Below are 230,686 nucleotides of genomic sequence, written 5' to 3' on the forward strand. Positions count from 1 at the left end.
TCAGGATGGTTAGCCAAGGTTGCTGCGATCCGAACCGGGTCGACGGCTTCATCTTCGTTAAAAACAACGTCGATATGTGGAATGCCGTAATATTCCGCGATTTGACTGATTCGATGTCCGTACGCGCCGTTAATGGCAATCATCAAGGTTGCATCAGTTCGCGGTACCGCGGTACCAATGGTGGCCTCGACACCGAAACTGCCGCTTCCTTGTAGTAGGACGGTCGTATAGTTTTCTGGATTGGCTTGGGCCATGGCTAAGATTTGTTGCCGAATGGTTTCGGTGACGTGCCGATAGTCACTATCCCAAGTACAATAATCAATTTGCATGGCGTCCTTGACACTGGCCGTCGTACTGAGTGGACCGGGTGTTAAGAGTAAATAAGGTTGTTTCATAAAAATCGGGCTCCTTGTCTGCTAATGATCAGTGGCAACCGGTTGATTGATTTGATCAAGCAATGCCGGTAACTCAGCCATCGATTGTAAAATATAATCGGCACCAGCGCGCTGGTAAGCGGCAGTGACGTGGGCTCGTCGTTCAGCTTGTTCGGCGGGATTAAGGGCGTTGAAGGCTAACTCCGAGAGTCCCATGATGTTGCTACCATCAATAATCCCTACAGAGACTGCGTCGGCGTTGTTACCTTCCAGGATATCGTTAACGGAATCCCCAATTTTCATAACGGTCGTGGGATCGGTGATTGTGAGCTGTTCAGCTGCTAACGCCAGCATTGCCGGTGCTGGTCGACCAATGCCCCCAGTTTGTTCTGAGGTAATGTTGACAGCGGGTCGATAGCCTTGCTTAGCTGCAATCGGTAAGACTAAGGCTAACATTTCAGCGTCATAGCCGGTGGTCGTGCCGTAGCTAATATCGTGAGCAGCCAAGTAATCGATTACGGTTGACATACCGGGCTTCAATTGCCCAAATTCAGTCAGTGAGCTGAGCAAGATAGTTTTGAAGTTGCTAAAGATTTGATTACAGTCGTCTTCAGTTGGTAGGACTTGGAAACGCGCTTGCCAGTCGTTTTGAACGGCCGGTAAATCCATGATTTTATGGATATGGGTGTACTTATCTAGTCCCATATCTTGGCGAATCTCAGCTTCAGAGATTTGAATACCAACGTTGGCAAAGGCTTTTTGGAAAGCCACGATGGGCGCCCGGCTGCCATAGTCAATGGTTGTGCCGGCCCAGTCAAAAATTACTGCTTTAATTGTCATTGATGAAAACTCCTTTGAATTTACTTAGTTGTTCTTTAAGTAGTGGCCACGTAACCGCATAGAAACCAGTTCGAGCACGATTGCGACACCCAAGAGTAGGTAGACAATCAAACCAACTTCATGGAAATCGAAGTAGAAACTGCCGGCCATGAAGAGGTAGTAACCGATATCGTCAGCACCGGCTGCCGCACCAACGGCGACCGCATTGGCAAAGTTAATTTCAAACCGGATAAACGTCCAGCTAAGAAGTGCTGGAATGATTGACGGGAGAATGGCCTGAAACACAATCGGCCAAAAACCCACGCCACTCGCCTTTAACGCTTCAATCGTATCTTGCGAGGTTTCTTCAATACTTTCAGAATAAGCCTTAACCAAGTACGCTACACTGTGGAAGGTCAAGCCGACCACGGCAGCACTAGCACCTAACCCCATGACTACGGAGTAAATTAAGACCCATAAAATCGTTGGGATGGCACGGATAAAGGCCATGACCGCTTTAATACTAGTTGCTAACCAACTGGGTGCTAAGTTGCGAGCAGCACCGACGGCAATGAAGAAGGCGATTAGCGCGCCTAACAGCGTTGTCAACATCGCAAGTGACACACTCGTTACCAGGGCTCGTAAGAGCTGTCCCCATGTGTCTTGACCAATACTAGGGTGCAAGAACATGGCGTTCAAGTTGAGTCCTAAACTATGCAGCGCGTCACTGATGTTCAGATTAGCATTGTTGAGCGTGACTAATGAATAAATACTAACAAGGGTTAGGCCAATCATAACGGCTCGCAAGATTTTACGAGGCCGAGTCACCAACGAAATCGACCGGGTTGGTGGCGCTGACGGTTGCAGTACTTGTGTTTTGGGTTGACTATTTTCAATCATGCAATTGCCCTCCGAATTCGATTAGATGTCAATTCTAAAATAATGACTAAAATCGCAATTAACAAAACAATCAGACCAGCAGCGTCATAGCGGAACGCTTTAAAATAGTAGTCGAAGAGAAAACCGACACCCGTACCCGTCAGAAGTCCGACCAAAGTTGCGTCCCGTAAGTTGTTTTCAATCATGTAGAGAATCCAACTAGTCAAGGTACTAGCGGCTTCGGGTAACACCCCACAGAAGACACATTGGAAATAGTTGGCGCCAACGGCTTGCAGTGCTTGAAGCTTTTCGGCATCTAAATCCTCAATAGTTTCAGTAAAGGCTCGTGTTAGATAGCCCAGGGTCATGAAGAACAGTGCCAAAAAGCCCGTAAAGTCACTCTGTTTAAAAGAAAATAAGAGGATCATCGCCCAAGCGACTACCGGAATATTACGTAGGAGTGAAGCACCAAAACGAATAACCCAGCGAAGAACGGGCGTTGGCGCTGTCGTTTTAGCCCCTAGAATCGCAAAGATCAGGGCGAAGAGACTAGCAACCATGGTTGAAGAAATTGCCACGAGCAAGGTCCGCCACAGCTGATAAAGTATCGGTCCCAAATAAGAAATCGAACGGCTCGTCGGAATAAAGTTGGTAAACAACCAGATCAGGCCCGCTGGAATCTTACTGATCGAGTCCCAAGCCTGAAAATTAACGAGGGCCATGGATAAGACATAGATGCCAATTAAAATGAGTAAAACAACTGATAATCGCAGCCGCCGTTGCCGAAAAAAGCGTTGCGGTGTCATTGGATTAGTTTTCATTGGCTGTCACCGCCGTTGGTTGATCAGCTTGGCGATAAATTTGCTGTAAGACCGCGTCGTCAACTTCATTAGTGGCGCCTTCGAAAACAATTGCACCACTATTAATACCGACGATATGGTCGGTGTACGCCATTGCGATATCGACCTGATGCAGATTAATGAGAATAATTAGTTGTTTTTCCTTCGCCAATCGCCGTAGAATATCCATGACAATGGTCGTCGATTTGGGATCAAGTGAAGCAATCGGTTCATCACATAAAATCATCTTAGGATGTTGCATTAATGCCCGTGCAATCCCGACCCGTTGTTGTTGACCACCACTTAATTGGTCGCAACGTTGATAGGCATATTCTTTTAACCCTACTTCGTCGAGTAGTTGTAGTGCTTCTTGTTTTTCGGCGCTACTGTAAAGGCCTAGCATGCCCGCGACCGTTGATTTAGCACCCAAGCGGCCGTGCAGGACATTTTCAAGGGCCGTTAATGGACTGATCAGATTATAGTTCTGAAAAATCATGCCGATGTGATGACGAACTTTGCGTAATTCAGCTTTGTTCGCTTGACGAATATCAGTGTCATCGAGCAAAATTTGACCACTATCATCGCGGATCAACTGATTAATACTCCGTAAAATAGTTGTTTTACCAGCACCAGAAGGACCGATGATGGCAGTGACCTCGCCCGATTTAGCCGTGAAGTTGACTGCTTTGAGCGAATGCTTATTGGAACCATATGTTTTATCTAGCTGAATAACCTTGAGCATTGGCAAATCCTTTCATTGTGAACTAATGGTACGTGGTTTAGTAACCTACTAATTTATGCGTTGGCGCGTACCACTTGTCGGTAACATTAACTAATTTGGACTTTTCTGACTTCTTAGGGAACATCATTGGCGTCTTTGCATTTGGTTCAGAGAAGATCTTTTTGTTTTGGGCAAAGGACTTCGACGTGAACTCAGTGGCGATCTTCTTTTGATCATCCTTGCTGAGGGCTTTGGTGTTGTATACCCATGGGCCTTGTTGAACAGGCATCATGGCAATGTTAACGACTGACTTACCGGCTAAGCTTGTAAATGGCGCGTCGGCGTTATCTTTAACAGTGAAAGTCGAGCCGACCTTATCCCATGAACCCTTAGTGACTTTAAGGTATGGCATTAAATCAGCATCATCAAAGGCAGCAACATCGGCATCACCCTTGATTAAGTTGACTGCGGAACCTTGATGGGAGCCACCGTAAAGTACTTTGCTAAAGAATGAGCCGCTTTGCGTTAACTTATCTTGGTCAGCAGTTTTGATGTCGAACTCACGAGAGATTTCGGCGGTTGGTACTAAAAATCCTGAAGTTGAACTGTTGGAGACATAAGACATTTTCTTGCCTTTGACGTTCTTAATACTGTACTTACCGTTTTCTTCATACTTTTTGGCATCTTTTTGTTGTACCATTAAGTAGGAGTTATAAGTCGCATCCTTTAACGTTCCCTTAGCATCGGATTGTGCGGCAAAAGGTACAACATCGTTGCTCTTGTGATGTGCTTGGATATAACCGTTGGCACCCATGTAGGCGACTTGAGCTTTGCCGGATGCAATTGCTTGGATCGCAACGTTATAGTCGGTAGTGGTTTGTAATTTGACCGTCTTACCCGTTGCTTTTTCAACCGCTTGTTTAATGGCTGTACGTGAACCAGCAAAACTCTTGGCTGATTCATTAGGGTAAAAGACGACCGTAATGGTTTTACTCTTATCCGTACTGTCGCTACCTGTTTTGGCACTGGTACCACTGGCACAACCAGCGAGTCCCAAACCTAAAACTGGAATGAATGAAAGACCTAATAATGACTTACTAACTTTTGACATAGTTTCCAATTACCTCCAAGTAATTTTAGTTACTTGTGTAGCATAACAAGGTATTGTAAATGTGTGGACAAGGATTAGTGAAGTATATGTATAAGTTATGTAAATGATATTTACATTTTGCTTACAATTTAATGATTGGTAAGGTTGTAGAGTGACTAGCTGGATTAGTCACCAGTTGTTTCCAAGTTGAATTGGTCGGTTGTTACCGGAAAGCTTTCAAAGTAAGTAAATTATGATAAGATATGTGAAGTAATTCAAAATGAGGAGTTTTTTAAAATTATGAAGTTGTTGGCGATTGATACTTCGAATCGGCCATTGAGTGTCGCGGTATTAGAAGATACCCGAATCTTGGCCACCACGACCACGAATGTTGGTCGTAATCATAGTAGTACATTATTACCGATTATTGAACAGGCCATGGCACAAGCACAAGTTGTGCCGAATGATTTAGATCGTATCGTTGTGGCGGCGGGACCCGGATCTTATACGGGCTTACGAATTGGTGTTACGACTGCTAAGACGTTGGCGTTTACATTGAATAAAGCGTTGGTTGGGGTTTCCAGCTTGGCTGTATTGGCAGGTAATATTGTGACGGAAGGACAGCTGGTTGCACCACTATTTGATGCTCGGCGTGATAATATTTTTACTGGCTTATATCGGATTGAACATCATCAACCGGTGACGGTTATTGCTGATCAACATATCAGTGTTGCTGAGTGGGGCCAACAATTAGTCAGTTATAATGAACCGATTACCTTTATTGGCAGTGATGTTGATCAGTACACATCGATATTGCAAACGGCCTTGCCGAATCAGTTTGTTCGTGCTGCTCCGCAACTTGATTTACCGCAAGCAGCAGTGTTAGGGCTACTTGGGCAAACGATGACGCCGGTTGCTGAGATTCATAACTTTGTCCCGAACTATTTACGCCTGACCCAAGCTGAACGCGAGTGGCAGGCCAAGCACCCAGAAAAGGAACATGCGCCCTATGTTGAGAAAATTTAAGGAGTACTTTCAGAAAGTTACCGGTGGTGGTAATCAGCATCGCCAACGTGTGTTAGCAATTCAGAATCACATTGTTACGGTCGGCGAAACCAACTATTACGTTTCGCGGGCCCTGATTACCGATGTTCCCGAAATGTTGGCCATCGAACGGGCAGTATATGCTGGTCAAACCCCATGGGATGAGAACGCCTTTAAGACGGAACTGCGACGGCAGAGTGGTCGCTTCTATATCGTGATGCGTCACGAAGACCGGCTAGTTGCTTTTTGTGGTTGTGTCTTTGATGATCGGCGCCAGGATGCCCATATCACTAATATTGCCGTACATCCTGATGTTCAAGGCCGCGGTCTTGGTCATTTCATGATGCAAGTCATGATTAAACGGGCGCGTAAGTTGGCTTACCAAACGGTGACCCTTGAAGTTCGTTATAGTAATACGACGGCGCAACAATTATATCAGGACCTGGGTTTTGAAAAAACGGGTATCAAAAAACGCTACTATTTTGGCGATCACGAAGATGCCATTGATATGACTTACCGCATTCCAGCGACTACCAATGACTGAACGCCAACTAGTCTCTGCTGAACAGTTAACAGTCCAAGAAATGGCTCAAATTTGTTACCAGTTAGCCACACGTGCGTATCCCAATGGATCACCGTGGCGCCAAGCCACATTTATGGCGGACCTAGCACTGACAACGACTCATTATGAGTTATTATGGTGGCAGCATGACCCAATTGGCTTTATCAGTCGCTCAACGGTTTTAGATGAGACCGAGATTACTAACATTGCCATTGTGCCTACGTATCAGCATCAGGGGCATGCTTATTGGTTATTAACAGCGTGTCTTGCGCAACTTACAGCCGGAACGGTCTTTCTAGAAGTTCGTGCTAGTAATTTAGCGGCTCAGCGGTTGTATCGGCGGTGTGGTTTTAAACGAATTGCGATACGGCATGCTTATTATCATGATCCCGAGGAAGATGCGTGGATTATGCGAAAAATTATTAATTAAAAGGATGGGAACTGTGGAAAAACAAAACTTGATTTTAGCGTTTGAATCTAGTTGTGATGAGACGAGTGTGGCTGTGATTAAAAATGGTCACGAGATTTTATCAAACGTGATTGCAACTCAAATTAATAGTCACAAACGGTTTGGCGGTGTTGTTCCAGAAGTTGCCAGTCGTCATCATATCGAACAGATTACGATTTGTATTGAAGCTGCTTTACAAGAAGCCCAAGTCACGTATGAAGACCTTGATGCTGTTGCGGTTACGTATGGTCCAGGGTTAGTGGGAGCGTTATTAGTTGGTGTTAACGCGGCTAAAGTCGTGGCCTATGCGCACCAACTGCCGTTGATTCCGGTTAACCATATGGCGGGACATATTTATGCTGCCCGGTTTGTTAAACCGTTTGAATTTCCGCTAATGGCATTATTAGTTTCTGGCGGTCATACTGAGCTAGTTTATATGCAAGCGGACGGGCAATTTGAAATTATTGGCGAGACGCGCGACGATGCGGCTGGTGAAGCTTATGACAAAATCGGTCGGGTCTTGGGTGTGCCCTATCCAGCCGGTAAGGTCATTGATGAAATGGCGCACCAAGGACATGATACGTTTAACTTTCCACGAGCCATGATCGATGAAGATAATTATGACTTTAGTTTTAGTGGTCTGAAGAGTGCTTTTATCAATACGGTCCACCATGCAGATCAAATCGGTGAAACGCTTGATAAGAATGATTTGGCAGCAAGTTTTCAAGCTAGCGTGGTCGACGTGCTGATGAGCAAGACATTACGCGTTTTAAAGCAGTATCCGGTCAAACAACTCGTTTTAGCTGGTGGGGTCGCCGCTAATCATGGATTACGTGAACGATTACAGCAAGATTTGCCGACTGCTTTTCCCGACACCGAGTTATTACTTGCACCTTTGAAGTTATGTGGTGATAACGGTGCGATGATCGGTGCTGCCGGTTACGTCCAATATCAACACCACCAATTTGGGGATGCAACACTTAATGCTGATCCGGGATTGGCGTTTGATTGGATGCCCGGGATGTTAAAATAATGATCAAAAAAATGGCCGCACGATAACCTATAAGGTTAAAGTGCGACCATTTTTTTGATTTGTTCGTCAATATATATTAATTGAGTTCCTCGAGGGCCTCAGCTTGTTCAGTCCATTCGGTTTCAACTTGTTCCTGCTGGATCGTGATTGCGTCAAGCTCTTTCTGTAGATCTTGCAACTGACCAACATCAGCTGAAACTTCTGGTTGGGCCATTTTCGTCTGAATCTGAGTCGCTTGTGCATCAAGCGTTGTCATCTGTTCTTCTAAAGCAGCGACAGTGCGTTCAAGTTTACGTTTTTCTCGTTGCTGCTGCTTGCTAGCCTGATAATTTTGTTGGCCCGTCGAACGGGGAGTGGCAGTGGCTGCGCTAGTTGGGTCAGTGGCCCCAGCGCTGGCAGTTTCTTCAGCGGCCTGACTAGCAGCGGCTGCTGCGATTTCAGCCTGCTCCTGCTTTTTATCAATATAATAATCGTAGTCGCCCAAGAAGAGTTCAGTTCCTTCTGGTGAGACTTCTACGACACTGGTAGCAACTTGATTAATAAAATAACGGTCATGTGAAACAAAGAGTAGGGTGCCATCGAAATCGTTGAGGGCCACTTCTAACACTTCACGACTGTCAATATCTAAATGGTTCGTCGGTTCATCAAGAATTAAGAAGTTGTCGTTTTGCATGGCGAGTTTAGTCAATAGTAACCGGGCCCGTTCGCCACCAGATAGTGCGTGAACGGGTTTATCAACGTCTTCTCCAGTAAAGAGAAAGCTTCCTAGGATAGTCCGGATATCTTTTTCGGGCGTGGTTGGATGTTCATCCCATAGCTCACCCAATACCGTTTTCTTATCATTAAGGTTGCGTTGCTCTTGGTCATAATAACCAGTGACGACGCCAGTGCCAAACACGGCCTGACCTTTAATGAATGGAATTTGGCCCAAAATACTCTTGAGGAAGGTTGATTTGCCAATCCCGTTCGGACCGACGATGGCAATCGCTTCATGTTTTTTGACGCTGAGATTATCTGGTTCTGACAGGATCCGACCATCATAACCCACGGCAGCGTCTTTGACGGTCAAAACGATGTTGCCACTTTGTTTGGCGGCGTGAAAGCCAAAGTGGGCCGTTTTCTCATCATTGTCAGGGCGATCAAGTCGGTCCATCTTAGCGAGTTGTTTGCGTCGGGCCTGGGCGCGTTTTGTCGTGGAAGCCCGCACAATATTACGGTTAACGAAGTCTTCAAGCTTACTAATCTCGGCTTGTTGTTTTTCGTAGTGTTTCCACTGAGCTTGAATACGTGCCGCTTTTTCTTGAACAAACTGATCGTAGTTGCCGGTATAATGGACCATTTCATGGTGCGACAGGTCATAAACTTCATTAACGACTCGGTCTAGGAAGTAACGGTCATGGCTGACAATAAGCAATGCGCCTGTATACGACTGTAAATAACTTTCTAGCCAAGTTAAAGTCTCAACATCCAAGTGGTTAGTTGGTTCGTCAAGAATAAGTAAATCGCGTTTTTCAAGTAATAATTTGGCGAGTGCTAGCTGCGTCTTTTGCCCACCTGATAGTTCAGTGACTGATTTATCATAGACATCGGCGTCGAATTGAAATCCGTGTAAAACACCCCGGATTTCAGCTTGGTACCCGTAACCGTTTTTCTGCTGAAATTCTGTTTGAATTTGGTCATAAGTTTTTAAAGTTTGTTGGTAGGCCTGTTCATCGTTCATGATAGCCGGATCACTGAGTTGATTTTCGAGTTGATGCATTCGGGTTTCAATTGCATGCAACTCGGCGAAGACGCTACTCATCTCTTCCCAGATTGTATTATGACTGTCTAGGCCTTGGTCCTGGGCCAAGTAACCAATTGTCAGTCCCTTGCGCATCGAAATCTGGCCTTCGTCAGGCACAGTCTCACCAGCAATCATTTTAAGTAAGGTTGATTTGCCGGCGCCATTGCGACCAACGAGGGCCACACGGGCGTGCTCTTGAATGTCCATTTGTACGTTATCGAACAAGACATCGGCACCAAAACGCCGCATAACCTGCTGTACTTGTAGTAAAATCACGCTTTATTAAGCTCCTTTCACATTTGATTCGTGACATAATTGTAGCATATTGCAACGGTTTGCCCAATTATTTGGAATAATAAGTAATTATTATTTCACAAAGTCGTAGGTTATGCTAGAATAGTGTCAGCAAATTCACAAACTTTTATATAGGAGGACGCGTCCGAATGGCAGAAACAAAAATTCCACGGGCAACGGCAAAACGGTTACCGATTTATTACCGCTACTTGAATATTTTACTAGATGCAGATAAGAAGCGGGTATCATCAACCGAGTTGTCCGAGGCGGTTAAAGTAGATTCAGCAACGATTCGGCGAGACTTTTCGTATTTTGGGGCGCTCGGTAAACGAGGGTATGGATACGATGTTGAAACGTTGCTTGCATTTTTTAAAAAGATTTTGAACCAAGACACCTTAACGAACGTTGCCTTGATTGGGGTCGGAAATTTAGGTCACGCCTTATTAAACTTCAATTTTCACAAAAATAGTAATGTCCGAATTTCAGCAGCCTTTGATGTTAACGAGGCGATTGCCAATACGGTTCAAAGCGGGGTGCCAGTGTACCCAATGACTGAGTTGAAGAAGCAATTGATCGAACAACAGATTGAAATTGCAATTTTGACAGTCCCAACGACGGTCGTTCAGGAAATTACGGATGATTTGGTTGATGCTAACGTGAAGGGAATCATGAACTTCACGCCGTTACGAATTTCGGTTCCAGAAACAGTCCGGGTTCAAAACGTTGACTTGACCAATGAATTGCAAACATTGATCTACTTTATTGAGCATTATGGGCAGCAATTGGGCGAAACCGGTCATGACGATCAGAATGAGACGCAAGACTAAGTCACTGTCTTAGTTTAGATATTATATAGTAAAAGAAGGTGCCCCGGGACTGGTTCCCAGAGCACCTTTTTGTGTCAGCTTTTTACTTAAAAACAAGGGTTTAATGACGGCTTCAGCTATTGAGAGCTGCTAGTTTGGATTAATGCAGTAATCCAAACAGTGTTGGTAATACGACCGATGCATTCATTAAGATGTGGGCGGTCATAGAAGTTTGAATACGACCAGTATGTTGGTATAGCCAACAGAATAAGAGGCCGATAAATGCGTATAGAATAAAGTGACCATCCGCGTGTGCGAAGCTAAATAGGACGCTCGCAATTAAGGCTGCTCCAATCTTACCAGTGACTGCGCTAAGATTACCGAAGATAACTTTGCGAAAGACGATTTCTTCCATGATTGGGGCCCCGATAATGATTGCTAGGAAAAAGGCCGGGTATTGCTGGCCAACTGTCAAGAGCGTAGTGGTGTTAGTTGAGGCGGTTGACTGGCCTAATAATGCAGTGATTTTTAGAATAATTAATTGGCCGACGATGACGAGCACGAGTCCGATCAATCCCCAAAGAATGGTTTTGCTCCAATTGCTGGGATGCTTTTCAATCACATTTTTAGCCTTCATTCGGCTAGCTAACCAAATGAGCAGGACAGCACCGACCAAGTAATCAACTGTTTGAATGACGAATACTTGAGAACCAAGTTGATGAAAAGCGGTAACTAAAACGCTTGGTAGTGCGTAAATAATAAAGTAAATAATGAGAATAAAGATTGATTGGCGGCGATTGACCATCAACTCACGTCCTTTTAAAAGTTAAATTTAAGTTGCGTAGCGGTAACTGTAATTTTCATTATAGTCGATTTGACATTCTTTGACTAATAATTGACAAATTACTTGCAATCTTGAATTAAAATGATATAGTTGACAATGTAATTAGCACTTGGAACTACGGAGTGCTAAAAAAGAATAAATGGAGGGATTCACGTGTTAAAACCATTAGGAGATCGCGTTATCTTGCAACAACAAGAAGAAGAAGAACAAACAATTGGTGGGATTGTCATTGCCAATAACGCCAAGGAAAAGCCCCAAAGCGGGAAGGTTGTTGCCGTCAATGACGGTCGTGTTTTAGATAACGGGACAAAAGTTGACCCCAGCGTGAAGGTCGGCGATCAAGTATTATTCGATAAGTATGCCGGTACCGAAGTCAAGTATCAAGGTGCTAAGTACTTGGTATTGCACGAAAAAGATATCGTTGCAATCGAAGACTAATCCATTTAAATTGCGCAACTTAAAATAAATTAAATTCATGAGGTGAATAGAGATAATGGCTAAAGAATTAAAGTTCTCTGAAGATGCACGCTCAGCGATGCTAAAAGGTGTCGATCAATTAGCTGACACAGTTAAGTCAACGTTAGGGCCTAAGGGTCGCAACGTCGTTTTGGAACAATCATATGGTTCACCAACAATTACTAATGATGGTGTAACGATTGCTAAAGCAATTGAATTGGACGATCATTTCGAAAACATGGGTGCCAAGTTAGTTTCTGAAGTTGCTTCAAAGACTAATGACATTGCTGGTGATGGGACGACGACTGCAACGGTCTTAACGCAATCAATCGTTAATGAAGGTATGAAGAACGTTACCGCCGGTGCTAACCCTGTTGGCATTCGTCGTGGGATTGAAGAAGCCACTAAGACGGCGGTTGACTCATTACATGCCATGGCACACGAAGTTAAGACGCAAGAAGATATTGCGCAAATCGCTTCTGTATCTTCAGCAAGTGAAGAAACTGGTAAGCTAATTGCTGAAGCCATGGAAAAAGTTGGCCATGACGGTGTGATCACGATTGAAGAATCACGTGGTGTTGATACGAGTTTAGACGTTGTTGAAGGAATGCAATTCGACCGCGGCTACTTATCACAATACATGGTTACTGATAACGATAAGATGGAAGCTGATCTCGATAATCCTTATATCTTAATCACTGATAAGAAGATTTCGAACATTCAAGATATCTTGCCACTATTACAATCCATCGTTGAACAAGGCAAGCCATTGTTGATCATTGCTGATGATATTTCTGGTGAAGCTTTACCAACCTTAGTCTTGAACAAGATGCGTGGGACGTTTAACGTTGTCGCCGTTAAGGCACCCGGTTTTGGTGATCGGCGTAAGGAACAATTACAAGATATCGCAATTTTAACTGGTGGGACGGTTATCACTGACGATCTTGGCCTTGAATTGAAAGACACAACGATCGATCAATTAGGTCAAGCCAATAAAGTAACGGTTACTAAGGATAACACCACCATTGTTGAAGGTGCTGGCGCCAAGGATGCTATCTCAGAACGAGTTGAATTCATCCGTAACCAAATTAGTGAAACGACTTCTGACTTTGACAAGGAAAAGTTACAAGAACGTTTGGCTAAGTTAGCTGGTGGGGTTGCCGTTGTTCGTGTCGGTGCTGCTACTGAAACGGAATTAAAAGAACGCAAATACCGGATTGAAGATGCCTTGAACGCAACGCGGGCTGCCGTTGAAGAAGGCTTTGTTGCCGGTGGTGGTACTGCTTTGATTAATGTTATCAAAGATGTTGCTGCGTTGAAGGAAACCGGTGACGTTCAAACTGGGATCAACATTGTTAAACGTGCTTTGGAAGAACCAGTTCGCCAAATCGCTGAAAATGCTGGTTTGGAAGGCTCAGTAATCGTTGAAAAGATGAAGGAACAAAAGCCAGGTGTTGGGTTCAACGCCGCTACTGATGAATGGGTTGACATGATCGAAGCTGGTATCGTGGATCCTACTAAGGTAACGCGTTCTGCTTTACAAAACGCTGCTTCTGTTTCAGCCTTACTCTTAACGACTGAAGCCGTTGTTGCTGAAAAGCCAGATGAAAATGCGCCAGCTGCCCCAGCCGCACCAAACCCAGGTATGGGCGGTATGATGTAAACAAATCGTAACATTAAGCACTTACTCGGCTGAGTAAGTGCTTTTTTAGTGCTGTTAGGGTGTGAATCGACTAGAATAAAGGTATTGATTTATCCATATCAGAGCGGTAGGATTAGTCGTTAACGCAAAATGCGGGTGCAGCGAAGTACCCGGTAGTTCAACTGGTAGTATTTATTAAGTCAAAGTAGTAGAATCTACTTTGATTCAGCTTACTTGGGATAATTATTTTGGAAATAAAGGAGTTATTATCATGTGGCGTTATTTAAAACGGTTAGTTATTGGGAAACCGTTAAAAACCATGGACGAGGGTGGGCAGGCGCTCACTAAGTTCAAGGCACTGGCGCTGCTGTCGTCAGATGCGCTATCATCGGTGGCTTATGGTACTGAACAGATTACGACTGTCTTGATTACCCTTTCAGCGGCCGCGCTGATGTATCAATTGTACGTGGCGGCGCTTGTGTTAGTGCTGTTGTTTGCTATTACGATGTCGTACCGACAAATTATTCGGGCTTATCCATCTGGCGGTGGCGCCTACGTGGTTGCAAGTACGAACTGGGGACGGCCAGCCGGATTAGTTGCCGGGGGATCACTGCTGGTTGATTATATGTTGACTGTCGCGGTTTCTGTGACTTCTGGTACTGAGGCGATTACGTCGGCAATTCCGGCGTTAGCCAATTACCAAGTGCTAATTGCGGTACTGATTGTGATTGCCATTATGGCATTGAACTTACGTGGAATGCGTGAGTCCGCATCGTTCTTAACATTTCCCGTTTACTTTTTCATTATTATGATTATCGGTATGATTCTCTGGGGCGTTATGAATATTGCGAGTGGTAACTTAACTTACCATGCATCGGCAGCCGTTGGAGCACCCGTCCAGGGTATGACGTTAGTGCTGTTTTTACGGGCCTTCTCGTCTGGGTCGTCATCACTGACTGGGGTGGAAGCCATCAGTAACGCGGTGCCGAATTTCAAACGGCCTAAACGTAAAAATGCAGCCAATACGTTAGCCATCATGTCATTAGTCTTGGCGGTCTTCTTTGGTGGTATTACCTATTTAAGTTATTACTTAGGTGTTAAACCGCAAGCGGATAATACTGTCTTGTCACAAATTGCAACGGCAGTCTTTGGTCATGGCTTGTTCTACTACTTGTTACAATTAGCGACAGCGCTAATCTTAGCAGTCGCGGCCAACACTGGTTTCTCGGCTTTCCCAATCTTGGCATATAACTTAGCTAAGGATAAATTTTTGCCACATGCATACATGGATCGTGGGGATCGCTTAGGTTACTCTAATGGGATTATCTCGTTGGCTGTTGGGGCAATTGCCTTGATTTTCATTTTCCATGGTAAGACGACGCTATTGATCCCACTATATGCGGTCGGGGTGTTTGTGCCATTTACATTATCTCAATCTGGGATGATTATTCATTGGCTACGTGAACGTGGTCAATGGTGGTGGATGAAGGCGGCGGTGAACTTACTTGGGGCGCTGATTTCGTTGCTCTTGGTGGTTTTCCTATTCTTGCTACATTTCGGCAATGTCTGGCCATACTTGATCGTGATGCCACTCTTGCTCTACATGTTCTACCGGATTCACGTGCATTACAACCGAGTGGCTGCCCAATTGCGAGTGGTTGCGAAGGAAAAAGCGGCGATTCATGATTATGATGGTGCAACGGTAATCGTTCTTGTCTCCAATGTGACGCGGGTAACGGCCCAAGCGGTTAACTACGCGCGGTCGATTGGGGATTATGTGATTGCCATGCACGTTTCTTTTGATGAAAACCCGGAAAAGGAACATAAGACGGCAGCGGAATTTAAAGAAACCTTCCCGGACGTACGGTTTGTGGATATTCATTCTTCATACCGCTCAATTGCAACGCCGACACTGCGCTTCTGCGATGTGATTGCAAAACGCGCGGCGGAGCGGAATTTCTCGACGACGGTGCTCGTACCACAATTTGTACCGAAGAAACCTTGGCAAAATATTTTGCATAACCAAACTAGTTTGCGGTTGCGGGCGGTATTAAATTCGCGGGAAAATATTATTGTTTCAACTTATAACTATCATTTAAAAGAATAGTAACTTGATATTGAAACTCGGCATAGCTGCCGAGTTTTTATTTTTATGTCATAATATGAGTGACTGAGGTTATAATTTAGATGCTGAACTAGCTAGATAGCAGTAAATATGAATGAATTGTGTTGCCTTTACTAAGTTTTAGTGAAGCAAGTTGTCAAGTGTCATTGGGATTTGTATAATTATCATAATAGAGTGAGAAGGGAGTTACGCACAAATGATCAGATTTGAAATCCTAGTAAGCCTAGTGGCGACCATGATACTTTCTGCGATCTTGACGCCGTTTGTGCGGAAACTTGCATTTAAAATTGGGGCCGTGGACAAACCAAATGTTCGCCGAGTTAATAAGATTCCGATGCCGACAATGGGTGGTTTAGCAATTTTTATTTCCTATACCATTGGTACGACTGTGCTGTATCTCATGCACCAGTTTCCCAGTCGCATTTTTTTCGCACTGCTCGGTGGGGAACTGATTATCATTGCCACTGGTATTATCGATGATATTTATGAATTAAAGCCACGTCAGAAAATGTTAGGAATTACGTTAGCCGCCTTAGAGGTTTACTTTATTGGTGGCGTGCGGATGACAACTTTTACTTTCCCACTGTTGGGACTGATTCACTTTCAGTGGTTGAGTCTACCAGTAACCTTGCTGTGGATCTTAGCAATCACGAACGCGGTGAATTTAATCGATGGGCTAGATGGATTAGCCACTGGCGTTTCGATAATTTCACTAAGTACGATGGGGATTATTGGTTTGTTTTTCCTAAATGCCAATATGTTTGTTTCCTTATTAATCTTTACGTTAGTTGCCGCGATGATCGGTTTTCTACCCTATAATTTTTTCCCAGCCAGGATTTATCTGGGAGACACTGGTTCACTGTTTATTGGGTTCATGACCGCAGTATTCTCATTGTTTGGTTTAAAGAATGTGACCTTGATTTCAGTTGGTATTCCAGTCATGATCTTGGGAGTTCCGATTACGGATACGGTTTACGCAATGATTCGGCGCATCTTGAATAAGAAGCCAATCTCACAGGCGGACAAGCACCATTTACACCACCGCTTGATGCAATTAGGACTGACCCATCGTCAGACCGTGATGGTGATTTACGGTATTGCGCTCATCTTTTCGTTTATTTCATTGTTGTATCCGATCTCGTCAATCTGGGGTTCCGTTTTGCTAACAATCGGATTATTATTTGGTTTAGAACTATTCGTGGAGGCCATCGGATTAGCTGGCGATAATCGCCAACCGTTATTAGATTGGATCAAACGGACCGTAGCGCGGTTAACGTCCAAGAGTAATCACTAGCAATTAAAAATTATTGAAATGTTACAGGCATCCACCGGTTGGTTAGCGGGGATGCCTGTTTTTAGTTAATTATCGTTAAGTTCGCTTAGCTAGACTTTACCAAAACTATACAAGAAATTTACACAATCGTCATTCACAATTTACAAACGATTAGTAAGATTAAGCATGTTCCGAAGCAATCAACAATGTGTACCCATCGGACGGTGATGTTGCTCCATCACTTGTCGTAGCACTCCTACCCAGTTTTGCTATGATGGTTTGCCATGTTGGTTGCTTAATTTTGATAGTCAATTGAAGAAGGGGAGTTTCAATTATGAAAAAAGCACTGACACTCGGCGCATTAGCAGTAACGATGACCGTTTTACTAGCTGGTTGCGGCAGTAGCTCAGCCACGAGCACGAAGAATACTAGTAGCAGTGGTAGCGGTAGTTCTAAGACCACTAAGATTGTGGCAACTGGTTCAACAGCGCTACAACCACTGGTGGAACAGGCTGGCCAGGCGTACCAGAATGAACATACCAATGTCACCATTAACGTTCAGGGTGGTGGTTCTGGTGCTGGCTTGAGTCAAGTCGCTAAGGGTTCAGTCAATATTGGGAACTCTGACTTATTTGCGCAAGATCAAAAAGGATTAGATGCCAAAGGGTTAGTTGATCATAAAGTGGCCGTTGTGGGGATGGCCCCGGTTATTAATAAGGATGCCAATGTCACCAATGTTTCTAAAGAACAACTAGTCAAGATTTTCCAAGGTAAGATCACTAACTGGAAAGAAGTTGGTGGTAAGGATGAAAAAATTACCGTGGTTAACCGGGCACAAGGTAGTGGGACCCGTGCAACGTTTGAAAAATGGGGTTTAGACAATGCTAAGGTGGCCACTAGTCAAGAACAAGATTCTAATGGAACTGTTCAAAAAATTGTTAGCACCACACCAGGTGCCATCAGTTACTTGGCCTTTTCATACGTCAAGAGTGATGTTCAGGCGCTTTCAATCGATAATGTCAAACCAACGGAAGCTAACGTTGCCACGAACAAGTGGAAGATTTGGGCATACGAACACATGTATACTAAGGGCCAACCAACTGGGGAGTTGAAGAACTTCTTAACATACATGACGTCGAAAGCTGTTCAAGGGAGCCTAGTTAAGAAATTAGGGTACATTCCGCTGACTTCGATGAAGGTTGATCGCGGGCAATCAGGTGCGATTACTGATCTAAAATAAATAATGATAGCTAAAAAGTCGAGCAGATGCTCGACTTTTTTTGTGAACACGGCTAAGACAGCTGTGTGGTATTAATGGCTAGTAAGAAAACGTCTGAGTAACTAGTAAAATGGCGCTGGTGATTGGAAAAATTAGTTATTAAGTAAGCTAATCATAAACACTTGGACTTGAAACAACTAATTTAGCGTTACTATCCAAAAGTAAGATGAATGCTCAAAGTCGCTTGTTTTAGTTGAATCTGAAAAGACCAATCTTTTTCAAAGTTAGCATGCACACTAATGTGGCTACTGCTTGTCAACAGGAGCACCCGTAAGCAGACATTTAAGTACGGGTGACTGGAATTTCTGTATATTGTTCACCTTGTTCAGCAAAGGTCACTTGACCACTCAGCAAGTTGGTGATGGCTTGCTGAACCGAAGTTACCTCAGATTGGGTCACCGCAATGAGTTGCGTGACTTGAACACCATAGTCAGTATCGAGCGTTGTTAGCTGATTTTGTTGTAAATAGTAGGCTAAGGCATCAACGTTTCGATAATCAAGGGTGATTGCGATGCGGGCTTGTAAGACGCGCTGGACCTTACCGCTAACTTCGATGGCTTCAGCCGGGGTCCCATTGTAGGCGCGAATAAGACCACCAGCGCCAAGTTTGACACCACCAAAGTAACGAGTCACGACCGCTAGCACGTCATGTAATTCATTAGTCTTTAAAACTTCTAAGATTGGTGATCCGGCGGTTCCTACTGGTTCACCATCGTCACTCATTCGTTGAATATGGTCATCATCACCAAGCATGTAAGCAAAGCAATTGTGGTTAGCTTTAGGATTAGCCGTGCGAACCGCCGCAATTTTAGTTTGAGCATCTGCTTCGTCACTAATGCGGTATAGATGAGCAATGAAACGGGATTTTTTTATAGTTTGTTCAAATACTGTGTCTTGAGTAATGGTGTAGTAAGGGTTAGTCAAATTAATCGGTTCCTTTCGTGAATAAGTCGCTAAAGTGCGTATTTGATAGCTGAGAGGGGGAAACGTTATGGAAGCACAAGCATTATATGGCCGCCAGCTAGCGTTATCCGCACATGAAGCAACCGCGGTACCTGCTGGCGTTCAGGTATTGCCGGCCATGCAAGTTGATGAGCATAACGTTATTTGTCAGCGTTGTGGCAGCTATTTAGATCGACTACGGGCCCAGTTGCCTAAGCAGCAATATTATTGCTATCAATGTTTGAATTTAGGTCGGGTGAGTACGCTTGTTAAACTCTATCATATGCCAGAACCAAATGATTTTGCAACGGTCCCGGTCTGCACATGGCATGGAACGCTGACAACTCAACAAGCAGCTTGTGCCCAATCGATTCAGGCTAATTTTATCGCCCACAAACGCCAATTATTATGGGCAGTAACGGGTGCTGGTAAGACTGAAATGTTATTTCCTGGTATTGCGTGGGCATTAGCGCATCGATGGCGTGTTGCCATTGCGTCACCACGAGTGGACGTTTGTTTAGAGTTAGCACCGCGGCTACAAGCGGCCTTTGCCGATGCTCAAATCGCTGTTCTACATGGGCATAATCCAGAACCTTATCGGTATACACAATTGACGATTTGTACGACACATCAACTGCTACGCTTTCGCCAGGCATTTGACGTCTTGATTATTGATGAAGTTGATGCGTTTCCATTTGCGGCCAACCCGCGCTTAGCTTTTGCGGTGAATCAGGCTGCTAAAGTGAACGGGGCCATTCTTTATTTAACTGCGACGCCGAGTCGGGCGTTATTAAAGCAAGTCCGACGGGGAGAGTTAGCCATTAGTTATTTGCCATTGCGGTTTCACCAACACTTGTTACCACCAATTAAGGTCCGTTTGCAACCTAACTGGCACCAACTGTTACTTCAGGGAAAATTACCACGTTGTCTCGTGCAACAATTACAAAAATATCAGCACAATCATCGGCGTTTCTTGCTCTTTGTTCCCCGGATTCAACAGTTAGCATCGGTATATGCAGCACTACGCCATTATTGTCCACAAATGATGGGGCAGACAGTTTATTCGGCTGATCCAGAACGGTTGACTAAGGTCCAACAAATGCGGTCCAAACAGCTGCAGTACTTAGTTACGACAACGATTTTAGAACGCGGAGTGACCTTTCCGGGGATTGATGTGATTGTTCTTGGTGCGGATGATGCCGTGTTTTCCACGGCCGCACTTGTTCAAATTGCAGGCCGAGTGGGGCGCAGTCGTGATCGGCCAACTGGACTTGTGTGGTTTATTTGTCATAGTCACGGTCGGAATGTCAAACGCGCGCAGCGGCAGATTCAAACAATTAATCAAAAGGGGCGGCGATTACGTGCCACAATGCCTACTGTGCCATAACAATATGTCAACTAAGGTCACGTTGCCATGGATACTTAGTTGGCAGCCAGTACCGTTGCGGGTCGTCTGTTCAGTTTGCTGGCAACAATTCGTGCCTATTGACCGGCTAACGGCGTGTCCAAGTTGTGGACGTGCTCAGAAAAAATTACAGCGGTGTCTGGATTGTCAACGTTGGCTTGAATTGGCATCGTTCCATAACGAAGCACTCTTCACTTACAATGACGCGATGCATGATTATTTTCAGCGCTATAAGTTTCAAGGAGATTATCAATTGCGGCGAGTATTTGCAACGGTGATACAGCAGGCCGTGGCTGAGCGGGATGCTGATATTTGTCTAGCAATTCCTGTCACACCAACCACAATGCAAACGCGAGGATTTAATCAAGTTGCGGGCTGGTTAGCTGCTGAACCGGCTCCAGTGATAACGACACGAGCGACCGCTAAATCGGTCCCCCAGTCGAAAAAGGGCCGGCAAGCACGATTGCAGACCCCTCAGCCATTCAGCATAGTAGGGAAGACCACGTTGACTAATCAGCATATTTTATTAGTGGATGATATTTATACGACTGGTCGGACGATTCGCCACGCGGCCGCACTACTTTTGGAAAACGGTGCCAAGAGCGTGACAGGGCTAACCCTTGCCCGCTAATTTGAATGGAAAGTGGCATTTGGATTGTTTATTGTAGCGCTTTCTATTATAATAAGTTTAAGCAAAGTAATTAAAGAGTGGTCCTTTAATTACTTTGGGTACACAGCAATGTGTGTGAAGGGAGAGAAGATCTATGCTAAATTTTAATATTCGCGGTGAAAATATCGAAGTGACCCAAGCAATTCGGGACTACGTTCAAAAACGGGTGGGTAAGTTACAGAAGTACTTTGACAAACAGGTTGACGCAATTGCCCATGTCAACTTAAAAGTTCACCCAGACAAGACGGCTAAAGTCGAAGTCACTATTCCACTTCCCTATTTAGTTCTCCGGGCAGAAGAAACTTCTCCTGATATGTATGCTAGTGTTGATTTGGTGACTGACAAGTTGGAACGCCAAATCCGCAAGTATAAAACTAAGGTTAACCGCAAATCCCGTGAAAAGGGTTATAAAGCGATTGACTTTGCAGCGACTGATGAAACAGTTGCCGCTGCCGACAATGATCAGGACGATAAGTTAGACGTTGTACGCACCAAACGAGTGGCGTTAAAGCCAATGGATAATGAAGAAGCGATTCTACAAATGGATATGCTCGGCCATGACTTCTTTATCTACGAAGATGCGGAAACGGATGCCATTAACATCGTCTATCGGCGTAACGATGGTCGTTATGGTTTGATTGAAACCGACGATAATCACTAATTTTAAAAGTGCAACTTATGAGAACTGGTCAGTTGGCCAGTTCTTTATTTTTGATCAGTAAGCCCGGTTTAGCCATTATTCATGAGAGTCACTCAGCCCAACGTGGCTCGTCAGAATTAAAAAGAGGGGGTTAGTGCTTGTGACGACGTTGTTAAAGACTAATATTTAGTTAAGGATGTAAATAAAGCGTTGAACGGTATCGGTTACATAGGGGCCTGTGGTTTTCATTACTAGTAAATAATGGTAAAATGACAGATGGTATTTTATTTTGAAATGGACAATTGAAATTAAAATTAAGATTAATTATTTGGAGAGGATACGTAAATGGCCAACATTTTAAAACGCTGGGTTGAAAGCGACAAGCGGATTATTCGGCGTCTGGATAAGATTGCTAATAAAGTTGAAGCTTATGCTGACGAATACGCCAAGTTAAGTGATGCTGACTTGCAAGCGAAAACCCCAGAATTTCGTGAACGGTACAAGGAGGGCGAATCGTTAGACGATTTGTTGCCAGAAGCATTTGCAACGGCGCGTGAAGGTGCAAAACGGGTACTTGGATTATATCCATTCCACGTTCAAATTCTTGGTGGTATCGTGTTACACGAGGGTGATATCGCTGAAATGAAGACTGGTGAAGGGAAGACCTTAACGGCCACCATGCCAGTTTATTTGAATGCGATCTCTGGTAAGGGTGTCCACGTTGTAACGGTTAATGAATACTTATCAGCGCGTGACGCGACTGAGATGGGCGAACTTTACAACTGGTTAGGAATGAGTGTCGGTATTAATGGGGCTGAAAAGTCACCAGAAGAAAAGCGCGCAGCTTATAATGCCGATATTACTTACTCAACGAACGGTGAAATTGGGTTTGATTACTTACGTGATAACATGGTGGTTTATCGTGAAGATATGGTCCAACGGCCACTGAATTTCGCAATTATTGATGAAGTGGACTCCATTTTAATCGATGAGGCGCGGACACCATTAATCATTTCTGGTCAGTCGGAAGGAACGACCGGGATGTATAAGCGGGCTGATCGGTTTGCCAAGACGTTAACCAAGGATGAGGATTACAAGGTCGACTTGGAATCTAAGACTGTTGCATTATTAGACGAAGGGATTCGGAAGGCTGAAAAGTATTTTGGCTTGGAAAATCTTTATGATACTGATAATACGGCGCTGAACCATTACTTGGATGAAGCCTTACGTGCTAATTACATCATGTTGAAGGATAAAGACTACGTGATTTCCGATGGTCAAGCATTGATTGTTGATTCCTTTACGGGACGGATCATGGATGGTCGGCGTTTCTCTGATGGTTTGCATCAAGCAATCGAAGCTAAAGAACATGTTGAGATTCAAGAAGAAACCAAGACAATGGCGAATATCACGTACCAAAACTTATTCCGGATGTACAAAAAGTTATCTGGGATGACTGGGACGGCTAAGACGGAACAAGAAGAATTCCGCGAAATCTATAACATGGAAGTTATTACGATTCCAACCAACCGGCCAATGATTCGTGATGATCGTTCAGATTTGCTTTACCCAACGTTACAAAGTAAGTTTAACGCCGTGGTTAAAGAAATTAAACAACTCCACGAAAAGGGGCAACCAATGTTAATTGGGACCGTTGCCGTGGAAACATCAGAGTACTTATCGCATCGTTTGGATGAGGAAAATATTCCGCACGTGGTTCTGAACGCTAAGAACCATGCGAAGGAAGCCGATATTGTGGCGAACGCTGGTCAACGCGGTGCAGTTACAATTGCCACCAACATGGCTGGTCGTGGGACTGATATTAAATTGGGACCGGGTGTTAAAGAGGTCGGCGGGTTAGCTGTCATTGGTACGGAACGGCATGAGTCCCGACGGATCGATAACCAATTGCGGGGCCGTGCTGGTCGTCAAGGTGATCCTGGTATGTCACAATTCTACCTCTCACTTGAAGATGATTTGATGCTACGGTTCGGTTCAGAACGGATCAAGAACTTCTTACAACGGATGAACGTTGAAGATGATGATGCGGTCATTCAATCACGGATGATTACCCGCCAAGTTGAATCAGCTCAAAAACGGGTTGAAGGGAATAACTATGATTCCCGGAAGAACGTTTTACAATATGATGATGTCATGCGGGCACAACGTGAAGTGATTTACGGTGAGCGCCAACAAGTCATTATGGAAGAAAAATCCTTAAAGCCGGTCATTATGCCAATGATCAAGCGGACTGTCGAACGAACGGTTCAACTTCACATGCAGGGTGATTCCAAGGATTGGGATTTGGATGCGGTCGTTGATTTTGCCCAAGCAGCAATGGTCAAGGAAGACTCGATTAGTGTGGCTGATTTAAAGGGTAAGTCACCGGCGGAGGTTGAGGCTTACTTGATGGACCGCGTTGATAAGATTTATGCTGATAAGGCTAAACAGCTTTACGATGCTGGTCAGATGCTAGAATTTGAAAAAGTCGTGATTTTACGAGTGGTCGATTCACATTGGACTGACCATATTGATGCGATGGATCAATTACGGCAATCGATCGGCTTACGGGGCTATGGTCAGTTGAATCCATTAGTTGAATACCAACGTGATGGTTATCAGATGTTTGAAGAAATGGTTGCAGATATTGATTACGATACGACCCGTCTCTTCATGAAGTCCGAAATTCGCCAAAATATTCAACGTTAAAATTTAACGTTAGTGCTAGCGAGTCTGAGACCAAGGTCTTAGGCTCGTTTTACAATTTTAATTGATATTAAATAATTAATAAATAAGTTGAAAGAAGGGTTCTTTGTGGAATTAAGTGAATATAAACACCTGATCGAAGAAATGCAAAGTGCTGTCGACGACTTTAGGGGGTCGCTTTGACTTAGATGCTTTGAACGAAAGCATTCAAGAAAATGAAGCCCGCATGGCCGATCCCGGTTTTTGGGACGATCAAGCAGCTGCACAGAAGGTTATTGATGATAATAATGTCTTGAAAGGCAAGTATGAGACGTTTAAACAGTTAGCTGATGAAGTTGGGGATTTGGCGGTCGCGTACGAATTATTAAACGAGGAACCAGATGCTGAGATGCAGGCTGAGTTTGAAACGGATTTCCAGCACGCCGAACACGATTTACAACAGTACCGGCTCAATCTGCTTTTAGATGGGCCCTATGATCGCAACAATGCCATTTTGGAAATTCATCCAGGAGCTGGTGGGACTGAATCTCAAGACTGGGGTGCCATGTTACTACGGATGTATACTCGATGGGCGGCCAGCCATAACTTTAAGGTTGAAACGGTGGACTATCAAGCTGGTGATGAGGCTGGTATTAAGAGCGTAACCTTACTAATTAGTGGTCACAATGCGTACGGATATTTGCGCTCTGAAAAAGGTGTTCACCGGTTAGTTCGGATTTCACCATTTGATGCAGCTGGGCGGCGGCATACATCATTTGCTAGTGTTGATGTGATGCCCGAACTAGATGATACGGTTGATGTTGACATTCGGCCTGAAGATTTAAAAATTGATGTTTATCGGGCCAGTGGTGCCGGTGGTCAACATGTCAATAAAACTTCTTCAGCAGTGCGCATTACCCATGTGCCAACGGGAATTGTGGTTGCCAGTCAGGCGCAGCGGTCACAATTACAAAACCGGCAAACGGCGTTGAATATGTTACGAGCGAAGCTATACGAGCGCGAAGAAGAGAAAAAGGCCAAGGAACGGGCTGCAATTCAAGGTGAACAGATGGATATTGGCTGGGGGTCACAAATTCGATCCTACGTCTTCCATCCGTACACGATGGTTAAAGATCATCGGACTAATTATGAATCACATGATGGCCAGGCTGTGATGGACGGGGACCTTGATCCGTTTATGGATGCTTATTTACAATGGAAATTAGCCCAGCGCAATCCGCAATAGATTTGCACATATACTAAGGTGACCTATCGTTGCGTAGGTCATCTTAGTATTTTTTTAGTCACTAGTCTTATAATATAGAGATATTAACGTGGTAATAGCACGACTAACGGAATTGAAACGTCGTTGGTCTCCTTCGGCAAAAATGCTATACTAACTTCAGAGTTTAACGTTAGGGGTCACGCACATGCAGGTATTAAAGATTTTTGAATTGTTTCTTTTACAACCGTTAGTCTGGTTAGGGTTGTTACGTAGCTATTTAACCGCTAAACGACGAGTCAAGAATGAGCGTCAGTATTTTCATAGTGCCATCAACCCACAATTAGTTGAAGTCCGTCACTTTTTAATGGATGGCTGTTTGTTAGGAATTCTAATGACCGCTATTAGCTTGGCATTGGGATTAGTGGTGGCTCCCATCTGGGTCGTAATTTACGAAGCGGTGGCAGCAATCAGTTTAATTATTATTCCAGGGGCATTGGCACCAGTGACGGCGTTTGGTTTGAGTTGGTTAATTTATTGGGCCATGAGTCCGGAACTAACTACGGTTGGTGGTGTTCTACAACGACACGGTTTTGCCACAACGAGCATGAGTGGTAGCTTAGTCGTGAACGGGTTGATATTACTGGCAATCGTTTTAGCTACTACGGCGATATTGTTACGTTGGCATGATCAGGATGGTCGTTCGCCACAGTTACAACCGGATCAACGTGGTAAACGGCTTGTTCGCTATCGGTGGCAGCAATTGGTGGTTTTACCAGTTGGGGTATTGATTCCTGGCGATTGGTTGCACGCAGTATTTAGCTGGTGGCCAGTTTTTATGGTTGGTGAACGGTCCTTTAGTATTTTATTGTTACCTTTGTTAATTGGGACAAGCGTTCGAGTTTATAAACAGTTGCCACAAATTGCGTGGCGTCAATTAGCAAGTCGCTTTAGTTGGGTTGCAGTGGTTAGTGTATTGGTTGCAATTATTGCACGTTTTGCGGCACTCAGTCCGCAGTGGCTCCTGGCACTGATGGGGTTGGTTGTGGTGCTAACTTGGGGAATCTTAGCACAGCACCGGTATCATGATCGTCATCAGCAGTTTCGATACGCGGATACGGAGCAAGGGGTGCGAGTAATTGGTTTAAGACCACACACACCGGCTGATAAATTAAACCTCGATTTAGGGGATATTATCTTGGAGTGTAATCGGCAACCGGTTAATACGGAGGCCCAATTTTATGCGGCTTTACTTAAAAGTCCGACATATGTTCATTTAAAAGTGCGTAATCGGCAACAGGAATTGATTATTACCGAAACGGCGATCTATAATGGCGCCCCACACGAGTTAGGAATTGTGTTATTCACTGATCTGGAGGATTAATGACCATGGATAAGATTTTAGTGGTAGACGATGAGCCGGCTATCGTGACGTTATTATCATATAACTTGAAGCAGGCGGGGTATGAAGTTGTGACAGCGACGAATGGTGCGGACGCGTTGTCCTTAGGTTTAGCTCAATCATTTACTTGTATTTTATTAGATTTAATGTTGCCTAAGCTCGATGGGATGGAAGTCACTAAAAAGTTACGGCAAGAGAAAGTTCAGACACCGATCATTATCGTGACGGCTAAAAATGATGAATTTGATAAAGTATTCGGCCTAGAATTAGGTGCGGATGACTATATTACGAAGCCATTCTCACCACGTGAGGTGCTTGCTCGGATTAAAGCTGTTATTCGGCGAACGACGCCAGATGAACCAGTGACACCACCGGCACCAGGGATACCTGCCAATCGTTCGGTGATGCTAGTTGGGGATTTGCAAATTGATCAAAATAAGTATCGGGTTGCACGTAATGGTCACAATATTAGTTTGACGCCTAAGGAATTTGAGTTACTGGTGTACTTTGTGGAACGAGAAGGCCGAGTGCTTAGTCGTGATGCGATTTTAAACCATGTTTGGGGATATGACTATGCTAGTGAAACTCGGATTGTTGACATCCACATTTCACATTTACGTGAAAAAATTGAAGTTGATCCTAAGCAGCCGCGGTTAATTCGGACAGTACGAGGGTTTGGCTATGAATTTGTTGGTGACAACCATGCATAATCGCTGGCAACAGACAACCCGATTGTTACTCATGGAAAATGTATTGACTATCCTGATCGTGTTGGTTGTGTTACAGCATTTTTCGCCAATTAAGTGGTCTTGGCAATTAGCGAGTAGTTTAGGGTGCGCCTGGTTGGTTCTGGCAGTTATTGAAGGAATCATTGTTTGGCGGCAACAGAGTGAACGTCAAAAGACCATTGACCGCATGGAGGCCAAACTCCGCCAGATGAGTAGCCAACAGTTTCCACCACATATTTTATTACCCCAATCAGATCCGTTGTATAGTTTGGCGCAGGCTGTCAATCAGTTAGAAAGTTACCAGAAACACCAGACGCGACGTGCGGAATTGCAAGAAAAAGAATTAATGATGATTATGCGCTACTTACCCGTGGGTGTGATGGTTATTGATCATCGGCGGCAAGTTCAACTATCAAATCCGGCAATGAGTGAACTACTGCAAGTCTCTGTTAACACGGTGGCTCATATTTATACGAAAGACATTCAACTATACGCGTTGACTAAATTAATTGAGGACACGATTACTAGTGGCCATAATCAGCGGGCAACGATTACCTTGACACCGGCGCCCAATACGCAAGTGGTTGAGGCTTCGACTGTTTACATTCAAGGTAATCGGTCGCAATTTCAAATCGTCTTGATGTCGTACGATATTACTGAAGTGTACATGATTGAACAGATGCAAGATGATTTTGTCAGTAATGCGAGTCACGAGTTGAAGACGCCAATCACGGCAATTTCTGGTTTTACCGAAACCTTGCTAAGTGGGGCCAAGGATGATCCGGCAACTTTAGATCAATTTTTGCATATTATTGCTGATGAGAGTCAACGGTTAATTGATTTAATTCAAGATGTTTTATCATTATCGCGAATCCGGGCGCAGAATACGACACTGTTAACATTGGTGCCAGTAGCTGTTCGACCGTTGATTGAACAAGAACTCGTAGTGGTCCAACAGGCGATTGAACGACAACATTTAACGATCAATAATCAAGTTGACGCAGATTTAACGGTAACGAGTGATCCGCAGAAACTGAACCAGATTGTCAAAAATTTGCTAACAAATGCAATCAAGTATAACCGGCCCCGTGGGAGTGTAACGATTGCAACACTGGTCAGTCAGCAGACTTGGTCATTAATTGTTAAGGATACGGGAATCGGCATCAGTGCAGATGATCAACAGCGTATTTTTGAACGGTTTTACCGTGCAAGCCCATCGCGCTCACAGCAGCTAGTGAGTGGGACTGGGCTGGGACTGGCAATTGTTCAAGAATTGGTACACGCGATGCACGGTACGATTGAAGTTGTTAGCCAACGGGGTGTGGGGACAACGATGACGGTCACGTTACCGATATCAGCGGTTGAATAGGACCTAGTAGTGTTGGCCGAATTATTTCAGACTAATTTTAAGTGTCGCCAGTTGATGACCAGTGGGTGAAGTTTCTGGAGTGTGACAAGAAAGTATTGTGGCGACTTGTGAAGTTGGCTTGTAAATAGATGTTAGATCATACTAATTGATATAATTCGTGGATATAACGATTTTTGCGGTGCATGTCACCTGTGAAAATCGTTTTTTTGTGTGTTTTTCTAATAATCCTTTCATTATGAGGCTGCCAAGACGAAAAATAGTTAAAAATATATCGACGTTTACACAATCTTTACAAAACTCATATCAAGCATTTACACAAACTTTGTATTATTGATTATGAGCAATGGGTAGGAGGTATATTAGTTATGAAAAAAAGTCGGGTCATCCAATTAATCGTGTTGATTGTGATTATTGGACTAGTCGGGTTGGGATACACGCATCGTGACCGTACTAGCGCCAGTGAATCAATTACTGCGGTTGGATCAACGGCCTTACAACCACTAGTTGAAGCGGCCGGTGAGCAGTACAGCAGCAACCATACTGGTGTGTTCATTAATGTCCAGGGTGGTGGTTCTGGAACGGGACTTAGTCAAATCCAGGCTGGCGCCGTTGCTATCGGTAATTCTGATATTTTTGCCGAAGAGCAAAGTGGTATTACGGCTAGCAAGTTAATTGATCACCGGGTCGCCGTAGTCGGCATCGCCCCAATCGTTAACAAAAAAGCCGGCGTTACTAATTTAACGCAGCGTCAACTCATTCAAATTTTTACGGGTAAGGTGACGAACTGGCGTGAAGTCGGTGGCCGCAATTTGCCGATTACGTTAATTAATCGGGCACAAGGCTCTGGAACTCGGAAAACATTCGAGCGATATGCCTTAAAGGGAAATAAGAGTACGGATTCTCAGGAACAAGATTCGTCCGGACTAGCACGGTCAATTGTTGCTAGCACACCTGGTGCAATTAGCTACGTGGCGTTTTCTTACTTAGATCAGTCCGTACAGACCGTTAAAGTCGATGGGGTGCGACCAACAGAGCAAAATGTGCGCAACAATCGTTGGTACATCTGGTCTTATGAACATTTATATACGGGTAAACACCCCAACCAGTTAACTAAAAAATTTATTGATTATATTTTATCAACCGCTGTTCATCAAAAGTTAGTCAAGCAGTTAGGTTATATTTCGGTCCATGATATGCAAGTACAGCGGAATGCGGCCGGTAAAGTTTCTGTCGTGAAATGAGGGAGAGCGCATGGATAAAATTCGAGAAAGCTTATTAAAAAAATCAGTTGCCAGTAAAATCGAACGACGTGGTAAAGCCATCAGCCTAATCTGTTTAGCGCTGATTGTCGGGATCGTCTTTTTAATTTTCTATTTTGTTGCATCACGGGGGTTAGCGACTTTTTTTCAGAATCATATTAACTTATGGCAATTTCTAAGTGGCACCCAGTGGAATCCTGGCACAGTTGGAACGAACGGGCAACCCGCCGTTGGCGCACTGCCCATGATTGTCGGGTCATTTTTAATTACGATTCTTTCGGCCTTGATTGCAACCCCATTTGCCATTGGGACGGCCGTTTTTATGACTGAGATTTCGCCGCGCCGGGGGGCCAAAATTCTTCGGCCGGTAACGGAGTTATTAGTCGGCATTCCTTCGGTAGTATATGGTTTTATCGGGTTACAAGTGGTTGTACCATTTGTCCGGAACACATTCGGTGGTAGTGGTTACGGGATCTTATCCGGAACTTTTGTTCTGTTTGTCATGATTTTACCAACTGTGACATCAATGACCGCGGATGCACTGAACGCGGTTCCACGGTATTATCGGGAAGCCTCGTTAGCATTAGGGGCCACGCGCTGGCAAACGATTTATAAAGTGGTCTTACGGGCAGCAATTCCCGGTATGTTGACAGCGGTGGTTTTCGGCATGGCCCGCGCCTTTGGTGAAGCGCTCGCGGTACAAATGGTGATTGGGAATGCAACGTTATTACCACATAATTTAGTCTCACCAGCAGCGACTTTGACTAGTATCTTGACGATGGGAATTGGGAATACCGTCATGGGGTCATTACAAAACAATGCATTGTGGTCGCTAGCGATGATCCTGTTACTGATGTCGTTAGTCTTTAACTTAGTTATTCGCTATATTGGTCGAAAGGGGAAATTAAACAATGAACGCTAAACGCATTGATAAAATTGCGACTGGAATTTTATATGGAGTCGCGGCCTTTGTGGTCATTATTTTAATTGCCCTGTTAGGATATATTCTGATTCAAGGTGTGCCTAAGATTTCGTGGCATTTTTTAACGTCACCAGCGCTAGCCTTTGAAGCGGGTGGTGGGATTGGCATCCAATTGTTCAACTCCTTCTACTTATTATTCTTGGCACTATTGATCTCGCTACCTATTTCACTTGGTGCGGGGATTTATCTCAATGAGTATGCGCCACAAAATACATTGACTGGGCTCATTCGAACAACTATTGAAATCTTGAGTTCACTACCGTCCGTGGTCGTCGGTTTATTTGGTTACTTGTTCTTTGTTGTTCAGTTTAAACTAGGATTCTCAATTCTGTCAGGGGCGTTTGCACTCACCGTCTTTAACTTGCCAATTTTGACTCGGAGTATTGAAGAAGCCTTAGCTAATATTTCAGACAATCAGCGAGAAGCCGGTTATGCCTTGGGATTATCGCGTTGGGAGACAGTTACGAAAATTGTTGTCCCGGCCGCCTTACCAAGTATTATTACGGGGGTTGTTTTGAGTGCTGGTCGAATTTTCGGTGAAGCGGCCGCCTTAATTTATACTGCAGGTCAAAGCGCACCGGCCTTAGATTTTACTAATTGGAATCCATTTGATATTAGTAGTCCACTTAGTCCGTTACGGCCCGCTGAAACGCTAGCTGTTCATATTTGGAAAATTAATTCGGAGGGGATTATGCCGGATGCCAAGGCTGTCTCCGCAGGTGCTTCAGCCGTCTTAATTATTGCGGTACTACTCTTTAACTTCTTAGCTCGTTGGCTTGGCAAACGCTTGTACAAACATTTAACCGCTGAATAAAGGAGGCCGTTTTGATGGCAGATAATACAATGACAACGACACAACGTAACATTATGACGTTTGATCCAAAAGACCATGAAATTGCGCTTTCGACCGAGGACTTGCACGTGTTTTACGGTAATTCCGAGGCGATTTCAGAGGGGGATTTGCAGTTTGAACGGTATAAGATCAGTGCGTTGATTGGGCCCTCCGGTTCAGGTAAGTCAACTTACTTACGCTCACTAAACCGGATGAACGATCGGATTGCGACCGTTAAGGGAAAGATTATGTATCGGGATTTAGATATCAATAGTAACGATATCGATGTTTATGAAATGCGTCGCCATATTGGCATGGTTTTTCAACGACCTAATCCGTTTGCAAAGTCGATTTATGAAAATATTGCCTTCGCGCTGCGTCAACGTGGGATGAATAAAAAACAAGACTTGGATGAAATTGTTGAACGGTCTTTGCGGCAAGCCGCCATGTGGGATCAAGTTAAGGATGATTTAAACAAGAGTGCCTTAGCTTTATCCGGTGGTCAGCAACAACGACTCTGTATTGCCCGAGCGATTGCGGTTAAACCAGATATTTTGTTGCTTGACGAACCAGCTAGTGCGTTAGATCCGGTGTCTACAAGCCAAATTGAGGATACGTTATTAGAATTGAAGCAAAATTACACCATTATTATTGTGACCCATAATATGCAACAAGCATCGCGAATAAGTGATTATACAGCGTTCTTTAATCTCGGAAAAGTTTTAGAATATTCAGAGACTGGTGAGATTTTTACGAATCCCCAAGTGGATCTGACGAATGACTATATTTCCGGGAATTTTGGATAGGAGGACCGTTCATGAGTACAATTTTAACTACTGAGAATTTATCATTATTTTATGGTAAAAAAGAGGCCCTCAAAGGAATTAATATTGATTTTGATGACAAAGGCATTACGGCTTTGATTGGGCCCTCCGGCTGTGGTAAATCGACATTTTTACGTTGTTTAAATCGGATGAATGATTTGATTCCCAATGTTACGATTACCGGTGAAGTTAATTTTAATGGCCATAATATTTACGCACCAACGACGGATACCGTGCAGTTGCGTAAAGAAATCGGCATGGTGTTCCAACAGCCTAATCCGTTTCCATTTTCAATTTATGAAAATGTGGTCTATGGTCTACGCTTGGCTGGCGTTCATGATAAAGAACGGTTAGATGCGGCAGTTGAAAAAAGTCTGAAACAGGCGGCAATTTGGGATGAAGTCAAGGACCGCTTACACGCTAATGCGTTGTCGCTATCTGGGGGACAACAACAACGGGTTTGTATCGCGCGGGTACTGGCCGTGGAACCTGATATTATTCTTTTGGACGAAGCGACTAGCGCGTTAGATCCAATTTCAAGTCGAATGATTGAAGAGACCCTATTGAATTTGCGCCAAGATTACACTATCATAACTGTTACGCATAACATGCAACAGGCTTCACGAATTTCTGATCGAACGGCGTTTTTCCTGAATGGTGAACTGATTGAGGTTAACGACACGAAGCAGATTTTCATGAACCCGGTTAAACAAGAAACCAATGACTATATTTCGGGACGATTTGGTTAGGAGGAAAAAACCATGCGACGACTTTTTGATGATGAACTAAACGATATTGATGCAAACTTCACTGAAATGGGAATGATGGTCAGCGAAACGATTGAAAAGGCGGTAAAAGCATTTATTGATCATGACCGCGACTTAGCCCAAGAAATCATTGATAATGATGCTAAAATCAACCAACGTGAAGTCGAACTAGAACAAAAGTCATTTGAAATGATTGCGTTATACCAACCCGTTACTTCAGACTTACGGGAAATTGTCACCATTTTAAAGGCGGTTTCTGACTTGGAACGGATGGCGGACTACGCGCGTAACATTGCCCACGCAACGATTCGGGTCAAAGGTAATATACGTGTGCCAGAAATCGAAGCGGCTTTATCAGAAATGGGGAACCGCGTCCGTAAGATGGTCGAGGAAATGTTGGCCGCTTACGTCAAGAGTGATGATCAGGAAGCACGCCGGGTCGCTGCTAAGGATGCCAAAGTTGGCGAAATGTACGATCGAATCAATGAGAAGGGAATTTCCAAGATGGAACGTCATCCTGAGACTGTCATTGGTTCCACTGACTATCTCAATGTCGCGACTTATTTGATGCGAATCGGAGCGTTGGTGACTAATATTGGTGAATGGATCGTTTATTTGAATACCGGTGAAATCATTGAATTGAATCCGGAAAGTTCCAATTTAGTATAATAAATCATAAATAATTGCTTAAAGCCGGTCGTCTAGTTTGCAACCGGCTTTTACAATTAGTAAGATATGGTTAGACAATACTTATAAGGAGCGTCTAACTATGAAATCAAATACAAAACAAAAGTTAACCAAATCTAATAATCGAGTTTTTGCCGGCGTCCTTGGTGGCATCGCCGAATACTTAAATTGGAATGCAACGGTATTACGCGTACTTTACGTTATTCTAACCTTAATTACCCATGGCTTTGGTGTTTTGGTATACTTAGTATTAATGACAATTATCCCAAGTAAACCAGACAATACGGGCTTCTTCGAACAAATGCGGCAAAGTGCGGGTGAGCAAACTAAACCGCAAGCACATGGACGTAAAGAGATTCATAATGTTCATGAAGAGGATGATCCGCAGCACTAAGATTAATGGAGTGATTATAAAGTGGGCTTTTGGAAACGAATTTTAATTAACACGATCTTGTTTATTGCGATTGCGGGCTTTTTTCAGAGTAGCTTTCACGTTGCGAGTGTCTGGATGGCATTAATCGCCAGTTTTGTTCTTGCGATTCTTAATGCGGCCATCAAACCGTTCTTACTGTTATTGTCGTTGCCAATTACGCTACTAACATTGGGGCTATTTAGTATTGTTATTAATGGTTTTATGCTTCAAATGACGTCTTACGTTGTTGGTAAGAACAACTTCGGGTTTTCTAGTTTTGGCATGGCCATGGTCGTTTCAATATTGATGTCGCTTGCCAACGTGATTGTCTCTAACTTTTTCGCAAAAGACGGCGTTGATGGTGAATAAAGCGCTTTAAAGTGCTAAGATTAGAAGATAGAAATAATCCGTTTTCAGTCATAAAAGTGTGGCCGCTTGAAAGGGTAGCGTAATGGCGCGACTGGACAACGCGGGCCACACTTTTTTATTATTAGGAGGGATTCTTTTGGCAGAAAGTGTAACCGTTGCCGATTTGGTGAAAAATACGCGTCTGGAAGTTTATCATGGCGCTGACTTGTTAGAGAAAAAGGATATTACAACTAGCGATATTTCACGTCCGGGGCTGGCGCTGACCGGGTATTTCAACTATTATCCACGTGAACGGGTGCAATTGTTAGGAAAAACTGAAACCGCTTATTCGAAAAACATGAGTCATGACGAACGGTTGATGATTTTTCGCAAAATGTGCCAACTGACGACACCAGCGTTTGTTATCTCAACCGGGCTACCCGTTCCAAAAGAACTCGTGCAGGCTGGTGAGGAGAATGGGGTGCCGATTTTAGGCACGAAGATGACGTCATCTCGCATACTAAGTAATATGACGAATTACTTGGAAGGCAAGTTGGCTGAACGACAGTCCGTCCATGGCGTTTTAGTTGATATTTATGGCTTGGGTGTTCTAATTACCGGTGATTCTGGTGTTGGGAAGAGTGAAACGGCGTTGGAATTAGTTAAACGGGGCCACCGCCTGATTGCGGATGATCGAGTTGATGTTTATCAACAAGATGAACAAACCCTTGTCGGTGAAGCACCTGCAATTTTAAATCACCTTTTAGAGATTCGCGGCATCGGTATTATTGACGTGATGAATCTCTTCGGTGCTGGTGCGGTTCGACAGGATACTGATATTGATTTAATTGTTCACCTTGAGAATTGGACGCCTGATAAGCAATTTGATAGACTAGGAAATGGAGAACAAAATCGGAAATTCTTTGATGTTGAAGTTCCTGAAATCTCGATTCCAGTTAAAACTGGGCGTAACCTAGCTATTATTATTGAAGCAGCGGCTATGAACTTCCGTGCTGAAAGTATGGGATATGACGCGACGAAGGTCTTTGACGACAACTTGAATAAGTTGATCAAAACTAATTCCGTGCATGATTCTCACAAGTAATAAGGAGATGGCAGTAGCGTGAATACCGTTTTAGGGGCACTCAACCCAATTGCACTACGGTTAGGACCCATTCAGGTCCATTGGTACGGCGTCATTATTGCAAGTGCCGTCGTCATCGCGGTGGCCCTAGCTGTACGTGAAGGTCAGCAACGAGGGGTTCGGCCCGATGACATTTACGATATGATTTTATGGGCGCTTCCGTTTACTTTAATTGCTGCCCGTGCTTACTATGTGATTTTTCAGTGGTCGTATTATAGTCAAAATCCTGGCGAAATCATCCGGATTTGGGATGGTGGGATTGCCATCTATGGTGGGCTGATTGGTGCGGGAATTGTGGTCATCTTGTTCTGCCGATCACGATTTATTCCAACTTGGCTAATGCTCGATATTGCGGCACCAACAGTGATTATGGGCCAAGGTATTGGTCGTTGGGGAAACTTTATGAACCAGGAAGCCTTTGGACGGGTGACTAGCTTAAGTTTCTTGCAAGGGTTGCACTTGCCTGAATGGTTAATTAATCAGATGTATATTCGCGGTGCATATCGGCAACCGACATTTCTGTATGAATCGGTTTGGGATTTATTAGGCTTTGTTTTGCTGATGGTTACAAGACACCGGACACATTGGTATAAGCAAGGTGATGTCTTTTTGACCTATGTTGCTTGGTACGCCTTTGGTCGCTTCTTTACGGAGGGCATGCGCACTGATTCGCTCATGCTATTTAACGTTATTCGAGTCTCGCAAGCATTGTCCGTGGTATTGTTCTTTGGTAGCATTGGTTTAATGGTGTGGCGTCGGTATCATAATCCGGATAATCGCTGGTATTTAGCAGGTTCTGGTCAAAAAGTTGTCACCGAAAATAAGTAGATTAGAGGGTTTTTGAATGATAAAAAAAGTTGCCGTTCTAGGTGCTGGCTCATGGGGTAGTATACTGGCAAATTTGTTAGATGAAAATGGTCAGTCAGTGCGTTTATGGTCGTATTCGCCGGCCCAGGTCACGGAATTAAATGAACAACACACGAATCAGCGTTATGTTCCTGATTTTCATTATTCAGAGACATTGACGGCCTATTCTGACCTGTCGCAGGCAATTACTGGTGCGGATGTCATCTTGTTTGTCGTTCCCACTAAAGCGATTCGTGAAGTGGCTCAACAAGTGACCGCCGTGCTTGCAAAGACGCATGATCAGCCAATTATCGTACATGCCAGCAAGGGGTTAGAACAAGATACTCACAAGCGGTTGTCACAAGTTTTAGCGGAGGAAATTCCCGCTGAATTACGGCAAGCAATCGTGGTCCTATCAGGTCCTAGCCATGCTGAAGAAGTGGCTCGCCGAGATATTACGTTAATCACGGCAGCCAGTGCTGATGAAACTGCGGCTGAGTTAGTGCAGCAGCTCTTTATGAATGATTATTTCCGCATTTACACAAACACCGACGTGGTGGGCGTTGAATTAGGTGCGGCACTTAAAAATATCATTGCTTTGGGCGCTGGTGCGTTACACGGACTGGGTTACGGTGATGATGCGAAGGCCGCCTTAATGACTCGTGGTTTAGCTGAAATTAGTCGACTTGGGGTGGCGTTAGGCGCAAATCCCTTGACGTTTATTGGGCTATCCGGTGTAGGTGATTTGATTGTTACGGCCACGAGTGTCCATTCTCGTAACTGGCGAGCTGGTAATGAATTAGGTGCTGGTCAGGACCTCAAGACGGTGATTGATACCATGGGCATGGTTATTGAAGGCATTCCGTCAACTAAAGCAGCTTACGAACTCGCACAGCAACAAAATATCGAAATGCCCATCACTGAAGCGATTTATGATGTATTATATAAGAGTGCCGACATTAAGGAAGTCATTCCACAATTGATGCGGCGCGAGGGGAAACCTGAGATTCAGTAGGAATTTCCAAACTAATTTCACTATTTTTAGGAGGATTTATCACATGTCAAAAGTTAGAAAAGCCGTTATCCCAGCGGCCGGATTAGGAACACGGTTCTTGCCTGCTACTAAGGCGATGCCTAAGGAAATGCTACCAATCGTTGATAAGCCAACGATTCAATTCATTGTTGACGAAGCTCGTAAATCGGGCATCGAAGATATTGTTATCGTAACGGGTAAGAGCAAGCGTAGTATTGAAGATTACTATGATTCTAACCCAGAATTGGAAGACAACTTACGGGCTAAGCATAAGGAAGAAATGCTCAAGTTGGTTCAAGAAACTACGGACATCAACTTGTACTTTATCCGGCAATCGCATCCGCGGGGCTTAGGTGATGCTGTGTTAACGGCTAAAGCTTTCGTTGGTGACGAACCTTTTGTCGTAATGCTTGGTGATGATTTGATGGAAGACAAAGTTCCGTTAACGAAGCAATTAATGAATAGCTATGACAAGACGCATGCGTCGACGTTAGCTGTGATGAAAGTACCTCACGAGGAAGTTTCTAAGTATGGGGTCATTAATCCCGAAAGCGAAAAGGAACCGGGCTTGTATAACGTTAATAACTTCGTTGAAAAGCCATCCCCAGAAGATGCCCCTAGTGACCTCGCAATCATTGGTCGTTACTTATTAACACCAGAAATTTTTGATGTCTTGGAAAATCAAAAACCTGGTAAGGGTGATGAAATTCAATTGACGGATGCCATTGATACGTTGAACAAGACTCAACGCGTCTTTGCCCATGAATTTAAGGGGACCCGGCACGATGTTGGTTACAAGTTTGGTTATTTGAAGACAACGATCGAATATGGGTTAACTCATCCGGATGTTAAGGATGATTTACGGACCTACATTAAGGATCTGGGTGTTAAGTTGTCTAAGGAAGATAACGCAACACCTAAAGCAACCAAGAAACCAACTAAATAATAATGATTAAATAAATCAGCCGTGAAATCTGGATAGATTTCACGGCTGATTTTAATTGGATCTTAAATAATGGTTTTTCAATGACGAGTATGGCACATCATTGATGGTCGACTTTTAACTTGAATAAATGGGGTTTACCGTAATAATAGCCTTGTCGCAGCGAAATATTTAAATCATCGGCCATTTGATCTTCAGCATCGTTTTCAACACCCTCTAGAATTAAGCGAATATCATGCTGTACGGCCACGTCACGCCAAAATTTCAATTGAATGGGAATTTCATTTTCTCGATCTTCGGCGCGAAAGTTTTGCATAGCGAACTTGATTTCTTCAGCGGATTCCAGTAGGGGCTTGATGTGGTCATAAACATTAATACCCGTGCCAACATCATCGATACTGAATTGTAATCCGTTGGCCTTGTACTTATTAATTTGTTGTTGCATGGCTGCCAGCGTGAATGACTCTTCACCGGGTTCCTCAGTGACTTCAACGATAACGTGTACGGGGAATAGTTTCTTTTGGGCATCGATAACGGCAGCCGCAATATCGTCATTTAGAAATTGCTTGCGGTTGAAGTTGATTGATACCGAGCCAATTTTTAATGCTAATTCACTGGCCGTAGCCTTTAGTAAGCTGACTTGTACATCGATGGGAATATTATCAAAGCTCTCTGGTAATGTCCACCTATCCTGATCAGTCTCACGATAACGAATCAGCATTTCGTAGCCAATCAAAGAATTATTGAATTTATTTAACTGGGGCTGAATAAAGTAGCGATACATAAGCGGACTCCTTAACTTGAATTAACACGATCAAATGCTCACCAATACATACTATACCAAAAAATGGTTAAGTGAAACTGTTTGACCCCATCTTTTTTTGCGGCAAAGTTATTATTAATTAAGTTAATAATGATTGCAGTAAACTATTTAGTGTACGAGATAAATGGTTTTTTATAAGTCGCACGGTGATGATCCTTATATAAAATTACGGCTGATCGGTGGTTGCCATACTATGTAGACCAGGATTCGCCGTCAGTCTCTGATAATTATTTTATTGTGACTAGTATTTATATTGACTACAGTTATGTATATTATGACGTAAAGCGGTTATAATTAACCTATGTTTAAATAAATAAAATTATAACTAGGAGCAAAATAAAATGAAGATTGTCATTGTCGGATGTACACATGCTGGTACGGCTGCGGCCGCCCAAATTTTAAAGGATCATCCAGAAGCAACGGTCACAATTTATGAACGGGATGATAATATCTCATTCTTGTCATGTGGGATTTATCTCTACCTCGGGGGAAAAGTCAATCATTTGGAAGATATGTTCTATTCATCACCAGAAACCTTGGCGAAGTTAGGCGCAGAAGTTAAAACTAAGCATAACGTGTTAAAAATTGACGTCCAGACAAAATCTATACAAGTTGTTGACATGGCAACGGGCAAAGTGTTTGGTGACACTTATGACAAATTGATTATGACGACTGGTTCGAATGTCGCGGTCCCGCCGATTTTTGGGATCGATGAATCGAAGGTCTTGTTGTGCAAGACATACAGTCAAGCTCAAGAAATCTATAAGACAGCTAAAGATAATCAGCGAATTGCGATTATTGGTGCGGGCTATATTGGAACAGAATTATCTGAAAGTTATGCCAATACTAACCATGAGGTCACGCTTTTCCAATCACATGATCAAATCTTGAATAATTATATTAGTAAGGATATGTCAGATCGGGCAGTGAAATTACTGAAGGAGCATGGTGTTAAAGTTCTTCTAAATCATCAAGTTACCGCTTTTACGGGTAATGATGATGGGGAACTTGTAATGGAGACCAATCATGGTGATTTCACCGCTGACTTAGCGATTGTCGGAACAGGCTTTGTACCTAATACGGAATTATTGCGCGGTCAAGTTGACATGGATAAGCACGGCGCCATTATTATCAACGACTATGTTCAAACTTCTGATCCAGATATTTACGCTGCGGGTGATTCATGTGTTGTTAATTTTAATCCCACTGGGCGGTCTGCTTATACACCGCTAGCAACCAATGCAGTTCGGCAAGGTGCATTAGCCGGGGTCAATGTGTTTGGCAATCAACAACGATATATGGGGACGCAGGCAACGTCAGCGATGCAACTCTTTGACCATACGCTAGCAACGACGGGGTTGACGCTGGCCATGGCTAAACTGAGTCATATTCCAGCTGAACGGGTGACCTATGAGGGCAATTGGCGGCCTGCTTATATGCCAAGCACGGCTAAACTCACGATTGAATTAATTTATAATCCAGAAAATCGTAAAATTTTAGGTGCGCAGTTCTTAAGTGCGCATGAAGTGGCACAGTCAGCTAACGCGTTATCTATTGCGATTCAAAATGGTAATACGATTGATGACCTGGCATTTGTTGACATGTTATTCTCACCTAATTTTGATGAACCATTCAATTATTTGAATATCGTTGCGCAACAGGCGATTGAACAGGAACGCCAAGCGGGTCGTGATCAGCCAAGAATAACGGCCTATGGTGACTGGGCAAAGCAAAATGACAAGGATTTGCAGTAGGGATAAGTTAAATTTATTTTAGTTAGTGCAATTTTATTTATTTAAATCCCGCGATTTAGTCGATATAGGGCTAAAACTTATGACTAATTTCAGTTGTGTACAAACAAGATAGTCGACAAATGTAAATTTTGGGGGTATATTAAGCCACATAGTAATTTAAGTGGAAGGGGTCTTTAGAAATGGCAAAGAGTTACGACGTGATTATTATTGGTGCGGGACCTGCCGGCATGACAGCCGCCCTCTATGCTTCACGGGCCAATCTATCAGTACTACTATTGGATCGCGGAATCTATGGTGGTCAAATGAATAATACCGCCGCAATTGAAAATTATCCGGGTTTCAAGTCTGTTTTGGGACCGGACCTAGCTAAAGACATGTATGAATCAGCGACTCAGTTTGGGGCCGAATATGCTTATGGCAGTGTTGAATCGGTTGAGGATCACGGTGATGTTAAAATCGTGACGACGGATAGCGATACATTTGAAGCCAAGGCGCTCGTTATTGGAACTGGTTCTGAATATCGTAAGTTGGGTGTTCCTGGCGAAGATACGTATGGTGGCCGTGGCGTGTCATACTGTGCAGTTTGTGATGGGGCGTTCTTCCGCAACAAGCATGTGGTCGTTATTGGTGGTGGTGATTCAGCAATTGAAGAAGGGGCTTACCTGACCCAACTTGCTGATAAGGTCACGGTTATTCATCGGCGCGATCAACTTCGAGCACAACAAATCTTGCAGGATCGGGCATTTGCCAATCCTAAGATGGAATTTGTCTGGAACAGCAATGTTACGGAAATTATCGGTGACGATAAAAAAGTCACGGGTGTTAAGGTCAACAATAACCAGACGGGCGAAGATAGTGAAATTGCGGTTGACGGCGTCTTTATTTACGTCGGGATCAACCCAATCACGAAACCATTCAGTAATCTTGGCATTACTGATGAAAATGGCTGGATTGAAACCAATGACCATATGGAAACGAAGGTCCCTGGTATTTTTGCAGTTGGTGATGTTCGTAAGAAGGACTTACGCCAAGTTGCAACGGCCGTTGGTGAAGGTGGGACAGCTGGACAAGGTGTTTACACTTACATCACAGCTTTAGGTGATAAAGTTAAAAATTAAATTCAATTAAAAAATGCGTGGTTGATCCGATTGAGATCGACCACGCATTTTTCATTAAAAGCATCAAGTTAAGGGCTGTTTTACTGAACTTAGTATGTCTTATCATCAGCATAAAGCATGATTAAATTAATTAGCACAACACGTCATTTAGTAATCTCTAAACAAGCCTGTCAGCGGAAGTATCGCTTAGTGCTGGTATGGAAATAGAAGTAACTGTTTATTTGTATAAGTCGCCAAGTAAATGTCACTAACGGTGTAATGTTGGGCCTGTAATTGCGTTAGCAGCCAAGCCTCATCATGATGACTAGTTTCAAGTGCATCTAGGTTGACTTGACCATCAACAATCAGTGGATACTTGACGGCGTCGTCGCCAACTTGAGTAATCGTTAATTGCCCATTTTGTTCGAGGACCGCTCGTTTGACGTAACGAATATCCGTGATGCCCTCCGTACGCAATCTAAACATGAGATCATTAGCACTCATGCCATTTTTAAGAGCCGTACTGACTAGTAACTGGCCGTTTTTGATCAGCAGTTGGGGCTGACCGTCAATCAGTTGTTTCACGTAGCGGTTGTGATGCGTGAGAAATCGAAGGACTAGCACGAGTAATGTCCAAATCAGCAAAACTAAAATATATTGCAAGACGGTTACGCTAGTACTATAAATCATACCGCCGACGATTGCGCCAAGGACGTAGTTTTGAACTTGGTCGAGGGCACTGATTGGAGCGAGATTACTTTTACCAGATAAGTTGATTTGCAAGATGATGGTTAATAATCCAAGCGCTAGTTTGATCGTCACATCCCAGTATGAAAACATTTATTGCCCCTCCTTAACGTAATTGATCGTTGACTGAATTGGTGTTGCTTTAGTCAGCGTATAGCTATTGCCATCCGGATTGACCGTCACGTTGTAGATGTGGTCATGAACTTTAATCAGCATGCCACTGCTGACAGAACTCGTGTTGGACCACACGGCGGTTTTACTGACGTTTTGTTCCTTAGCCACGCGTTGCATAATTTGTGTGACCTGTGATTTTTGATTGAAACTGTTTTGAAGGGTCTGCCACTCATTAAATTGAATGCCAACGAGTAACAATAATAACAAAACCATGATAATGAATAAGTCACGGTATTTGAGATCCGTTTTGTGGCGATACCATAGCCAGCTGAGTACGGCAATCATCAAAATAATGATACCAATAGCGGCCAGTTGAACGAGAGCGTGATTACTATTTTGGTGAATTAAGTAGTTGTATGAATAAAAAGTCATGATGGCCTCCTTATAAGATTTATTATAGCAATTTTTAGTAGTGACTGAATTAACTGGTATTGCAAAATTAGCATATAATCGTGCTTATGCTAACGAACTAACGCTTGAAAATACACTAATTAATGGATTTTCTTAGTAAATTTTACTTTGTAAAGCGTGTCAATGTTGTATACTATTTTTGTAAGCACTAACAAATATCGGAATTGGAGATGGTTTTTGTGAGTTGGCAGGATACTTATAATACCTGGAAAAACCAAGCGACACTTGAAACAAGTTTAAAACAAGAATTAACGGGCATGGCTGGTGATGACGCTGCTTTAGAAGATGCCTTTTATGAACCAATGGAATTCGGAACGGCGGGGATGCGTGGGGTGCTTGGACCTGGCATCAATCGGATGAATATTTATACGGTTCGCCAAGCAACGGAAGGGTTAGCGCGTTTCATGGATACCTTGTCAGCTGAGGTCAAGGAACGTGGTGTAGCCATCAGCTTTGATTCCCGTCACCATTCAGAAGATTTTGCTCATGAATCTGCCCGCGTGTTAGGCCAGCATGGCATTAAATCGTACGTTTTTGAAAGTTTGCGGCCCACTCCAGAACTTTCATTTACGGTTCGGCACTTGCATACTTACGCAGGAATTATGATTACGGCGAGTCACAATCCGAAGCAATACAACGGCTACAAGATCTACGGAGAAGATGGTGGTCAAATGCCACCAAAGGAATCCGATCTCATTACGTCATACATTCGTAAGGTTGACGATGTCTTTGCGATTGCCGTCGCTGATGAACAACAATTATTAGCTGATAAGACGGAAACCATCATCGGTGATGACGTCGATCAGGACTACTTAGCCAAGGTCAAGGAAGTCACGATCAATCAAAAATTAGTGGATGAATTCGGTAAGGATATGAAGTTAGTCTTTACACCATTGCATGGAACTGGCCGGATGCTTGGTGAGAAAGCCTTGAAGAATGCTGGGTTTAAAAATTTCAGTGTCGTTAAAGAACAGGCTGTCGCCGATCCTGAATTTTCAACGGTCAAATTCCCCAACCCTGAATTTCCAGAAGCCTTTAAGATGGCCATTGATCTAGGTAAAAAGGAAGACGCAGATGTCTTGATTGCGGTTGATCCCGATGCTGACCGGTTAGGAACGGCTGTTCGTCAACCTAATGGTGAATATGTCCTGTTAACTGGTAATCAAATTGCCGCCGTCTTGTTACACTACATCTTACAGGCCAACAAGGATGCGGGAACGTTGCCAACCAACGCGGCTGCAGTTAAGTCGATCGTCTCAAGCGAATTTGCAACCAAAGTCGCTGCTTCATACGGTGTTACGATGATCAATGTCTTGACTGGTTTTAAGTATATTGCTGAACAGATCGAACACTTTGAAGCCACTGGTGAACATACTTACATGTTTGGCTTTGAAGAAAGTTATGGTTACTTGATTAAGCCATTCGTTCATGACAAGGACGCCATCCAAACGACAGTGCTCTTAGCCGAAGTTGCTGCCTACTATAAGCAACAAGGTAAGAACCTCTATGATGGGTTACAAGACTTGTTCAAGGAATATGGCTATTTCCGCGAACAAACCACGTCCGAAGAATTTGACGGGGTCGGTGGTAGCGATAAGATTGCCGCCTTAATGACTAAGTTCCGTAATGAAACGCCAACGGACTTTGCGGGCTACGATGTTACTGGGACCGAAGATTTCCAGAGTCAGACCGAAAGCTTGGCGGACGGTCACACGACACCAATTGCTTTGCCACAAGCGAACGTCTTGAAATATCATTTGACTGATGGCACTTGGATTGCCATTCGGCCGTCCGGTACAGAGCCTAAAATTAAGTTCTACATCGGGACATTAGGTGTCACCTTAGATGAAGCTAATGACAAATTAGCGAAGTTTGAAGCTGCCATTCAAGCATTTATTAAAGAATAGAACACCGACTTAATCAGATGTTGCGTACAACCTGGGACTAGTCGTTATAGAAAATAAATAGGGCCACCCGAAATCAACTTATAATTTCGAGCGGTCCTATTTATTTGTAGGTCGTGGTGGTGCTATTTGGTGGGATATTCAAAATTGACCGGGTCACCAGGTAAGCGTAATAACTGTGGTTTGCCGTAGTAGTAACCCTGCCGAAGATTAATATCAAAATGACTACTCAATTGATCATCTTCAGCATCTTCAATCCCTTCTAGAATTAAGCGAAGGCCATACTCACTACTGATAGCGCGCCAAAAATGAAGTTTTTGCTGAATCTTTGGATCTTTAATATCCCTACGAAAATTTTGGAGCGCAAATTTTAATTCGGAAGCTAGTGGTAAAATCTCTTGAATACTCTTAAAATCATTAATGCCCGTACCAACATCATCGAGTGAAATTTGCATCCCGTGTTCAATGAATCCCCGTAAGTGTGGAATCAACATCGTGTCAGAGTAGCTTTTAGGGCTACGTTCTTCAGTTAATTCGACAACTAATTTAGCAGGGTACAGTTGTACCTGACTTTGGATGATGGCTTTGGCGACCGTTGTATCCATTAGTTGTTCACGACTAATGTTGACTGCACAATAGCGAACCTTAAGCCCTAGAATTTTAGTGGTTGCAATAAGTAGGTCAGAAGTAACTTGTGAGCTGATGGCAGTAAAAGATTCGGGCAGACGCCAGCCGTCTGGTGTTAGTTGTTTGATTAATAATTCGTATCCGTAAACCGTATTGTTGAGTAAGTTAAGTTGTGGCTGTACGAAATAGCGGTAAATTGGTTGCATAAGTTCCATCGCCTTTTATAATGAGTTTTAAAGCATTGAATCGTTTTAATATTAACCGAATCGCTGTATACTCTAAGTATACGTCAACTTAAATAAATGTTTAACTGAATCTTAGTTAAATTTTAATTTTTAATGAAAGCTGTGGTCGAAAAAATGAAAGTTGCCATTATTGGCTGTACACATGCGGGGATTGCCGCCATGAAACAAATTTTGAAATACTATCCGGGGACTGAAATTACCGTCTATGAACGGCACGCGGATATTTCATACATGTCTTGTGGGACTTATTTACACTTAGGGGGTACTATTAAGGACTTGGATCAGGCGCTATATGCTAATTCGACGGAATTCAGTGAACAGGGTGTGCAGATGCGGATGCAGTATGACGTGATTAATGTTAATGCTGATAAACATACAATTTTGGCTCAAAATTTACAGACTAAGGAATTACAAACGGATCACTATGATAAATTAATTATGGCAACGGGATCGATTACTGCGATTCCGGCTATTCCCGGCGTGGAGAATCCGAAAGTCATGCTTTGCAAGACTTGTGAACAGGCCCAGCAACTGTATGAAGCGGCTCAGCATGCGCATCATATTGCCATTGTTGGTGGTGGTTATTCGGGAGTAGAACTTGCTGAGGGTTATGTGAAATCAGGTCACGCTGTAACGCTATTTCAACGCGGTTCGCATTTGATTAATGAGTATCTTGATCCGCAACTCTCCGAAAAAGTCGAGAAATTATTGACAACAAACGGTATTCAAGTTAAAACCAACGCGCAAGTGATGGCTTTCAGTGATACGGCTGATAATCGGCTACGGGTAACGACTGCTAATGGTGAAGAAACGTTTGATATGGCTGTTATTTGCCCAGGGGTGATTCCTCAATCGGAACTATTAGCGGGGCAAGTTAATCGAACTAAGCAGGGTGCGATTGTGACGGACCGTTATATGGGAACATCTAACCCAGATATTTATGCGGCTGGTGATGTGACGGAAGTGAACTTTAATCCAACCAAGGATCATGCCTACATGCCATTGGTGTCACATGCGATTCGGCAAGGTGCACTAGCCGGAATCAATATTTTTGATAAACGCTTAGGTTCGATTGGTACGCAAGCAACGACTGGAATGTTAATTTTTGACCAGACCGTAGCTTGTGCGGGAATGACCCTAACAGCAGCTAAGGCAGCTAACTTTGATGCCAAAGAAGCCTTTTATGAGGGCAACTATCGTCCAGATTTTATGCCGACCACGGAGAAGGTCATGATTACCCTTGTGTATGATCAACAGACGCGGAAAGTTCTGGGTGGTCAATTAATCAGTGCGCATGAAGTTTCCCAGTCAGCAAATACGTTGTCGGTAGTGATTCACAATGGTAATACAATTGATGAATTGGCCTTCATGGATATGTTATTCTCACCAAACTTTGATGAGCCATTCAATTATTTGAATTTAGTGGCCCAAGCTGCCGTTGACCAGGAACATGGCTATCGGCGGAATAATTAATACAGCTAATATTATTAAGTTCGGCATGAAAATTGGTGTACCAGGCCAATTTTTATATTGCTGTGTGGCAGCGACGGATGTACCAACCAAAGCGGTTGAGATTAAAGCGCATCTGCTAACGAAGGATTTAAGTTGGTTGTGGGCATGCTGTGACCATGATTGGTGACGAAATAATTAGTCTAATACGCATTGTGTTAGTTATTGTTTAGTATGAATCATGATTAAAACATGCCAGTTAGTTGGCTTGCTATTCGTCAGTATATGCGCGTCCTAGGCCGACTTCCGGGGCTGGGTGCCAATTGCTGGAACAGGGCGGACGTCGATTTGAACTCACGCAGAAGCCCGCTGCGCAATTTCAAATACGAGTCTTCTTCTAGCCCGGGGAAATCACCCGGACAAGAAGAACTTCGCCCTTGAGCATTGGCACCCAGCCCCTCCAGTCTCAGTCTGACCCGAACACGTTTCGTCAATATGGCATTAGGGCGTGGAAGACCAGTATTTGAGACGTGGACTTCGGCTCAAATCTGTGTCCACCACGTTCCAGCAATTGGCAGGAATGCCTGTAAGCCGGCGTAGAACGAGCTAATTAAAGAATTTTCCGCCAAATTGCACGCTTTTCAGCGGGACTTAGCTGGTAGCTTTTAAACTTAGAAATAGCCATTTTTAATCGTGATTCATGACAAATCAACTAGCACAATGTGCAGTCTAATATGCAATAGTAAAGGTGGCCCTAAGACAGTCAGTCAACAAGACTAACTGTCTTAGGGCCATTTTATCGTTTGAATTGAAACTTGGTGCAGTTAAGCATAATCGTTGGGATTGGCTGCTAATGGCTGATAAGCGTCCATTTCTGTATCGCGATAATCCCACCATTCGTTAACATAGCCGACAAAACCAGCTGTTGTCATCGCAGTATCTAAGAGTTGATAATTTTTTGCTTGGATTGTTGTCTTGGGGGCATCGCGGTGAGCTGCGGCCGTGAAGTCATCAAATTCAGTGGGCATCAATAATTCACTGCCATCCGGATGCGCTAAGGTCAAGTCCAAGGTGACACCCTTTTGATGACTAAAATTAGGATCAGGTTGGGCGACAAATTCGGGATCCGGATAGACTTCGAATAAGCGACGTTGGGCGCTGACTGGACGATAGGCATCCCAAACTTTGAGACGATAACCGTGTTGTTTAACAATTGCACTGGCTTGAGCAAGTTTGTTAGCCGTTCCAGTGCGGACGATGGCCGTAGTAAAATCGTAAATCACTTGGTGGGTAAAATTATTGGTGGTGGCATAGCGTAGGTCAACAATGATTTCAGGGTCTAAACGTTGTATGTTTGTAAAGCCAGTTAATGTTTGGTCCATAGTGGGTCCTCCTCAGAGTTTAGTTAGCGACGCAGTGTGTGTGTTAATTTGTGACAGCTCAACTAGCACAGTGCGTTCATACTCATTGTAGCCGATTGGCTATTATTTTACTGATCATAAGGGCTGCGGTTATCTCAAACTTTCTGCTAGCTTTCAATCCAGGTCCCTGATAAGATGGAAAGCGGTGCAATTTTAACAATTAATCGAAGAGGTGAGGTCGCATGGATCGGCAAACACGGCGTGCAATTTTAATTTTAGTTTTTAGTGAATTTTTAGTTTGTTTAGGGATCAGTTTGGTCATTCCAGTTATGCCGTTTATTAAAAATGAACTGCACTTAACCGCTACTGACATGGGAATTATGAACGCGTTATTTGCGTTGGCTCAATTTGTGGCCTCCCCGATTATTGGTCGGGTTTCAGATAAGATTGGGCGTAAGCCTGTGTTAACGGTTGGGCTAGTTTTATACATGGTTTCAGAAGTATTATTCGCACTGACTAACCAGTTATGGGTCTTCAATATTTCTCGGATTGTTGGTGGCTTATCAGCCGCGATGGTCGTACCAACGGCCATGGCATTAGCGTCTGATATTACGACGAAACGGCAACGGGCCAAAGTTATTGGTTGGCTATCAGCGGCTTTTAGTGGTGGCTTGATTCTTGGCCCTGGTATCGGCGGGGTACTGGCTGGAATTAGTTATAAAACGCCATTTTGGGTCGCTGGGGCGTTAGGGTTACTCAGCGCAATCGTGTTAGTTATTTTATTACCGGCGGATCGGCAGATTGATCCTGATCGCGAGGCAACTACTACGACAACGGGCCATCATCCGATGACCCGGGCCTTTTGGACGGTGCCCATTATTATTTTGTTTACAATGATTTTAGTTTCTTCCTTTGGCCTACAAGGGTTTGAAAGCATTTATAGTATTTACGTGAATGAAGTTTTTCATTTTAGTCTAAGTAACATTGCGTTGGTCTTAACCTTAAATGGTCTAATCTCACTCTTTTTGCAAGTTGCGTTATTTGATACATTTGTTCAACGCTGGGGTGAACGGCGGGTGATTCGCGTATGTTTTGCGGCGGCTGCGATTTGTACTATTTGGATCACACAGGCCCACTCTAAAGTGACAGTCATGATTGCGACCTTAGTTATTTTTTCAGCATTCGATCTTCTCCGGCCCGCCATCACGACCTTACTGACTAAAGCGAGCGAGGCCAATCAAGGCCTAATTAATGGTCTCAACATGTCCTTAACGAGTGTGGGGAACATTGTTGGGCCAATTATGTCGGGGATGCTACTCGATATGAATTATCATTATCCATACTTGGTGGTGGCTGGTTTCTTGATTGTTTCTTACTTAATGGCATTCATGTTGCGATTGCCGAACCAAACGCACGCGCATCAGCAAAGCTAAGACTAATTAACCGTAATACGCGTTGTGCTAGTTAATTATTCGTGAAGCATGATTTAAATGTGCCGCTTGGTTAGAGTCAAAAACAGCCAGCTCAGACCCGCTGGAAACAGTTCGAGTTCGTGTAAACCTGCTTAGTTCGCGCTTTCTACGCCGATTTCCAGACATTTCTGCCAATTTCTGGAACGCGATAGACACAGATTTAAGCCGCAAACCACGTCTTAAATACTGGTCTTCCACGGGTTATACAATATTGTCGAAACGTGTTCGGGTCAGACAGGAACTTCTGGTTAGCTAGGCTAATCCTAAGTTCCAACCCGTCTGAACCTTACACTCTCGAAGTGCTGAGCATTGTCAGAACTACCTTTCAGTTGGACAGTGTTCGAATGGCAGATATGGACGTACCTATATTTTGATGGACTGATTGTTATTTTCCTTAATGGTCATTTTGTTAGCTAACTATCAGACTGAGAATGATATTGTGGCAATTCAACTATTTTTCAATCACCGTATTAGTATTGAAATGTCCTAAAATGGTCAATGACAATTTACTGTTTAATCAAAGTCCTGGTATCAAAACATTCAGCGACTATTTGTATTAAATTGAGTGGTCGTTCATCAGCTATTCGAGCGGCACCCACCCCCGGAGGTCGGACTAGGGTGAGCATGTGTTGACGAATAGCAATCTAACCAAGCGGCCCGTTTTAATCATAAGTGAGCTTAAAAAATAGTACGTATCGTAATATAATATCGTTCAAAGCGCTCCGGTTTGCGTCTCCGGGGCGCTTTTGTTACACTTAGGCCAAATTAGATCAAGGGATGGTGGTTGCAATGGGGATGCATCAATATTTACAGAGTTTAAGTAATTTAGAAACGATTCAACGGGCACCAGGTTTCTTTAAGTATCAAAATCATTCGGTTGCGGCGCACTCATTCAAAGTTGCCGAAGTGGCCCAATTCTTAGGTGACGTTGAAGAAAACGCTGGCCAGACTGTTGATTGGCGTGCTTTGTACGAAAAGGCGTTGAACCACGACTATAATGAACGGTTTATCGGTGACATTAAGACACCGGTCAAATATGCAACCCCAACCTTACGGACGATGCTAGCGGATGTTGAGCATAAACTGTCACAAAATTTTGTGCAAAATGAGATTCCAGCCGAATTTCAGGCGGCCTATTCGCGGCGTCTCTCAGAAGGTAAAGATGAAACTTTGGAAGGCCAGATCTTGTCGGTGGCGGATAAGATCGACTTGTTGTACGAGTCATTTGGTGAAATTCAAAAAGGTAATCCTGAGCCAGTTTTTACGGACATTTATCAAGAAAGCTTAAAAACAATCGTCGCCTTTAAAAAGATGACTAGTGTTCAATATTTCCTAAAAGCAGTATTACCAGAGATGTTAGCGGAGCCATTTACACATCAAGATCAATTACAGGCCCTGACGACTCAAATTTTGACGGCTGTGCCGCAATCTGATTAATGGCGAAAGTATGTTCGATGTGCTAAAATTAAATGCGATTTGAATGTGATAGGGAAGCGCGGGCTTGCCTATTTTTTATGGTGCGACAGCAAGCTTTAGTTAGCAACAGATGATATGAACGGGTGACCGTTTCAAAGGAGGACTACGTTTGATTGATCGGGTAGATAATAATCATTTTGACTTAGTTTCGGATTACCAACCAACGGGCGATCAACCCCAAGCAATTAAGCAACTAACTGCTGGTATTGAAGCCGGCGAAAAGGAGCAGATTCTGCTAGGGGCAACTGGGACTGGGAAGACATTTACAATTTCGAATGTGATTGCACAAGTAAATAAACCGACACTGATCTTGTCGCATAACAAGACGTTAGCAGGACAATTATACGGGGAATTCAAGAAGTTTTTCCCAAACAACGCCGTTGAATATTTCGTGAGTTATTACGATTATTATCAACCTGAAGCATACGTGCCTTCGAGTGATACTTATATCGAAAAGGATTCAGCAATTAACGATGAAATTGACAAGTTACGGCATTCGGCAACTAGCTCGTTACTGGAACGTAATGATGTAATTGTCGTGGCATCGGTTTCCAGTATTTTTGGTTTAGGGGATCCTCACGAGTATCAAGATCACGTGGTATCACTGCGGGTCGGCATGGAGATTGATCGTAACGACCTATTGCGTAAATTAGTCGATATTCAGTTTGATCGCAACGACATTGACTTTCAGCGGGGGCGTTTCCGGGTTCATGGGGATGTCGTGGAAATCTTTCCAGCATCGCGTGATGACCACGCGTTGCGCGTTGAATTCTTTGGTGATGAGATCGACCGAATTCGCGAAATTGATGCTTTGACCGGCGAGATTGTTGCCGATCGCGAACACGTTGCTATCTTCCCGGCGACCCACTTTATGACGAACGATGCGATTATGGAACACGCTATTAAAGGCATTGAGGACGAACTGGATGGCCGTTTGAAGGAATTAACAGCTGATGGTAAGTTACTAGAAGCGCAGCGACTTAAGCAACGGACAACTTATGATATCGAAATGCTGAAAGAAATGGGCTACACTAGCGGTATTGAAAATTATTCGCGCTTCATGGATGGTCGTAAACCCGGTGAACCGCCGTATACATTACTGGATTTCTTCCCGAAGGACTTTTTACTAGTGGTCGATGAGTCGCACGTGACGATGCCACAGGTTCGAGGGATGTATAACGGGGACCGGGCACGTAAGCAAATGTTAGTCGATTATGGTTTCCGGTTGCCTAGTGCGCTGGATAATCGACCACTGAAGCTTGAAGAAGTGGAACAACATATTAATCAAGTTGTTTATATGTCGGCGACGCCCGGGCCTTATGAAATGGACCGTACGAAACACGTGGCCCAACAAATTATTCGACCGACTGGCCTGCTAGATCCAACGATTGAAGTCCGACCAATTATGGGCCAAATTGATGACTTAGTGGGTGAAATCAATAAGCGAATTGAAGTTAACGAACGGGTCTTTGTAACTACGTTGACCAAGAAAATGGCGGAGGATTTAACTGACTACCTCAAGGATTTAGGAATCAAGGTGCGGTACTTGCACAGTGATATTAAGACGTTGGAACGGACGCAGATCATTCGAGATTTACGATTAGGAAAGTTCGACGTATTAGTTGGAATCAACTTGTTGCGGGAAGGGATCGATGTCCCAGAAGTTTCATTAGTGGCGATACTGGATGCCGATAAGGAAGGGTTCCTCCGCAACGAACGTTCATTGATTCAAACGATCGGTCGGGCGGCTCGTAATGAACATGGTTCAGTGATTATGTATGCTGATAAAACGACTGATTCAATGCAGGCGGCGATCGATGAGACCGCGCGTCGTCGGGCCGTACAGATGAAGTATAATGAAGATCATCATATTACACCACATACTATCAAGAAAGCTATTCCAGAATTAATTGCTTCGACGAAGACCACTGAAGACACTGGTAAGAAGGACGATTTCCTAGAAACTGATTTTGATGATATGACCCATGAACAACAGTTAGATATGATTAGTAAGCTAGAAGAACAGATGAAGACCGCCGCTAAGAAGCTCGACTTTGAACAAGCTGCGACGCTACGTGATACGGTCATGGAACTAAAAGCACAGATTAGCTAGCAAGTTGCTGGCTTGAGATTGAGGAGGTCTTTTTTTGGCAAATGATAAGATTGTCATTCATGGTGCGCGAGCCCATAACTTAAAGGATATCGATGTCACCATTCCCCGTGATAAATTAGTCGTAATTACGGGGTTATCTGGCTCTGGTAAGAGCTCATTAGCGTTTGATACGTTGTACGCGGAAGGACAACGTCGGTATGTGGAAAGCCTGTCAGCGTACGCGCGTCAATTCTTAGGGCAGATGCAAAAACCAGATGTTGATTCGATTGACGGGCTTAGTCCGGCTATTTCGATTGACCAAAAAACCACGTCGAAAAATCCCCGGTCAACGGTCGGAACCGTCACCGAAATCAATGACTACTTACGGTTATTGTGGGCACGAGTCGGGGAACCAATCTGTCCAAATGATGGGACACCGATTGCAAGTCAGACCGTTGAGCAGATGGTTGACCGGATTCAAAAATTACCAGAGCGAACGAAGTTACAGATCTTATCGCCGATTGTCCGCCAGAAAAAGGGTGAGCATAAAAAGATCTTTGAAAAGATCAAACGAGAAGGTTTTGTACGTGTCCGCGTTGATGGTGAAACTCATGATATCAGTGAGACCTTTGAACTGAACAAGAATCAACAGCATACAATTGAAATTGTTATCGACCGAATTGTCGTGAAGTCTGGCGATCGTTCCCGGTTGTTTGACTCCTTTGAAGCGGCATTACGATTGAGTGGCGGCTATGCGATTGCGGATGTGATTGGCGACGAGCCCATCATGTTTTCAGAACATTATGCCTGTCCAATCTGTGGGTTTACCGTCGGCGAGCTTGAACCCCGTCTATTCTCGTTCAATGCGCCCCAGGGAGCTTGCCCAGACTGTGAAGGGCTAGGAATTAAGTTGGAGGTCGATGAGGATCTCGTGGTTCCTGACAAATCCCTGACTTTGGCCGAGGGTGCTTTAGCACCTTGGAATCCAATCAGTTCTCAGTACTATCCCGAAATGTTGAAGCAAGCCTGCGAACAGTTAGCAATTCCGATGGATGTCCCGTATGAGGATTTGTCCAAGGCTGACCAACAAACGGTTCTTTATGGTTCCAACGGCAAGACCTTCCATTTCCACTATCAAAATGACTTTGGTGGTGTGCGGGATGTTGACGCAGTCTTTGAAGGCGTCATTAATAATGTTGATCGCCGTTATCATGAAACCAATAGTGATTTTACACGCGATGTCATGCGTAAATACATGACGGAACTCACTTGTCAGACTTGTCATGGGTTCCGGTTAAATCGTAAGGCCCTATCAGTTAAAGTCGGTGGCGAACATATCGGAATGGTTTCTGACTTAGCAATCGGCAAGGAACTTGATTTCTTCAATGGGTTGAGCTTGTCAGAACAAAGCCTGGTAATTGCCAAGCCCATCTTAAAGGAAATTCGGGATCGGCTGTCTTTCTTGCAAAATGTGGGGCTAGCGTATTTGACGTTAAGCCGTTCTGCGCGAACGTTATCTGGTGGGGAAGCTCAACGGATTCGGTTGGCGACTCAGATTGGCTCTAATTTATCCGGCGTACTCTATATTTTGGACGAGCCATCGATTGGTCTTCATCAGCGCGATAATGACCGGTTGATTGGTTCCTTGAAGAAGATGCGTGATCTGGGCAATACCTTAATCGTGGTTGAACACGATGAAGATACGATGCGTGCGGCTGATTACATTGTTGATATTGGCCCCGGTGCTGGTGAAAATGGCGGTGAAGTAATGGCAGCCGGAACGCCGAAGCAGGTGGCGCGTTCACGTAAGTCATTGACTGGTCAATATTTATCTGGCAAACGGTTTATTCCATTACCTGAATCTCGGCGTCCCGGTAATGGCAAGAAGATTCGGATTACCGGCGCGGCTGAAAATAATCTCAAAAAAATCGATGTTGATTTTCCTTTGGGCGAATTTGTCGTGGTCACGGGGGTCTCTGGTTCTGGTAAGTCGACACTAGTTAATGACGTCTTAAAACGAGTCTTGGCACAAAAGTTGAATCGGAATTCGGAAAAACCTGGTAAGTACAAGAGCGTTAGTGGCATTAAAAATATTGAACGGTTAGTTAATATTGACCAAAGCCCGATTGGACGAACACCACGCAGTAACCCGGCTACCTATACTGGCGTTTTCGACAATATTCGTGACTTGTTTGCGCAAACAAATGAAGCCAAATTACGTGGGTATAAGAAGGGACGCTTTAGCTTTAATACTAAGGGTGGCCGCTGTGAAGCCTGTCATGGTGATGGTATTTTGAAGATTGAAATGAATTTCTTGCCCGATGTCTTCGTACCGTGTGAGGTTTGCCATGGTCAACAGTATAATTCAGAAACGTTAGAAGTTGAATATAAAGGGAAAAATATTGCGGATGTCTTAAAAATGACGGCTTCAGAAGCTGTTAAGTTCTTTGAACCAATTCCTAAGATTCGGCGCAAATTACAAACGCTAGTTGATGTTGGTTTAGGGTATGTTAAGTTGGGCCAACCCGCAACCACTTTATCAGGAGGGGAAGCCCAACGGATGAAGTTAGCTTCCGAATTGCATAAGCAACAAGCGGGTAAGAATTTCTATATTCTAGACGAACCAACAACTGGGCTGCATAGTGAAGATATTCGGCGGTTAATTGGGGTCTTGGATCGGTTAGTGGATGCAGGTAACACGGTGTTGATTATTGAACATAATCTGGATGTCGTGAAGTCAGCGGATTATTTGATTGATTTAGGACCAGAAGGTGGCGATGGCGGTGGGACGGTCGTGGCCACCGGTACTCCGGAACAAGTGGCTGAGGTAGCTGAAAGTTATACTGGCCAATACTTGAAACCAGTCTTGGAACGTGACCGGGCCCGTGAAGCAACTGTACCTGCTAAATAGGTGGCAATGTGCTACACTTGAGTTTGTAATGTAATTTTAATTTAGAGGAGTTGTTTGTACATGGCTAAAGTAGAAAGTTTTACATTAGATCATACCAAAGTTTTAGCACCTTATGTTCGTAAAATTACGGTGGAAAATGGTCCTAAGGGTGATGCCATCACTAATTTTGATTTGCGGTTAGTTCAACCTAATAAGACTGCGATTGATACAGCGGGCTTACACACGATTGAACACATGTTAGCTGGATTATTGCGTGATCGGATGGATGGCGTGATCGACTGCTCACCATTTGGTTGCCGGACTGGTTTTCATTTGATCACTTGGGGTGAACATGACACCGTGGAAGTTGCTAAGGCATTGAAGTCCTCATTAGAATTCATTGCTGGTCCAGCTAAGTGGGAAGATGTTCAAGGAACGACGATTGATAGTTGTGGGAATTATAAGGATCATTCGTTGTTCTCAGCTAAGGAATGGGCTAAGCTGATCTTATCACAAGGAATTTCATCGGATCCATTCGTTCGCAAAGTCGTTGAATAGTCTGAAATTTTAAAATTAAGCGTAGTTGATAGTGCTAATCAAAATGGGTCTAACTTTCGGTAACCGAAAGCTAGACCCATTTTTTGATGAACATTCAAGTAGCAGATCAAGCTGAGGTGCACGAATTTATGTGGCATGAATTCTTGTCAGAAGATGTCAATTAGTTAGAGACTTGTTCGTCAGTATGCGCGTACCTAGTTCCGATCTCCAGGGCGGGGTACCGATCGTTACAAACAACGTGCTTGTCATCGATTGGCACTCACGCAGCAAAATACCGCGTCGTCTCAAACACGGGTCTTATTCTCAGTCGGCCACTTTTGACTTTAAGGTTGAGTGGCGTCTGGTCATTATCAGTAGCAACTAATATCATTTTGAAAATTAGAAATACTGAGTAAGATAATAATAAAAAATATGCTAATTCAAGTGAATATATGCATAAATATTCTTAAATATAATGAATATTCCGTAAATAACGAATATTTCACGAAAATAGTTGCATAAAATTAAAGCCGGTGGTACGATACTGTCATTGAGAAAAGCAGTGATAAAAATTTCGGAGGTACAAATCAATGGTCAAACAAAATGATAAAATTATTCTCGCTTATTCTGGTGGTTTAGATACGTCAGTTGCTATTAGTTGGTTAAAAGATAAGGGCTACGATGTTGTGGCTTGTGGTATCGATGTTGGTGAAGGTAAGGACATGGATGCTATCAAAGAAAAGGCATTGAAATTAGGGGCAGTTTCATCATATATGATTGACGCCAAGCAAGAATTTGCTGAAGAATATGCTTTGATTGCCTTGCAAGGGCACACCTTATATGAAGGGGAATATCCGTTAGTTTCAGCACTTTCACGGCCACTGATTGCCAAGAAGTTAGTGACGTTGGCCAAGCAAGAACACGCCGTAGCCATTGCTCATGGCTGTACTGGTAAGGGGAATGACCAAGTTCGGTTTGAAGTTGCGATTCATGCGTTGGCACCCGACATTAAGATTGAAGCGCCTGTTCGTGACTGGCACTGGTCACGGGAAGAAGAAATTGATTATGCCAAAGAACATAATATTCCCGTGCCAATCAATCTTGACAGTCCTTATTCCATCGATGAAAACTTATGGGGCCGGGCTAACGAATGTGGTATTTTAGAAGACCCGTGGCAAGGAGCGCCCGCCGATGCGTTTGATCGGACGAAAGCACTAGCTGACACACCGGACACGCCAACCACCCTTGAGATTACCTTTGAAGCCGGGGTGCCAGTCGCTCTGGATGGTGAATCTTTAAATCTAGCAGATCTGATAATCAAGTTAGATAAAATCGCTGGTGAACACGGGATTGGTCGGATTGACCATATTGAAAACCGGTTAGTCGGTATCAAATCTCGTGAAGTCTACGAAGCACCAGCCGCAACAGTTTTACTCAAAGCACATAAAGACTTAGAGGATTTAACGTTTGAACGGGAATTAGCCCACTTTAAGCCAATTATTGAACAAAAATTAGCAGATACCATTTATAACGGTCTTTGGTTCTCACCGTTAATGGAAGCAATGGTTGCTTTCTTGAAGCAGACACAACAAGTGGTTAACGGTGTCGTTCGGGTACAGCTTTTCAAGGGCAATGTTATTACTGAAGGCCGGAAGTCACCTAACTCCCTTTACGATACGAACTTAGCAACATACACTTCAGCAGATTCATTTGACCAGCAGGCGGCGGTTGGTTTTATCAAATTATGGGGCTTGCCAACGCAAGTCAACGCTCAGGTTCAAGCGAAGGCTAAGGCTGAAGCCAAGACCAATAAGGCCCACGCCTAATGAGTACAAAGAAACTATGGGGTGGTCGTTTTACAGAAACGGGTGCCAAGTATGTTGATGACTTTGGGGCGTCCATTAGCTTCGACCAGCTGCTTGCCGCAGAAGATATTGCTGGTTCATTGGCACACGTTAAGATGTTGAAGAAGACGGGCATCTTACCTGCTCAAGATGTTGATCAGATTGTGGCTGGCCTAGAAACTTTGGCAGAACGCCAGAAACAGGGTAAGCTGGAATTTTCAACGGTCAACGAAGATATTCATATGAATATTGAATCATTATTAACTGAAGAAATTGGGCCGGTGGCTGGCAAATTGCACACAGCTCGTTCACGGAATGATCAAGTTGCTACGGATTTTCACTTGTATTTGAAGCATCAGCTACCGTTGATCTTAGACCGGCTACATGAGCTGGAAACGGTGTTGGTAGCTAAAGCGAGTGAAAACGTAGAGACGGTGATGCCAGGGTATACGCATTTGCAACACGCCCAACCGATTTCATATGCGCACTATTTGTTAGCTTATTATCAAATGTTCAAGCGTGACATGGACCGGTTTGAATTTAACATGCAACATACGGACATTTCGCCATTGGGTGCTGCTGCGCTAGCCGGGACGACTTTCCCAATTGATCGGGAATATAGTGCTAAATTATTAGGATTCAGTGAAGTTTATCATAATAGTTTAGATGCTGTTTCTGACCGAGACTTTGTCCTTGAATTTCTCAGCAACGCGTCAATTTTGATGATGCACCTCTCGCGGTTTTGTGAAGAAATTGTCAGTTGGAGTAGTTATGAGTTCAAGTACATTAGCTTAAGTGATCAATTTTCAACTGGCAGTTCAATTATGCCGCAAAAGAAAAATCCGGATATGGCTGAATTGATTCGGGGCAAATCCGGGCGAGTCTACGGCAACCTAATGGGGCTATTGACCGTGATGAAGGGCATTCCATTGGCCTATAACAAGGATCTCCAGGAAGATAAAGAGGGGGCGTTTGATACCGTTACGACCGTGTTGACGAGTCTTCATGTCTTTACTGGAATGATAGCAACGTTGACGGTTAATGAAGACCGAATGGCGGATGCAACAACTAATGATTTCTCAAACGCGACTGAGTTAGCAGATTATCTTGCCAATAAAGGGATTCCATTCCGCCAAGCACATGCGATTGTTGGCAAATTAGTCTTGGATGGCTTAAAAAAGAAGCGGCCATTGCAAGCAATTTCGCTCAGCGAGTATCAGGCTATCTCACCACTGATTCAAGAAGATGTTTATCATGATTTAGATGCTAAAGTTGCGGTGGAGCGGCGGCATTCACTTGGTGGTACTGGTTTTGATCAAATTAAGCAGGAATTGCAACGGGCACAAGCGCAATTGGCAGCTTACCAATCAGCAACCATCGATTAATTAATGTTTATCAATTTGACCATTGATATTATTTTCGAAGCGACCTCTAAGTGGCGGATTATCGACACTTAGCGGCCGTTTTTAGTATGAAATATAGTAATAATCGGCGTTTTAGAAAATCCTTAAGCTGCAATAAAGTCTATCAGAAAAATTGGAAACTCTTACATTAACTGGTAAGATGGAATTAATATCGGATATGGGAGATGTTGATGTATGTTTAATGATCATCGATGGGGTTTTGATTGGACCGAGTTTATGACGGGAATTATTTTCTTGATTGCCGCTTACTTTGTAATCAAGCAACCTCAGGCAGCACTGCTAAGCTTAGTCTTTTTATTTGCAATTGCCGCAATTATTAGTGGGATCACGACGATTGGTGGTTACACCAAGTTGCGTCGTGAAACTGGTCTTCGAGCGAATTTTGCCCTTGTGTTTGCGATTATTGATATTCTAGTGGGGTTACTATTTTTATTCCACGCCCCAACTGGTGTTTTAGTACTTGGTTATGTTTTTGCTTTTTGGTTCTTAATCGACTCAATTGAACGTCTGACCGTAGTTTCACATTTACGAGTCTTCGGGACGGGATATTATGTTTTATCATTGATTTTGGACATTATTAGCTTGGCATTAGGAATTTTATTAGTGATCAATCCAATGATTGCAGTGATTAGCTTTAACGTGTTAGTTAGTTTTTACTTCGCTGTCTTTGGAATCAACGCAATCTTAATCGCGTTTGCTCGACGTAATTAGTTTCATCAGTGTTTGGCGCGTTAGCGATTCATGGGTTCGGTTGTTACGAGTGTTCATTCGTAGTGCTGGCCTGGCGTTAACGGGCCATTTTTGTAGCATGATTTTAACGGATTATCCGCATCAAACGATGGGGTTAGTGATCCGTCAGTAGAAATGACACGCCCGGTGTGTTATACTACCAACAATATGGACAAGAGGGGGCAAATACAACATGGCAGAATCATTACAACTAGTAATTATTTCTGGGATGAGCGGTGCTGGTAAGACAGTTGCTGTCCAAAGCTTTGAGGACCTGGGCTATTTTTGCATTGATAATATGCCACCAGCGTTATTACCGAAGTTCTCAGAATTAGTTGAGGAGTCGGGTAAAATAAAAAAAGTAGCGCTAGTAATTGATTTACGTTCGCGGGCTTTTTATGATGAAATCATGGACATGTTGGCTAACTTAGACAACACGGACTTTGTGTCGACTCGGATTCTGTTTTTAGATGCTTCCAACGAAGAATTGGTTTCACGGTACAAAGAAACGCGTCGGTCACATCCACTGGCCATGGAGGGGCGCGTAATGGATGGCGTGCGCAAGGAACGCGAACTATTAGCACCGCTGAAAGATCGGGCTTCATACGTCATTGATACGTCGACGTTGACGCCCCGTGAACTGCGCGAATCAATTTTTGATAAATTTGAAACGGACCAGGATGAGACTTTTCATATCGAGATGTTATCCTTTGGGTTTAAATATGGCTTACCTATTGATGCGGATATCGTTATGGATGTGCGGTTCTTACCAAATCCGTACTATATTCCAGAATTGAAGAAGCAGACGGGCTTGGATAAGCCCGTGGTAGATTACGTCATGCAGCAGCCAGCGACGGAAGCCTTCTATCAACAGTTTTTAGGCATGTTGGAGAGTATTATGCCTGGCTATGAAGCTGAGGGTAAGAGTAGTCTAACGATTGCAATCGGTTGTACGGGTGGACAACACCGCTCCGTTGCTTTGACGCAACGTATCGGTGAAGCTCTGGCTAAGCACTACAAGGTGCATATTAGTCACCGTGATATTGATAAACGAAAGGAAACTGTTAATCGCTCATGAGAAAATACACATTTAAGACCCAGCGGCCTAAAATTGTGGTGATTGGCGGGGGGACCGGCTTACCGGTCGTTCTGAATGGTCTGCGTAAACAGGCTGTGGATATTACTGCAGTAGTGACGGTTGCTGATGACGGTGGTTCGTCCGGTATTATTCGCAATTACGTTAACGTGGTCCCACCTGGTGACATTCGTAACGTGATGGTGGCTTTATCGAATTGGCCCCACTTATATAAAGATATTTTTCAGTATCGTTTTCAGGGTGATGATCAGTTCTTTGCTGGTCACGCGATCGGTAATTTGGTGATTGCAGCGCTGACGGAAATGAAGTCAGGGGTTTTTGACGCGGTCCAAGAACTATCTAACATGATGCAAGTAGATGGTCATGTCTTTCCAGCTGCAAACGAAGCACTAACGTTACATGGTAAGTTTAGTGACGGTACGGAGTTAGTGGGTGAAGCTGAGATCACGGCGGCGCACAAATTACTAGAGCGCGTCTGGGTCACTGATAAGGATGGCAAGGAACCACAAGCCGTCCAACCCGTCATTGATGCAATTATGGCGGCAGATCAGATTGTCTTGGGTCCAGGGAGCTTATTTACCAGTATTTTGCCGAACTTAACGATTCGTAATATTGGTCAGGCCGTTTGCAAGTCTGATGCGGAAGTCGTCTATATTTGCAATATTATGACGCAAAAAGGTGAAACGGATCATTTTTCTGATGCTGATCATGTCCGGGTTTTAAACCGACACTTGGGTCAAGACTTTATCAATACGGTTTTGGTTAATACTGAAGAAGTGCCAGAAGATTATATGGACTTTCATAAGTTTAATGAAGTTTCACGCCAGGTAAGCCACGATTTTCGCGGCTTACGGGAACAAAATTGTCGTGTCATCTCATCGAATTTTTTGAAACTTCGTGATAATGGGGCTTTTCATGATGGCGACCAAGTCGTCGCTGAACTAATGAATTTAGTCGGTCATTCCGACGTTTTAAGATAAGGGGGTTGCGGCATGTCCTACGCCAGTGACGTTAAGAAAGAATTGACTAACCTCGCTGTCCATCGCGAGAATGCTAAGGCTGAATTAATGGCTTTGATTCGAATGAATGGGGCGATTAGCATTGCTAACCACCACTTTATTTTGAATATTCAGACGGAAAATCCGGCCATCGCGCGGCGTATTTACCGGCTACTCAAACAATTTTACGACGTTGATAGTGAATTGATCGTTCGACGTAAAATGAAGTTAAATAAAAATAATTTGTACATTGTGCGTTTAAAGACGGGTACGGATATGGTGTTAGGCGATTTGGGGATTTTGAAGGATTATCAAATTGTCGAGGTTGCGCCAACGGAAGTGCTAACGGATGACGCGGCCGTCCGGTCCTATTTACGGGGTGCTTTTTTGGCGGGAGGCTCAGTGAATAATCCTGAAACTTCCCGGTATCATTTGGAAATTTACTCACTGTATGAGGAACACAATCATATGATTTCAGAAATGATGAATCAGTATGGTTTGAACTCGCGAACGACTGATCGGCGTGGCGGCTTTATTACGTACATCAAGGAAGCGGAAAAAATCGCGGACTTTTTGTCATTAGTTGGTGCTACGAATGCCATGCTTAAATTCGAGGATATTCGGATTATGCGTGATATGCGTAACTCGGTTAATCGGTTAGTCAACTGTGAAAATGCCAATATGGATAAAGTGGCCAATGCGTCTAGCAAACAGATTGAAAATATTTTACTGATTGATGCAACGGTGGGGTTACAACAGTTACCGCCGAAATTGCAAGAAGTAGCGGTTGCTCGATTGGAACACCGTGAAGTTAGTCTTAAGGAATTGGGAACTTTAGTTCCAGGCGGGCCAATCTCTAAATCCGGTATCAATCATCGCTTACGCAAGATTAATCAATTTGCCGAACAGCTACAAAAAGATGCCTAAATACAGGCCATCCGTCTTGAGAGTTGCGCTGAATAGTTATTGAGAAGCTTACTGACACTCTTTTGGGAGTGTCAGTAAGCTTTTTATTTAGGACGGGTGTTGTCGCCAATCTTTTAGGATCAGAAAAAACACTTGACAAAAGTAAGTGAAGCTATTTATACTGAACACATCTTATGAAATCGGAGAGACGTAATCATGCAAAAATTAGCGACGCAAATGATGATGTGCTGCCCATGTTGTGAATCAAACAACATGGCTATTTGCGTTGAATTACAAGCGTCTCTGCATCAAAAATAACGAATTTGAGTCAAATCGTTAATTTTGAAACGCCTGCTTGGAATCTGACGAGATTCTAAGCAGGCGTTTTTTGTTTAGGCCGATGGGAATAAGTAAATCAATAACAATTAAAATGGGAATGTAAGGGGCGAGAAGTTTGAAGAAGCGATCAGTGTTAGCGATTATGATGAGTCTAGTATTAGTGACGGTGCTGGCAGCGTGTGGGAAGCAAAGTACTCAGTCTACTGGCAGTGGCAAGTATGCAAGTAGTCAGGTTTTAAACTTGTCGTACCCTAGTTCGTTGGATTCAATTGATATTTCCAACATGTCGGGATACGGGAGCACTGGTAATATTTTTGAAAGTCTATACCGGTTAGGGAAGAATGGAAGTATTACGCCTGGATTAGCCAAATCGACTAAGGTTTCAAAGGACGGCAAGACATATACCTTTACGATTCGCAATGCGAAGTGGAGTGACGGGGCCAAGATAACCGCACAGGATTTTGTGTATTCTTGGAAGCGCACGGTGACCCCCGCAACTAAATCACAATATGCTTATCTCTTTTCAGGGGTGAAGAATGCGGATGCGATTGTCGCTGGCAAAAAATCGCCAAGTACGTTGGGTGTCAAAGCTCAAGGTAAGCATACTTTTATCGTCACCTTGGATAAGCCAATTACTTACTTTAAGAAGTTGATGACTTACCCGCTATTTGGACCAATCAGCGAAAAGGCGGTCAAAAAATGGGGTAGCAAGTACGCAACCAAAGCCCAATATATGCTATACAGTGGGCCATTTAAATTAACTGGCTGGACAGGAACCAATAATAGTTGGCAATTTGTTAAGAATAATCAATATTGGGATAAAAAAGCAGTTCATTTACAAAAAATTAACTATACAGTTAATGAAAGTACGACAACAACGCTGAACTTGTTCCAAGAAAAGAAGCTGGACTTAACGCAATTAGCAAGCGAGCAAGTGAAGAATATGAAGACTAGTGCTGATTATACGACTTATCCATATTCGATCACGGCGTTCCTAGTCTATAATTTCCAAGACAGTAACGCGACCATCAAAAAAGCGCTCAATAACGCTAAGATTCGCCAAGCCATTTCTCTTTCTATTAATCGGAAAACGTTAGTCAAGAATGTGATTGGCGATGCGTCAACGGTCTCGAAGACGTTTGTTCCACAAGATTTAGCCAAAAATCCCAAAAATGGTAAGGATTTTGCGGATGAATCAACGGTTAAAAATTCAACGTCATATAACAAAGCCCTTGCCAAAAAGCTATGGCAACAAGGACTTAAGGAAACCGGTATCAAGAAACTATCTATTAAATTATTAACTTCTAATGATGAACCGAATAAGCCAATTTCACAGTATTTGAAATCAGCACTAGAAAAGAATCTCGATGGGTTAACGGTTAATTTATCCAATATTCCATCAAAAGTTGCTTCAAGCCGTGCTCAAAGTGGTGATTTTGATATTTACCTCAGTGGTTGGGGAGCTGATTTCAATGATCCAATCTCACACTTGCAAATTATGACTAGCAATAGCGGTTATAACTACGGTAAGTACAATAGTAGTACGTATAATGCGCTAGTTAATAAAGCCCAAAATCAAGATGCTAACAACGCTAATGCGCGTTGGCAAGATATGATTAGTGCTGAGAAGACGATCATGCAAGACCAAGGAATTACGCCATTGTATCAAACGGTATACTCATATTTGCAAAATCCAAAGGCCAAGGGCATTATTCATAATACTGCTGGTACGCAGTGGAATTATAAGTATGCTTATATTGCAAAATAATTAGCTAGTTGTAACAAAACTTTGACTGAATTTTTGCTAACCGAATAGCGATTATTCGTGATGTTGCTGTAAGCTGTTTGCATCTATAAACTAATCAAGCGTCCCACCACTACTCGTCAAGCTTATCTTGCTGAGTAGTGGTGGGACGCTTTGCAATTTTGATACAAAACCAAGACGTGGATTGATGGCGCTGTAAATAGAGTGTTACCCCTATTCCACGTGGTTGACCACGTATTTGATTGGTTGATGTTGATCCATCGCGATGACATTTTCTGCAACGATGGTTGCCATACCATCACGGGCCTCGACCGTGGCATTACCAAGGTGGGGTGTCAAAATGACGTTATCCATGGTAGTCAAGCCGGGTGTTACTTGGGGCTCATGTTCATAAACGTCCAGTGCGGCACTGGCGATTTGATGATTTTGTAGCGCTGTTACTAATGCTTGTTCATCGACGATGGGGCCCCGAGCAGCATTGATTAAAAGCGCTGTTGATTTCATTTTGGTGAAGGCGGTACTACCAATCAGATGGGTGGTTTTCGCAGTGAGCGGCAAATGCAAGCTAACAATGTCGGCACGTTGCAAAAGTTCATCCTGAGAGACGAAGGTCGCTCCCAGCTGTGTTTCACGGCTAATTGGCAAGCGGTGGTGTTGGCTATATAAGATTGGCATATCAAAAGCATGGAGTCGTTTGGCAACTTCTTGACCAATCTGGCCAAGGCCTAAGATACCGAGTGTCTTATTTTGCAAGTTGTGGCCGAGAAAGAACAGCGGTGCCCAACCGGCGAATCCACTAGTGCGCATTAAGCGGTCACCTTCAACAATTCGATGGGCTAAGCTGATAATCAGTCCAACGGTGGATTCAGCAGTTGCAACTGCTGAAACGTTAGGCGTATTGGTCACTGGAATATGGCGCTTAGCCGCCGCAATGGTATCGATGTTATTAGTACCCGCGCCAAAATTTGCAATTAGTTTGAGGTGCGGAGCATGAGCCAAGACATCTTGATCAACTTGAGTTGAAAGCGGGGTAATCAGATAGTCAGCATCTGCGACTCGTCGGATGAGCTCTGCGTGACTGATTAGTTGCTTACCGGTGTAAGTATCGATGATTAACTGATTTTGTAAAAGTAACGTATTAGCCTGGGCTGGTAGTTGACCAGCGATAAAAACTTTTGTCATGAATGAGACTCCCTTGTACTTTGAGTTCGTTTAGCTCAGACAAAATTGGTTATCAGAGTTAAGCGATACGTTTATGTGCAGTATGGGCTAACGAAAAGTTAATGACAAGTCTTAAGCAGCAAAAAAGCTGGGTCAACGTAAAGTTAGCCCAGCTTGAAAATATTAGCTTATTTTAAATTGTTGTTTTCCATAATATCGTCGATCAAACCATATTCTTTAGCTTCTTGTGCGCTTAAGTAGTTATCACGTTCAGTATCATGGTTCAACTTCTCAACGGATTGTCCAGAGTTGTCAGCTAAAATCTGGTTGATCTTCTTACGAGTCTTCAAGATTTCTTCGGCAACAATTTCAATTTCCGTTTGTTGTCCTTGAGCACCGCCGGATGGTTGGTGGATCAAGATTTCTGAGTTAGGTAAAGCAAAACGCTTGCCCTTAGTACCAGATGAAGCTAAGACACTGGCCATGGAAGCTGCCATCCCCATAACGATGGTTTGAACATCAGACTTGATGAAGTTCATCGTATCGTAGATTGCTAAGCCGGCAGTAACGACACCACCTGGTGAATTAATATAAAGGTAGATGTCCTTGCCTGAATCTTGGGCATCCAAGAAGAGTAATTGGGCGATGATCGCATTCGCCATGTTATCTTCAATGGGACCGGATAGCATAATGATACGGTCCTTTAATAGTCGTGAATAGATGTCATAAGCACGTTCACCACGTGATGACTGTTCAATAACTGTAGGAACTGGATACATGATTTGTTAGCCTCCTAAGGTTGCATTATTTGATTAGCTGATTGCTAATATAAATGTAGTTTACCGCTAAGGTCAGTGAAGGTCAAAAGAAAAACCTCAAAAACAAAATTCCGTTTTTGAAGTCAACGTGGTATACTTAGGTTTCTATCATATACGGCTTGAGATTGGGGGATCCCAATCTCTTTTTTTGTTCAGAATTAGCGGTGTGAATTGCCTTAGGGGGAGGCGTCTCAAGTCGGGAATGTAAGTCAAGTGGCAGTTAGTGTTAACGTATTGCTAATATGCTGACGTAAATCGTTGACCAATACTTGTTTGTACGTATTAGTGATGACAATTAAATGTTTAGCTGTTATTAAAGTCGTTGAACGACTACACTGGTATATGGTTCAAATAAATTGAAGTTAGGCCATTCGCATAGTTAACGCTATTAGTAATCGCCGTGCTATGGACCAGTTGTCCGTGATTAGCTAGTACGATACTTGTGGTTCGGTCGAAATTCAGTTACTATATGAAGGTGTCAGTGGTATAGGCCAACAACTATAATTAATGCGGGTACAAAAAAAGCTGAGAACTATTTCTCAGCTAACTGATGCGCCCGGAGGGAATCGAACCCCCATTTCAAGAACCGGAATCTTACGTGCGATCCATTACACTACGGGCGCCTAAACAACATATTATATTCTAGCGAATAATGGATAAAAACACAAGGGTTTTACATAAAAATTTATTTTGGAGGTGCTTTTATGGCACTGGGACAAGGATTTCGCCAGCAACAACGGCAATCACAGAAGTTAGCGATGACTCAGCGACTGCAACAATCGATTCAGATGTTGCAATTTAATGTAGAAGAATTACGTGACTTTCTGACGCAAAAAGCCCTCGAAAATCCACTGATTGATGTGGATACCAATTGGAATAATAATCATACGAGTTTGAGTGCAGCTAAAAATGTAACGACGAAGGCTGATTTCATTGAGCGGGTGTCGACTTCAAATCAGCACTCGTTATTCGAATATTTATTGGATCAGATTCATCTGACGTTACGTGATACCCATTTGCGGCAAATTGTCTTGTACTTGATTGAGTATGTTGATGTCAATGGGTACTTACGGATCGATGAAGCACAGGCTCGGCAGGCAACTAAGGCGACGCCCATTGAACTATTGGATGCTATTACCTTATTACAGCAACTTGATCCACCAGGTGTTGGGGCACGTAGCTTGCAGGAAGCATTAATGTTGCAAACCGAAAATGATGACCATGCCCCCAACTTGGCTTACATCATCTTAGAAGAAGACTTCGAGGCGTTTGTCAATCGGCAGTGGGAGTTGTTGGCTAAGAAATATCAAGTTGAACTTGCTGATATTTCAAGCATTTATGACTACGTTCGCACGCTCACACCAGTACCTGGCGCGGCAATTGGACAGGACACGACCGGGTATATTTTTCCAGACCTGGTTGTGACCAATCAGAACGGACAACTAGCGCTAAGGACAGCTTCAATGGCACAGCCAGTTGTGAAGTTTCGTAGCCGATATTACCAACAGATGGGGCAGCATGATGATCAGGAAGTGACGGAGTATCTGAAAGAAAAGAAAAGTGAATATGATTGGATTGCTAGTAGTTTGGCACAACGTGAGGCAACGATATTTCGGGTTGGAACGGTCATTATTGAACATCAAGCTGACTTTTTCTTAGAAAAAACAACGGATTTACAACCATTATTGCTTCGCGATGTTGCGCAACAGCTAAAGGTTCATGAGTCAACGATCAGTCGTAGCATTAACGGTAAATATATTCAGACCGATTTCGGGATGTTTGAACTTAAACGTTTCTTTACTAAAGCGGTCAGTAAACGTCCCACTGGTGGCAAAGTAGTATCGGCAGATAGTGTTCAGCATCGAATCATGGCCCTAATTGAGCAAGAAAATAAAGAAAAACCGCTTTCAGACCAAAAAATTGTTCAGATTCTTAATGCGGAAAATGTCGAACTTTCTCGGCGGACCGTCGCTAAATATCGCGAAAATCTTAACATTCCGCCTTCGTCAAAGCGAAAACAATACTTGAGAACCGAATAATAATTAAATGCGGTATTTGGACCAGTCGGGTATAAGTTTAATTGGGGTTTCATTTGCAACCATCTTATGAACCTGTTATAATTCATGTTGTGGTAAGAGAGGTATGCAACATTGATTTCTTAGTGAATTTGCGTTGTGTGCTTTGTTTTTTGAAGTCTTTGGGTCGTTTTTCGACATAGCTGGACCAGACCCGTCCCACTAGAGAGCAGGTTGAATGCCATGCATTCAGATATTCAATGGATTGAGGCAATTGCCCCAGATATGGTTGATATGCTGAGTCGTCGTTACTTAGTATTAAGAACCATTAATTGGATGGCCCCAGTTGGACGTCGACTATTAGCTCAGACACTAGGCGTTAGCGAACGGACGTTACGGACTGAAACGGATACGTTGCGGAAGCTTGATTTGATTATGACGAACAAATCAGGTATGCAAGTTACCCAACAAGGTCAGGACGTGCTAGTCGGCTTAAGTCATTTTATGGATGAGTTAATGGGCATTCGCCAGAAGGAACGACAGTTGGCGCAACACTTTAATATTAAGCGTTGCATCATCGTTTCTGGTGATTCCGATCGACAGTTGAAAGTTATTGGGACCATGGGCGAAGAAGTGAACCAGCTATTACAGCAGTTATTGCCGGAAGGACATAACATTATTGCTGTCATGGGTGGGCATACCATGGAGCACGTAGCAAGTCATTTAACTAATAGATTAGGTGACAAACGTGATTTGCTATTTGTTCCGGCGCGTGGCGGTGTTGGTGAATCGGTTGCGATTCAAGCAAATACCATTGCGTCACAAATGGCACAACATACTGGCGGTAAATTCCGCTCATTGTTTGTACCAGAACAGGTCAGTGAACGAACGTATGAACCACTTCTCAAGGAACCAAGTATTCAAGAGGTGTTGGCGATTATCGGGCAAGCTAACGTGGTCGTGCATAGTATCGGTGAAGCCATCTCAATGGCCCATCGCCGTAATATGTCGGAGGACCAAATAAAGGTGTTACGCAGTCGTGATGCGATTGGCGAAGCCTTTGGTTATTTCTTCGATGAGAAGGGTAACGTGGTCTATCGAATTCCACGAATTGGGTTGCAAATCGGAGAACTGGCCCATCGGGAGATTATACTCGCCATTGCGGGTGGCGCTTCAAAAGCGACCGCAATCGCCGCGTATATGAGGAACATTGCACCTAAACAGACGTGTTTAATCACGGATGAGGGTGCGGCTAACTTGATTTTAAAAAAGTAATCTTCTATAGTGAAGTTGCTTTTTAAAATAAAACTATTTTTATTTCCACAAGGAGGAAATTCTAGTATGTCTGTAAAAATTGGTATTAATGGTTTCGGACGTATCGGTCGTTTAGCATTCCGTCGTATCTTAGAACTTGGTGAAAAGTCAAGTGATATCGAAGTTGTTGCTATTAACGATTTAACTTCACCTGCATTGTTGGCTCATCTTTTGAAGTATGACTCAACTCATGGTACTTTGAACGCTGACGTTTCAGCAACCGACGATTCAATCGTTGTTAACGGTAAGAACTACCGTGTTTATGCTGAACCACAAGCACAAAATATTCCTTGGGTTAAGAACGACGGTGTTGACTTCGTTCTCGAATGTACTGGTTTCTACACTTCAAAGGCTAAGTCACAAGCTCACTTGGACGCTGGTGCAAAGCGTGTCTTGATTTCTGCTCCTGCTGGCTCAGACTTGAAGACCATCGTTTACAACGTTAACGATGACATCTTGACTGCAGATGACCGTATCGTTTCTGCTGGTTCATGTACTACTAACTGCCTTGCACCATTAGCATTCTTTGAAAACAAAGAATTCGGTATCAAGGTTGGTACTATGACTACTATCCATGCTTACACTTCAACTCAAATGTTACTTGACGGCCCTGTACGTGGTGGTAACTTCCGTGCTGCCCGTGCTGCCGGTGTAAACACTATTCCTCATTCAACTGGTGCTGCTAAGGCTCTTGGCTTAGTTATCCCAGAATTGAACGGTAAATTACAAGGCCATGCACAACGTGTTGGTGTTGTTGATGGTTCATTAACTGAATTAGTTGCTATCTTAGACAAGAAAGTTACTGCTGACGAAGTTAACGCCGCAATCAAGAAGTATACTGAAGGTAACGAATCATTCGGTTACAACGATGACGAAATCGTTTCATCTGATGTTATCGGTACTACTTTCGGTTCAATCTTCGATCCTACTCAAACAGAAGTTACTTCTGATGGTGACAACCAATTAGTTAAGACTGTTGCTTGGTACGATAACGAATACGGCTTCACTTGCCAAATGGTACGTACTTTATTGAAGTTCGCCACTCTCTAATATCTGTTAGATAGTTAAGAACTTTAAAACCGCATATGGTTTTGACGGCGGGGGGAGGCAAAACTCCTCTTGCCGTTTTTTTAATTTCAGCAGTCACGAATTCTAGGAGGATTTTAACATTGGCTAAATTAATCGTTTCAGATTTAGATGTTAAAGATAAAAAAGTTTTAATTCGTGTCGACTTTAATGTTCCAATTAAAGACGGCAAAATTGGTGACGACAACCGGATCGTCGCTGCCTTACCAACGATCAAATATGTGATTGAACATGATGGTAAAGCCATCTTATTCTCACATTTAGGTCGGATTAAGAGCGAAGACGACAAGCAGGGCTTAAGCTTACGTCCAGTTGCAGAACGTCTTTCAAACTTATTAAACAAGCCTGTTACCTTCGTACCTGTTACTGAAGGCGAACAACTTGAAACTGCCATCAACAACATGAATGACGGTGACGTCTTAGTTGTTGAAAACACTCGTTTTGAAGACGTTGTTAACGGCGAACAAGTTAAGCGCGAATCTGGTAACGATCCTGAATTAGGCAAGTACTGGGCTTCACTTGGTGATGTCTACGTCAACGATGCTTTCGGGACTGCTCACCGGAGCCATGCTTCTAACGTTGGGATTGCCTCAAACATGGACCAAGTTGCCGCTGGTTTCTTAATGGAAAAGGAAATCAAGTTCTTAGGTGACGCGGTTGACAATCCTAAGCACCCATTCGTTGCTATCTTAGGTGGTGCCAAGGTTTCTGATAAGATCGGTGTTATCGATCACTTAATCAGCAAAGCTGACAAGATCATCATCGGTGGTGGGATGACTTATACGTTCTATGCTGCTAAAGGCATGGGCATTGGTAATTCACTTGTTGAAAAAGACAAGATTGAATTGGCTAAGTCAATCATCGAAAAAGCTGGTGACAAGTTAGTCTTACCTAGCGACTCAATCGTTGCTGAAAAGTTTGATAACGATGTTCCTAGCAAGGTTGTTGAAGGTTCAATTCCTGATGGCTACATGGCCTTAGATATTGGTCCTAAGTCAATCGAAGAATTCGAAGATGTTTTACGCGACGCTAAGACCGTTGTTTGGAACGGACCAATGGGTGTCTTCGAAATGAGCAACTACGCCAAGGGTACACTTGAAGTTGGTAAGTTCTTAGGAACCTTATCAGATGCAACGACCATCGTTGGTGGTGGGGACTCAACTGCCGCTGTTAAGCAACTTGGCGTTGGCGACAAGTTAACCCACATTTCTACTGGTGGCGGTGCTTCACTTGAATACCTTGAAGGTAAGGAATTACCTGGTATTGCTGCTATTTCTGAAAAATAATCTGTTCTCCGAAAGGAAGGTTTATCGTGCGTACACCTATTATTGCCGGTAACTGGAAAATGAACAAAACGGCTAGCGAAGCTTTAGCTTTCGTTAATGCTGTCAAGGATCAATTACCAGATCCATCAAAAGTTGAATCAGTTGTTGCTGCCCCAGCCCTTTTCTTACAAGAAATGGTTGAAGCTGCCAAGGGTTCTGATTTAAAGATTGCTGCTGAAAATGCTTACTTTGAAGATGCTGGGGCCTTTACTGGTGAAACTTCACCAGCCGCTTTAGCTGACTTAGGCGTTGACTATGTTGTTATTGGTCATTCAGAACGTCGTGGCTATTTCCACGAAACTGACGAAGACATTAACAAAAAAGCCCATGCTATCTTTAAGAACGGCATGAAGCCAATCATCTGCTGTGGTGAAACGTTGGAACAACGTGAAGCTGGCCAAGCAGAATCATGGGTTTCTGGCCAAATCAAAGCTGCTTTGAAGGATTTATCAGCTGACCAAGTAAGTTCATTGGTTATTGCTTATGAACCAATCTGGGCCATCGGTACTGGTAAGACGGCTACGAGTGACCAAGCCGAAGAAATTTGTGCGGTTGTTCGTAAGACTGTTGCTGACCTTTACTCACAAGAAGTTGCTGATAAAGTTCGGATTCAATACGGTGGTAGTGTTAAACCAGCCAACGTTAACGAATTAATGGGCAAAGCTGATATCGACGGTGGTTTAGTCGGTGGTGCTTCATTACAACCTGATTCATTCTTGGAACTTGTTAATTACCAAAATAACTAATAATAGTTATTGCAAGTTGGTTGACAAAATTCTACAATAAGTGTGAAACAAATAACAAGCCAATTTTAAGGAGAGAAATTAATGTCTATTATTACAGATATTTATGCTCGCGAAGTCTTAGACTCACGTGGTAACCCAACTGTTGAAGTTGAACTTTATACTGAAAGTGGCGCATTTGGCCGCGGTATCGTTCCTTCAGGTGCCTCAACTGGTGAACATGAAGCCGTTGAATTACGTGACGGTGACAAGAGCCGTTTCATGGGCAAGGGTGTTACTAAAGCCGTTGACAATGTTAACAAGTTAATTGCTAAGGAAATTGTTGGTTACGATGTAACTGACCAACGTGCCATTGACCAAGCTATGATCAAGTTAGATGGTACTCCTAACAAAGCTAAGTTAGGCGCTAACGCTATCTTAGGTGTTTCCATTGCCGCTGCCCGTGCTGCTGCTGACGAACTTGAAATGCCTTTATACAACTACCTTGGCGGCTTCAACGCTCACGTTTTACCAACACCAATGATGAACGTTATCAATGGTGGGGCCCACGCCAACAACGACGTTGACTTCCAAGAATTCATGATCATGCCTGTTGGTGCTTCTTCAGTTAAAGAAGCTATCCGGATGGGTTCAGAAACTTTCCACAACTTGAAAGCGATCTTGAACGAACGCGGTTACTCAACTGCCGTTGGTGATGAAGGTGGTTTTGCACCTGACTTGAAGAACAACGAAGAACCATTCGAAATCTTAGTTGAAGCTATCGAACGTGCCGGTTACAAGCCTGGTAAGGATATTGCCATTGCCTTTGACTGTGCCGCTTCAGAATTCTACAACGAAGAAACTGGCAAGTACGACTTAAAGGGTGAAGGCGAAAATGGTCAATCATTTACTGCCGAAGAATTCGTTGACTTACTTGACAGCATCGTTGACAAGTACCCAATCGTTTCCATCGAAGATCCTTTGGATGAAAACAACTGGGAAGACTGGCAAATGGCAACTGCCAAGCTTGGTAAGAAAGTTCAAATCGTTGGTGACGACTTATTCGTTACGAACACGGACTACCTTGCAAAGGGTATCAAGATGGGCGTTGCTAACTCAATCTTAATCAAGGTTAACCAAATTGGTACTTTAACTGAAACTGTTGAAGCTATCGAAATGGCTAAAGAAGCTGGCTACACTGCCATCGTTTCTCACCGTTCTGGTGAAACTGAAGACACGACCATTGCTGACTTAGTTGTCGCAATGAACGCTGGCCAAATCAAGACTGGTTCAATGAGCCGTACTGAACGGATTGCTAAATACAATCAATTAATGCGGATTGAAGACCAACTTGAAAGCACTTCAGAATACAAAGGTATCCACGGCTTCTACAACTTAGACGAAGCTGCACGGAACACTATTACTAGCAAGTAATTTGAAGTTCTAATGAAAACGCCGTTCCTATTGGGGCGGCGTTTTTATTATACATAATTTAAAGAACACCCGTTTGATTTTACCGTCTTGATGAGCCGATATCGTGGTAAAATAAAAGCATGTGCATTTTTAGTAAGGAGAATCGGAATGGATGACTTTCAGCAACAAATTAATCAGTGGTCTGATTGGCAAGGACTACAGACTAACGTAATGGCCTTTGAACCACTGATTCAGCAAATTTATGCCAGTGAGAATGAACCGTTTAAAACACCAGAACCAATGGTGGATTCAGTGGTAGCCCGATTCAATGTCGGCTCAACGCAGATTGCAATTTTTCCACCGAGTGAAGTGGCTTCACGGACGCGGGATTATTACCAAGCAACTCGCTTTGGCCTTACCCGAATGGCACGCCTAAAATTAGGCGCACCACAATTACGGCATGCTGGTTTTATTTTTGATAAGTATCAGTTCTATTATGTGATTGTTCAACCACTACAAGGAATTCCGTTAACTGAGTTTTGTGTGACTGCCCAGCCGTTAGCGAAGTCGACATTAGGTCGACAAATAGGCACGATTCTAACACAACTCAATACCGAAGTTCCAAATTTCAGTCATGTCGAAACGCGACCAGTCGATTGGGCGATGTTTGGCAACGACTTTGTTGCTGAACGTACGGCGTGGTTACAACAGCGACCCGTGACGACTAATCAATTTGTCCATGGTAACCTGACTGGCGATAACTTAATCGTGACGAGCGGACAACTAGGCCTCCAACGCTTTAGTTCAGCTCGCCCAGCAGCTCGACAAACGGAGTTAGTACCGTTGATTTTGCAAGCATTTAATAATGATGCAGACTTGTTAGCCGGATTTAAAGCGACTTATCAAACCACTGACTTGGCGAGTGATTTATTATTAGGATTACTATTACGCTGGGATGGTCCGCAACAAGTACAACAACTAATCTCTGATCAAGCTGTGACTTTAGCGAGGGTTCAACAGGTTGTTGAACAAGTAATTCAGTAAATGAGAGGGGGCGCTGGCTGTGACACAACGTTCGCTGGCAACTAAGCATCATTTTGATTTTACACGCTTTAGCTCCATTGGACGGGGGTTAATTGTCGGTATTTTTGCTGGTATTATCGTTAGCCTATTTCGGTTTTGTATCGAACGTGGGCTGGTCTTTGTCCAATGGACGTACAACCAGATGCATACGAACTGGTGGTTATTATTGCCTTGGATTCTAGGCACGATTCTTGTTGCGGTATTTGTGGGGTGGCTAGTTAAGCAAGTACCAGACATCAAGGGGTCTGGGATTCCACAAGTTGAAGGTCAACTAGCTGGTGAACTGGACTATGCTTGGTGGCCGGTACTTTGGCGCAAGTTTGTGGGCGGCATTTTAGGTATTGGTTCGGGACTATTTCTAGGTCGTGAGGGGCCTTCGATTCAATTAGGAGCGACAATTGGACAGGGGGTAGCAGCCAAGTTACATCAAACGGGTGCTGATCGGCGTTCATTAATTGCCGGTGGTGCGGCGGCTGGTTTATCGGCGGCGTTTAACGCACCAATTGCTAGTACGCTGTTCGTCTTAGAAGAGGTTTACCATAATTTTTCGCCAATTATTTGGACAACGGCGCTAGTCAGTGCCATGGCGAGTAACTTTGTGTCACTAAACTTCTTTGGCTTAGTTCCTGTGCTACATATTCCATATGGGCAGAACTTGCCGTTGAGTCAGTATGGTAATCTGATTGGTTTAGGCATCTTTTTAGGTGTGTTTGGTTATCTTTATCAGAATGTGACACTGGCTATGCCTAGTTGGTATGGTAAATTACGATTGCCAAGTTGGCTGAATGGCTTAGTCCCGTTCTTACTAGTTATTCCAATTGGGCTGCTGTGGCCGCAACTATTAGGCGGGGGCAACGCGGTTATTTTAAACCTAGCAGCGACGACGCCCGCACTGGTAGCTCTGATTGGGATCTTTATTTTACGCTTTGTATTTTCAACGATCTCATATGGATCTGGCTTACCAGGTGGGATTTTTCTGCCAATCTTATCTTTAGGGGCTATTTTAGGGGCCATCTATGCGCAAACGATGGTGGCTGTCGGTTGGATGCCCGCTAGTTTTATTCCCAACTTTATTATTTTTGCCATGGCGGGCTATTTTGCTGGTATTGGGAAAGCGCCGTTTACGGCTATTCTTTTGATTACAGAAATGGTGGGAACTTTACATCATCTTATGCCACTAGCCGTTGTATCGATGACGGCATACCTTGTTGTTGACTTACTGGGTGGTGCGCCAATCTATGAAGCGCTGCTGGAAAAATTGATTCAGCCGCGTCTACCCGAGCACAGTGGCGTGCAAGATCGTTTGGAGCTGCCGATATTCGAAGGCTCCAAATTAGAAGGCCATCAAGTTCGTGATTTTAAATGGCCGGCTGAATCTTTACTGATTGCGATTCGGCGGGGTGAACGCCAAGTTATTCCCCACGGGGATACCCTAATGCGCGCTGGGGACACCTTAATCATCTTAACGGATCGGAACAACCGTGCGTGGGTGCGGCATCAAATTGCACATTTAATGGCGGCAACCCCCTGAGTCCTGAACAAATCAATGAATTGTTCAGGATACTGGAAAAATAAGGCAAAATATGTTAAATTGTTATAGACATAGCGGAGGCTTTAGGAGGCACATTTCTTGTATAATTTATTGTTAACGTTAATACTGGTTGTTTCCGTCTTGATTATCATTGCGGTGATGATGCAACCATCCAAAACTAATGATGCCATGTCTTCATTAACCGGTGGTGCTGATGACTTGTTTGCCAAGCAGAAGCCCCGCGGTTTTGAAGCGTTCATGCAGAAGGTAACCGTGGTATTAGGAATCGCATTCTTTATCCTGGCGTTAGCTTTAGCATGGTACTCATCGAAGTAATTGACCGTCCTCCTGTGATTTCAGGAGGCTTTTTTTTAAGGTAGGTGGTAATGATGTTGAAACAACCTGAACCGTTTTACTTTGAACACGGTGCGCGCGCCGTCATTCTGTTGCACGCCTATGCGGGAAGTGCCAATGATGTTCGAATGTTAGCACGGGCTTTAGAACGGGCCGATTACACGGTTTATGGGCCTCAGTTTAGTGGCCATGCGACTGATGATCCGCGTGACATTTTAGCACAAACGCCCGCGCAATGGTGGCAGGATACGCAACAAGCAATATCATTTATGCGCCAAAAAGGCTATACTAAAATTAGTATCTTCGGTCTATCGTTAGGCGGTATTTTTGCAACAGCTGCGTTGGAACGAGATCCGCAGTTAGTGGGCGGTGGGACGTTTAGCTCACCATTATTCGCTGGCAACCGTAGTGATGTCGCCGAAATGTTTATTACACTCAGTCACCATCAATTAGCGCATAGTCAATTTTCAATTGCTGAACGGGAACAGATTTTAACAGCTTTGCCGGATCAGGTTCGGCGACAATTACAGGCAATCAACACCTTTACGACAGCTGAAGTGACGGCCAAGCTAGACGCTGTGACCCAGCCTTTCTTTATTGGTCAGGGTGGCCAAGATGAGTTAATTGATGCAGCAGTGGCGCGACGCTTGCGTGATCAATTATCACAAGTACCAGTTGATTTCCACTGGTATGCGGATGCTGGCCACGTCATCACCGTGAACAATGCCCATCACCAATTGGAACAAGATGTCTTAACATATTTAAAAACTATTTATAAATGAGGTAAATAATGTCAGAAGCAAACTTACAAGAACAAATCCTGACTTTTTTGCAGGCTCATCCCGATCGCACTTATAGTGTCGAACAATTAACGGATGAATTGCATTTTACAGGCGCAACGGCGTTTACTTTTCTAGTAAAAGAACTTGCGAATATGGAACGTAAAAAATTAGTTAGTACCGATGACCATGATCACTTCAAGCTGATTCAAGAGACGAAGACCGTTGAAGGCTCGTTTCATGGTAATGACAAGGGCTTCGGGTTCGTACGTTACGATCCAGAATTGCCAGATATATACATTAATCCGGACAATACGCAGTTTGCGATTACCGGTGATGATGTAGCGGTTGAAATTATTCGGCCAGCCCGTCCCGGTTCCGATCGCGGCCCTGAAGGTAAAATCGTCAGCATCGTTAAGCGTAACTATACCCAAATTGTTGGTGCATATACGCCTAGCACTGATGAGGCTGGGTTCATTGGCTCCGTGGCGATTAAAGACAAGAAATTATCTAAATATCAGTTACTGATTACTGATCAAGGCTTGCACCCGACTGAAGGCGAAGTCATCATTGCTGAAGTGGCTGCTTATCCCGAAGCTCAGCATCCAACGCGGATGATTGGGATCGCTAAGCAGGTGATTGGGAGTGTTGATGATCCTGGGATGGACGTCTTACAAGTGGTCTACCAACATGATGTTCCTTCAGTCTTCCCAGAAGAAGTGACGGATGAAGCTAATCGGATTCCGGATTACGTGACTGATGAGGAAAAGGCCGGCCGGGTCGACATTACGGACCAGCCATTAGTAACGATTGATGGCGCCGAATCTAAAGACTTGGATGACGCGGTCGTTGCTTGGCGCTTGCCAAATGGGAACTTCCATCTAGGTGTTCACATTGCGGATGTCAGCCATTATGTCACCGAGAACTCTGAGTTAGACCGGGAAGCCTTCAAACGTGGGACATCGGTTTACTTAACTGACCGTGTGATTCCAATGTTGCCACGGCGGCTATCCAATGGGATTTGTTCCTTAAATCCTGATGTTGAACGGTTAGCCATGAGTTGTGAGATGGAAATTGATCAAACTGGGGAAATCGTTAACCATAAGATCTTCCAAAGTGTGATTCGTTCGCACGCTCGGATGACTTATGACGCCGTTAATCAGATTCTCGAAGCCCATGACCCCAAGACGCGTGAAAAGTATGCGGACTTGGTCGACATGTTTGATACGATGGGCGACTTACACCGCATCTTGTACAAGCATCGTCGTCATCGTGGTGCCATTGATTTTGATGATAACGAAGCTAAAATTATCGTTGACGAAGCCGGTCATCCAATTGACATTCAATTACGGGTACGGGGCTTAGCTGAACGAATGATCGAAAGTTTCATGTTAGCAGCTAACGAAACGGTTGCTAAGAATTATAGTCAACTCAAGGTTCCGTTTATCTACCGGGTGCACGAAACGCCTGATAGTGACCGGATGCTGAGTTTCTTTGAATTCGTTACTAACTTTGGTGTTAGTGTCAAGGGGAGTTCTAAGGACGTTAAGCCGAAGATGCTCCAAGACGTCTTGAAGAAGGTTGCTGGTAAGCCAGAAGAAGCTATGGTCTCGGTTATGATGCTGCGGAGTATGAAGCAGGCTCGGTACGCTGACCAGTCGCTTGGTCACTTTGGGTTAGCGGCGCCATATTATACCCACTTTACGTCGCCAATTCGACGTTACCCAGATATGATGGTGCACCGTTTGATTCGTCATTATGCTGAAAATGGTACTGGTGAAGATGCCCGGGCCCGTTACCGCGATAACTTGCCAAATATCGCGGAAACAACTTCTGATCATGAACGGCGTGGTATTGATACTGAACGCGATGTTGATTCGATGAAGAAGGCTGAATATATGGCCGATCATGTTGGTGAAACGTTTGAAGCCGTTGTCGATTCAGTTATGAAGTTCGGTTTGTTCGTTGAACTAGAAAATACCGTTGAAGGCTTAGTTCATATTAGTACGATGGACGACGACTACTACGAATATGTTGAAAAGCAACTAGCGTTAGTTGGTCGTAAGACAAAACGGACGTTTAGGATTGGTCAACCCGTCAAAGTTCAATTGATGCGGGTTGATAAGAATCAACGCGAAGTCGACTTTAAGTTGTTGAATCCAGAAGAAGCACCGAAGACCGATTTATTACCAAAACGGGAACATCATGATAACTATCGTGGTAATAACCGTCGTGGTGGTAATACTAGTAATTATCGTCGCAATGGCAATAATAATAATCGGAGCAATGATCATCGTGATGGTAATAACAATAACCATCGTAATGGCAATAGCAATGGTCGTCGGAATAACAATAATAACAATCACAGTAGTAACAACAATAATCGGCGGTCAACAACCGATCGTCGACGTTAATTTTTAAGTAAGGGGATGTGCGGCAATGGCCAAACAACACGGTAAGCACCCAGATACCGCCCTCGCTCAAAATCGGAAAGCACGCCATGACTACGCTGTTGAGGAAACCTATGAAGCTGGTATTGCGCTGACGGGGACGGAAATCAAATCCGTTCGCGATCGGCGGGTCAACTTAAAGGATGGTTTCGTTCAAGTTCGCAACGGTGAAGCCTGGATGCAAAACGTTCACATTAGTCCGTTTAAAGAGGGTAACCGTTATAACGTTGACCCGTTGCGGTCCCGGAAACTATTGCTGCATAAGAAAGAAATCAGTAAGTTAGGTGCAGCAACGATGACTAAGGGTGTGACGATTATTCCACTTAAGATGTATCTCAAGCATGGATTTGCGAAAGTCTTAATTGGAGTCGCTCACGGGAAACGGGAATACGACAAACGGCAAGATATTAAGAAACGCGAACAGCAGCGTCAAATCGACCGGGTTATGAAACATTACTAGGCTCGTCATTAATAGCACTCATAACGATTCAGATTCAATCGTTATGAGGCTATTTTTTTGTGTCTCATCATAGCTCGGAAAATTTTAAAACATAAAATTGGCTGATTTTTCATCAGAATCTTTTTAAAAACAACCAATTTACTTTATTTTATTAAGTAAATTACTAATGATAGCGACCTCATTAAAGCTAAATTAAAAAAATATAATAAAACAGATTGGTCGCGAGGCATGAATTATGTTATATTTTATGACATACCGTTCCGGTAAACTATTTGAGGAGGTCTCGTCGATGAGAAAGTGGCATGTTGCGGTTGTCATGTTGTTAGCAGCGCTGGGAAGCTGGTTTGCGGTTGGTACCCAGGCACAGGCTAAGACGTACACCATTGCAACGGATACAACCTTTGCGCCGTTCGAATTTCAGGTCAAGGGTGGTCAGTACAAGGGAATTGATATTGATATTTTAAAGGCGATTGCCAAAAAAGAGAATTTCAATTATAAATTAAAAGCACTTAGTTTTGGTGCCGCTGTCCAGCAACTTAGTGCGAACCAAGTTGACGGGGTGATTGCCGGAATGAATATTACGGCCGAACGGAAGCAGACGTTTGATTTTTCAGACGCTTACTATACGTCCGGAGTGGTTATGGCTGTTGCCAAAGATAGTAAGGTCAAAACGTTTAAGGATTTAAAAGGCAAAACCGTCGCCCTTAAAACAGGGACAGCCGGTGCGACCTATGCGAAATCGATTCAAAGCAAGTATGGGTTTAAAATCAAGTATTTCAACGACTCAAATAACATGTATAACGATGTTAAGGTCGGTAATTCAGCGGCTTGTTTTGAAGATTATCCTGTGATGTCGTACGGTATCAAGAACGGTATTGCGTTGAAGATCGTTTCTAAGCAACACGAAGCGGGCGACTATGGTTTCGCGGTTAAAAAGGGTAAAAATGCGGAACTGTTAAAAAAATTTAACGCTGGTCTCAAAGCGATTAAAGCGGATGGGACTTACAAAAAGATCATTAATAAGTACTTGAAGTCTAGTGAAGCCTCTTTGACTGGCGAAGATGCAAGTAGTCGGACATTTGTTGGGCTTTTTACCCAAAACTTGGACACGATTGGTTCAGGACTATGGATGACGCTTGAATTAACCGTTATTTCAATTATTTTAGCCACTATCCTAGGATTGATTCTTGGTGTCTTGGGTGTGATGCCTGGTAAGCTTGGTCCGGCCATCTCAAGTACAATTATTTATATTTTCCGCGGAATGCCGTTAATGGTGTTGGCCTTCTTTATTTACATTGGTTTTCCAGATTTGATTGGTCATGGGTTTAAGATTCCCGCCTTCGTTGCTGGGATGATTACCTTGATGCTGAATGAAGGGGCGTATACGGGGGCCTTCGTTAAGGGCGGCTTTGCTGCCGTTGATGATGGTCAAATGGAAGCGGCCCGCTCACTAGGATTGCCATACTGGACCGCCATGCGCAAGGTCATTATGCCACAGGGAATTCGCATTATGATTCCATCATTCATTAACCAATTTATTATCACATTGAAGGATACGTCGATTCTGTCAGTTATCGGGATTGTAGAATTGACGCAAACTGGGACGTTGATTATCGCCCGTAACTTTGAAGGCTTTAAGATTTGGTTGATGATTGCGATTATTTACTTGATTATCATTACGTTATTAACATGGTTGTCTAACTGGGTTCAAAGGAGGATTAACTAAGCATGGCGAAAGTAATTGTCAAAGATTTGCACAAGAGTTACGGTGATAACGAAGTCTTGAAGGGGTTAAACCTCGAAGTTCAAGATAACGAAGTCGTCTGCATGATTGGACCATCTGGCTCAGGCAAGAGCACGTTTTTACGGTGTTTAAATGATTTGGAAGTTCCGACACAAGGCCAAGTTGTTATTAGTGGTTATGACCTTTCCGACAAAGGGACGAATATTAATTTGGTCCGTGAAAATATTGGGATGGTGTTTCAACATTTTAACTTATTCCCACATTTGTCAGTGTTACAAAACATCACTTTAGCGCCGACTCAACTCAAAAAAGAAAGCCAACAGGAAGCTGAGAAAACGGCTCGTGATTTGCTTGCAACGGTTGGATTGTCCGATAAAGCGGATGCCATGCCTAAATCCTTATCTGGTGGTCAGAAGCAACGAGTGGCGATTGCCCGTGCACTAGCCATGCATCCGAAAATCATGCTGTTTGATGAACCAACATCAGCACTTGACCCGGAAATGGTCGGTGATGTGTTGGATGTTATGAAAAAATTGGCGGCGGACGGTATGACGATGATCGTGGTCACCCATGAAATGGGCTTTGCTAAGGAAGTCGCTGATCGGGTCGTCTTCATGGCGGACGGTTTGATTCAGGAGACGGGGAAGCCAGACGATGTATTCGAACATCCACAAAGCCCTCGGTTACAAGATTTCTTACAAAAAGTTATTAATGTTTAGAAATTATTGCTAAAAAAGGATCTCGGAATAAATTCCGGGGTCCTTTTTGGTCGCACTCATTCATCCTAGAAGGAATTAGTGTTGTGCCGCTTTGTGGCGTGGTGTTAACGTATAGTTACTTTCACCGAAACTAACCTTTAAGCCTTTTTTAGCAACTGGAGCTTGATTACGATTGGTTGGTTTTTGCCAGTGATCTAAGATGGCTGCAATGCAAATGCAGAGTGGTTCTGTTGATTGATCAGTAATTGCTAATTCAAATGCTTCGCCATTCGTAGTGACAACGGGGCGCATCGTCATGATCAGTTCAGTACCATGATAGATACGGTAATTTTCAGCACTTAAACTGCCCATGATAATCCAACGAAGTTTACGAACATACAACATTTCGTGCCAGAATCCTAATGTTTTACTGATCGAACCGACATTTTGACGGTTATAATATAAATCAAATTTCGGCAATAATCCAAGGGACGTCTGCCGAATCTCAGCAAGTAGTTCACCTTGAATAGCATATAAACTAAGCGCGTCTTGGCGCCGCCCCCAGCGTCCCACTAAGAGGTAATGGGACTGATTATGCGCATCGCGAACAATTCGCGCACCCTGGGCAAAGCTATTGCGGCTGAAATATAGTTTGCGCATCTTCAACCTCCGTTCTCTAGAAACTATTGTTTAGCGAGTACTTCCAGGATGGCTTTGCCGACACCGTCATTGACATTCGTATCGGTAATGTAGCGTGCTAGTTGTTTGACTTCGGGACTAGCATTACCCATGGCGTAACTCACACCGGCCAATTCCAGCATTGAGACGTCATTATTATTATCGCCAATTGCCATGACATCACTCATTGGTGTGTTAAGCATATTGGCGTATCGTTCTACGGCGATTCCCTTTTGGGCATTAATATTGTTGATTTCAATATTGGATGCAGATGAGGAAGTGATCTTGAGGGACGAGTGTTTGGCAAGAATTTCGTCACTGAGCGGCTTGAGTTTGCTAGGACCGGCTTCACTGAAGGCAATGATCTTCATGACGTGTTTAGTGGGATCCGCTAGTAATTCGTTGTAATTAGCCACATAATTAATATCCATCAACTCTAAGCGCGCTGAAGCAAGTGAAACGGCAATTTTGAAAGTTGTATCTGGATTTAAATTAGTTAGGAGATGGGCAATTTGCTCGATTCGTTTGGCCTTGCTGTTAGAGTAAATACCGTCACTACCAACGACTTCGAAGTAGTAACCTTTGGAAGTTAAGGTATGGAACACGGCCCGGGCGACACTATTGGTGATTGGAACCATGTCGAGCATTTTACCGGAGGCATCGTAAACTTCCGCACCATTTAGAGTGATCAGAGGAGCAGTAATACCTTGGGCGGCCAGGAGTGGCTGGGCTTCAGAGAACCGGCGTCCGGTTGAAACGATAAAGTGCACGCCTTGCTGTTGTGCTTGACGGATGGCTTCAGCGTTAAAATCCGAAACGACCATTTCGTTGTTGAGTAATGTTCCGTCCATATCAGAGGCGATAATCGAAATCATGTTGTCACATCCTTAGTTGTTTTAATAATTACATTCTAACATGTTTGCGTCTGAATACAGAATTATTATCATTAGTGGTTTTGGTTATGATACAATAAAGCAAGAGGTGTTAAGGATGAAAGCGTTTATTCACACGGACTGGTGGGACGTCTTAAAACCAGAGTTTGAGAAGCCGTATTACCACCAATTACACGAATTTTTGAAAAATGAATACCGGACGAAAAATATTCACCCAGATATGTATAATATTTTTCAGGCCTTTGAATGGACGCCGTTTGCAGATACAAAGGTTGTTATTTTAGGTCAAGACCCATATCATGGCCCTGGTCAGGCACACGGACTGAGCTTTTCCGTACTTCCCGGTGTAGCTGTGCCACCATCGTTAGTTAATATCTACAAAGAATTACAAGACGATGTTGGCTGTACGCCGGTAGATCATGGTTATTTGGAGAGTTGGGCCAAGCAGGGGGTCCTATTACTGAACTCTGTGTTGACTGTTCAAAATGGCGTGGCTTTTTCCCATGCTGGTAAGGGCTGGGAACAGCTGACTGACGTTGCTATTCGACGGTTATCAGAACGGTCAACCCCAGTGGTCTTTATTTTGTGGGGCAAGGCGGCGCGGTCTAAGATTAAGCTGATTGATACGCAGACGAACGTGGTGTTACAAGCACCGCATCCTAGTCCACTGTCAGCTTATCGGGGCTTCTTCGGTTCTAAACCATTTTCAAAGACTAACATTGCGTTAACATCCTTCGGCGAACAGCCAATTAATTGGCAGTTACCAGCGCACGTCAATCTAGAGCATTAATTAATTTATTGGAGGGTTATCACATGGATTTATTTGAGTCATTAGCACAAAAAATTACTGGTAAAGATCAAACAATTGTTTTCCCTGAAGGAACTGAACCCCGAATTGTCGGTGCGGCGGCGCGATTAGCAGCAGATGGTCTCGTCAAGCCAATCGTTTTAGGCCCAGTAGACAAGGTTCAGGCTGTGGCTAACGATTTGAATGCTGATTTAGCGGGTGTTCAAGTTCTTGATCCTGCGACATACCCGGCTGAAGATAAACAAGCGATGCTGGACGCCCTGGTAGAACGGCGGAAAGGTAAGAATACGCCGGAACAAGCAAGTAAGATGCTAGAAGATGAAAATTATTTTGGAACAATGCTTGTTTATATGGGGAAAGCGGATGGGATGGTCTCAGGTGCCATCCATCCAACTGGTGATACGGTACGGCCAGCTTTACAAATTATTAAGACTAAGCCTGGTTCACACCGGATTTCTGGGGCTTTCATTATGCAAAAGGGTGAAGAACGCTATGTCTTTGCTGATTGTGCCATCAACATTGACCCAGATGCGGACACGTTAGCAGAAATTGCCACTCAGAGTGCCGCGACTGCTAAGGTCTTTGATATTGATCCGAAAGTTGCAATGCTTAGCTTCTCGACTAAGGGTTCAGCAAAGGGTGATATGGTGACTAAGGTTCAGGAAGCAACGGCAAAGGCCCAGGCTGCTGAACCTGAATTAGCCATCGATGGGGAACTTCAATTTGATGCCGCCTTCGTTGAAAAAGTTGGTTTGCAAAAAGCACCGGGTTCTAAAGTGGCTGGTCATGCCAACGTCTTTGTTTTCCCAGAACTCCAATCTGGTAATATTGGTTATAAAATTGCGCAACGGTTTGGTCATTTTGAAGCCGTGGGCCCGGTCTTACAAGGCCTAAATAAGCCGGTTTCCGACTTATCACGTGGATGCAGTGAAGAAGACGTCTATAAGGTTGCAATCATTACAGCGGCCCAAGGATTAGCTTAAACGACCATTTAGTTTGTTAAACGAGGGAAACTTCAGAGCTTGTACTTTGAAGTTTCCCTCGTTTTTTCTATAATAAAAGCAGTTAATTGGATGAGGAGTTGGAAGAATATGGAATCAATCACGGTGACGTCGCCGGAAGCTACCATGGCAATTGGGACAAAGCTAGGCCAATTAGTACAGCCCGGCGATCTGATCTTACTAGATGGTGATTTAGGTGCTGGTAAGACAACTTTTACAAAGGGGTTAGCTAAGGGCCTTGGGATTCCCAATAACGTTAAGAGTCCGACTTTTACGCTTATTCGTGAATATCATCAAGGACGATTGCCGCTGTATCATATGGATGTTTACCGCCTAGAAGATGGTGGTGCGGAAGATTTAGGGTTAGATGAATATTTTGATGGTGATGGAGTCAGCGTTGTGGAGTGGTCACAGTTTATTGACGACCTCTTGCCAGCGACGTACTTGCGAATTGCCATTAGCCGAAACACGGATGCTGACGATCAGCGGATTATGACATTTAAAGCCGCGGGTGAACATTATCAACAATTGGTTGATCAATTGAAGGAGTGACAACGATGGCAGAAGAAGTTGTCGATGTACGACCTGCTGAAGTTGCGGATGCAACGCAACTATTAGCGCTGCTAGCTCAATTGGGACGCGAAAGCAACACCTTTACGGTTGATGAAGGTATTGAAGATTTAAGTGAGACTGATGAACAGGAACAAATTGCACATATTAATGGTACAACGACCAATATTATTTTTGTTGCAACGCTAGCGTCACAACTGATCGGTGTTAGTACGGTGCAAGCCAGTACCGACTTTAGTGCTGCCCAGGGCGAGGTCGGGGTTGCGGTCCTGAAAGAATTTTGGGGCATGGGTCTCGGTACGGCCCTAATTGAGGAAGTCCTAGATTGGGCACGGAATTACAGTACATTGGAACGACTAGTGTTAACTGTTCAGCTGCGAAACGTGCGTGCAATCAAGCTGTATCGGCGTTTGGGTTTTGAAAACTGCACCTCAACAAGTTATGACGTGGTCGATCCTACCGGTAAACGGGTTGCAGCCATTGATATGGAAATGTGGGTTTAAGGTTGCCCTTGCTGCTAAAGTAGTTAGCAATCGTTAGCCTTGTGAGGACAGCGGCGGGCTTTTGGTTAAGACTAATGTTGAACAATCAGCCGTTCTTGGATGTTGGTGTTTGAAAAATAATGATGTGGCGTCTGGTCCGTTGAGGCTGCAGTAAATTAATACTAGCTGGGATGCGATAGTAGCCGATAAAAAAGGTCCAGCACGATTGCTGGACTCAAATTAAGCAGTGTTAACCTTGAACACGAACAAAGGGTTTAAGCTGCTCAGCACCAAAGGCTTGGGCTTCAGTGAGTAAAATATTGGCACAGGCGAGACTATCATCTAAAGCATTGTGGTGATGTTGTAAGTCGATATCGAGTGCCCGACAAAGGGTATCCAGTTTATGATTTGGTAACTCTGGATAGAATTTTTGACTGGTTTTAACAGTATCCATGGATAAATATTCTGGCGTGCTGATGCCATAATGGGCGAGCGTATTGCGCAATACGCCGATGTCAAATGGCGCGTTATGGGCAATCACGAGGCGATCTCGTTGGAAGAAGGGAGCAATATGTTCCCAAACTTCCGGAAACTTGGGTGCCTCCGCGACGTCTTCTTCATGAATGCCATGGATTTGGACGTTGCGCCAGAAAAAGTCACTTTCCGGTTTGATGAGTGTATAAAACTCATCGCTGATTTGGTTGTTGCGAACAACCGTTAGTGCGAGTGAACAAGCACTGTCACGTTTCGCATTAGCCGTTTCAAAGTCCATTGCGACAAAGTTCAAAGTTGCCACCACCGTTTCTAAAGAATAGAGTTATCGTACAAAGGATCTTGTCAAATTTCAAGTTAATGGTTCGGTAAAATAATGTCGAGTTCGACTGGACAGTGATCAGAGCCGAAAACATTGTTAAGAATCCGGGCATTCAATAGCTGATTGTCGAGTTGTTGTGACGTTATAAAATAATCAATCCGCCAACCAGAATTGTTGTCGCGAGCATGACCACGATAACTCCACCATGAGTATATATTCGTTTGATCAGGATAGAAGTGCCGGAACGTGTCAGTATAGCCGTTCGCAAGTAGGCGGTCGAACTTGGCCCGTTCTTCATCTGTGAAGCCGGCGCTGTGATGATTACTGCGCCAGTTCTTCAAATCGATATTTTCGTGGGCAACATTGAGGTCGCCACAAAAAATCAATGGTTTATCAGCACTCAGACGATTGATATAGGCGAGAAAAGCATCTTCCCATTGTTGTCGGTAGTCGAGTCGTTTTAATTCACCGCCTGAATTGGGCGTGTAGCACGTCAGAACGTAGTAGTCGGCGTATTCAAGCGTGATGACGCGGCCTTCAGTATCAAATTCTGGTACGCCGATACCATAAGTTACATTGAGCGGTTCGTACTTTGTAAAGATTGCCGTACCAGAGTAACCTTTACGTTCGGCATAATTCCAGTATTGATAGTAACCCGGGAAGTCCAGCTCGATTTGACCAGCTTGTAGTTTCGTTTCTTGTACACAGAAAAAATCGGCATCGAGGGTATTAAAAGTTGTGACAAAGCCGTGTTTGACGGCGGCCCGGAGTCCGTTAACGTTCCAAGAGATAAGTTTCACGTGAGTTTCAGACCTTTCAAGTAATTTACTCATATTGTAACACGGGTGGTGCCGGTTATTTTAATAACAAATATGGTCATGAACTAAAACCTAGCAGCTGAAGTTGTGTAGTGGACTGCTGGGGGTGTTCGAGTTGATGTCCGGGGTCGGAAGACTAGCATAGGCCTGTACTGGCGGATGGCTAGTCAGCCTAATGAAATAATTCTTGTGTTAATAGTCATTAACCTGATGTGCAACGTTAAGGTCGTCACTTAAGTTTAAATCCTATTTAATTAGATGGACTAAATGAATTTAATATCTTGATTAGTAAGGGTGAATTAAAAAGCGGTTAATAAAATTGGAGGAATTTCGATGTTAAAAATTGGTGTCATTGGATTAGGTAATATTTCTCAAAAGGCTTATTTGCCAGTAATGGCCGCGATGCAGGATCAGTATGAATTTCATCTGACAACACGTAACCCGGAAAAACGGGCACAACTAGCGACCATGTATGGGTTTCAGCATACGCATGCGACGTTAGCTGAGTTGATGGCGGTCAAACCGGCGGCCGTATTTGTGCATACGCCGACGAGTACTCACGCCGCTATCATTAAGCAATTATTATTAGCTGGTATTCACGTTTATGTTGATAAGCCGGTGGCAACGGATCTTCAAGTTGTACAAAATCTGTATGATTTAGCAGCATCTCGGCATCTATTGTTGACTTGCGGTTTCAATCGGCGCTTTGCGCCCTTGAACCAGCAATTAAAGGCCTTACCGGATAAACGGATGCTGGTAGCTGAAAAGGTCCGCGAAGCTGGTGGTCAAGATCCGGAGACAGCCGTTTTTGATCTCATGATTCACATGGTTGACACGGGGTTGTTCTTGTTGGATGAACCACTTGAACAAACTGGTGGTCGTATAACGACTACGGCGACTGGTGCATTGGCGCAAGGTTATTTAACGGTTCAGACGGCGCATCAACAATTGCAGGTTGTGACGAACATGTATGGTGGTGTCAATCTTGAGCAAGTGACGGTGCAAACAACTGATCAACGGGTTGTTGTGACTGATTTAAGTGCCAAAACAGTGTTGACCACCGCCACAACCACGACCACGAATTTTCCAGATTGGACGCCAACATTGGAAAAGCGGGGATTTGCGCCATTGATTCGTGCGTTTCTAACGGCGGTGGCGACGCATGGTCCCAATCCAATCGATCCAACCTCTGCAATTACGAGTCACGCGGTGTGCCGTCATTTATTAAGTGACTAAAAAGTGATAAAATTAAATGATAGACTTACAAATTTCAACATGGTTATAGCGTTCAAATAGCGTTTTGAAGTAAATATCTTCTGCTTACACTAGTTTTATAGCGGTGTAAGCCTAAAAACGCTATGCAATTAAATTGTTTGTTAATGTAAGTGAATTAAATTGAAACACGAAAGGAACTTTTCACCATGACCAAAGATGTCTTGGCCACTTTTCCAGCCATTGAAATTAAAAAAGATGAATCACTAAGTCATTATACGAATACTAAAACAGGCGGTCCCGCTGATTACGTGGCATTTCCTAAGTCAATTAGTGAAACCAAAGCCTTAATTACTTATGCCAACGACCAGCATTTACCGCTGACGGTTATTGGTAATGCGAGCAATTTGATTGTCAAAGACGGTGGCATCCGTGGTTTGACGATTATTTTGACTCGTATGAATCAGATTCATGCTAGTGAGAATAAAGTTGTCGCTGAGGCGGGGGCCGCTATCATAGCGACGACCAAGGTTGCCTGTGGTGCCAGTTTAACCGGTCTAGAATTTGCGGCTGGTATCCCTGGGAGCGTTGGTGGCGCGATTTTTATGAACGCCGGCGCTTATGGTGGTGAAATGAGTGAGGTTGTTGAAACGGTGACGGTCTTAACGCCAACAGGGCAGCTTAAAACATTGGATCATGCTGAGTTAGACTTTGGGTATCGTCACAGTAGTATTCAGGATTATGATGATATTGTTGTATCAGTGACGTTTGGCCTCAAATCAGGAAATCAAACTAAGATTCAGGCCCGGATGGATGAATTGAATACGTTGCGAGCAGCCAAACAGCCATTAGAGTGGCCCTCGTGTGGGAGTGTTTTTAAGCGACCAACGGGGTACTTTACTGGTAAACTAATTCATGATGCTGGTTTACAAGGACACAAAATCGGTGGTGCTGAAGTTTCTAAAAAGCACGCGGGTTTTATTATTAACGTTGATCATGCAACGGCAACGGACTATATGGATATGATTCATTACGTCCAAAAAGTTGTATTTGAACGTTTTGGCGTCCATCTTCAGACGGAAGTTCGAATTATTGGTGAAGATGTCGCTCAAGGTTAGTTATGTCAATTTAACAAAGGGGGCAACCACTAGATGCCGATTATCGAGTTAGTGATTTTACTGGCATGTTTAGTGCTGCTGTCGAATGTGTTGAGCCACTATCTAGTCGCAATCCCGGTCAGTTTAATTCAAGTCGGGCTGGGGCTGGTGGTGGCTTTATTATTAAATGTACAAGTTAAACTGCAAACGGACTGGTTTATGCTCGTCTTTATTGCACCCATGCTGTACAACGACGGCAGAGAATTTCCAAAACAAGAACTGTGGGAATTACGCGGGGCGATTTTTGCGAATGCAATCGTGCTTGTTTTTATTACCACAATTTTAGGCGGCTTTTTGATTCACGTGTTAATACCGACTATCCCACTAGCGGTCGGCATTGCGTTAGCGGCCATCCTTTCACCAACTGATCCAATTGCCGTGCAGTCGATCTCAGAAGGGGTCAAGTTACCCAAAGAAATTTTGCATTTGGTTAGTGGTGAAAGCTTAATTAATGATGCTAGTGGGTTGATTGGGTTCAAGTATGCGTTAGCTGCAGCAGTTACCGGGACTTTTGTATTAGGTCAAGCCATTGGCGATTTCTTCTATATTAGTCTGGTTGGATTGGCTGTGGGTCTAGCGTTGATCACAATTATTCAATTGATTCGTGATATTTTACGGCGCGAAGGTATTAACGATATCGTGTTCAACGTCGTATTGCAAATTTTGACGCCGTTTGCAATTTACTTTATTGCTGAAGAATGGTTCCACGCTTCCGGAGTAGTTGCAGTTGTAGCTGCTGGGGTATTATCGCACTTGCAAAATTCACACGAAAGTGAAGATGCACCGGAGCTCCGGTTGGTCACGGAACGAGTCTGGAATGTAGTTGTCTACTTATTGAATGGGATCGTCTTCTTGATCCTTGGTATCGAGTTACCGGTTGCAACTCAGGCAACTATCAAAGGGGCCCATACGAACACGTTCCATGCGGTCTTTGATGTGTTAATCGTCTGGGGCATTCTGTTATTGATTCGGGTTGCTTGGACGTATGCATACATGCTGTTTAACTGGTTACGACATCATAAAAAGGTTAAACCAAGCTTGCGGATTGCCGCGTTATCAGGGCTATCGGGTGTTCGTGGTGCGATTACGATGGCCGGGGTGTTTACAATTCCGACCGTGATTGCGACTGGTGAAGCTTTTCCGGAACGATCATTGGTCTTGTTCATTGCTGCTGGTGTGATTATCGTTAGTTTGATTGCTGCGGCTGCCATTTTACCGTTGATGGCTGCCAAATCGTTGCCATTTGTGACGCGTGGTTCTAGTCCCGATGAAGATGATGCGGTCCTAGCTGATGGACCGGACGAGGTCGGTGAAACTGACGTTACGGATAACCAGACGCAACAATTGACATATAAACAAGCGCGGATCTATATTTTACAGTTGGCAATTCAAAATATTGAAGAGCATCGTCGTCCAGAGAACCAACGAGCCGCTTATGATCTGATTTTGGACCAACAATTTCAAATGCGGCGTTTGGAAGTTGCTTCCCAGACGGCGGATGAGTTAGCACCAATGTTAACGGATGAATTACAATTACGACTGGTCGCGTTGAATGGTGAACGGGCGGCTGTCAGAGAGTTGATGGCTAATAAGCAAACGACGAAATTAGCTGGTCAAGTTTATTTACGGCGCGTTGATCGCCGTGAACAGCGGTTCTTACAAGCAACTCATAAACCAGGATTGCCGACATTGCGATCATTGCGTTTGTTAATTGCGCGTGCCATGCAAGGCATCCGTTTGTGGCTGGCACCAGGCGATAGTGATGCGCTCAGGGCGGCACTATTAGATATTCAGCGTGAGGCTTCCAAAGCGGCAATCAAGGCATTATCGCAGTACTTAAAGCAGGCGAATGTTGATGAACAACAGTTTGATCGGCAGGCACTATATCATCTAATCGTTCATTACCGGAACCGTATTGAGAATGCTAAAAATGATCACACACTATCACGTGATGATTATGAACAACAACTTCACGGATTACGGATCAAGAGTTTAGGAGCCGAACGTGCGGGGGTCCAACATCTATTGGAGAGTGGCCAGATAAGTCTACGCACCGCGGCGAAGTTACGGCAGTTCATTAATTACTCGGAGAACTTATTAATGCTCAATGATATTGAGGCCGATGATGATTAGTTAACTTTTTAGATTGTAAATCAGTAGTTCTAGGTTATAATGATGTTAGAGTAGTATTGATGGTGAATGGTTAGGTCTACAAATTAATCATTACTTGAAATGGACGAATAAGGGCGACCTTACAGGGGGGACATCATTATGACAGAATCAGAAATTCATGAACGTTTTGTAGATACCTACATGCATATTTTAAAGTACGTTGGCGACTTTGTGTCTGTCCCAACACGGCCGTATAAGATAACATTTGAGGCTTATACTGTTATGCGGATGATTGCAACGAGTGATGAGTCGTTAACATTGGTTAAAATTGCTAAGGAACAGCGAGTTTCACGGAGTGCGATTGCACGACAAATCAATGTATTATTGGATTTGAAATACATTGAACAGACCACAAATACTCATGATCGACGTATTAAGTATTTATCGTTAACGCCAGCGGGGCTCAAAGTTGAACAAGAAATTACGACGGCCTCGGACGAACGGTTTCATCAGTGGGTCCAAGTCTATGGCGAAGAGCGGGCTAGCGATACGTTGCGTTATATCAATGATGCGGAGCAAAAAGCGACGCAATTAGGCTTTAGTGGTTTTAGTGGCTTACATGATAAGCGGGGCCGTCATACAGAATATAGCGATCCAAAAACTAAGGATTAGCTAATATTAAGCTAATAATAAGAACCGCCGTGTGAATTGAGTATTAGCTCAATTTACACGGCGGTTTTGATTTGGTTACGAGTCATTCTCGGCCTGATGGGGAGTTGTTGGCATAGTAAATCGCCAAGCTGCGTAGATGATTAATTGCAGTAGCCACATCATTAACACGAAGGCGAGCATCTTTAAGGACCACATCTCAAGCAATTGTTTTACAATATACTGAGGTGTAATCAGCAAGTAGATCGAATGTAGGCGTAAAAAGCGACCAACATAGACGCCGACACTCGCAAATAAGAAAAGCGCTGCACAAATGATGCTACGACTAGCAGGTAATCGGCTCAATCGCAGTCGATAGGTCAGTTGCCTAGCGACTCGATCCACACCCCAAGTCCCAATGATGGTTGCCACCATCATTGGACCAACTAGATAGGCAAAATCACGCCACATAGGTAAATCGAACCGTAGTAAGCCGTTGATTCCATAAGGCTTTAACAGGCTGAGGTGGAATAAGTCGGTCATCAAGTATGGTGCGTTCGGGTAGAAAAGCAACCAAATGACTGTCATGAACCAGAATAGTAACGGCCCCCGGCGCTCAGTTAGCCAAAAGCTCAACTCGATTGGGACATAAGCCAAGATAGAATTAAGTAGTAAAAAATGAAATGCACCGTGTAAATCGACTGCGGCAAAAATAAAGAATCCCCAAAATGCTAGCCGAACAAGCCAGCGCTGTAACTTAGTCATTTAGTCACTTCCTTTCTACCTTAATTTTAACAGAAATATTAAACGAGCTATATTAAATAACATCAAGCTTAATATTTATTCAAAAATATGGTTAAAAAGCGCCTTCGCTACTTAAATCGCACCGCGAGAACTAGGCTGCCGTGCTATAATGTGAAAGTAAATGATTTTCATGAGGAGGAGGACTAATGACTTTCAATTGGAGCGGTTTATTGACCTTACAAAACTTTGTCCGGCTCCTTGACATTCTGGCGGTATGGTTTGTCATTTATGAGCTGATTGTGTTGTTAAGAGGCACTAAAGCCGTACAACTATTTCGCGGAATTGTTGTTATTGCCATTATTAAGGCTGTGAGTGTCTTGATTGGTCTGGACACAGTTTCGTGGATTATGGACCAAATTATCAACTGGGCAGTTATTGCAATGGTTATTATATTTCAGCCTGAAATTCGACGCGGGCTGGAACACTTAGGTCGGGGTTCCATGTTTGCGCGTGGTAAGCGTCAAAATGAAGACGAAGAGCGGATGATTACCGAACTGGATAAAGCGATTCAATATATGGCTAAGCGACGCATCGGAGCTTTAATGTCGATTAAGCTGGATACTGGCTTAGAAGATTATATTGAGACTGGGATTGCCTTAGATGCCGATATTACGGGTGAATTGTTAATTAACATATTTATTCCGAATACGCCGTTACATGATGGTGCCGTGATTATTCAGGATAATCAGATCAAGGTTGCCGCAGCGTATTTACCGCTGTCGGAAAGTAATCTGATTCCTAAAGAATTAGGAACTAGACACCGGGCAGCCGTTGGTATTAGCGAAGTAACGGATGCACTTACCATTGTTATCTCGGAAGAAACGGGTGAAGTCTCGATTACGAAGGATAACGAGTTGATGCGTGGTATGACACGTGAAAATTACTTGCGGTATTTCCGTCAAGTTTTATTGACGCCTGAGGATTCAACTAAACAAAATGCGCTCCAGAGTTGGTTTGGACGGATTTTCGGAGGAGGTCCCCGAAAATGAAAAAATTTATGAGTAGTAATTGGTCCATGCGTCTCTTAGCGCTGTTGTGTGCGCTAGTCCTCTTTGCTTACGTTAATTCGTTGAAGAGTACGCATAATGCCAGCGTCTTAACTAATAGTTCGTCAAAAACAACGTTGACTTCTAACCGTAAAGTCACAATCAGTGCACCGTTAGAATTGAATGTTAATAGTACCAAATATTTTGTGACGGGTTATCCTGAAAATATAAAGGTAACAATTGAAGGACCGGCAGCCTTGGTAACAACGACTGCCAATACGCAGAACTTTAAAGTGTCCGCTAATTTGTCTAAGTTGGCGGTGGGTCGGCATAGCGTTAAGGTGGAAGTTGACGGGTTGAACAAGGAATTGAGTTATGGGCTCAATCAAAAGTACATCCATGTTAACATCCAACCACGACGGACAGCTACTTACAAAGTCAGTGCGGACTTCAATAAAGCGAACGTTGCGGATGGTTACGAAGTTGGTTCAGCACGACTTGGAACTTCATCTGTTAAGGTCACGGGAGCTGTCAGTGAAGTTAGCAAGGTGGCAAAGGTTGTTGCGGTTGTTAACACCAATAAGAATTTAGAGAAGTCTGTGAACCAACAAGCGATCATTGAAGCGTTAGATGCCAATGGTCAGAATTTGAATGTCGTCTTGACGCCGTCAACCACGTCGGTGTATATTCCCATTACACAGGCGACGACGACTAAGGACGTGCCGATTGACTTGAAAGCCAGTGGCAAGACCACGGCGGACACGAGTTATTCGTTCTCATCTGATACGAAGTCGGTGACGGTCACGGGTACTAAGGCAGCGTTAGCGAAGTTGAAGTCCTTGCCAGTTAACGTTGATGTGACGGATGTGGATGCGACTACGACTAAGACGGTTGATGTTTCAACCAGTGATGAGGATGGAATTTCTTCGGTTAGTCCAACATCGCTCAAGGTAAAGATTACAGTTAAAAATGATTAATCATGACACTTTTGAAATGAGGTAAATTATAATGAAATATTTTGGTACTGATGGTGTTCGGGGAATTGCAAACTCAGGGTTAACACCTGAAATGGCTTTTCGTTTAGGTCGTGCTGGTGGCTACGTGTTAACGGAACATGCGGAAAATAAGAGTACGCAGCCACGTGTCTTGGTTGCACGCGATACCCGGATTTCGGGCCAAATGCTGGAAGAAGCTTTGATTGCAGGGTTACTCTCAGCGGGAATTGAAGTTTTACGCTTAGGTGTGATTACGACACCCGGTGTAGCTTATTTAGTCCGGATTCAGGATGCTGATGCGGGTGTGATGATTTCAGCCTCTCATAATCCGGTTGAAGATAATGGGATTAAGTTCTTTGGTGGCGATGGTTTCAAATTATCTGATGCCAAGGAAGAAGAAATCGAAGAATTATTGGATCAGCCTAAAGATACCTTACCACGGCCGGCCGCGGAAGGTCTTGGAACGGTTGCTGATTTTCCAGAAGGTAATCTCAAGTATTCACAATTCCTAGAACAAACGATTCCAGATGACTTAAGTGGTATTCATCTAGCAGTTGATGGTGCCAATGGCTCAACGAGCAACTTGGTTTCACGGATCTTTGCGGATCTAAATGTTGATTTTGACACGATGGCGACGGCTCCAGATGGTTTGAACATCAACAAAGGTGTTGGTTCGACCCATCCCGAAGCGTTATCAAAATTCGTTGTTGAAAAAGGCGCCCAAGTTGGGTTAGCTTTTGATGGTGATGGCGACCGGTGTATTGCTGTTGATGAACTTGGAAATGTCATCGATGGTGACAAAATCATGTACATTTGTGGAAAGTTTCTAAGTGAACGGGGGAAGTTAAAGCAGGATACGGTTGTCACAACGGTGATGAGCAATCTTGGTTTATACAAGGCTTTAGAGGCAGCTGGTTTGCACAGTAAGCAGACTAAAGTTGGCGACCGGTACGTTGTTGAAGAAATGTTGAAAGATGGCTATAACTTGGGTGGCGAACAGTCTGGTCACGTGGTCTTCTTAGACTTTAATACGACTGGTGACGGCATGTTGACTGGGATTCAATTATTACATGTGATGAAGGAAACTGGTAAGAAGTTATCCGAATTAGCTGCTGAAGTGACAACTTACCCACAAAAGTTAGTGAATGTTAAGGTTCAGGATAAGAAGGCTGCTTTAAGTAACGATAAGATCAAGGCCGTCATTAAAGATGTTGAAAATGAAATGGCCGGCGATGGTCGAGTTTTAGTACGGCCTTCTGGGACGCAAGATCTATTACGGGTCATGGCAGAAGCGAAGACTGATGAACTGGTCAGTGCCTACGTTGATCGGATTGTCACCGTTGTTAAAGCTGAAGTTGGCGTTGAATAATTAATTTATTAGTAAGACCATTCAAAAAGTCGTTGCTCTGATGAGTAACGACTTTTTTGTTGCAATTTAAACGGCATGGGCATCATATTAGTTGAAGTCGTCATTCTGATAGCATTATTAACTGCTTAAAACCAAAAATAGCCAGTCAAATTGACGCGCGGAGGCTGTCGTTGTAAGGCTACTTAAAGGCCATTTTTAGTACTAGTTCCTGATAGATTAGTGGATACGACGCCTGATCACCTAGGTCACCAGTACCTAGCAATTACTAACGACGAACATGTTAGTCGTTAGTTTGGTATTAATCATGATTCATAGTAAGTAACTAGCATAATACATTAGTAGCGCTTAAGGGTTCAAGTGAACCAGTTTAAATGCAAAAAAGTTACAAAAAAATCGAAAATCGGTGCTGACCTTGATTTATAAGCATTTGAGATTGGTATACACGCTAACTAACACATATACCAATATAATATATTGTTGACTTTTATCAGATGTAACGGTAAAGTTAACTTGTTTCTAGGAAATATACCAATCGGAGGATAAACTAGACCAATTGTTAATTGGTTAAAGCGGAATAGCGCCAGGACTTTAGAATCTAAAGTTGACGAGGATGACGTTTATCGATAATCGACGGGTGACGTCAGGGACTGCACTCTACAGGTCAATTACAAAAACTAGTTGTGAAGCTAGTGACAGATATTTTGACCACGCAGCTAGAAACAATTCAAACAGTAAAGGAAGATTAATTTATGTGTGGAATTGTTGGTGTAACGGGTAAAGATAGTGCAGTATCAATCTTATTGAACGGATTGGAAAAGTTGGAATACCGGGGCTATGATTCAGCTGGTATTTATGTTAATGATCAGGATGGTCATGACTATTTAGTTAAGGAAAAAGGCCGAATTGATGACTTGCGTAAAGAAGTTGGCGAAGCAGTTCATGGTTCAACCGGGATTGGCCATACGCGCTGGGCGACTCACGGTGAACCAAGTGTTGCCAATGCGCATCCGCAAGTTTCTGCGGATGGCCGTTTCTACTTGGTTCATAATGGTGTGATCGAAAACTTTGAAGACTTGAAGCAAGCTTATTTAAGTGATGTAACGTTCAAGTCACAGACCGATACGGAAGTCATTGTTCAATTAGTTGACCGCTTTGTAACCAAAGAAGGTTTGAGTACGTTGGCGGCTTTTCGTAAGACATTAGGTCTATTAGGTCATTCATCGTACGGTTTCTTGTTGATGGATAAGGAAGATCCTGACACCTTATACGTTGCTAAGAATAAGAGCCCGTTATTGATTGGGGTTGGTAAAGACTTCAATGTGGTTTGCTCAGATAGTCTGGCAATGTTAGACCAAACTAAAGATTTCTTGGAATTACATGATGGTGAAATCGTGGTTGTGAAACCCGATGAAATCAAGATTACTAATCAGGCTGGCGAACCAGTTGAACGGAAGCCATTCCATGTCGACATTGACGCCGCTCAAGCTGACAAGGGAACTTACCCATTCTACATGTTAAAAGAAATCGACGAACAACCAAACGTGATGCGGAAATTATCCCAAGTCTATCTAAATGATGCTGGTGATCCAGTGATTAATGCTGACTTGCTGACAGCCCTCAAAGCCGCAGACCGGCTCTACATTGTGGCTGCCGGAACTAGTTATCATGCTGGCTTGGTCGGTGCTAAGTTATTCGAATCATTAGCAAATGTCCCAACTGAAGTTCACGTTTCGTCAGAATTTGCTTATAACCAGCCGTTGCTATCAGCACATCCATTCTTCATCTTCCTGACCCAGTCTGGTGAAACTGCTGATAGTCGTGAAGTGTTGTTGAATGTTAATGATCAACATTTCCCAAGTTTGACGATTACGAACGTACCAAACTCAACGCTTTCACGGGAAGCAACGTACACGTTGTTATTGCACGCTGGTCCAGAAATTGCGGTCGCTTCAACCAAAGCCTATACCGCGCAGATTGCGTTACAAGCAATTCTGGCCAAAGCGTTAGGTCTTGCCGTTGAGCAACCAGCCGCAATGGCGTTCGACGTTAAACAACAATTGGCGTTAGTTGCCAATGGGATGCAAGGCTTGGTCGATGAAAAAGCAACTTTTGAAAAGATTGCGAAGAGTGCTTTATTGAATACCCCCAATGCTTTTTACATTGGTCGGGGGCTAGATTACGCGGTTTCATTGGAGACCGCCTTGAAGCTCAAGGAAATCTCTTATGTTCAAGCTGAGGGCTTCGCTTCTGGTGAATTAAAGCATGGGACGATTGCCTTGATTGAAAAAGACACGCCGGTGATTGGAATTATCACCCAGAAGAACACGGCTGGTCTGACTCGTTCTAATTTACAAGAAGTCGCTGCTCGGGGGGCTAAGACGATCACGATCGTCACCGATGGTTTAGCTAAAGATGGTGATACGGTGGTTTTACCAACTGTTGATGAACGGTTAACAGCTTTGCTCAGCGTTGTTCCTGGCCAACTATTAGCTTACTACACGAGCTTAAATAAGGGCTTAGATGTGGATAAGCCACGGAACCTTGCTAAGAGTGTTACGGTTGAATAATTAAAATAAGTGTGTGGGCACTAAGAAACGTCACTACTATTCGATGATAGTGGCGTTTTTTTGATTGTAAAAAAACGTATATAATAATAAACTATTGATTTTGATAAGAAGGTTGTAAACGCTATATGGATTTTGGTATGATAAAGTAAGCGATTGCGATAAAATGACTGATTAATCAGAATATTGGGGATGAGTGTTAATGTTGAAATATAAGTATTTTGCACAGCCAATTAACAACCTTGTGACCAACCAAACGATTTTGTATGAGTTATTATTACGACAGTGGGATGAAGAGCAACGTTGCTGGCAAATACCAGCGACGTTTGAACTAACACCGGCTGAATTAATTCAATTGTTAGATTGCGCTATTAAGGAATTGAATAATCATCATGTTTCTATTAACTTAACAGCACGTCAGTTTGCTAACCCGGCTTTTCAGGTTGCAATTAGCCGCTATGTGCATGCACACCTGTTACCTCGAGAATTGACCGTCGAACTGGTAGCGACGCCGGCATTAAGTGATTTACGGCAATTAAGCGTTGGGTACCGGGCGGCCGGTGTGCTGCTTGCTTTTGACGATGTTGGTTCTGATAATTTATTTCAGCAGATTAAATGGATGTTACCATACGTGAATACGGTTAAATTTGCGTTACAAAATATGCGCCCATTAGGGACCGCGACTACGGATACAATTGTTGCTACACTTAAATTCTGGTTCGACAAAGCCGAAGAGCAGCAAATGCTGTTTACTTTTGAGGGTATTGAATCAGCAGCGGATGTTCAACTGGCTAATCATCTAGGTATTACGCGTGGACAAGGTTATTACTTTTCCAAGCCCCAATTACCCGTGACGTTTATGCAACAACGTTGATATGCTACAATAGAATTACTATGCAATATGACTGGACGGTTATGTTGTTGATGAAACTTAATTGGCTAAGCAGTCACTGGACGAGATGATACTCGTTGTGCTGGCTAAGTACAAAAGATGGGGTGGATACTTGTGGCAATCAAATTAATTGCAACGGACTTGAACGGGACATTATTGCATCAAGATCAACGTTTTGACCAAGACCGATTTAAGCGTATTTTGATGCAGTTAAAGACGCTCAGTGTCCCCGTAGTACTTTCATCTGGCAATCAGTACGCTCATCTGCAGCAGTTATTTAAGAACGTTATGTCGGATAATCTCATCGTGGTTGCTGAGAATGGGGCGTCGATCTATGCGCATGATCAATTGATTTTTGACGGTAGCTTGTCAGCAGACCAACAACGACAATTTGTGACGGTTGATCGTCATCAACCACTATTCAAGGATGCTTATGTGATTTTAGTTGGTAGTCACGGATCTTATACCGAAGTAGGAGCGCCTGACAAGTTAGTTGCGATGGCGCGGCAGTTTTATGATAATTTACACTTAGTCGCGGACCTTACAAGCGTGGACGATAAGATTAAAAAAATCAGTGTTTCAACGCAACCGGCGCAAGCTGCTGATTTGGTTACGCAGGCCAATCACTATTTTGGTGGTCAGTTACGGGCACATGATAGTGGTTATGGCGTTGTGGATTTGGTTGATCAGCGAGTAGGTAAGTTACCCGCAATTCAATTTCTGGCTGCTCAATATGGTCTGACCGCAGCTGATATAATGGCCTTTGGTGATGGCGCTAATGACGTGCCGTTGTTGCAATATGCAGCGCATAGTTACGCGATGATTAATGCGCCGGCAGAAATTCAAGCAACGGCACAACACGTGACGACCCTTGATAACGAACACGATGGGGTGTTAGCTACTATTGAACAACGAGTCTTGCAGTCGTTTTAGATAACTCAGTACTAAATATGAAACGAACTTAACCCTAAAAAGGTGCGTGCCAGAATAGCTGCTGGCACGCACCCTTTTTTCTGTGGGCATTGTTGGTATCGTGACAAAACGATTCGCGATGAGTTTAATTATTGAAGCGGTCGATTAGGGTAGAAGAACTGTTGAATGCCGTAAACGTCAAGTGAAACGACGCGTTGTTTGAGCTCATCTAATGATAAACCTAAGTCACCTTTAAAATATAGTCGAAAAAAGGTTAAGTTATTGTGGATAAGAAAACTTGAGCAGACCTTAGCATCAACCGGGGATAAATGATAGTTTGTTTGAATTGTCGCTGTGAGACCGTTGACTACGGCTGCGTGAATTTTACGCGAGAGAAAGCTGTAATCATCGTTGAGTAAAATGACACGGTGAAAATCCTCAGATTGCCGAAAATAGGCTACTAAGCGATCAAAAATTAAGCCAGATTGTGAGAAAGTTTGTTTGAAATCCTGAGGGTCAATGAGGGCCAGAATCTTATCAGCGCCTTCTTGAATAAACGTTTCTGCAAGATCATCAATAGAATCAAAGTGTAAGTAAAAGGTTTTACGATTGATATTTGCGACTGTTGTTAATTCTTTAACGGTAATATCGCGGTAGCGTGGGTATTTTAACGCAAGTGTGCGAAACGCGGCTTTGAGGGCAGTCAGGGTGCGCTGGACACGTAAATCAGTAGCTGGCATTATTGGTCTCCCTTTTACAAAGATTAAAGTTGATCACGCGGTCGTGAAAACTAATTAGCGTAAATGGTTAGATTAGTAACGAATGGCTAAGATAGGCCACACATGGTCATTATAGTTATCATAGCATACTTTAACCGTGTGTACTGAAGAAGGGGTGTGCACGGGAAAGGTTAGGGATGATAAGAAATAAATGGCCGGAGCAGCTTATTTGGGAGCGTGTTTTGACATTTTTGATCGTAGATAAAAGAGACTTGTTCAAGAAATAATCCTTGAAAAAAGTCTCCTGGTTTATCTCGTATGATTAACGGATGAGATTAGATTTTTATTCACGTTAAGCTAAACATCGTAAATATTTGAAAAACGGTAAGCCGTTTGATAAGTCACGGGAACGTTGGGTTTGATAATGATACTGCCGAATGCTTGATGGTGAATCGCATCAGGTAATTTTTGTGCTTGTAGCGATAAGCCAAGTTGGGAACGCATCGGTTTACCACCATTGATTCGGTAACGATCATCACGATAATTAGTGGCGCTAGAAATTACAACGGCTGGGGCGTTAGTCCGCATCGTAACTTTGCGCCCACTGAGTCGGTCTAACAATTCTACTTGTGGATAGGGGGTGTCATTAAGGACGAAACCATGGTGGAGGCCACCCTTAATGTTTGCAATCTGTGGTCCGATTTCAACCGGATCACGAAAATCAAACGGTGTGTCAGTGACCCAGGGTAGTTTACCAGTGGGGATGCCGTGCTTATTCAGTGCGGCGTACTCGTCAGCGTTGATTTTTAGGACGTGGTGATCGATGAGTCGTTCTGCATCGCCACTTAGATTGAAGTAGGTATGGTTACTAGGATTGAACAGGGTCGTTTGATCACTTTTACCAGTGTAACTAATGGTGAATTTACCATCATTATCTAACACAAAGTTAGCTGTGATCGTCATCGTACCGGGATAGCCGTTCTCACCGTCTAAGGTAATATATTGCATGACGAGGCCAACTTGATCGCTAGTATGCAGTTTACGTTCTAGAAACCATGGTTCAAATGAGATTTGAGGCATGGTTCCGCCGTTTAGATGATGCTCACCAGCGTTCTGAGTTAAATCGTATTGCCGCCAGCGTGCATTTTTGATAATACCTGCGACCCGGGCAATCGTGGCGCCAAAGAAAGCTTGGTACGTGATATAGTCCGCGCCGTCGTCAAAGCCTAAAACAATGTTTGCAAATTTGCCATCTTTATCATGGGTTCTAATTGCCGTGACCGTGGCGCCCCAATCCATAATGGTGACACTCATATGATGATTGTTCACTAATGTATAATAATTAATCCCGTTCCCTTGATGTTCGATTATTTTCATAATGCGTTCACTCCCATAGATGCCTGACATGTTACCGCCTGCTTTTAGTATATTTCATTGTTAAAGGGATTGCGAATAATAACCCAGCTAAAGTGTATATTGTGCTGTTGATCACAAAACATCGAGGTGAATGGGATGTCATGGGGGCGTTAATGGCAGCGAACACGTCTCGGAAAGCTGCTCGGATGGCCGATGAACGACCACTTCATTTGATACAAGTGGTCGTTGTGTATTTAGATAATAATTATAATTCTTTGTTAATGATAATTAATTTTATTTTTGCTTGAGAGGCTTGTTGCAACTCGTGCCAAACTGGGTGGCTACTTGCCAATCAAATAAGGTGAACTAATTAACTTTATGCAAATAAGGATGGTAACTTAGGGCTGAATGTGGACAACTGCGGACGTTAGGAAAAAATTAATGAGTAAATAGAAATAATTTATCTATTTATTTTGACTAACTGTTGACAACGCTTACAATATCGCTTATTCTTAGTTTGTAAGGTATTTAGTTACCTTCTAATCAATTCTCTTTCTCTCTTATGCCGACCACTATCTGCTTGGATAGTGGTTTTTTTGTTTCGAAAATGCGGCATGAGAATAATCTTGTACTAGTGCTAATTTGTTCAATCATTAACAGGAACACCCGGTAAGAATCGAGAGGTGTGCTGCCACGTTTTGACACGAGTGCTCACCCCGCTTATACTAAAACGTGAAGTGAGGGATTGCAGTTGAAAAATCATGAAGTATTAGACTTAATTCAAGAGATTACGCGTAATGACGACACATCATACATGGAGATTGGTAACATGTTGATGAACGGCCGCGCTGAATTAGCAGCTGAACGGGGTTTTATTAAGCAAGTGCGGATTTTGCAATTAAATATTCCGCATTCAACCCATGTGGCTAAGTATGAACAATATATCAATGAAACGTTTACGATTCCTGATGAAACGATGGACCACTGGGAAGAATGGACCAAAACACCTGACATGCAAACCGAGGTCGATTTAGTCCTGAAAGAAAATCATATCGGGTAAAAGAACCAACAATGAATGTTTTAAAGTTGTGCTACGGTTCAATTAGGTGATTACAGTAGCATCGACCCAACAGTTGCACTTCCAGAATATTAATTCTTGAAGCGTAACTGTTTTAGTTTAGCGATTTAATAGCTTACAATCCGCGTCATATTAATTAATCTGTCATGAATCATGATTAAAACACACGCGCTCTAGCAATTGTATGCATTGCCTGGAGTTACTGTCCAACGTGTTAGCTAAGCGGATTCACGAAGAATGCTTTTGGGCAGTGAAATTGATTTGGCAGCATTTGACCTTAAAAAAGTATGGGCTGATCACAATCTATCCCAACAGGAACGAGCACAAAGTAGCCTTGAGGTTAAGCAAAATTGTGAGGACAATCGTTTTAAATGGTAATTTACGAAAGGGTCTATCGCGTGCTTGTCGGGGAAAATAACTTACAAACGACAACATCGGTGTTATTATCAATAAGCATGTTTAAGGAGGCGCGTTGGATGAAGAATGGGGTATTATTACAATTTATTCAAAATCATTTCCAGACCCGTTTTCGTTTTCGTAACGCGTTTGAGACTCAGCTAACCGTTCAGATTTTGAGCCGGTTAATAGGTGAACATCCAGAAAGTCTGTTATTAACTCGGTGCGATGTTGAAGTATTGGCGGGGTGTTCTTTGGATAACCCAGCGTTACGACGAGAATATTTTCCAAAGAGTGCCATGACACTGCTAGAAACGGCATTAGATGAGTTAGTCACATTAAGTGTTATCACGCAGCGGGACCAGGGGCGAATACGTTACCCGCTATTTCGGAGCGTGCAACTTGATCAGGTCTGTCAACGGATCGTGTTTAACTTAAACTTGGATGTGTTACCACAATTAACGGACTGGTCACGGGAGTTACAACAAGAACAGGAGCGATTTTAAGTGACAAAAAGTGTGATTGAAACTTTACGGGACCATCGAACGCGGCGACAATTTACCGCTGAATCCATTAGTGATGAACAATTTGCACAAATTATCACGACAGCACAGCAGATGCCGACGAGTCAATATTTACAAGCATATAGTTTGATTGAGATTACCCAGCCCGCACTACGGCAACAGTTGGCCACAATTACCACAATGCCAACGGTTGGTGAAAACGGCCGCTTATTAGTCGTGGTTGCGGACCAACATCGCAACGTCAAGCTGGCACCGGGCGCAACGACGCGCCGGGCACTGAGTGAATTTGATCGCTTTGCCGGTAGCATTGAAGATGCCACGCTGATTACAGCGGCGATGGTGATGGTCGCTGAAAGTATGGGCCTCGGTAGCGTGGTACTTGGATCAATTAACAACGACACGCAGGCGGTGATTGACGCACTGCACTTACCGGACTTAACGTTACCGGTTTTTGGTTTGCAGCTAGGGCACCCAGCGGATGTTCCTGAAAAGAAGCCCCGATTAGGGTTGCCCGCCGTGTTGTTCAAAGATACCTATGCTGAGCCTACCAGCTATCAGGCGGAACTAGAACGGTTTGATGGCGTTTTGAATCAGTATTATCAACATCGGAGTAGTCATGCCCGCACGGAACATCTGGCGCACATGACACAAGAAGCGACCCATTCGGCGGCCAAACGGCGGGAATTTTTGACAATCGCTCGGCGACAGGGCTTTCTGCCGGAATTAGACCAATAATCGTTACCATAACACTAATAATTAGAATGGCTGACCGCTTTGATCTACGGCTATTCTTATTACTATTTGCCCTCTTTTATGCCGGCATATTCCTGCTATTTCTAGCCAGTCACGCCTTCAAAAAAGTAGACGAACTACAATTATCATAAACCCCACGCGATGTTCATTAATCTGTCAGCAATCATGATTAAAACGTGCCATTTTTTAAATTCAAAAGCAGCCGGCTTAGGCCCGCTGGAAACAGTTCGAGTTAGCGTAAACTTTTTTGGTTGGTTCGTCCTACACCGACCTCTAGGCATTGTCAGAAACGCCTTCCAGTCGGGACAGTATTCGAATGGCAGACAGAGATGTACCCAACTTTTATTGGACTCATCATTGTTCTTCATAAACAGTAATTTTGTCGAGCAACTGTCAGGCAGAAAATGACATTGTGATAGCTTGCTATTTCGGAATCACCATAGTAATAATCGGACGTTTCAACAAAGTGGTTAATGTAACCCTAACCTCTCGTTTAAAGTTCCATTATCAAAATAGTCAGCAACCAATTGTACCGAGTTAAGTGGGCCGTTCATCAGCCATTCGAGCGGCTTACCGAAACGTGCTCGGTGCCACTGAAGCCTGTGCCTGCTACGCCAACGGGCTAATGCCAAGACCGCATTAATCCGTTGGCTAGGCAATGCTCAGCTTCAACCCGCGCCCCCACACAGGCTAGAGACTGGAGGGGCTGGGTGACAATGCTCAGTAGCCAAATTATTCTTAGTCGGAAGTGGGCTGCTTCCGGCTTAGAATAAGACTCGTATTTGAGACCGGGTGGGTTGGGCACGGGCTCAAATCGACGTCGGCTTACGTTCCAGCAATTGTCACCCAGCCCCGGAGGTCGGAATAGGACGATCATTGCTGACTAACAGAAACCCACCTAATCGGCACGTTTTAATCATGAAAAGCAACAAACACAGTGCGGATTATCGGATAGATGAGAATGGCAGTGATGGATTCAAGGAAAATAGTGCTGAACTAAAAACGTCGCGACTGACTTCAGTCGCGGCGTTTTTGATTAGAAATTTAGTTTAGTTGGTATTTGATTGGGCGTCGATTGGGGTGTGCTTGAACAGCTGGGCTGCTTTGACGGCGGCTTGCCAGCCTTGATAAAGGTTCGCACGTTGGGTCGCGGTCATTTTGGGTTGAAAGACGTCGCCGGTTTGGTGGATCGATTTGAGTTCGTCCAAATCTTGCCAGTACCCCACGGCTAGGCCGGCCAGGAATGCAGCACCCAGTGCGGTCGTTTCGAGGTCAGCGGCCCGGATGATCTTGACGTTTGAGATGTCGGCTTGAAATTGCATCAGCCAGTTATTACGAGCGGCCCCACCGTCGACCATGAGTGTTGGCATGGTGATATGGGCATCGTTTTTCATCGTATCAATGACGTCGCGAGACTGGTAGGCCAGTGATTGTAGCGTGGCTTTAACAAAGTCAGCGCGGGTGGTCCCGCGGGTTAAGCCAAAGACGGCACCACGGGTCTCGGAATCCCAGTAGGGTGCGCCCAATCCGGTAAAGGCGGGGACCACGTAGACTTCGTTGTGATTATGGGACTGTTGGGCAAGATTTTCGGATTCTGGTGCTGATTCGATTAGTTGCATGCCATCGCGTAACCATTGTAGGGCCGAACCCGCCACGAAGATGGAGCCTTCAAGCGCGTAATTGATGTGGCCATCAAGCCCATAAGCAATGGTCGTCAAAAGGTTATGGTCAGATAATTGTGGTTGTTCGCCCAGATTCATGACAGTGAAGGCGCCGGTACCATAAGTGTTTTTGACCATGCCAGGTTCAAAGGCCATCTGACCGAATAGTGCGGCTTGTTGGTCGCCGGCCATCCCGCTGATTGGAATTTGGCTACCATAAAGCAAGTAGTCCTTAGTCGTGCCATAAATTTCAGAGTTAGAGCGCACTTCTGGTAACATCACTGCCGGAATATTCAGTCGGTCGAGAATAGCCTGGTCCCACTGTAGGTCGTGAATGTTAAATAACATGGTTCGACTGGCATTCGTGTAGTCAGTAACGTGGTTTACACCACCCGTAAGTTTCCAAACGAGCCAAGTATCAATGGTCCCAAAAAGAAGTTCACCACGTTCCGCACGTTCTTGGGCACCGAGAACGTGATCTAAGATCCAGCGAATCTTGGTTGCTGAAAAATAGGCATCAGTTACTAAACCGGTATGTTGATGGATTAGATCACCCATACCATCAGCGATGAGTTGTTCAGCCAACGGGGCAGTTTGCCGGGACTGCCAAACGATGGCGTTATAAATGGGTAGGCCGGTCTGCTTGTCCCAGACAACGGTAGTCTCACGTTGGTTGGTGATCCCAATGGCTTCAATTTGATTAGGTTTAATATTGGCGTCAATTAAGACGTTGGCAATGGTTGAGGAAACCGCGTTCCAGATTTCAGTGGCGTCGTGTTCGACCCAGCCTGGTTGTGGGAAGTATTGTGGGAATTCTTTCTGCGCGTCGGCAACTTTTTGACCGGCGTGGTTAAAGATGATGGCACGGGTGCTCGTAGTCCCCTCATCAATGGCCATAATATATTTGGCTGACATAACTTGTTCCTCCAAAGATTGTAATCGATAACATCATCTTTGATGCTAGCACGGATAATGGAAATTGTGAATAAATATCAAAAATTTAATATATAAGTAGGCATCTAGCTGATCACTTGCAATTGAATGATTCACCCATACCAATCCTCGAAAATAAGGAAAGGGTTACCAACCTTGAATTGGTCACTCTCGCTTTGTACAAAGGTTAGTAACGGTATTGAACTAAGCTTAATGAATGTTTGAAAAGTAGACCAATCGGCATATGATGGGAAGCCAAAACATTTAGAAGTGGAGGTTTCCCATTATGCAAAAACGACGCTTTTTCCTTAAAGGTTCGGCCGCAGAAGTTGCTTGGCTCAATCGGCAAGCTACTCATGGCTATCAACTGACGGCGATTCATGGCTTGACGTATCAGTTTAAAGCCGTCCCACGAGCCCACCAGCTGATTGCCGAATACTTACCGCAGACGACGTTCCAAGCAATGACAACGGTCTTCCACCCACTTGCTAGCTATACATTGCGTGATGATATGGCGGTGGTTTATTCAGCCGTGACTCCTGAACAACGAGTGGTTAATAATGATCAGCAGTACCGATTGACCGTTTATCGACATGCCAGAGATGTTGCGTTGAATTGGCTCAATGGTTGGGTATTGGTTGTCTGGCTGGCGATGAGTGCGACAATTGTGATCAGTTCACAACTGCAAGCGACTCCACTACTGACGCGGTTATTACTACTTGGGTTGACCATTGGTGCAGCTTTAATGATTATTGGCATTATTACTGGGTGTCGGGCGGCTATTCGTTGTCATCGAGAAGTGTGTCGCTTGATACGTGTTACTGGGGATGATCGTGAAGCGTGGAAGCCAACCTTTCACGTGCTATTTAAGCACCAACCGGCCGTTCCTGATACGGACTGCTGGGATGATTTAGGACAATGGCAACTGGCGCTGCATAATCAGCGTGGTGACTATTATTTTGAGTTAAAAACAACTTTAAGTGAATTAGAAATTAATAACACATTAGCTCAGCGCCTTTCGAAGCAGGATTTCACAGTAATGTCATGGTTGGGTTTGTATGTTGTGTGATATCGAGTTAGTATTAATTATGTGAATTTAGTGTGACTTTTTCAAATAAAGACTTGTTTTCTATCACAAAAGCGTGTATAAATACAGACATAATCATTGCCCGGTAGTTCAGCGGTAGAATAATTGACTGTTAATCAAGAGGTCGCTGGTTCGATCCCAGCCCGGGCAGTTGGTCATGTTTAGTTAAGTAGCGGTATCTCATGAGGTACCGCTTTTGTCGACATTGTCGCTGACTAGTGCTGGTGTCTGATGGGTAGCAGAGCTTTAGAAATACTTAAGCAAAAAAGTTCTGACAAACCTTGACTATTATTGACTAAAGCCGTATACTTACTATATTAAAGTAAGTGATGTAACGTCACTCACTGAAACTTAGGAGGAATTCATCGTGACAGTAAACTTATATTATTCAACGTCCAGCAAGTCTAGTCGTAGTGCGCGAGCATGGTTAGTTGAGAATAACATCCCATTCAATGAACGCGACATTATTGCTAATCCTCTGGATCGCGATGAATTGAAACAAATCCTCCGGCTCACTGAAAATGGCTTCGAGGACATTGTTTCAACGCGTTCTAAGGCTTTCAAAGCATTACACATTGATTTGTCAGACTTAGGTTTCAATCAGTTGTTGGACCTATTAGTTGAAAAACCACAATTGCTCAAGCGGCCAATCATTTATGATGGTCGGCGGTTACAAATCGGGTATAACGAAGAAGACATTCGGGCATTTTTGCCACGTTCGGTACGTAAGTCGGAATTACGTGAAATTCAACAAAAACTTTATGATGATGACCAACAAGCAGTTGGATAATCAAGCGCATCTGAATTATAAACGTCACTTCAAGGATTGCTAGTAAATTCTTGAAGTGGCGTTTTTTGTTGGTGAACTAAGTGTTCAAGACGAGCGTGAATGCTGGCAGGTTTTTAAACGCGAATATGATAATTATTTTCTCAAGAAATGTTGTGAATACCATACTTACCAGGTTTTTAATCAGTTATGGAGCTTGCGATGAGTAAGCAGATTACTTGGTAAAATAAGTTGGCTTGTGTACAATGTAAAAAAGTCTTGAATGAAATGGAGATTTGGACGTAATGAGTGAACAAGACCAAGCAACCTGGGCAATACAGGCATTAGCCGCTTTAAAGACAACGGATAATCGAGTGATTATTGATAGTATTATTAAGGTTATCGATGACCAGCAGGCTGAAATTGAAAGTCTGCGCGGCTCAATGGAAGGACAATTATGGAGCCCGACCAGTTGGCATCAAGACCAGCAGGCGCAACATGCCGATCTTGATGAAACGACATCTTCACCGAAGTAGGTTAAACGATATAAAAGGACGGGCATAAGACTTCAAAACGCGTAGATTACTCGGCTTACTCTGAGTAATCTACGCGTTTTGTTTCCCACAACAATGATGCCGAAAATCAATTTGTGTTGTTTAACATGGATACGTGGATGATCACAAATTGAACAACCTCTGGCTTACCTTCATGTGCATCTAATCAGGTTGCTGTTAATAATCGGCCACGGTTGTTTTACGGTGATGGATAATGACTTGAACGATAGCGGCTAACAGGCCACCAATTAAGACACCGGCTGCGTTAGCGATGACATCATTGATGTCGCTACTACGATTGATTAACCAGTGCTGTGACATTAAATACTGCAGGCTTTCAATGCTGGCACCGACCAACAAGCCAGTTAGGCCAAGGCTGAATAGTGAGTAACGTTTAAAGTGCCGCTTAATCCCCCAGCCCAATGGAACCGTCAAAATAATATTTTCGATGAAGCCCAGGCCGTGAAGGTAAAGGCGGGTCAGATTTACTTGGCCGCCGCCCGCTGGCATAACGTAGACGGCGGTGCCATCAAAAGAGAGTGGGGTAAAAAGAATGACACTAAGTCCAAATAAGTAGCCTAGGCTGAGCAGCTGTCGCTTACGCATTTGGGGCTGGTGAGTGTGCACGAGGATCACTAAACAACTCAATGTAGCAACGATTAAAATAATTCTGAACGGTTCCCAACGCATTCGCTTCACTCCTTAGTAATTAATAACTGTATCTTACCGTAAACCTAGGGGTGTGAAGTGGTACGAGCACGAAGCTTAATGAAGGCTTTACCGGCTTAACCAAAACTCAAGTAAATCAGTGATTGGTACTATTCGAGTTCTGCTTGACATCAGTGCCGGTCAAACCGGGCTTAGTTGTCAAAGCCAGAACAATTACACCAATAACAATGATTAAACTGAACCAGAGCGCGATTTGGGTACCAAGGGTAGTTTGCGTTATGGAAGAAGCGGTGGTATGAGCTGGGTCCCCAACGTGATTAAGACGGCCATAATGGCGGTTCCAAGTGAACCAGAATATTGTTGCAGCGTATTAAATAACGCGTTACCATCACCTATTAACGGGGATGGTAACTGTTGTAGCCCATACGTCAATGCGTTGTTAAATAAGCAACTGAACCCAATTTGAAAGAGGACAAATAGACCAATAATCAAGCCAACAGAGAGGTGCTGGGCTAACAAAGCTAGTCCTAACGTGGCTAGTCCTAAAAAAATAGCGCCGATTTGAAATGGTCTTTGAACGCCGCGGCGATCCATCAATTTACCAGCTAACGGAGACAGAACGGCTGAACACAGGCTCCCAGCTAAAAGCATTAAACCAGATACTAGGGCATTTTTGCCCAAAGCTAACTGGGCAAAGTTGGGGAGAAGAAAGGTCAAACCAATCTGGATAAACTGAATAAAGAAATAAATGAGTAACGCCCGTGTGAAATCGCCCTGTTTGAACACGGCCAGATTGATCAGTGGGTGTGATGCTCGGCACGTGGAATGGGTAAAACCCAGTATTGCCAATACTGCAATGATCAAAGGTACCCAGACATACAACAAACTTAGTCCGTGGCTGCTCAGGTTATTAACACTAAAAATGAAGAGAATGAGTGCCGCAACGACCAGTATAAATTGACGTAATGGAAATGGTCGTGATTGTGGTGCACGTGTTTGATGAATCGTTTTAGCCGTAATCAACCAAGCAATTAAGCCAAACGGGAGGGTGATGCCGAAAATTAAGCGCCAGGATAATAGTTGTGTTACTAAGCCTCCATACGTTGGTCCGAGTGAAGGGGCCAGTGCAATCAACATACCGGCGGTTCCCGTGAAACGCCCTTGAGCGGTGAATGGGACCTGGGTCATAATTTGAGTGAAGACTAATGGTAATGCCAAGCCGGTTCCAATGGCTTGAATCATCCGACCGAGTAGTAGTAACCATAATTGGGGAGCTACCATACATAATAGGCCACCAAGGACGAAGCCGGCGCCACCAACGTTAATAATTGTCCGCCAGTGAAAGCGCTGCTGAATAAAGGCCGTAATAACCATGGTAGCGGCCACGGCGAGTAAGTAGGCAGTGGTCACCCATTGAACTGTTGATAAGCCGGCTTGAAATTGATGCATCAAGGTCGGAAAAGTTACGTTCATCGACGTTTCAACTAAAATACCGCAAAAAGCCAGGCCAGCGGTACCGAAAATTGCGACCTTAGTTTGGGTCGGAATGACTGATGTGCTTGTTGACAAAATAAAACCTCCGTTAATCAAGGCCAGCTCGTTTCGTGTATGAAACGACGCTTTTCTTGATCAACGGAGGTTCCGTTGTAAAGATATACAAGCATCAAAGACGACCTTGATGAATTTATTGATAACTTAATCCTAGCATATTATTGATAAAAATGTCAGCTCGGATTTTAGTCACTGACTTTAGCGTTCTGCTCGGCTAAGGTGGTTAAATGTTCAAATAAGATGCCTTCACGAAGGCCATTTTGAGAAAAAATCATCCGGTCAGAATCCAAGAAGCGCATCAGACTAATAGCGGGAATCATGCCACCGACAATAATATCGGCTCGGTCCTTTGCTAGTCCGGGAATGGCCGCACGACCGGCCGCATCCTGGCTGATAACAGTGTTGAACGTGTCATAGATGGCGTTGTCTCGTAATCGATAACCGTGAATATCTTCAAAGTTGAGAATGTTGCATTTGCGCCGGTTAATCTTGGCTAACGTCCGGTTACTGCCGCCTAAGCAGACAAGCGGTAAGTTGAGACCGTTTCGCAACCACCAGACACTATTAAAAATTTTATCAACAAAGGTCATCGTTTTAAACAATTGACTAGCGGTGACCTGGTCGTTGAGACCAAACTTTTCAGATAAACTGACTGCACCGATTGGCAAACTGATCAGCTCTTTGGCTTGGCCATTCACGATGAGGACGAGTTCACAGCTACCGCCACCAGTATCGACCATTACACAATTAGTCGTGGGAAGCGTGTTGACCACACCCAGGTAGTCGTAATAGGCTTCGGTCGTTCCGGGAATCACTTCGATGTCTAGGCCGACTTCATTTTTAACGCGTTTGAGGAATTTCTTTTGGTTACTGGCCTTACGCGTTGCAGCGGTGGCAACAGCCTTGATGTTTAAGTTAGGCAAGTCTTTATAGACCGCTGAAAATGACTTTAGAGCCGTAATCGTGCGGTCGATGGCATCGGTTTGAAGGGTCGGCGTGTCCGTAGCATTTTCATTTTCGGATAAACGGACCATTTCTTTGAGCCGATGCGTGACCGTATAACTACCATCTGCTTGAATCTGAGTAATTGTCATTCGACATGAATTGGAACCTAAGTCAATGACCGCAAAATTTTCCATCGCTAATCATCCTCTCTATCAAGATCCGAAGCGTCGGGTTCATTCTTGGGACTCATCATTGGAATGAATTGATGCGCGTTACTAGTCGGCGTGGTTTCGCCGTGATCGGCTTTAACAGCTTGTTCGGCTTCACGAATGAATTCAGCTTGTGAGTCCAAAACTTCTAGGCCCCGGCCATCTACACGGCCATACGTATTATCTGGTTGCAAAATGCGCGTCTTGACCGTATCCGCCCACATCGTTGCAAAAATCGTCATCGCCCGGTGACTGATCTCAGGTTGGAGTAGTGGGAATAGTAATTCGACACGACGGTTCAGGTTACGGGTCATCATATCCGCGCTGGATAAGTAAATTTGCGGTTCACCATCGTTACTGAAATAGTAGATGCGACTGTGTTCAAGTAGGCGGCCAATAATTGAGTGGACCTCGATGTTATCGGAAACCCCCTTAATGCCCGTCCGCAGACAACAAATCCCCCGAATAATCAGTTGGATTTTAACACCAGCGTGTGACGCTTCGTAGAGTTTGCTAATAATTTGTGGATCGGATAATGAGTTCATCTTCATCTTGACGACGGCGGGACGACCAGTTTTAGCAATCGCAATCTCATCGTCTAACTTCTCGTTGATGAAGTCGCGAATACCATCTGGCGAGATGTGCAATTTGTGGAAATACGGCGGCTCGGAATAACCGGACAACATGTTAAAGATGTTGGAGGCGTCGATGCCCATATCAGTATCAGCTGTGAAGAGACCCATGTCTGTGTAGAAGTGGGCGGTAACATCGTTATAGTTCCCGGTCCCCATGTGCATGTAGCGCTTAATACCTTCGTTTTCACGCCGAACAACGAGGGCAAGCTTACAGTGGGTCTTGAGACCAATCAGGCCGTAAATGACGTGGCAGCCCATCTCCTCGAGTTTTTTTGCCCAATGAACGTTGTTCTCTTCGTCAAACCGGGCTTTAACTTCCACAAGAACGGTGACCTGCTTACCATTTTGCGCCGCTTGGCCAAGATATTTGATAATTGGTGAATCGGCCGATACACGGTACAGCGTCATTTTAATGGCCAAAACATCATTATCTTCAGCGGCTTCATGAACAAAGTCCACGACGGGCTTGAAATCATCGTACGGATATTGCATTAAAATATCGTGGTCCTTGATTAAATCAAAAATGGAACGTTCACGATATTTTGCGGGATAGTAGGCGTGGTATTTCGGGTAGTTTAAGTCTTCGTGGCCCTGCACAGCTTTTACCAACTTGGATAAGAAAGTCAGATTAAGTGGCCCGTTGATGATGTACAGCGCGCTTTCGTTGATTCCGAGAGATTTGGCAAGGCGGGTGCGCTGATGTTTACTCATACTTTTTTCGACTTCTAGGCGCATCACTTTGCCCCGTTCACGCATCTTCAACTGTTTTTGAACTTCCTTCAATAAGTCGGAAGTATCTTCTTCGGCCACGTCTAGATCCAAGTCCCGCATGACGCGGTAACAGCTGGTTTCTTTAACCGTGTAATTGATAAATAGTGAGCCAACGAAGGCTTTAATAATTTCCTCAATCAAAATAAACTGATTGGGCGCCCCTGGTAAGACGACTACGCGGGGAAAAACATCAGGAACTTGTACGGTGGCAAACTTGCGATCCTTCTTGTCACCATTCTTATAAATACGCAGGGCGATGTTGAGTGTATTATTCCCAATGAACGGGAATGGGCGTGAAGAGTCATCGGCCATCGGTGTTAAAGCCGGGTATAGCTCATCGTCAAAATAATTCTTAACAAAGGTGTGTTGTTCAGCATTTAAATCGGCCATCGACAATAGGTGAATCGCATGTTGCTCTAGTAATGGTAACAACGAGCGGTTCAGCGTGTTATATTGACGTTTGACCATCTCATGCGCTTTGTCGCTAATTGCACTGACTTGATCAGCCGCGGTTAGTCCTGCGGGATCGGGTTTGGTGTAGTTCACTGACATTAATTTGCGCAGTGAGGCGACTCGGACCGTGAAGAATTCGTCAAGGTTGCTTTGAGTAATTCCAAGAAAACGCACGCGTTCAAGCAGTGGATTATCCTTGTCGCGGGCTTCATCAAGAACACGGTAATTAAAATCAAGCCAGCTGAGCTCACGGTTTGTATAATAACTTTCTTTATAATAATTCATGTTAACGTACCCCCCGTAGTTTAATCACTGGTGTTAGACCAAAGACTTCCTTAAAAAATTCCGCTTTTTGTGCGAATACCCAATTTTCTAAGAAGAGGTCATCATGGGAAAAACAAGTGATGATGACCCGTGGGTTGCGGATGGAAACCGAAATTTTGTTGATTTTTTGTTTGCGACCATCATCTAGAGCATCGGCAATTCGTAAGATAGCAGATAGTTTCGATACTAGCAGCCGTTGTTCGACTTGTAAGTGTTCGAAATGGCGAATGTCTTTCGATGGCGTTTGCGCGCTGTGGTAACGTGAAATCAAGGCAACCATCCGTTTTTCAGTATCGGTTAGTCCCATTAGTTCCGTCGCTTGCAAGATGTAATCTGAATGTAAATAATGCTGGTGTGGATCGATATAACTACCAACATCATGCACGATGGCGGCTACCTGTAAAAGTAATCGCTCGCGTTTACCTAAGTGGTGTAACGGTTTGAGCTGATCAAAGAGGTGTAGTGAGAACTTGGTGACCAAGTCACGGTGTTGAGGCTCAACATTGTAGCGGTCAGCAATATTCTTAGCCGCAGTGACGATTTGATCGTCAAAGTTGTATTTCTTGTAGCCCAGTTTGACGGCTTCTTGGATAATTAGTCCGTCCAGTACGGTGACGTTGCCTAGCCAGATTTTTTCAGCGTTAGTAAGTTGTAATAGTTCATTGATAAGTAGTAGCTCGGGTACGATCAGGCGCACGTCTTCTTCATCGACTTCGTATTTATCCATTAAATACTGGTCGGAGGCATTAAGGACGTCATCATATAAGGCCTGAAAGTCCGCTTTACTAAGTTCTTCGACACCAGCTTTAGATTGTTGCTGGCGAAAAAGGGTAGCAAACGGTGCAACACCGAGCATAACCACGTTGCTTGGCTGGTCCCGACGTCCGGGTAGGAAACGGCCAAAATCAATGATTTGACTAGAAATGTAGTCGTCCAGAACTTCAACATAGTTGGGAACACTGGATTGCAAGTCTTCGAGGACTTCGGCAATTCTGACGGGTCCTAAGCGAAGACTGCGGGAAAAGACAAAATTACTCTGATCGTAGTGGGAAATACCGACACTGCCGGAGTTGATCCCCAATAAGTAAGTTGGTTTAGTGATCATTTGTTTGAAGCGTGGAAAGTGGACGGCTACTGCGACTGAACGCAGATAGGTTTCTTGACTGCTAGATAACCAGTCGATTTTGAGACCAGTCCGGACGAGCAACTGGTCTTGAATATAGTCGGCATTGTTGGCGGATGACAAGGACCACGACCCCCATAGATGGTAGTCCTTAACGCCATAATCGTTCATGATTTGGACAAAACCACTCAGTGCTTGGGCGGCTTGTTCCACCGAATCATAATCGATCGTATGCTGATCATAGATATCTTCACCAAGTGAAACGTCGGAACGAACTCGTTCAACTTGGCGTAATGTGCGTAGGTTGACGATCGACAATTCAATACTCTGAACGTTGATCATCATAATTCCAAATAATTTTGCTGCCATGGCGATCCCCCATTTAATGATTTCCTGACCCCCAATAGGGTTAAAGGCACGTATTTATTTTAAGTTTAACACAGGTTGGGGTTAGTTAAATTAGTATTTTAGTGGTGTAACAGTTAGTGATTGCTTTTAGTTTACATTCGTAAGTTAAGGGCGATGGAAGTGGTCGGTAACTTAACGTGAGCGCTATGGACACTCATATTAGGACTTAAATCAGTGACAGTATTAAGATGTTTTGATTGAGTCATGCCAGACTAATAACGTATGAATAAGATAAAAGGCGTGGTTCAGCCGCAACGAGTACGCCTGAACCACGCCAGTTAATGTTATAAGATTTCGTGATTATCGATAATTAGTTTGTTCAGATGTTTTTCAACTCGTTTATCCGTTGGCGGTAACTGCATGTAATCACCATACATTCTGGTTAGGATGGCATCATAGGCACTGGGGATTTTGACTTGAATATCCTCAAATGGTGTTAAGGTTAATTCAGTTAACTCCTGGTAGGACATAATTTCCTTTTCGTAGTCGTATTGGGACGCGAGGTTCTTATAAGTTCGTGAATCCGACTGTTCATATAAGCGCATGTATTCTTCGCGCTCCTGTTTGTGACGATTGACTTCAGCTAACTGCTGAGGTGTATGTTTCGTGATTAAATTACGTAGTGGTGTTTTGACAAAGTTATAATTTAACTTTAGTAGAATGGCAGCATCAGCTAATTTGTAGTGCAGCATTTGTGAGCGTCGTAACGCTTCATCATCTGGGATCTTATCAAAGGGAAAGATATCGACAAACACGCCCTTAAAAGCATTGTTAACATTGTTCTTTTCTTCAATATAAGTATTGACGTCTAGTAGTTTCATATAACTCAGTGCGTAATCAGGGTCCGAAGCGCCCGTCTGCAGGAAGAATTCGTTGGGGTTAAGGTGGCGGTTGGCAACCGTAATAAAGCGCTGATATTCACTACGGCGCATTCCAATATCGATGTCATCGTCCCATGGGATAAACCCATGATGACGGATGGCACCGAGCAGTGAGCCGCCAATTAGGAAATAGTCGATATTTTCGGCATCACAGATTGCAATTACGGTACGCATCAAGCGTAATTCAACTTGGTGTAAGGGTGTCAAGGACATGTACTCGTCTCCTTTTACGTAAGCGTTTCAACTAACTCAATCATACACTTTGTTGATCAAAATTGTTAGGGAGGATGCTTAACGTTGTGATCTGCGAGTTATTGCGTGCGAAACAGTTAAAGGCGTGTTATATTTGGTCAAAAGTTAATGAAGTGATGGTGATCGCGATGAATAATGACGAATTAAGCAAACTTCTCAATGATTATTTTGAAGCATACCAAAATACAACTAAAATTATGATGGACTTGGTGGCCTGGCCGTTGAGTCAAAATAAACTGTCATTTGAGCAATTTTTAATTTTGCGGCGAATTGCAACAACTGATGAAGTGACACTCAATGATATTGCCATTCAGCGGCAGGTAACGCGTAGTGCGATTTCACGGCAAGTTAAATCATTATTGATGCAACATTATGTTTTTCAAGTACCTGATCCACGTGATCGGCGGCGATTATACTTACACTTAACGGAACGTGGTCAACAAGTTGAGCGGATCGTGGATCAGGCGATTACACGGCACTTTGATCATTGGGTCAACCAGCTAGGGGCATCGCAAATTGATCAAGTTTTCAAAATGATGGGGACTTTTAGTCAGCAAGTGACGGATCTTGGTGAGCCCCAAGTACATCCAATCTTACACTAGATTGTACTTTGAATATATCGACGATTTTGATGCGGAAAGCGTAACGATACTTATGGCTGTCAGATGAAAATAAGCTTCACGGGAATTATTAATTCTCGTGAAGCTTATTTTCATCTGACAGCTATCATTGGCAAAGCAAATCATCAGCCGTCAGTTAGTTTTATCGAAAACTCAAATTTTTTATTTATAGTAGCAATTTATGTTAGTGACACAAACCTTATTCCAATCAGCGATTAATGCTTAAAAAAGTTATGATAGATACTCTCGCAAGCTTCTAGAAACATACCGATAGCCATTAAGTACATCGCTAACATATTTTGCATGGTGAAGACTAAGTATAGTAGAACCGCATATAAGAGTAAAAAGAAGATTGCAGTAACTTTGGAACCAGCCATTTAAATCACACTCCCAAATTAGGCTTGATAAGCTAGGACTGTCATTGTGGCAAACTGGGTTAGTGACCAATTGCGGCATTATGACAATGAACACGCTTTGATTAACTTCATTCTAACGCAGCTCCTAGTAAATTAAAAATCGCATTGAATTTGATTCTAAATTATTTAGTGTTCGGTTATTGCTTTTATTTGAACATAATGATACGATTAAATACGTCAAAATAATGTCAAAACACGAACGTTTACAATTGTTCAATTATAATTTAAACGAATATCTGGAGGGAATCATGAATAAAATTGCGGCATATTTTAATTTTTCAGAATTGAAAACGTCAATGCGGACTGAGGTACTGGCCGGCTTGACGACGTTTGTCTCAATGGCTTATATCCTATTTGTTAATCCGAGTGTCTTAGGCGCTTCGGGGATGGATAAAGGGGCGGTTTTTACCGCTACGGCATTAGCTTCAGCATTAGGATGTCTATTAATGGGGCTGGTGGCTAAGTATCCAATTGCTATTGCACCTGGACTAGGGGTCAACGCATTTTTCACCTATTCGGTTGTGATTGGGATGGGGATTAAGTGGCAAACTGCTTTAGCAGGGGTGTTTGTAGCCGCAATCATCTTCATGTTAATTACGATTTTTAAACTTCGGGAAATGATTATTGACGCGATTCCGCGTGATATGAAACTCGCAATTTCAGCTGGGATCGGGTTCTTCATTGCATTCATTGGTCTTCATGGTGGTGGCTTGATTGTTGCTAATAAATCAACGGTTGTTGGCCTGGGATCATTGACAGTTGGAACGACCTGGTTGACGATTTTTGGTTTGATTGTAACGTTAATTCTGATGAGCCGGAAAGTACCTGGTGGGATTTTTATTGGGATGGTCTTAACTTCGATTTTAGGGTTAGCCACTGGTCTGATTAAGATGCCATCAACGATTGTTTCAGCAGCGCCCTCTTTAAAACCAACGTTTGGCGTTGCACTTGGTCATATTGGCGATATCAATTCGTTACAACTAATCATTGTTGTTTTGACTTTCTTATTAGTGACGTTCTTCGATACGGCTGGGACGCTAGTTGGCTTGGCAGAACAGGCTGGCTTTATGAAGAACAATAAGATGCCACGCGTCGGGAAAGCTTTGATGGCCGATTCAACATCCATGTTAGTTGGATCAGTACTAGGAACCTCACCAACCTCTGCTTACGTTGAATCTTCAGCTGGGATTGCGGTCGGTGGTCGTTCTGGGATGAGTGCGGTCGTCACTGGGGCGCTCTTTATCTTTGGGTTATTCTTCTCACCGTTATTGAATGTGGTGACGGATCAAGTAACGGCACCAGCATTAATTATTGTGGGTGTCTTGATGGCGGAATCTTTGAAACAGATCAGCTGGGAACGATTTGAAATTGCGGTACCAGCTTTCTTGACAGTTATTGGGATGCCATTGACGTATAGTATTTCTGATGGGATTGCCCTAGGTTTCATCGCTTATGTCATCACGATGGTTGCAACTAAGCATGCCAAAGAAGTCCATCCATTAATGTATGTGCTATTCTTTATTTTCATTATCTTCTTATGGATATTAAATGTTTGATGAAATTTGGTCGTGAGATATGATTAAGTAATCAAGCTATTACGAATTAACTAGTTGAGTTTATCAGGGACTACCGGCGCAGGCGTCGGTAGTCCCTTTTTTTAACGGAGAAATAAAGCAAAACTTGATGAACGTCAAGTTACCCAGATATCAAAATAATTATACTGAAATCATTCAAGTAACTAGGCAGTGATTAGATGGCAAATTTTTGCACAAATGTAAACGTTATCGTAACGTCGTGGGTTTGTGGGCTAACAATGATGGCTAGCCCAATTAATATTTATTGTGACTTGTGGCTTAACCGAATATTGTTGGAAGTGCGGTTCGTGTACTGTGAACGGTCAGAACCAATTAAGGCAAGATGCGTAGTCGCTTCAACTAGTACCGAATGATGGTTGTTGAAAAAAGTTGAAATGTCGTCAAGCCCCGTCGTTAACACTTGTAAACCATAGAAGTTTTCGTTGAATTCACAATGATAGATAAAATCTATCGATAAAAGCGTTTACATTTTAAAAATTCGTGATTACAATAAAGTCGTAAAGTTGATAATTAAAGTATATCAGAGGAGGACATTACTAATGGCTAAAATTAGTGGTTCAGATGCCGTATTAAAAGTAATTCAGAAGTGGGGCGTAAAACATATTTATGGTTTGCCCGGTGGGTCGTTCGATTCAACGATGAACGCCATCTATAATCAACGGGAAACGTTGAAGTACATCCAAGTACGTCACGAAGAAGCTGGTGCGATTGCCGCTTCCGCTGATTATAAGCTAACTGGAAAGATCGGCGTCTGCTTTGGTTCCGCTGGCCCTGGTGCTGTCCACTTACTGAACGGATTGTACGATGCTAAGGAAGATGGTATTCCAATGTTAGCCATCGTTGCACAAGTTCCAACTAAGCGGATGAACATGGACTTTTTCCAAGCAATGAATGAAGAACCGATTTTTGATGATGTTGCGGTCTGGAATCGCACTGCAATGACTGCCGAGAGCTTACCAATGCTTACCGATGAAGCGATTCGGCAAGCCTATGCCCACAATGGCGTAGCGGTCTTGACAATTCCTAAGGACTTTGGTTGGGCCGAAATTGAAGATAACTTTGAAACCAATGCCGGTGTGCATACGGTTAACTATCCAGCGCCAACGGCTGAATCGGTTGCCGATGCGATTGAATTAATCAAAGCTGCTAAGTCGCCAATGATTTACTTTGGCGTTGGCGCTAAGGATGCGGCTGAAGAATTAAAGGCTGCTTCTGAAAAATTCAAGATGCCACTGGTTTCATCAGTATTAGCAAAGGGCATTATTGAAGATGACTATCCCGCTTACTTAGGATCAACGGGACGGGTTGCCCCTAAGCCGGGTGCTGAAATTGGCTTTAGTACGGATTTGATTCTCTGGGTCGGCAATAATGTGCCGTTCAGTATCTTCCTATTTAATAAGAAGGCTAAGGTCATTCAAATCGATATTGATAGCGAAAAATTTGGTAAGCGCCACCATACGAACGTTGCTATTCAGGCGGATGCTAAGAAAGCCTTAACGGCGATCAATGCAGCTGGTGAAGCGCGCGCTGATTCAGCCTTTTATGACGCTGCGGTTGCTGATAAAAAGAACTGGGACAAATGGCAAGCCAGCTTCAACGATAGTACTGAATCACCAGTGCGCCCCGAACCAATCTTTGATGTCTTGAACCAAGAAGCTAGTGACAAAGCTGTTTGGGCCATCGATGTCGGCAATGTTAATATTAACTTTGAACGCTTGATCCGAATGCACGGTGACCAGAAATGGGCAACTTCCGGGATTTATGCAACAATGGGCTTCGGGGTTCCTGCTGCGCTGGCTGCTAAAGTTAACTACCCAGATCGGGATGTTTACAGTTTGAGTGGTGATGGTGCCTTTGCGATGTTGTCAGAAGAAATTTTGGCACAAGTTAAGTACAACTTGCACGTCATTAACATTGTCTTCAGTAACGAGACACTGGGCTTTATCGAAGCCGAACAGACCGACGATACGCATCAACCACTCTCTGGTGTTGATTTGCCAGATACTGATTGGGCCAAGGTTGGCGAAGGCTATGGTGCGGTTGGCTATACGGTACGAACTAAAGCTGAATTCAAACAAGCCCTTGAAGATGCTAAGCAGACTGATAAACCAGTTGTTATTGATGTCAAATTAACGCATGCAATGCCATTTACAACGGAGCATATGTATTTGGATGACGCATGGCAAGATAAGGATAAGATTGCAGCCTTTGTTAAGAAGTACGATGCTCAAGACTTGAAGCCATTCAGTTACTTCTTGAAGCAGGCCCAAGCCAATTAATTAGGCAAATGATTAACAAAAGGGACGCGATTATCGCGGCTCTTTTGATACATAACACTCAATTGGCTGCCAGCAATAGCGTGGCGGCAATCCTTAATGTTTTGAGTTAGGCTAGGTTGAACGTTAGGAGGTCGACAGATGCAAGTTATCAAATTAGATGCTCACCAATTACAAAGATTGGCACCACAACCGCCACTGGTGTTGGCCTTGGGATTTTTTGATGGCGTGCATCAGGGCCACCAGCGTGTCATTCAGACGGCACGAAGAATTGCTGTGCAGCGGGGGTTACCGTTAGCCGTGATGACCTTCAATCGGCATGCGTCCCAATTATTTCAATCACACACCAAGTTTCGGTATCTCAATACGGTCACGCAAAAAATACAACATATGGCTGATTTGCAAGTACAACGGCTCTATATTACTGATTTCAATAATCAATTTGCTAAGCTGTCACCAGTAGCCTTCATCAAAGACTATCTGGTAACGTTAAATGCCCAAGTCGTTGTGGCGGGGTTTGATTATACGTTTGGTCAGGGTGGAACGCATGGGATGCGTGAGTTAGCCCAACTTGGCACGCCTTATTTTGAAACAGTCACGGTAGATCGTCTGGCGAATCAACAATTAAAAGTGAGTTCAACGCGAATTCGGGGATTGATTGCGCAGGGGCAGTTGGCATCGGCTAACGATTTATTAGGATACCCTTACGAGACACAGGCAACACTTAAACCATTGACGCGGGCGATAATACTAGCCAATACTCGTCAACAGGTGCCAGCAGCTGGTGACTACCGTTGCTGGTTAGTGGGGGCCAATTATCGGCAGTCAGTGGTTATTCGAGTGGCAAACACACTTCAAATTATCTCGCCATATCAATTACCGCCACTAGCGGATGATCTGACGGTCAATATTCAATGGCAGAACCGGGTCGCACAAGTGGACAGTACCACAACCGTGCATCAGCAACGGTCACAATTATGAAGTTAGCAACGATACTAGTATGCTAATAAATTAATGGAGAATGTTCAAATGTGAAGATGCCGCATCAGGTGAACTAGAGCTGGCGATACTTGCTTAGCTGTTAAATTACACAAGAAATACAGAGCCATCCTAAGTTATCCGGTACCGGATGATTTGGGACGGCTTGTTTTAATCTCAGGTTTATTGGTAACTAACTCGTCCCACGCGTTTAATGGTCAACGGTGAAAAACGTGGAATAAGCACATCATGATCAGTGTCTGTTAATATTGTCGAAACGTGCGTCAAAAGGTTAATTGAGGCACGCTTTTTATTAATAAGAATTTGCTTACAAAAAGTAAGCACATTAATTGCATTTTTGTTTGGAAGCGATTTATAATACACTTGTTAAATGAATTGAACCGGATGATTGAGCTGGTTCAAAGTTGAAGGGACGGGATTTAAATGACAAAGATGATTGCAGGGCAAGCTTTGGTTAAAGTATTGGAAGCATGGGGTGTGGATCACCTCTATGGTATTCCTGGTGGCTCAATTAATCACACGGTTGAAGGCTTGTACCTTGAAAAAGCTCATATTGACTATATTCAAGTACGGCATGAAGAGGTGGGCGCATTAGCGGCTTCGGCAGATGCCAAGTTCACAGGTAAGATTGGGGTTTCATTTGGTTCTGCCGGCCCTGGCGCAACTCACTTATTCAACGGATTATATGATGCCAAGATGGATCATGTGCCGGTACTAGCGTTAGTCGGACAGGTCCCACAAGCAACGATGAACACGAATTACTTCCAGGAAATGGATGAAACACCGATGTTCAGTGATGTTGCGGTGTATAACCGAACTGTCACGACGGCCGAACAGTTACCTTATGTCATCAATCAGGCTATCCGTGAAGCTTATCGGCAAAAGGGCCCTGCAGTTGTGATCATTCCGGAAAACCTTTCAGCAGAAGAAATTGATTATCAACCAGTTTCAACACCCAATACAGTTTCGGATACTTTTGAGCAACGGGTTGACCCACAAGCAGTAACTGCGACATTGAAGATGTTAAAAGCGGCTAAGCACCCACTAGTCTATGCTGGTCGGGGACTCCTTGGTGCTCAAGCAGATTTAATCAAGTTTAGTGAACAGTTCAATATTCCAGTTATGAACACTGTTCCAGCCACTGGGGTTATACCCACCAATCATCCGAATGCCATTGGGACATTTGGCCGGCTGGGTTCCAAATCGGGATTCGAAGCTTTGCAACACGCTGATTTGATTTTGTTCCTTGGTTCTGAATTTCCATTTGCCAGCTTCTGGCCTAAAGGAATTAAGATTATTCAGGTTAATAACAACAGTTTTGATATTGGTAAGATGGTCCCCATCGACTACGCGGTCATTAGTGATGCCCAAGCTTATTTGCAGGCGATGATTGCAACTGGTGAAACATTGCCAGCAACAGCTTGGTTAACGACTAATCGCCAAAACAAGCATAATTGGGATAAGTGGCTTGAACAATTAGCTGCCGATGATCACGAGGGATTAGCACCAGAGGCGGTCATGAAGAAAGTGGCTAGCATGGTTGGTCCGCGTGATACCTATGGGGTTGATACCGGAAATGTCTCTGAGTGGGCAGTTCGGGGTCTACCAATGGATCAAGAACAGCGTTTTGCATTGTCAGGTCTCTTTGCAACTATGGGCTTCGGTCTGCCAGCTGGAATGGCGGGGGCCTTGAGTGTTCCGGATAGTCAGGCATGGAGTTTCTCTGGTGATGGTGGCTTTGCGATGGTTGCACCAGATATTATTACGGAAGCGCGTTATGGTTTACCGGTCATTAATGTGATCTTTAGTAATCAGCGGTTTGGCTTCATTTATCGTGAACAAGTTGATACGAAGCAGCACTTGTACGGTGTTGACTTAACGGATGCTGACTGGGCTAAGGTTGCTGACGGTCTTGGTGGCATCGGCTTCACGGTTCAAAATAATCAAGAGGTTGAAGAAGTGTTTGATCAAATCAAGGCACTGCAAGCCAAAGGGAATAAGCGGCCAATCGTGGTTAACGCGGTAATTAAGAATGATGACCCAATTGGCACGGCGTACATGCCGCTAGACCCTAAATTATATGGTCAAGAGGCTGTTGATGCTTATGCCAAGGCTAACCACATTGATATCGAAAAGCAACCTTCACTAGGTGCTTTATTGCGTGCCCAAGGTGATCAGTTGTAATTAAAAATAATGACGAACAAAAAAGCCACTAATAGTAGGGAAACCTACCATTAGTGGCTTTTTTAGTGTCACAACTAATTACTATTTTTGATTAAAAGTACCAGCTTCCACGTCACGAATGAACTGTTTTAAATGATCAAAGTAGACGGGAGCGTTGTCAATCATGTGGTGGTGGCCACCATTTGGCGTCGTTACTAAGCGTGAGTTAGGAATATCACGAGCCATGCGACGGGCTGAAGCTAACGGCATGGTTTCGTGTTCACCAAAAGTTAACAATGTTGGTACTTTAATATTGTGAATTTGGTCGCGAATATCCCATTCCTTTAATTTACCGGTGATAACAAATTCATTGTCCCCCTGAAAGGCATTGTAAACAGGGGTGGCCGTTGTACTGATTAAATGGCGAATTGAAGTTGGTTGCTTACGATCGACATAACCGGCGTTCAGTACATCCACATATTTTTGATATTGCGGGTCATTCCAGTTACCTTCAGTTTCTTTTTGCTTCATGTAAGCAACGGCATCTGCAGGTAAGGCTTCTTCACGGCATTTATTAACGTTCACGACGTATTCTTCAATGTTATCGACCATGCTTGAAATGACCGCACCCTTTAGATGCTGACCATACTTCAGGGCGTACATCATTGTAAGGGCGCCACCCCAAGACTGACCAATCAAGTAAAAGTTATCAAGGCCTAGCTTTTGCCGGACTTCCTCAACTTCGTCTAAGAAATAGTCGTAAGTGAGATATTTTTTGGCAATTGCGGGGTCCGAATAGTCAGGTTGGTCCGAATACCACGATCCTAGTTGATCGTACATTGAAACTTGGACGCCTAGATCTGATAGTTCATCACCAAAGTTTTCCCAGTATTCATGATTACCACCGGGCCCACCGTGGAGACATAATAATTGAATGTCGCCCTGACCTTGGGTATTAGTCCATAAATGGTAGCCATTATCCAGCGTGATGATTGTTGTTCCTTGTTTCAAATGATCACCTAATTTCTTAATATTTTACTAGTTATCTTACCACTGTTAACTGAGTAGGGTCAAAATAACTAGTAAGAATAGATAAGTTTAACAAGGGTATCGAGATAGAGCAGTAACACTGGCATAAGACAATGACCATCTCCCAGTGCGATACACGGGAGCAAACTGGCAGAGTCATAATTGCGGCTGAGTGTCGTATAAAGACAATAATTGGCGTACTGTGAGTATTAAATTAGGTTTATACTAGTAGACATGTTAGTTTAAACTAAGCATGGACATTGATACGACACTGTATTGGTTAACCAGTCATGAATCATGATTAAAACGTGCCAACCGGTTAAGATCAAAAGCAGCCAGCTTAGGCCCGCTGGAAACAGGTCGAGTTAGCGTAAACGTGCTAAGTTTGCTCGTCCTACACCGACTTCCAGGCATTTCGGCCAATTGCTGGAACGCGGTGGACACAGATTTAAGCCGCAACCCACGTCTTAAATACTGGTCTTCCACTAATCAAGCAAAGGACGCTTGCTAAGTGGAATATCACCGCTGAGCATTGGCCGAAATACCTTCCAGTCGGGATAGTATTCGAATGGCAGACATGTGCGTACCCAACTTTTGCTGGATTTGTCATTGTTTTTCATAAACGATAATTTTGTTAATCAACTGTCAGACTGAAAATGATATTGAGCCAGCTCACTAATCCTGAATCGGTGTAGTAAGATTTAATCTCTCGACAAAGTACTAATGCACCTAACGCTTTGTTTAAAGTTTCAGTATCAAAATAGCCAACGATAAGTTATACCAAGTTAAGTGCCATTCATCTGCCATCCAAGCGGCTTCCCGAAACGTGTTCGGTGCCACTGAAGCCTGTGTTCGCTACGCCAAGACCGCATCAATCTGTTGGCTAGGCAATGCTCGGCTTCAACCCGTGGCCCCTCACACTTTTTTAGACCGTAGGGGCTGGGCGACAATGCTCAGTAGCCAAATTATTCTTAGCTGGAAGTGAATTTCTTCCGGCTTAGAATAAGACTCGTATTTGAGATGACGCGGGTTGGGCGTTAGCTCAAATCGACGTCGGCTACGTTCCAGCAATTGGCACCCAGCCCCGGAGGTCGGCCTAGGACGCGCATATGCTGACGAATAGTAATCCGACTAACTGGCACGTTTTAATCATGATTCATACTAAATAATAAGTATAATGCGTATTGTTAGTAATAAGGCCAAAATGATTGTGCACAATTCATTTGACAAGCGGTTACATTTTCGGTGATAATACATAAACTAACCGTTACAGAAAAATGTAATATTACATTTTTTTAATTCAATTGCGGTTAGTTAACCAATATGAAATAATGGGTTAACTAATTAGAGATGGGTGAGATTGATATGGCAAATCAAATCGCGGTTTTACGCTTGCTAATTCAAGCGGCACCCGCGTATTGTTCAGGTGATTGGTTAGCACAACAACTCGCAATCAGTCGAACTGCTATTTGGAAATTAGTACAGGGATTGCAGGCGGCGGGCCATACCATTGAAAGTCGGCATGGACGCGGTTATCGATATGTCGCTAATAATCAACTAAGTGCTCCGGCAATTGAGTACGGGCTTGAGACATTGCCACCGTTCAAGGTGACGGTTCTGCCGACGGTTGATTCAACGAATGCCTATTTACGTCGACTGGTCACCAAGATGCCGCTAACGGTTCCAACGGTGGTTGTTGCCGACACGCAAACAGCTGGTTATGGCCGGTCGGGTCGTGAATTTTATTCGCCAAGTCAGACGGGAATTTATATGAGTATTGGTCTACCAATCAATAGCCGGAATGTGCTAGATGCAGGATTGTTGACCACTAGTACCGCAGTGGTGGTTGCCCAAACATTGCAGCAACTTTTTGATGTCCATGTTTCCTTAAAGTGGGTCAATGACGTGCTGGTCAATCAGCATAAAGTGGTTGGCATTTTATCAGAGGGCATCACCAGCCTTGAAACTGGACAGATTTCAGCTGTCATCATCGGTATTGGAATTAATCTGACCACGACGGTTTTTCCAACGATGCTGGCCCATAAAGCTGGTTCGGTCGTGGCTAATAAGACTAGTGTGACGCGTAATCAAGTTATTCGTGAGCTGTTACGGCGGTTCTTTGACGGCTACCCAACGTATCGCAGTGGTAATTTCATGGCGGCTTATCGGCAATTGTCAATGGTCATCAATCAGCAGGTGGAGCTGCGGAGTGGTGCCCAAATATATCGTGGGGTTGTTACGGACATTGATGCGCGTGGTGCACTGGTTGTTCGATTGGAGACAGACCAGGTTCGCCACTTCAGCTCAGGCGAAATCACTAAAGTGAATCTACTGACCGGTGGTTATCATGGATAACAAGTTTGTAAAATCAGCTTATTAAATAAATAAACAAACGACAATAATCTTTTAAAACAATTTCTGATTCAATGCTTTACCGGTTCATACTGTTGTATAGTAGACGTTAGGCATGAGAAATATTGGGCAGATTGACCATAGTTGGTCGGCTCAATTGGTGGGTTGAGTGAAGCTTAAATTGTTGAATGTATGGGAATGATAGCGAATGGGTTAATGCACTAACGTTTGATTTATTTATAGTATAATTAAGTTTGGGATTATATGTGTTCAACCAGCATAATCAATAAAGTGGTTAATAAAAATAATTAATGAAAGTTAAATAATGCTGGTCAATACGGTCATTTACATATTATAGTAAAGGTACCGAGACGCTAGTGGGTTAGTTAATGTTTATAGAAACAATTCAAGGGGTAAGAGGAATATGAATGAAAATTTGCGGAGCGTAAATATGAGCCGAACAATGAGCCGGATGAATCGACACCGAATGAATCCGCGGCGATATATTACCGGGTTTGATGGTATCCGGACATTGGCGGTATTAGGTGTCATTATCTATCATTTGATGCCGGCCTCGCTACAAGGTGGTTATTTAGGAGTACCAATCTTCTTCGTTGTTTCAGGTTATTTGATTACAGATATTTTATTACAAGACATTTTAACACGGGGGCATGTCCGTATTTGGCGGTTTCTTGGGCACCGGATGCGCCGATTATATCCGGCTTTTGTCACAATGCTACTAGGAACGACGGCGTATATTACGTTATTTCAACGCTCGTTACTGACGAATATTCGGGCAACCGTGTTAACCAACTTAGTCTACGTTTATAATTGGTTTGAAATCAATCATGGTCAGAGTTATTTTGATCGTTTTAACGGCGAGTCACCATTTACACATCTATGGTCACTTTCCATTGAAGGTCAATATTATCTATTTTGGCCATTAGTGATTGGCATCTTGATGGTCATCTTTAAGAAACGTTCGCGAATTTTTTGGTTTATGATGATAGCTGCTGGTATCTCAGCAATAACCATGGCCATGTTATATGATCCGGCTAATACTAACCGGGTGTATTACGGGACTGATACGCGGATGTTCGCAATTCTGTTGGGGTCCGGGCTAGCCTTTATTTGGCCATCGCGGGAATTATCAGCGGACATTGCTAATGTTAATCGTGTGACATTGGATATTCTAGGTGGGGCCTCGTTAGTTGCAATTATTTGGATGTTTTTCCAGATGTCCGGCCAATCCGATTTCACTTATCGCGGTGGGATGCTGTTATTTACGATTCTATCAACAGTACTCGTGGCAACTGTCGCTCATCCGGCTAGCCATCTTAACCGGGTATTAACAAATCCATTGTTTAAGTATGTAGGTCAGCGGAGTTATGGGATTTATTTGTATCAGTTTCCAGTCATGATTTTTTATGAAACTAAAGTTAAAAATATTGGGGATCACTTGCTACTTAATAGTTTGATTGAAGTGGCGCTGATTCTAGTTGTGACGGAATTGAGTTATCGATTTATTGAAAATCCAATGCGGCATTATGATTATAGCCGGTTGTTTATTGATTTCAAAGACTTTTTGCGCAGGCCAAAGTTTAACCGGGTCACCACTGCAATTGTAGCTTTGACAACCGTTTTATTCGTGATTACAGCAGTGGGTTTTGTACAACAGCCAAGCAAGGCTGAGGCTAACAAAAAGACTGAATTACAAAAGACGATTGCGGCTAATTCAAAGGCGGCGGACAAGAAAAATGCTGCGGCATTGAAACGGCAAAAGGCTGCTCAAGCAGCAGCGGCTTCCAGTAAGAAGGTTGCGACTGAAAAGATGCAAACTAAGCAAGCGGAAGCTAAGCTCAATTCGAAGCAAAAGCAAGTGGCCAAAGACTACGATTTGAAGCCACAAGTTGTTTTGGCGATGGCGGATACTGATTTAACAGCGATTGGAGATTCGGTGTTGCTAGACTTTTCTTCTGATTTGCAAGATGTTATTCCAGGTGCGGTCGTCCAAGGTCGAGTGGGTCGGCAAGTGACAGAAGTGCCAGGAATTATTAATTCGTTGAAGTCACAAGGACAGTTGGCCCACAATGTCTTATTGAACATTGGGACTAACGGAACGATTACTAATGACCAAGCAGAACAAGTGGTTAAGTTAATTGGCAAGGATCGGCAAATCTTCTGGGTAACGGCCCACGTGCCAACTCAGAGCTGGCAAAATCAAGTTAATGCGCAAATTGCGAAGACGGCTAAGCAGCATGCTAACGTGCATGTCATTGATTGGCATGGTCGGGCGCAAAATCAGAGTGGTTGGTTTGCAGCTGATAATGTGCACCCTAATCCCACTGGTAATCGACAGTTAACGAATTTAATCGCGAACCGGATTGCTGAAGTTAATAATAATTAGAAAGAAGTTCCGGCTTGCTATTATGACAAGTTGGAACTTCTTTGCTGTTAATTGATGGTATGAATTATTGCTAAAATGTGCCTTTTCAAGGTAAATAATTGTCGTCAGTATCTGTACGTTTTACCTAGTCTACTAAGTGTGAGCGATGCAGCTAGTTCTGATTATTGAGACCAATCGCAACTTTGATTGGACAACATCTACCATCGGTGTTGGGGTACTACTTAAACAAGTTGACACTGGTTTGAATTTTATTCAGCGGCCCGTATTTGACAGCCACTATTTGGGAGATTTTAACAAGTATTAGTGTCGCGAATGCTAATTCAAGACCGGCTAGATGTGTGACTAAATAAAAGCTAACTCAAATTGCCCCCCAGTTAACAGATTGAGTGTTAGCTGGGGGGCAACGATGTTTAGTCCGTTATTTTTTTCATTGGAACGTGCAAACGAATATCATTTAGATTGAGTGAGTACTGCAGGTCCTGATTTCCCCGAATTGTCATCTTCATGTCGGTTGCGTAAATGACCAGGCCAAGTTGATGGCCCTTAAGCAGGTGGTGGAAGAGTGGTTGTAGATCCACCGCAAAGTCGTAAAATGCATTTGGTTGAATCGTCTCTGCATGCCATGGATGGTGGCGGTTCTGCAAGTTGAGATGACCATTAGTAATCATCTTGAACGGTGTTTCACCTGCTAACTTGAAGTCTTTCAAGTCATCTTCGCGCCAATGATAGCCTAAGTCTAGTGCTTTGGCCGCTAGCATTTGCGGGCTAACAGTCAAACGACGGGCAGCACCGTAATCAATCAACATGAAACTCAGCATACCAAAGTTTTGATTGACGGCCACGGAACCGGTGACGTGCGGGACCCCTACTAATAGTTGATCTTCAGGCGCCTGCCAAGACTTGAATAAGAGACGATGATCATAGAGTGGATTCAACTTGTCTTCTTGTAATAAGTCGCGCTGCCAAGCATCTAAGTGGTTTTTGTAGTGGTCAAATAACTTATCAGGTAATTTGTCCGTAAAATGGGCGGCACGCTGATCGACAGTGTGGTCGGCCGGAACTAATTCCTTATACTGGACTTTGAAATCTAAAGCGTCGGTTGTGTCTTGCCACCAATTGTCATAGCCATGCCAAGTCTGTGCTTGCGTGTTGTCTTGCACTAAGACGTTTGGTAGTAACGTATCAGCGTGATTATCTAAATCATATAATTTGTGACTCAACCATAAGTTCATCATATCGGTGAAGTCGAGTGATTGTAAATTATTGATGTAGATATGTTGGCCTTGATGCAAAATGAGTTTCTTAGTTACGGGGACAGCTTGTAGTTTATCCCACAAATTGGCGACATTACGTGGCTTGACGTTCCAGTCATTGAGCCCGTGGACCATCACGATATCGGCCTTGATATTGTCAACGTTTTTGAGATAGTTACGTTCGTCCCAGAATCGGGTGTAATTACCACTTGCCCGGTCTTGATCAGCGGTCAGTTCCGCCAGCTTCTGATCGAAAGCGGGTTGGATCTGATGGGCATCACCGGCTTTTAGGCTCCGTGAAAAGACTTCAGCAGCCAATACATCGGTGTCTTCACCTTGAAATGTGTCCGGAGCGACGACTAAGCCATTGTCACGATAATAATCATACCAACTTGAAATAGCAGCTTCAGAAATAATGGTCTTAAGCCCGGCGACACCAGTTGTGGCGGCAGCCGTTGCTAAAGTCCCCAAGTAAGAACGTCCAGTCATGGCAACGGCGCCATTGCACCACCAAGCCTTAATAGCAACATCACCATCGCGATTGGTGAAGGCTTGACGTTTGCCAGTCAGCCACTCAATAATTGCGACTGTTGACGTTGTTTCATCGACATCGCCTGTAGGTGCTAGGCCATCCGAGTCAATCGAGCCGATGCCGGCCGCATAAACGACGGCAAATCCCCGAGCTAAGAAATAATCGTTAAGTGTATAGGATTTTTCACGACTAAAAGTTTCTTCCGCCGTAGTGGTCGTTGCTTCGGCAGTTCGAGCGGCTGGTAGTTTAACATTGGCTGGATGGTACTCGATGTCCGCGTAAGTATTGTCATCCGGTTCTTTAGCGGTCAGTGGGACGTCCACGCTGTGCATTTGGGCATCGCCAGCCTGGTCATTAATACCCTGATTATAAGGACTGGCTGTGTAGAGAACCGGAACCTTTAAACCCGTAGCAGTTTCAGCTGGTCGAAGAATCTCAACTTTGAGCAGGTCGCGTTGGCCGTCATGATCGGTGTCTAGCGGTGCTTCAACGTACACAACATCACGCATGAGGGTGTGGGTGTCGAAAACTGCTTGGGCTTTACCATTGAAGAAGAGTGGTTTTTGTTCGTTTGGTAATTGATAGAACGGCACGAAGTAACCCCGAGTCGTCAGTGCCTCAATCAAGGTTTGCCCATTATTACCGCGGGTGTTTAATAGTAAGTACCATGCGTAGTAGAGGGCTTCACGATCAAAGGCACTGTCACCAACCATTGGTAAGTGGATGTCGCGCATAGCGAGGAGGGGATCAGCCAGTTCGAAATCTTGTCCGGGTAAAAAGCCTAACAATTGTAGGCCGACGTTGTAGAAGACTTGATTGTTAACGATAGTAGCATCTGTGAGCCATTCAGTCAGGGTGTGCTGACTAGTTGCCATGATGTTATTAAATTTGTGCTTTAACCCACTGGCCGTGTGGACTTCTGGCAAGCTTTTGGCAAGAAGGGCTTGATAGACGGCTGGCACAGTAGTCAGGGCGTCCATGTCGGGCGTAATAAAATGAATCTTGGTGAGTTCGGCAATCGCAGCTTCCGAATCGGTCGGGACGATTGCAAATTGATTGTTTTTCATAAGTAAGTTCCTCATTAAGTATTATTAGAAATATTATACCGCTAATTGGCCGAGAACCAATGCTTCTTACTGACAAGTTTGGCGGAGTATGGTAGGTTAATTGCAAAGTGAACTATCGAATGGAGGAAGTAAATTGAGTAATTTTCCAGTCTTGTATACAACCCATGCAGTTAATGAAGATGGTATTGAAGGTCAAGCGTATGTTCCTGAAGGATTACGGGTCGCGGTGTCGAGTCCATTAAAGGCGGTCCCTGGTACTAATCCGGAACAGTTGATCGGATTAGCTCTCAGTACGTGTCTCAACGCCACTTTAGAAGCCATCGAAAAGGAACACGGACAAAATCATCAAAGCAAAGTTGATACAACGGTCAAAATGTCTCGGGATCGTTTTGGCTACCAGTTCTTTTTAGACGCCCGCGTCACTATTCCAGAAGTGGATGCTGAAACGGCAGCACATTGGCTTGCTATTGCGGAGACGCGTTGCCCGGTAGCTAAACTAGTTGGATCATCAGCCAATGTGACAATTCAGTTGGCCGAATAGTATTGTGATGTCAAGTAACCATTGAGTGTTTACCGATTAGAGCTGTCGGTAGGCTGACTAAAACGTGGTTCAGATCGTCGGGCCTTCAGTTGCCGACAATCTGAACCACGTTTGTGTTAATGATGGCTGTTAATCTTATTGAATAGATGATGTAAGCTTGGTCGCTGACAGTGGTGGCTAGCAACTGCTGACTGCACCTTTTCGACTTGTTGCAAAGCTAGTTGCTTGGTCTTTTCACGTTCGATCTTAAGTTGCTTGCTTAGGGCCCGCGATTGCCAAAAACCGTGAACGCCGATGGCAACTGGAATAATGTGTAAAAGGGTGGTTGCGGGAATTAACCACGGATACTTACTGAATAGTTGAATGACCTGCGTATGGTGTTCGTGGAGGTCGTCGTGAATTGTTTTAGGTGTTAGCATCATTAGATCACGCTCCTTATTAAGTACCATCATCATACCGTAAAATGAAATCGTTGTCATTGCCAGTGTTGAATTGATGGTGGTAATTAAAGTGTGGGACAAGCAACCTTTTGGCGCACGTCTCGACAAATGGGCAGAAAAATTGTGCACAGTTTCTTGAGAAGGCTTTTCTTCAGAAACTGTGCACAATTAGTTTTGGCTCACTCTATTTAGTTGTTTTTATTGCAATCGTTAGTCGTCAGTTTTATTCATCCGACTGTGTCGAATCCCATAACCAAAATAAATAATGAGGCCCAGTACAAACCAAGCTAGTGAAGCTAGCCAAGTTTCTTTGGATAACTGTGTCATCATAAACAGGCAGAGTAGTCCAGAAATAACTGGTAGTGCCGGGTAAAGTGGCACTCGGAAGCCTTTGATTTGGTTAAGCTTAGGGTTGCGACGTAATAGTAGAATGCCGAAAGAAACGAAGGCAAAGGCAATCAGCGTTCCAATATTAACAAGGTTTGCTAACTGATCTAAGGGAACCAAACCACCGAGAATCGAAATGACGATTGTGACTGTCAGCATTGCGTTCTTGGGTGCATGATGTTTATCAATTTTGCCTAAGAAACGTGGCAGTAAACCATCACGGCCGATTGAATATAATAACCGCGAACTACTATAGATCATTGTTACCATCATCGTAAACATTCCGGCAAGAGCCCCAATCGAAATGATACCGGCAACGAAGTTTTGATGGACAAGTTGTAAGGCGAACGCAACAGCATCGTCAACGTTTAATTGCTTGTATGAAACCATCCCAGTTAGAACGCCGGAAACGAGAATGTAGAAGATGGTACAAATGACTAACGTCCCAATAATTCCAATGGGCATATTTCGTTTGGCATTTTTGACTTCGGCCGCGGATGAAGAAACGGCGTCAAATCCTAAGTAAGCAAAGAAGACAACTGCCGCCCCCTTGAGAATGCCCATGCCTCCGAATGGCGCAAAGGGTGTCCAGTTACTTGGTTTAACATAAAACGAACCAACTAGTAAGAAAAGGACAATAATGGCTAATTTAACCACCACAATAATATTATTTAAACGAATCGATGTTTTCAAACCAGTGTCGATAATCCAAGCAATTAAGCAGACAATCAAAATTGCGACGATGTTAATATAGGTGCCGTGTGCGGGATCGAATGAGCCGGTAATCGCTTTAGGCAGTTTGAGACCAAAGCCAGCGATGAATGAATTGAAGTATGCGGCCCAACCAACGGCCACGGTTGCGACGGCTAATACGTATTCAAGCACGAGGGCCCAACCAATGATCCAACCAATCATCTCACCATAGACGATGTTCCCATACGAGTACGCTGAGCCAGCAATTGGTAGGACTGATGCAAATTCGGCGTAACACATTGCGGCTACGGCACACACGATGGCGGCTAAGACGAAGGATAAAATAATTCCGGGCCCCGCCTTAGTTGCGGCCACGGTTCCGGGAAGAATGAAAATCCCAGTCCCAATCACGGCTCCAATCCCTAAGGCAATCAAATCGACTGCCGAGAGGGTACGTTCAAAATGACTATCTTTTTGTAAATAGCGCTCCAAATCTTCTTTTTGGAAAATACGCTGGAAAATCCCCATAGCATGGACCACCTTTTTGGTTATTTGTAACAGTTAATTGTCATTATCGACAATTTGTCATGTCAATATGATACCGTGGTTGATTATTAAAAGTCAATTAGAACCAGCCTTTTATTATTAATAATTACATAGGATGCCAGATTAGATGCCTATAAAAACAAGCAATCTGTTGATAAGGATTTGAACGGGACGCTTTAACATGTAGGCGCGCCGTTTTTTAAGACTAAATTTGCAACTCTGAAATGAGTCTGTTGTTTTAATAATGTATAAACATCGAATATGATTTGAAAGGACATCGTTAGTACGTTAAACTGTTAATTCGATTCGGCAAAGCTTATAATATTGTTATTAGTAGAAAGTCAATTTTAGAATGGTGGGATTCAGATGGCAGCGGCAATTGATATTACTGGGCAACACTTTGGTCGATTGATAGCAGTGCACCGAGCAGGGCGTGCTAAGAACGGTAATGCGCTCTGGTTTTGTCAGTGTCAGTGCGGTCGGACTTGTGTCGTGGATTCTTACGTTTTACGCCATGGTAAGACACGGAGTTGCGGGTGTTTAGCAGCCGAACAGAGTCGGCAAAATATTTTTAATAATCCACAAGCAGTTTCACATATGGGCGATCCTAGAAATTTGAAGATTCGTGATCACCATACGGATGTGAGCTCAATCAAGAAGTCAAAGCGCAATACTAGTGGGGTCGTGGGTGTTAGTTATGATAAGCAGTCGGATTCCTGGGTGGCTCACTTCTATTACAAAGGAACGTACATATTGAACAAGCACTTTGTTCATTTTGAGGATGCTGTCCAAGCACGGCGGACGATGGAACGACAGTATTTAACTTCGTTGAAAGAATGAGACGCGGTACTAGCATGGTTTGGTGGAGCTAGCGATTAGAACGCACAGTGTGATTAGTTTGAATCGTCTTACAACTAGTGTTGAGTCACAGTGATTTTAAGCTGTGGCTCAATTTTTTGTTGAATGCTTTTGGTGGTTAGTTACCGGCGGCCTCAAACATGGTGATCAAACTTTCGCCGTGACGAATAGGTTACAGTCAGTCTGAGTTCTGATAAAATAGGCACTAAATGAAATAAGAGGGGGTACGATGATTGTCAACAATGTTAGTTGCGGAAGATTTGTCCGCAGTCGGTGGCATTTCGCTCAGTTCAGCGTTACCAGTATTAACGGCGATGCAGTATGATGTGGCCGCCTTACCGACTAGCCTATTGTCAACCCATACTAGTGGGTACGGGACGCCTGCTGTGGTAGACTTATCAACGTGGTTACCACAGGTTTTTCAACATTGGACGCGAGCACAGCTTCATTTTGATCAAGCACTGATTGGGTATGTTGGTTCGGTGACACTTTGTCAGCAACTTACGACTTACTTAGAACAACAGTCATTATCGTTATTAGTTGTTGATCCGGTACTCGGTGATTTAGGTCAATTCTATCAAGGCTTTGATCAGAACTATGTTGAGGTAATGCGTCAGCTGATTCATCAAGCAGATGTGATTTTGCCAAACACAACGGAAGCGGCCTTACTAACGGGAATTCCATATCAGGCCACCCCCGAGTTGCAGCGCTTGTTGCCGGCACTGCAGCAACAATTAAAAGCAGGTGCACACGCGGTCATCACGGATGTGCAACGTGCGGATCAAATTGGGTGTGCATGGTTAGATGAAGCTGGCAACGTGCAATTTTGTGGTGAACAACGGCTACCTGGTCATTATAATGGCACGGGTGATACCTTAGCTGCGGTAATTGCTGGTTTGTTAGGGCGTGGTAATGCGTTAGCCCCAACCTTAGAACTTGCCAACCAGTGGCTTAATATGGCCGTTGCGGAAACGATTGACCAAAATCGGACGGACGAGCGTCAAGGGGTCGCGTTAGGACGTTTGCTCCAGGCAATTTTGGCCTTCAATTGAGGGTGGAACATGTTATACTAAAGCATAATTCATAATTAGGAAGGTGCGACTTCATGAGTACAGAAGTAGCTAGTGGTGCGGTCGTCTATCAACAAAAGGATGGTCATCCCGCTTATTTATTATTACAGAGTGCGACCAGTGATTTTTGGGGATTTCCGAAGGGCCATGTGGAAGGTACTGAGACTTTAGCTGAAGCAGCTAGGCGTGAAATTCGTGAGGAAACGCAAATTGAAGCGACGCTTGATACTAATTTTAAAGTATATACTGAATATGACTTACCTAATGGCAATTTGAAGCAAGTCACTTTATTTGTCAGTGAAGTTCCTAGTGGGACTGCGGTAACCCGTCAAAAAGCTGAGATTAGTGCGATTGGCTGGTTTGACTACGCGGCAGCGCGGGAACGGTTGACTTATGATAATTTAAAGCAGATGTTAGATCAAGCTAACACGTACATTGAGCAGCACTTACAATAATAAACGACTGTAAAAAAATTACTGGTGCCGTCGCATAAACGGTACCAGTAATTTTTAAACAATATTTTTAGATTTGGCTTAGGCCTGAGTTTGTAAGTTTGCAACTGCATCTTCGATTGTTACGCCTTCAGCGAACAATTCTGGATGAAGTTTGTCAGTTGCGACAAACATTTGGCGTTGCGTATCTAAGACAATGCTGAACCAGCTATTTGTTTTTTGAAATTGCATATGACAAAACTCCCTTCTGAAAATTGTTGGTTTGCTACGAGATGCGTGAATCATCTATTTGAACCTTATAGGTACGTTACTATACTCGGTTTACCGAGTTAACGCAAATGAAAAGCTTTACATGAATTAAAAATGGAGGTTTATTAACTTTGACATCGAAACGGATCTTTGTAATTACGGGGCCAACTGGAAGTGGTAAGACCACCGTCAGTCATTATTTACGGTCACAATATCAAATTCCACAGGTCATTACTCATACGACTAGGGCGCCCCGTGAAGGCGAGGTCAGTGGTCAGGATTACTACTTTGAAACCCCTACTAGCTTTGCCACTAAGCATTATTTAGAGCACGTCACGTATAGCGGTAATCAGTATGGTTCTTCACGAGAGGGATTGGCGGCCGCGTGGGAACAATCGCCGTTGATCAGTATTGTCCTCGATACGGCTGGCGCGGTGACCTATGCGCGTGAATTGGGTGACCAAGCGGTGGTGATCTATCTTGAAGTTGCTGATCAAGATGCGTTAATTCAACGCTTGACTAAGCGTGGTGATCTGCCTAGCCGCATTCAAAAACGCGTGGCGAGCGATGAATATTTGCGTGATCAAGCGCTACCGACTGGATTAGTGGGGCATGCACACGTTATTGTTAATGATGATTGGCAGACAACGCGGCAGCAGCTGGATCAACTAGTGGCCAAATATTGTCCGGCTGATGCGTTGTCTAAAGATTAGTAGCGTCGGTGGCTGGCGCGGTTCGGGCAACGTGATTAACTTTTACGTCTGAATATGCTAAACTAAATAGTAATGGTTATTATTTAGTAGAGCCCTGGTCATGTAGGAGGAAGTAAGTTATGGAAACACCAATTGAACAAGCCGTCGCAATTTTACGCCGTAATCAGCTTAAAATTACGAAGCAGCGGCAGGCATTATTAGATTATCTGGTGACCTATCAGGACCACTATGTGGCAATTTCGGCCGTTGATGAGCACATGCGTACGTTGTTTGCAGGAATGAGTCATAATACGATTTATCGTAATATCAAAGAGTTTGAAACGTTAGGACTATTGGAGTTAAAAGCTCAGGCCAATCAAACCTTGGTCAAATATCAGTGTGATTTCAAGCATCAACATCATCATCACTTCGTGTGTTCAAACTGTGGTAAAGTAACGGAACTGCAAGCTTGTCCGCTAGATGAGTATGAAGCCCAGTTACCGGGCTGTACGATTACGGGTCACCGTATTGAAATTTATGGATTATGCGCGGCCTGTACGGCTCAACAAGCAATCAATAGCTGACGGGAGTCGGCTTTTTTTGTTGAGTCAGGTTGAGTAAAGAGTTTCTTAATTTGCGATAGAATTAGTGCATTCTGAACGCGAGCATGGTTTAATTATAGATTAGAGAGAATAACGGCAAAGCCTCAGAAGGGAATGACATCGATGGCTTATCGAACATCACCATTTATTTCACCATTTGCAATTGTATCAATTGTTCTCGCACTAGGTGCAACCAACGTGGTTGTTAACAAGACGACTAACACTGTCAACGGTGCGAAGGCCACTAGTAGTGTGGTTAAAAGTTCATCTGCTAGTTCTACAAGTACGAAAAAGAAACCGGCGGATGATAGCTCGGATGAAAGTAACGCCAAAGATAAGGCTAGTTCTGATTCATCCAGTGATGATCAAGATAATAGCTCAAGTAGTAGTAATGATAATACTGATGACAGTAGTAGTGCCGATGAAACCAGTAGTTCGGCTAGTTCAACCAATAATACCAACTCGAGTTCAACAAATAGTAGTACCACGACTGATAGTAGTAGTTCATCTTCTGATACGACGGATGATGCTAGTTCCGATGCTGAATCGTCAAGTACGACGGCGTCAAGTTCAGCAACAACGACGTCACAGTCAACAACGGACACCACTACTAGCGACGGGGGCGAATAACGAATGTTTAGTATTTTAGATATGATCAATCACGCCTTGGGTTATGTTAATGTCAATGTAAAAATTAAGAATCAAATTTATATTGGGATTGGAATTGCTGGTAACTTGTACTTAGGGTATGTGGCGATTCGGTTGATGCAAAACGGTGCGTGGTTGCGTGGTATTTTGTACATGCTCGTTTTTGTGGCCTTGATTTATTTTATTACGTTAAACGTTATCTATTACTTTACTAATAAGACGGCTAAGTATGATTTATCACCGCAAATTGAAAAATTATTAGGTGGTAAACCTAAAGAAGCACTAGCGGCTGAACAGCAGGCGCAACAAAATCAACAACAGCCTTATATTCCCGCAAATGGTATTTTTGACGGACAGGAACTTTTGCCAGCAACGGTGAAGACATCCCGTGCTGAACAGGAAAATGTGCATCAAATCGTCGACCAGTTACAGGCGGCTAACATTGTCCGGTTAGATTACGGTGGCTTAAGTGATGATGCTGTCATTAAGCAGGCACAAGCAACTGGTGAACCCGTGTATGCGATTGGTCAGGGGATTCAAATTCCGTTTTCACAGCTGAAATTGGAAAATCACCGGTTAGTTATTTATGCGGGCATTAACCAGATGGATCAATTCCCAGTTGGCCACATCACTAGGGTTGGTTTGACGGATGTCCATGATGCGCATGAAGATTATAAGCTGTACTTGGCATCTACGGTAATTACGGGTGGTATGAGCAAGATTGCAGGGCGAACATCAGCCATTGAGCAAGCGGGTGATTATCAGATAACGGCCCAGGTTGCGTATGAGGACCGAGCGGATTAGTAGCTAGTTTGGCGTTAAGTGGTATAACAATGTATCGAGTGTTGCGAGCGACAGTTTCGGTTAACCTAACAAGCTTAACCGAAACTGGCCGGGCCTTGTAACACGTTTCGATAGTCAAATTAAAATAACCGTTGTGAGAAGATTCTCGCAACGGTTATTTTAATTTGAGCATCAAGTGCATTTTGTGTGGGTTATTCAAAAAGTGCTAAAATATCGAGCGGTTTTTCAAAGCGGTGGGCCACAGTTTGATGATTAGCATTAGGATCCATTCCCCAGGCAGCTAGTCCAAAATCAACGTTAGCAGCCCGAGCGGTTTGTTCATCGCTGACGGAATCACCGATGAACAACGCGTTTTGAGGAGCCACGTTCACTTTTTCAAGCGCTGTTAGTAGTGGTAAAGGATCTGGCTTGCGTTTGGGGGTATCGTCAGCACTAATCGTGACGGCCATCCGCATCATGAAGGGGTATGGTCGCATGCCACTCTCTAATTCGTTCCGTCGTTGGGAAGTCACGATTCCAAGACGCAGTTCAGATGGTAACTGTTCGAAGAGACTGGTAATACCGGGATACAGTTCGATCTGATCATAATGACTGGCCATAGTGTCTTCATACTGGGCCTGAAAGTGATCGAACTCATTAGGTGCGATACCTAACTCTGCCATGGCTTGCTCGGCAGCCATTGGAAAAGTCTTTTGTGCTTGAGCTGCGTTGAATGGTTTGCCATAAGTCGCCAAAACCTCGCGCATTACGGTCGTGTAGGCTGGTTGGCTGTTCGTCAGTGTACCGTCAATATCAAACATGAATGCCTGGTAAGTCATATAATCGTTCCTTCCAAAATGAATTTAACCTCAGTATAGCAAATTCGACCTTGACAGTGATTAGGACAACCATTATAGTTAGATTAACAATTGATGAGGAGCTAATGATATGTCATTACCGTTAAATTCATTAAAATCTAGAACTAGCTTTTACTTTTGGTATTTTCGCTAGTGTTTGTGCCGGCTGCTTAGGTGCAAACACGAATCCGATGTTTGCATCGATGCGGTTGCCAAAAGTCTTTTGTGATTTAACGGCGCCCATGGATGATTGAGAATTCCAAGGGTGGCTAATAAGTTTGTTTTAGCGCGGTGACGCACCCTTTGGAGTTTCCAAGGGTGCGTTTTTTAGTACTATCCAGGCCGCTTCCACCAACGAAATTAATCAAAAACGGGAGGAACCCTCATGTCAATTAATTCAGAAACACTTGTTAACCATATGAACCGTGAAATTGCAGCGATTCAGCCGTCCGATATTTTAGCGTTCAATGCTGAAATTGCTAATATTCCAGGAATCGTGCGTTTAACTTTAGGAGAACCTGATTTTAATACGCCCGAACACGTAAAACAGGCCGCTATCAAGAGCATTGAAGCTGATGAAAGTCACTATGCTCCATCAAACGGAACGTTAGCATTACGAACCGCCGCCGCTGAATTTTTAGCCCAAAAGTATGATGTACACTATGATCCAGCTAGCGAAGTGATTATTACGGCTGGTGCCACTGGTGGCATCTATACTGCCTTAAGTTCGATTCTCAATCCCGGTGATGAAGTCCTGATTCCGACACCGATTTTTCCACTCTACATTGCAATTGTGAAATTAGCCGGAGCGACACCGGTCTTCATGGATACTTCCGCCAATGGGTTCGTGTTATCCCCAGAACAATTGCAAACCACGTTGGCAGCGCACCCCAAGACCAAAGCAGTTGTCCTCAATTTCCCATCAAATCCAACCGGTGTGACTTATCGGCATGATGATTTAAAGGCTTTGGCAGAGGTACTAGCCGATCAACCGATTTTTGTCTTGTCGGATGAAATCTATAGTGAGCTAACATACGGGGAGCGCCATGAATCAATTGCCAATTACTTACCAGAACAAACAATTCTACTTAATGGTGTCTCTAAGTCGCATGCGATGACTGGTTGGCGTATTGGGATCATGTGTGCGCCCAAAGCCATTACAACGCAATTAGGAAAAATTCATCAATTCACGGTGACTTCAACGACAACTAATGCACAAGCAGCTGCCACGGAAGCATTGAAAAATGGTCTTGATGATGGTCAAACAATGAAGCGTGAATATCAGGAACGGCGTGACTATTTGTATGACGCCTTGAATCAACTTGGTTTTCAATCTGCTAAACCAGAGGGAGCGTTCTACTTATTCAGTAAGATTCCGGCCGGATTACCACAAAATAGCATGGCCTTTTGTCGTGAATTAGCCCATGAGGCGCGGGTTGCTTTGATTCCGGGTAGCTCGTTTGGGCCTGGTGGTGAAGGCTATGTTCGGATCAGTTACGCGGCTTCGTTGGCTGACTTAAAGACGGCGGTTAAGCGGATCGGTGCGTACGTTGCTAGTAAGAAACAGGAGGATTAACCATGAAAATTTTAATGTACAGTGTTCGTGATGATGAACAGGACGCGATTCAAGCGTGGGCAACGGCACACAAAATTCAGGTGGATACGAATGACTTGGAATTTCACCCAGAAACGGCCGGGTTGGTAAAAGGGTATGATGGGCTAGTCATTCAGCAACGGAGTCCGATTGGTGGTGACGCCAGTTTATATCAAGATTTAGCTGCGGCCGGGTTAAAACAATTAACTAGTCGTACGGCCGGTGTGGATACGATTGATATTCCGGCAGCTAAAGCAGCTGGGTTAGTGGTGACTAATGTTCCAGCTTATTCACCTAACTCGGTCGCCGAAATGTCAGTTGCTCAGACGATGCGCTTAATTCGCAACTTAGAATTATTCGATCAACGAATTGGACAGCAAAACTTCCAGTGGGCGGGACTTCAAGCACGTGAAATTCGATCGTTAACTGTTGGGATTATTGGTGCGGGACGCATTGGGGGGACTGCCGCACGGCTTTTTCACGGTTTAGGCGCGAGGGTGATTGCCTATGACGTTGTGCGACATCCTGAACTTGAAGACGTTTTAAGCTACGTAGATACTAAGGAAGAACTATTGCGGCAAGCCGACGTTGTTGATTTGCACGTTGATCTCAATGAGACGTCGGCAGGTTTGATTGATGCAGCGGCCTTGAAATTAATGAAGTCGGATGCTTACATTATCAACGCATCACGCGGGCCGGTAATTGTCACAGAGGCGTTGGTTGCAGCTTTAAAGGCTGGTGAAATCGCGGGTTGTGCGCTCGATACGGTCGAGGGTGAAAATACGTTATTTAACCAAGATCATCAGGGAGAGGTCTTGCAAGATACAAATGTCGCCCAATTGATGCAGATGCCTAACGTCATTATTACGCCACATGTTGGGTTCTATACGAATTTGGCTGTCAAAAACATGGTTGATATAAGCCTGGATGATGTCTTAACGATTTTGAATGGTGGGACAACGGAACATGCTTTTTAATTGTTCTAATAATATGATCGCGGATTAAGATGGTATTTTAGTTGCAATGGGGAGTTGAAGCCTAGCAATGCTGGTAGTTGTAGGTGCTATACTGGTTTCCGATTGGCTGGTGAAATAAGTTCGACTACCTATATTGATACTGCTGATGCTGAATAGCGTGGAACAAGCAACTGTTTGGCGCACGTTTCGACAATATTGATAGAAAAATTATGCTCGGTTTCTTGAAATTTTTTCAAGAAACCGAGCATAATTGGTTTTGGCATAAACGCTTTATTGACAGGCTCTTTGCATTGGCTTACTAACTGAGTGGCTCGGCTAACCAACCGTTATCTAACAGCTGATGATAGTGTTTGCCAATCGGGACCCACAACTTCGCCTGCAGGATACTGTGAACTTCATCCCAAAAGAGTGGATCACGTTGTTCGTTATTCGATAGATTTAACTTTAAGTAGCTGCCAGTTTCAGTTTTAACAATAACAAAGGGGTAAAAAACTTTGATGATTTGGCCCGCCATAATATTAGTCATATTAGTTGCTTGATCAAGTAACATATCATCGTCTCCAATCATAATGGTGGTTACTAACTTTATCATAGCTATAGGTTAGCAATGTTTATTAAAGAAAGGCTAGCGAAAGCGTAAACAATTATTTAAGCTCGGCTCGTAGAAAGCGCCAATTATGAAAATTATGCGCCGAACGGTCCTCGACCTTTCAGTAGTGGTATGATTAACTTAATAGTTAAATTTAAGTTAATAAAATAACAAAAAGATTATCAAAAATATTGTCTAACTCTTATTTATCGAAGCGGTTATCAATAATAAAGACGAATTATTAGTTACTTTAGTTTGAAAATGTTCAAGATTGAAGCAGATATTCAGCTATTTTAACTGAAATAAGCGGCCTGATTTCTCACTATTTTATCGATAACGAACAATATTTGACTACTTTTTGACAAAATTACTAATTATGTATTAAACTATTTAAATAGCATTAACGAAGAATAAGGATTTCTTAACTTTAGCTATTAATGCAACAATTCTAGACCGTCAGTCAACAGGCTGATAGAGAAAGCGAAGGTGACTGCAATGTCAATGATCGAATTTCACGACGTCGAAAAGTATTATGGTGATTTTCACGCCCTTAAAAATATTAATTTAACGATTAATGAAGGTGAAAAAGTTGTTTTGATCGGACCGTCTGGCTCAGGTAAGAGTACCCTGATCCGAACTGTCAATGGTTTGGAACGGGTCCAGTCAGGTCAGTTGTTAGTCAATGGGTTTGATTTAGCCGATCGTAAAACGGATATGAATAAGATTCGTAAAAATGTCGGCATGGTGTTCCAACACTTTAACCTTTACGCGAACAAAACGGTGCTTGAAAACATCATGATTGCACCACGATTGGTCTTGAAGCGGCCAGAAGAAGAAAATAAAAAACTAGCTATGGATTTATTGGATAGCGTCGGTTTGGCTGATAAAGCCAACAGCTTACCGAGTCAGTTATCTGGTGGGCAGTCACAACGAATCGCCATTGCCCGTTCTTTGGCTATGAAGCCGAAGTGTCTCTTGTTTGATGAACCAACGTCAGCGCTAGATCCTGAAATGATTGACGATGTATTGAATGTTATGAAGAGTGTTGCCGAAGACTCTAGTATGACAATGTTAGTTGTGACCCACGAAATGGGCTTTGCTCGTGAAGTGGCTGACCGGGTTATTTTCATGGCTGATGGTGAAATCTTGGAAGACGATGCTAAGGAAAAGTTCTTCGATGGACAGCCATCGAACGAACGGGCCCGTCAATTCTTGGGTAAAATTATTACACACTAATTTGTAGGGGAGGACCACGAATGAAAAAGCTGAAACGACTAATTGGCGCACTCGGCATGCTTACCATGCTAGTGGTGGTCTTAACCGCTTGCGGTTCACGGCAATCATTATCAAAACAAGATGTCTTGACCAATGATAAAGCTAGCAAGACCATTACGTGGGGTGTTAAAGCTGATACGAAATTATTTGGGCTGATGGATGTTAAGGATGGTAAAATCAAAGGTTTTGATGCAGATATTGCAACGGAGCTGACTAAGCGCGTGCTTGGTAAAGATGCGACGGCCAACTTTGTTCAAGTGACGAGTCAAACACGGATTCCACTGTTAAAAAATGGGAATATTGATGCCATTATTGCAACGATGACTATTACCCCCGAACGTGAAAAACAAGTTGATTTTACTAATTCGTACTTTGATGCGGGACAATCATTGTTGGTTAAAAAAGGTAGTGCCATCAAGTCAGTCAAGGATTTGAACAAAACTGGAACTAAAGTTCTAGGTGTGACGGGGGCTAACTCCGTTGAAAACATTAAGAAAGCGGCTCCTAAGGCCAAAGTATTGGAATTGTCTGACTATGCGCAGGCGATGACAGCGCTGAAATCTGGTCAAGGAGTTGCATTGACAACTGACAACGGGATCCTTTATGGGATGGCTTCACAGAACCCGGGTTACGAAGTGGTTGGTGGGGCCTTTACAAAGGAACCTTACGGGATTGCCGTTAATAAGGGCCAAGAACCGCTAAAAAAGGCGCTTAATAAGGCACTCAAGGAAATTGAAGCGGACGGGACGTATAACCGCATCTTGAAGAAGTGGTTTGGTAACGTGGCCGGCTTCAACTATAAGGAGGCGTCACGCTAATGGGATACATTCTAACGCACTATTGGTCAGAGCTGATTCAAGGACTCGGATATACGTTGTTATCCAGTGTGATTGCTTTAGTATTTAGTACCGTCATTGGAACGATGTTTGCGATTTTTGAAGTCTTACCGAGTCGGACGATGCGAATTATTGGCCGAATTTATATTGAAATCTTCCGGAACATTCCGTTACTAGTTATTGCGATGTTTTTCTATGTGATTATTCCGATGTACGTTGCTAAAATCGATGGTTTTACAGCTGGGACAATCGGATTAACGATTTATACGTCGTCATTTATTGCTGAAACGGTTCGGGCCGGAATCCAGTCGGTTGATCCGGGGCAAATGGAAGGTGCGCGCGCTAATGGGATGACGTATTGGCAAGCAATGAGCAAAATTGTGTTACCACAAGCGTTTAAAATCATCATTCCACCGTTGGGTAACCAATTCATTAACTTGGTAAAGAATTCGTCAGTATTAGCTTTCGTGGCAGGGTTTGATTTGATGTATCAAGCTAATTCAATTGCATCACTCTCGCTTGATACGATTAATAGCTACGTGGTCGTCGGCGTCTTTTACTTAATCATTACATTACCGTTGAGTTACTATATGCGGCACTTAGAGAAAAAACTAGCAAACTAGAAGGGGGCGACGATTCATGCAAAACTTTATTCAAGCGTATTCATGGATAAATATCCGGTTCTTGCTCGAAGGACTCTGGGTCACGGTGGAAGTGTCCGTCGTTTCCATCATCGCCAGTTTTATTATTGGTTCAGTTTTAGGGGTACTTCGGTATGTTAAGATTAAATATTTATCAGCCGTGGTCGGCTTTATCGTTGATATCATTCGGAACTTACCGCTGATCCTAATTATCTTCTTTACTTACTTTGGACTACCACACCTAGGGTTTAAGCCGGGGATTATCTTTGCGGCCATCTTAGCCATGACGATTTTTGAATCGGCTATGTTGGCCGAAATTATCCGTTCTGGGATTTTGGCAGTTGATTACGGTCAGATGGAAGGTGCCCGGGCAAATGGGATGAGTTATGTACAAGCCCTGTGGCACATCGTGTTCCCACAAGCCATTAAAAAGACGATTCCGACGATTGTGAGTCAGTTTATCTCACTGATTAAGGATACGTCGCTGGCAACCATTATTGTTTTGCCAGAATTATTGAATCATGCACAAATTATTTATGGTCAAAATTCATCCTATATTTTACCGATGTTTTTAATGATTGCGGTAATGTATTTCATTATTTGTTACGCCTTGTCAATTTTGTCACGGGTGTTGGACAAGAAGTTGGCGTAACCGGATAGTAATTAAAGGAAAATCAACTAAAACCGGCAGTAACGTAAGTAAAAGCTTACGCTACTGCCGGTTTTTAGTTGAAAGCTTAACTTGAACAGTGATTTTAATCTGGCAACCATAAGGAAGGCATGATAGGATAACTAATTTTCTTACAAGTTATTGAAAATTAGGCATTCTGGTTTTGCTGCCGCTTCCAATAATAGATTGGGAAACCAACGGCCACGATAACCAGTGAAATCAAAACGCCAGATAAATCTGAGCCAATTTCGCTGATAATCACAAATAGTGCGCCCAGAATTGCAACCAGTGGTGTCACTGGAAATCCCGGTGTCGAGAATGGTCGTGCAGTAGCCGGCTGCCGTTTTCTTAAAATAAAGACACCGATGAAGGTCGCCACGTAGAAGCAGTAGACCGTGAAAATACAAAGATCTGAGAGGCGGTCCGGGTTAAAGAACAGAATCATAATGCTAGCGTATACGAGAATTGCAATCGTCGCAACAATTGGCTCGTGTGACTTTTGGTGTAAGTAGCTGAGTTGCTTAGCAAATGGCAGCTGATTTTGATCAGCCATGGCATACACGATGCGTGGGAAAGTCATGATCTTGCCGTTTAGACAGCCAACCATTGAAATGATAATCCCGATGTTCAGTAAGCGCCCGCCAATGGTACCAAATGCCGCTTGTGCAAAGTATAGGGTGGTTTGCTGCCCTAGTTTGTGAATCGTTGCTGCCGGGACAAAGTGGAGAATCCCATAACTAACTAAGGTATAAGCAATTAGGACCATCGAAATGCCTAAAATAATGGCTTGTGGCAATAACTTTTGTGGATTTTTAATCTCGCCACCCAAGTTAGCAACTAAGATCCAACCGTCATAAGCGAACAGTGTCGCGAGTACGGCCACCCCAAAACTACCAGTTGATTGGGTAATTGTATGTAAAGATTGCCCCAAGGCGTTCTGATTACCATAGAAGAGGCCAAAAATAATAATGGCGGCAATCGGTAATAATTTACCTAAAGTGGTTGCAATCTGGAAAGCCGCTCCCCAACGATTTTCGAACATGTTGAGAATCCCAATCAAGACGATGACTCCAATCGAGAGTGGGGCTTGCCAACTAGTATGAAGATTGAAAAAGCCGACTAGTAGAATACCAAGGTAAGCACCAATCGAGGCGATAATGGCGGGGCCATAGACGGCAATTTGCATCCAACCAGAGAGGAACCCCCACAGCTTACCGTAGATTTGTTCCATGTAGACGTATAAACCACCAGTATGGGGCATTTGGGCGCCGACTTCCGCAATCGTTAAACCGGCCGTTAATGTAATCAACCCACCTAGTAACCAGGCAAGTAATGCGGCGCTAGGCGACCCAGCACTATCAAGCACTGCGGACTGCTTAAAGAAGATTCCTGACCCGATAACCGTACCGACGACGAGTGAAAGTGCTGACCAAAAACCGAGTGAACGGTTCAAGGTCGTTGCTTGTTTTGTTTCCTGCATTAACCTGAGATCCTCCCTTAAAACAGCCAAATTCTAAATGATTGCATTTAGAATACCAGAATTTAATGGTGCTGACAATCGAATATCGGTCATTAAGGCTGGTTTTTTAACTAGAATCCGAACTAATAACGATATTATAATATATAAAGTTCGATAAAACAGCGAAATAAGCAACCTGAATTAGGTGGGAATTCTGGTTTGATCTAAAAGGTAGCTCGTGTCCATGATAAGTGAAAATTAAATCATTAATTTTCACTTATCATTGATCTTATTCAGCATTCAGATTAGTCATTAATTTGTTTAATAACGCCGTTAGTTGTTGCCATTCGGTCTGATCAAGCCCACCCTTAGCCGTTAATAGTGCGGGTAAGTCATTTAGTGCAACCCGGGTCGCCGTGCCTTGGGGAGTAAGTGTGAGTAAAGTGCTACGTTCATCCTGTGGATTCCGATGGCGGGTAATTAAGCCGGCTTGGGTCATACGTTTTAGAACGGGCGTTAGGGTACCGGTGCTTAAGTTAAGCTGGCTACTCAGTGTTTTGACGGGAACAGCTTGCGAGGTTGTCGTGTAGAGTGCAACGAGGACTAAGTATTGTGGATAGGTGAGTTGATGAGCAGTCAATGTTGGCTGGTATAGGCGCTGAATAGCATGCACCGTTGTATAAGCCGAAAAGCAAACATGGTCTTTAAGTGGTCGAATGATGGTTGGTTTCATGATGATTACCGCCTTTCTTAACAATAGTAGTTGAATGTTGTGTTGGACATGGCGCTGGCTGCGAGTAATGATTGTGCACAATTAATTGACTGGATTATAGCACATTCTACCGGTGATAGGGGGAGTTGTGCCAGCTAGAGTCATTGTTGATTGAACAATGCTGATAACGCAATCCTGTTTACGTGTGTTGATTTAGTGATCGAGAGGCCAACTGGTAATAATTTTTGGTTCTGTCTACAAAATAAAGTATAATGCTACGAGTAGGTAAGAGAGTGGGGTTAGATTGATGGTAATTGCAATTGTGGTGTTGTTGATGCTGCTCAGCATCGGCTTATTTGGGTTGCTGTTAGCCGGCGCAAAACGGCAGGCAGCAACCGTTTTTGACCACAGTTTTGGTTTCGGCATGGTCATTGGGGCCGTGACGGATTTTCTTGATACGTTAGGTATTGGTAGTTTTGTGGTGTCAACGGCAATTTTCCAGGCGAGTCACTATTTGAAAGATGAACGTCAGTTACCAGGAACTTTGAATACGATGCATGCGATTCCAACTGCCTTTGAGGCTTTTTTCTTTGTGACGGCGGTGACGGTCGAGCCGGTGACCTTAATTAGTCTAGTCCTGGCGGCGACGCTGGGGGCGTTACTAGGTAGCGAAGTGATGACGAAACTTAATCAGCGGTGGGTACAATTGATTATGGCCGTCGCACTGATTATTACTGCCTTGTTGATGGCGGCTAAGTTATTAGGCTGGATCAGCTTGTTAGGGGTTGCCAATCAAGCAACGGGGTTATCCGGTTGGAAATTGTTGATTGGTATTGGTGGCAATTTTATTTTGGGCCTGTTAATGTCAGCCGGTGTTGGGTTGTACGCGCCATGTATGGTGATGGTGTATTTCCTAGGGCTGACTCCAATCGCGGCTTTTCCAATCATGATGCTATCGTGTGCATTATTGATGCCGATTTCGGCGGTTAACTTTATTCGTCATGATCGCGTCGATTATCGTGGCTTGTTTGGTATTATTCTAGGCGGTATCATTGGTGTAGTGATTGCGGCGACCTTGGTTAAGTCACTGTCTTTAACAGCATTGAGTTGGTTGATTGTGTTGGTAAGTTGTTGGACGGCCTTTTCACTATGGCGTGCCGCGCAACGCCGGAAAAATGCATTATAGTCAACAGTATGAGTGGTTAGGCTAATCAAGCCTGGCCACTCTTTTTCGTCGTTGTTCAAAACGACCATAAAGGCGCTAGAAAAAATAGTGGCCACTGGTTGACAATTTATACAGCTGGCTGTATAAATGAAGGGGCAGGTGATTAAGATGAATCATGATGAAATGGTGGCGCGGCAAGTTCTGGTCTTAGCTCGTCAGATCAAGCGGCGTCGTAACCAACATTTGCGGACGGTGGGGCTAACGACTGAGCAAGCGGATGCACTGACCTTTTTTACGGATCAGCCAGGTCGCACGGTAACCGCGTTTAAGACGTATCAGGAAATTACCCATCAGACGGCCAGAATGATCGTGCAACGCTTGCAGACGCACGGATACGTCCAATTAGTGGTCAGTCCAACGGATGCGCGTGCCAAGCAAGTGGTAGTGACCCCGAGTGGGCGTGCCAAACGCGAGCAGCTTCGTCAACATGGCTGGCAGACAAGCGCGCGTATGTTTGCCCATTTAGATGCCGACCAACAACAGTTATTTTTGGACTTGTTACGACAAGTTAATCAGAATTTAGAGAGTGATGAGAATTGATGAAGACGCGTTTATATACGCCGGATGTAAAGTTAGTGTTAATGGCTAGTTTCTTCTTTTTAATGAGTCCAATGTTAATCAATCCCGTGATTGCAGGATTTGCGCACGGGATTGGCGCTAGTAGTGTGCTTGCCGGTACGATTGCCGGGTTGACGAATTTGACATCGCTAGTGCTCCGTCCACTTGCTGGGAATTTAACTGACCGGGTCTCTAAGTACCGTTTGACCTTCGTGGGGGGCTGTTTGTTATTATTGGCTAGTTTAGGCTATAGTCTGACGACCAACGTGACGTTAATCATGTTGTTGCGAATTTTGAATGGGTTGGGATATACCTTGTGTTCAGTCTGTATGGCGACCTGGATGGCTAGTTTATTGCCACCCGATCGAATTGGCTCTGGAATGGGCATTTATGGGCTGGCGAATGCGCTTGGGATGGCGTGTGGGCCGGCAATCAGTGTCTTCTTGTATCAACATTATAGTTATCAGAGTGTTTTTTGGTTAGCAGCGGGCTGTAGTTTACTGCTCGTCATCATGATTCAATTCGTCGGTGATCATGGTGAACCAATTGTGACGCCTCAAACGGCTACGACTAAGCATCATATTCGTATTGTACAACCGCGAGTGATTCCCGTGGCCTTGATTTTGCTTTTATTCTCATTACCATATTTTGCCACCCAGACCTATATTGTCAGCTACGTCGCTGCCCGACATTTTCATGTAGCAGCTGGGTTGTTTTTCCCGGTGTATGCGGCCATCTTATTAGTATTGCGAATTGTTCTCCGCGACTGGTTCGACCGGGTGCCATTTAAACGGTTCATCTGGCTATGCTTAATTTTCAATCTATTGGGATTGATTGGCTTAACCGACATGAACAATTGGGCGATGTTACTGCTGGGTGCTGCGGGACTAGCCGCCGGATACGGTTTGATGTTTTCGATCTGCCAAGCTAAAGCATTGATGCTCGTGCCGAAAGCTGATCATGGGCTAGCCAATAGTACGTTTTATATTGGTGTTGATCTCGGAATGTCGCTTGGTCCCATTATTGGCGGGCTGATTAGCAGTCAATTGCCGATGGTGTGGTTCTATCCCGTGATGATGGTGACGTTGCCATTGATTATCGTTGTTTACCTAGTCAGTCGTCGGCAGTTAGCATAAGCGTCGATGCAATAGTGGGCCAGCTAACTTTTAGTTCCCACTTCTGATTTGTTCAATAGTGCATTCAAAAAGCGGCTGGAATAAAACTAATTGCGTTCATTTTTTAAAAGCCTTCTCAAAAAATGAACGCAATTTTTCTATCAATATTGACAAAATGTGCGTCAAAAGGTTACTTGTTCCGCTTAGTCGAACTAATTGCAGACATGCCGGTTAAGAAATAGGTAACAGTGTCAGCAACGAGGGTGGACCCGGTCAGAGTTATTGGTGCAATTGCACACACTAAGGGTGGTTGAATGAATGGTTGTCATTATTTTGATTAACCGTTGGTTGACTTATGAAGATAAGCTTAGTATTAAGTCAAAAAAGATGGTTCTAGGCGGTTAATCCTAGAGCCATCTTTTTGAATGAGTCGTTTAAGCAGGTGTCACCACGTATTTTTCGTAGCGTTGGGCATCGACAGTGTTGAGTTCCACTGTTAATTGGGTGCCATCAGCTAAGTAATCCGTTTTGAGAATGTTGGCGTGGTCATTTAAGTAGGCCACTACTTCACCATCATTGAATGGGATTAATAACGTCGTTGTCACGTAATTCTTAAAGACTTTGGCTTTGATCATACTGGTCAAAGCTTGTAAGGAGGCCTCATCACGCGCCGTATAGATGAGTTGATCATCTTGCTGGTTTGGATAGTCAGCTTCGGTTAAATCAGCCTTGTTGAAGGCGTAGATCATTGGCACATCGTGGACGCCGATTTCTTTGAGCGTCTTTTCAGTGGTCGCCATCATTTCCTTGTAATGGGGATCTGCGTAGTCGATGACTTGAATGAGTAAGTCGGCATTGGCAGCTTCGGCTAGCGTTGAACGGAAGGCGTTGATCAAGTTATGCGGCAAGTCGCTGACAAACCCGACTGTATCACTGAGCAGTAACTGCTTATTGTCAGGGAAGGTTAACTGACGAATGCTAGTATCCAACGTTGCGAAGAGCATGTCTTTTTCGAAGACTTGCTTGTCTTCACCCTTACCGAATAATTTGACTAAACCATTCATAGTCGTTGACTTACCAGCGTTGGTGTAACCAACTAGTGCCACATTAGGTAGTCCAGCTTTATCGCGTTGCGACCGCCGCACCACTTCGTCTTTATTGAGTTCTTTAAGCTCATGTTTGGCATGGCTGATCCGGTCTTGAATTGTCCGGCGATTTAATTCCAGTTGCGTTTCACCGGAACCACGGTTGGTAAACCCGCCACCGCCACCAGCCGCCGCCCCGGCCTGTTGGTCAAGGCGGTTAGAGATACTCGTTCGTAATCGGGGCAGTTGGTATTGTAATTGGGCAATCTTAACTTGCAATTTGGCTTCCTTGCTCCGCGCACGGTTACCAAAAATCTCTAAGATCAGACCAGTGCGGTCGATGATCTGAATGTCCGTTTGTTCCTCTAAGTTGCGCACCTGACTAGGGGTCAGATCCGCGTTGATGACCATAATGTGCAAATCGTTGGCGGCTGCGACTTCTTTGATTTCGACAACTTTACCTTTGCCGAAGAAGGTGGCCGGGTTGGGTTTTTCCAATCCCTGGTCAATTCGCAGGGCCGCGTGCATATTATTGGCTGCAACGAGCGCTTCTAGCTCGGACATGGCGTAGTCGTAATTGGCGACCGTTTTAGACATGCCGGCAATGATGACTTCTTGTACTTTTTGAGCGTTGGTTTCAGACATACACTCACTCCTAACGTGTTATGATTGCATTAAGTATAACATGTCTAATCAAAATATTAAGATTTCGGGCATTAGGGAGGCAATTAAATGGGATATGTGCTTAAATTGCGTCAACAAATTGGTCATCAGCCATTAGTAGTAGCGGGGGCGGCGATGCTGGCTCAAAACTCAACGGGAAAAATAGTGTTGATCTATCGAACGGACAATCATTGCTGGGGATTACCAGCTGGGTCAACTGAACCCGGTGAGACAGTTCAGCAGACGGCCCGCCGAGAATTAGAAGAAGAGACGGGATTAACTGTGGGTGAGTTAACGCTCATTGATGTCTTCAGTGGTCCTAAGATGCACTACCAGTATCCTAATGGCGATGTCATTGACAGCGTCACAACGTTATATCGCGCCAACACGACGGGTGGTGAGTTGATTCAAGCCACCGATGAGACGAGTACCGCAGCATTTTTCGCTTTAGATGCTTTGCCGACACCGTTGACGCCACTAACAAAATGGATGCTATGTGGCGAGTAAGCTTGACCATGCGAATGGGATTTGCTATAGTGGATTGAAATATTAAGATGAATTGTCACCGGACAACGTTAACTCAACTTCCTTAGGTCATTGTGGAAGTGGGGTGGACGTTGTCCGTTTTATTTTGAGGAGGAATTGATAATGACGTGGATTTATTTAGTTATTGCCGGGTTATTTGAAGTGGTTTGGGCCACGATGATGAAATTAAGTAATGGATTTAGCCATTTGGGCTATACTGCCGCCACGGTGGTAGGTATGATTTTGAGCTTTGGCTTTTTAGCGTTGGCAACTAAACACTTGCCGTTGAGTATTGCGTATCCTATTTGGACTGGAATCGGCGCGGTTGGTGCGATTATTGTTGGCTTAGTTTTCTTTAAGGATACAATCGCTCCCATCACGTGGGTCTTCGTTGCAATGCTGATCATCGGCATTATTGGTATCAAGGTCACGAGTTAGGATTGGGTGGTTGTGTTAGTGGGTTTGCTGTTCGTCAGCATTTGCTCATCAGCGAAGCGTCCAACAGCGTCTAAATATTTTCATAAAAGAATTTTCACAACCATGAAAGCGGTGTTATAATGGCCCTAGAAGTTAAATGAATATTTGAATTATTCTTAGACTTCTTCCGACCGGAGATAGACGCACTGTTGCCAAGACTTTACGGAATCTACCTGTTACACCCGCGACACTCGGTCAACGCACTACCTCTCGGAGGGTATCTTTAGTTTCATAAGTAATTTCATGTATAGTCTTGGTTGAGTATATCAAATAGTGAAAGAAGTGACGTCTGATGATGATGTATCCGTATCTGAATTTAGGCCCCAGAGATGGCGGCTTGATAATTGCAGCTGCTATTATGTTAGCTTTAACAGTAGTTTTTAATTGGTCAGTCTGGGAACTTTTGTTTGCTGTTGTGGCAGTCGTAATTGCGTTCTTAGCAGGAAGCATGAAACCGTCTAAGAAGAACGTGCTGGCTTTTTTGAAAAAATAGTTTGAATTAGGGTAGCATACCTTGAATTCTTGGAGATTTCAGACACGTCTTTAATCAGCAAGGTTTAAGGACATCATTGATAAGACAGCCTAGTTGGTTCTCTGTCAATCGATGTTGCTCATAGTTCTACGGGTGCTTAGCCGTGCAACGGCCAGCACCTTTTTTAATTCGAATATTTTTAATAAACTGTGATTAAAATACAGATAAAAATACCTGTTAAAGATACCTGCTAAAGATACCTGCTGCCAGTAATCAAGTTTTTTACTTAATTACCTACAACAGATATTATAGAACCGACATTTTAGCGCCAATAGCAAAACGCCCGCGACCAGTTAGTGGTCACGAGCGTTTTGCTTAATAAGTCATATTATAAGTGTTGGTTGATTTTTACGTCGGCCAAGTCCTGTGCATAAGCGACGACGCGAATTTGATCGCCATCGACATCGATGCGGGTGACACTCCCGTTTTTGGGACCGTTCGTGATGTCGATTTCGGGGGCGAAGCGTGCGACCATGCTGCGGATGGTCGTACCGTGGGTAACCACGAGCACCTTTTGATGGTGATCGTGGTGGGCTTTCAAGTAATCAAAACCCTGGTTGATTCGTTCCCAATACATTGCGTTGTCTTCGGCTTCGTGCCAAGGGTCGATTTCTCGCATCAGATCGCGAGTTTGGTCAATATGCACGTGTTCAAGGAGTTCATGCATACTTGTGACACCATACTGGCGACCAACTAATGACCAAGTTCGACTGGAATCGTCGCCTTCAAAGTAGCCGTAAAAGACTTCTCGAAAGTTCATTAACGTTTTAAAGGGCTGTTCAGTTGCGCTCGCTGCCTGCCGGATCAGTTGTGCGGTGTCAATCGCTCGCTTGGAATCACTACTGTAGAAGTAGTCAAAATCAGTATTGGCGAGTGCGCGCCCGACCTTGGTAGCTGTTGCTTGGCCGTATTCAGTTAATGGTGAATCAGACCAACCTTGCATGCGATTGTATAAGTTGAAAAAAGTCTGTCCGTGACGGACAAAGTAAATTGAAAATTGAGCCATGCGCTTCTCCTTATTTAGTCGAGGTGGTCTTTGCGGCCAAGATAGTCTAACGTAACATCGTTGTCACTAATCGTGAATTTCGTGACGCTCCCATTTTGGGGCCGTGCGGGCGAAGTTAGGTCAGCAAAACGAGCGGCGATACTGTAAATCGTATTTCCGTGGCTGACGACGAGGACTTTGTCACCATCGTGATGTTTAGCGCGTAACGTATCAAGACCACCATTGACCCGCTGCCAGAATTCGGCGTTGTTTTCAGCGCGATGGAATGGATCGGCCTCTTTGCAGAAATCCTTTGCTTTTTCGATCCCGTATTGTTCAATAATTGCGGACAAACTAGGTGCTTGATGGGGCGCGCCGACCATGAACCAGGTTTGCGATGTATCATCACCTTCAAAGTAGCCGTAAAAGGCTTCGCGAAAGGCGGCCATTGGTTGAACTGTCAAGTCAGCGTTACCGCTAGCGGGAAGGATCAACTCCGCAGTGCGCATCGCTCGCGTCATGTCACTCGCGTAGACGGCGTCAAAGTCAATGCCATTGAGCATTTTGCCCGCGTTACGGGCGTCTTGTTCGCCGACCGTTGTTAAGGGGGAATCACACCAGCCTTGCATCCGGCGGTACTTGTTAAAGTAAGTTTGACCATGACGAATCATGTAAACGGAAAAAGTTGCCATTATTTACTCCTCTGCTAATGTTCAAAACTAAGTCACAATGAATTTAGTTTACCATAAAAAGGTGCTGCCTTTAATTAGCGGTTGCTAAGGCTTGCCGAATTTGAGCGGCCGTTTGCTTATTCCCCGTAAAGATTAAGCGGTCACCATACATGATCGTTGTATTCCCATTGGGTGCAATCAGTTTGCGATTACGAATGACTTGACTGATCGTAATATCCTGTGCAAATTGTAGGTTCTTAATTTGGACATTCGTATAGCGATGGTTGAGTACTCGTACTTCATAAATACTATTTTCAGTATCATTGAGCAAGAGTAAGGTTGATGGGGACTCAATTAAGGCCCGCAACAATGTGATATTAGCTTCTGGGGTATTGTAGACTTCGACGCCGAGTTCTCGAAGTTCATCTTCGTGTTCGTTGAGCACATTGCGGTCTTCAAAACGAACGATAATTCGGCGTACTCCGTATGCTTTGGCCGCCTTAGCAAGCTCGTAATTACGCTCAGCATCGATATGGCCGAGAACTAAAATATCCGTGTCAAATACGCCATGATCCTGTAAGTCCTGAGCCGTGAAGTTTTCCATCAAGGTCACTGGAACTTGCGCGTGGTAAGTCTGATAATTTTCAGGATGATTTGTGTACATCGCCACGTCGTACCAGCCCTTACGTAGTTGTTGGGCAACGGGTACGGTGCTTAAGTTAGCGCCGATAAAGTGGACCGCCGTTTTGACCAAGTCTTCTTTTTCAGCCGAATAAAACTTGTTAAAAATCAGGGGTGAGATGACACAAGTGAGTAGCGCTGCGAGTAGGAAAGCGCCGGACTGGTCACTAGTAATCGTCTTCATCGACTTGGCAACTCGCAGGACGGCTAATACCATTGTCATTGTCGTTGCAGTCAGCGCGGTACCGGCTAAAGCGTTGGCTTGTTTGAACCGTAATTTTAGGACCCAGTAACCACCAATCTTGGCAATCATGTATGCTAAGAAAAATAATGGAATTAATAGTAGCGTTTTGCCACTAGTAAGTAATGTCCGCAAGTTCAAGTCGACCCCGGTCGTAATGAAGAAAATCGGGATGAAAAAGCCATAACCAATGGCGTCCAAGCGTTCGCGGGTCGTTTCACTTGGATTCAAGAGTTTTAAGACAATCCCGGCCACAAAGGCACCCAGAATGTTTTCGGCACCAACTGATTCAGCTACCGTGACCATGGTCACGATTAGGAAGAAGGCCAACCGAATATCTAATTGGGTGGTCGATTTATTAATATTTTGATAGAAGCGGAAAAACGGCTTGAAACGTAAGAGTAACAATGCCGCAACGGCTAAAATAAGTAATAGTAGCCAGAGACTTTGTGAATTACTCCCGTACACGGATGCGTAGAGTGTCAACCCCATCATCGGCACGAGTTCACCAAACACGGAGATTAACAGAATCGTTTGTCCAAAGGCTTTACTAAGTAATTCTTGTTCCTTCAAAGCCGCAATTACAATGCCAAGTGAAATCGTACCAAACAAAATAGCGGCGAGCCAGAAGTCGCTAAAGAGGCCACTGACCTTAAAGGCGGCTGCTAGCAGCAGTGATAAGACAACAATCGTGCCATAGGCGTACACTGAAAGCCGGACGGGCGAGTATTTCGGTGTGTTGACCGCATTTTTTTGCTCTAACGGTGTTAACGCCGTGCGCCGCTTCTTAAATAGGCTAAAGTCAATTTCAAGTCCACTTAAGAACAGCAGGACGATGACGCCAATTGTTGATAATTGTGAGATAAGGTCAGAAGTGTTCACAAAATTAAACACACTGGGCCCAATCACGATGCCGACAATGATTTCCATGACGGCAGTTGGCAAACTATTAATTTTGAATTTAGCCATGATGAGCGGAATTAATAACGCTGCTAATAAAATAATGACTAAGGAAACTTGATCCATGAATAAATACCTCAATTCGTTTTAGTACACGCGGAGCTGATCGTCATCAAAACCCCAGAATGCTTCGTTAGCGTGACCGTCAGTGAAAACTTTCAGAATTTGGTCAACACCGGGTGCTAATTTATCGGGCGTTAGTTGGTCTAATGGTTGCCAGCTAATAGCCCCTTCGTATGAACCGGCTAATAAATCACCATGATAGTGACTGGTAGTGTATAAGGTGCCAAGTGACACGTCGCCGTCTTCGTTTTCGACCCAAGTGACAGTGCCAACTAATTTTAATTGATCAACACTTAGACCGGTTTCTTCTAAGACCTCGCGTTTCATTGCCGCAACTTGCGATTCCCCACGATCGACGTGGCCGCCGGGGAAAGTCAGGCCTGACCACTGAGCGTCGATTTTATTTTCAACGAGGACGTCGCCAGTCTTGGGATTGGTAATGAGGCACATGTTGACGAGTTCTGCCCGAACGGTCCGGTCGTGGTGTTCATGCTGATCCTTAGTGGCTAACCAGTCTTGGGCCTTGTCATTAATGCTGGCCATGAATGCTGCTTTCGTTTGTAGGTAGGCTGCGAGATCGGCTTGCCCATTGCGCACACCTTTTTCGCGAATGGCAGTATACTTGCGGCCGTCTGTCCGGTGCGCATTGAGATAATCCCGGAAAGTGAGTAATTGCTGATAATGCTGTTCATCAGTTGTAATGATAACGTGGATGTCGTTAGCAGCTAATTGTGTTGCGTAAGTGTGTGTCGTTCCGGCGACCGGTCGTGCGTGTAACGTAGCTACGGCAGCCGCCTGATCTTTAACAAGCAGTGCTAGGTCAATTGTTGGACGCGCCAATAATTGGGGCATGGCCGTACTACCCACGTGACTACTTTTTAATAGATTCGCCTGTAATTGCTGGCGTAACAAGGTTTGATACTCGGTTGCTTGTTTTTGCCAGTCAGATTGATAGGTGGTTAATTGAATTGGTTGCATAGAATCCCTCCGCTCATTAAAAACGTTAAAGTCATTGAAAGGATACACTTTTTGAGTGGTTTTGAAAAGGAAAGACGTGTTTTTCAAAGCGAGAAGCAATAAAAAAACACGATTGCAGATCAACCGTGTTGTGTGTGGCGCTTATTTGAGATTGAGTGTTGTCCGTTGTCGCCAGGTCTTAATCAGTGCAACCACCGCGGCTGGGATGAGCGCGGCGGCCATAATTCCTAGAAAACAGAGCGAGAGGTGGTTCTGTACAAAGCTGATCGAGCCAAAGAAGTAACCAAGTGAACAGCCGACACTGACCCAGATACCAACGCCAACTAAGTTCCAGATAGCGAAGGTCGGTTGCGGCATTTTAGCTGCCCCGGCACTCAGCGGGACAAAGGTCCGCACGAGTGGAACGAAGCGGCCAAACATGACAGCTTTGGCGCCATACTTAGCGAAAAATTGTTGTGCGCGTTGTTGCTTGGATTGGGGAAGGTGGCGTTGCAACCACGGTAAGCGAATCAGGTGGCGGCCAATTTCGAAATTGACAGTGTCGCCAATTACAGCAGCCACAAAGAATACGGGCACCAGAATCTGAATACTGAGGGCGTCGCTGTGAGTTGCAGCCATCGTGCTGGCGAGAAAGATCAATGATTCGCCGGGAAGAAATGGGAAAACGACCATGCCCGTTTCAAGAAAGATAACGGCAAATAATAAGATGTAAGACCAACTACCAAGCGTGGTTAATAGCGGGACGATACTTTGTTCTAAATGGGTTAAAATGGTTATTAAATTGACCAACGGCGCCACCTCCAATTTAAGTTGCATTTATTATAAGCGTCTGCGGATTGAAAAACAGATGTAACCGATTACATTTCATTCAGTTTAACACAATCGTAACTTTGGTAAACCAATGTTCAAACATTTTTACATAAAAAGGCAAAAATTAGCGTGTGACATGGGTTATTAATTGAGTCGGGCCGCTGATAGTGATAAAATTATTGTTCGATATTTAGGAATGGAGGGCGTTCAATGGCTAAGTCAATTAAAGCTGCAGAACAGGAACACTTAGATCATGTGGTTGCGAAAATTAAGGTGGCTGAAGAGCAGCAAAGCCAAACCATTACGCGCTCGGAACAGGATCAGGCCGACATCAAGCGGGATTTGCTGAATAACATCAATATTAAAACGGATAGTTACGAAGGCATGATGGAGACTGGACTGTCCGTGCGCCAGCAACAGCAAATGATGGATGAGCGGCAAAATAGTTGGAAACATGCGACTAAACAGTTGTCGACCTTGAAAAAGTTGGAAAAGAACACTTATTTTGCGCGACTTGATTTTCATGAGAACGGTGAACCGAAGCCCGAAACCATTTATATTGGGCTAAGTTCGTTTTCCGATACACCGGATCACTTTTTGATTTATGATTGGCGGGCCCCAATTTCCAGTATTTATTACGACGGTGGTTTGGGTCACGTGACTTACCAGACTCCAGATGGTGAGCAGACCGTTAACGTGAAGTTGAAACGCCAACTGATGGTGGAAGATGGTCAAGTTGTGACTGTCTACGATACTGATGAAGCTGTGGGCGATTCGATGTTACTCGAAGTGTTGGACGAAAAGTCTGACGTGAAGATGAAGAGCATCGTCACAACAATTCAAAAGGAACAAAATACGATTATTCGTGATACGAGTTCCGACCTCTTGTTCGTGCAAGGGGCGGCTGGCTCTGGAAAGACGTCGTCAGTGCTGCAACGTGTCGCCTACTTGTTGTATCGTTACCGGGGTAATTTGACGGCTGGCCAAGTTATCTTATTTTCACCTAACCAGTTATTTAATGACTATATTAACCAGGTTTTGCCAGAATTGGGTGAGCAAAACATGGTCCAAATGACTTATTTCCAATATGCCTCATACCGGCTACCCCATATGCAGGTCGAGACGTTACAGCAACGATTTGAAACTGAAAACACACCGCAAATGGCGAAGATTACTAAGTTGGAAGGTAGCTTAGCCTTTTTCAACGCGGTTACCACGTATGGCCGGCATTTGGAACAAGCCGACATGCGGTTCCGCAATGTGACGTTGAATGATGAAGTGATTATTTCCCGGGAAAAGATTAAGTCAATCTACTATTCTTTCAATGAGAACTACCACTTAGCGAACCGTTTGTCAGCAACTAAGGAAGAATTAATCAAGATTTTGAATCGCAAGGTTGAATCGGAGATGCGTTCTAAATGGGTTGAAGAAGCGGTCCAAGACTTATCGCGCGAAGAAATCAATCAATTGTATGGCAATCAGCCGCGGGAGTTTAAGAATGGCGATAAAGAATTTAAGTTTCTAGCGCGTAAGATTGTGATGCAACGGCTTGGCAAGGCCCGGACACAAATTGTCCGCAATCGTTTCTTGAGTATCAATATGCAGTACGCGCATTTCCTACGTGAAGTGCCGAAGATTATTAAGCTGGCAGATTACGGAATTTCCACGGCTGACTGGGATGCTACGGTTGAACGTAAGCTGGCTGAAATTAAGGACCGGCATATTTCTTTAACGACCGTTTCGGCCTATATGTATCTGCATGATTTGATGACGGGGAAACATGGACAACGCGACATTCGGTTTGTCTTTCTGGATGAGATTCAAGATTACAACGCCTTTCAGCTAGCGTTCCTGAAGTTTAGTTTTCCAAAAGCGCGCTTTACGATGTTGGGAGATTTAAATCAGGCCATCTTTACAAAAGAAAATAGTCATTCGTTAATTAATGAATTGGCCACGCTATTTAACCCAGAAAAGACGCGGGTCGTACAGTTGACCAAGTCTTACCGCTCGACCCAGCAAATTACCGATTTTACTAAAGAAATTTTGGTGAATGGTGAAGCCGTGACCGCCTTTGACCGCCAAGGGGACTTGCCAAACGTGGTTGTGACAGCTGATTTTGAAGCGGGTGTTGATCAAGTGGTCGATCAATTAGCGATGAATGATTCTGAACGGGATACAACGGCAATTATCGGAAAATCTTTGGCTGAATGTAAGGCCTTGACTGAAGCGTTGAAGGCGCGAGGTGAGAAGGTCACGTTGATCCAAACAGAAAATCAACGGTTAGCTCCTGGCGTCATCGTCGTGCCGTCGTTCTTGGCCAAGGGATTGGAATTTGACGCGGTGATCGTGTGGAATGGTAATCAGGAAAATTATCAGCGTGAAGATGAACGGCAGTTACTATACACGATTTGTTCACGGGCGATGCACGAGTTAACGGTGGTCGCAGTTGGTAAGTTATCACCATTATTGACGCGTGTGGACCACAGTTTGTATACGTTGAATGAAGCAAAAGTTTAATTAGCAATATGATGAAAGCACCGCCTCCAGTTAGTGAGGTGGTGCTTTTTGTGAATAAAATCTTAAGGCAATCAATGGTAATGAGTATTAAAACAATTATCAGATTGTGTCGAAATATAAAAGAAAACGCTGTCATCATCAGTAGATAAGCGTTAAAATTAGTTCATCAAGTAGACGAATCGGTTGATGATCGAAATGGTTTAGTGCCGACTGCGACTACAATATCGTGAAGATGCTAACAATTAAACAGAAAGAATTGTTAGTAATTTGAGGAGGACGTGACTATGTCAATTACTGAAATGTTAGGCATTCAATATCCCATTTTTTCTGGTGCGATGATGCGGATTGCTACTCATGAATTAGTTGGAGCAGTTTCGGAGGCTGGTGGTCTCGGTGTTCTTGGTTCTGCAGGCCTAACCGCTGATCAATTGCGGACCGAGATTCGGGCAACTCGTCAGCTGACAGATAAGCCATTTGGTATCAATTTAATGTTACAGATGAAGAATTGCCCTGAACTGGCACAGGTCATCATTGATGAAGGCGTTAAGGTCGTCACGACCGGTGCGGGTAACCCGACTTCATATATTCCACCGTTACATGCGGCTGGTATTAAAGTGATTCCGGTGATTGCTTCGGTCCACCATGCTCACAAGATGGTGGCAGCCGGTGCGGATGCGGTGGTTGCGGAAGGTCAAGAATCAGGTGGACATATCGGTCAAACGTCGACAATGGCGTTATTGCCACAAGTCGTGGATGCCGTTGATATTCCAGTGATTGGTGCCGGTGGTGTCGGTGATGGTCGTTCAATCGCGGCGATGTTTGCACTGGGCGCGCAGGGTGTGCAATGTGGTACGATCTTCTTGACCGCTGAAGAATGTCCGGTTCCCGCTAGTTATAAGCAACGGGTACTGGCAGCCAGTGATACGGATACGATTGTGACTGGTCGCAGCCAGCGTGATCCCGTCCGTGCGTTAACTAACCCGATGCTAACGCAATACTTGCAATTGGAGCAAACTAACGCGCCGGTAGCAGAATTGCACGCGTTAGCGGACGGTTCATTTGCGAAAGCTGTTGAAGATGGCGATATGGAACATGGCACCCCAATGGCCGGCGAAGTGGCTGGAATGATGACAACTATTCGGCCGGTTAAGGAAATCATTACTGATTTGTTTAGTCAGGCTCAGGAAGTCGTGACACAGTTAAAAATTGAATGATGAACATTAAGATCGCTCGGCACTAGGCAATTATGATCTAGTATCGAGCGATCTTTTACTAATGGTTTTCAAATTAGATGGTCACTTTATTTCAATTTTAATCAGCGTTTGATAAGGGTTTCATGTTATAATCAACCCATTAATTTAGTAATGGTGGCAGACAGAAATTATGGAAGATCAGATGAACTACTATCGCTTTTCGCGAGAACAGTGGAAGCAATTTTACCGTAACAATCAACACCAAGTACCGTTGACCGCAGACAACTTACACGAAATCAAGGCGTTTAATGACCGGATTAGTTTGGATGATGTCCGGGATATTTATATGCCATTCGCGCATTTATTGCAGGCCAAGTATGAGCATTATTTATCGTGGCGGGAAACGGAGTCCGTCTTTTTACATCGGCAGAATCGCCAATCACCGTTTATCATTGGCGTGTCTGGAAGTGTGGCGGTCGGTAAAACGACGACGGCTCGGCTATTAGAAATATTATTTAAATATTTATATCCGGATCGGCGAACCCAGCTGATTACGACGGATGGTTTCTTATATCCCAATGCTGAGCTTAAAAAGATGCAGCTGATGGAACGCAAGGGCTTTCCAGAAAGTTATGATATGACGCGGCTAATCCAATTTTTAAATGATGTGAAGAGTGGTAAGCCTTTGGCGAAAGCGCCGGTGTATTCACATCAAACCTATGATATTGTACCGAATCGTTTTGACGTAATCACACATCCCGATATTTTAATTATCGAAGGTATTAATGTGCTGCAGCTACCTAGTAATCAAGCGATTTATATTAGTGATTTTACTGACTTTTCAGTGTATGTGGATGCGGATGCTGACCTAGTCGAGGATTGGTATTTGGAGCGCTTCAAGGCGTTAATGAAGACCGCTTTCCAAGACCCGTCGAACTATTTCTATCCATGGGCAATTGGTGACCCCAAGGATGCGATGGCCATGGCTGAACGGGTGTGGGAAGAGGTTGATCTAAAAAACTTGAATGATTATATCTTACCAACCCGTAATCGTGCGGATTTAATTTTACACAAAGTTGCACATCATGTGATTGATGCCGTGTATTTCCGCAAATATTAGCACCTAAGAAATTTCTCATACTGGTTGACCGAACGTTTAGAAATCAGTATGATAGACCTATTGAGCATTAATTAATCCAAAGGAGTGAACAACTTGGCAAAAACGGATACTGCGTCTTTCGATTCCATTTTGGTATTGGATTTCGGTAGTCAGTATAATCAATTGATTACTCGACGCATTCGCGATTTCGGCGTTTATTCGGAATTACTTCCGAATACGATCACCGCTGAAGAAATCAAGGCCCGTCACCCGAAAGGGATTATCTTTTCTGGTGGCCCCAACAGTGTTTACGATGATGGCGCCTTTCGGGTTGACCCGGAGATTTTCAAGTTGGGCTTACCAATCTTGGGGATTTGTTACGGGATGCAACTGATGACCTACACGCTTGCGGGCGGGAAGGTGGAATCAGCTGATAACCGGGAATACGGCAAGGCGAACATTAACGTGACGAGCGACTCGGCAACCCTGTTCAAGGGTACACCAGCTGAGCAGTCAGTGTGGATGAGTCATGGTGACTTGGTGACCCAAGCACCTGATGGCTTTGACGTGGTGGCCACTTCTAAGAACTGCCCAATCGCGGCAATTCAAGATGTTGACCGGAAGTTATATGGGATTCAATTCCATGCTGAAGTTCGGAATACGGACTACGGTAATGATATTCTACGGCACTTTGCATTTGACGTTTGCCAAGCTGAAGCTAACTGGTCAATGGATGATTTCATTGATATGCAGATTGAAAAAATCCGCGCTGAAGTTGGCGACAAAAAGGTCTTACTGGGACTTTCCGGTGGGGTTGATTCCAGTGTCGTCGGTGTGCTGTTGCACAAGGCCATTGGAACGCAATTAACCAGTATTTTCGTTGACCATGGTTTGCTACGGAAGGGCGAAGCTGATCAAGTTATGGCGAGCCTAGAAGGTAAGTTCGGTTTGAACATCATCAAAGTTGATGCTAAGGACCGTTTCTTAAGCAAGTTGGCTGGTGTCAGTGATCCTGAACGGAAACGTAAGATCATTGGTAACGAATTTATCCAAGTATTTGATGAAGAAGCCACGAAGTTAAACGGGATGGAATTCCTCGCACAGGGGACCCTCTATACCGACGTGATTGAAAGTGGGACTTCAACGGCCCAAACAATCAAGTCACATCATAACGTTGGTGGTTTGCCAGAAGACATGCAGTTCAAGTTGATTGAACCGCTACGGACGTTATTCAAGGACGAAGCACGGGAACTCGGTGAAAAGCTAGGGATGCCGTCTGACCTTGTTTGGCGGCAACCATTCCCAGGCCCTGGTCTCGGAATTCGGGTTATTGGTAAGATTACGGAAGATAAGTTAGAAATCGTGCGCGATAGTGACTTTATCTTACGTGATGAAATCAAAAAAGCCGGCTTAGACCGTGAAATCTGGCAATACTTCACCGTATTACCAGGTATCAAGTCAGTCGGTGTCATGGGTGACGGCCGAACCTACGATTACACCGTTGGTATTCGGGCCGTAACATCAATCGACGGTATGACCGCCGACTTTGCACGTATTCCATGGGATGTCTTACAAAAGATCTCAGTGCGGATCGTCAATGAAGTCGATCACGTTAACCGCATCGTGTACGATGTTACGAGCAAGCCACCTTCGACAATTGAATGGGAATAGGATTTATTGAAATTCAATGTTTTCTATCCCATTAAATCGCGATTCGTAAAGGTTTCAAGGTTTAACAAGGCTGATAAATTTAAAGAGAATCGCTAAAAAAGTGGTACCGAAAATGGTACCACTTTTTTTATTTTGAATAGTATATGGTACAAAATAAAAAATCGTATTGAAAGCTATCAAAGATAAAGATACTCCGTTTACGAGAGCATATATTAGGACAGTCGGACAAGCGTCAATATCAGTGTGTACTGGTTTAACTAGTCGATTTCTATCGTTAACACATACGTTCTTTTCGGGCTGATATTACTAACTGATTGCAGATTGGACTATGCTTGTGGTTGGCTAAAATGCTTTAATGAAGCTAAGTATAAAGATCCACCAATAATTGCGAGAATGCCGCCAATCCAACCTAAGAATGGAATAAGCGCGATTGCACCACCGACAATTAGTAAAACGCCTGCTGCAGTACCGACACGCTTATCACCTTTATAATAAATTAATGCAATAATTCCTAGTGCTAAAATAGCAATTTTTAAGATGTTTAGGAAAGCGGCCGTACCAGATGTACTTGATACCGATCCAGTGGCAGCGTCGTTTAGAACGCCACCAGCAATAAACCAGCCCCCGAATAATAAGATAATACCGCCAACTAGCCCTACAATCCCGTTAGTAAGTGCTAAATTTTTTGTCTTCATGTTGAAGCTCCTCCCTTTATTAACAGCTTTTCATGTCGATCAGTTTATTGGACATAAGTTGTTGAAGCCTACCCAAACCATTAATCCCCGTATTGATAGGTTAATTTTTCGTATAAATAAACAAAGGTGACCAGTATTCTTGCCGATAAGTAAAATTCCCATAAGCGCGCCCAAGTAACTTGATTCGAACATTAAGATATCTCATCGTAAGGGGGTGACAGTCGCGGTTAGCCTTATTCCCAGAAGATGACGGCCATTGCTACTCGTACTTGTTGGCGTTCTTCTTCCGTAAGTTTTTCGCCCCCGTATGTCATCGAATCCACATGAGCTGCGAGCAATTCTTTCAAGTCAATGGTATCTTTTCTGGCAATCCATTTAGGTGCGCTATCTTCACCCAGCAGGTAGTCGGTCGTCACATCATATAGCTCTGCAATCTGTTTAAGCATGTTCAAGTCTGGCTCATTCGTGCCATATTCATAGTTGGCATATCGCTGCATACTGCTCAGCCCTAGTTTCCTGGCCACCTCAGTTTTTGACCAGTTCCGACTGTCACGAAGATTAATTAGTCTTCGAATGAAGTTGTTTTGTGTTTTTGCTGGCATGTTATAGTCTCCCAATGAACGTATTGTATAATATTTAAACGTAAAATTTATATTTTTAAATAAAAAATTTAATAAATAACTTATTTAAATAAACTATTTAATATAAAGCGTGGTTTATTTATATGAATTAATTTTTTATTAATTATAATGCATTCAGGTTGTTGGGACAAAATAGATTGGTATCAAGTGTTATCTAGATGATGGTTCTATTCCTAGGATGCTACTAGATTTGGATACGACTTTTCGCCCTTTAATATATACGGAGATGATGATTTGGAATATCGGCAGAGTTCTCCAAACAGATAAATAATTAAAAATAGGTGGTTAGACTTAAAACGATCACTGTTTTCTGATGATTGTGATTTTTTAAGATAGACTGGTCAAATAGTGCAATCATAATTTCACTCTGAAGAGGTGATTGTTCACAATCAAATGGTCTTCATTATGGTATTATGGCAAGGACACTAGTGGATGTTTAGTCAGCTTGGCGGACTAATCCAAAACGAGCTGAAAAGCTGATGTAAACATATAAGGAGGTTGGAAAATTTTGAAATCGAATCGTTCTATTGTCACCTGGCTCCTCAATATCGTTAAACTAATTGGTCTATTCGCACTATACCAACTCGCCATGATTCCCACGATGATGCCAGCAATTCGACGTGGATTCTCAGCTACGGCAATCTTAGTCGCCGGAGTGGCAAGTTTAGTTTTGCTCGGATTACTCATTTGGTGGCTGGTAACGATTTATCGTCGCCAAGCGCCAATCGTGACCAATTTATCACGACCGGCACGTCCGGCGTTAACAATAGTGGGCCTATTTATCCTGGTTGAGTTAGGCAACGTGTTGGCGGGACTTATTGTGAAACAGACTCCTGAAAACCAAGTGATTTTGGACAAGGTATTTACTACTAGCCCAGTCATTAATGTTGTCCTGATGGCAGTACTGGCACCGATTGTCGAAGAACTGATTTTTCGCGGGCTAATGTATCGCTGGCTATTCCCACGAGTCACGAATCGGGTGACTTTCGCTGTGGCATTAGTCTTTGCGAGTTTGTTATTTGCATTCGCCCATACGTTATCGTTTAGCCCTGCGCTACTAGCCTACTTACCGATCGCCGTCGTGCTGACTTTTACGTACGTGTGGTTCAACGATATTCGCTATAGTATCGCCTTGCACATTATCAATAATTCGTTAGCCATGGTTGGCATGTTGACCTTACTTTCACGGTAAAATAGGTTATCCTACCGGTGTAGTAATTAACATGCGCATATTGGTCGCGTGATATGTAATGATTAAAACGATTAGAAACAGGCAACGTCCAGATTTTGGGCGCTGTCTGTTTTATTAATAGCGGTGCGGTTGATGTAGTGGTAACGATTGTTTGGTCACTTAATAACATTAAACAGTTCAGTTATATCAAGAATATGATTATGATACACTTTTCGATGGAGGTGGCGAGATGCGTACAATTACACCAATTGAGAATAGTCGTCGACATGAAGAGTTTTGTCCACTGGATACAACTTTGAGTATCTTGTCGGGTAAATGGAAATCAATTATAATCTGTCGGTTAATGGGAAATTCGCAGCGCTTTTCGTCCTTATTAAAAAGCATGCCGGGTTGTACCAGTCGAATGTTGGCGATGCAACTAAAGGAATTAGTTGCGGATCAGATTGTTAGTCAACAAACGGTCGCTAATCATTCAGTTTATGAGTTAACGAGCACTGGAGTATCGCTAGTTCCAATCGTTAAAGCAATGGATCGATGGGGAAAGGCTTATCTTGAAACGCTACAGTTGGCGTAGCTTAGACTGAGTATGGGGCCTCATTATTAGCCGCCATTTTCAACACTACTAACAAGCAAAAAAACTGCTCGCAGGAATCTTCGGAGCAGTTTTTTAATACGCATTAAAAGCTGAGTGTCTCAAAGCTAATCCGAATAGTGGTTAAGTGCGTTCGCAATCAGTACAGCGCTTAATAAAGCCACGGCCGCCACAATCGTCACTGCGGAAAAGCCAATTTTAGTTAGAAGCAAGCCACCAGCGGCAGAGCCTAACGTTAAGCCGTAGTATAAAAAAGCACTATTAAATGACATGACAGTTGAACGATTGGACGGCACAATATTAACGATTGCTGCGGTTAATGCAGTGACACCCCAGCCTTGAGATAGGGCGAGCGCAACCAGAATGATTAGTAATATTGCTAAATGTTGTCCCCAGATGCCTAAGGATAAGACTAATGCAGCTGAAGCTAAGCCGTTAATCGTAACGCTGCGCTTTTTACCAATCAGTGCTATGAATTTACCAGCCAAAAAGTTCGCAATGAAATTAGCACTACCGTAAGTGATAAAGATGACGCCAGTTTGTGCAGTATTGAAATGAAAGGTAGCTGTTGCAAAAGTACCTAAGAAAGTATAAACGCCGTAAAATCCTGTCATCCAAGTTAACGTAATCAGTAGGGCGGCAATGGCGTGCGGGTGTGGGCTAATACTTTAAAGCTTGTAAAGTAACCAGCGGGCTGAATATTTTGACTCGGCAATGGAGGTACGGCAATCGTCAAAATCAATAACGCAAACAAAGTTAGTACGGATGAGCCCCAGAACGCCATATGCCAACTGCCGAGTTGTGCTAGCAAAGCACCGAGTGGCACACCGACAGCGATTGATAATGAAAGTGCCGACATAACGATTCCCATAACTTGATCAAGCCGTTGACCATCAAAGTAAGTGCCAATAAAAGCCCAAACATTGGGGACAAATAAAGCTGCACCGATGCCAGCAATGGCACGGTAAAGATAGAATGTTGTCAAAGAGTTGGCTAGCCCACAAAGTAGTGTGCCTAATAGGAAAATACTACAGCCACTGATTAGCAAAAAACGTTTATTAAAGCGGTCACCTAATGGGCCGAATAAAGGTGCACCAATGGCATAACATAGTGCGTAAACGGTCACCCCGTAAGCTGCGGTGTTCGCGGCTACATTAAGGCTAGTTGCGATGGCGGGGAGCAGTGCCGAAATAATAAACGCGTCGGCACCAGTGACGAAGACCCCGCAAAAAAGCCCGATAATAAGTAAGCGTTCAGTATGTTGGTTACGGCTAATGATTTGATTGAAGATAGGACTCACTCCTTTTGAATTGGCAGCTGTATGTGATAATTAGGAGTCTACGAGCCTCATAACCGAGAAACAAGTGAATAAAAGTATACTAGCGGTTGTCGTTAATCGTATAAGGATAATGTCACAGAAGTGCAGTTTGTTTTTGAAATAATCAATCTAATTGTTATTAGCTGGCTTTGAATTAGTTACTATTGATGAATGAAATAGTTTTATACTATAAAATAAAATTAGTGGTAAGTATTCGAGCTTTGCTCATTTTCAAGCTGGTGATAGAAAAAAGCTGGCTGGACGAGCCTTAAAGCTTGCAACTCAATTAACGCAATCGGTTACAAAATGACTAGCATCGTGGCGCCAATGGTTTATAATAATATTTATATTAACTTATGGGAGTGAGTTTATGAAAAAACAATTATTATATACCAGCATTACCACTGCGGTATTATTCGTGGGGACCCAATTGGGTGTTAATAATGCGCAGGCCGACGCAACGACTGATAATGGCACGGGAAACCAGACGACTACTACGAGTGCGACACAGGGGAGCGCTAAGACGGTCACTAATGAACAATTAGCGACCGTCAAACCGACGAGTCAACAGCAGTATCAAACGAATGTGCAAACTGCTAAGGGGAACGTGGCCGCAGCCAAGAATCAGGTTAACGCTGCGCAAACTAAAGTAGCTACCGCGCAGGGGCAAGTGTCTAATCAAAGTCAACTGATTGCGGCCGGACAGAATCAGTACGATGCTGGCAAAGCTCAAGTTGATAGTGCACAACAACAACTTGAGGCTAAAAATCAGGTTGTCGCTAAAGCTGAAAGTCAAGTCAACGCTGATCAAGCAAAAATTGCGGCAGCGGAACAACAAATTCCGGCTGATCAACAACAAATTGCTACTAATAACGTTGCTATCACCAATCAGCCGGCTATCGAAAAGAATGCTCAGGCGACCAAGAACACGGCAGATGCAACTTTGGCTCAAGCTAAAACTGATCAGGCTACGGCCCAGTCCGCGGCTAAGGTTGCCAACACTGTGACTGCAACGAAACAGGCGGACGTTGACCAGGCGACTACCACCCAACAAAAAGCGGCTACGCTAGTTAACCAAGCCCAAGCGGCCGTCACGACTGCTCAAGGCGCGGTTAATAAAAATACGCAGGCAATCAGTTCTGCCAAGACAGCGATTCAAAACACTAGTAAGCAAATCAATGCGAATAAGCAGGCAGTTGCTGGCGCACAAACTAAACTAGCGGCGGCCCAAGCAGCTTTGACGGTAGCTAAACAGCCAACGACCACAACGGAAACTCAGAGCAAGTATAGTGCTGCTGAATTTCCTCAATCTGAACTGACAGGGTCGCAAACCGTGACCGTTGCTTATCCAGCAAACGGCAATTATGTGCCCAATGTTGATAAGATTAATCAGTACATGTTTGACTATATCAATGAGTTACGGGCATTGAACGGACAACCAGCTCTAAAGCAGACCGCAGCGCTACAAAATAATGCGATTGCGCGGGCCGCGGCTCAAACAGACGGCGGCTTGGATCATACTGGTTCGATTTATGCAGAAAATCTGACTCAGCTGTTCCCAGATTGGTTCCTTAGTGATCAAGAAGTCGCCTATGAAGCTATCATGGGTTGGTACGATGAATCTAATAACGTTGAGTCGGGCTCATTCGGTCATCGGATCAACTTAATTTATTCAGAGGGTAATGCAGGCGTGGCGGCTAATTTAGCCAAACATGTCGCTGCTTTTGAAGTTGATAATAGTGGTATGTCTGAAGCAGAATTCAATAAGTATTACAACCTGTTCTACACGGCTCACACCGATGCTGCCACCAAGACGAAGGCCTTACCGGCTATTACGTTCAAATATGTACAGACGACACCAGCTGATCCGAAGAAGATTGCCGCGGCTAACGCAACGTTAAATGCTGCAATGGCAAGTTTAAATGACTTGCAAGATACTGGTAAGTCGTTAGCAACTAAGCTGGCTAACCAAAATGCTAGTTTGCAGACGTTACAAAGTCAGACGAGTGGGTTGCAAGCGGCCGTCACGACTAAGCAAGCGCAGGTCAAAGTTGCCGCCGCTAGTCTGGTAACGGCTAATGCTAACTTGGTGCAAGCCAAAGCACAATTGACAACTGCGCAACGGCAACAATCAGTGGCTGATCAAAGCTTGAAGGCGACAATGGTTAAAACGGCCACGGCCCAAGCGACTGCTAATCAGGCGGCTAAAAACTTAGCCAGTGCCAAGACATTAGTCGCTGATTTGACGGCAGAAAACTCCCGGTTGGCAGCAGAGATTGAAGCCTTACCAGCTCAGATTGCGGCGATGAAAGCTCAAAAAGCGATGCGTGAACAACAAATCACGACTGCCAAGGCGATGCTCGCTCAAGCGCAGGCCCAAGTCGACCAGGCTAACAAGCAGCTTGCTGTTGAGAAAACACAATTTGATAGTAAAAAGGCCGACTTGGCACAACTTAGGCAAGTGCTTGGCGCCGCCCAAGTTGATTTAGCCGTCGCTCAAGGTGATTTAACGGCTACCGAGGCCTTCTTGGCACGGGTCGAAGCGAACAAATTTACAACGACAACGGCAATTGCTGACCAAATCTCTGAAAAAGCAACGGCCGATAAACCGGCCAGCGCAACTATCACGGCATTGCATGGCACAACTGCTAAAGCTACAGTGAATGTCAGTGATGCTGCCAACATGACGAATATTAGTGTAGACGCTTCAGCTGGCAATGATTCTAATGCTATCGTGAAAGCAAAACAGCAGTCAACTGGTGCCCAGGCAGCAGTTTTACCGAAAACGGGTGAGGAACAGCCGTCAAGAATGCTTGCAGTGGGCTTACTTGCTGCTAGTTTGGCGTTATTCGGTTTAGTAAAGCCACGCAAGCGTGTGTAGTTTAAAATTTTAAGTTCATATTTCAAAAACAATCAGATAAAACAACCTGAGGCTCAAATATCATTGATTTGATATTTGAGCCTCAGGTTGTTTTATGGATAAATGTGTAAAAATATTTATAGCCGATCCAATCATTTATCTTCGGGGGTTCGATTTTGCTGAAATAGATTTAAGAACTGTAGTAACAATCGGACCTCCTCATCCGTAAAGCCGAGGGTGCTCATCTTTACCGGTAGTTTATCGGAAATCCCGAGTAAGTAGTCCGCCGACGTATCGAGGACAGCGCAAACTTTGATTAGGACTTCAATACTGGGATATGTTTTGCCTTGCTCATAAGAGGTAATGGCCCATTTTGAAATGTCGAGTTGTTTTGCCAGCTCAGCTTGAGTCAGTTTCTTTGCTTTTCTTAACGATTTTAATTTGTCACCAAAATATTCCATTGTCATAATAGCTTAATTCTATAGAAAGAAGTGGTATTTAAAATACAATAATAGCATTGATTATACTAAATCAGCTAATATTATGATATTATAAATGCTAGAAAAGGATTTAAAGTACTATTTTTTATAGTGTATTTTGTTAATGCAAGATTATTGGAGGAATTTGTTATGAAAAAATCGCGAGTTACTTTAATGTCAACAGCTTTGATTGCTGCGGGCGCAACAGCGATTGGAACTACAGCGACTGCACAAGCCGATACGACCAATCCAACGACTAATAATGCGACAACGGGGCAGACGCAAACGGCCAAGACGAGTCAGGCAGAACTTGATGCAAACATCAAGGATGCGCAAGCTGCTGTAAATGATGCCAAAGATAAGACGGGGCAGGCTCAAACAGCAGCTGATGCAGCTAAAAAGACCGCAACACAGTCAGAAAGCCAAGCGTCAACTGCACAAACAACAACGACTAAAGCGCAAACTGATTTAAGTACGGCCAAGACCGATGAAGCCAAAGCACAACAAGTTGCAGATAGTGCGACTGATGATGCGATTAACCAAGCACAAGACGCGGTGACTAACCAACAAAACCAAAACCAGCAATTAACGCAACCAGTTGATACGGCTAAAACGGATGTTGACAAGGCTGGTGACAGTGTGAATAGCGCCCAAACTGTAGTTGATCAAACGAATACTGATGCGACGCAAGCTAATCAAACGGTTGCTAACGCGCAAGCACAAGTCGACCATGCCCAAGACGTTGTGGACGGCAAAGACAGCGCGACGGCCCAACAAAACTTGGCAACGGCGCAACAAGATCTAAGTCAAGCGCAGACCAATGTTAATCAGGCTAACGATGCAACTAAGCAGGCCAGTCAAGCAGCTAGTGATGCACAGACCAAAGTAACGAATGCGCAAACGAGTGTTGATCAGGCTAATCAAGCCCAAAGCGCTGCCCAACAAAATGTTAATACGGCAACACAAGCACAAGCTGCGGCGCAAAAGGCGTTGGATGACGCTCAAGCTAATCAAGAAAATGCAAATCAAATTCATATGAGCCAAGATTACATTGATGCTTTGAATGCGTACAGTCAGGCCTCTCCAAACGATTCTAATTATCAACAAATTTTAGATACCTTGCTTGCTGTAACTAAGAATGAATGGTCACAAAATGGTGGCTATGTGTCGAACAGTAGCGACCAAGCCATTAAGATTAACAGTAAATCTGATTTAGATAAGTATATGGCTGAATTGAATGCGTATGCTCAACAATTAATCAATAATGTTCGCAATCAATTTGGCACTGAACAAGTTCAAGTATCAAATGGTTCCAAGCAAGTTGGCCAACAAATTGGTGATGCTTATACATCCGAAAATCATGAAAATTCAGCCGGACATGATATTGCAACTAATAACACTATCGCTAAAGATAATGGCCTTTCTCAATTGAGTGACCAAGATATGACTACTGTTATGAGTAAGGTTCTTGGTAATTCATGGAACATGACGTTAGATGATTTCAAGAAAGCTTTGTATGAAGCTATGAAATCTTATTTGTTCAACGGCAATGAATGGGACCATGCAACTAGTATTGCTGGTAATCGTTTAGGTGCTAAGGGTAAGAATGTTTGGCTAGGTATTGGTTGGAGCTTCTACACGCCAAGTGATGGTACTTATCAAAGTGCTCCAGTTGCTAACGGGACTCAAATTATTGATAGTATGTTTAATTTCATATATGACTACACTATTCAAGACACTAGCAAATTTGATTCAACACCAATCGAATCAAACACAGTCAGCGCTGATGAAATCAAGCAATTGGAAAGCGACCTCGCCATTAAGAAGACGGCTGCGAATACCGCTAAGACTGCTTTAGCAACGGCCAAGACCAATACGACCAAGGCCCAAAACGAATTAACTGCAGCTAAAACTGCTTTGGCAACCGCTAAGCAGCAACAAGTCAGTGCCCAAACTGCCTTAACCAACGCTCAAGCCGCCGTTAAAACAGCCACGGCCGCGGTCGCAGCAGCCCAAAAAGCGGTTGATGAAACTAGTGCTAGCGATGCTACTAAGCAACAAGCATTGAATGATGCCAAAGCGGCGCTAAAAGCTGCCCAGGCGGTTCAGTCCCAAAAGCAGGCGAGCTTAACTGTGGCTAAGGCTAAACTCGCAACTGCTAATCAAGCACTTACCCAAGCTAAGGCCAAGTTGGCTAGTGCGGAAGCAGCGCTAAAGGCTGGCCAACAAGCGTTAGCTAATAAGAAAGCGTATTTGGATTCACTGACGCATGCGGATGCTAATTTAGCCGCTGCTAAGCAGGCCGTTGTTGATGCGCAAACGGCCTATGATCAGGCGGTTCAAGCGCTTAAGGCTGCCCAAACAACTGCGGACAGTGATGCAGCGACATACCAACAATTACAGCAAGCTGCCGATGCGGCTAAGCAAGCATTGGTCGCGGCGCAAGCTAAGCTAGACCAGTTGTTACAGACTAAAGTACTCAATGATGCCATTGATCGTACAAACCAGGAGACGAACCAGTCTAAGTTCGCCCAAGGGGAACGGGTGACGAATACTGAGTATGACGCGACTAATGGTAGTGGCGCTGCCTTGAATACGAAGCACGCATTAGGTACTGAACATGCTACAACGAGCGGCAACACAGTGACCTTAAAGGCACATCGCGCGTTAAGTACCGAACAGGCTACGACCCTGCAACGGCGAAAAGCTGCAATGGCAGCGGCGACCACTAAATCAACCAGCACATTACCGCAAACGGATGAAACAGCTGGTCGTACGGCTTCGGTACTAGGACTCATGATGATTGGACTAGTTGGGATGCTGGGTGCAACTAAGCGTCGTAAGCGGATTTAATTAAAAAATTGGAATAGAAAGCGGGAAGGCATCAAATGACAAGGGAAGAACTTTTAGACTTTTTGAAGAACAAGCGGAGTGTTACGGCGGTCAACTCCGGAATTGCCGCCGTCTCTTCAACGATTTCAGCGTTGAATTCACGTAAATAATGATGATTGGCTTGAAAAAAATCGTGCTAAGCGCGACGAGTATCGTGATGTTGGTGGTCCTGTCGGCATGCGGCGGGAAAGATGCGCAAAGTCCGGCTAGCGCATCGAGTTCGTCAGCGAGTGTGTCAACGCGTAAACGGACTTCATCAGCGCACAGTAGTCTCGCGGCATCTTCGCAAACAAACAAGGAAACAGTAACCGGAACGCATATGAACCTAGCTGAGATTAAAACCGGTAATTATCGTAGTCTGCTGGGTAGTGACTGGAAAATGATTGGTGCCAAAGTGAATTATCATAAAGGTAATGGTATGGAATTTGATACTAGTCAGGTCGACGGGCAATTATCGATAGCGAAAGATAAGATTACGACCGGCACATTGACCGTCACGAAGAATAGTATTGCGGTCGATGGTAAAAATGAGGTTACCCAGCTTCGTAATAATGGCAAAACATTCAGTGTCTCAACTGAAAATGATGATGATAGTAACTGGGCAATGACGTTCTATCCAGTCGGTACGACTAGTGATTATCAAGTTGACGGTACTAGCAGCACTAATCGTCAGAATCTAATTACCGTTTGGACTAGTAATAATAATTATACGCAGGTCTTTGCGCAAGATACGACAAGCGCCAGTTCAACAACGGCAGCTAATCAGAAAAATGGTGCGCTGTGGAATACTAGTAAAGACAAGCAGCTGGACGCATTTATGACGCAATGGTCACAGACGATGAACCAGGATTATACCAAGTATGATGGTGTGCATGAATTAGACATTTCGACCGGATTATTGTATCCGCGTCATTTGTCAGATGTCATCTTCAAGGGACAACGGGCTTCGATTGCTTGGGCACCAAGCGGTAAGGGCACACATGAATATAACGTTGTCGCGATTTACAACCATGATGGGACTGAGCCGCCACTGCCTAACCATATTACCTATTTCTTTGCGTTTAGAAATGACAGCCCAATCGTGCTCGTTGATCAAAGCCGGGATGGGACGCCTACTCTGGGAGAGACTGAGAATGTGAAACTTAAAGAGGGTTTTGCTCGAATTGCTAGGAATTAATAAAAAATGAAAGCTTGAATGATCGTCATGCAGGTAAATAAGTATATACAGCAACGGAGGAAGTAGATGACAGTTTCTAAGAAAAGTATCATCGGCGTTATTATTGGTATTGTAGTGATTGTGATTGCCATAATTGCACTAAAGCCACGCGGATTGCAGGGAACGTATACAAGTACAAGTGAAGAATTGGGAACCGATACGATTGTTTTTGACGGCAAAAACTATAAAGAAACAGTCGTAAAGACGGTTAACATGTTTGGAAATAAAAAGACTTATAGGGATAAGTATACTGGTACATTTAATGTGGAAGATAATGAAGTAACCTTTGAGGGAAAAACCGCCAATGGGGCGACTGCTAAACTTTCTAAAGATAAAAAAGTATTATCAATTCAAAACGGTCAGCAATTGATAAAAAAAGAGTAATAAGAGGTTGATTAAAGCAAAGTTAGATGACCAGGACCAATTTATTGTATCGATGAAAGTAATCGCTAGGAAAAGCAGTCATTGAGTTGGCTGCTTTTTCGTGTGTCGGGCTAAGCATGATTGATTTTTAGTTGAGTTTATAAAAGTTGACGTCGTCCTTAATGAAAAATCAGCAACTGTTGATTTTCATCTACCCGTCAGGTCAAATGTTTAGTAATATATTAATTAGTGTAACTATTAGAATAATTTTAATTATTTAAGTAAACTAATTTATATGTGTAATTACTTGTAAATCGTTGGTTTTCGTTAATGATTAAGACGGAATGTGTAAACCAGTAGACGACTGGGAACGTCTGTGGTGTAAGTTGCAAGGGAAAGTAAGTTGTGAAAGGAAGAGCGGTATGGGAAAAATCAGGAGCAGAATGATCTTTGAAATTATCACGATTGTCGGTATTTTAACTTTTGCGGTTATCAGTTTAATGCCAGCTACAACGAAGCGACAGAGTGTCCAATTGGATCACGGTCGGATGAGCTACAGCGGGGCAGTGCTCAAACATAAATTTGACGGTCAGGGGACCTTGCAAATTCAGAAACAGGGACGTTATGTTGGTAATTTTGCGAACGGTCGCTTTGAAGGCCCAGGCGAATTCATTGCACCGAACGGCTGGCGCTTGCAAGGGGACTTCAGCAAAGGCGAGCTGAATGGCGTAGTCAAGTTGCGGGTTGGCAACTAGACTTATGCCCAAAAAATTATGGAGGACGGTAAGTTAGAAAATGCGGATTAAATGGTTTAGTTTAGTACGAATAACGGGGCTCGTGCTGGTATTGACGTACCACTTTTTCCAAACCCAGTTTACTGGCGGTTTTATTGGGGTGGACATCTTCTTTACCTTCTCAGGGTTTTTGATTACGTCATTAATGGTGGACGAATTTGCCCGCTCGGATAATTTTAAATTAATGGCTTTTTACGGTCGCCGGTTTTATCGAATTGTGCCACCATTATTTATCGCGGTGTTGCTGGTCTTACCGCTAACTTACTTGATTGATCATGATTTTGTGACCGACATTGGTAAGCAGGTCGCGGCGGCCCTCGGATTTACGACTAATTATTTTGAAATTGCGACGGGTGGCAGTTATGAAAACAAATTCATCCCGCACTTGTTTGTTCATACGTGGTCATTAGCGGTTGAAATGCACTTTTATATTTTATGGGGCCTGATTGCGTGGTTGGTCGCCAAAATCAGTCGGCGCTTAGCAAGTGGCCGGCGTGCTTTGACGCGTTTTCGTTGGGGGTTAGGTCTTTTGACCACTGTCTTTGCAGTCGAAAGTTTTACCATGATGTATTTTGGGGCAGTGGGTCTGAAAGATTTTTCACCGGTCTACTTTTCAAGTTTGACGCATTGCTTTCCGTTCTTTGTCGGCGGGCTTATCGGTGTCTTAAGTGGTATCAAAGCCCAGGGACCGGTCTATCGTTGGACCACCGCGCACTGCAACCCGATTATTGCTGGTGCGGTGATGCTCATTAGTTTCACCCTGCTAGTAACTTTGGGCTACCAAATGAAGTTCGAGGCGCTACAAACGTATCAGGGCGGGCTATTGCTTGCGACCGTACTCGCGGGAATCATGATCTACGGTGCCCGGTTGCTACATGATCAGACGCCCAATCTTAATGAACCACGCTGGATGACGTTTTTGGCGGATGTCAGTTATAGCGTTTATCTCTATCACTGGCCGTTGTACGTGATTTTTTCGCATATGATGGTCAACTGGCTAGCCGCACTAGTGACAACGGTGCTTTCAATCATTTTATCTGCTTTGTCATACTATGTATTGGAGCCAGCGATTGCGGGCAAACGGGCGCACGTCTTCGGCCATACCTTGACGTGGCGACAATTGCAGTTACCTGTTATCACCGCAGGAGTGTTGTTGGCAGTTAATACCGGGGTCGTGGTCAAAAATGCACCACAACTCTCAACTCTGGAACAGAATTTATGGGTGAGTGGCATTTATCAGGATATTGATAAAATTGGAACGACCCACGATGCTGTGTTAGCGGCCGTGGCGCCAAAGAAAAAGACGGCCCCCAAAGCCGATCAAGCGAAGACGCCGGGAGTCTCGATCATTGGTGACAGTGTCACATTGGGAACGCGCAGTTATCTAGGCGCCCATGTCCCTAATAGCAGCATTGATGCGGAAGGCGATCGGACGATGAACCTGGCGTACAAAGTAATGATGAACCAGCAGCGAAACCATACGCTACGACAATACGTGGTGATTTGCATTGGGACCAATGCGTTGGATGATTACGAAGAACAAACTATGAAAATCATTCATGATTTGCAACCAGGACATAAGTTGATTTTGATGACGCCCTATAATGCGCGGGCTGATGCGGACTGGAACTCATCGAAGCTAGCAGTTTTGGAGCGACGCCTACCAGCTAAGTATAAGTTCATTACAATTGCAGATTGGGGAAAAATAGCGGCTCAACATCCGGAAGTCTTTAGGGGCACGGATGGTGTACACTTTGGCGGTATTCGGGCTGGCGATATTCTGTATGCCAAAGTGATCAATCAGGCGTTGGTAGTTGCTAAAAAGACGCCGGCCAAGTCTGCCTAACATGAGGTTGCCTGTAAAAGTGGTTGGCCACTTAACCGGAGTGAAGCGAAAAGTAGTTGATTTTTGACAAGAAATTCAAAGTCAGTTTGCAATATTGCAAGCTGATTTTTATTTTGCGTTGGTAAATGTAGAAGACTGCAGGGCCAAGCGTGGCTAATTAGAATTATACCCGATTATCAAGTCGTTAATAAGCTACGATGTGCATATTGATTGTTCGTTAATAAAATTATAGTTATCATAAGCATGTAATCAAATAAAACTTTAAGGAGTGATTAGAATGTTTGGATGGCTATGGTCATTAATTGTTGGTGGTGTGATTGGTGCGTTAGCAGGTGCAATTACTAGCCGTGACGTTCCAATGGGGATTATTGGTAATATTATTGCCGGTTTAATTGGTGCTTGGATTGGGCAAGCATTGCTTGGTACTTGGGGACCATCGTTAGCTGGTATGGCATTGGTGCCATCAATCTTGGGTGCAATTATCTTAGTCTTAATTGTTTCTGCAATCTTCGGCATGCGTAAGAAACGTTAGGCGGTGATTAGATGAGCCGCTTAGCTAAGTTTACGGTGACGTTAGTCGGAATTGTATTGGTGTTATTAGCGGTTTTCGAACTGGGACAGCTGTACCCGATTCCGTGGCTGACGGCCTGGTTATCGGAAGTAACGGTTAACTACCCAATGGTCTGGAGTAGCTTGTTGATGGTCTTTGCAGTCATTGCAGGAATCGTCGGTATCTTATTGGTAATCGTCGGCTTGTTTCGACCAGTTAAAGTCAGTACGTTGACGTATGATGGCAAAGTTGGTCAGTTAACGATTCCTCAACGGGCTTTGGAACGTGATTTACAGTACCGTCTCGTTAATCAGTTAAATCTGATTGATCCCGAAGTTCATTTAAAATTACGACGTCGGCGCCGGGTACGGGTGAAGATTGACGCAATGGTGAATACCGATGCGCAGTTGGAAACAACGGCCCAACAGGCCGCCAGTTTGGCGCAAGATTATTTGAAAAACCAGTTGGGATTGACGGTTGAACAACCGGTAGTACAAGTTAAGCCAGCAAATCACCAACGTAAGTTAACCGTGGTGTAAAGGAGGGTCCTGATGAGTAACGCACAGTATGGTTTTCTGATTGGACTGCTTTTAGGTATTGTCTGGGTGTTAACCAGTTTTTCGGCAGTCTTATTAGTCGCAGTTTTAGGGCTGATTGGCTGGGCAATTGGACGCTTTGTCCATGTTGATCTAGCCGCACTTAGCCAGAAGTTGAGTGAGTATTTATCTAAATAATGGGAGGAATTACAATGGCACAACCAGAACAACAATTACAGACTCAATTGACGTTTGATGACGGTGTGATTGAAAAAATCGCCGGTTTGGCTTCACGCAATGTTGATGGCGTGTTATCCCTAGAAGGCGGCATGTTAAGCAACTTGACCAACCGTTTTCGTGATGAGGCTGACCCGACGCAGGGGGTCGATGCGCAAGTTGGCAAGAAGCAAGTCGCATTGGACATGACAATGATCGTTGAATACGGTAAGGATATGCGGCAGATTTTTAACCAAATCTGTCAGCGTGTACAGCAAGACGTTGAACGTTATACAGGCTTAAAAGTCATCGAAATCAAAGTGCATGTCAGTGACGTCATGAGCAAGCGCGATTGGCAAGATCAGGCCACTGGCAAGCCAAATACGGATCAGTCAACGGAGAAACGGCAAGTCGAATAGGATGGTCGATTAGCGACTACTAGAGTATTCATTGGCAAGTTGATTTTTGACAAAACAAGGAGGAATTTTGATGGAAGCAACAGCGACATCTTTAAAACCAGAAGTTGTTTTTGACGATACGGTATTGGCAAAGATTGCCAGTAATACAGCTCAAGAAGTTGAAGGCGTATTGAGTTTACAAGGAAATCTGATTGATGACATTTCCAACCGTTTTACGGATAAGGATCGTCCGCAGACCGGTGTGTCAGTGGATACCGATGACGATGATCAGACGGTCGGAATCGAATTAACGGCTATTCTGGCTTATGGTAAGAATGGTCAGGAAATCTTAGCACGCGTGGCAGATAAGGTTGCTAAGGCCGTCAAATCAATGACTGGTTATCAAGTGACCAAGTTAAAATTAGTCGTTAAAGACATGTTAACGACGGAGGAATGGCGGCAACAAAATGACAAGCACGAAAAAGCGCCAGAAAAGAAACACCCAGAACCAAAGGATGACGGCCCACATTAATGGCAGTCGCAACGGTTAAAGGTACCCGCAAATTAGGCGGGTACCTTTTTTAGGTGAAATTTCGGCTCATGATGATAAATGGATAAACTTTACCATCTGTATCGGTCTGTGAGTAGCACTTGCTAATCTCGAAGTCTGCTCGCTGGTATGTGATTTGGGCGCGTTGACTAAACTCAGCTACGTGTAATTGTAATTCACGTGGCTGATAATGGCTGACAATGAATGCAACTAGTGTTTGGACGAAACTTAGTCCGTACCCATGCCCGGTTAAGACGGGTGTCATTCCCAAGCCTACTTCCAGGACATCGGCGTCGGCGGTCGCTTCAATGGCAAAATAGCCGATTAGTAGGTTGCTGTCATGGTCATCGGTAACTTGATAGAAGCGGTTCCCACGTTGCTTAGAAGACAAAATTTCAGCATAATCTTCAGCGTCGGCGTCGGTATTATAAAAGGCGTATTGGCTTGGGTAGTGCCAAGTTGCTATTTTCTCAGCGTTAGCCTGAGATAAGGAGATGATTCTCATCGGCATTCTCTAAAATAGACTTTCTAATTTTATGCTAGCTTAACTCATCAAAATACCATAATCAAGTGAAGTTCATTATTGGGATTGTCAGTATCATTAATATTTTTATTTGGCACAAAAGTGTACAATAATATCAATGAGGTGATTAATATGAAAATTGGCATGCGAGCAAACCGACCGTTTATCATTACGGATGAACAGCATGGACAAGCCGTTTTAAACGCGAAGACAGTTTTGGAAGCGCTATATATGTCAGCGCTGGACCGGCAGCTTGGTTCGATTGAAACGTTTGCGCCACAAGAATTAGCGGCACCCGTCACTAATCCGCGGCAGATTTTTGCGGTAGGCATGAACTACCGCGACCATTCGGCGGAGATCCACATTACCCTGCCGAAGGTCCCAAGTATTTTTACGAAGTTTAGCAGTTCACTGGCACCAGCGAACGTGACCGTGGCGACGCATGGCCCCCAGACTGACTGGGAAACTGAGCTGGTTGTGATGATTGGTAAGGGTGGTCGCGAGATTGCGGCGGCTGATGCGATGGCCCACGTTGCCGGGGTGATGGTTGGTGAAGATTTATCGGACCGAGCCGTACAGTTTGAAAATGACAATCCGCAATTTTCAATGGGCAAGTCATTTGAAAACTACGCACCAGTTGGACCGTGGTTGACGACCGTCGATGAACTGGCTAACTTAGACGATGAAGTAATCACGACTACCGTCAACGGTCAGACGATGCAGCAAGCGCCGTTGAGCCAACTGATCTTCAAGGTACCAGATTTGGTGCACTACCTGTCGACAATCTGTGAGTTACAACCAGGTGATTTGATTTTTACCGGGACGCCTAGTGGGACCGGCGTTGGTCGCAATCCCCAAGTCTTCTTGCAAGCCGGCGATCAACTGTGCGGTGAAATTACGCATTTAGGGGCGTTAAATATCAAAATTAAATAAATGAACGTAGTCGGTAAGTGTGAGTGGTGAAGGTTTATAATATAACGCCAATCACAATACCGACTTTTTTTGGTACCATAAAAGTAATCATTTAATAGGGGGATACCGGTGCGGGACCGGTGAGGAGAGATATGAAAAAGGTGTGGGTCGGATTAGTATTAGGAAGTTTGCTATTGGCGGGATGTTCAAACTCGTCCAAGTCGTCAGCGCCTAAGACGAGTCAAAAAGCAATGTCAACTAAGGTGGCGTCAAAGCAGACCACCAAGCGAGGTAATGCAACGTCAACCAATGAATCGGGATCGCAAGCTAAGGCCACGTTATGGAATGTCGGCAAAAAAGCGGCTTTATCGACATTTATGGCTTCGTGGCAACGTGAGATGGGACAAACTTATGTCGGGACTTATGATGATAAGGCTCCTGATCATTTAGGCTTTCGTTTTCCTGATGCTTTGCGCGACGATAGCTTAGCTGGCAGAATTAAATGGGGTTCGCAGTCAGTGGATCTCAAATGGTCTAAAGACGGTGAAGATAGTAGTGAATTTCAAGTGGTGGCGGTCGCCACCGGTGGCAAGGCGAATGCGCAGTATCCAAACACGTACTTTTTCTGCCTCCATAATCGACGGCCAGTCGTCTTTGTGACTCAGACAACGAACGGTGATGAACTGTTCATTCATGATACGCAAAACAGTGCGTTGCAAGCCGGCTTTGCTAAGATCATTACGGGCAGTCGACCGACGACACTGACAGATAGTGCGTTGAACGTGAACATGAGTCGTGATGCGAAGGCTAATCAATGGCCTCAAGGTTATCAAGGGACTTGGTATTATTATGATAAGTACGATCACAAGATTAATTCGATGACGCAAAATGATACCGACGGGTTGAAGCTATCTTATGCGGCAGCTGAGGGACAAAAATGGATTCATATTATGGGGGCCGAGCAAACTGCTGGGGCCGGTAACTTTGAATACGTGCGTTATCATTATTTTGATGGCCGCCAAATTCCAGTCTTAATGAATGCTAGTGGTGCTGGGGCCTGGTTCGATAATAACGCCTATCCTTCAGCAGCCGCGGCAAATCAAATGCGTGACTGGCAATATGGGGATGAATCAAAGACCAGTCCAGCCGCTGACTCATTAGACTAATTAAGGGTGTCATGAGCGGTAGTTTGGGTAGGATAAATTAATTATTGTGAAAATATAATATTAATGAAAAAGCCGGGACAAATGCACGTAAATTGCCCCGGATTTCATTTTGTAAAGTTTGTGTATATATTGAAAAGCCAAGAGTGATTTTCTGAAAAGTAATGCTATACTATGACATAAGTTCACGGTGTCAAGACAGCTAGCTAAATCTTTTGAACGTGTGAACAGCGCAATAGTTAAAGTTAGTTATCGGTCATGATTACTGTCGTTTGGGGGAATGGCGTGATGATGATGACTACCGTCAACGCAGGTGTGCGCAATTGGTCAAAGAGTAGGAAATTTAAGTGAAAAGGGTGAAAAATATGCAAAAGAATACGGAACACACGCTCAACGTTACGATGACGATGATTTTAAAAATTGGTAGTGCTCGTTCACTGGTAGCAGCTGCCTTGACAGATATTGCAAGTTATCGGTACGGAGCAGCACGTGAAAAGCTAAGCCGGGCCGAAGTTGAACTGATGACGGCCCAGCGCTTGCAAGTTCGGCGATTAGTCGAGAATGCGCAAGCCCAACGGTTTGTCCATTCGACACTCTTCATGAATGCGCAGTCGGCGTTGGTCAGTGTAATGGGCGAGTTTCAGATGACAGAGAACTTGATGGGGGCGTTTGAACGGTGGGAACCAGAAGTAGCCTAGGCAGCGGTATTGCGTTGATTTGAAGGCAGCGTTGATAGTGCACGATTAGATCTTAGAAGCGGGTACTTGGTAGCAAATTAAACGGATAGAGATGGGGTTAAAAAATGACAGTTACTTTTAGTAATGAACATGATCACAAATTTCAGAAGATTACTGACCAATGTTTTACTGCCAATCCGAAACTACTGACAAAAGCGAGTTTATCAGTACCACTAGCTACCCGTACCATCCGACCGCAACGTTATTTTGTGGCGACCAAGATTAATCAGGCAACATTAGCGACTGCTGCATGGCAACCAGTTACGGGCGCCATCGCGCTACATAAGCATGAACGCTTAATCTATGATTTGGGGGCGCTGTATGTAGGTCACTTTCAAGTTGCCATTGACGTGGCTGGTTCACCGATGGACGCGCCGTTGCTGATGCGGACACGGTTTGCTGAGCGGTTGCAGGAATTAAGTGTCGATGCCAGTCGCGTCACAAGTTGGTTGCCAACGGCTTGGATTCAAGATGATATGCGTCACGTTGAATTATTACCAGCCACGGTCAACTTTGAGCGTCGTTACAGCTGTCGCTACATTATGTTGGAGCCGGTGGGCCAGTCGTTAAAGTGGCAGCCGGTGTTGGCGGATGCGGAGTTTGAAAAATCACTCGAAGATTTCAGTCAGGCAGCGTGATACTATCGTTGAAATCAACTATTATGAATAGCACGATACCGTCAGAACTATAGTCATTAATAATCTGGATTGTCGGTGATTGGTGCCAAGCCAACTTAATGTGAGTTACAAATTCATGGGCGGCAGAGGACGCATTCCACCCGCAATTGTCGTATAATGAATATATTCTTAAAAAACGAGGAGAATAATATGGCAACCACAACTCATTTTTACGAAACATTTCAACCAGAACATTACGATCTTTATATCAATATTAACCGGGCAGATAAGCTGATTTCGGGGAAGTCAACGATTACCGGGGATGCTAAGGCGCAGGAAGTGCTGATTCATCAGAATGGTCTGACCATTGCTGGTGTCCAAGCCGATGGTGCGGACGTGCCCTTTACTGTGGATAATGCGATTCAAGGAATTCGAATTGAACTTGCTAAGGTCGGTCAAACAACTTTGACGATTACGTACAGCGCCAAATTGACGGATACGATGATGGGTATCTACCCATCATATTACGAAGTCAACGGTGTGAAGAAAGAATTAATCGGGACGCAATTTGAAACGACTGCGGCCCGGCAAGCCTTTCCGTGTGTCGATGAACCAGAAGCTAAAGCGACTTTTGATCTTGCTATCAAGTACGATGAACATGATGGTGAGACGATCTTAAGCAACATGCCCGAAGACCACGAAGCCGATGGGGTGCATTACTTTGAAACCACGGTGCGGATGTCGACTTACTTGATTGCGTTTGCCTTTGGTGAATTACAAGGCAAGCAGACGAAGACCAAGAGTGGCGTGACCATCGGTGTTTTCGGTACTAAGGCCCACAAGGCTAACGAGCTCGACTTTGCTTTGGACATTGCCAAGCGCTCAATCGAGTTTTATGAAGATTTTTATCAGACGCCATATCCATTGCCACACTCATGGCAATTGGCCTTACCAGACTTCTCAGCTGGTGCGATGGAAAACTGGGGCTTAGTTACTTATCGGGAAGCCTACTTACTATTAGATCCTGACAACACGGCCCTCGAAACGAAACAACGAGTCGCCACGGTGATTGCCCATGAGCTTGCCCATCAATGGTTCGGTGATTTGGTCACGATGAAGTGGTGGGATGACCTCTGGTTAAATGAAAGTTTCGCCAACATGATGGAATATGTGGCGACGGATGCCTTAGAACCAGACTGGCATATTTGGGAAACTTTCCAAACGTCTGAAGCATCAATGGCGCTTCCACGGGATGCCACGGATGGGGTTCAGTCAGTCCACGTTCAGGTGGAAGATCCGGCCGAAATCGACTCGATTTTTGACGGGGCGATTGTCTACGCTAAGGGTGCGCGGATGTTAGTAATGGCGCGAGCCTTAGTTGGTGATGATGCCTTACGAGCAGGTTTAAAGCAGTACTTTATCAATCATAAATATGGTAATGCCAAGGGTGATGACTTGTGGAACGCCTTAGGAGATGCTTCTGGGATGCAAGTTGGCGACATCATGCATTCATGGCTGGAACAACCTGGCTATCCAGTGGTTACGGCAGCGGTTGTTGACGGTCAGTTGACCTTGTCACAACAACAGTTCTTCATCGGTGAAGGTGAAGAAGTCGGTCGTCAGTGGCAGATTCCGTTGAATAGCAACTATGAGGCGGCACCAGCGATTATGAAGGATCAGGCTGTGACGGTCGGCGATTATGCCAAATTACGTGATGCGAGTGGGCAGCCATTCCGCTTGAACGTTGGGAATAACTCCCACTTCATCGTCAAGTATGACCAAACGTTATTGGATGATATTCTAGCGCATGTTGATGACTTAACGGCCATTGACCAATTACAGTTGCTACAAGACTTACGGTTATTAGCTGAAGGTCGTCAAATCTCATACGCAGCCGTTGTGCCATTATTAAGCCGGTTTGCAGCTAGCCATTCAACGGTCGTTAACGCAGCGCTGTACCAAGTTGCGGGTAACTTACGTAAGTTTGTTACGCCAGATTCTGATGAAGAAAAGCATTTACAAACGTTATTTGACCAATTGAGTGCCGCTCAGGTTAAACGGTTAGGGTGGTTGCCACAAGCTGGTGAATCTAACGATGATCAGTTGACGCGGCCATATGTCTTGAGCGCGGCTTTGTACGCCAAGAATAGTGCGGCCGTATTGGCTGCCCATGAATTATTCGAAGGTAACCGTGATCAGTTAGCGACCTTACCAGCCGATGTACGGGTCTTCATTTTACGGAATGAAGTCAAGAACTTTGGTAGCAAGGACTTATTCGATAGTTTATTGATGGCATCACGGCAGACGGCCGATGCTAGTTACAAGGCTGATATTTGTGACGCATTGACCGCAACTACGGACCTCGAATTAATCAAACAGTTAGTTGTGAAGTTTGAAGATGCGGATACGATCAAGCCACAAGACTTGCGGGCTTGGTTCCGCGGTGTCTTGGCTAATCCAGCTGGTGAACAAGCAGCTTGGGATTGGATTCGCGACGAATGGTCATGGTTGGAAGCTACGGTTGGTGGTGACATGGAATTTACCACTTATATCACCGTCATCTCACGGGTCTTCCATACGGCTGAACGTTTAGCAGAATTCAAGGCGTTCTTTGAACCAAAGATCAACACGCCTGGTTTAACGCGTGAAATTAAGATGGATACGAAGGTCATCGCCAGTCGCGTTGCCTTAGTTGAGGATGAACGTGACGCGGTGAATGCGGCGGTTGCGGAAGTTGTAAAATAATCTAATTAATAAAGAAGCTAAGTTCGGTTGATGGTGTCAATCAAACTTAGCTTCTTTTATTGATAGCTACTATTCATTGCTGAATCATTTTTACTTCGCAATACCCAATTCGCCGCCAGTCCCCAAATTGCCGCATGACTTCACTATGAGTGACACAGGCGATACACTGGTAATGCTGATACTTATCAAAAACCGCTTGGACACGGTGGCGGATGTCAGCACTAGTTTCATAGTCCCAGGTTTGAGTTTCATTAGTTTGACCATGGTTAGCAGTATATTCATCGTAGGCGGCCATTGCTTGATGACCGCTTTTTATTTGCCAGCCTGATTTATCAGGATACCATTCATGAAGGCCTAACTCGACTTGTAATGGTCGGTTATGCCGCCGAACGATTTCGGTTGCAGTTTGCAGCGCTCGAGTATAGGGCGAGGCTAAGATGAGCTGGACCTCATTAAAAATTGGTTGTTCAGCGCAATGTTGGGCCTGCAAAACACCTTGCTTAGTGAGTGGACTTAAATCGCGTCCAAACCCGGTATATCCAGCATTGGTGACGGGGCCATAATCCGGTTCACCATGCCGAATCAAGTAAATTTTCATAATCACCGACCTCCTAATCAATCGTAATAACACGCACACCACAATAACCCACGTCTTTCTGATCGCCAAACTGCCGCATGACCTCGCCATGTGTGACGCAGGCGATGTAATCGTAAGATGCGGCATACTTATTCAAAGTTGCCAAAACTCGGGCCTTCATTTCAGCTGCCGATTCGTAGGGGAGGGGACTAGCGGTGCTGCGCTTGCCAGCGTGTTGTCGATAGAGCTTATAGGCCGTGGCCGCTTGTTCATCGGTATCAGTCCGACTCCCCGTGTCATCGGGCAGCCACTCGTGTAACCCAAGTTCGACCTTTAGTGGAATATCATTAAAACGTACGATTTCCAATGCCGTCTGTAAGGCGCGCGTGTAGGGGGACGACAGAATTAATTGGACTTGTGCAAACAACGGCTGCTGGGCACACTGTTGTGCCAACATAATACCACGGTCAGTTAAGCCGCCGAGTTCGCGACCAAAACCAGTTAGTCCAGCCGCGGTGATCTGTTGATAAGTTGGTTCGGAGTGACGAATGAGATAGACTCGCATTAAAAAGACCTCGGTTATGTTGTTTTACTTATATTATACTGGCTGGGGCCTGATTGAGGAACTTTATTATTGCCAATTATCGAATAGTTGATATAATTTAAATGGTAATTATTACCATTTAGAAGGAGGCACCCATGATGGAAAAACAAGATTTAGCAAGTGCGCGCAGGCGTCTACGGGGAACCAATTTAAAATCGCGGAAACGCGCATTGAAGATTTTACATGATGCCCGACGTAATGCCAGTAAAGCCAAATAGTGTCAGCGAACGTTAGCCAATTTGGTTAACGTTTTTTTGTTAGCTGTGCGGTATGATTAAGATACAGGAATGGGTGGAGGACATGTGGATGGAAACAACTTTGGTGATTATTCGGGGGAATTCTGGGAGTGGCAAGACGACGCTAGCGCAGGCGTTGCAACGACGCGTGGGTCATCATACGTTGCTAGTGTCCCAAGATGTCGTTCGCCGCGACATGCTGATGAGTCATGATTACCCGGGAAATATTTCAATTGGTCTGATTGAACAAATTGCGTGTTATGGGCTGGGACGTGTGCCTGTAGTCATTGTGGAAGGTATCTTAGCACGTGATCGGTATGGGGAAATGTTGGCGCGGCTTAGTCAATCGTTTCCACGCGTCCTCACTTATTATTTTGAAGTGAGCTTTGCCACGACCTTGGCGCGTCATCAAAAGCGTCATCGTGATTTTGGTGTGGAAGACATGCGTCGGTGGTGGCTTCCACATGATACGTTGGACGTTGCTAACGAAGTCTTAATTGACGAGCAACAAGATTTAACCACGGAAGTTCAACAAATTATGACTGCCATGTATGATTGTGACTAAACAACCATGAGTTGATTGGTTTGATCGTGGTTGAGGATTAAGCTGAAATCATAAAGGGGGATGAGCCAATGTTACTCGCAGCATTATTGAAAACGCGTCGTTGTCAGTATGGATTGACACAGGCACAATTAGCGTCCAAGTTATTTGTTACGACTCAGGCGGTGTCTAAGTGGGAACGCGGAAAAGCGATTCCGTCAATCGATAATTTACTGGCACTGTCGGATCTGTATAATCTATCCTTGGATGAATTAGTTCGTGGTAGTGCTTTTTTTCCAAAACCATATATTGTTGGTCGACGACTAAGCTTTGGGCGACTTCTGGGCCTCGGATTATTTTGGCTATTTGTTTGTCTATTATTTACTGGTTTTGGTTATCAGCCGTGGTGGCTCTTTTTCTCACTTTATATTGTTGGCTTGATTGTGGTCGTTCCAGTGGAAATCAATAGTTACTGGGTGATTCAGCCTGCTACCATTGAGTTGCATACGTATGCTGCATCGACATTGACGAAGTTTCGCCAAATTGTGGTTAATTGTCCACGGCGTCAACTAATCCACTATACAGATCTGCAGCGGGTTACCATCAGTTATCGGTGTCGCAAACGACTTTCACCATTTGATTTCAATCCGGATTATTTTCAATTGATTTTAAAGACTAATGCCCAAACTTATCAGCTAGAATGTGCGTTGAGGGCCAGCGACTATTTACCGCAATTTGTCAGTTATTTGCAACGACAAGGTGTGACGGTTGATGATCCTCAACAAGTTGTGGAATTGTTAGTTTCAGGAAAGTCGTTGTATCAACATTTTCATACCGAGACTTGATCTTGAGTGGTTGCAACCAACCGTTGCGGTAGTGCTTAAGTGTGCTGCAATGAATTGGTGCACCCAAATAGTCTAGTATTTTAATAGAGGAGCGGTAGGATGAAAATTGTGATTGGTACTAAAGTAAAAGAGCAACGACAACAGCATGAATGGTCTCAGCAGATGGTGGCGGAGCAGTTACACGTCTCACGGCAAACTATTTCCAAGTGGGAGTTAGGAAAAGTTATCCAGATTTAGAGTTGTTGGCAGCACTGAGCAAACTATTTGCTGTCTCAACGGATGAGTTATTAGGTTTGAGCAGAAGAGCTGTTCAGCGACCATGGTGGCAGTTGTTATTGCGTAAAAGGAGTCGAACAGATATGACGGTGAAATGGTACAGCGGGGGGCGGGATCGGGCACGTGTTGCTGTGGGCATAATTAGTGATTTAGTTGCTAATCTAAATACCACGAACGAGCAACCGTTACGACAGCTGCTGGCAACTTATTATCAGGAACTATTGGAACAGCGAACTGGTTCAGTACTGGGAGTATTCGACAGAATGAACCTAGACATCTCCAAATGTCTGCGGCAACAACAAATCAAACTATCACCATAAAATGAGCAACTAATGCAACAGCTGGTGGGGTTGAACATGATTCACTACCGGTGATTGATTTTGAAAGTAAAACGCAAATTGATTAACCACTGATTGCACAACTCACGAATCACCTAGTGCTTTTAGTATCTTTTAGTGCGTAATACCGGTAAACTAGAGTTAACAAATTCAATCAATGGAGGCCGCTCATGCGTATTACAAAAACGAGTTTGATCCTCAGTAGTTTGTCATTGATCCTTAACACGTTGTCATTGATTATGGCAATTAGCAAGTATCGGTTACAAAATCACTAATCATTAGAAATTCAAAAACACCGCTGTGACTAACGAACGCATTAGTCGTAGCGGTGTTTTTGGTTGGACATTATTAAGCTTCATAATCCGTCAAATCGGCCAAGAAGCGTTGAATCACCGCAAGTTCTGCTGGTGAGTAATGCTCATGGAGGAGCGTGATTGCTTGGTGGTTGCGGGTTGCATGCATCTTATCATGATAGCGGGCCAGCTTACGACCACTCGGCGTTAAGCGGTAAAAGATCTTTTTGTGATCATCGGGTTGCTGGAATGAGCAAATTAAGCCCTGCGTTACGAGTCGTTTGGCTGCCCGGGTCACACCACCTCGAGTGACGCCGAGGTTAGTGGCTAAGTCGATGCCCGTTTGTGGACCGGCCTCTAGTTCAGATAATAAATGTAGGCCAACGATGGAAATATCCGGCAACAGGCGGCGTAGATTGGCTTCGGTGATATGCTGCTGTAACCATTTCTGTTCACTAGTAGTAGAAGCACGCTTGGTTCGAATCGTTTTGAGTTGCGTTAGAATTGTCTGTTCCGTGGATATTGACATCGATTGATCCCCCTTAGATAATTGTGCGTCACGGCGACTGGTTCTCGTGGTGGTTAGCGCGCAATTATCAATTAATCATTAGCTTTTATTACTATTATTATACCGGTTTTAAAATTCACCGGCGAGTTTTTCTGCTGCTACCTGTGCGGCAGTAATGGCCTGTTCCCGCTGTTCTGGGAATTGGTCCAATCCTTCAATGAAGATGGTTCGGTAATCCTGAATCCCATACAGTTGCATCATCCCACGGAGGTAGGGGTCGCCTGCTTCAACCTGGTTGTGTTGATCAGGTTGGTGATAATAGCCACCCGCAGCCTGAATGTGTAAGACGTGTTTGGCGGGTAATAAGCCGACCGGACCGTTGACCGTGTACTTAAAAGTTTTACGGGCGACGGCGGTTAAGTCTAAGTATTGTTTGAGTTCGGCTGGTAGAAAGTGATTGTACATTGGGTTGACGAAGACGATCTTGTCAGCTGCTAGAAATTCATCTAGCCAGGCGGCATGCCGACTAAGTAGTTCAGCCTCCGTTGACGTAAGGTCTTCACCGTATTTTTGTTTGCGCCAAGCTTCGAAGGTGACGTCATTCAAAGCTGGCACGCCGTCCTGATAGAGGTCGCGCGTCGTAATCTCATCGTTCGGATGGGCTAGCTGATACGCAGCTTTAAAGCTCGCTGCAACGGTCAGTGAAGCACTGGGGACGGTCGTGTGTGGATGGGCATTAATCATTAATAATTTTGTCATTTTAAACAGCTCCTTAATTTTGTTGACAAGCAACATTGTAAATCGAATGTTGTTGCTTGTCAACAAAATAGGTAAAAAAAGCTCCCCACACATTCGAAAATGCGTGGGGAGCTTAAAGGATGCACGATTAATTTTGATTAACCAGTGCCACTAGCACAAAGTTGTCACGGCTTTACGGATAAATACGGTGCAACATACGCGGAAACGGAATGGTTTCGCGAACGTGATCTTGCAAGGTGATCCAAGCCAGAAAGCGTTCCAGACCCATGCCGAAACCAGAGTGCGGCACTGAACCATATTTGCGTAAATCGAGATACCACTCGTAATCCTGCAAGTCTTGACCGCTGGCTAATAACCGTTCCTTCAAGTAAGCATAATCCGTCGAACGTTCGGAACCGCCGATGATTTCGCCATACCCTTCAGGTGCTAACAGGTCAGCTGCAATGACGACATCACCGCGAGTGGGGTGGGCTTGCATGTAGAAGGCTTTGATTGCTTTGGGATAGTTCAAGACAAAGACTGGTTGATCAAAGTGTTCTGCCAAAAATGTTTCTTCTGGTGAGCCAAAGTCGACACCCCAGTCGACGTCAAAGCCGTTCGCTTGAAGTAGCGTAATGGCATCGTCGTACGAAATTCGTGGAAATGGGAGCTTGGTGTACTTTTGCAACGTCGCAACATCCCGATCCAAAACGGCGAGTTCGTGGGGACAATGGTCAATCACAGCTTGGACGAGGTAGGCTACCAATTGTTCTTGAACTTCTAGACTTTCATCTTGATGCATCCAAGCCATTTCAGGTTCGAGTTGCCAAAATTCCGTTAAATGCCGGCGGGTCTTGGATTTTTCGGCCCGAAAAGTCGGTCCAAACGTGAAGATTTTGCCGAACGCCATGGCGGCCGCTTCACCATATAACTGGCTGGATTGTGATAAGTAGGCGTCCTGACCAAAGTAATCAGTTTTGAATAATTCGGTCGTGCCTTCTGGAGCAGAACCCGTCAAAATCGGCGCGTCAATCTTAATGAAGCCACGATCGTTGAAGAACTCATAAACGGCTCGAATGACCTCGTTGCGAATTCGCATAATCGCGTTAGGACGCGATGACCGTAGCCAGAGATGGCGATGATCCAACAGGAAATCAATACCATGGTCCTTGGGCGTAATCGGGTAGTCGTGGCTGGTGCCGACCACTTCAAATTGTGAGATGGCAAGTTCGTAGCCAAAGGGCGAACGGGCATCGGCATGAATCGTGCCGGTGACCCATAGGCTAGTTTCTTGCGCGAGATCACTCAGCTGCGTAAAAGCTGGTTCACCAAGTTCATTTTTTAATGCCACCCCTTGAAAAGTCGCGGTGCCGTCACGCAATTGTAGAAAGGCAATTTTGCCGCTGGAACGCTTATTACTGAGCCACACCCCAATCTTAACTTGTTCATCGACATGGTCAGCAGCGTTGATAATACTAATGGTTTCCATGATATTGATCACTCCTTCTTATTGGATTTTAAATCGGATTAAAGTAAATGAATGTTATGTTCGGCACATTGGTCGATCATGGCTTGTGGCCACAAGGCAGCTTGGACTTCGCCGACATGGGCTTTGCCAAGTAATAACATGCAGAGTCGTGATTGACCAATCCCGCCACCGATCGTGTAAGGGACGTCGGCGTTCAAGATCATTTGGTGGTATGGCAAGCTAAGCCGGTCTTCGGCGTCGACGTCTTTAAGTTGTTTCTTCATTGATTCGGCATCGACCCGGATTCCCATACTTGAGATTTCGATGGCTTGGTCTAATGGTTCATACCAGAAGAGGATATCGCCGTTCAACTTCCAGTCATCATAGTCGGGGGCGCGGCCATCGTGACGTTCGCCGGAATCAAGCTTCCAGCCAATTTGCATTAAGAAGACACAGCCGAGTTTCTTGCAAATGGCGTTTTCGCGTTCACGCGGCGTCATGTCAGGGTACATATCTTCGAGTTCTTGTGTCGTTAAGAAGTGAATTTCGTCTGGTAAGTGATGAACGGCTTGTGGGAACTTGTACCAAACTTCGTGTTCCATGTGCTTGATCACTTTAAAGATTTGACGGACCGTGGCTTTCAAAGTTTCAACGGTGCGTTCTTCCTTACTGATCACTTTTTCCCAATCCCATTGATCAACGTAGGCGGAGTGGTAGTTATCTAAGTCTTCATCCTTACGAATGGCATTCATGTTCGTATAGAGGCCTTCATGCATATCAAAACCGTAGCGCTTTAAGGCGACCCGCTTCCACTTGGCAAGTGAGTGAACGATTTCGATTTGTTCATCACCCATGTCTTGCATGGTGAAGGAGACCGGTTTTTCGACACCGTTTAAGTTATCGTTCAGGCCAGTTTTCTTTTCAACGAACATTGGTGCTGAAAGCCGAGATAGGTTTAGTTGCTTTCCAAATTCATCTTGGAACGTTTCACGAATGTAACGAATGGCCTGTTGAGTTTCTTTAACGGATAATTTAGGATCGTAATCCTTTGGAATAATTAAATGCATATGCGTGGTCTCCTTTAAAATAAGTTCAGATTTTAGTTACAGGATAAAAGAAAAGAGCCTTCCATCCCTTGAATTATCAAGGGACGAAAGACTCTTTCGCGGTACCACCCAAGTTGTTTACATACAGTAAACCAGCTTTAAAATAGTGTACAAACATACACCACCGATGGTAACGTACCGGTTAACGGCTAATCCTACTTTAACGAGGTTATTTCAGTTAGCAACTAAGAAAGTGTTTTTCGGATTAGTCAAGTTCTGGTCGGGTTTCCACTCACTCCCGATTCACTGGCAGGTTGACTAATCGTACTCCTCTTTCCTCCGTTTTTTATCTTGTGACATTTATATTAGCACGATTCTGATATTTGTAAACCACTAAATTAAAAATAAATTAGTTTAGTCTCATGAATTCACCATGAAAATCTCAACTAAAACCGCAAGCTAGCGGGCTTAATTAATCGTTCAAATTATAACGTAATTTCATTTTTTCAGAACCGGCAATGACCATATCACCGAGTAATTTGGTTTGTAACTTCATCGCGGTATCGGCCAATTGCTGGTTAGCCGCTTCGAGATAGGCCGTGACGTCTTGGTGGTTAGCCAAGTCAGCGTCGGTATCATTTTCGATTTTACGGTAAGCACTCATGGCTTCGAGTTCGTAACTATTCCGCATGTCCACGTAGAAATCGTAGTCGGTATCCCCTAAAAGGGCGGTCGTACAACTTAGCCAGTACATGTGGTTAAGATTAAAGGTGCCGTCCGCATCTTTATAGCTAGCTGGCGTGTCATTGACATTGGCATAGAATGGTACGACCGTGTTAAAGGTATTGGCACCAAAGGCTAACCAGTGAATACCGGCAACCGCAGCAGGCACGTTGTTGCGAATCTGTAAGATGTGCACATCGTGGTTGCGGTTGATCCCGATTGGCCGGAAAAGGGTCTTATCAGCTTCAGAGCCACTCCCGTAAACATCGTATTTCGTGTTTTCAAAGTGAGAACTCAAAACGAACTTGACGTCTTCGATAGAAATCTTACGGTTGGCATGACAGATGAATGGTAAGTCTTGTTCCATTGGATCCTGTTCAACGTCCGGCGTAAAGTACTTTTGACCAAACCAAGCCCGGGGGTTGTTGTAAACCGTATCTTTGATTGAAGCACTCCCAAAGATGTGCCGCAAGTTGACACGGTCAAAGTCGGGATTCAAGTGATGTTCTTCAATCAGTTGTTCAAGGTCGGCTGAAGCCAAGGTGTCATCGGCAGCAAAGTCAAAATCGTCGATATTCATCCGGTTCGGAGCAACTACGTAAGCGTCGTCAGGAATACGCTTAGCAGCCCAATGATGGCCACCGATAGTTTCTAACCACCAGATTTCGTCTTGATCAGAAAAGGCGATGCCGTTTGGTTCGTAAGTTCCGTATTGTTCAAGCAGGGCACCTAGACGGGTAACGCCTTCCTTGGCGCTGTGAATGTATGGTAATACTAGGGTGCAAAGGTCTTCTTCACCAATTCCGCCGGCAACCAAAGGATCGATTCCCAAGATACGCGAGTTCGTGGTGATGGTTTCGGTTGCGGACATGGCGATGTTCTCGCTATTAATCCCTGCTGCTGGCCAGGTCCCATTGGTCAAGATTGAGTTTGGAATTGAAGTATACCGTAAGGGCTTGTCGGGTAAGTCGACTTGAACCTTACTAATAACTGATTGGTAATGCCGTGGCTGATCTTCAGGATTAACCACAACTAATCGTTCAGGATCTAAGGCTTCATGACCATCATCGTTCCGTGAAATGATGGTTGAGCCATCGATTGAGGCTTTTTTTCCAACTAGAATCGTGGTACATGAACCTTTAATACGTTTTTCCATGATATTAAAACACTCCTTTTAAGCTATTAATATCATTATACGCTTTCTGAACGGGTCACGATAGAACGGGCTTTTTTGAGAATGTAATTAACCCCACTAATGCTAAAACCAGTGGCAGCTGCAATTTCACGATAAGTCTTACCGCGTTCTCGTAACTGATGAACCTGAGCATAGCTAGCACGTTGCGACGTTGGGCTGGGAGTTCGAACGTGTTCAGTGCGTGCTTCAGCTGATACGACATTATTTGGCAGTGTGAGGGCTTGGGGAATGCTTGTGATGACGGGAGCTTGATGTGTGAGTTCAGCAAGCTTAATCATGACTAATTCAGTTGTCTGAACATCCCAAATAGCGTTATGTTGGCGCGGATTGCTGATATTAAAGAGGGCAGCTAGGCCATTCAAGGGCAGGTCGTGACTTCCGGTTTTGTGATTGCCACGGTTGATGAGGATATTCGTATAAGCTTGAGCGTCAAAGATTTTGACTGGACGACTAACGATTTGCTGTTCGGTGGCAGTCAATTGGTGATAGTAGTGGGTCAATAATAAACGAATATGCTTCATATCCTGAGTTTGGTCCCAAAAGACGAGAGGGAGCTGTGGTTGTAAGACTTGTCTGATAAACGCTTTAAGAATTGTTAATGGCGCTCCTTGAGCTTCATAGGCGGTGGTTGTCAGGCCAGTTTCAGTTAAGCCGGCCAATTTTTTGTCCGGTAAGAAGTTGGGATTATCGAAGTAACGATTAAAAAAGGGGGCCGTCTGGGTATGGTGCGAGAAGCCGATGGCACTGAGTTGGAAAATACTTGCCCGCAGTCCGGGTGACTCGATGATGTGCCAATTGACGCCTTTGGCAGTATCACTGCGTTGAAAAAGCGCCCCAAATTCGCAATCGATGATCGTGTAATCAGTTGGAAATTCAGTTAGATCATCTAGTGATGGTAAGAGGGTGGACGTGGTCGGTCGAGTTAAATCATCCAATGGCTGAACGGTGGGTAACTGGTAACCTAGGGTCGCTAAAAATTGAGTGGTATTTTGGCCAAGTTGATTGTTGGTTACTTTGGCGACCTTTTTCTCAGTTAAGACTATTTCTTTGCGAGCCATGAATGAAATATGGTAGCGCTGCTGTGCATCGCAAATGATTTCAGTAACGTTACCGGCCAAGCCGTACTCTGGAGCTAAAACTAATTGGTGGTCTTTTTGGATGCGGTAGACGGGATGGTTAACAAAGTATAAACAATTTAGATTATTTGAAATTTTGCGCTCAAGTAAGGTTAGATTTGTGGACATCATCGACAACAACTCCTCTGATCTAAGTACTTACATTTTAGCGGCTTTGTACATTAACTGGCCAGTGTTTGCACTGCGGCACGCACCATGAATTTGGTAATCACGAACTGGTGCCGGGCGTTATAGTGACCATAAAGGGCTAACTGGGTATCTGGTTTGAGTTGATAAAACAAAGTCAGCGCGTGCTTGACGATGATACAGTTAATTGTCACGGCTTCAGCTGACTTTAATGGCGTGACCTGTAAGTACAACATGAAAGGATCTAATTTAATAATTTTACTTTTATTCAGATATTTGACAGTTAAATTTTCTGATTGCATGAGCTTCACCTCAATAACGAGTATACGAACATATGTTCTAAAATGCAAGCAAAATAATCGCGGGGACCAATTTATTTTAAGCTGGACTCTGACGGTAGTGGTTGACTGGAAATATTTTGTTAAAAATCGCAAGGAATCAGTAAAGTCACGGGGAAAAAGCTACAAAAAGTTGACAACTCTTGGTATGATGAATAAGAATGAATGAGAGGAGGCCGTGTCATGGATCGAGGACGTCGCGCGACGCTGGAAGAACGAATTGCGATCGTCAAATACACGTTGGACCATTGCAATGATTATCGGGAAGCCGCTAAGCATTTTAACGTTTCATATCCTCAAGTCTATACGTGGGTACGAAAATATCGGCAACGTGGTATGGAAGGTTTGGTTGATCACCGTGGCCGACCGAAGCAAGACTAAGTCAGCGTTGTACATATAAACTAAGTAGGCTGGCTGTCCTAATAGTCACGAACAATTGGTCATGATAATTAATACGTCAGTTTTTGAAGTGTCTTTTCCTGTGAAGTCGGTAGGAACGGACACTTTTTTAGTAGTTTAATGTTTTTAATTAATGAGACGCTACTTACACGTATTTTTAAATACCGGAGCGCGTTCTTGTCACGGGCCAGTATTCTCGGTAGAATGAGAGTATTACGCATTGTGCTAGTCAATTTGTTATGAATCATGATTAAAAATGGCTATTTCTAAGTTTAAAAGCTACCAGTTGAGTCCCGCTGAGAAGCGTGCAATTTGGCGGAAAATTATTTGATTAGCTCGTCCTACACCGGCTTCCTGGCATTCCTGCCAATTGTAGGGCACTTCAACACAGATTTGAGCCGAAGTCCACGTCTCAAATACTGGTCTTCCAAGTCTTAATGCCATATTGACGAAACGTGTTCGGGTCAGACCAGGACTTTCGGTTAGGGACGCTATGACGCCAAGCGGAAGCCCGCCGCTTAATGCCCTAGCTAGGCTAATCCTCAGTCCCACCCGTCTGAACCGCACACTCTTGAATCACCGAGCATTGTCAGAAATACCTTCCAGCCGGAATTGTATTTGAATGGCAGTTATTGATGGGATCAACTTTAGTTAACTAGTCGTTGTTTCATAATACAACAGCTTAAAATACAATTATTTGGATTGACAGTAGCTGCAATCATTTATTCGATTTGGCCTACCGAAACGTGCTCGGTTTCAACCCGTGGCCCCTCACAGGCTTTCAGACTGGAGGGGCTGGGTGACAATGCTCAGTAGCCAAATTATTCTTAGCTGGAAGTGGATTTCTTCCGGCTTAGAATAAGACTCGTATTTGAGATGACGCGGGTTGGGCGTTAGCTCAAATCGACGTCGGCTACGTTCCAGCAATTGGCACCCAGCCCCGGAGGTCGGCCTAGGACGCGCATATACTGACGAATAGTAATCCAACTAATTGGCATATTTTAATCATGATTCATCCTAAATAATAATTAGCACAATACATAGAGTATTAATTCAAAAAAGGAGTTTACGTGTGATGATTGACTTAGCGGCGGCACAGCAAGTATTAAAAACCACGTTTGGATATGATGAGTTCCGACCGGGGCAAAAAGCAGTGATCGAACAAGTGCTAGCCGGTGAAAACACCCTGGCAATCATGCCTACTGGTGGTGGTAAATCATTATGTTATCAAATTCCAGCGTTACTTTTTCAGGGCCTGACCGTCGTTGTCTCACCACTGATTTCTTTAATGAAAGATCAAGTGGATGCATTAAATGATAACGGGATTGCAGCGACCTTTATTAATAGTTCACTGGATTTTCAAGCAATTAACGAGCGGCTCCAAGAATTACGGGCGGGCGATTATACCTTGCTATACGTAGCGCCAGAGCGGTTAGATTCAGATTACTTCATCCAAGCATTGGGACGATTGCCAATTCAACTCTTGGCTATTGATGAAGCCCATTGTATTTCGCAGTGGGGACATGATTTTCGGCCTAGTTATTTGGCGTTGAGTACGGCGATTGAGCAATTGCCGACTCATCCGCAAGTCTTAGCCTTGACCGCTACGGCGACTGAACAAGTTGCTGAAGATATTTGTGGTCGGCTAGCGATTGATCCACAGCATGAAGTCAATACTGGCTTTGCGCGGGATAACTTAGACTTGACGGTGGTCAAGGATCAAGATACGGATCGATATATTTTAGATTATTTGAAGGTCAATCATGGCGAGGCGGGGATTATTTATGCGAGCACCCGTAAAGAAGTGATGCGTTTGACCAGCCTGCTGCAAAAGCATGATATTAAGGCAACGCCATATCACGCCGGACTTGATGACATGGTTCGTCGTCAAAATCAAGAGGACTTTTTGTATGATCGGGTCGATGTGATGGTGGCAACTAACGCCTTTGGGATGGGAATTGATAAGAGCAACGTGCGGTTTGTAATTCATGCGCAGGTCCCAGGTACCTTAGAAGCATACTACCAGGAAGCCGGTCGGGCTGGCCGGGATGGGTTGCCGAGTGAAGCGATTTTGATTTTTCGACCTAGTGATATTCAACTCCAGCATTTCTTTATTGATGAGTCTGAGATGGATACGGAACATCGGCACTTAGCGTATCAAAAGTTACAAGTAATGACGCGGTATGCGAATACGCAAGGCTGTTTACAACAGTTTATTTTGAAATACTTTGGTGAAGCATCTGCGCCGTGTGGTCGGTGTAGTAATTGTACTGATCAACGGGAATCACAGGATATTACCACGGCGGCACAACAAGTACTATCGTGTGTTGTGCGACTGCATTCCCGGTTTGGTAAGGGAGTAGTGGCCCAGGTCTTGACAGGGGCTAATAATCAGCGGGTTCGTGAGTCAAATCTGAATACCTTATCAACGTACGGGTTAATGTCCGGTCAGCGCCAAAAGAGCGTGGTAGAATTGATTGATTTTTTGACTGCGAGCGGTTATTTGCAATCTGTAGGGGGACAATACCCGACACTCGCGGTAACGGCCAGCGGAGTAGCCGTACTTAAGGGAACGACTACGGTGCACCGCAAGACGGTCCAAAAAGTGCAACAAACGGTTCCTGAAAATAGTGCGCTCTTTGAACAGTTACGGACACTTCGACGTCAATTGGCCGAAGAGCAAGGCGTGCCACCATTCGTCATCTTTTCCGATAAGACGTTGCATTCGATGTGTGACCTGATGCCAGAAGATGACGCGACCTTCTTGAAGGTGAAAGGGGTCGGAGCTAGCAAGCTTGAAAAGTATGGTGAGACCTTTATGGCAACGATTCGAGCAGCAGCACACGCGGAAGCGACCACTAGTGTTGACGACGGTGCTGAATAATAATGGTTATTAAACTAGAGATGAAATGGAGTAACAGGGATGCAATTTACGTGGCAACATCAGGGCCAATCGATAGCGATGAAACGCTTTTTGACTACGCATGCCATTAGTATGCGGACTATCAAGGCAATCAAACATGGGAGTGGTACGTTTGTCGTTAATGGTCAAGTCCGGACGGGCGTGATTACAATTCATGATGGGGACATTGCGGGTGTACAGCTTCCGGATGAAGCCCCTGATACGGCGGTTGCAAGCAGTGCACGGCCGGTGCAAGTTGAATATGAAGATGCAAATTGGTTAGTCATCAATAAACCGGCCGGGTTGACTAGTGTTCCTGGCCCCAGCAATCGCACTGATACCTTAGTTAACCGAATCAAAGGTTATTTAATAGCTACGCAAGCTGCTAATCAGCGACCACATCTAATCACACGTTTGGACCGGGATACGAGTGGGCTAGTGTTGGTTGCTAAACACCGAGTGGCCCAGGGGATGTTAACGGAGCCTCGAATTGCGGCTCAATTGGTTAAGACTTATCAGGCTTGGATTGAAGGTACCATTATTCCTGCTGGTGGCACGATTGATCAACCCATAGGCCGTATGTCGGATAGTCCGCGTCGTACGGTTATGGCGACTGGACAACGGGCAATTACGAAATACCAAGTTGAAGTGACTGATTTGCAGCATAGCGTGAGTCGGCTACGGTTAGAATTAGTGACTGGTCGGACCCATCAAATTCGGGTCCATTTAACGGCGTTGGGTCATCCGTTATTAGGTGACGCGTTATACGGTGGCAGTCAGGATTGGATTCAACGGCAAGCTTTACATGCGGCAACTTTACAGTTTTTCGATCCCTTTACGGAAAAAATCTTACACTTTGAAGCGGCTTTACCAGCTGATTTGCAAGCCTTAAATCGGCGGTAGGTGCGACGTAAGTACAATCCGCTACTTAAAAGTTTTAAAAAACGGCGCTTCAAGAATGAGTTAGCATTCTTGAAGCGCCGTTTAAGGTAGTGCCATGGATGCCAAAAGTGAGGCAAGATGACACTGGCAGTGGTTTAACTATGAAAATTGGTGTTTGTACTTAGGACTGACTAAGCGTCGCGTTATCAGCAGTTAAAGTTGCGAAGGTTGCTTGGAGTTGCTGTAATGGTGCGGCTAGCGTAAGAAAGTAGATGTGTTCGACACCATTACTGCGCATATCGATAACGCCCGCTTCACGCATCAAGCGTAGGTGGTGTGAAACAGCGGGCCGTGAAATATTTACTAATGCGGTAATATCAGTAACGTTGAGACCATTATCACTGTTCCCCAGAGCAATGATAATTTGACGCCGAATCTTTTCGGCAAAGATATTAATGAGTGTGGCACTTTCAGTAAGTGCTGTTTCCGATTGTTGAAAATTAGCCATGGTGACTGCGTCCTTTCAAATTCTATTTACACTTAAGGGCTAGTTTCCCCCATCGGCAGTACGCTAAACTAGCTGTTGAGTGTTGATGTGACAGCTTTAATAATCAAGTACACGAGATTCATAATCGAATTCAAGGCAGTCTTAAGCCTACAAGCTGTCAGTTAGACTAGGTATTATTGGAACGTTCGTACTTATGTATAATTAAAGCAAGACGTTAATCGATTGTCAAACATTTTTGTTAAAAGTAAAGACTATTAGCGGGTTTAACGATTGCTGTTCGTTTGATAACCATATTTTTATGTTGAAATGCGTTAAAATAGAATTAGACCTTAGATGATAGGAGTGGCAAATGTGAAAGTCTTAGGAATATTAGGAGCGCACCGAGTGGATGGTGTAACGGCGCAGTTATTGCAAGCCGTTTTAAAGGGTGCCGCAACCAGTGCAGAAACGGAGTTGGTTGACCTCAACGATTATAAATTGCGGCCAGACCACGATGGACAACCGAATAATGATTTAAATATATTGGAAGCCAAACTATTGGCGGCGGATGTCTGGATACTGGCCGCACCGACTTATTTAGGTAGCTTGTCAGGTGTGATGAAGAATTTCTGTGACTGTTTTCGGGGCCGCATTGCACGTTTTAATTCGATCGGTGAGGCGGTGCCAGATCGATTTAAAAACAAGCATTACGTCACGATTACGGATTGTTATGCTGGGGGGCTTGAGAATTACTTGACGGGTGTAACTGACGCGACGTTTAAAACTTTAGATAAATTTTTGACCATGGGTGGTCTTATCAAGTTACGAGAGATTGTCGTGACTAAGACGTGGGGCATGCAGACGCTTACAGCTGCTAAACAAGCAGAATGTGAGCGGGTTGGTGCGCGGGCCGCGCATAAAAAGGAAAGGGATGACAGTACGGTGAAACGCTATATTCAATTATTCTTTATGATTGCAGTGATGGCACTACTAACAATGGGTATCGAAGCGGGTATTCAACAATTAATTCCGCTGAATAATTTTTGGGCCTATTATGGCGTGTTTGTGGTGGTTTTTTACGTGCTTTTAGCACTGATTTTACATTTCTTCACCGTTGTCAAACACCGGCGTCGTTAAGCGTCATCGGCGCGTGAACGTGTAAAATAACGGGATTTAAACATTAATCAACAGGTTGGTTTTGGGCGTCTTGATCGCTGGAAATCAGCTTGTTTTGCTATAATTAAGAGCAATTACAGAAGTTCAAGCGATTATTTTGATAGCCGCGCGTATAATTAATGTAATATAACCAGTTTAAAAATTAAGTAGGCAGTGTACCAATTACAAGTTAGTGCACTGCGACCTTAATTGATGTTGAAATTAGGTTTTTTACTGACAAATGAATTTATCAAAGGACGAGGAGGGATCGTATGCAAGTTTTCGGACAATTTATTGCAACAGTCGGTTGGCTTGGTCTGGCCCTAGTTGCTAGTGAGCTTGGTGCGACGCTGATTCACTGGCTTGGTCAGTGGGTCGGTTTTCGATTAATTGGTGCGCGGATTGTCCGGATTGCCGGATTCCGACTGCAATTAAGTAAGGTGCATGGTCATTGGAAATTAGAACGGCCGTTAACCCGGCACCCGCACTTGGTGGCAGCGCCACCCGCGGATGCCAAACGGTTTAATCACGCCATATATTGTTTTGGTGGCGGCTTGTTCAACTTACTGACGGTGATGCTCAGCTTGATTACTTTAAACCAGTTTAAGTTTAGTTTTGACCTATGGCTGTTTGCACTCATTATTTGGATCTGGGTTAATACGTTAAAAGCCGCGCAATTATTACCAATGAACCTACACGGCTACCCCACGGCTGGACAGGAGTTTCGGCAGGCCCGGGAATCAACAGCAGCTATGACAGCGGCATACGTGACGGCGTGTGCTGCAGCAATCAAGGTTCAAACGGGCAGTGTTCGCGACCTTGATGCTAGCATGATCGTTATGCCACGCGATGGCGGTAATCGGAATTATTTGGTTGTGCGCCAAGCCTGGTTGATTCTGGAATGGGGACTCCAGCATGGTCTGGATACCCCTGAGCTGCTAGCGGGTTTGAGCCGTTTGGAACCAAGTTTTAATATGTTGCCTCCCGTTGATTTAGCGAAGTATTTAGACGCAACTTTGTACTGGAACTTAGTTACGAATCATCGTGATCCACAAATCTTGGCTTGGTACCAAGACGATGGTGTCCAGCAATTATTACGCCGCTACCAACCTTTAGCACATTATAAGCTAACTGCAGTCTATGAATGGCGGGTCCATCAGCAGCCTGAACAGGCCCTCGCATTGATTGAAAAAGGTTTGAAGCTTGCTCAACGACTCCATGAGGAAGAAGAAATTGCTTGGCTTAAAGCGCTCCGTGTTCAAGTAGCCGCCTAGATCGGTGTAGAAGCTTAGATTCTGGTAAAGATTGTCAGCAATGGCGCTCGCGTGGGGACGTACGTGGTACACTGATGACCATTGAAGTGAAAAAAGGTGAAGATGTGAAACAGCGAATCAAGCAATGGTGGGGGTTGTGGTTAACACTGTTAGTGATTGCGCTAGGATTGATTGGGGTTGGCTTGACCCGGGTCAATGCTGGGCTTTATCAGCAGACGGTGGCACAAGTGACCCACGTGCAGACCAAAAGTCGAAGTACGACGACGGATGAATTTGAGAACAAGGATGCGACAATGACACAGCTTGTAACGGTCCGAGTTCTCAACAAGGCGCATCGTGGTCGAACTTATCGTATTAAGAATACGTATACGAGTTCAGGCGCCATGGATCAACCATATCGAGCAGGCAATCAAGTTTTCTTACGAATTCCTAGCGACCATAGTAGTGCGGTGACGATTCAGGGGTTAAAACGGGATACTGCGTTGGCATTTGTCGCTTGGTTAGCCATAGCGTTACTTTTATTAATTATGCGCTTTAGTGGCTTGATGGCCCTTTTGAGTGTGGCTCTCAACGCTGTGTTGTTTTATGCGGCTATTCAAATTGACTTGGCAACTAATGGCGGCCATATCTACTTGCTTTTCGGCGTGTTGGCCGTTATTTTTGCGGTCCTGACATTGCTATTAGTACTTGGCTTCAGTCGCCAGATGCTCGTGACATTCGGTGCTACCGTAGCAGGTACGGGGTTGGCCGTGATTATCAGTTTGATTGTCTTTGCCGTGACTCATGAACGTGGGGTGACATATGAATCAATGCAATACGTCACCCAGATTCCCCGACCGTTATTTTTAGTGGAAACGATTTTAGGTTCCTTAGGAGCGGTCATGGACGAATCAACGGATATTGTCGCCTCACTATTTCAATTAAAAACGGAGCGTCCTGATATTGCGCCACGTCAAGTATTTAAGTCCGGTATTCAAATCGGTCGGTCAATTATGGGTCCCTTAATCAACGTGTTATTCTTAATTTTTATGGCCGATACTTTTGCGATGACCTTACTGTATTTCCGCAACGGTAATAGTTGGGGCTACACCTTTACAATGAATATGTCACTGGGCATGGTCCAAAGCTTAATTTCCGGCATTGGAATCGTCCTAGCGATTCCGGTAGCGAGTCGCTTGATGCCTAAGGAGGTGGTCGCATGAATACGATTACTGTTTTAGGGCTGATCTTACTAGGATTAATGACGCTAATTGGTGGTAAGACCGGAGCCACAGCCTTTTTAAGCTTATTGTTTAACTTTGGCTTGTTATTTTTGGCGGTTGTTTTGATTTCATGGGGCTTTCCTGCGGTTGCGGTGTCATTGGTAATTGGGACGATTATCTTAGCCTTTACGATTTTCTTCGGTGAGGCGAATGAAGTAGCGGCCAAACCTGCCTACATCGCAGCTTTGATTGTCATGGTCATTTTAGTCCTAATTATTTTTCCAGTTGAAAATTGGATTATGGCGCAAGGCTTTAGTCTGGAAGACAGTGAGGACCTCGAAGGGATGTCACTAGCGATCGGCGTTTCCTTTATCGGCGTGGCAGTTACTGAAGCAATTCTGAGTACGCTAGGTGCTATCGCAGAAGCGGCCATTGCGATTGCCGCTGGTCTGAGTGAGATTTTGGCACAACATCCGCAGTTACCCACAAAACGGCTATATATCGATGGTATCAGTATTGGTAAGCAAATTATTGGAACAACTTTTAACACATTATTTTTCGGCTTTTTCGGTGGCTTTTTGGCACTGTTTATCTGGTTTTCAGGCTTACATTATTCTTTTGGGAGTGTTATCAATAATAAAATATTTGTGGCTGAAGTATTAATGGTATTATTTTCGTTAATGGGTGTTATCTTAGTCGTGCCCGTTACAACGTGGGTCATGACGGTTCAGCACCGCCAGCAAATCAAGCACAACGATTGACGACAATCAATGGATTTGCTACGGTTGAGAAAACAGTTGGGAGCGTTGAGATGATGGAAATTCGAACGGCACAACCGCAAGACAGTGCGCAGATTGCACCGTTGATTGCGATGATTTACCGGGATATGGAAATGCCAGTCTTAAAAAACGTTAGCGAGGCTGACTTGTTAGCGATGTTGACTGAGTTGTATCAGCGACCGGCCAATTTAGATGGATTAGCGCAGACCTTCGTTGCTATCATGGATCACAAAGTCGTGGGGGTCGCGTTTGGACACTTGGCGAAGAATGAAGTCGCTGTTAATGATTTATTACGGACGACTTCTGGGCAGCATGCGGGGTTTGAAGCACCCTTGGAATTAGGTGGTGAGACCCGACCGGATGAATGGTATTTAAGTATGCTGGCAGTTGACCCGCAAGCCCAAGGTCACGGGGTCGGTAGTGCTTTATTGGAAGCCTTACCGGGACTAGTCCGACAGCTAGGGGCAACCAAGCTGAGTTTGAACGTTGATGATGGTAATCCACGGGCGGCTAAATTATACCACCGACATGGTTTTGTCCCGGATGGTCAGCTCATGATTGGGACTCATCCGTACCAACACTTGGTTAAACCGCTATCGTAATGCTCAAAATATCGTGGTATGTCTTTTAGACCACGATATTTTTTTGTGTGTTGATGGAACGGAAGACTTTTTTATTGAGTGCGACACAGTTAGAATTAAACTATTGAACGGATTAGGAAGGTGAACGTGCCATGCAGATTTATTTCATTCGTCACGGTCGAACACAATATAATTTGGAACATCGGTTTCAAGGTGGGCGAGCGGATTCGCCACTGGTTGCTAGTGGGATTGAAGGGGCTAAGGCCGCCGGTGATTATTTAAAAGCCATTCGGTTTGCTGCTGTGTATAGTAGTCCGCAGCAGCGGGCGTTGGATACGGCGAAGTACATTGTAGCTGCTAATCAGTGGCAACCAACGATTCAAGTAGACGATGGTTTACGTGAATTTGACTTTGGCGATTGGGACGGTAAGCGGGAAGCAGAGGTGCATCCACAGTCGTATGCCCAAGTCATTTTTACCAAACCAGCTGAATATCGCCCTGAATTGGCTGGTGGTGGTGAAAGTTACGCAGCTTTTGTGGCAAGAACGACGGATACACTCCATCGGTTGATTGATCAAATCGGGGTAGCAAGTTCGCAGCCGTTATTAGTCGTGTCACACGGTCTCGTAACGACGATGACTGTTAAAGCGTTAATGGGCGTACCGTTGGCTGAATTACGCGCGCCGTTTGTAGTTAATGGCCAGGTCATGAAGACGGTCGGCCACGGTATCGTGGACAATGACAGCTTAACAGTACTGTCGACGACGGATAATCAGAATTTTGAACTGACAACTTGGAATGAAACCAGGTATTTGAAGTAGGCAGCTTGATGTCAATAATAGGTTCCTCTGTCTAGACTAATAATCGTGTTGTGATAAAAGCTAGTATATTTTAATTACGAGTGAAAAAGGGATCTTTCTGTGGTTTATGCCAGAAAGGTCCCTTTGAAATGATTAGTTAGTTTTTAAATGAAGATGCCAAGTACTTTGCGTCAGAATCGCTACTAGCGTAAGAAAAGCTGGTTGGTTATTAAGGCCTTACCACAATCCGCTAAAAATACTAGCCGCTGCTACGCCCCAATAATATTCGGAGGTACGGCTAGTTTGGGTGTAGAGCGTGTTGATGGCTTGAAGCGGCTGGTGCATGTGTTCGCGGATGACACGCATGGCCATACTGTTGACCTTAGTGGCAATTAATAAGTAGTTACCGTTTTTGTCGAGTTCCGTGGCATAACGTAGTAAGTCGGCTCGAATCTGAGCGTCCTGTTTAACTTCAGGATCATTATAGGCAACGTCGATTTGTTGCATTAATCGTTTAGCTTTGTCATTCTTATTCATTGTTATCCCCCCATGCCAAGAGTATAGCACAGGTTTTAAAGTTAAGTGCTAGGCCAAGTAGTTAACTAAACACAAAATCGGCAATCAATTTTCAAAAATGATTGCCGATTTTGTGTTAATTGTTCAATTTCTTAGTCACTTGGTTCTTGAGATGTGGTGCGCGGCATTTCAGTAGTTTGACAGGGCACTAAATTAACGCGGCGGCCATCACTTGGGCAACGTCACGACTTTGCCAATATTGATCCACTAATGGTGCAAAAGCGTGGTTCAAACCTTGATATTGAATAAATGTCGTTGCGGTATCGGCTGCGGCTAGTCGCTGAGCATAAGCCCAGGCCTGTGGACGGAAAGGATCAAATTCACCGACCATAATTGTTGTTGGTGGTGTCATCGTGAAGTCTTCCTGGCGTAGCGGTGAGATGAGTGGAGAATGTGAATCAAAGTTTTCTGGGACATAATAAGCTGTCATGATGCTATCGAGTTGTCGAAAGAGGTCGTGATAGTTGGTGAGAATGGCACGCTGTGAGTCAATAATCGGAAAGGCGGCCAAATCCCAGAGTGGACCGGCGTGGTCAGCATTTGGTGCGGTGACTGGATATAATAACAGCTGCTGGTTGATACGGTTACTACCGAGTTGTTGGTTCAAATTCGTTGCCGCCATGATGATGTTGGCTCCGGCTGAATCGCCAGCTACGGTAATCATTGTGTCAGCATCACGCTGTTCTAAATATTGGAAAATGGCGAGACCATCTAAAATACCTGCGGGCGCCGGTGCTTCTGGGGCTAGGCTATAATCAACGTTAAGGACTTCGCAATGGCTTTGAGCCGCAATCATCTTTAATAGTACAGTGTTGTTACCGGGAACCCCGCCGTAAAAAGCACCGCCATGGAAGTAGACAAGTACTTTGTGACTAATAACATTTTGTGGCGTTAGCCATTCAACGCTGACCGTACGATTCAAAGCGGTAATATTACGATTTTGAACGGCGACGGCTTTGCCAACGGGGTCTGCAATGGCGGGAGTTAAACTGCCACTGCGGAGAGCCGCCAAGTCATTTTCAAGGACGGCGGGTTGTGCAAAGGTTGTTAGTGTTTTGAGTACGCGGGGGTCAAATTGTTCACCGCCAACTTCGTTATTAAATGGTTTAACAATTTTAACAACGCCGTTGACGGTTGTTTTAATTGAATTAATTGTTGGCATCATATTCAACGTCCTCCTTAGCTTCACTCACTGGAACTGCGTCTGGTTTATTCACTTGTAATTCTTTTTCGTCTAAATGATAGAATTGCATCATGAAAATCATCGCAGCTAATAAAATAATTGGCATCCAAATAAAGGCGAGGTTGATAAAAGTAATCGTTCGTCCTGATTGAACAGCCGCTTTTGCATTGAACTGACCCCATGATAGAAATTGACCGGCCAGAAAGCCACCAATCCCCATTCCTAACTTGGCACCAATCATTGGTACGGCGGACAAGAATCCGGTTTCATTTAACCCGAGGACTTTTGTCGAGTAATCAACGGTGTCAGATAACATAGCGAAGACAATCGTAAACGTAATCCCCATGGCAATGAGAAAAACAACTGAGCCTGCAATTAACAGGCTGACACTGTGCATCTTTTCGGCGATTGGTAACAATAATTGACCAACGACACCTAAAACGAGTGAAAATTGTAAGACGTTACGGTTCTTAAAATGTTGTGACAAAAATGGAACGGATAAGTTACCAATGACGGAAACAAAGCCGATGCCAAGGAAGATTGGGGCTAATTCTGGCCGTCCATACACATATTTAATAAAGAAGATAGCGGAATTACCTCGTAGCATCCAGAACGTTTGTAGCAAAATGAACGAGCAAGCTAGTAATAGCCACGGCTTGTTGCTAGCGGCACCTTTCAAACTTTCCCAGATTGACAGCGATTCAGTCGCTTCATTGTCACCATCTGGATTTTGCGCACCATTGGTTTCCTTGAGATTGAAAAAGGCGAAGATAAAGAGTCCCATAATGACGAGTCCCAAAATAATGGCCCAGAGGGTAAAGCCTGTGGATTGGTTGCCCTTTCCGAGTAATTTGACCATTGGCAAGGTGATGGCGGCCACTGCACTTGTCCCGATAGTGGTCATGACCATACGTGCACTTGCTAATTTGGTTCGTTCAACACTGTCATCAGTTAAACTCGGAAGAATTGATGTGATGGGCGTGTTAGCACCAGAATAAATTAAGCTGAAGAATGTGTAGGTGATTGAAATATAAACGAGCCGCATCGTCGTGTGCCCACCAAATGATGGAATCATAAACAGTGACATTGCCAGGAGCCCTAGTGGGATACCAAACCAAACAAAGTATGGACGCGATTGACCGTATTTTGTGTGCGTATGATCAATCAGATAGCCATAAATTAAGGCATCAAAGGCGTCGATGAAGCGAACAACGAAGAACAACATACCAGCAAAGGCGGCTGAAATCCCCGCCACTGTCGTGTAATAGAACAGTAAATAAGTACTGACCATCTGCCAGATAATATTGCCAGCCATGTCAGTGGAACCGTAAGCAATTCGGCGTTTCCAAGTTTGAAACATTGACATGATAAATCCCCCCAAACTAGTTAAACCTAAATTAACAACGATAGTTGAGCCCTTTTATCAACATAATTATATTTCCGGATTAGGATAATTATCAAAGATAGGCGATAGTTTGACCGGTTAATAATCGAAGCGGGATTAAGTAGTCGTGCGAGCAGCTACTTTACTCAAAATTAGCTAGATACGGGGACGATAATCGCTAAATCAAAACCACCCCTAACTAGACTGATAAGCATCAGTCTAGTTAGGGGTGGTTTTGATTGGTGAGTTGGCCCAACTTGTGTTAGTTATGAGGCAGCACGAAAAATCATTCGAACGTGCCAAATTGTAAAGTTAAAGCAACCAGTCATGGAAGTTGGCAGCGGACGTGGATTGCTGATGAACAGTAGTCCAGTTCTTTGGTATGTTCGAACACGTGTGATTGTTGTATAGCACGCAAATGCATGCTGCCAGGCTTAATCAATGGTTGGTTTCAAGGCTAAAGCTTTGGCAGCTTCTTCACTATCATCAAAGTGATGTTTTGTCCGACCAATGATTTGGTAATCCTCATGGCCCTTACCAGCGATTAAGACAACATCGCCGGGTTGCGCGGCTTCAATTGCCTTAGCAATGGCAACGTGCCGGTCTTCATAGACAGGGACGTTAGCGTCAGGAACCCCAGCAACCATGTCGTTTAGGATCATCGTTGGATCTTCCGTCCGTGGATTGTCTGAAGTGAAGATTGGTTTGGTGCTATGCTCAACGGCGATTTTGGCCATCTTAGGCCGCTTCGTTTTGTCACGATCACCGCCACAGCCAACGACGCAATAAATATCCTTAGTGGCGAAATCTTGAATGGTTTCTAAGGCATTCAATAAGCCGTCGGGAGTGTGGGAGTAATCGACGATGACACTAACACCCGTGTGAGATGGTACGGATTGAAAACGTCCTTTAACGCCCGTCACTTTTTCGAGGGACTTAATAATTTGGTCCTCAGGAATACCACTGGCGTAAGCCGCTGCAAAGGCCGCCAGCATATTATAAACGTTGAACTGGCCAATCAGTTGCATTGTCACGTGGGTCACGTGGCCGAAGACGGAGAGATCAAATTCAGTTCCGTGGCTCTTAATCTCGACATTTTGAGCATTGATCATGGCATCTGGTTTGAGTCCAAACGTCAGCACGTGCGCAGCCGTATACTGTTCAAATTCACGACCAACGGGATCATCGGTATTAAGAACGGCGACTTTATTCGTTCCATCAGCGTTGTACTTATTGCCGAGTTGCGCAAAGAGCATGGCCTTAGCTTCCGTATACTTAGCCATTGTTTTATGGAAGTCCAAATGATCTTGCGTCAAGTTAGTGAAGACGGCGATATCGTAATCAATGCCCCAGACCCGTCCAAGTACGAGTGCTATTGAAGAAACTTCCATAGCCACAGTTTCAACACCGGCGTCACGCATGGCAGCTAGTGTGCGTTGCGTTGTGATCGCATCCGGCGTAGTGTTGGCCGTTGGTAGCTTTTCATCTTTGATCTTACGATACATCGTCCCGATGAGGCCTGTTGCTTGCTGTTGATCACGATAGATCTGTTCGATCAGGTGGGTGACGGTAGTCTTACCGTTAGTACCAGTAACACCAATCATCCGCATCTTTTGACTAGGAGCACCATAAAAAACGTCGGCGAGAATCGCCATTGCTCGTTCAGTGTTTTCAACATAGATAACGGGTACTTTGACGTCCAAGGGTTTAGAAGCCACGATGATCTTGGCGCCTTTTTCGATGGCCTGGTCAACGAGATCGTGACCATCAACGTGATAACCAATAACAGCGATAAACATCGCCCCGGGCTGAACTTCACGGGTATCCTGTGTCAACATCGTGACGTCGAAGTCCGTGGTCAATGCGGGCCGTACCCGCTTAAATTTCAAACTATTAATTAATTGACTTGCTTGCATAATATTAGCGTCCTTTTCAATAAAGTTACTGTTTCTAGAATACATGCAAACGGGGGAATTGTCACCCTAAATGAGGTCTGAAATTAGACGCGTGCCGTAACAACTGGACAGGCTTTTGGCGGAAAAAATGGTCTAAAACAGAGCCAAAACTTAAGTACTAGATGCAAAAAAGCCCGGCGTTAAGCCGAGCTTGTTGGTGATGATTATTCGATTCCTAAAAATTCATCATGTAAGGCGTTCATGGCAGCTTTTAAGTCAGCTTCCTTGACGAGTACCCAGATGGTCGTATAACTATCGGTCGATTGTAAAATGTCGATGTGCTGTGCCGATAATGCCGTGACGATGCGGGCAGTTACGCCGGGAGTCCCGGTAATACCAGCCCCAACAACGGAAACCTTCGCACAGTCCGCAATCGCGTGACAGTGGACGTGGGCGTCAGTTAAGAGTTGCTTAGCGACGGCTGCATCACCATTAACGAGGTTAAAGACGACTTGGTGTGGTGTGATGTTAATAAAGTCAACGCTCAAACCGTGCTGTGCCATCAATTGGAAGATGGCACTTGAACTTAACGTATCGGTAGGCACAGTGAATTGCGTCAAGTTTGTTTGGTGCGCAATCCCCGTTACCGTGCGATAATGCTCGATTTGCGTCGTTGTGCGGTCAGTGACCAAAGTTCCCAGTTCATCCGGTTCTTGATAGGTTGAACGAATTCGCATTGGGACGTGGGCTTGTTCCGCAATTTCAACCGCGCGCGGATGAATGACCTTAGCACCTTCATGAGCCATATTAGCCAGTTCTTCATAGCTGATAGCCTTAATAAAACGGGCGTGGGTGACCAGTCGCGGATCAGCAGTCATCATGCCGTTAACATCGGTAAAAATATCAACCCGTTTGGCTTTTAAAGCGGCACCGAGGATGGCTGCTGATGTATCGGAGCCACCACGACCAATTGTGGTAATGTGGCCGCTCTCAGTGGCACCTTGAAAACCAGTTACGACAACCACGTCAGCATCAATAAAGGCATCCGTGATCGGTTTTGGATCAACGCGAAGAATCTTAGCATTTTGGAAATCGTCGTTAGTAATGATGCCGGCATCATGGCCGGTCATCGCCGTAACGTTCAGCCCTTGTTTACGCGCTAACTCGGTAAAGACAGCAGTCGAGATGGTTTCCCCCACTGAGACCAACATGTCTAGTTCCCGATTCGTTAAGCGGGAATGCTCGGCCCCAACTAGGCCGAGTAATGAGTCAGTTGCGTAGGGGGCGCCCTTACGACCAATTGCTGAGACGACCACGATAACTTTGTCGCCCTGATCGACTGCATATTGAACGTGTTTTAATGCTTGAATACGAGCGGCTTCATCTTTAACGGATGTCCCCCCGAACTTTTGAACAATAATTTCCATTGATCTAAAACTCCTCGACTTTTTCAGCAACGGCGTTCGCTTCGGGGCTATTCATCAAGTGGTCAGATTCGACATAGAGTTTATGCCACATCATGAAGGTGAGAACAGTCCAGAGCTTCCGAGAATTGTCCCGAACGCCGGCCTTATGGTCATCTAAGAGTTTCAAGAAGTAGTCTTTGTTGAAGTATTGGTCAGTTTGCGAATCGTTAATGATCTGCTTAGCCCAATCGTACATTTCATCCTTGAGCCAGAAGCGAATTGGCACTGGGAAACCAAGCTTCTTACGGTGAAGAACGTGCGCTGGCACGATGTCTTCGACCGCTTTACGAAGAATGTACTTGGTCGTCCCATGACTGATGCGGAGATCAGCCGGAATTTCAGCGGCTAAGTTATAGACCTCACGATCAACAAATGGTGTCCGCAGTTCCAAACTGTGGGCCATGGTTGTCCGGTCAGCGTTATGCAACAAGTCACCGTTTAACCACGTGTGCATATCGATGAATTGCATCCGACTGATTGGATCATAGTCGACGGATTCATCGTAGAGTGGTTGTGTGATGGACTGGAACGGGTGGTTTTGATTGTAATTCTTGAAGAAGGTCTGCTTTTCTTGTTCACCGAAGATAAAGGCGTTACCCACGTAGCGATTTTCTAATGGGGTCGTCCCGCGGAGTAAGAAGGACCGACCACGCATTCCTTCAGGCATCATCAAGGCAATCCGCTTCAGCGCACCGTTAATTGGTTTCGTATAGCGGAAAGGTTTTAATGATTCGGGTTCGTGATAGATAGTGTAACCCCCGAAGAGTTCGTCAGCCCCTTCACCAGTCAGACAAACCTTAACGTGTTTGACCGCTTCTTTGGCTAAGAAGTACTGCGGCACAGCGGCCGGGTCAGCCAACGGATCATCCATGCTCCACACAAAGTGGGGGAAGGCTTTCATGAAAGCTTCCGGGGTGATCGTCATGCTGTAATTCTTAACACCGAGTTTTTCAGCGGTCTCTTGAGCAACGTCAAGTTCACTGTAACCTTCACGTTCAAAACCAACCGAGATCGTTTCGAGGTTCGGGTTGAAGTTTTTAGCAATCGCGACGATGATTGATGAGTCAATTCCGCCTGAAAGGAAGGAACCAACTGGTACATCAGAGCGCATGTGAATCTTAACGGAGTCGATTAAAGCATCTTTGATTTTTTGGGCATATTCGTCCTCGGAACGTTGGACCGGATGGAATTCGCGGTGATAATAGCGATCGATCCGTGGCGCGGCACCAAGCTTTTTAGTCAAGGAGCAACCGGGGGCGAGCATTTTAATTTCTTTCGTAAGTGTCTCTGGTTCGGGAACAAATTGGAACGTCATGTAATCTTGTAAGGCATTCTTATCGAAGGTTTTGTCCTTCAAAATCTTGTAAATGGCCTTACTTTCAGAAGCATAATAGAAGTCGTCACCACTGATGGCGTAATAGAACGGCTTGATCCCGAACTGATCGCGCGCGGCAAATAACGTTTTTTCTTGTTTATCCCAGATGACGAAAGCAAACATTCCCCGTAAGTACTTCGTTGCGTCGGCGTGGTACTTCGCGTACATCGCAAGAATTACTTCAGAATCGGAGCTTGTTTTGAATTCGTAGCCTTCTTGTTTGAGTTGTTCACGCAATTCAACGTAGTTATAAATCTCGCCGTTAAATGTCATCCAGTAACGTTCATTATCATAAGATAATGGTTGGTGACCACCGGCTAAGTCAATGATACTTAAGCGCCGAAAACCCATGGTGATATTGTCATCAGCAAAATAACCGTCATCATCGGGTCCCCGATGGACAATCATTTTAGTCATTTCGTGGATGGTCTGATCGTAGGCCGCGTTATCCGCTTTAGTCCGATCAGTTAAGCAACCAGCAAAACCGCACATGTCTGTTCATCTCTCAATCTTTAAAGTTTAGATAGTTCTTATCTACATTGTGTACAGATGGTTCGTTGTTAATTTACCCGTTTCATTCGCGGATGTAAAGCAATCTGGATAATTATAACGGTTTCTTACCAATGCCAGTCATAATTGTTCTTGACAATCCGCTGGCGTACACTTTTATCATTATACTTGCTTTAATTCATAAGATAAAGCGGCGACCACAGATGGAACGCTTTCATTAGTGAAAATGTCATTATTTATAGAAGATAGGTAACTGAGTGGCTACCAAATCACCCCCGCTAACCCAGTGATATAAGTTAGTGGGGGTGATTAAAGATGGATGATAACTAGTAGTTTGCTAAGTACATGTGATTTTAA

At 44.1% G+C, this 230,686-nt stretch carries 212 protein-coding genes, 2 tRNA genes and 1 other annotated feature (1 of these 215 running past the window's edge); of the genes, 145 read left to right on the forward strand and 69 right to left on the reverse strand.

The features are described from left to right. The 6 genes in view from phnW to LP667_RS02770 are tightly spaced (at most 37 nt apart) and all read right to left on the reverse strand, a layout consistent with a single transcriptional unit that may run on beyond the window. Window positions 1–395 carry the start of a 2-aminoethylphosphonate--pyruvate transaminase gene (gene phnW, locus LP667_RS16945; RefSeq protein WP_021731226.1) on the reverse strand. It extends 706 nt beyond the left edge of the window, so the window shows 395 of its 1,101 coding nt (coding positions 1–395); the start codon lies at window positions 393–395; its stop codon lies off the left edge, out of view. Window positions 396–416: 21 nt separating this feature from the next. Then, window positions 417–1,214, reverse strand: coding sequence for a phosphonoacetaldehyde hydrolase (gene phnX, locus LP667_RS16950; RefSeq protein ID WP_021731225.1), 798 nt, complete (start codon window positions 1,212–1,214; stop codon window positions 417–419). Window positions 1,215–1,238: 24 nt separating this feature from the next. Continuing rightward, the gene (locus LP667_RS02755; RefSeq protein WP_021731224.1) at window positions 1,239–2,093 is read right to left on the reverse strand and encodes a PhnE/PtxC family ABC transporter permease; all 855 of its coding nucleotides are present in this window, start codon (window positions 2,091–2,093) and stop codon (window positions 1,239–1,241) included. Next, on the reverse strand, window positions 2,090–2,893 hold the full coding sequence (phnE, locus tag LP667_RS02760) for a phosphonate ABC transporter, permease protein PhnE (RefSeq protein WP_021731223.1): 804 nt from the start codon (window positions 2,891–2,893) through the stop codon (window positions 2,090–2,092). Before phnE ends, LP667_RS02755 begins: the two co-directional genes overlap by 4 nt. After that, complete coding sequence (gene phnC, locus LP667_RS02765) at window positions 2,883–3,653, reverse strand: phosphonate ABC transporter ATP-binding protein (protein WP_021731222.1); 771 nt, start codon at window positions 3,651–3,653, stop codon at window positions 2,883–2,885. The genes phnE and phnC overlap by 11 nt, the downstream gene beginning before the upstream one ends. Before the next feature lie 37 nt (window positions 3,654–3,690). Next, window positions 3,691–4,743, reverse strand: a complete 1,053-nt coding sequence (locus tag LP667_RS02770; protein WP_056988356.1) for a phosphate/phosphite/phosphonate ABC transporter substrate-binding protein — start codon at window positions 4,741–4,743, stop codon at window positions 3,691–3,693. A gap of 279 nt (window positions 4,744–5,022) precedes the next feature. Here LP667_RS02770 and tsaB point away from each other — a divergent pair, with 279 nt between their 5' ends. The 4 genes from tsaB to tsaD are packed head-to-tail and all read left to right on the forward strand — an operon-like array spanning window position 5,023 to window position 7,809. Next, entirely contained in the window at window positions 5,023–5,748 is a 726-nt protein-coding gene (tsaB, locus tag LP667_RS02775) for a tRNA (adenosine(37)-N6)-threonylcarbamoyltransferase complex dimerization subunit type 1 TsaB (RefSeq protein ID WP_021731220.1), read from the forward strand. Then, window positions 5,732–6,310 carry a ribosomal protein S18-alanine N-acetyltransferase gene (gene rimI, locus LP667_RS02780; protein ID WP_021731219.1) on the forward strand — a complete coding sequence of 193 codons (579 nt, stop codon included), beginning with the start codon at window positions 5,732–5,734 and terminating at the stop codon, window positions 6,308–6,310. The genes tsaB and rimI (LP667_RS02780) overlap by 17 nt, the downstream gene beginning before the upstream one ends. Then, a complete protein-coding gene (gene rimI, locus LP667_RS02785) occupies window positions 6,303–6,758 on the forward strand; it encodes a ribosomal protein S18-alanine N-acetyltransferase (RefSeq protein WP_021731218.1) in 456 nt (151 codons plus the stop codon). Before rimI (LP667_RS02780) ends, rimI (LP667_RS02785) begins: the two co-directional genes overlap by 8 nt. 4 nt (window positions 6,759–6,762) lie before the next feature. Continuing rightward, complete coding sequence (tsaD, locus tag LP667_RS02790) at window positions 6,763–7,809, forward strand: tRNA (adenosine(37)-N6)-threonylcarbamoyltransferase complex transferase subunit TsaD (protein ID WP_033609419.1); 1,047 nt, start codon at window positions 6,763–6,765, stop codon at window positions 7,807–7,809. A gap of 76 nt (window positions 7,810–7,885) precedes the next feature. On the opposite strand, the gene LP667_RS02795 is transcribed toward tsaD, so the two are convergent. Continuing rightward, window positions 7,886–9,868 (reverse strand): ABC-F family ATP-binding cassette domain-containing protein, encoded by a 1,983-nt coding sequence (locus tag LP667_RS02795; RefSeq protein ID WP_021731216.1) that lies wholly within the window; start codon window positions 9,866–9,868, stop codon window positions 7,886–7,888. A 167-nt stretch (window positions 9,869–10,035) separates the two neighbouring features. Between LP667_RS02795 and LP667_RS02800 the strand changes: the two genes are divergently transcribed. Then, a complete protein-coding gene (locus tag LP667_RS02800) occupies window positions 10,036–10,713 on the forward strand; it encodes a redox-sensing transcriptional repressor Rex (RefSeq protein ID WP_021731215.1) in 678 nt (225 codons plus the stop codon). A gap of 139 nt (window positions 10,714–10,852) precedes the next feature. Here LP667_RS02800 and LP667_RS02805 read toward each other — a convergent pair whose 3' ends face one another. Continuing rightward, the gene (locus LP667_RS02805) at window positions 10,853–11,497 is read right to left on the reverse strand and encodes a CPBP family intramembrane glutamic endopeptidase (protein ID WP_021731214.1); all 645 of its coding nucleotides are present in this window, start codon (window positions 11,495–11,497) and stop codon (window positions 10,853–10,855) included. 192 nt (window positions 11,498–11,689) lie between these two features. On the opposite strand from LP667_RS02805, the gene groES reads away from it, so the two are divergent. The 5 genes from groES to LP667_RS02830 all read left to right on the forward strand — a co-directional run bounded on the left by groES (window position 11,690) and on the right by LP667_RS02830 (window position 18,272). Continuing rightward, entirely contained in the window at window positions 11,690–11,974 is a 285-nt protein-coding gene (gene groES, locus LP667_RS02810; protein ID WP_003640985.1) for a co-chaperone GroES, read from the forward strand. Window positions 11,975–12,029: 55 nt separating this feature from the next. Further along, window positions 12,030–13,655, forward strand: a complete 1,626-nt coding sequence (groL, locus tag LP667_RS02815) for a chaperonin GroEL (RefSeq protein WP_021731213.1) — start codon at window positions 12,030–12,032, stop codon at window positions 13,653–13,655. Window positions 13,656–13,905: 250 nt separating this feature from the next. Further along, the gene (locus tag LP667_RS02820; protein ID WP_021731212.1) at window positions 13,906–15,741 is read left to right on the forward strand and encodes an APC family permease; all 1,836 of its coding nucleotides are present in this window, start codon (window positions 13,906–13,908) and stop codon (window positions 15,739–15,741) included. A 214-nt stretch (window positions 15,742–15,955) separates the two neighbouring features. Continuing rightward, window positions 15,956–17,053, forward strand: a complete 1,098-nt coding sequence (locus LP667_RS02825; protein WP_021731211.1) for a glycosyltransferase family 4 protein — start codon at window positions 15,956–15,958, stop codon at window positions 17,051–17,053. Between the two features lie 313 nt (window positions 17,054–17,366). After that, complete coding sequence (locus tag LP667_RS02830) at window positions 17,367–18,272, forward strand: phosphate ABC transporter substrate-binding protein (protein ID WP_021731210.1); 906 nt, start codon at window positions 17,367–17,369, stop codon at window positions 18,270–18,272. Window positions 18,273–18,593: 321 nt separating this feature from the next. Here the strand turns inward: LP667_RS02830 and LP667_RS02835 are convergent, their stop codons facing one another. Further along, window positions 18,594–19,235: a YigZ family protein gene (locus tag LP667_RS02835; protein WP_021731209.1), complete on the reverse strand. Its 642-nt coding sequence runs from the start codon at window positions 19,233–19,235 to the stop codon at window positions 18,594–18,596. A 67-nt stretch (window positions 19,236–19,302) separates the two neighbouring features. Here LP667_RS02835 and LP667_RS02840 point away from each other — a divergent pair, with 67 nt between their 5' ends. The 20 genes from LP667_RS02840 (at window position 19,303) to galU (ending at window position 39,454) form a co-directional block, all read left to right on the forward strand. Next, window positions 19,303–20,640 carry an ATP-dependent helicase ComFA gene (locus LP667_RS02840; protein WP_021731208.1) on the forward strand — a complete coding sequence of 446 codons (1,338 nt, stop codon included), beginning with the start codon at window positions 19,303–19,305 and terminating at the stop codon, window positions 20,638–20,640. Window positions 20,641–20,644: 4 nt separating this feature from the next. Further along, on the forward strand, window positions 20,645–21,289 hold the full coding sequence (locus LP667_RS02845) for a ComF family protein (protein WP_056988355.1): 645 nt from the start codon (window positions 20,645–20,647) through the stop codon (window positions 21,287–21,289). Between the two features lie 133 nt (window positions 21,290–21,422). After that, window positions 21,423–21,989, forward strand: coding sequence for a ribosome hibernation-promoting factor, HPF/YfiA family (hpf, locus tag LP667_RS02850; protein WP_021731206.1), 567 nt, complete (start codon window positions 21,423–21,425; stop codon window positions 21,987–21,989). Window positions 21,990–22,313: 324 nt separating this feature from the next. Then, a complete protein-coding gene (gene secA, locus LP667_RS02855; RefSeq protein WP_021731205.1) occupies window positions 22,314–24,677 on the forward strand; it encodes a preprotein translocase subunit SecA in 2,364 nt (787 codons plus the stop codon). A 105-nt stretch (window positions 24,678–24,782) separates the two neighbouring features. After that, a protein-coding gene (prfB, locus tag LP667_RS02860) for a peptide chain release factor 2 (protein WP_103127090.1) occupies window positions 24,783–25,899 on the forward strand; the annotation gives its coding sequence in 2 pieces (ribosomal slippage) (window positions 24,783–24,854 and window positions 24,856–25,899; 1,116 coding nt in all). A gap of 184 nt (window positions 25,900–26,083) precedes the next feature. Next, window positions 26,084–27,259, forward strand: coding sequence for an integral membrane protein (locus LP667_RS02865; protein ID WP_021731203.1), 1,176 nt, complete (start codon window positions 26,084–26,086; stop codon window positions 27,257–27,259). Beyond that, a complete protein-coding gene (locus tag LP667_RS02870; RefSeq protein ID WP_021731202.1) occupies window positions 27,259–27,987 on the forward strand; it encodes a response regulator transcription factor in 729 nt (242 codons plus the stop codon). The genes LP667_RS02865 and LP667_RS02870 overlap by 1 nt, the downstream gene beginning before the upstream one ends. Continuing rightward, entirely contained in the window at window positions 27,980–29,374 is a 1,395-nt protein-coding gene (gene pnpS, locus LP667_RS02875) for a two-component system histidine kinase PnpS (RefSeq protein ID WP_033609415.1), read from the forward strand. Before LP667_RS02870 ends, pnpS begins: the two co-directional genes overlap by 8 nt. A 365-nt stretch (window positions 29,375–29,739) precedes the next feature. Next, the gene (locus LP667_RS02880; RefSeq protein ID WP_021731200.1) at window positions 29,740–30,615 is read left to right on the forward strand and encodes a phosphate ABC transporter substrate-binding protein PstS family protein; all 876 of its coding nucleotides are present in this window, start codon (window positions 29,740–29,742) and stop codon (window positions 30,613–30,615) included. Between the two features lie 10 nt (window positions 30,616–30,625). After that, window positions 30,626–31,555, forward strand: a complete 930-nt coding sequence (gene pstC / locus LP667_RS02885; protein WP_021731199.1) for a phosphate ABC transporter permease subunit PstC — start codon at window positions 30,626–30,628, stop codon at window positions 31,553–31,555. Continuing rightward, window positions 31,545–32,429: a phosphate ABC transporter permease PstA gene (gene pstA, locus LP667_RS02890; protein ID WP_021731198.1), complete on the forward strand. Its 885-nt coding sequence runs from the start codon at window positions 31,545–31,547 to the stop codon at window positions 32,427–32,429. Before pstC ends, pstA begins: the two co-directional genes overlap by 11 nt. A 14-nt stretch (window positions 32,430–32,443) precedes the next feature. Then, window positions 32,444–33,253: a phosphate ABC transporter ATP-binding protein PstB gene (pstB, locus tag LP667_RS02895; protein WP_021731197.1), complete on the forward strand. Its 810-nt coding sequence runs from the start codon at window positions 32,444–32,446 to the stop codon at window positions 33,251–33,253. Between the two features lie 11 nt (window positions 33,254–33,264). Further along, window positions 33,265–34,020, forward strand: a complete 756-nt coding sequence (gene pstB, locus LP667_RS02900) for a phosphate ABC transporter ATP-binding protein PstB (protein ID WP_021731196.1) — start codon at window positions 33,265–33,267, stop codon at window positions 34,018–34,020. A 12-nt stretch (window positions 34,021–34,032) separates the two neighbouring features. Continuing rightward, a complete protein-coding gene (gene phoU / locus LP667_RS02905; RefSeq protein ID WP_021731195.1) occupies window positions 34,033–34,707 on the forward strand; it encodes a phosphate signaling complex protein PhoU in 675 nt (224 codons plus the stop codon). Between the two features lie 100 nt (window positions 34,708–34,807). Continuing rightward, complete coding sequence (locus tag LP667_RS02910) at window positions 34,808–35,119, forward strand: PspC domain-containing protein (RefSeq protein WP_021731194.1); 312 nt, start codon at window positions 34,808–34,810, stop codon at window positions 35,117–35,119. Between the two features lie 21 nt (window positions 35,120–35,140). Continuing rightward, window positions 35,141–35,506, forward strand: a complete 366-nt coding sequence (locus LP667_RS02915; RefSeq protein ID WP_021731193.1) for a phage holin family protein — start codon at window positions 35,141–35,143, stop codon at window positions 35,504–35,506. Between the two features lie 136 nt (window positions 35,507–35,642). Next, the gene (hprK, locus tag LP667_RS02920; protein ID WP_021731192.1) at window positions 35,643–36,590 is read left to right on the forward strand and encodes an HPr(Ser) kinase/phosphatase; all 948 of its coding nucleotides are present in this window, start codon (window positions 35,643–35,645) and stop codon (window positions 36,588–36,590) included. Window positions 36,591–36,608: 18 nt separating this feature from the next. After that, the gene (gene lgt, locus LP667_RS02925) at window positions 36,609–37,457 is read left to right on the forward strand and encodes a prolipoprotein diacylglyceryl transferase (protein ID WP_021731191.1); all 849 of its coding nucleotides are present in this window, start codon (window positions 36,609–36,611) and stop codon (window positions 37,455–37,457) included. A 16-nt stretch (window positions 37,458–37,473) separates the two neighbouring features. Continuing rightward, complete coding sequence (locus LP667_RS02930; RefSeq protein WP_021731190.1) at window positions 37,474–38,490, forward strand: NAD(P)H-dependent glycerol-3-phosphate dehydrogenase; 1,017 nt, start codon at window positions 37,474–37,476, stop codon at window positions 38,488–38,490. Window positions 38,491–38,533: 43 nt separating this feature from the next. Then, a complete protein-coding gene (galU, locus tag LP667_RS02935; RefSeq protein WP_021731189.1) occupies window positions 38,534–39,454 on the forward strand; it encodes a UTP--glucose-1-phosphate uridylyltransferase GalU in 921 nt (306 codons plus the stop codon). Between the two features lie 97 nt (window positions 39,455–39,551). Here galU and LP667_RS02940 read toward each other — a convergent pair whose 3' ends face one another. Then, complete coding sequence (locus LP667_RS02940; protein ID WP_021731188.1) at window positions 39,552–40,235, reverse strand: EAL domain-containing protein; 684 nt, start codon at window positions 40,233–40,235, stop codon at window positions 39,552–39,554. 380 nt (window positions 40,236–40,615) lie between these two features. Here LP667_RS02940 and LP667_RS02945 point away from each other — a divergent pair, with 380 nt between their 5' ends. Further along, window positions 40,616–42,028 (forward strand): FAD-dependent oxidoreductase, encoded by a 1,413-nt coding sequence (locus tag LP667_RS02945; RefSeq protein ID WP_021731187.1) that lies wholly within the window; start codon window positions 40,616–40,618, stop codon window positions 42,026–42,028. 179 nt (window positions 42,029–42,207) lie between these two features. Beyond that, window positions 42,208–43,146, forward strand: a complete 939-nt coding sequence (gene trxB / locus LP667_RS02950; RefSeq protein WP_021731186.1) for a thioredoxin-disulfide reductase — start codon at window positions 42,208–42,210, stop codon at window positions 43,144–43,146. 186 nt (window positions 43,147–43,332) lie between these two features. On the opposite strand, the gene LP667_RS02955 is transcribed toward trxB, so the two are convergent. Beyond that, window positions 43,333–43,965, reverse strand: coding sequence for a DUF421 domain-containing protein (locus LP667_RS02955; protein WP_021731185.1), 633 nt, complete (start codon window positions 43,963–43,965; stop codon window positions 43,333–43,335). Next, entirely contained in the window at window positions 43,966–44,418 is a 453-nt protein-coding gene (locus LP667_RS02960; protein WP_021731184.1) for a DUF3290 domain-containing protein, read from the reverse strand. It lies immediately after the preceding gene. A gap of 218 nt (window positions 44,419–44,636) precedes the next feature. Between LP667_RS02960 and LP667_RS02965 the strand changes: the two genes are divergently transcribed. Next, window positions 44,637–46,364 carry a phospho-sugar mutase gene (locus tag LP667_RS02965; RefSeq protein WP_021731183.1) on the forward strand — a complete coding sequence of 576 codons (1,728 nt, stop codon included), beginning with the start codon at window positions 44,637–44,639 and terminating at the stop codon, window positions 46,362–46,364. Between the two features lie 122 nt (window positions 46,365–46,486). Here LP667_RS02965 and LP667_RS02970 read toward each other — a convergent pair whose 3' ends face one another. Further along, window positions 46,487–47,194, reverse strand: coding sequence for an EAL domain-containing protein (locus LP667_RS02970; RefSeq protein WP_056988354.1), 708 nt, complete (start codon window positions 47,192–47,194; stop codon window positions 46,487–46,489). 153 nt (window positions 47,195–47,347) lie between these two features. On the opposite strand from LP667_RS02970, the gene LP667_RS02975 reads away from it, so the two are divergent. After that, a complete protein-coding gene (locus LP667_RS02975) occupies window positions 47,348–48,706 on the forward strand; it encodes an FAD-dependent oxidoreductase (RefSeq protein WP_033609408.1) in 1,359 nt (452 codons plus the stop codon). An 800-nt stretch (window positions 48,707–49,506) separates the two neighbouring features. Here LP667_RS02975 and LP667_RS02980 read toward each other — a convergent pair. Beyond that, on the reverse strand, window positions 49,507–50,064 hold the full coding sequence (locus tag LP667_RS02980) for a M15 family metallopeptidase (protein WP_021731179.1): 558 nt from the start codon (window positions 50,062–50,064) through the stop codon (window positions 49,507–49,509). Between the two features lie 221 nt (window positions 50,065–50,285). Between LP667_RS02980 and LP667_RS02985 the strand changes: the two genes are divergently transcribed. The 13 genes from LP667_RS02985 (at window position 50,286) to LP667_RS03045 (ending at window position 67,614) form a co-directional block, all read left to right on the forward strand. Next, a complete protein-coding gene (locus tag LP667_RS02985) occupies window positions 50,286–51,476 on the forward strand; it encodes an MFS transporter (protein WP_021731178.1) in 1,191 nt (396 codons plus the stop codon). A gap of 828 nt (window positions 51,477–52,304) precedes the next feature. After that, entirely contained in the window at window positions 52,305–52,952 is a 648-nt protein-coding gene (locus LP667_RS02995; protein WP_021731176.1) for an HD domain-containing protein, read from the forward strand. Window positions 52,953–53,100: 148 nt separating this feature from the next. Further along, entirely contained in the window at window positions 53,101–55,104 is a 2,004-nt protein-coding gene (gene uvrB / locus LP667_RS03000) for an excinuclease ABC subunit UvrB (RefSeq protein WP_021731175.1), read from the forward strand. 34 nt (window positions 55,105–55,138) lie between these two features. Then, entirely contained in the window at window positions 55,139–57,994 is a 2,856-nt protein-coding gene (uvrA, locus tag LP667_RS03005) for an excinuclease ABC subunit UvrA (RefSeq protein ID WP_021731174.1), read from the forward strand. Between the two features lie 60 nt (window positions 57,995–58,054). Continuing rightward, window positions 58,055–58,531: an S-ribosylhomocysteine lyase gene (locus tag LP667_RS03010; RefSeq protein WP_003641031.1), complete on the forward strand. Its 477-nt coding sequence runs from the start codon at window positions 58,055–58,057 to the stop codon at window positions 58,529–58,531. Window positions 58,532–59,100: 569 nt separating this feature from the next. Next, window positions 59,101–60,336: an argininosuccinate synthase gene (locus LP667_RS03015; protein ID WP_021731173.1), complete on the forward strand. Its 1,236-nt coding sequence runs from the start codon at window positions 59,101–59,103 to the stop codon at window positions 60,334–60,336. Then, window positions 60,336–61,739: an argininosuccinate lyase gene (gene argH / locus LP667_RS03020; RefSeq protein WP_021731172.1), complete on the forward strand. Its 1,404-nt coding sequence runs from the start codon at window positions 60,336–60,338 to the stop codon at window positions 61,737–61,739. The genes LP667_RS03015 and argH overlap by 1 nt, the downstream gene beginning before the upstream one ends. Before the next feature lie 213 nt (window positions 61,740–61,952). Beyond that, entirely contained in the window at window positions 61,953–62,489 is a 537-nt protein-coding gene (locus LP667_RS03025) for an HdeD family acid-resistance protein (RefSeq protein ID WP_021731171.1), read from the forward strand. Beyond that, window positions 62,473–62,640 (forward strand): hypothetical protein, encoded by a 168-nt coding sequence (locus LP667_RS16670; protein WP_021731170.1) that lies wholly within the window; start codon window positions 62,473–62,475, stop codon window positions 62,638–62,640. The genes LP667_RS03025 and LP667_RS16670 overlap by 17 nt, the downstream gene beginning before the upstream one ends. A gap of 60 nt (window positions 62,641–62,700) precedes the next feature. Next, window positions 62,701–63,585 (forward strand): RNase adapter RapZ, encoded by an 885-nt coding sequence (rapZ, locus tag LP667_RS03030; RefSeq protein WP_021731169.1) that lies wholly within the window; start codon window positions 62,701–62,703, stop codon window positions 63,583–63,585. After that, window positions 63,582–64,583, forward strand: a complete 1,002-nt coding sequence (locus LP667_RS03035; protein ID WP_021731168.1) for a gluconeogenesis factor YvcK family protein — start codon at window positions 63,582–63,584, stop codon at window positions 64,581–64,583. Before rapZ ends, LP667_RS03035 begins: the two co-directional genes overlap by 4 nt. Window positions 64,584–64,595: 12 nt before the next feature. Continuing rightward, window positions 64,596–65,528 carry a DNA-binding protein WhiA gene (gene whiA, locus LP667_RS03040; protein ID WP_021731167.1) on the forward strand — a complete coding sequence of 311 codons (933 nt, stop codon included), beginning with the start codon at window positions 64,596–64,598 and terminating at the stop codon, window positions 65,526–65,528. 433 nt (window positions 65,529–65,961) lie between these two features. Then, window positions 65,962–67,614 (forward strand): peptide ABC transporter substrate-binding protein, encoded by a 1,653-nt coding sequence (locus LP667_RS03045; protein WP_021731166.1) that lies wholly within the window; start codon window positions 65,962–65,964, stop codon window positions 67,612–67,614. A gap of 210 nt (window positions 67,615–67,824) precedes the next feature. Here the strand turns inward: LP667_RS03045 and LP667_RS03050 are convergent, their stop codons facing one another. The 3 genes from LP667_RS03050 to LP667_RS03060 form a co-directional block, all read right to left on the reverse strand. After that, complete coding sequence (locus LP667_RS03050) at window positions 67,825–68,793, reverse strand: 2-hydroxyacid dehydrogenase family protein (protein WP_021731165.1); 969 nt, start codon at window positions 68,791–68,793, stop codon at window positions 67,825–67,827. 167 nt (window positions 68,794–68,960) lie between these two features. Further along, a complete protein-coding gene (clpP, locus tag LP667_RS03055; protein ID WP_021731164.1) occupies window positions 68,961–69,551 on the reverse strand; it encodes an ATP-dependent Clp endopeptidase proteolytic subunit ClpP in 591 nt (196 codons plus the stop codon). Window positions 69,552–70,141: 590 nt separating this feature from the next. Then, window positions 70,142–70,213 (reverse strand) — tRNA-Arg (locus LP667_RS03060). A gap of 81 nt (window positions 70,214–70,294) precedes the next feature. Here LP667_RS03060 and rpoN point away from each other — a divergent pair. The 14 genes from rpoN (at window position 70,295) to LP667_RS03130 (ending at window position 86,585) form a co-directional block, all read left to right on the forward strand. Beyond that, window positions 70,295–71,629, forward strand: coding sequence for an RNA polymerase factor sigma-54 (rpoN, locus tag LP667_RS03065; RefSeq protein WP_021731163.1), 1,335 nt, complete (start codon window positions 70,295–70,297; stop codon window positions 71,627–71,629). A gap of 219 nt (window positions 71,630–71,848) precedes the next feature. Then, window positions 71,849–72,880, forward strand: a complete 1,032-nt coding sequence (locus LP667_RS03070; RefSeq protein ID WP_021731162.1) for a sugar-binding transcriptional regulator — start codon at window positions 71,849–71,851, stop codon at window positions 72,878–72,880. 66 nt (window positions 72,881–72,946) lie between these two features. Beyond that, on the forward strand, window positions 72,947–73,969 hold the full coding sequence (gap, locus tag LP667_RS03075; protein ID WP_021731161.1) for a type I glyceraldehyde-3-phosphate dehydrogenase: 1,023 nt from the start codon (window positions 72,947–72,949) through the stop codon (window positions 73,967–73,969). A gap of 119 nt (window positions 73,970–74,088) precedes the next feature. Continuing rightward, window positions 74,089–75,291: a phosphoglycerate kinase gene (locus LP667_RS03080; RefSeq protein ID WP_021731160.1), complete on the forward strand. Its 1,203-nt coding sequence runs from the start codon at window positions 74,089–74,091 to the stop codon at window positions 75,289–75,291. Window positions 75,292–75,317: 26 nt separating this feature from the next. Then, window positions 75,318–76,076 (forward strand): triose-phosphate isomerase, encoded by a 759-nt coding sequence (gene tpiA, locus LP667_RS03085; protein WP_021731159.1) that lies wholly within the window; start codon window positions 75,318–75,320, stop codon window positions 76,074–76,076. Between the two features lie 81 nt (window positions 76,077–76,157). Next, a complete protein-coding gene (eno, locus tag LP667_RS03090; protein WP_003643976.1) occupies window positions 76,158–77,486 on the forward strand; it encodes a phosphopyruvate hydratase in 1,329 nt (442 codons plus the stop codon). Between the two features lie 147 nt (window positions 77,487–77,633). Further along, window positions 77,634–78,509, forward strand: coding sequence for a hypothetical protein (locus tag LP667_RS03095; protein ID WP_021731158.1), 876 nt, complete (start codon window positions 77,634–77,636; stop codon window positions 78,507–78,509). 19 nt (window positions 78,510–78,528) lie between these two features. Beyond that, a complete protein-coding gene (locus LP667_RS03100) occupies window positions 78,529–80,079 on the forward strand; it encodes a ClC family H(+)/Cl(-) exchange transporter (RefSeq protein ID WP_021731157.1) in 1,551 nt (516 codons plus the stop codon). A gap of 99 nt (window positions 80,080–80,178) precedes the next feature. After that, a complete protein-coding gene (secG, locus tag LP667_RS03105) occupies window positions 80,179–80,415 on the forward strand; it encodes a preprotein translocase subunit SecG (protein ID WP_003641050.1) in 237 nt (78 codons plus the stop codon). A 50-nt stretch (window positions 80,416–80,465) separates the two neighbouring features. Continuing rightward, the gene (locus tag LP667_RS03110) at window positions 80,466–81,215 is read left to right on the forward strand and encodes an alpha/beta hydrolase (RefSeq protein ID WP_033609406.1); all 750 of its coding nucleotides are present in this window, start codon (window positions 80,466–80,468) and stop codon (window positions 81,213–81,215) included. 8 nt (window positions 81,216–81,223) lie between these two features. Then, window positions 81,224–83,626 (forward strand): ribonuclease R, encoded by a 2,403-nt coding sequence (gene rnr / locus LP667_RS03115; protein WP_021731155.1) that lies wholly within the window; start codon window positions 81,224–81,226, stop codon window positions 83,624–83,626. A 25-nt stretch (window positions 83,627–83,651) separates the two neighbouring features. Further along, window positions 83,652–84,122, forward strand: coding sequence for an SsrA-binding protein SmpB (gene smpB, locus LP667_RS03120; protein WP_003641053.1), 471 nt, complete (start codon window positions 83,652–83,654; stop codon window positions 84,120–84,122). A gap of 289 nt (window positions 84,123–84,411) precedes the next feature. Continuing rightward, window positions 84,412–85,848: an amino acid ABC transporter substrate-binding protein/permease gene (locus LP667_RS03125; protein ID WP_021731154.1), complete on the forward strand. Its 1,437-nt coding sequence runs from the start codon at window positions 84,412–84,414 to the stop codon at window positions 85,846–85,848. A gap of 2 nt (window positions 85,849–85,850) precedes the next feature. Beyond that, complete coding sequence (locus LP667_RS03130; RefSeq protein ID WP_021731153.1) at window positions 85,851–86,585, forward strand: amino acid ABC transporter ATP-binding protein; 735 nt, start codon at window positions 85,851–85,853, stop codon at window positions 86,583–86,585. Window positions 86,586–86,660: 75 nt separating this feature from the next. Here LP667_RS03130 and LP667_RS03135 read toward each other — a convergent pair whose 3' ends face one another. Both LP667_RS03135 and LP667_RS03140 read right to left on the reverse strand, forming a co-directional pair. Then, on the reverse strand, window positions 86,661–87,224 hold the full coding sequence (locus tag LP667_RS03135; RefSeq protein WP_021730890.1) for an LURP-one-related/scramblase family protein: 564 nt from the start codon (window positions 87,222–87,224) through the stop codon (window positions 86,661–86,663). 23 nt (window positions 87,225–87,247) lie between these two features. Beyond that, complete coding sequence (locus tag LP667_RS03140; RefSeq protein ID WP_021730891.1) at window positions 87,248–88,117, reverse strand: Cof-type HAD-IIB family hydrolase; 870 nt, start codon at window positions 88,115–88,117, stop codon at window positions 87,248–87,250. A gap of 115 nt (window positions 88,118–88,232) precedes the next feature. Between LP667_RS03140 and LP667_RS03145 the strand changes: the two genes are divergently transcribed. The 4 genes from LP667_RS03145 to LP667_RS03160 all read left to right on the forward strand — a co-directional run bounded on the left by LP667_RS03145 (window position 88,233) and on the right by LP667_RS03160 (window position 91,017). Beyond that, on the forward strand, window positions 88,233–88,925 hold the full coding sequence (locus LP667_RS03145; RefSeq protein ID WP_021730892.1) for a uracil-DNA glycosylase: 693 nt from the start codon (window positions 88,233–88,235) through the stop codon (window positions 88,923–88,925). A 23-nt stretch (window positions 88,926–88,948) separates the two neighbouring features. Beyond that, window positions 88,949–89,926, forward strand: a complete 978-nt coding sequence (gene pta / locus LP667_RS03150) for a phosphate acetyltransferase (protein WP_021730893.1) — start codon at window positions 88,949–88,951, stop codon at window positions 89,924–89,926. Between the two features lie 108 nt (window positions 89,927–90,034). Next, window positions 90,035–90,496, forward strand: a complete 462-nt coding sequence (tsaE, locus tag LP667_RS03155) for a tRNA (adenosine(37)-N6)-threonylcarbamoyltransferase complex ATPase subunit type 1 TsaE (RefSeq protein WP_021730894.1) — start codon at window positions 90,035–90,037, stop codon at window positions 90,494–90,496. A 5-nt stretch (window positions 90,497–90,501) separates the two neighbouring features. Next, window positions 90,502–91,017, forward strand: a complete 516-nt coding sequence (locus LP667_RS03160) for a GNAT family N-acetyltransferase (protein ID WP_021730895.1) — start codon at window positions 90,502–90,504, stop codon at window positions 91,015–91,017. 229 nt (window positions 91,018–91,246) lie between these two features. On the opposite strand, the gene LP667_RS03165 is transcribed toward LP667_RS03160, so the two are convergent. Together LP667_RS03165 and LP667_RS03170 are read right to left on the reverse strand one after the other, a co-directional pair. Beyond that, the gene (locus LP667_RS03165; RefSeq protein ID WP_021730896.1) at window positions 91,247–91,783 is read right to left on the reverse strand and encodes a 3'-5' exonuclease; all 537 of its coding nucleotides are present in this window, start codon (window positions 91,781–91,783) and stop codon (window positions 91,247–91,249) included. Window positions 91,784–91,845: 62 nt separating this feature from the next. Further along, the gene (locus tag LP667_RS03170) at window positions 91,846–92,610 is read right to left on the reverse strand and encodes an exodeoxyribonuclease III (protein ID WP_033609337.1); all 765 of its coding nucleotides are present in this window, start codon (window positions 92,608–92,610) and stop codon (window positions 91,846–91,848) included. A gap of 351 nt (window positions 92,611–92,961) precedes the next feature. Here LP667_RS03170 and LP667_RS03175 point away from each other — a divergent pair, with 351 nt between their 5' ends. From LP667_RS03175 to LP667_RS03190, 4 genes are all read left to right on the forward strand, one after another. Further along, window positions 92,962–93,864, forward strand: coding sequence for a Gfo/Idh/MocA family protein (locus LP667_RS03175; protein WP_021730898.1), 903 nt, complete (start codon window positions 92,962–92,964; stop codon window positions 93,862–93,864). A 185-nt stretch (window positions 93,865–94,049) separates the two neighbouring features. After that, window positions 94,050–94,958, forward strand: a complete 909-nt coding sequence (murB, locus tag LP667_RS03180; protein WP_056988445.1) for a UDP-N-acetylmuramate dehydrogenase — start codon at window positions 94,050–94,052, stop codon at window positions 94,956–94,958. Between the two features lie 33 nt (window positions 94,959–94,991). Beyond that, the gene (locus tag LP667_RS03185; RefSeq protein ID WP_021730614.1) at window positions 94,992–97,130 is read left to right on the forward strand and encodes a cation:proton antiporter; all 2,139 of its coding nucleotides are present in this window, start codon (window positions 94,992–94,994) and stop codon (window positions 97,128–97,130) included. Between the two features lie 138 nt (window positions 97,131–97,268). After that, window positions 97,269–97,781, forward strand: a complete 513-nt coding sequence (locus LP667_RS03190; RefSeq protein WP_021730615.1) for a MarR family winged helix-turn-helix transcriptional regulator — start codon at window positions 97,269–97,271, stop codon at window positions 97,779–97,781. A 75-nt stretch (window positions 97,782–97,856) separates the two neighbouring features. Here LP667_RS03190 and LP667_RS03195 read toward each other — a convergent pair whose 3' ends face one another. Then, window positions 97,857–98,522, reverse strand: coding sequence for a DUF1361 domain-containing protein (locus LP667_RS03195; protein ID WP_021730616.1), 666 nt, complete (start codon window positions 98,520–98,522; stop codon window positions 97,857–97,859). Window positions 98,523–98,707: 185 nt separating this feature from the next. Here LP667_RS03195 and cdaA point away from each other — a divergent pair, with 185 nt between their 5' ends. The 6 genes from cdaA (at window position 98,708) to LP667_RS03225 (ending at window position 106,300) form a co-directional block, all read left to right on the forward strand. Further along, a complete protein-coding gene (gene cdaA, locus LP667_RS03200; RefSeq protein WP_021730617.1) occupies window positions 98,708–99,550 on the forward strand; it encodes a diadenylate cyclase CdaA in 843 nt (280 codons plus the stop codon). Further along, window positions 99,547–100,524 (forward strand): CdaR family protein, encoded by a 978-nt coding sequence (locus LP667_RS03205; protein WP_021730618.1) that lies wholly within the window; start codon window positions 99,547–99,549, stop codon window positions 100,522–100,524. Before cdaA ends, LP667_RS03205 begins: the two co-directional genes overlap by 4 nt. A 31-nt stretch (window positions 100,525–100,555) precedes the next feature. After that, complete coding sequence (gene glmM, locus LP667_RS03210; RefSeq protein WP_021730619.1) at window positions 100,556–101,911, forward strand: phosphoglucosamine mutase; 1,356 nt, start codon at window positions 100,556–100,558, stop codon at window positions 101,909–101,911. Window positions 101,912–102,660: 749 nt separating this feature from the next. Continuing rightward, the gene (gene glmS, locus LP667_RS03215) at window positions 102,661–104,478 is read left to right on the forward strand and encodes a glutamine--fructose-6-phosphate transaminase (isomerizing) (protein WP_021730620.1); all 1,818 of its coding nucleotides are present in this window, start codon (window positions 102,661–102,663) and stop codon (window positions 104,476–104,478) included. 199 nt (window positions 104,479–104,677) lie between these two features. Beyond that, window positions 104,678–105,349 carry an EAL domain-containing protein gene (locus LP667_RS03220; RefSeq protein ID WP_021730621.1) on the forward strand — a complete coding sequence of 224 codons (672 nt, stop codon included), beginning with the start codon at window positions 104,678–104,680 and terminating at the stop codon, window positions 105,347–105,349. Between the two features lie 132 nt (window positions 105,350–105,481). After that, complete coding sequence (locus LP667_RS03225; protein ID WP_021730622.1) at window positions 105,482–106,300, forward strand: Cof-type HAD-IIB family hydrolase; 819 nt, start codon at window positions 105,482–105,484, stop codon at window positions 106,298–106,300. A gap of 128 nt (window positions 106,301–106,428) precedes the next feature. Here the strand turns inward: LP667_RS03225 and LP667_RS03230 are convergent, their stop codons facing one another. Further along, entirely contained in the window at window positions 106,429–107,019 is a 591-nt protein-coding gene (locus LP667_RS03230) for a TetR/AcrR family transcriptional regulator (RefSeq protein WP_021730117.1), read from the reverse strand. 336 nt (window positions 107,020–107,355) lie between these two features. Further along, window positions 107,356–108,405 carry an aldose epimerase family protein gene (locus tag LP667_RS03235; protein ID WP_021730118.1) on the reverse strand — a complete coding sequence of 350 codons (1,050 nt, stop codon included), beginning with the start codon at window positions 108,403–108,405 and terminating at the stop codon, window positions 107,356–107,358. A gap of 700 nt (window positions 108,406–109,105) precedes the next feature. On the opposite strand from LP667_RS03235, the gene LP667_RS03240 reads away from it, so the two are divergent. The 3 genes from LP667_RS03240 to LP667_RS03250 all read left to right on the forward strand — a co-directional run bounded on the left by LP667_RS03240 (window position 109,106) and on the right by LP667_RS03250 (window position 111,087). After that, window positions 109,106–109,414, forward strand: coding sequence for a hypothetical protein (locus tag LP667_RS03240; RefSeq protein WP_033609198.1), 309 nt, complete (start codon window positions 109,106–109,108; stop codon window positions 109,412–109,414). A gap of 494 nt (window positions 109,415–109,908) precedes the next feature. After that, complete coding sequence (locus tag LP667_RS03245) at window positions 109,909–110,334, forward strand: hypothetical protein (RefSeq protein ID WP_021730122.1); 426 nt, start codon at window positions 109,909–109,911, stop codon at window positions 110,332–110,334. Continuing rightward, window positions 110,335–111,087: a nitroreductase family protein gene (locus LP667_RS03250; RefSeq protein ID WP_021730123.1), complete on the forward strand. Its 753-nt coding sequence runs from the start codon at window positions 110,335–110,337 to the stop codon at window positions 111,085–111,087. It begins immediately after the preceding gene. A 1,067-nt stretch (window positions 111,088–112,154) separates the two neighbouring features. Here the strand turns inward: LP667_RS03250 and glpK are convergent. Next, the gene (gene glpK, locus LP667_RS03270; RefSeq protein WP_021730125.1) at window positions 112,155–113,681 is read right to left on the reverse strand and encodes a glycerol kinase GlpK; all 1,527 of its coding nucleotides are present in this window, start codon (window positions 113,679–113,681) and stop codon (window positions 112,155–112,157) included. Between the two features lie 304 nt (window positions 113,682–113,985). On the opposite strand from glpK, the gene LP667_RS03275 reads away from it, so the two are divergent. The 4 genes from LP667_RS03275 to LP667_RS03290 all read left to right on the forward strand — a co-directional run bounded on the left by LP667_RS03275 (window position 113,986) and on the right by LP667_RS03290 (window position 116,088). Next, entirely contained in the window at window positions 113,986–114,768 is a 783-nt protein-coding gene (locus LP667_RS03275; protein WP_021730126.1) for a hypothetical protein, read from the forward strand. A 97-nt stretch (window positions 114,769–114,865) separates the two neighbouring features. Beyond that, window positions 114,866–114,937, forward strand: a tRNA-Asn gene (locus tag LP667_RS03280). 216 nt (window positions 114,938–115,153) lie between these two features. Next, on the forward strand, window positions 115,154–115,576 hold the full coding sequence (locus LP667_RS03285; protein ID WP_003641090.1) for a Spx/MgsR family RNA polymerase-binding regulatory protein: 423 nt from the start codon (window positions 115,154–115,156) through the stop codon (window positions 115,574–115,576). Between the two features lie 281 nt (window positions 115,577–115,857). After that, a complete protein-coding gene (locus LP667_RS03290) occupies window positions 115,858–116,088 on the forward strand; it encodes a hypothetical protein (protein WP_021730127.1) in 231 nt (76 codons plus the stop codon). Window positions 116,089–116,283: 195 nt separating this feature from the next. On the opposite strand, the gene LP667_RS03295 is transcribed toward LP667_RS03290, so the two are convergent. From LP667_RS03295 to LP667_RS03320, 6 genes are all read right to left on the reverse strand, one after another. Further along, window positions 116,284–116,796 carry a VanZ family protein gene (locus tag LP667_RS03295; protein ID WP_021730128.1) on the reverse strand — a complete coding sequence of 171 codons (513 nt, stop codon included), beginning with the start codon at window positions 116,794–116,796 and terminating at the stop codon, window positions 116,284–116,286. Between the two features lie 255 nt (window positions 116,797–117,051). Then, entirely contained in the window at window positions 117,052–118,344 is a 1,293-nt protein-coding gene (locus LP667_RS03300) for an MFS transporter (protein ID WP_021730129.1), read from the reverse strand. A 167-nt stretch (window positions 118,345–118,511) separates the two neighbouring features. Continuing rightward, a complete protein-coding gene (gene ppx, locus LP667_RS03305) occupies window positions 118,512–119,465 on the reverse strand; it encodes an exopolyphosphatase (protein ID WP_021730130.1) in 954 nt (317 codons plus the stop codon). A 2-nt stretch (window positions 119,466–119,467) separates the two neighbouring features. Beyond that, window positions 119,468–121,624 carry an RNA degradosome polyphosphate kinase gene (locus tag LP667_RS03310; RefSeq protein WP_021730131.1) on the reverse strand — a complete coding sequence of 719 codons (2,157 nt, stop codon included), beginning with the start codon at window positions 121,622–121,624 and terminating at the stop codon, window positions 119,468–119,470. A gap of 1 nt (window position 121,625) precedes the next feature. After that, window positions 121,626–123,155 carry a Ppx/GppA phosphatase family protein gene (locus LP667_RS03315; protein ID WP_021730132.1) on the reverse strand — a complete coding sequence of 510 codons (1,530 nt, stop codon included), beginning with the start codon at window positions 123,153–123,155 and terminating at the stop codon, window positions 121,626–121,628. A 323-nt stretch (window positions 123,156–123,478) separates the two neighbouring features. Continuing rightward, on the reverse strand, window positions 123,479–124,288 hold the full coding sequence (locus tag LP667_RS03320; protein ID WP_021730133.1) for a LicD family protein: 810 nt from the start codon (window positions 124,286–124,288) through the stop codon (window positions 123,479–123,481). Window positions 124,289–124,455: 167 nt separating this feature from the next. On the opposite strand from LP667_RS03320, the gene LP667_RS03325 reads away from it, so the two are divergent. Further along, on the forward strand, window positions 124,456–124,929 hold the full coding sequence (locus LP667_RS03325) for a MarR family winged helix-turn-helix transcriptional regulator (protein WP_033609201.1): 474 nt from the start codon (window positions 124,456–124,458) through the stop codon (window positions 124,927–124,929). A gap of 233 nt (window positions 124,930–125,162) precedes the next feature. Here the strand turns inward: LP667_RS03325 and LP667_RS03330 are convergent, their stop codons facing one another. Continuing rightward, on the reverse strand, window positions 125,163–125,324 hold the full coding sequence (locus tag LP667_RS03330) for a hypothetical protein (RefSeq protein WP_021730135.1): 162 nt from the start codon (window positions 125,322–125,324) through the stop codon (window positions 125,163–125,165). Window positions 125,325–125,611: 287 nt separating this feature from the next. Between LP667_RS03330 and LP667_RS03335 the strand changes: the two genes are divergently transcribed. From LP667_RS03335 to LP667_RS03350, 4 genes are all read left to right on the forward strand, one after another. Further along, window positions 125,612–126,919, forward strand: coding sequence for an NCS2 family permease (locus tag LP667_RS03335; RefSeq protein ID WP_021730136.1), 1,308 nt, complete (start codon window positions 125,612–125,614; stop codon window positions 126,917–126,919). Between the two features lie 578 nt (window positions 126,920–127,497). Continuing rightward, the gene (gene spxB, locus LP667_RS03340; protein WP_021730137.1) at window positions 127,498–129,237 is read left to right on the forward strand and encodes a pyruvate oxidase; all 1,740 of its coding nucleotides are present in this window, start codon (window positions 127,498–127,500) and stop codon (window positions 129,235–129,237) included. Window positions 129,238–129,375: 138 nt separating this feature from the next. Continuing rightward, window positions 129,376–130,215, forward strand: a complete 840-nt coding sequence (locus tag LP667_RS03345) for an FAD synthetase family protein (protein ID WP_021730138.1) — start codon at window positions 129,376–129,378, stop codon at window positions 130,213–130,215. Between the two features lie 441 nt (window positions 130,216–130,656). Then, on the forward strand, window positions 130,657–132,417 hold the full coding sequence (locus LP667_RS03350) for a thiamine pyrophosphate-binding protein (protein ID WP_021730139.1): 1,761 nt from the start codon (window positions 130,657–130,659) through the stop codon (window positions 132,415–132,417). A gap of 81 nt (window positions 132,418–132,498) precedes the next feature. Here the strand turns inward: LP667_RS03350 and LP667_RS03355 are convergent, their stop codons facing one another. Continuing rightward, the gene (locus LP667_RS03355; RefSeq protein ID WP_021730140.1) at window positions 132,499–133,407 is read right to left on the reverse strand and encodes a proline-specific peptidase family protein; all 909 of its coding nucleotides are present in this window, start codon (window positions 133,405–133,407) and stop codon (window positions 132,499–132,501) included. 1,383 nt (window positions 133,408–134,790) lie between these two features. On the opposite strand from LP667_RS03355, the gene LP667_RS03365 reads away from it, so the two are divergent. Further along, on the forward strand, window positions 134,791–135,780 hold the full coding sequence (locus tag LP667_RS03365) for a biotin--[acetyl-CoA-carboxylase] ligase (RefSeq protein ID WP_033609208.1): 990 nt from the start codon (window positions 134,791–134,793) through the stop codon (window positions 135,778–135,780). A gap of 421 nt (window positions 135,781–136,201) precedes the next feature. Continuing rightward, window positions 136,202–138,184: an acyltransferase family protein gene (locus LP667_RS03370; protein ID WP_080235546.1), complete on the forward strand. Its 1,983-nt coding sequence runs from the start codon at window positions 136,202–136,204 to the stop codon at window positions 138,182–138,184. Window positions 138,185–138,594: 410 nt separating this feature from the next. Here the strand turns inward: LP667_RS03370 and LP667_RS03375 are convergent, their stop codons facing one another. After that, window positions 138,595–141,036, reverse strand: a complete 2,442-nt coding sequence (locus LP667_RS03375) for a Xaa-Pro dipeptidyl-peptidase (protein ID WP_021730144.1) — start codon at window positions 141,034–141,036, stop codon at window positions 138,595–138,597. Between the two features lie 133 nt (window positions 141,037–141,169). Between LP667_RS03375 and LP667_RS03380 the strand changes: the two genes are divergently transcribed. After that, on the forward strand, window positions 141,170–141,577 hold the full coding sequence (locus tag LP667_RS03380; protein ID WP_021730145.1) for an OsmC family protein: 408 nt from the start codon (window positions 141,170–141,172) through the stop codon (window positions 141,575–141,577). Window positions 141,578–141,693: 116 nt separating this feature from the next. On the opposite strand, the gene LP667_RS03385 is transcribed toward LP667_RS03380, so the two are convergent. Together LP667_RS03385 and LP667_RS03390 are read right to left on the reverse strand one after the other, a co-directional pair. Further along, window positions 141,694–142,056: a transposase gene (locus tag LP667_RS03385; protein WP_244282802.1), complete on the reverse strand. Its 363-nt coding sequence runs from the start codon at window positions 142,054–142,056 to the stop codon at window positions 141,694–141,696. A 171-nt stretch (window positions 142,057–142,227) separates the two neighbouring features. Then, window positions 142,228–143,625, reverse strand: a complete 1,398-nt coding sequence (locus LP667_RS03390) for an amino acid permease (RefSeq protein ID WP_021730147.1) — start codon at window positions 143,623–143,625, stop codon at window positions 142,228–142,230. A gap of 384 nt (window positions 143,626–144,009) precedes the next feature. Here LP667_RS03390 and LP667_RS03395 point away from each other — a divergent pair, with 384 nt between their 5' ends. The 3 genes from LP667_RS03395 to LP667_RS03405 all read left to right on the forward strand — a co-directional run bounded on the left by LP667_RS03395 (window position 144,010) and on the right by LP667_RS03405 (window position 146,026). Next, window positions 144,010–144,483 carry a hypothetical protein gene (locus LP667_RS03395; RefSeq protein WP_021730148.1) on the forward strand — a complete coding sequence of 158 codons (474 nt, stop codon included), beginning with the start codon at window positions 144,010–144,012 and terminating at the stop codon, window positions 144,481–144,483. 251 nt (window positions 144,484–144,734) lie between these two features. Beyond that, window positions 144,735–145,553 carry a PfkB family carbohydrate kinase gene (locus LP667_RS03400; RefSeq protein ID WP_021730149.1) on the forward strand — a complete coding sequence of 273 codons (819 nt, stop codon included), beginning with the start codon at window positions 144,735–144,737 and terminating at the stop codon, window positions 145,551–145,553. A gap of 53 nt (window positions 145,554–145,606) precedes the next feature. Beyond that, a complete protein-coding gene (locus tag LP667_RS03405; RefSeq protein WP_021730150.1) occupies window positions 145,607–146,026 on the forward strand; it encodes a bis(5'-nucleosyl)-tetraphosphatase in 420 nt (139 codons plus the stop codon). A 78-nt stretch (window positions 146,027–146,104) separates the two neighbouring features. On the opposite strand, the gene LP667_RS03410 is transcribed toward LP667_RS03405, so the two are convergent. Further along, complete coding sequence (locus tag LP667_RS03410; protein WP_003641114.1) at window positions 146,105–146,254, reverse strand: hypothetical protein; 150 nt, start codon at window positions 146,252–146,254, stop codon at window positions 146,105–146,107. A 149-nt stretch (window positions 146,255–146,403) separates the two neighbouring features. Here LP667_RS03410 and LP667_RS03415 point away from each other — a divergent pair, with 149 nt between their 5' ends. The 4 genes from LP667_RS03415 (at window position 146,404) to LP667_RS03430 (ending at window position 149,018) form a co-directional block, all read left to right on the forward strand. Further along, a complete protein-coding gene (locus LP667_RS03415) occupies window positions 146,404–146,985 on the forward strand; it encodes a guanylate kinase (protein ID WP_021730151.1) in 582 nt (193 codons plus the stop codon). A gap of 119 nt (window positions 146,986–147,104) precedes the next feature. Further along, window positions 147,105–147,548 (forward strand): Fur family transcriptional regulator, encoded by a 444-nt coding sequence (locus tag LP667_RS03420; protein WP_021730152.1) that lies wholly within the window; start codon window positions 147,105–147,107, stop codon window positions 147,546–147,548. A gap of 141 nt (window positions 147,549–147,689) precedes the next feature. Further along, on the forward strand, window positions 147,690–148,196 hold the full coding sequence (locus LP667_RS03425) for a hypothetical protein (RefSeq protein WP_021730153.1): 507 nt from the start codon (window positions 147,690–147,692) through the stop codon (window positions 148,194–148,196). 3 nt (window positions 148,197–148,199) lie between these two features. Further along, window positions 148,200–149,018: a DUF6681 family protein gene (locus LP667_RS03430; RefSeq protein ID WP_056988360.1), complete on the forward strand. Its 819-nt coding sequence runs from the start codon at window positions 148,200–148,202 to the stop codon at window positions 149,016–149,018. Between the two features lie 191 nt (window positions 149,019–149,209). Here LP667_RS03430 and LP667_RS03435 read toward each other — a convergent pair whose 3' ends face one another. Beyond that, on the reverse strand, window positions 149,210–149,836 hold the full coding sequence (locus tag LP667_RS03435) for an HAD family hydrolase (RefSeq protein ID WP_021730155.1): 627 nt from the start codon (window positions 149,834–149,836) through the stop codon (window positions 149,210–149,212). Between the two features lie 403 nt (window positions 149,837–150,239). Here LP667_RS03435 and LP667_RS03440 point away from each other — a divergent pair, with 403 nt between their 5' ends. Then, window positions 150,240–151,430 carry an aminotransferase class I/II-fold pyridoxal phosphate-dependent enzyme gene (locus LP667_RS03440; RefSeq protein WP_021730156.1) on the forward strand — a complete coding sequence of 397 codons (1,191 nt, stop codon included), beginning with the start codon at window positions 150,240–150,242 and terminating at the stop codon, window positions 151,428–151,430. A gap of 2 nt (window positions 151,431–151,432) precedes the next feature. Next, window positions 151,433–152,425, forward strand: coding sequence for a D-2-hydroxyacid dehydrogenase (locus LP667_RS03445; RefSeq protein WP_021730157.1), 993 nt, complete (start codon window positions 151,433–151,435; stop codon window positions 152,423–152,425). 298 nt (window positions 152,426–152,723) lie between these two features. On the opposite strand, the gene LP667_RS03450 is transcribed toward LP667_RS03445, so the two are convergent. After that, window positions 152,724–152,975 (reverse strand): hypothetical protein, encoded by a 252-nt coding sequence (locus LP667_RS03450; RefSeq protein WP_021730158.1) that lies wholly within the window; start codon window positions 152,973–152,975, stop codon window positions 152,724–152,726. A 534-nt stretch (window positions 152,976–153,509) separates the two neighbouring features. Between LP667_RS03450 and LP667_RS03455 the strand changes: the two genes are divergently transcribed. Genes LP667_RS03455 through LP667_RS03470 form a run of 4 tightly spaced genes read left to right on the forward strand, consistent with a single transcriptional unit; the run spans window position 153,510 to window position 156,418 of the window. Further along, the gene (locus tag LP667_RS03455) at window positions 153,510–154,250 is read left to right on the forward strand and encodes an amino acid ABC transporter ATP-binding protein (RefSeq protein ID WP_021730159.1); all 741 of its coding nucleotides are present in this window, start codon (window positions 153,510–153,512) and stop codon (window positions 154,248–154,250) included. 20 nt (window positions 154,251–154,270) lie between these two features. Continuing rightward, on the forward strand, window positions 154,271–155,107 hold the full coding sequence (locus LP667_RS03460) for a transporter substrate-binding domain-containing protein (RefSeq protein ID WP_021730160.1): 837 nt from the start codon (window positions 154,271–154,273) through the stop codon (window positions 155,105–155,107). Further along, window positions 155,107–155,748 carry an amino acid ABC transporter permease gene (locus LP667_RS03465; protein WP_021730161.1) on the forward strand — a complete coding sequence of 214 codons (642 nt, stop codon included), beginning with the start codon at window positions 155,107–155,109 and terminating at the stop codon, window positions 155,746–155,748. Before LP667_RS03460 ends, LP667_RS03465 begins: the two co-directional genes overlap by 1 nt. 16 nt (window positions 155,749–155,764) lie before the next feature. After that, window positions 155,765–156,418: an amino acid ABC transporter permease gene (locus LP667_RS03470; RefSeq protein ID WP_021730162.1), complete on the forward strand. Its 654-nt coding sequence runs from the start codon at window positions 155,765–155,767 to the stop codon at window positions 156,416–156,418. Between the two features lie 166 nt (window positions 156,419–156,584). On the opposite strand, the gene LP667_RS03475 is transcribed toward LP667_RS03470, so the two are convergent. Further along, window positions 156,585–157,916: an APC family permease gene (locus LP667_RS03475; protein ID WP_056988361.1), complete on the reverse strand. Its 1,332-nt coding sequence runs from the start codon at window positions 157,914–157,916 to the stop codon at window positions 156,585–156,587. 268 nt (window positions 157,917–158,184) lie between these two features. Further along, entirely contained in the window at window positions 158,185–158,628 is a 444-nt protein-coding gene (locus LP667_RS03480) for a MarR family winged helix-turn-helix transcriptional regulator (protein ID WP_021730164.1), read from the reverse strand. 286 nt (window positions 158,629–158,914) lie between these two features. On the opposite strand from LP667_RS03480, the gene LP667_RS03485 reads away from it, so the two are divergent. The 3 genes from LP667_RS03485 (at window position 158,915) to LP667_RS03495 (ending at window position 161,526) form a co-directional block, all read left to right on the forward strand. Continuing rightward, window positions 158,915–159,793 carry a TSUP family transporter gene (locus LP667_RS03485; protein WP_021730165.1) on the forward strand — a complete coding sequence of 293 codons (879 nt, stop codon included), beginning with the start codon at window positions 158,915–158,917 and terminating at the stop codon, window positions 159,791–159,793. 138 nt (window positions 159,794–159,931) lie between these two features. Next, window positions 159,932–160,372: a MarR family winged helix-turn-helix transcriptional regulator gene (locus LP667_RS03490; protein ID WP_080235558.1), complete on the forward strand. Its 441-nt coding sequence runs from the start codon at window positions 159,932–159,934 to the stop codon at window positions 160,370–160,372. After that, window positions 160,372–161,526: an MFS transporter gene (locus LP667_RS03495; protein WP_021730167.1), complete on the forward strand. Its 1,155-nt coding sequence runs from the start codon at window positions 160,372–160,374 to the stop codon at window positions 161,524–161,526. The genes LP667_RS03490 and LP667_RS03495 overlap by 1 nt, the downstream gene beginning before the upstream one ends. 413 nt (window positions 161,527–161,939) lie before the next feature. On the opposite strand, the gene hflX is transcribed toward LP667_RS03495, so the two are convergent. Then, on the reverse strand, window positions 161,940–163,235 hold the full coding sequence (hflX, locus tag LP667_RS03500) for a GTPase HflX (protein ID WP_021730168.1): 1,296 nt from the start codon (window positions 163,233–163,235) through the stop codon (window positions 161,940–161,942). A gap of 87 nt (window positions 163,236–163,322) precedes the next feature. Between hflX and LP667_RS03505 the strand changes: the two genes are divergently transcribed. The 3 genes from LP667_RS03505 (at window position 163,323) to LP667_RS03515 (ending at window position 164,748) form a co-directional block, all read left to right on the forward strand. Continuing rightward, complete coding sequence (locus LP667_RS03505; protein ID WP_021730169.1) at window positions 163,323–163,760, forward strand: NUDIX hydrolase; 438 nt, start codon at window positions 163,323–163,325, stop codon at window positions 163,758–163,760. Window positions 163,761–163,901: 141 nt separating this feature from the next. Further along, entirely contained in the window at window positions 163,902–164,216 is a 315-nt protein-coding gene (locus tag LP667_RS03510; protein WP_021730170.1) for a DMT family transporter, read from the forward strand. A 331-nt stretch (window positions 164,217–164,547) separates the two neighbouring features. Beyond that, entirely contained in the window at window positions 164,548–164,748 is a 201-nt protein-coding gene (locus tag LP667_RS03515) for a hypothetical protein (RefSeq protein ID WP_056988362.1), read from the forward strand. 367 nt (window positions 164,749–165,115) lie between these two features. Here the strand turns inward: LP667_RS03515 and LP667_RS03520 are convergent, their stop codons facing one another. The 5 genes from LP667_RS03520 to LP667_RS03540 form a co-directional block, all read right to left on the reverse strand. Continuing rightward, window positions 165,116–165,793, reverse strand: a complete 678-nt coding sequence (locus LP667_RS03520; protein WP_021730171.1) for a histidine phosphatase family protein — start codon at window positions 165,791–165,793, stop codon at window positions 165,116–165,118. 14 nt (window positions 165,794–165,807) lie between these two features. Further along, window positions 165,808–166,464, reverse strand: a complete 657-nt coding sequence (locus tag LP667_RS03525) for a histidine phosphatase family protein (RefSeq protein WP_021730172.1) — start codon at window positions 166,462–166,464, stop codon at window positions 165,808–165,810. Window positions 166,465–166,534: 70 nt separating this feature from the next. Next, window positions 166,535–168,391: a cation:proton antiporter family protein gene (locus tag LP667_RS03530; RefSeq protein WP_021730173.1), complete on the reverse strand. Its 1,857-nt coding sequence runs from the start codon at window positions 168,389–168,391 to the stop codon at window positions 166,535–166,537. Window positions 168,392–168,412: 21 nt separating this feature from the next. Beyond that, window positions 168,413–169,366 (reverse strand): GrpB family protein, encoded by a 954-nt coding sequence (locus LP667_RS03535; RefSeq protein WP_021730174.1) that lies wholly within the window; start codon window positions 169,364–169,366, stop codon window positions 168,413–168,415. Window positions 169,367–169,507: 141 nt separating this feature from the next. Continuing rightward, window positions 169,508–170,182: a DedA family protein gene (locus tag LP667_RS03540; protein ID WP_033609202.1), complete on the reverse strand. Its 675-nt coding sequence runs from the start codon at window positions 170,180–170,182 to the stop codon at window positions 169,508–169,510. A 204-nt stretch (window positions 170,183–170,386) separates the two neighbouring features. Here LP667_RS03540 and helD point away from each other — a divergent pair, with 204 nt between their 5' ends. The 4 genes from helD to guaA all read left to right on the forward strand — a co-directional run bounded on the left by helD (window position 170,387) and on the right by guaA (window position 176,656). After that, a complete protein-coding gene (helD, locus tag LP667_RS03545) occupies window positions 170,387–172,693 on the forward strand; it encodes an RNA polymerase recycling motor HelD (protein ID WP_056988363.1) in 2,307 nt (768 codons plus the stop codon). 284 nt (window positions 172,694–172,977) lie between these two features. Beyond that, window positions 172,978–173,907 carry a nitronate monooxygenase gene (locus tag LP667_RS03550; protein WP_021730177.1) on the forward strand — a complete coding sequence of 310 codons (930 nt, stop codon included), beginning with the start codon at window positions 172,978–172,980 and terminating at the stop codon, window positions 173,905–173,907. A 169-nt stretch (window positions 173,908–174,076) separates the two neighbouring features. Further along, window positions 174,077–175,006, forward strand: a complete 930-nt coding sequence (coaA, locus tag LP667_RS03555) for a type I pantothenate kinase (protein ID WP_021730178.1) — start codon at window positions 174,077–174,079, stop codon at window positions 175,004–175,006. A 93-nt stretch (window positions 175,007–175,099) separates the two neighbouring features. Beyond that, the gene (guaA, locus tag LP667_RS03560; protein ID WP_082618913.1) at window positions 175,100–176,656 is read left to right on the forward strand and encodes a glutamine-hydrolyzing GMP synthase; all 1,557 of its coding nucleotides are present in this window, start codon (window positions 175,100–175,102) and stop codon (window positions 176,654–176,656) included. 326 nt (window positions 176,657–176,982) lie between these two features. Here the strand turns inward: guaA and LP667_RS03565 are convergent, their stop codons facing one another. Beyond that, complete coding sequence (locus LP667_RS03565; RefSeq protein ID WP_021730181.1) at window positions 176,983–177,351, reverse strand: hypothetical protein; 369 nt, start codon at window positions 177,349–177,351, stop codon at window positions 176,983–176,985. Between the two features lie 233 nt (window positions 177,352–177,584). Next, window positions 177,585–177,953: a helix-turn-helix domain-containing protein gene (locus tag LP667_RS03570; RefSeq protein WP_033609203.1), complete on the reverse strand. Its 369-nt coding sequence runs from the start codon at window positions 177,951–177,953 to the stop codon at window positions 177,585–177,587. Window positions 177,954–178,500: 547 nt separating this feature from the next. Here LP667_RS03570 and LP667_RS03575 point away from each other — a divergent pair. Together LP667_RS03575 and LP667_RS03580 are read left to right on the forward strand one after the other, a co-directional pair. Next, complete coding sequence (locus tag LP667_RS03575; protein ID WP_021730183.1) at window positions 178,501–179,184, forward strand: CPBP family intramembrane glutamic endopeptidase; 684 nt, start codon at window positions 178,501–178,503, stop codon at window positions 179,182–179,184. A 229-nt stretch (window positions 179,185–179,413) separates the two neighbouring features. Then, a complete protein-coding gene (locus tag LP667_RS03580) occupies window positions 179,414–179,758 on the forward strand; it encodes a winged helix-turn-helix transcriptional regulator (protein ID WP_033609204.1) in 345 nt (114 codons plus the stop codon). A 125-nt stretch (window positions 179,759–179,883) separates the two neighbouring features. Here LP667_RS03580 and LP667_RS16955 read toward each other — a convergent pair whose 3' ends face one another. Continuing rightward, the gene (locus LP667_RS16955; protein WP_021730185.1) at window positions 179,884–180,390 is read right to left on the reverse strand and encodes an MFS transporter; all 507 of its coding nucleotides are present in this window, start codon (window positions 180,388–180,390) and stop codon (window positions 179,884–179,886) included. A gap of 14 nt (window positions 180,391–180,404) precedes the next feature. Beyond that, complete coding sequence (locus tag LP667_RS16960) at window positions 180,405–181,076, reverse strand: MFS transporter (RefSeq protein ID WP_021730186.1); 672 nt, start codon at window positions 181,074–181,076, stop codon at window positions 180,405–180,407. 388 nt (window positions 181,077–181,464) lie between these two features. On the opposite strand from LP667_RS16960, the gene LP667_RS03590 reads away from it, so the two are divergent. Continuing rightward, window positions 181,465–183,975: a CAP domain-containing protein gene (locus LP667_RS03590; protein ID WP_021730187.1), complete on the forward strand. Its 2,511-nt coding sequence runs from the start codon at window positions 181,465–181,467 to the stop codon at window positions 183,973–183,975. A gap of 131 nt (window positions 183,976–184,106) precedes the next feature. Here LP667_RS03590 and LP667_RS03595 read toward each other — a convergent pair whose 3' ends face one another. Continuing rightward, window positions 184,107–184,421, reverse strand: coding sequence for a helix-turn-helix domain-containing protein (locus LP667_RS03595; RefSeq protein ID WP_033609205.1), 315 nt, complete (start codon window positions 184,419–184,421; stop codon window positions 184,107–184,109). Between the two features lie 162 nt (window positions 184,422–184,583). Here LP667_RS03595 and LP667_RS03600 point away from each other — a divergent pair, with 162 nt between their 5' ends. The 10 genes from LP667_RS03600 to LP667_RS03645 all read left to right on the forward strand — a co-directional run bounded on the left by LP667_RS03600 (window position 184,584) and on the right by LP667_RS03645 (window position 193,776). After that, window positions 184,584–187,286, forward strand: coding sequence for an SEC10/PgrA surface exclusion domain-containing protein (locus LP667_RS03600; protein ID WP_021730189.1), 2,703 nt, complete (start codon window positions 184,584–184,586; stop codon window positions 187,284–187,286). Window positions 187,287–187,434: 148 nt separating this feature from the next. Beyond that, window positions 187,435–188,502 (forward strand): DUF4767 domain-containing protein, encoded by a 1,068-nt coding sequence (locus tag LP667_RS03605; protein ID WP_021730191.1) that lies wholly within the window; start codon window positions 187,435–187,437, stop codon window positions 188,500–188,502. A 66-nt stretch (window positions 188,503–188,568) separates the two neighbouring features. After that, the gene (locus tag LP667_RS03610; protein WP_021730192.1) at window positions 188,569–188,925 is read left to right on the forward strand and encodes a hypothetical protein; all 357 of its coding nucleotides are present in this window, start codon (window positions 188,569–188,571) and stop codon (window positions 188,923–188,925) included. Between the two features lie 401 nt (window positions 188,926–189,326). Next, complete coding sequence (locus LP667_RS03615; RefSeq protein WP_056988365.1) at window positions 189,327–189,659, forward strand: MORN repeat-containing protein; 333 nt, start codon at window positions 189,327–189,329, stop codon at window positions 189,657–189,659. A gap of 40 nt (window positions 189,660–189,699) precedes the next feature. Then, window positions 189,700–191,544: an acyltransferase family protein gene (locus LP667_RS03620; protein ID WP_021730194.1), complete on the forward strand. Its 1,845-nt coding sequence runs from the start codon at window positions 189,700–189,702 to the stop codon at window positions 191,542–191,544. Between the two features lie 277 nt (window positions 191,545–191,821). Next, window positions 191,822–192,076 (forward strand): GlsB/YeaQ/YmgE family stress response membrane protein, encoded by a 255-nt coding sequence (locus tag LP667_RS03625; protein ID WP_021730195.1) that lies wholly within the window; start codon window positions 191,822–191,824, stop codon window positions 192,074–192,076. A gap of 11 nt (window positions 192,077–192,087) precedes the next feature. Then, window positions 192,088–192,633: an alkaline shock response membrane anchor protein AmaP gene (gene amaP / locus LP667_RS03630; protein WP_021730196.1), complete on the forward strand. Its 546-nt coding sequence runs from the start codon at window positions 192,088–192,090 to the stop codon at window positions 192,631–192,633. Between the two features lie 12 nt (window positions 192,634–192,645). Then, window positions 192,646–192,828: a hypothetical protein gene (locus LP667_RS03635; RefSeq protein WP_021730197.1), complete on the forward strand. Its 183-nt coding sequence runs from the start codon at window positions 192,646–192,648 to the stop codon at window positions 192,826–192,828. A gap of 14 nt (window positions 192,829–192,842) precedes the next feature. Further along, window positions 192,843–193,265, forward strand: coding sequence for an Asp23/Gls24 family envelope stress response protein (locus tag LP667_RS03640; RefSeq protein ID WP_021730198.1), 423 nt, complete (start codon window positions 192,843–192,845; stop codon window positions 193,263–193,265). A gap of 70 nt (window positions 193,266–193,335) precedes the next feature. Then, window positions 193,336–193,776: an Asp23/Gls24 family envelope stress response protein gene (locus LP667_RS03645; RefSeq protein ID WP_021730199.1), complete on the forward strand. Its 441-nt coding sequence runs from the start codon at window positions 193,336–193,338 to the stop codon at window positions 193,774–193,776. 49 nt (window positions 193,777–193,825) lie between these two features. On the opposite strand, the gene LP667_RS03650 is transcribed toward LP667_RS03645, so the two are convergent. Further along, window positions 193,826–194,305 carry a GNAT family N-acetyltransferase gene (locus LP667_RS03650; RefSeq protein ID WP_021730200.1) on the reverse strand — a complete coding sequence of 160 codons (480 nt, stop codon included), beginning with the start codon at window positions 194,303–194,305 and terminating at the stop codon, window positions 193,826–193,828. Window positions 194,306–194,449: 144 nt separating this feature from the next. Between LP667_RS03650 and LP667_RS03655 the strand changes: the two genes are divergently transcribed. The 5 genes from LP667_RS03655 (at window position 194,450) to LP667_RS03675 (ending at window position 200,491) form a co-directional block, all read left to right on the forward strand. Next, window positions 194,450–195,250, forward strand: coding sequence for a fumarylacetoacetate hydrolase family protein (locus tag LP667_RS03655; RefSeq protein WP_021730201.1), 801 nt, complete (start codon window positions 194,450–194,452; stop codon window positions 195,248–195,250). A 131-nt stretch (window positions 195,251–195,381) separates the two neighbouring features. After that, window positions 195,382–196,395, forward strand: a complete 1,014-nt coding sequence (locus LP667_RS03660) for a DUF4767 domain-containing protein (protein ID WP_021730202.1) — start codon at window positions 195,382–195,384, stop codon at window positions 196,393–196,395. A 362-nt stretch (window positions 196,396–196,757) separates the two neighbouring features. Continuing rightward, entirely contained in the window at window positions 196,758–197,090 is a 333-nt protein-coding gene (locus LP667_RS03665) for a PTS lactose/cellobiose transporter subunit IIA (RefSeq protein WP_021730203.1), read from the forward strand. A gap of 104 nt (window positions 197,091–197,194) precedes the next feature. After that, window positions 197,195–197,767, forward strand: coding sequence for a hypothetical protein (locus tag LP667_RS03670; RefSeq protein WP_021730204.1), 573 nt, complete (start codon window positions 197,195–197,197; stop codon window positions 197,765–197,767). Window positions 197,768–197,956: 189 nt separating this feature from the next. Continuing rightward, on the forward strand, window positions 197,957–200,491 hold the full coding sequence (locus LP667_RS03675) for a M1 family metallopeptidase (protein WP_056988366.1): 2,535 nt from the start codon (window positions 197,957–197,959) through the stop codon (window positions 200,489–200,491). A gap of 73 nt (window positions 200,492–200,564) precedes the next feature. On the opposite strand, the gene LP667_RS03680 is transcribed toward LP667_RS03675, so the two are convergent. Both LP667_RS03680 and LP667_RS03685 read right to left on the reverse strand, forming a co-directional pair. Further along, window positions 200,565–201,089, reverse strand: coding sequence for a histidine phosphatase family protein (locus LP667_RS03680; RefSeq protein ID WP_021730206.1), 525 nt, complete (start codon window positions 201,087–201,089; stop codon window positions 200,565–200,567). 13 nt (window positions 201,090–201,102) lie between these two features. Then, window positions 201,103–201,633 carry a histidine phosphatase family protein gene (locus LP667_RS03685; RefSeq protein WP_021730207.1) on the reverse strand — a complete coding sequence of 177 codons (531 nt, stop codon included), beginning with the start codon at window positions 201,631–201,633 and terminating at the stop codon, window positions 201,103–201,105. Between the two features lie 137 nt (window positions 201,634–201,770). Here LP667_RS03685 and LP667_RS03690 point away from each other — a divergent pair, with 137 nt between their 5' ends. The 5 genes from LP667_RS03690 (at window position 201,771) to LP667_RS03705 (ending at window position 203,890) form a co-directional block, all read left to right on the forward strand. Continuing rightward, window positions 201,771–201,890 (forward strand): putative metal homeostasis protein, encoded by a 120-nt coding sequence (locus LP667_RS03690; protein WP_003645748.1) that lies wholly within the window; start codon window positions 201,771–201,773, stop codon window positions 201,888–201,890. An 88-nt stretch (window positions 201,891–201,978) separates the two neighbouring features. Beyond that, window positions 201,979–202,473, forward strand: a complete 495-nt coding sequence (locus LP667_RS03695; protein WP_021730208.1) for a kinase — start codon at window positions 201,979–201,981, stop codon at window positions 202,471–202,473. 68 nt (window positions 202,474–202,541) lie between these two features. Further along, entirely contained in the window at window positions 202,542–203,294 is a 753-nt protein-coding gene (locus tag LP667_RS03700) for a helix-turn-helix domain-containing protein (protein ID WP_021730209.1), read from the forward strand. A 99-nt stretch (window positions 203,295–203,393) separates the two neighbouring features. Continuing rightward, the gene (locus LP667_RS16965; protein ID WP_021730210.1) at window positions 203,394–203,531 is read left to right on the forward strand and encodes a helix-turn-helix transcriptional regulator; all 138 of its coding nucleotides are present in this window, start codon (window positions 203,394–203,396) and stop codon (window positions 203,529–203,531) included. Further along, window positions 203,501–203,890 carry a bacteriocin immunity protein gene (locus LP667_RS03705; RefSeq protein ID WP_244926167.1) on the forward strand — a complete coding sequence of 130 codons (390 nt, stop codon included), beginning with the start codon at window positions 203,501–203,503 and terminating at the stop codon, window positions 203,888–203,890. Before LP667_RS16965 ends, LP667_RS03705 begins: the two co-directional genes overlap by 31 nt. A 366-nt stretch (window positions 203,891–204,256) precedes the next feature. Here the strand turns inward: LP667_RS03705 and LP667_RS03710 are convergent, their stop codons facing one another. From LP667_RS03710 to LP667_RS03740, 7 genes are all read right to left on the reverse strand, one after another. Then, complete coding sequence (locus LP667_RS03710) at window positions 204,257–204,730, reverse strand: MarR family winged helix-turn-helix transcriptional regulator (RefSeq protein WP_056988367.1); 474 nt, start codon at window positions 204,728–204,730, stop codon at window positions 204,257–204,259. Between the two features lie 108 nt (window positions 204,731–204,838). After that, window positions 204,839–205,468: an NAD(P)H-dependent oxidoreductase gene (locus tag LP667_RS03715; protein ID WP_021730213.1), complete on the reverse strand. Its 630-nt coding sequence runs from the start codon at window positions 205,466–205,468 to the stop codon at window positions 204,839–204,841. 172 nt (window positions 205,469–205,640) lie between these two features. Next, window positions 205,641–206,936 (reverse strand): asparagine--tRNA ligase, encoded by a 1,296-nt coding sequence (gene asnS / locus LP667_RS03720; RefSeq protein WP_021730214.1) that lies wholly within the window; start codon window positions 206,934–206,936, stop codon window positions 205,641–205,643. Between the two features lie 38 nt (window positions 206,937–206,974). Next, window positions 206,975–207,982 carry an aspartate--ammonia ligase gene (asnA, locus tag LP667_RS03725; protein ID WP_003641196.1) on the reverse strand — a complete coding sequence of 336 codons (1,008 nt, stop codon included), beginning with the start codon at window positions 207,980–207,982 and terminating at the stop codon, window positions 206,975–206,977. Window positions 207,983–208,058: 76 nt separating this feature from the next. Further along, window positions 208,059–208,310 (reverse strand) — a binding site (T-box leader). 123 nt (window positions 208,311–208,433) lie between these two features. After that, window positions 208,434–209,840 (reverse strand): C69 family dipeptidase, encoded by a 1,407-nt coding sequence (locus LP667_RS03730; RefSeq protein WP_021730215.1) that lies wholly within the window; start codon window positions 209,838–209,840, stop codon window positions 208,434–208,436. 35 nt (window positions 209,841–209,875) lie between these two features. Beyond that, window positions 209,876–211,126: an RNA polymerase sigma factor sigma-70 region 4 domain-containing protein gene (locus LP667_RS03735; protein WP_021730216.1), complete on the reverse strand. Its 1,251-nt coding sequence runs from the start codon at window positions 211,124–211,126 to the stop codon at window positions 209,876–209,878. 50 nt (window positions 211,127–211,176) lie between these two features. Then, window positions 211,177–211,443, reverse strand: coding sequence for a hypothetical protein (locus tag LP667_RS03740; RefSeq protein ID WP_021730217.1), 267 nt, complete (start codon window positions 211,441–211,443; stop codon window positions 211,177–211,179). Between the two features lie 219 nt (window positions 211,444–211,662). On the opposite strand from LP667_RS03740, the gene LP667_RS03745 reads away from it, so the two are divergent. From LP667_RS03745 to LP667_RS03760, 3 genes are all read left to right on the forward strand, one after another. Beyond that, on the forward strand, window positions 211,663–211,860 hold the full coding sequence (locus LP667_RS03745; protein WP_021730218.1) for a helix-turn-helix domain-containing protein: 198 nt from the start codon (window positions 211,663–211,665) through the stop codon (window positions 211,858–211,860). Window positions 211,861–212,953: 1,093 nt separating this feature from the next. Next, window positions 212,954–214,762, forward strand: a complete 1,809-nt coding sequence (recQ, locus tag LP667_RS03755; RefSeq protein ID WP_021730219.1) for a DNA helicase RecQ — start codon at window positions 212,954–212,956, stop codon at window positions 214,760–214,762. Window positions 214,763–214,801: 39 nt separating this feature from the next. Then, window positions 214,802–215,683, forward strand: a complete 882-nt coding sequence (locus tag LP667_RS03760) for an RluA family pseudouridine synthase (RefSeq protein ID WP_021730220.1) — start codon at window positions 214,802–214,804, stop codon at window positions 215,681–215,683. Window positions 215,684–215,843: 160 nt separating this feature from the next. On the opposite strand, the gene LP667_RS03765 is transcribed toward LP667_RS03760, so the two are convergent. After that, window positions 215,844–216,170 carry an ArsR/SmtB family transcription factor gene (locus tag LP667_RS03765; RefSeq protein WP_021730221.1) on the reverse strand — a complete coding sequence of 109 codons (327 nt, stop codon included), beginning with the start codon at window positions 216,168–216,170 and terminating at the stop codon, window positions 215,844–215,846. Window positions 216,171–216,503: 333 nt separating this feature from the next. Here LP667_RS03765 and LP667_RS03770 point away from each other — a divergent pair, with 333 nt between their 5' ends. The 6 genes from LP667_RS03770 (at window position 216,504) to LP667_RS03795 (ending at window position 221,961) form a co-directional block, all read left to right on the forward strand. Then, window positions 216,504–217,286: a flavodoxin family protein gene (locus LP667_RS03770; RefSeq protein ID WP_162257778.1), complete on the forward strand. Its 783-nt coding sequence runs from the start codon at window positions 216,504–216,506 to the stop codon at window positions 217,284–217,286. Between the two features lie 290 nt (window positions 217,287–217,576). Continuing rightward, window positions 217,577–218,578 carry a hypothetical protein gene (locus tag LP667_RS03775; protein ID WP_056988368.1) on the forward strand — a complete coding sequence of 334 codons (1,002 nt, stop codon included), beginning with the start codon at window positions 217,577–217,579 and terminating at the stop codon, window positions 218,576–218,578. A 74-nt stretch (window positions 218,579–218,652) separates the two neighbouring features. Then, entirely contained in the window at window positions 218,653–219,780 is a 1,128-nt protein-coding gene (locus tag LP667_RS03780) for a YibE/F family protein (protein ID WP_056988369.1), read from the forward strand. After that, the gene (locus tag LP667_RS03785) at window positions 219,777–220,541 is read left to right on the forward strand and encodes a YibE/F family protein (protein WP_021730225.1); all 765 of its coding nucleotides are present in this window, start codon (window positions 219,777–219,779) and stop codon (window positions 220,539–220,541) included. Before LP667_RS03780 ends, LP667_RS03785 begins: the two co-directional genes overlap by 4 nt. A gap of 50 nt (window positions 220,542–220,591) precedes the next feature. Beyond that, entirely contained in the window at window positions 220,592–221,161 is a 570-nt protein-coding gene (locus LP667_RS03790) for a GNAT family N-acetyltransferase (RefSeq protein ID WP_033609213.1), read from the forward strand. A gap of 131 nt (window positions 221,162–221,292) precedes the next feature. Then, on the forward strand, window positions 221,293–221,961 hold the full coding sequence (locus LP667_RS03795; protein WP_021730227.1) for a histidine phosphatase family protein: 669 nt from the start codon (window positions 221,293–221,295) through the stop codon (window positions 221,959–221,961). Between the two features lie 216 nt (window positions 221,962–222,177). Here the strand turns inward: LP667_RS03795 and LP667_RS03800 are convergent, their stop codons facing one another. The 6 genes from LP667_RS03800 to asnB form a co-directional block, all read right to left on the reverse strand. Continuing rightward, complete coding sequence (locus LP667_RS03800) at window positions 222,178–222,477, reverse strand: bacteriocin immunity protein (RefSeq protein ID WP_021730228.1); 300 nt, start codon at window positions 222,475–222,477, stop codon at window positions 222,178–222,180. A 187-nt stretch (window positions 222,478–222,664) separates the two neighbouring features. Beyond that, entirely contained in the window at window positions 222,665–223,681 is a 1,017-nt protein-coding gene (locus LP667_RS03805; protein WP_021730229.1) for an alpha/beta hydrolase, read from the reverse strand. Further along, a complete protein-coding gene (locus tag LP667_RS03810) occupies window positions 223,665–225,065 on the reverse strand; it encodes an MFS transporter (protein WP_021730230.1) in 1,401 nt (466 codons plus the stop codon). Before LP667_RS03810 ends, LP667_RS03805 begins: the two co-directional genes overlap by 17 nt. A 452-nt stretch (window positions 225,066–225,517) precedes the next feature. Next, complete coding sequence (locus LP667_RS03815; RefSeq protein WP_021730231.1) at window positions 225,518–226,999, reverse strand: UDP-N-acetylmuramoyl-L-alanyl-D-glutamate--2,6-diaminopimelate ligase; 1,482 nt, start codon at window positions 226,997–226,999, stop codon at window positions 225,518–225,520. A gap of 203 nt (window positions 227,000–227,202) precedes the next feature. After that, window positions 227,203–228,405: an aspartate kinase gene (gene dapG, locus LP667_RS03820; protein WP_021730232.1), complete on the reverse strand. Its 1,203-nt coding sequence runs from the start codon at window positions 228,403–228,405 to the stop codon at window positions 227,203–227,205. A 4-nt stretch (window positions 228,406–228,409) separates the two neighbouring features. Then, entirely contained in the window at window positions 228,410–230,311 is a 1,902-nt protein-coding gene (gene asnB, locus LP667_RS03825; RefSeq protein ID WP_021730233.1) for an asparagine synthase (glutamine-hydrolyzing), read from the reverse strand. Between the last annotated feature and the right edge of the window lie 375 nt (window positions 230,312–230,686).

This window comes from Lactiplantibacillus paraplantarum, assembly GCF_003641145.1.
GTDB lineage: Bacteria > Bacillota > Bacilli > Lactobacillales > Lactobacillaceae > Lactiplantibacillus > Lactiplantibacillus paraplantarum.

Excerpts from the sequence above, each read along its gene's own strand:
- phnX (WP_021731225.1), bottom strand. The coding sequence starts at position 1,214 with ATGACAATTAAAGCAGTAATTTTTGACTGGGCCGGCACAACCATTGAC.
- LP667_RS02755 (WP_021731224.1), bottom strand. The coding sequence starts at position 2,093 with ATGATTGAAAATAGTCAACCCAAAACACAAGTACTGCAACCGTCAGCG.
- phnE (WP_021731223.1), bottom strand. The coding sequence starts at position 2,893 with ATGAAAACTAATCCAATGACACCGCAACGCTTTTTTCGGCAACGGCGG.
- phnC (WP_021731222.1), bottom strand. The coding sequence starts at position 3,653 with ATGCTCAAGGTTATTCAGCTAGATAAAACATATGGTTCCAATAAGCAT.
- LP667_RS02770 (WP_056988356.1), bottom strand. The coding sequence starts at position 4,743 with ATGTCAAAAGTTAGTAAGTCATTATTAGGTCTTTCATTCATTCCAGTT.
- tsaB (WP_021731220.1), top strand. The coding sequence starts at position 5,023 with ATGAAGTTGTTGGCGATTGATACTTCGAATCGGCCATTGAGTGTCGCG.
- rimI (WP_021731219.1), top strand. The coding sequence starts at position 5,732 with ATGTTGAGAAAATTTAAGGAGTACTTTCAGAAAGTTACCGGTGGTGGT.
- rimI (WP_021731218.1), top strand. The coding sequence starts at position 6,303 with ATGACTGAACGCCAACTAGTCTCTGCTGAACAGTTAACAGTCCAAGAA.
- tsaD (WP_033609419.1), top strand. The coding sequence starts at position 6,763 with ATGGGAACTGTGGAAAAACAAAACTTGATTTTAGCGTTTGAATCTAGT.
- LP667_RS02800 (WP_021731215.1), top strand. The coding sequence starts at position 10,036 with ATGGCAGAAACAAAAATTCCACGGGCAACGGCAAAACGGTTACCGATT.
- LP667_RS02805 (WP_021731214.1), bottom strand. The coding sequence starts at position 11,497 with ATGGTCAATCGCCGCCAATCAATCTTTATTCTCATTATTTACTTTATT.
- groL (WP_021731213.1), top strand. The coding sequence starts at position 12,030 with ATGGCTAAAGAATTAAAGTTCTCTGAAGATGCACGCTCAGCGATGCTA.
- LP667_RS02820 (WP_021731212.1), top strand. The coding sequence starts at position 13,906 with ATGTGGCGTTATTTAAAACGGTTAGTTATTGGGAAACCGTTAAAAACC.
- LP667_RS02825 (WP_021731211.1), top strand. The coding sequence starts at position 15,956 with ATGATCAGATTTGAAATCCTAGTAAGCCTAGTGGCGACCATGATACTT.
- LP667_RS02830 (WP_021731210.1), top strand. The coding sequence starts at position 17,367 with ATGAAAAAAGCACTGACACTCGGCGCATTAGCAGTAACGATGACCGTT.
- LP667_RS02840 (WP_021731208.1), top strand. The coding sequence starts at position 19,303 with ATGGAAGCACAAGCATTATATGGCCGCCAGCTAGCGTTATCCGCACAT.
- LP667_RS02845 (WP_056988355.1), top strand. The coding sequence starts at position 20,645 with ATGTCAACTAAGGTCACGTTGCCATGGATACTTAGTTGGCAGCCAGTA.
- hpf (WP_021731206.1), top strand. The coding sequence starts at position 21,423 with ATGCTAAATTTTAATATTCGCGGTGAAAATATCGAAGTGACCCAAGCA.
- secA (WP_021731205.1), top strand. The coding sequence starts at position 22,314 with ATGGCCAACATTTTAAAACGCTGGGTTGAAAGCGACAAGCGGATTATT.
- LP667_RS02865 (WP_021731203.1), top strand. The coding sequence starts at position 26,084 with ATGCAGGTATTAAAGATTTTTGAATTGTTTCTTTTACAACCGTTAGTC.
- LP667_RS02870 (WP_021731202.1), top strand. The coding sequence starts at position 27,259 with ATGACCATGGATAAGATTTTAGTGGTAGACGATGAGCCGGCTATCGTG.
- pnpS (WP_033609415.1), top strand. The coding sequence starts at position 27,980 with ATGCATAATCGCTGGCAACAGACAACCCGATTGTTACTCATGGAAAAT.
- LP667_RS02880 (WP_021731200.1), top strand. The coding sequence starts at position 29,740 with ATGAAAAAAAGTCGGGTCATCCAATTAATCGTGTTGATTGTGATTATT.
- pstC (WP_021731199.1), top strand. The coding sequence starts at position 30,626 with ATGGATAAAATTCGAGAAAGCTTATTAAAAAAATCAGTTGCCAGTAAA.
- pstA (WP_021731198.1), top strand. The coding sequence starts at position 31,545 with ATGAACGCTAAACGCATTGATAAAATTGCGACTGGAATTTTATATGGA.
- pstB (WP_021731197.1), top strand. The coding sequence starts at position 32,444 with ATGGCAGATAATACAATGACAACGACACAACGTAACATTATGACGTTT.
- pstB (WP_021731196.1), top strand. The coding sequence starts at position 33,265 with ATGAGTACAATTTTAACTACTGAGAATTTATCATTATTTTATGGTAAA.
- phoU (WP_021731195.1), top strand. The coding sequence starts at position 34,033 with ATGCGACGACTTTTTGATGATGAACTAAACGATATTGATGCAAACTTC.
- LP667_RS02910 (WP_021731194.1), top strand. The coding sequence starts at position 34,808 with ATGAAATCAAATACAAAACAAAAGTTAACCAAATCTAATAATCGAGTT.
- LP667_RS02930 (WP_021731190.1), top strand. The coding sequence starts at position 37,474 with ATGATAAAAAAAGTTGCCGTTCTAGGTGCTGGCTCATGGGGTAGTATA.
- galU (WP_021731189.1), top strand. The coding sequence starts at position 38,534 with ATGTCAAAAGTTAGAAAAGCCGTTATCCCAGCGGCCGGATTAGGAACA.
- LP667_RS02940 (WP_021731188.1), bottom strand. The coding sequence starts at position 40,235 with ATGTATCGCTACTTTATTCAGCCCCAGTTAAATAAATTCAATAATTCT.
- LP667_RS02945 (WP_021731187.1), top strand. The coding sequence starts at position 40,616 with ATGAAGATTGTCATTGTCGGATGTACACATGCTGGTACGGCTGCGGCC.
- trxB (WP_021731186.1), top strand. The coding sequence starts at position 42,208 with ATGGCAAAGAGTTACGACGTGATTATTATTGGTGCGGGACCTGCCGGC.
- LP667_RS02955 (WP_021731185.1), bottom strand. The coding sequence starts at position 43,965 with ATGTTTTCATACTGGGATGTGACGATCAAACTAGCGCTTGGATTATTA.
- LP667_RS02960 (WP_021731184.1), bottom strand. The coding sequence starts at position 44,418 with ATGACTTTTTATTCATACAACTACTTAATTCACCAAAATAGTAATCAC.
- LP667_RS02970 (WP_056988354.1), bottom strand. The coding sequence starts at position 47,194 with ATGCAACCAATTTACCGCTATTTCGTACAGCCACAACTTAACTTACTC.
- LP667_RS02975 (WP_033609408.1), top strand. The coding sequence starts at position 47,348 with ATGAAAGTTGCCATTATTGGCTGTACACATGCGGGGATTGCCGCCATG.
- LP667_RS02980 (WP_021731179.1), bottom strand. The coding sequence starts at position 50,064 with ATGGACCAAACATTAACTGGCTTTACAAACATACAACGTTTAGACCCT.
- LP667_RS02985 (WP_021731178.1), top strand. The coding sequence starts at position 50,286 with ATGGATCGGCAAACACGGCGTGCAATTTTAATTTTAGTTTTTAGTGAA.
- LP667_RS02995 (WP_021731176.1), top strand. The coding sequence starts at position 52,305 with ATGGGGATGCATCAATATTTACAGAGTTTAAGTAATTTAGAAACGATT.
- LP667_RS03010 (WP_003641031.1), top strand. The coding sequence starts at position 58,055 with ATGGCTAAAGTAGAAAGTTTTACATTAGATCATACCAAAGTTTTAGCA.
- LP667_RS03015 (WP_021731173.1), top strand. The coding sequence starts at position 59,101 with ATGGTCAAACAAAATGATAAAATTATTCTCGCTTATTCTGGTGGTTTA.
- argH (WP_021731172.1), top strand. The coding sequence starts at position 60,336 with ATGAGTACAAAGAAACTATGGGGTGGTCGTTTTACAGAAACGGGTGCC.
- LP667_RS03025 (WP_021731171.1), top strand. The coding sequence starts at position 61,953 with ATGTTTAATGATCATCGATGGGGTTTTGATTGGACCGAGTTTATGACG.
- rapZ (WP_021731169.1), top strand. The coding sequence starts at position 62,701 with ATGGCAGAATCATTACAACTAGTAATTATTTCTGGGATGAGCGGTGCT.
- LP667_RS03035 (WP_021731168.1), top strand. The coding sequence starts at position 63,582 with ATGAGAAAATACACATTTAAGACCCAGCGGCCTAAAATTGTGGTGATT.
- whiA (WP_021731167.1), top strand. The coding sequence starts at position 64,596 with ATGTCCTACGCCAGTGACGTTAAGAAAGAATTGACTAACCTCGCTGTC.
- LP667_RS03050 (WP_021731165.1), bottom strand. The coding sequence starts at position 68,793 with ATGACAAAAGTTTTTATCGCTGGTCAACTACCAGCCCAGGCTAATACG.
- clpP (WP_021731164.1), bottom strand. The coding sequence starts at position 69,551 with ATGTATCCAGTTCCTACAGTTATTGAACAGTCATCACGTGGTGAACGT.
- rpoN (WP_021731163.1), top strand. The coding sequence starts at position 70,295 with ATGGCACTGGGACAAGGATTTCGCCAGCAACAACGGCAATCACAGAAG.
- LP667_RS03070 (WP_021731162.1), top strand. The coding sequence starts at position 71,849 with ATGCATTCAGATATTCAATGGATTGAGGCAATTGCCCCAGATATGGTT.
- gap (WP_021731161.1), top strand. The coding sequence starts at position 72,947 with ATGTCTGTAAAAATTGGTATTAATGGTTTCGGACGTATCGGTCGTTTA.
- eno (WP_003643976.1), top strand. The coding sequence starts at position 76,158 with ATGTCTATTATTACAGATATTTATGCTCGCGAAGTCTTAGACTCACGT.
- LP667_RS03095 (WP_021731158.1), top strand. The coding sequence starts at position 77,634 with ATGGATGACTTTCAGCAACAAATTAATCAGTGGTCTGATTGGCAAGGA.
- LP667_RS03110 (WP_033609406.1), top strand. The coding sequence starts at position 80,466 with ATGATGTTGAAACAACCTGAACCGTTTTACTTTGAACACGGTGCGCGC.
- rnr (WP_021731155.1), top strand. The coding sequence starts at position 81,224 with ATGTCAGAAGCAAACTTACAAGAACAAATCCTGACTTTTTTGCAGGCT.
- smpB (WP_003641053.1), top strand. The coding sequence starts at position 83,652 with ATGGCCAAACAACACGGTAAGCACCCAGATACCGCCCTCGCTCAAAAT.
- LP667_RS03125 (WP_021731154.1), top strand. The coding sequence starts at position 84,412 with ATGAGAAAGTGGCATGTTGCGGTTGTCATGTTGTTAGCAGCGCTGGGA.
- LP667_RS03130 (WP_021731153.1), top strand. The coding sequence starts at position 85,851 with ATGGCGAAAGTAATTGTCAAAGATTTGCACAAGAGTTACGGTGATAAC.
- LP667_RS03135 (WP_021730890.1), bottom strand. The coding sequence starts at position 87,224 with ATGCGCAAACTATATTTCAGCCGCAATAGCTTTGCCCAGGGTGCGCGA.
- LP667_RS03140 (WP_021730891.1), bottom strand. The coding sequence starts at position 88,117 with ATGATTTCGATTATCGCCTCTGATATGGACGGAACATTACTCAACAAC.
- LP667_RS03145 (WP_021730892.1), top strand. The coding sequence starts at position 88,233 with ATGAAAGCGTTTATTCACACGGACTGGTGGGACGTCTTAAAACCAGAG.
- pta (WP_021730893.1), top strand. The coding sequence starts at position 88,949 with ATGGATTTATTTGAGTCATTAGCACAAAAAATTACTGGTAAAGATCAA.
- tsaE (WP_021730894.1), top strand. The coding sequence starts at position 90,035 with ATGGAATCAATCACGGTGACGTCGCCGGAAGCTACCATGGCAATTGGG.
- LP667_RS03160 (WP_021730895.1), top strand. The coding sequence starts at position 90,502 with ATGGCAGAAGAAGTTGTCGATGTACGACCTGCTGAAGTTGCGGATGCA.
- LP667_RS03175 (WP_021730898.1), top strand. The coding sequence starts at position 92,962 with ATGTTAAAAATTGGTGTCATTGGATTAGGTAATATTTCTCAAAAGGCT.
- murB (WP_056988445.1), top strand. The coding sequence starts at position 94,050 with ATGACCAAAGATGTCTTGGCCACTTTTCCAGCCATTGAAATTAAAAAA.
- LP667_RS03185 (WP_021730614.1), top strand. The coding sequence starts at position 94,992 with ATGCCGATTATCGAGTTAGTGATTTTACTGGCATGTTTAGTGCTGCTG.
- LP667_RS03190 (WP_021730615.1), top strand. The coding sequence starts at position 97,269 with ATGACAGAATCAGAAATTCATGAACGTTTTGTAGATACCTACATGCAT.
- LP667_RS03195 (WP_021730616.1), bottom strand. The coding sequence starts at position 98,522 with ATGACTAAGTTACAGCGCTGGCTTGTTCGGCTAGCATTTTGGGGATTC.
- cdaA (WP_021730617.1), top strand. The coding sequence starts at position 98,708 with ATGACTTTCAATTGGAGCGGTTTATTGACCTTACAAAACTTTGTCCGG.
- LP667_RS03205 (WP_021730618.1), top strand. The coding sequence starts at position 99,547 with ATGAAAAAATTTATGAGTAGTAATTGGTCCATGCGTCTCTTAGCGCTG.
- glmM (WP_021730619.1), top strand. The coding sequence starts at position 100,556 with ATGAAATATTTTGGTACTGATGGTGTTCGGGGAATTGCAAACTCAGGG.
- glmS (WP_021730620.1), top strand. The coding sequence starts at position 102,661 with ATGTGTGGAATTGTTGGTGTAACGGGTAAAGATAGTGCAGTATCAATC.
- LP667_RS03220 (WP_021730621.1), top strand. The coding sequence starts at position 104,678 with ATGTTGAAATATAAGTATTTTGCACAGCCAATTAACAACCTTGTGACC.
- LP667_RS03230 (WP_021730117.1), bottom strand. The coding sequence starts at position 107,019 with ATGCCAGCTACTGATTTACGTGTCCAGCGCACCCTGACTGCCCTCAAA.
- LP667_RS03235 (WP_021730118.1), bottom strand. The coding sequence starts at position 108,405 with ATGTCAGGCATCTATGGGAGTGAACGCATTATGAAAATAATCGAACAT.
- LP667_RS03245 (WP_021730122.1), top strand. The coding sequence starts at position 109,909 with ATGAAGAATGGGGTATTATTACAATTTATTCAAAATCATTTCCAGACC.
- glpK (WP_021730125.1), bottom strand. The coding sequence starts at position 113,681 with ATGTCAGCCAAATATATTATGGCCATTGATGAGGGGACTACGAGCACC.
- LP667_RS03275 (WP_021730126.1), top strand. The coding sequence starts at position 113,986 with ATGCAAAAACGACGCTTTTTCCTTAAAGGTTCGGCCGCAGAAGTTGCT.
- LP667_RS03290 (WP_021730127.1), top strand. The coding sequence starts at position 115,858 with ATGAGTGAACAAGACCAAGCAACCTGGGCAATACAGGCATTAGCCGCT.
- LP667_RS03295 (WP_021730128.1), bottom strand. The coding sequence starts at position 116,796 with ATGCGTTGGGAACCGTTCAGAATTATTTTAATCGTTGCTACATTGAGT.
- ppx (WP_021730130.1), bottom strand. The coding sequence starts at position 119,465 with ATGGAAAATTTTGCGGTCATTGACTTAGGTTCCAATTCATGTCGAATG.
- LP667_RS03310 (WP_021730131.1), bottom strand. The coding sequence starts at position 121,624 with ATGAATTATTATAAAGAAAGTTATTATACAAACCGTGAGCTCAGCTGG.
- LP667_RS03315 (WP_021730132.1), bottom strand. The coding sequence starts at position 123,155 with ATGGCAGCAAAATTATTTGGAATTATGATGATCAACGTTCAGAGTATT.
- LP667_RS03320 (WP_021730133.1), bottom strand. The coding sequence starts at position 124,288 with ATGTCCTTGACACCCTTACACCAAGTTGAATTACGCTTGATGCGTACC.
- LP667_RS03325 (WP_033609201.1), top strand. The coding sequence starts at position 124,456 with ATGAATAATGACGAATTAAGCAAACTTCTCAATGATTATTTTGAAGCA.
- LP667_RS03330 (WP_021730135.1), bottom strand. The coding sequence starts at position 125,324 with ATGGCTGGTTCCAAAGTTACTGCAATCTTCTTTTTACTCTTATATGCG.
- LP667_RS03335 (WP_021730136.1), top strand. The coding sequence starts at position 125,612 with ATGAATAAAATTGCGGCATATTTTAATTTTTCAGAATTGAAAACGTCA.
- spxB (WP_021730137.1), top strand. The coding sequence starts at position 127,498 with ATGGCTAAAATTAGTGGTTCAGATGCCGTATTAAAAGTAATTCAGAAG.
- LP667_RS03345 (WP_021730138.1), top strand. The coding sequence starts at position 129,376 with ATGCAAGTTATCAAATTAGATGCTCACCAATTACAAAGATTGGCACCA.
- LP667_RS03350 (WP_021730139.1), top strand. The coding sequence starts at position 130,657 with ATGACAAAGATGATTGCAGGGCAAGCTTTGGTTAAAGTATTGGAAGCA.
- LP667_RS03365 (WP_033609208.1), top strand. The coding sequence starts at position 134,791 with ATGGCAAATCAAATCGCGGTTTTACGCTTGCTAATTCAAGCGGCACCC.
- LP667_RS03370 (WP_080235546.1), top strand. The coding sequence starts at position 136,202 with ATGAATGAAAATTTGCGGAGCGTAAATATGAGCCGAACAATGAGCCGG.
- LP667_RS03375 (WP_021730144.1), bottom strand. The coding sequence starts at position 141,036 with ATGAAAAACAATCAATTTGCAATCGTCCCGACCGATTCGGAAGCTGCG.
- LP667_RS03385 (WP_244282802.1), bottom strand. The coding sequence starts at position 142,056 with ATGACAACGATTTCATTTTACGGTATGATGATGGTACTTAATAAGGAG.
- LP667_RS03390 (WP_021730147.1), bottom strand. The coding sequence starts at position 143,625 with ATGGGGATTTTCCAGCGTATTTTCCAAAAAGAAGATTTGGAGCGCTAT.
- LP667_RS03395 (WP_021730148.1), top strand. The coding sequence starts at position 144,010 with ATGGCAGCGGCAATTGATATTACTGGGCAACACTTTGGTCGATTGATA.
- LP667_RS03405 (WP_021730150.1), top strand. The coding sequence starts at position 145,607 with ATGAGTACAGAAGTAGCTAGTGGTGCGGTCGTCTATCAACAAAAGGAT.
- LP667_RS03410 (WP_003641114.1), bottom strand. The coding sequence starts at position 146,254 with ATGCAATTTCAAAAAACAAATAGCTGGTTCAGCATTGTCTTAGATACG.
- LP667_RS03420 (WP_021730152.1), top strand. The coding sequence starts at position 147,105 with ATGGAAACACCAATTGAACAAGCCGTCGCAATTTTACGCCGTAATCAG.
- LP667_RS03425 (WP_021730153.1), top strand. The coding sequence starts at position 147,690 with ATGGCTTATCGAACATCACCATTTATTTCACCATTTGCAATTGTATCA.
- LP667_RS03430 (WP_056988360.1), top strand. The coding sequence starts at position 148,200 with ATGTTTAGTATTTTAGATATGATCAATCACGCCTTGGGTTATGTTAAT.
- LP667_RS03435 (WP_021730155.1), bottom strand. The coding sequence starts at position 149,836 with ATGACTTACCAGGCATTCATGTTTGATATTGACGGTACACTGACGAAC.
- LP667_RS03440 (WP_021730156.1), top strand. The coding sequence starts at position 150,240 with ATGTCAATTAATTCAGAAACACTTGTTAACCATATGAACCGTGAAATT.
- LP667_RS03445 (WP_021730157.1), top strand. The coding sequence starts at position 151,433 with ATGAAAATTTTAATGTACAGTGTTCGTGATGATGAACAGGACGCGATT.
- LP667_RS03450 (WP_021730158.1), bottom strand. The coding sequence starts at position 152,975 with ATGTTACTTGATCAAGCAACTAATATGACTAATATTATGGCGGGCCAA.
- LP667_RS03455 (WP_021730159.1), top strand. The coding sequence starts at position 153,510 with ATGTCAATGATCGAATTTCACGACGTCGAAAAGTATTATGGTGATTTT.
- LP667_RS03460 (WP_021730160.1), top strand. The coding sequence starts at position 154,271 with ATGAAAAAGCTGAAACGACTAATTGGCGCACTCGGCATGCTTACCATG.
- LP667_RS03465 (WP_021730161.1), top strand. The coding sequence starts at position 155,107 with ATGGGATACATTCTAACGCACTATTGGTCAGAGCTGATTCAAGGACTC.
- LP667_RS03470 (WP_021730162.1), top strand. The coding sequence starts at position 155,765 with ATGCAAAACTTTATTCAAGCGTATTCATGGATAAATATCCGGTTCTTG.
- LP667_RS03475 (WP_056988361.1), bottom strand. The coding sequence starts at position 157,916 with ATGCAGGAAACAAAACAAGCAACGACCTTGAACCGTTCACTCGGTTTT.
- LP667_RS03480 (WP_021730164.1), bottom strand. The coding sequence starts at position 158,628 with ATGAAACCAACCATCATTCGACCACTTAAAGACCATGTTTGCTTTTCG.
- LP667_RS03485 (WP_021730165.1), top strand. The coding sequence starts at position 158,915 with ATGGTAATTGCAATTGTGGTGTTGTTGATGCTGCTCAGCATCGGCTTA.
- LP667_RS03495 (WP_021730167.1), top strand. The coding sequence starts at position 160,372 with ATGAAGACGCGTTTATATACGCCGGATGTAAAGTTAGTGTTAATGGCT.
- hflX (WP_021730168.1), bottom strand. The coding sequence starts at position 163,235 with ATGTCTGAAACCAACGCTCAAAAAGTACAAGAAGTCATCATTGCCGGC.
- LP667_RS03505 (WP_021730169.1), top strand. The coding sequence starts at position 163,323 with ATGGGATATGTGCTTAAATTGCGTCAACAAATTGGTCATCAGCCATTA.
- LP667_RS03510 (WP_021730170.1), top strand. The coding sequence starts at position 163,902 with ATGACGTGGATTTATTTAGTTATTGCCGGGTTATTTGAAGTGGTTTGG.
- LP667_RS03515 (WP_056988362.1), top strand. The coding sequence starts at position 164,548 with ATGATGATGTATCCGTATCTGAATTTAGGCCCCAGAGATGGCGGCTTG.
- LP667_RS03520 (WP_021730171.1), bottom strand. The coding sequence starts at position 165,793 with ATGGCTCAATTTTCAATTTACTTTGTCCGTCACGGACAGACTTTTTTC.
- LP667_RS03525 (WP_021730172.1), bottom strand. The coding sequence starts at position 166,464 with ATGGCAACTTTTTCCGTTTACATGATTCGTCATGGTCAAACTTACTTT.
- LP667_RS03530 (WP_021730173.1), bottom strand. The coding sequence starts at position 168,391 with ATGGATCAAGTTTCCTTAGTCATTATTTTATTAGCAGCGTTATTAATT.
- LP667_RS03535 (WP_021730174.1), bottom strand. The coding sequence starts at position 169,366 with ATGCAACCAATTCAATTAACCACCTATCAATCTGACTGGCAAAAACAA.
- LP667_RS03540 (WP_033609202.1), bottom strand. The coding sequence starts at position 170,182 with ATGCAACTTAAATTGGAGGTGGCGCCGTTGGTCAATTTAATAACCATT.
- helD (WP_056988363.1), top strand. The coding sequence starts at position 170,387 with ATGGCTAAGTCAATTAAAGCTGCAGAACAGGAACACTTAGATCATGTG.
- LP667_RS03550 (WP_021730177.1), top strand. The coding sequence starts at position 172,978 with ATGTCAATTACTGAAATGTTAGGCATTCAATATCCCATTTTTTCTGGT.
- coaA (WP_021730178.1), top strand. The coding sequence starts at position 174,077 with ATGGAAGATCAGATGAACTACTATCGCTTTTCGCGAGAACAGTGGAAG.
- LP667_RS03565 (WP_021730181.1), bottom strand. The coding sequence starts at position 177,351 with ATGAAGACAAAAAATTTAGCACTTACTAACGGGATTGTAGGGCTAGTT.
- LP667_RS03570 (WP_033609203.1), bottom strand. The coding sequence starts at position 177,953 with ATGCCAGCAAAAACACAAAACAACTTCATTCGAAGACTAATTAATCTT.
- LP667_RS03580 (WP_033609204.1), top strand. The coding sequence starts at position 179,414 with ATGCGTACAATTACACCAATTGAGAATAGTCGTCGACATGAAGAGTTT.
- LP667_RS16955 (WP_021730185.1), bottom strand. The coding sequence starts at position 180,390 with ATGACAGGATTTTACGGCGTTTATACTTTCTTAGGTACTTTTGCAACA.
- LP667_RS03590 (WP_021730187.1), top strand. The coding sequence starts at position 181,465 with ATGAAAAAACAATTATTATATACCAGCATTACCACTGCGGTATTATTC.
- LP667_RS03595 (WP_033609205.1), bottom strand. The coding sequence starts at position 184,421 with ATGACAATGGAATATTTTGGTGACAAATTAAAATCGTTAAGAAAAGCA.
- LP667_RS03600 (WP_021730189.1), top strand. The coding sequence starts at position 184,584 with ATGAAAAAATCGCGAGTTACTTTAATGTCAACAGCTTTGATTGCTGCG.
- LP667_RS03605 (WP_021730191.1), top strand. The coding sequence starts at position 187,435 with ATGATGATTGGCTTGAAAAAAATCGTGCTAAGCGCGACGAGTATCGTG.
- LP667_RS03610 (WP_021730192.1), top strand. The coding sequence starts at position 188,569 with ATGACAGTTTCTAAGAAAAGTATCATCGGCGTTATTATTGGTATTGTA.
- LP667_RS03615 (WP_056988365.1), top strand. The coding sequence starts at position 189,327 with ATGGGAAAAATCAGGAGCAGAATGATCTTTGAAATTATCACGATTGTC.
- LP667_RS03620 (WP_021730194.1), top strand. The coding sequence starts at position 189,700 with ATGCGGATTAAATGGTTTAGTTTAGTACGAATAACGGGGCTCGTGCTG.
- LP667_RS03625 (WP_021730195.1), top strand. The coding sequence starts at position 191,822 with ATGTTTGGATGGCTATGGTCATTAATTGTTGGTGGTGTGATTGGTGCG.
- amaP (WP_021730196.1), top strand. The coding sequence starts at position 192,088 with ATGAGCCGCTTAGCTAAGTTTACGGTGACGTTAGTCGGAATTGTATTG.
- LP667_RS03635 (WP_021730197.1), top strand. The coding sequence starts at position 192,646 with ATGAGTAACGCACAGTATGGTTTTCTGATTGGACTGCTTTTAGGTATT.
- LP667_RS03640 (WP_021730198.1), top strand. The coding sequence starts at position 192,843 with ATGGCACAACCAGAACAACAATTACAGACTCAATTGACGTTTGATGAC.
- LP667_RS03645 (WP_021730199.1), top strand. The coding sequence starts at position 193,336 with ATGGAAGCAACAGCGACATCTTTAAAACCAGAAGTTGTTTTTGACGAT.
- LP667_RS03650 (WP_021730200.1), bottom strand. The coding sequence starts at position 194,305 with ATGCCGATGAGAATCATCTCCTTATCTCAGGCTAACGCTGAGAAAATA.
- LP667_RS03655 (WP_021730201.1), top strand. The coding sequence starts at position 194,450 with ATGAAAATTGGCATGCGAGCAAACCGACCGTTTATCATTACGGATGAA.
- LP667_RS03660 (WP_021730202.1), top strand. The coding sequence starts at position 195,382 with ATGAAAAAGGTGTGGGTCGGATTAGTATTAGGAAGTTTGCTATTGGCG.
- LP667_RS03665 (WP_021730203.1), top strand. The coding sequence starts at position 196,758 with ATGCAAAAGAATACGGAACACACGCTCAACGTTACGATGACGATGATT.
- LP667_RS03670 (WP_021730204.1), top strand. The coding sequence starts at position 197,195 with ATGACAGTTACTTTTAGTAATGAACATGATCACAAATTTCAGAAGATT.
- LP667_RS03675 (WP_056988366.1), top strand. The coding sequence starts at position 197,957 with ATGGCAACCACAACTCATTTTTACGAAACATTTCAACCAGAACATTAC.
- LP667_RS03680 (WP_021730206.1), bottom strand. The coding sequence starts at position 201,089 with ATGAAAATTTACTTGATTCGGCATGGTGAACCGGATTATGGCCCCGTC.
- LP667_RS03685 (WP_021730207.1), bottom strand. The coding sequence starts at position 201,633 with ATGCGAGTCTATCTCATTCGTCACTCCGAACCAACTTATCAACAGATC.
- LP667_RS03690 (WP_003645748.1), top strand. The coding sequence starts at position 201,771 with ATGGAAAAACAAGATTTAGCAAGTGCGCGCAGGCGTCTACGGGGAACC.
- LP667_RS03695 (WP_021730208.1), top strand. The coding sequence starts at position 201,979 with ATGGAAACAACTTTGGTGATTATTCGGGGGAATTCTGGGAGTGGCAAG.
- LP667_RS03700 (WP_021730209.1), top strand. The coding sequence starts at position 202,542 with ATGTTACTCGCAGCATTATTGAAAACGCGTCGTTGTCAGTATGGATTG.
- LP667_RS16965 (WP_021730210.1), top strand. The coding sequence starts at position 203,394 with ATGAAAATTGTGATTGGTACTAAAGTAAAAGAGCAACGACAACAGCAT.
- LP667_RS03710 (WP_056988367.1), bottom strand. The coding sequence starts at position 204,730 with ATGTCAATATCCACGGAACAGACAATTCTAACGCAACTCAAAACGATT.
- LP667_RS03715 (WP_021730213.1), bottom strand. The coding sequence starts at position 205,468 with ATGACAAAATTATTAATGATTAATGCCCATCCACACACGACCGTCCCC.
- asnS (WP_021730214.1), bottom strand. The coding sequence starts at position 206,936 with ATGGAAACCATTAGTATTATCAACGCTGCTGACCATGTCGATGAACAA.
- asnA (WP_003641196.1), bottom strand. The coding sequence starts at position 207,982 with ATGCATTTAATTATTCCAAAGGATTACGATCCTAAATTATCCGTTAAA.
- LP667_RS03730 (WP_021730215.1), bottom strand. The coding sequence starts at position 209,840 with ATGGAAAAACGTATTAAAGGTTCATGTACCACGATTCTAGTTGGAAAA.
- LP667_RS03735 (WP_021730216.1), bottom strand. The coding sequence starts at position 211,126 with ATGATGTCCACAAATCTAACCTTACTTGAGCGCAAAATTTCAAATAAT.
- LP667_RS03740 (WP_021730217.1), bottom strand. The coding sequence starts at position 211,443 with ATGCAATCAGAAAATTTAACTGTCAAATATCTGAATAAAAGTAAAATT.
- LP667_RS03745 (WP_021730218.1), top strand. The coding sequence starts at position 211,663 with ATGGATCGAGGACGTCGCGCGACGCTGGAAGAACGAATTGCGATCGTC.
- recQ (WP_021730219.1), top strand. The coding sequence starts at position 212,954 with ATGATTGACTTAGCGGCGGCACAGCAAGTATTAAAAACCACGTTTGGA.
- LP667_RS03760 (WP_021730220.1), top strand. The coding sequence starts at position 214,802 with ATGCAATTTACGTGGCAACATCAGGGCCAATCGATAGCGATGAAACGC.
- LP667_RS03765 (WP_021730221.1), bottom strand. The coding sequence starts at position 216,170 with ATGGCTAATTTTCAACAATCGGAAACAGCACTTACTGAAAGTGCCACA.
- LP667_RS03770 (WP_162257778.1), top strand. The coding sequence starts at position 216,504 with ATGATAGGAGTGGCAAATGTGAAAGTCTTAGGAATATTAGGAGCGCAC.
- LP667_RS03775 (WP_056988368.1), top strand. The coding sequence starts at position 217,577 with ATGCAAGTTTTCGGACAATTTATTGCAACAGTCGGTTGGCTTGGTCTG.
- LP667_RS03780 (WP_056988369.1), top strand. The coding sequence starts at position 218,653 with ATGACCATTGAAGTGAAAAAAGGTGAAGATGTGAAACAGCGAATCAAG.
- LP667_RS03785 (WP_021730225.1), top strand. The coding sequence starts at position 219,777 with ATGAATACGATTACTGTTTTAGGGCTGATCTTACTAGGATTAATGACG.
- LP667_RS03790 (WP_033609213.1), top strand. The coding sequence starts at position 220,592 with ATGATGGAAATTCGAACGGCACAACCGCAAGACAGTGCGCAGATTGCA.
- LP667_RS03795 (WP_021730227.1), top strand. The coding sequence starts at position 221,293 with ATGCAGATTTATTTCATTCGTCACGGTCGAACACAATATAATTTGGAA.
- LP667_RS03800 (WP_021730228.1), bottom strand. The coding sequence starts at position 222,477 with ATGAATAAGAATGACAAAGCTAAACGATTAATGCAACAAATCGACGTT.
- LP667_RS03805 (WP_021730229.1), bottom strand. The coding sequence starts at position 223,681 with ATGATGCCAACAATTAATTCAATTAAAACAACCGTCAACGGCGTTGTT.
- LP667_RS03810 (WP_021730230.1), bottom strand. The coding sequence starts at position 225,065 with ATGTCAATGTTTCAAACTTGGAAACGCCGAATTGCTTACGGTTCCACT.
- LP667_RS03815 (WP_021730231.1), bottom strand. The coding sequence starts at position 226,999 with ATGCAAGCAAGTCAATTAATTAATAGTTTGAAATTTAAGCGGGTACGG.
- dapG (WP_021730232.1), bottom strand. The coding sequence starts at position 228,405 with ATGGAAATTATTGTTCAAAAGTTCGGGGGGACATCCGTTAAAGATGAA.
- asnB (WP_021730233.1), bottom strand. The coding sequence starts at position 230,311 with ATGTGCGGTTTTGCTGGTTGCTTAACTGATCGGACTAAAGCGGATAAC.